196 protein-coding genes and 3 pseudogenes (2 of these 199 running past the window's edge) are annotated in these 229,691 nt (G+C 74.3%); 108 read left to right on the plus strand and 91 right to left on the minus strand.

All coding sequences use genetic code 11. The features are described from left to right. From ACIRPP_RS11405 to ACIRPP_RS11465, 13 genes are all read left to right on the plus strand, one after another. Positions 1-833, plus strand: the 3' portion of a protein-coding gene (locus ACIRPP_RS11405) for an Lrp/AsnC family transcriptional regulator (protein ID WP_403640314.1). The gene continues 202 nt to the left of window position 1, outside the view; only the last 833 of its 1,035 coding nucleotides appear in the window; its start codon lies beyond the left edge, outside the window; it ends in the stop codon at positions 831-833. A gap of 179 nt (positions 834-1,012) precedes the next feature. Then, on the plus strand, positions 1,013-1,183 hold the full coding sequence (locus ACIRPP_RS11410) for a thiazolylpeptide-type bacteriocin (RefSeq protein ID WP_103543201.1): 171 nt from the start codon (positions 1,013-1,015) through the stop codon (positions 1,181-1,183). A 571-nt stretch (positions 1,184-1,754) separates the two neighbouring features. After that, positions 1,755-3,803, plus strand: coding sequence for a BTAD domain-containing putative transcriptional regulator (locus ACIRPP_RS11415; RefSeq protein ID WP_403640317.1), 2,049 nt, complete (start codon positions 1,755-1,757; stop codon positions 3,801-3,803). Between the two features lie 220 nt (positions 3,804-4,023). After that, on the plus strand, positions 4,024-6,324 hold the full coding sequence (locus ACIRPP_RS11420) for a TOMM precursor leader peptide-binding protein (protein ID WP_403640320.1): 2,301 nt from the start codon (positions 4,024-4,026) through the stop codon (positions 6,322-6,324). Continuing rightward, positions 6,314-8,734 carry a TOMM precursor leader peptide-binding protein gene (locus ACIRPP_RS11425; protein ID WP_403640323.1) on the plus strand — a complete coding sequence of 807 codons (2,421 nt, stop codon included), beginning with the start codon at positions 6,314-6,316 and terminating at the stop codon, positions 8,732-8,734. Before ACIRPP_RS11420 ends, ACIRPP_RS11425 begins: the two co-directional genes overlap by 11 nt. A gap of 117 nt (positions 8,735-8,851) precedes the next feature. Next, positions 8,852-10,504 carry a nitroreductase family protein gene (locus ACIRPP_RS11430; protein WP_403640326.1) on the plus strand — a complete coding sequence of 551 codons (1,653 nt, stop codon included), beginning with the start codon at positions 8,852-8,854 and terminating at the stop codon, positions 10,502-10,504. Positions 10,505-10,523: 19 nt separating this feature from the next. After that, a complete protein-coding gene (locus ACIRPP_RS11435) occupies positions 10,524-13,430 on the plus strand; it encodes a lantibiotic dehydratase (RefSeq protein WP_403640329.1) in 2,907 nt (968 codons plus the stop codon). After that, a complete protein-coding gene (locus tag ACIRPP_RS11440; protein WP_403640332.1) occupies positions 13,418-14,554 on the plus strand; it encodes a lantibiotic dehydratase C-terminal domain-containing protein in 1,137 nt (378 codons plus the stop codon). The genes ACIRPP_RS11435 and ACIRPP_RS11440 overlap by 13 nt, the downstream gene beginning before the upstream one ends. Continuing rightward, on the plus strand, positions 14,551-15,741 hold the full coding sequence (locus ACIRPP_RS11445) for a peptidase M50 (RefSeq protein ID WP_403640335.1): 1,191 nt from the start codon (positions 14,551-14,553) through the stop codon (positions 15,739-15,741). The genes ACIRPP_RS11440 and ACIRPP_RS11445 overlap by 4 nt, the downstream gene beginning before the upstream one ends. Positions 15,742-15,940: 199 nt before the next feature. Beyond that, positions 15,941-16,933, plus strand: coding sequence for an ATP-binding cassette domain-containing protein (locus ACIRPP_RS11450; protein ID WP_403640338.1), 993 nt, complete (start codon positions 15,941-15,943; stop codon positions 16,931-16,933). Beyond that, complete coding sequence (locus ACIRPP_RS11455) at positions 16,930-17,685, plus strand: ABC transporter permease (protein ID WP_403640340.1); 756 nt, start codon at positions 16,930-16,932, stop codon at positions 17,683-17,685. The genes ACIRPP_RS11450 and ACIRPP_RS11455 overlap by 4 nt, the downstream gene beginning before the upstream one ends. Further along, a complete protein-coding gene (locus ACIRPP_RS11460) occupies positions 17,682-19,643 on the plus strand; it encodes a TOMM precursor leader peptide-binding protein (RefSeq protein WP_403640343.1) in 1,962 nt (653 codons plus the stop codon). The genes ACIRPP_RS11455 and ACIRPP_RS11460 overlap by 4 nt, the downstream gene beginning before the upstream one ends. 68 nt (positions 19,644-19,711) lie before the next feature. Continuing rightward, on the plus strand, positions 19,712-21,067 hold the full coding sequence (locus ACIRPP_RS11465; protein WP_403640346.1) for an amidohydrolase: 1,356 nt from the start codon (positions 19,712-19,714) through the stop codon (positions 21,065-21,067). A 495-nt stretch (positions 21,068-21,562) separates the two neighbouring features. Here ACIRPP_RS11465 and ACIRPP_RS11470 read toward each other — a convergent pair whose 3' ends face one another. Beyond that, entirely contained in the window at positions 21,563-23,146 is a 1,584-nt protein-coding gene (locus ACIRPP_RS11470) for an IucA/IucC family protein (protein ID WP_403640349.1), read from the minus strand. 94 nt (positions 23,147-23,240) lie between these two features. On the opposite strand from ACIRPP_RS11470, the gene ACIRPP_RS11475 reads away from it, so the two are divergent. The 3 genes from ACIRPP_RS11475 to ACIRPP_RS11485 are packed head-to-tail and all read left to right on the plus strand — an operon-like array spanning position 23,241 to position 26,890. After that, on the plus strand, positions 23,241-24,764 hold the full coding sequence (locus ACIRPP_RS11475) for an IucA/IucC family protein (RefSeq protein ID WP_403640352.1): 1,524 nt from the start codon (positions 23,241-23,243) through the stop codon (positions 24,762-24,764). 45 nt (positions 24,765-24,809) lie between these two features. Continuing rightward, positions 24,810-26,081, plus strand: a complete 1,272-nt coding sequence (locus ACIRPP_RS11480; protein WP_403640354.1) for a VWA domain-containing protein — start codon at positions 24,810-24,812, stop codon at positions 26,079-26,081. Further along, positions 26,081-26,890 (plus strand): hypothetical protein, encoded by an 810-nt coding sequence (locus ACIRPP_RS11485; RefSeq protein ID WP_360594119.1) that lies wholly within the window; start codon positions 26,081-26,083, stop codon positions 26,888-26,890. The genes ACIRPP_RS11480 and ACIRPP_RS11485 overlap by 1 nt, the downstream gene beginning before the upstream one ends. A gap of 75 nt (positions 26,891-26,965) precedes the next feature. Here ACIRPP_RS11485 and ACIRPP_RS11490 read toward each other — a convergent pair whose 3' ends face one another. The 4 genes from ACIRPP_RS11490 to ACIRPP_RS11505 form a co-directional block, all read right to left on the minus strand. Next, on the minus strand, positions 26,966-27,625 hold the full coding sequence (locus ACIRPP_RS11490) for a response regulator (RefSeq protein WP_403640357.1): 660 nt from the start codon (positions 27,623-27,625) through the stop codon (positions 26,966-26,968). Next, complete coding sequence (locus ACIRPP_RS11495; protein ID WP_403640360.1) at positions 27,622-28,785, minus strand: sensor histidine kinase; 1,164 nt, start codon at positions 28,783-28,785, stop codon at positions 27,622-27,624. The genes ACIRPP_RS11490 and ACIRPP_RS11495 overlap by 4 nt, the downstream gene beginning before the upstream one ends. Continuing rightward, positions 28,782-29,621, minus strand: a complete 840-nt coding sequence (locus tag ACIRPP_RS11500; RefSeq protein WP_403640364.1) for a lysostaphin resistance A-like protein — start codon at positions 29,619-29,621, stop codon at positions 28,782-28,784. Before ACIRPP_RS11500 ends, ACIRPP_RS11495 begins: the two co-directional genes overlap by 4 nt. Before the next feature lie 186 nt (positions 29,622-29,807). Further along, a complete protein-coding gene (locus ACIRPP_RS11505) occupies positions 29,808-30,440 on the minus strand; it encodes a winged helix-turn-helix transcriptional regulator (RefSeq protein ID WP_403640367.1) in 633 nt (210 codons plus the stop codon). Between the two features lie 81 nt (positions 30,441-30,521). Here ACIRPP_RS11505 and ACIRPP_RS11510 point away from each other — a divergent pair, with 81 nt between their 5' ends. From ACIRPP_RS11510 to ACIRPP_RS11540, 7 genes are all read left to right on the plus strand, one after another. Further along, the gene (locus ACIRPP_RS11510) at positions 30,522-31,730 is read left to right on the plus strand and encodes a pyridoxal phosphate-dependent aminotransferase (RefSeq protein WP_403640370.1); all 1,209 of its coding nucleotides are present in this window, start codon (positions 30,522-30,524) and stop codon (positions 31,728-31,730) included. Positions 31,731-31,858: 128 nt separating this feature from the next. Continuing rightward, positions 31,859-32,680, plus strand: coding sequence for a Scr1 family TA system antitoxin-like transcriptional regulator (locus ACIRPP_RS11515; RefSeq protein WP_403640373.1), 822 nt, complete (start codon positions 31,859-31,861; stop codon positions 32,678-32,680). Then, positions 32,677-32,874, plus strand: a complete 198-nt coding sequence (locus tag ACIRPP_RS11520) for a DUF397 domain-containing protein (protein WP_360594113.1) — start codon at positions 32,677-32,679, stop codon at positions 32,872-32,874. The genes ACIRPP_RS11515 and ACIRPP_RS11520 overlap by 4 nt, the downstream gene beginning before the upstream one ends. Further along, the gene (locus tag ACIRPP_RS11525) at positions 32,871-33,503 is read left to right on the plus strand and encodes a hypothetical protein (RefSeq protein ID WP_403640376.1); all 633 of its coding nucleotides are present in this window, start codon (positions 32,871-32,873) and stop codon (positions 33,501-33,503) included. Before ACIRPP_RS11520 ends, ACIRPP_RS11525 begins: the two co-directional genes overlap by 4 nt. A gap of 61 nt (positions 33,504-33,564) precedes the next feature. Then, positions 33,565-33,996, plus strand: a complete 432-nt coding sequence (locus ACIRPP_RS11530) for an acyl-CoA thioesterase (protein ID WP_403640379.1) — start codon at positions 33,565-33,567, stop codon at positions 33,994-33,996. Positions 33,997-34,247: 251 nt separating this feature from the next. Then, the gene (locus tag ACIRPP_RS11535; protein ID WP_403640382.1) at positions 34,248-35,132 is read left to right on the plus strand and encodes a lysozyme; all 885 of its coding nucleotides are present in this window, start codon (positions 34,248-34,250) and stop codon (positions 35,130-35,132) included. Positions 35,133-35,240: 108 nt separating this feature from the next. Then, complete coding sequence (locus ACIRPP_RS11540; protein ID WP_403640384.1) at positions 35,241-35,921, plus strand: peptidoglycan recognition family protein; 681 nt, start codon at positions 35,241-35,243, stop codon at positions 35,919-35,921. 265 nt (positions 35,922-36,186) lie between these two features. On the opposite strand, the gene ACIRPP_RS11545 is transcribed toward ACIRPP_RS11540, so the two are convergent. The 6 genes from ACIRPP_RS11545 to ACIRPP_RS11570 all read right to left on the minus strand — a co-directional run bounded on the left by ACIRPP_RS11545 (position 36,187) and on the right by ACIRPP_RS11570 (position 40,408). After that, positions 36,187-37,566, minus strand: coding sequence for an 8-oxoguanine deaminase (locus ACIRPP_RS11545; protein ID WP_403640387.1), 1,380 nt, complete (start codon positions 37,564-37,566; stop codon positions 36,187-36,189). Positions 37,567-37,690: 124 nt separating this feature from the next. Further along, entirely contained in the window at positions 37,691-38,626 is a 936-nt protein-coding gene (pucL, locus tag ACIRPP_RS11550) for a factor-independent urate hydroxylase (RefSeq protein ID WP_403640390.1), read from the minus strand. A 6-nt stretch (positions 38,627-38,632) separates the two neighbouring features. After that, positions 38,633-39,037 (minus strand): hydroxyisourate hydrolase, encoded by a 405-nt coding sequence (uraH, locus tag ACIRPP_RS11555; RefSeq protein WP_403640393.1) that lies wholly within the window; start codon positions 39,035-39,037, stop codon positions 38,633-38,635. Positions 39,038-39,044: 7 nt separating this feature from the next. Next, complete coding sequence (gene uraD / locus ACIRPP_RS11560; protein ID WP_403640396.1) at positions 39,045-39,554, minus strand: 2-oxo-4-hydroxy-4-carboxy-5-ureidoimidazoline decarboxylase; 510 nt, start codon at positions 39,552-39,554, stop codon at positions 39,045-39,047. 237 nt (positions 39,555-39,791) lie between these two features. Continuing rightward, complete coding sequence (locus ACIRPP_RS11565; protein ID WP_164334865.1) at positions 39,792-40,160, minus strand: helix-turn-helix domain-containing protein; 369 nt, start codon at positions 40,158-40,160, stop codon at positions 39,792-39,794. Beyond that, a complete protein-coding gene (locus ACIRPP_RS11570) occupies positions 40,157-40,408 on the minus strand; it encodes a hypothetical protein (RefSeq protein ID WP_403640400.1) in 252 nt (83 codons plus the stop codon). The genes ACIRPP_RS11565 and ACIRPP_RS11570 overlap by 4 nt, the downstream gene beginning before the upstream one ends. Positions 40,409-40,647: 239 nt before the next feature. Between ACIRPP_RS11570 and ACIRPP_RS11575 the strand changes: the two genes are divergently transcribed. The 4 genes from ACIRPP_RS11575 (at position 40,648) to ACIRPP_RS11590 (ending at position 44,092) form a co-directional block, all read left to right on the plus strand. Beyond that, on the plus strand, positions 40,648-41,505 hold the full coding sequence (locus ACIRPP_RS11575) for a TIM barrel protein (RefSeq protein ID WP_403640403.1): 858 nt from the start codon (positions 40,648-40,650) through the stop codon (positions 41,503-41,505). A 72-nt stretch (positions 41,506-41,577) separates the two neighbouring features. Beyond that, entirely contained in the window at positions 41,578-42,468 is an 891-nt protein-coding gene (locus tag ACIRPP_RS11580; RefSeq protein ID WP_403640405.1) for a 2-hydroxy-3-oxopropionate reductase, read from the plus strand. Between the two features lie 522 nt (positions 42,469-42,990). Beyond that, on the plus strand, positions 42,991-43,230 hold the full coding sequence (locus tag ACIRPP_RS11585) for a hypothetical protein (RefSeq protein WP_403640408.1): 240 nt from the start codon (positions 42,991-42,993) through the stop codon (positions 43,228-43,230). Positions 43,231-43,396: 166 nt separating this feature from the next. Further along, the gene (locus ACIRPP_RS11590; RefSeq protein WP_403640411.1) at positions 43,397-44,092 is read left to right on the plus strand and encodes a TIGR04222 domain-containing membrane protein; all 696 of its coding nucleotides are present in this window, start codon (positions 43,397-43,399) and stop codon (positions 44,090-44,092) included. A 90-nt stretch (positions 44,093-44,182) separates the two neighbouring features. On the opposite strand, the gene gcl is transcribed toward ACIRPP_RS11590, so the two are convergent. After that, positions 44,183-45,967 carry a glyoxylate carboligase gene (gene gcl, locus ACIRPP_RS11595; protein WP_403640414.1) on the minus strand — a complete coding sequence of 595 codons (1,785 nt, stop codon included), beginning with the start codon at positions 45,965-45,967 and terminating at the stop codon, positions 44,183-44,185. A 350-nt stretch (positions 45,968-46,317) separates the two neighbouring features. Between gcl and ACIRPP_RS11600 the strand changes: the two genes are divergently transcribed. Then, positions 46,318-46,953, plus strand: coding sequence for a hypothetical protein (locus ACIRPP_RS11600; RefSeq protein WP_403640417.1), 636 nt, complete (start codon positions 46,318-46,320; stop codon positions 46,951-46,953). Between the two features lie 43 nt (positions 46,954-46,996). After that, positions 46,997-47,518: a GNAT family N-acetyltransferase gene (locus ACIRPP_RS11605; protein ID WP_403640420.1), complete on the plus strand. Its 522-nt coding sequence runs from the start codon at positions 46,997-46,999 to the stop codon at positions 47,516-47,518. A gap of 181 nt (positions 47,519-47,699) precedes the next feature. Here the strand turns inward: ACIRPP_RS11605 and ACIRPP_RS11610 are convergent, their stop codons facing one another. The 3 genes and pseudogenes from ACIRPP_RS11610 to ACIRPP_RS11620 form a co-directional block, all read right to left on the minus strand. Further along, positions 47,700-47,840: a hypothetical protein gene (locus ACIRPP_RS11610; RefSeq protein WP_403640423.1), complete on the minus strand. Its 141-nt coding sequence runs from the start codon at positions 47,838-47,840 to the stop codon at positions 47,700-47,702. Continuing rightward, positions 47,837-48,336: pseudogene (locus ACIRPP_RS11615) on the minus strand (AMP-binding protein); the annotation flags it as partial. The gene ACIRPP_RS11610 and the pseudogene ACIRPP_RS11615, both read right to left, overlap by 4 nt. After that, a complete protein-coding gene (locus ACIRPP_RS11620; protein ID WP_403640426.1) occupies positions 48,333-50,006 on the minus strand; it encodes an AMP-binding protein in 1,674 nt (557 codons plus the stop codon). The gene ACIRPP_RS11620 and the pseudogene ACIRPP_RS11615, both read right to left, overlap by 4 nt. Positions 50,007-50,204: 198 nt before the next feature. Between ACIRPP_RS11620 and ACIRPP_RS11625 the strand changes: the two are divergent. From ACIRPP_RS11625 to ACIRPP_RS11635, 3 genes and pseudogenes are all read left to right on the plus strand, one after another. Further along, positions 50,205-50,775 (plus strand): annotated as a pseudogene (locus ACIRPP_RS11625) (response regulator transcription factor). Between the two features lie 158 nt (positions 50,776-50,933). Then, positions 50,934-53,744: an ATP-binding protein gene (locus tag ACIRPP_RS11630; protein WP_403640428.1), complete on the plus strand. Its 2,811-nt coding sequence runs from the start codon at positions 50,934-50,936 to the stop codon at positions 53,742-53,744. Between the two features lie 633 nt (positions 53,745-54,377). Then, positions 54,378-55,169: a S1 family peptidase gene (locus tag ACIRPP_RS11635; protein WP_403640431.1), complete on the plus strand. Its 792-nt coding sequence runs from the start codon at positions 54,378-54,380 to the stop codon at positions 55,167-55,169. Between the two features lie 94 nt (positions 55,170-55,263). Here the strand turns inward: ACIRPP_RS11635 and ACIRPP_RS11640 are convergent, their stop codons facing one another. Then, on the minus strand, positions 55,264-56,388 hold the full coding sequence (locus tag ACIRPP_RS11640) for a winged helix DNA-binding domain-containing protein (protein WP_403640433.1): 1,125 nt from the start codon (positions 56,386-56,388) through the stop codon (positions 55,264-55,266). Positions 56,389-56,547: 159 nt separating this feature from the next. On the opposite strand from ACIRPP_RS11640, the gene ACIRPP_RS11645 reads away from it, so the two are divergent. Continuing rightward, a complete protein-coding gene (locus ACIRPP_RS11645) occupies positions 56,548-57,474 on the plus strand; it encodes a polysaccharide pyruvyl transferase family protein (RefSeq protein WP_403640435.1) in 927 nt (308 codons plus the stop codon). Between the two features lie 127 nt (positions 57,475-57,601). Then, complete coding sequence (locus ACIRPP_RS11650) at positions 57,602-57,922, plus strand: DUF3040 domain-containing protein (protein ID WP_403640438.1); 321 nt, start codon at positions 57,602-57,604, stop codon at positions 57,920-57,922. 78 nt (positions 57,923-58,000) lie between these two features. On the opposite strand, the gene ACIRPP_RS11655 is transcribed toward ACIRPP_RS11650, so the two are convergent. From ACIRPP_RS11655 to ACIRPP_RS11705, 11 genes are all read right to left on the minus strand, one after another. Next, entirely contained in the window at positions 58,001-58,897 is an 897-nt protein-coding gene (locus ACIRPP_RS11655; RefSeq protein ID WP_403640441.1) for a glycosyltransferase family 2 protein, read from the minus strand. Further along, positions 58,894-59,772: a glycosyltransferase family 2 protein gene (locus ACIRPP_RS11660; protein WP_403640444.1), complete on the minus strand. Its 879-nt coding sequence runs from the start codon at positions 59,770-59,772 to the stop codon at positions 58,894-58,896. Before ACIRPP_RS11660 ends, ACIRPP_RS11655 begins: the two co-directional genes overlap by 4 nt. After that, complete coding sequence (locus tag ACIRPP_RS11665; RefSeq protein ID WP_403641175.1) at positions 59,769-60,749, minus strand: glycosyltransferase family 9 protein; 981 nt, start codon at positions 60,747-60,749, stop codon at positions 59,769-59,771. Before ACIRPP_RS11665 ends, ACIRPP_RS11660 begins: the two co-directional genes overlap by 4 nt. Positions 60,750-61,615: 866 nt before the next feature. Then, a complete protein-coding gene (gene rfaE2, locus ACIRPP_RS11670; RefSeq protein ID WP_403640447.1) occupies positions 61,616-62,989 on the minus strand; it encodes a D-glycero-beta-D-manno-heptose 1-phosphate adenylyltransferase in 1,374 nt (457 codons plus the stop codon). Further along, on the minus strand, positions 62,986-63,600 hold the full coding sequence (locus ACIRPP_RS11675) for an SIS domain-containing protein (RefSeq protein ID WP_403640450.1): 615 nt from the start codon (positions 63,598-63,600) through the stop codon (positions 62,986-62,988). Before ACIRPP_RS11675 ends, rfaE2 begins: the two co-directional genes overlap by 4 nt. Further along, a complete protein-coding gene (locus ACIRPP_RS11680; protein WP_403640453.1) occupies positions 63,597-64,820 on the minus strand; it encodes a glycosyltransferase in 1,224 nt (407 codons plus the stop codon). The genes ACIRPP_RS11675 and ACIRPP_RS11680 overlap by 4 nt, the downstream gene beginning before the upstream one ends. Then, complete coding sequence (locus tag ACIRPP_RS11685; protein WP_403640456.1) at positions 64,817-65,767, minus strand: glycosyltransferase; 951 nt, start codon at positions 65,765-65,767, stop codon at positions 64,817-64,819. The genes ACIRPP_RS11680 and ACIRPP_RS11685 overlap by 4 nt, the downstream gene beginning before the upstream one ends. Then, positions 65,764-66,762, minus strand: a complete 999-nt coding sequence (locus ACIRPP_RS11690; RefSeq protein WP_403640459.1) for a glycosyltransferase family 9 protein — start codon at positions 66,760-66,762, stop codon at positions 65,764-65,766. Before ACIRPP_RS11690 ends, ACIRPP_RS11685 begins: the two co-directional genes overlap by 4 nt. Then, complete coding sequence (locus tag ACIRPP_RS11695; protein WP_403640462.1) at positions 66,759-67,334, minus strand: D-glycero-alpha-D-manno-heptose-1,7-bisphosphate 7-phosphatase; 576 nt, start codon at positions 67,332-67,334, stop codon at positions 66,759-66,761. Before ACIRPP_RS11695 ends, ACIRPP_RS11690 begins: the two co-directional genes overlap by 4 nt. Beyond that, positions 67,331-68,329, minus strand: a complete 999-nt coding sequence (locus ACIRPP_RS11700; protein WP_403640465.1) for a glycosyltransferase family 2 protein — start codon at positions 68,327-68,329, stop codon at positions 67,331-67,333. Before ACIRPP_RS11700 ends, ACIRPP_RS11695 begins: the two co-directional genes overlap by 4 nt. Next, positions 68,326-69,966: a carbamoyltransferase gene (locus ACIRPP_RS11705; RefSeq protein ID WP_403640467.1), complete on the minus strand. Its 1,641-nt coding sequence runs from the start codon at positions 69,964-69,966 to the stop codon at positions 68,326-68,328. The genes ACIRPP_RS11700 and ACIRPP_RS11705 overlap by 4 nt, the downstream gene beginning before the upstream one ends. Positions 69,967-70,194: 228 nt before the next feature. Here ACIRPP_RS11705 and ACIRPP_RS11710 point away from each other — a divergent pair, with 228 nt between their 5' ends. Together ACIRPP_RS11710 and ACIRPP_RS11715 are read left to right on the plus strand one after the other, a co-directional pair. After that, entirely contained in the window at positions 70,195-70,986 is a 792-nt protein-coding gene (locus ACIRPP_RS11710) for a polysaccharide deacetylase family protein (protein ID WP_403640470.1), read from the plus strand. 88 nt (positions 70,987-71,074) lie between these two features. After that, positions 71,075-71,515: an SRPBCC family protein gene (locus ACIRPP_RS11715; protein WP_403640473.1), complete on the plus strand. Its 441-nt coding sequence runs from the start codon at positions 71,075-71,077 to the stop codon at positions 71,513-71,515. Between the two features lie 414 nt (positions 71,516-71,929). Here the strand turns inward: ACIRPP_RS11715 and ACIRPP_RS11720 are convergent, their stop codons facing one another. The 5 genes from ACIRPP_RS11720 to ACIRPP_RS11740 all read right to left on the minus strand — a co-directional run bounded on the left by ACIRPP_RS11720 (position 71,930) and on the right by ACIRPP_RS11740 (position 78,637). Beyond that, positions 71,930-73,087, minus strand: coding sequence for an XdhC family protein (locus ACIRPP_RS11720; protein WP_403640476.1), 1,158 nt, complete (start codon positions 73,085-73,087; stop codon positions 71,930-71,932). Between the two features lie 49 nt (positions 73,088-73,136). After that, positions 73,137-74,591 (minus strand): NCS2 family permease, encoded by a 1,455-nt coding sequence (locus ACIRPP_RS11725; protein ID WP_403640479.1) that lies wholly within the window; start codon positions 74,589-74,591, stop codon positions 73,137-73,139. Positions 74,592-74,784: 193 nt separating this feature from the next. Continuing rightward, complete coding sequence (locus ACIRPP_RS11730; RefSeq protein ID WP_403640482.1) at positions 74,785-77,169, minus strand: xanthine dehydrogenase family protein molybdopterin-binding subunit; 2,385 nt, start codon at positions 77,167-77,169, stop codon at positions 74,785-74,787. A 2-nt stretch (positions 77,170-77,171) separates the two neighbouring features. Beyond that, positions 77,172-77,747, minus strand: a complete 576-nt coding sequence (locus ACIRPP_RS11735; RefSeq protein WP_164441523.1) for a (2Fe-2S)-binding protein — start codon at positions 77,745-77,747, stop codon at positions 77,172-77,174. After that, a complete protein-coding gene (locus ACIRPP_RS11740; protein WP_403640485.1) occupies positions 77,747-78,637 on the minus strand; it encodes an FAD binding domain-containing protein in 891 nt (296 codons plus the stop codon). Before ACIRPP_RS11740 ends, ACIRPP_RS11735 begins: the two co-directional genes overlap by 1 nt. 346 nt (positions 78,638-78,983) lie before the next feature. Between ACIRPP_RS11740 and ACIRPP_RS11745 the strand changes: the two genes are divergently transcribed. The 3 genes from ACIRPP_RS11745 (at position 78,984) to ACIRPP_RS11755 (ending at position 82,481) form a co-directional block, all read left to right on the plus strand. Further along, positions 78,984-80,702: a PucR family transcriptional regulator gene (locus tag ACIRPP_RS11745; protein ID WP_403640488.1), complete on the plus strand. Its 1,719-nt coding sequence runs from the start codon at positions 78,984-78,986 to the stop codon at positions 80,700-80,702. Between the two features lie 258 nt (positions 80,703-80,960). Then, positions 80,961-81,728, plus strand: a complete 768-nt coding sequence (locus ACIRPP_RS11750; protein ID WP_403640491.1) for a hypothetical protein — start codon at positions 80,961-80,963, stop codon at positions 81,726-81,728. Positions 81,729-82,241: 513 nt separating this feature from the next. Then, complete coding sequence (locus tag ACIRPP_RS11755; protein ID WP_403640494.1) at positions 82,242-82,481, plus strand: hypothetical protein; 240 nt, start codon at positions 82,242-82,244, stop codon at positions 82,479-82,481. A 15-nt stretch (positions 82,482-82,496) separates the two neighbouring features. On the opposite strand, the gene ACIRPP_RS11760 is transcribed toward ACIRPP_RS11755, so the two are convergent. After that, the gene (locus ACIRPP_RS11760; protein WP_403640497.1) at positions 82,497-83,399 is read right to left on the minus strand and encodes a GntR family transcriptional regulator; all 903 of its coding nucleotides are present in this window, start codon (positions 83,397-83,399) and stop codon (positions 82,497-82,499) included. 176 nt (positions 83,400-83,575) lie between these two features. Here ACIRPP_RS11760 and ACIRPP_RS11765 point away from each other — a divergent pair, with 176 nt between their 5' ends. Beyond that, positions 83,576-84,439, plus strand: a complete 864-nt coding sequence (locus ACIRPP_RS11765; RefSeq protein ID WP_403640501.1) for a (2Fe-2S)-binding protein — start codon at positions 83,576-83,578, stop codon at positions 84,437-84,439. A 432-nt stretch (positions 84,440-84,871) separates the two neighbouring features. Next, complete coding sequence (locus ACIRPP_RS11770) at positions 84,872-85,921, plus strand: DUF2637 domain-containing protein (protein WP_164348025.1); 1,050 nt, start codon at positions 84,872-84,874, stop codon at positions 85,919-85,921. Between the two features lie 85 nt (positions 85,922-86,006). Here ACIRPP_RS11770 and ACIRPP_RS11775 read toward each other — a convergent pair whose 3' ends face one another. Further along, complete coding sequence (locus ACIRPP_RS11775) at positions 86,007-86,429, minus strand: ATP-binding protein (RefSeq protein WP_403641178.1); 423 nt, start codon at positions 86,427-86,429, stop codon at positions 86,007-86,009. 307 nt (positions 86,430-86,736) lie between these two features. Further along, positions 86,737-87,354, minus strand: a complete 618-nt coding sequence (locus ACIRPP_RS11780) for a hypothetical protein (RefSeq protein WP_403640504.1) — start codon at positions 87,352-87,354, stop codon at positions 86,737-86,739. Positions 87,355-87,642: 288 nt separating this feature from the next. Here ACIRPP_RS11780 and ACIRPP_RS11785 point away from each other — a divergent pair, with 288 nt between their 5' ends. After that, positions 87,643-89,364: a helix-turn-helix domain-containing protein gene (locus ACIRPP_RS11785; RefSeq protein ID WP_403640507.1), complete on the plus strand. Its 1,722-nt coding sequence runs from the start codon at positions 87,643-87,645 to the stop codon at positions 89,362-89,364. Between the two features lie 21 nt (positions 89,365-89,385). Here ACIRPP_RS11785 and ACIRPP_RS11790 read toward each other — a convergent pair whose 3' ends face one another. Both ACIRPP_RS11790 and ACIRPP_RS11795 read right to left on the minus strand, forming a co-directional pair. After that, a complete protein-coding gene (locus ACIRPP_RS11790; RefSeq protein ID WP_403640511.1) occupies positions 89,386-91,128 on the minus strand; it encodes a pyruvate dehydrogenase in 1,743 nt (580 codons plus the stop codon). Between the two features lie 66 nt (positions 91,129-91,194). Next, positions 91,195-92,832 carry a protein phosphatase 2C domain-containing protein gene (locus tag ACIRPP_RS11795; RefSeq protein WP_403640514.1) on the minus strand — a complete coding sequence of 546 codons (1,638 nt, stop codon included), beginning with the start codon at positions 92,830-92,832 and terminating at the stop codon, positions 91,195-91,197. 187 nt (positions 92,833-93,019) lie between these two features. Between ACIRPP_RS11795 and ACIRPP_RS11800 the strand changes: the two genes are divergently transcribed. Beyond that, positions 93,020-93,502, plus strand: coding sequence for a DUF456 domain-containing protein (locus ACIRPP_RS11800; RefSeq protein WP_403640517.1), 483 nt, complete (start codon positions 93,020-93,022; stop codon positions 93,500-93,502). A 54-nt stretch (positions 93,503-93,556) separates the two neighbouring features. Here the strand turns inward: ACIRPP_RS11800 and ACIRPP_RS11805 are convergent, their stop codons facing one another. From ACIRPP_RS11805 to ACIRPP_RS11820, 4 genes are all read right to left on the minus strand, one after another. After that, positions 93,557-94,969 carry a DNA-3-methyladenine glycosylase 2 family protein gene (locus ACIRPP_RS11805; RefSeq protein ID WP_403641180.1) on the minus strand — a complete coding sequence of 471 codons (1,413 nt, stop codon included), beginning with the start codon at positions 94,967-94,969 and terminating at the stop codon, positions 93,557-93,559. A gap of 412 nt (positions 94,970-95,381) precedes the next feature. Continuing rightward, on the minus strand, positions 95,382-96,485 hold the full coding sequence (gene rsgA, locus ACIRPP_RS11810; protein ID WP_403641183.1) for a ribosome small subunit-dependent GTPase A: 1,104 nt from the start codon (positions 96,483-96,485) through the stop codon (positions 95,382-95,384). A 307-nt stretch (positions 96,486-96,792) separates the two neighbouring features. Further along, complete coding sequence (locus ACIRPP_RS11815) at positions 96,793-98,286, minus strand: cellulose binding domain-containing protein (RefSeq protein ID WP_403640520.1); 1,494 nt, start codon at positions 98,284-98,286, stop codon at positions 96,793-96,795. A 226-nt stretch (positions 98,287-98,512) separates the two neighbouring features. Beyond that, on the minus strand, positions 98,513-99,832 hold the full coding sequence (locus ACIRPP_RS11820) for a radical SAM protein (protein WP_403640523.1): 1,320 nt from the start codon (positions 99,830-99,832) through the stop codon (positions 98,513-98,515). Between the two features lie 157 nt (positions 99,833-99,989). On the opposite strand from ACIRPP_RS11820, the gene ACIRPP_RS11825 reads away from it, so the two are divergent. Then, positions 99,990-101,240: an FAD-binding protein gene (locus tag ACIRPP_RS11825; protein WP_403640526.1), complete on the plus strand. Its 1,251-nt coding sequence runs from the start codon at positions 99,990-99,992 to the stop codon at positions 101,238-101,240. Positions 101,241-101,259: 19 nt separating this feature from the next. Here ACIRPP_RS11825 and ACIRPP_RS11830 read toward each other — a convergent pair whose 3' ends face one another. Further along, on the minus strand, positions 101,260-102,087 hold the full coding sequence (locus tag ACIRPP_RS11830; RefSeq protein ID WP_403640529.1) for a class II glutamine amidotransferase: 828 nt from the start codon (positions 102,085-102,087) through the stop codon (positions 101,260-101,262). Positions 102,088-102,566: 479 nt separating this feature from the next. On the opposite strand from ACIRPP_RS11830, the gene ACIRPP_RS11835 reads away from it, so the two are divergent. After that, positions 102,567-103,970: a DUF2252 domain-containing protein gene (locus tag ACIRPP_RS11835; RefSeq protein ID WP_403640532.1), complete on the plus strand. Its 1,404-nt coding sequence runs from the start codon at positions 102,567-102,569 to the stop codon at positions 103,968-103,970. A gap of 82 nt (positions 103,971-104,052) precedes the next feature. Here the strand turns inward: ACIRPP_RS11835 and ACIRPP_RS11840 are convergent, their stop codons facing one another. Both ACIRPP_RS11840 and ACIRPP_RS11845 read right to left on the minus strand, forming a co-directional pair. After that, entirely contained in the window at positions 104,053-104,250 is a 198-nt protein-coding gene (locus tag ACIRPP_RS11840; RefSeq protein WP_164345438.1) for a hypothetical protein, read from the minus strand. 187 nt (positions 104,251-104,437) lie between these two features. Further along, positions 104,438-107,218, minus strand: coding sequence for a LuxR C-terminal-related transcriptional regulator (locus tag ACIRPP_RS11845; protein WP_403640535.1), 2,781 nt, complete (start codon positions 107,216-107,218; stop codon positions 104,438-104,440). 190 nt (positions 107,219-107,408) lie between these two features. On the opposite strand from ACIRPP_RS11845, the gene mmuM reads away from it, so the two are divergent. Then, the gene (gene mmuM, locus ACIRPP_RS11850) at positions 107,409-108,323 is read left to right on the plus strand and encodes a homocysteine S-methyltransferase (protein ID WP_403640538.1); all 915 of its coding nucleotides are present in this window, start codon (positions 107,409-107,411) and stop codon (positions 108,321-108,323) included. 20 nt (positions 108,324-108,343) lie between these two features. Here the strand turns inward: mmuM and ACIRPP_RS11855 are convergent, their stop codons facing one another. Continuing rightward, the gene (locus ACIRPP_RS11855) at positions 108,344-109,264 is read right to left on the minus strand and encodes a hypothetical protein (RefSeq protein WP_403640541.1); all 921 of its coding nucleotides are present in this window, start codon (positions 109,262-109,264) and stop codon (positions 108,344-108,346) included. 139 nt (positions 109,265-109,403) lie between these two features. Here ACIRPP_RS11855 and ACIRPP_RS11860 point away from each other — a divergent pair, with 139 nt between their 5' ends. Next, a complete protein-coding gene (locus tag ACIRPP_RS11860; RefSeq protein ID WP_403640544.1) occupies positions 109,404-109,967 on the plus strand; it encodes a dihydrofolate reductase family protein in 564 nt (187 codons plus the stop codon). A 63-nt stretch (positions 109,968-110,030) separates the two neighbouring features. Here ACIRPP_RS11860 and ACIRPP_RS11865 read toward each other — a convergent pair whose 3' ends face one another. Together ACIRPP_RS11865 and ACIRPP_RS11870 are read right to left on the minus strand one after the other, a co-directional pair. Then, positions 110,031-111,584, minus strand: a complete 1,554-nt coding sequence (locus tag ACIRPP_RS11865; RefSeq protein ID WP_403640547.1) for a carboxylesterase/lipase family protein — start codon at positions 111,582-111,584, stop codon at positions 110,031-110,033. 193 nt (positions 111,585-111,777) lie between these two features. Further along, positions 111,778-112,656, minus strand: a complete 879-nt coding sequence (locus ACIRPP_RS11870) for an alpha/beta fold hydrolase (protein WP_403640550.1) — start codon at positions 112,654-112,656, stop codon at positions 111,778-111,780. A 108-nt stretch (positions 112,657-112,764) separates the two neighbouring features. Here ACIRPP_RS11870 and ACIRPP_RS11875 point away from each other — a divergent pair, with 108 nt between their 5' ends. Together ACIRPP_RS11875 and ACIRPP_RS11880 are read left to right on the plus strand one after the other, a co-directional pair. Then, positions 112,765-113,274: a CGNR zinc finger domain-containing protein gene (locus tag ACIRPP_RS11875; protein WP_403640553.1), complete on the plus strand. Its 510-nt coding sequence runs from the start codon at positions 112,765-112,767 to the stop codon at positions 113,272-113,274. Between the two features lie 79 nt (positions 113,275-113,353). Continuing rightward, positions 113,354-113,764, plus strand: coding sequence for a VOC family protein (locus ACIRPP_RS11880; RefSeq protein WP_403640556.1), 411 nt, complete (start codon positions 113,354-113,356; stop codon positions 113,762-113,764). Positions 113,765-113,781: 17 nt separating this feature from the next. Here ACIRPP_RS11880 and ACIRPP_RS11885 read toward each other — a convergent pair whose 3' ends face one another. The 3 genes from ACIRPP_RS11885 to ACIRPP_RS11895 form a co-directional block, all read right to left on the minus strand. Next, a complete protein-coding gene (locus tag ACIRPP_RS11885) occupies positions 113,782-114,477 on the minus strand; it encodes a helix-turn-helix domain-containing protein (RefSeq protein ID WP_403640559.1) in 696 nt (231 codons plus the stop codon). A gap of 374 nt (positions 114,478-114,851) precedes the next feature. Next, positions 114,852-115,829, minus strand: coding sequence for a cupin domain-containing protein (locus ACIRPP_RS11890; protein WP_403640562.1), 978 nt, complete (start codon positions 115,827-115,829; stop codon positions 114,852-114,854). Positions 115,830-115,928: 99 nt separating this feature from the next. After that, positions 115,929-117,086 carry a YihY/virulence factor BrkB family protein gene (locus tag ACIRPP_RS11895; protein ID WP_403640566.1) on the minus strand — a complete coding sequence of 386 codons (1,158 nt, stop codon included), beginning with the start codon at positions 117,084-117,086 and terminating at the stop codon, positions 115,929-115,931. Positions 117,087-117,214: 128 nt separating this feature from the next. Here ACIRPP_RS11895 and ACIRPP_RS11900 point away from each other — a divergent pair, with 128 nt between their 5' ends. From ACIRPP_RS11900 to ACIRPP_RS11975, 16 genes are all read left to right on the plus strand, one after another. Continuing rightward, on the plus strand, positions 117,215-118,849 hold the full coding sequence (locus tag ACIRPP_RS11900; RefSeq protein WP_403640569.1) for an acyl-CoA dehydrogenase family protein: 1,635 nt from the start codon (positions 117,215-117,217) through the stop codon (positions 118,847-118,849). Positions 118,850-119,176: 327 nt separating this feature from the next. Beyond that, positions 119,177-120,469 (plus strand): GAF domain-containing protein, encoded by a 1,293-nt coding sequence (locus tag ACIRPP_RS11905; RefSeq protein ID WP_403641185.1) that lies wholly within the window; start codon positions 119,177-119,179, stop codon positions 120,467-120,469. A gap of 212 nt (positions 120,470-120,681) precedes the next feature. Beyond that, complete coding sequence (locus ACIRPP_RS11910; RefSeq protein WP_403640572.1) at positions 120,682-121,836, plus strand: calcium:proton antiporter; 1,155 nt, start codon at positions 120,682-120,684, stop codon at positions 121,834-121,836. Positions 121,837-122,028: 192 nt separating this feature from the next. Continuing rightward, positions 122,029-123,369, plus strand: coding sequence for a hypothetical protein (locus tag ACIRPP_RS11915; RefSeq protein WP_403640575.1), 1,341 nt, complete (start codon positions 122,029-122,031; stop codon positions 123,367-123,369). 172 nt (positions 123,370-123,541) lie between these two features. Next, positions 123,542-124,114: a GNAT family N-acetyltransferase gene (locus tag ACIRPP_RS11920; protein WP_403640578.1), complete on the plus strand. Its 573-nt coding sequence runs from the start codon at positions 123,542-123,544 to the stop codon at positions 124,112-124,114. Positions 124,115-124,241: 127 nt separating this feature from the next. After that, a complete protein-coding gene (locus ACIRPP_RS11925) occupies positions 124,242-124,325 on the plus strand; it encodes a putative leader peptide (RefSeq protein WP_360594463.1) in 84 nt (27 codons plus the stop codon). A gap of 200 nt (positions 124,326-124,525) precedes the next feature. Further along, the gene (locus ACIRPP_RS11930; RefSeq protein WP_403640581.1) at positions 124,526-126,223 is read left to right on the plus strand and encodes a nitrite/sulfite reductase; all 1,698 of its coding nucleotides are present in this window, start codon (positions 124,526-124,528) and stop codon (positions 126,221-126,223) included. Then, positions 126,220-126,396: a hypothetical protein gene (locus ACIRPP_RS11935; RefSeq protein ID WP_403640584.1), complete on the plus strand. Its 177-nt coding sequence runs from the start codon at positions 126,220-126,222 to the stop codon at positions 126,394-126,396. Before ACIRPP_RS11930 ends, ACIRPP_RS11935 begins: the two co-directional genes overlap by 4 nt. Continuing rightward, entirely contained in the window at positions 126,393-127,103 is a 711-nt protein-coding gene (locus ACIRPP_RS11940) for a phosphoadenylyl-sulfate reductase (protein ID WP_403640587.1), read from the plus strand. Before ACIRPP_RS11935 ends, ACIRPP_RS11940 begins: the two co-directional genes overlap by 4 nt. Positions 127,104-127,129: 26 nt before the next feature. Further along, a complete protein-coding gene (cysC, locus tag ACIRPP_RS11945; protein WP_403641187.1) occupies positions 127,130-127,666 on the plus strand; it encodes an adenylyl-sulfate kinase in 537 nt (178 codons plus the stop codon). Continuing rightward, entirely contained in the window at positions 127,663-128,607 is a 945-nt protein-coding gene (cysD, locus tag ACIRPP_RS11950) for a sulfate adenylyltransferase subunit CysD (protein ID WP_403640590.1), read from the plus strand. Before cysC ends, cysD begins: the two co-directional genes overlap by 4 nt. Before the next feature lie 2 nt (positions 128,608-128,609). Continuing rightward, positions 128,610-129,944 (plus strand): sulfate adenylyltransferase subunit 1, encoded by a 1,335-nt coding sequence (locus ACIRPP_RS11955; RefSeq protein WP_403640593.1) that lies wholly within the window; start codon positions 128,610-128,612, stop codon positions 129,942-129,944. Between the two features lie 251 nt (positions 129,945-130,195). Further along, complete coding sequence (locus ACIRPP_RS11960; protein WP_403640595.1) at positions 130,196-131,299, plus strand: aliphatic sulfonate ABC transporter substrate-binding protein; 1,104 nt, start codon at positions 130,196-130,198, stop codon at positions 131,297-131,299. 34 nt (positions 131,300-131,333) lie between these two features. Beyond that, positions 131,334-132,146: an ABC transporter ATP-binding protein gene (locus tag ACIRPP_RS11965; protein WP_192231677.1), complete on the plus strand. Its 813-nt coding sequence runs from the start codon at positions 131,334-131,336 to the stop codon at positions 132,144-132,146. After that, positions 132,133-133,023: an ABC transporter permease gene (locus ACIRPP_RS11970; protein WP_403640599.1), complete on the plus strand. Its 891-nt coding sequence runs from the start codon at positions 132,133-132,135 to the stop codon at positions 133,021-133,023. Before ACIRPP_RS11965 ends, ACIRPP_RS11970 begins: the two co-directional genes overlap by 14 nt. Before the next feature lie 8 nt (positions 133,024-133,031). Continuing rightward, positions 133,032-133,769 (plus strand): sirohydrochlorin chelatase, encoded by a 738-nt coding sequence (locus ACIRPP_RS11975; RefSeq protein ID WP_403640602.1) that lies wholly within the window; start codon positions 133,032-133,034, stop codon positions 133,767-133,769. Between the two features lie 30 nt (positions 133,770-133,799). Here the strand turns inward: ACIRPP_RS11975 and ACIRPP_RS11980 are convergent, their stop codons facing one another. The 4 genes and pseudogenes from ACIRPP_RS11980 to mgt all read right to left on the minus strand — a co-directional run bounded on the left by ACIRPP_RS11980 (position 133,800) and on the right by mgt (position 137,271). Beyond that, entirely contained in the window at positions 133,800-134,423 is a 624-nt protein-coding gene (locus tag ACIRPP_RS11980; protein ID WP_403640605.1) for a DsbA family protein, read from the minus strand. A gap of 161 nt (positions 134,424-134,584) precedes the next feature. Further along, positions 134,585-134,959: a DUF4440 domain-containing protein gene (locus ACIRPP_RS11985; protein ID WP_403640608.1), complete on the minus strand. Its 375-nt coding sequence runs from the start codon at positions 134,957-134,959 to the stop codon at positions 134,585-134,587. Continuing rightward, entirely contained in the window at positions 134,952-135,500 is a 549-nt protein-coding gene (locus ACIRPP_RS11990) for a DUF1697 domain-containing protein (RefSeq protein ID WP_403640611.1), read from the minus strand. Before ACIRPP_RS11990 ends, ACIRPP_RS11985 begins: the two co-directional genes overlap by 8 nt. A gap of 534 nt (positions 135,501-136,034) precedes the next feature. After that, positions 136,035-137,271: pseudogene (gene mgt, locus ACIRPP_RS11995) on the minus strand (macrolide-inactivating glycosyltransferase). A 99-nt stretch (positions 137,272-137,370) separates the two neighbouring features. On the opposite strand from mgt, the gene ACIRPP_RS12000 reads away from it, so the two are divergent. Then, positions 137,371-138,234 (plus strand): phosphotransferase enzyme family protein, encoded by an 864-nt coding sequence (locus tag ACIRPP_RS12000; RefSeq protein WP_403641189.1) that lies wholly within the window; start codon positions 137,371-137,373, stop codon positions 138,232-138,234. Between the two features lie 33 nt (positions 138,235-138,267). Here ACIRPP_RS12000 and ACIRPP_RS12005 read toward each other — a convergent pair whose 3' ends face one another. Together ACIRPP_RS12005 and ACIRPP_RS12010 are read right to left on the minus strand one after the other, a co-directional pair. Then, positions 138,268-138,990: a 3'-5' exonuclease gene (locus ACIRPP_RS12005; protein WP_403641192.1), complete on the minus strand. Its 723-nt coding sequence runs from the start codon at positions 138,988-138,990 to the stop codon at positions 138,268-138,270. 207 nt (positions 138,991-139,197) lie between these two features. Further along, positions 139,198-140,436, minus strand: a complete 1,239-nt coding sequence (locus ACIRPP_RS12010) for an SAV2148 family HEPN domain-containing protein (RefSeq protein WP_164332975.1) — start codon at positions 140,434-140,436, stop codon at positions 139,198-139,200. 410 nt (positions 140,437-140,846) lie between these two features. Between ACIRPP_RS12010 and glgX the strand changes: the two genes are divergently transcribed. The 3 genes from glgX to ACIRPP_RS12025 all read left to right on the plus strand — a co-directional run bounded on the left by glgX (position 140,847) and on the right by ACIRPP_RS12025 (position 146,861). After that, positions 140,847-143,009, plus strand: coding sequence for a glycogen debranching protein GlgX (gene glgX / locus ACIRPP_RS12015; RefSeq protein ID WP_403640614.1), 2,163 nt, complete (start codon positions 140,847-140,849; stop codon positions 143,007-143,009). Positions 143,010-143,101: 92 nt separating this feature from the next. Beyond that, positions 143,102-145,471, plus strand: coding sequence for a malto-oligosyltrehalose synthase (gene treY, locus ACIRPP_RS12020; RefSeq protein WP_403640617.1), 2,370 nt, complete (start codon positions 143,102-143,104; stop codon positions 145,469-145,471). Between the two features lie 139 nt (positions 145,472-145,610). Further along, positions 145,611-146,861: a M14 family zinc carboxypeptidase gene (locus ACIRPP_RS12025; RefSeq protein ID WP_403641194.1), complete on the plus strand. Its 1,251-nt coding sequence runs from the start codon at positions 145,611-145,613 to the stop codon at positions 146,859-146,861. Positions 146,862-146,883: 22 nt separating this feature from the next. Here ACIRPP_RS12025 and ACIRPP_RS12030 read toward each other — a convergent pair whose 3' ends face one another. Then, positions 146,884-147,399 carry an SSI family serine proteinase inhibitor gene (locus ACIRPP_RS12030; protein WP_403640620.1) on the minus strand — a complete coding sequence of 172 codons (516 nt, stop codon included), beginning with the start codon at positions 147,397-147,399 and terminating at the stop codon, positions 146,884-146,886. A 195-nt stretch (positions 147,400-147,594) separates the two neighbouring features. Then, a complete protein-coding gene (locus ACIRPP_RS12035; RefSeq protein WP_403640623.1) occupies positions 147,595-148,146 on the minus strand; it encodes an FHA domain-containing protein in 552 nt (183 codons plus the stop codon). Positions 148,147-148,324: 178 nt separating this feature from the next. Between ACIRPP_RS12035 and treZ the strand changes: the two genes are divergently transcribed. Further along, positions 148,325-150,070: a malto-oligosyltrehalose trehalohydrolase gene (gene treZ / locus ACIRPP_RS12040; RefSeq protein ID WP_403640627.1), complete on the plus strand. Its 1,746-nt coding sequence runs from the start codon at positions 148,325-148,327 to the stop codon at positions 150,068-150,070. Positions 150,071-151,023: 953 nt separating this feature from the next. On the opposite strand, the gene ACIRPP_RS12045 is transcribed toward treZ, so the two are convergent. The 6 genes from ACIRPP_RS12045 to ACIRPP_RS12070 all read right to left on the minus strand — a co-directional run bounded on the left by ACIRPP_RS12045 (position 151,024) and on the right by ACIRPP_RS12070 (position 158,220). Then, positions 151,024-151,968 (minus strand): phosphotransferase family protein, encoded by a 945-nt coding sequence (locus tag ACIRPP_RS12045; RefSeq protein ID WP_403640630.1) that lies wholly within the window; start codon positions 151,966-151,968, stop codon positions 151,024-151,026. 46 nt (positions 151,969-152,014) lie between these two features. Further along, positions 152,015-153,142, minus strand: a complete 1,128-nt coding sequence (locus tag ACIRPP_RS12050) for an aminopeptidase P family protein (RefSeq protein ID WP_403640633.1) — start codon at positions 153,140-153,142, stop codon at positions 152,015-152,017. A gap of 112 nt (positions 153,143-153,254) precedes the next feature. Next, entirely contained in the window at positions 153,255-153,917 is a 663-nt protein-coding gene (locus ACIRPP_RS12055; protein WP_403640636.1) for a PDZ domain-containing protein, read from the minus strand. 75 nt (positions 153,918-153,992) lie between these two features. Further along, a complete protein-coding gene (cyc2, locus tag ACIRPP_RS12060; protein ID WP_403640639.1) occupies positions 153,993-156,239 on the minus strand; it encodes a germacradienol/geosmin synthase Cyc2 in 2,247 nt (748 codons plus the stop codon). 105 nt (positions 156,240-156,344) lie between these two features. Continuing rightward, the gene (locus tag ACIRPP_RS12065; protein ID WP_403640642.1) at positions 156,345-157,526 is read right to left on the minus strand and encodes a damage-control phosphatase ARMT1 family protein; all 1,182 of its coding nucleotides are present in this window, start codon (positions 157,524-157,526) and stop codon (positions 156,345-156,347) included. 46 nt (positions 157,527-157,572) lie between these two features. After that, on the minus strand, positions 157,573-158,220 hold the full coding sequence (locus ACIRPP_RS12070) for a ScbR family autoregulator-binding transcription factor (protein ID WP_164333814.1): 648 nt from the start codon (positions 158,218-158,220) through the stop codon (positions 157,573-157,575). Between the two features lie 765 nt (positions 158,221-158,985). Between ACIRPP_RS12070 and ACIRPP_RS12075 the strand changes: the two genes are divergently transcribed. The 5 genes from ACIRPP_RS12075 (at position 158,986) to ACIRPP_RS12095 (ending at position 164,016) form a co-directional block, all read left to right on the plus strand. Beyond that, positions 158,986-159,996 (plus strand): substrate-binding domain-containing protein, encoded by a 1,011-nt coding sequence (locus ACIRPP_RS12075; RefSeq protein WP_403640646.1) that lies wholly within the window; start codon positions 158,986-158,988, stop codon positions 159,994-159,996. 124 nt (positions 159,997-160,120) lie between these two features. After that, complete coding sequence (locus ACIRPP_RS12080) at positions 160,121-162,601, plus strand: nitrate- and nitrite sensing domain-containing protein (protein WP_403640649.1); 2,481 nt, start codon at positions 160,121-160,123, stop codon at positions 162,599-162,601. Between the two features lie 39 nt (positions 162,602-162,640). Next, on the plus strand, positions 162,641-163,072 hold the full coding sequence (locus ACIRPP_RS12085; RefSeq protein ID WP_403640653.1) for a roadblock/LC7 domain-containing protein: 432 nt from the start codon (positions 162,641-162,643) through the stop codon (positions 163,070-163,072). Position 163,073: 1 nt separating this feature from the next. After that, positions 163,074-163,433 carry a DUF742 domain-containing protein gene (locus tag ACIRPP_RS12090; RefSeq protein ID WP_403640656.1) on the plus strand — a complete coding sequence of 120 codons (360 nt, stop codon included), beginning with the start codon at positions 163,074-163,076 and terminating at the stop codon, positions 163,431-163,433. Continuing rightward, positions 163,420-164,016: an ATP/GTP-binding protein gene (locus ACIRPP_RS12095; protein ID WP_164348457.1), complete on the plus strand. Its 597-nt coding sequence runs from the start codon at positions 163,420-163,422 to the stop codon at positions 164,014-164,016. The genes ACIRPP_RS12090 and ACIRPP_RS12095 overlap by 14 nt, the downstream gene beginning before the upstream one ends. 43 nt (positions 164,017-164,059) lie before the next feature. Here the strand turns inward: ACIRPP_RS12095 and ACIRPP_RS12100 are convergent, their stop codons facing one another. The 4 genes from ACIRPP_RS12100 to ACIRPP_RS12115 all read right to left on the minus strand — a co-directional run bounded on the left by ACIRPP_RS12100 (position 164,060) and on the right by ACIRPP_RS12115 (position 167,661). Further along, positions 164,060-165,016, minus strand: a complete 957-nt coding sequence (locus ACIRPP_RS12100) for an ABC transporter substrate-binding protein (protein WP_403640659.1) — start codon at positions 165,014-165,016, stop codon at positions 164,060-164,062. Positions 165,017-165,137: 121 nt separating this feature from the next. After that, entirely contained in the window at positions 165,138-165,803 is a 666-nt protein-coding gene (locus ACIRPP_RS12105) for an ABC transporter permease (RefSeq protein WP_403640662.1), read from the minus strand. Then, positions 165,800-166,507, minus strand: coding sequence for an ABC transporter permease (locus tag ACIRPP_RS12110; RefSeq protein ID WP_403640665.1), 708 nt, complete (start codon positions 166,505-166,507; stop codon positions 165,800-165,802). The genes ACIRPP_RS12105 and ACIRPP_RS12110 overlap by 4 nt, the downstream gene beginning before the upstream one ends. Beyond that, positions 166,504-167,661 carry an ABC transporter ATP-binding protein gene (locus tag ACIRPP_RS12115; protein ID WP_403640668.1) on the minus strand — a complete coding sequence of 386 codons (1,158 nt, stop codon included), beginning with the start codon at positions 167,659-167,661 and terminating at the stop codon, positions 166,504-166,506. Before ACIRPP_RS12115 ends, ACIRPP_RS12110 begins: the two co-directional genes overlap by 4 nt. Before the next feature lie 289 nt (positions 167,662-167,950). Here ACIRPP_RS12115 and ACIRPP_RS12120 point away from each other — a divergent pair, with 289 nt between their 5' ends. Both ACIRPP_RS12120 and ACIRPP_RS12125 read left to right on the plus strand, forming a co-directional pair. Continuing rightward, entirely contained in the window at positions 167,951-168,640 is a 690-nt protein-coding gene (locus ACIRPP_RS12120) for a response regulator transcription factor (protein ID WP_403640671.1), read from the plus strand. After that, on the plus strand, positions 168,640-170,076 hold the full coding sequence (locus ACIRPP_RS12125) for a sensor histidine kinase (protein ID WP_403640674.1): 1,437 nt from the start codon (positions 168,640-168,642) through the stop codon (positions 170,074-170,076). The genes ACIRPP_RS12120 and ACIRPP_RS12125 overlap by 1 nt, the downstream gene beginning before the upstream one ends. Before the next feature lie 27 nt (positions 170,077-170,103). Here ACIRPP_RS12125 and msrB read toward each other — a convergent pair whose 3' ends face one another. From msrB to ACIRPP_RS12145, 4 genes are all read right to left on the minus strand, one after another. Then, positions 170,104-170,511, minus strand: coding sequence for a peptide-methionine (R)-S-oxide reductase MsrB (gene msrB / locus ACIRPP_RS12130; RefSeq protein WP_403640678.1), 408 nt, complete (start codon positions 170,509-170,511; stop codon positions 170,104-170,106). Between the two features lie 14 nt (positions 170,512-170,525). Continuing rightward, positions 170,526-171,914 (minus strand): UDP-N-acetylmuramate--L-alanine ligase, encoded by a 1,389-nt coding sequence (gene murC, locus ACIRPP_RS12135; protein ID WP_403640681.1) that lies wholly within the window; start codon positions 171,912-171,914, stop codon positions 170,526-170,528. Positions 171,915-172,022: 108 nt separating this feature from the next. Next, entirely contained in the window at positions 172,023-172,496 is a 474-nt protein-coding gene (locus ACIRPP_RS12140; RefSeq protein WP_403640684.1) for an indole-3-glycerol phosphate synthase, read from the minus strand. Positions 172,497-172,749: 253 nt separating this feature from the next. Continuing rightward, a complete protein-coding gene (locus ACIRPP_RS12145) occupies positions 172,750-173,598 on the minus strand; it encodes a pyrimidine reductase family protein (RefSeq protein WP_403640687.1) in 849 nt (282 codons plus the stop codon). On the opposite strand from ACIRPP_RS12145, the gene zapE reads away from it, so the two are divergent. The 3 genes from zapE (at position 173,597) to ACIRPP_RS12160 (ending at position 177,196) form a co-directional block, all read left to right on the plus strand. Then, positions 173,597-174,751 carry a cell division protein ZapE gene (gene zapE / locus ACIRPP_RS12150; protein WP_403640690.1) on the plus strand — a complete coding sequence of 385 codons (1,155 nt, stop codon included), beginning with the start codon at positions 173,597-173,599 and terminating at the stop codon, positions 174,749-174,751. The two genes, ACIRPP_RS12145 and zapE, sit on opposite strands and share 2 nt — an antisense overlap. 143 nt (positions 174,752-174,894) lie before the next feature. After that, the gene (locus ACIRPP_RS12155; protein WP_403640693.1) at positions 174,895-175,680 is read left to right on the plus strand and encodes a slipin family protein; all 786 of its coding nucleotides are present in this window, start codon (positions 174,895-174,897) and stop codon (positions 175,678-175,680) included. Between the two features lie 169 nt (positions 175,681-175,849). Then, positions 175,850-177,196 carry a PhoX family protein gene (locus tag ACIRPP_RS12160; protein ID WP_403641197.1) on the plus strand — a complete coding sequence of 449 codons (1,347 nt, stop codon included), beginning with the start codon at positions 175,850-175,852 and terminating at the stop codon, positions 177,194-177,196. 54 nt (positions 177,197-177,250) lie between these two features. Here the strand turns inward: ACIRPP_RS12160 and ACIRPP_RS12165 are convergent, their stop codons facing one another. Continuing rightward, on the minus strand, positions 177,251-177,736 hold the full coding sequence (locus ACIRPP_RS12165; RefSeq protein WP_403640696.1) for an SRPBCC domain-containing protein: 486 nt from the start codon (positions 177,734-177,736) through the stop codon (positions 177,251-177,253). Further along, positions 177,733-178,155: an ArsR/SmtB family transcription factor gene (locus ACIRPP_RS12170; protein WP_403640699.1), complete on the minus strand. Its 423-nt coding sequence runs from the start codon at positions 178,153-178,155 to the stop codon at positions 177,733-177,735. The genes ACIRPP_RS12165 and ACIRPP_RS12170 overlap by 4 nt, the downstream gene beginning before the upstream one ends. 86 nt (positions 178,156-178,241) lie before the next feature. Between ACIRPP_RS12170 and ACIRPP_RS12175 the strand changes: the two genes are divergently transcribed. From ACIRPP_RS12175 to ACIRPP_RS12250, 16 genes are all read left to right on the plus strand, one after another. Then, positions 178,242-179,765, plus strand: a complete 1,524-nt coding sequence (locus ACIRPP_RS12175; protein ID WP_403640702.1) for an FAD-dependent oxidoreductase — start codon at positions 178,242-178,244, stop codon at positions 179,763-179,765. A gap of 109 nt (positions 179,766-179,874) precedes the next feature. Further along, on the plus strand, positions 179,875-180,735 hold the full coding sequence (locus ACIRPP_RS12180; protein WP_403640704.1) for a polysaccharide deacetylase family protein: 861 nt from the start codon (positions 179,875-179,877) through the stop codon (positions 180,733-180,735). An 18-nt stretch (positions 180,736-180,753) separates the two neighbouring features. Then, entirely contained in the window at positions 180,754-180,978 is a 225-nt protein-coding gene (locus tag ACIRPP_RS12185; RefSeq protein WP_403640707.1) for a hypothetical protein, read from the plus strand. A 34-nt stretch (positions 180,979-181,012) separates the two neighbouring features. Beyond that, entirely contained in the window at positions 181,013-181,729 is a 717-nt protein-coding gene (locus ACIRPP_RS12190) for an aminoacyl-tRNA hydrolase (protein ID WP_403640709.1), read from the plus strand. A 504-nt stretch (positions 181,730-182,233) separates the two neighbouring features. Further along, complete coding sequence (gene gvpO / locus ACIRPP_RS12195) at positions 182,234-182,554, plus strand: gas vesicle protein GvpO (RefSeq protein WP_403640712.1); 321 nt, start codon at positions 182,234-182,236, stop codon at positions 182,552-182,554. Positions 182,555-182,588: 34 nt separating this feature from the next. Next, positions 182,589-183,137 carry a gas vesicle structural protein GvpA gene (locus ACIRPP_RS12200; protein ID WP_403640716.1) on the plus strand — a complete coding sequence of 183 codons (549 nt, stop codon included), beginning with the start codon at positions 182,589-182,591 and terminating at the stop codon, positions 183,135-183,137. Positions 183,138-183,139: 2 nt separating this feature from the next. Beyond that, positions 183,140-183,895: a GvpL/GvpF family gas vesicle protein gene (locus ACIRPP_RS12205; RefSeq protein ID WP_403640719.1), complete on the plus strand. Its 756-nt coding sequence runs from the start codon at positions 183,140-183,142 to the stop codon at positions 183,893-183,895. Between the two features lie 4 nt (positions 183,896-183,899). After that, positions 183,900-184,217, plus strand: coding sequence for a gas vesicle protein GvpG (locus ACIRPP_RS12210; protein ID WP_164346168.1), 318 nt, complete (start codon positions 183,900-183,902; stop codon positions 184,215-184,217). Positions 184,218-184,258: 41 nt separating this feature from the next. Beyond that, the gene (locus ACIRPP_RS12215; RefSeq protein WP_403641200.1) at positions 184,259-184,573 is read left to right on the plus strand and encodes a gas vesicle protein; all 315 of its coding nucleotides are present in this window, start codon (positions 184,259-184,261) and stop codon (positions 184,571-184,573) included. After that, positions 184,566-185,447, plus strand: a complete 882-nt coding sequence (locus ACIRPP_RS12220; protein WP_403640722.1) for a GvpL/GvpF family gas vesicle protein — start codon at positions 184,566-184,568, stop codon at positions 185,445-185,447. The genes ACIRPP_RS12215 and ACIRPP_RS12220 overlap by 8 nt, the downstream gene beginning before the upstream one ends. Continuing rightward, complete coding sequence (locus tag ACIRPP_RS12225; protein ID WP_403640725.1) at positions 185,444-185,692, plus strand: gas vesicle protein; 249 nt, start codon at positions 185,444-185,446, stop codon at positions 185,690-185,692. Before ACIRPP_RS12220 ends, ACIRPP_RS12225 begins: the two co-directional genes overlap by 4 nt. Beyond that, a complete protein-coding gene (locus ACIRPP_RS12230; protein WP_403640728.1) occupies positions 185,689-185,991 on the plus strand; it encodes a gas vesicle protein K in 303 nt (100 codons plus the stop codon). The genes ACIRPP_RS12225 and ACIRPP_RS12230 overlap by 4 nt, the downstream gene beginning before the upstream one ends. Positions 185,992-186,493: 502 nt before the next feature. Continuing rightward, positions 186,494-187,792, plus strand: coding sequence for an SLC13 family permease (locus ACIRPP_RS12235; protein ID WP_403640731.1), 1,299 nt, complete (start codon positions 186,494-186,496; stop codon positions 187,790-187,792). 220 nt (positions 187,793-188,012) lie between these two features. After that, entirely contained in the window at positions 188,013-189,347 is a 1,335-nt protein-coding gene (locus tag ACIRPP_RS12240) for a DUF692 domain-containing protein (protein ID WP_403640734.1), read from the plus strand. Positions 189,348-189,472: 125 nt separating this feature from the next. Further along, entirely contained in the window at positions 189,473-190,291 is an 819-nt protein-coding gene (locus ACIRPP_RS12245) for a TIGR04222 domain-containing membrane protein (RefSeq protein ID WP_403640737.1), read from the plus strand. 120 nt (positions 190,292-190,411) lie between these two features. After that, the gene (locus ACIRPP_RS12250; protein ID WP_403640740.1) at positions 190,412-192,043 is read left to right on the plus strand and encodes an alpha/beta hydrolase; all 1,632 of its coding nucleotides are present in this window, start codon (positions 190,412-190,414) and stop codon (positions 192,041-192,043) included. Here the strand turns inward: ACIRPP_RS12250 and hemQ are convergent, their stop codons facing one another. Further along, positions 192,044-192,775, minus strand: a complete 732-nt coding sequence (hemQ, locus tag ACIRPP_RS12255) for a hydrogen peroxide-dependent heme synthase (protein ID WP_403641203.1) — start codon at positions 192,773-192,775, stop codon at positions 192,044-192,046. A gap of 5 nt (positions 192,776-192,780) precedes the next feature. After that, complete coding sequence (gene hemG, locus ACIRPP_RS12260) at positions 192,781-194,238, minus strand: protoporphyrinogen oxidase (RefSeq protein ID WP_403640743.1); 1,458 nt, start codon at positions 194,236-194,238, stop codon at positions 192,781-192,783. A gap of 157 nt (positions 194,239-194,395) precedes the next feature. Here hemG and ACIRPP_RS12265 point away from each other — a divergent pair, with 157 nt between their 5' ends. After that, positions 194,396-195,406: a DUF4349 domain-containing protein gene (locus tag ACIRPP_RS12265; RefSeq protein WP_403640746.1), complete on the plus strand. Its 1,011-nt coding sequence runs from the start codon at positions 194,396-194,398 to the stop codon at positions 195,404-195,406. A gap of 43 nt (positions 195,407-195,449) precedes the next feature. Beyond that, positions 195,450-196,850: an FAD-dependent oxidoreductase gene (locus tag ACIRPP_RS12270; RefSeq protein WP_403640749.1), complete on the plus strand. Its 1,401-nt coding sequence runs from the start codon at positions 195,450-195,452 to the stop codon at positions 196,848-196,850. Between the two features lie 155 nt (positions 196,851-197,005). Here ACIRPP_RS12270 and ACIRPP_RS12275 read toward each other — a convergent pair whose 3' ends face one another. Continuing rightward, a complete protein-coding gene (locus ACIRPP_RS12275; RefSeq protein ID WP_403640752.1) occupies positions 197,006-197,356 on the minus strand; it encodes a hypothetical protein in 351 nt (116 codons plus the stop codon). A 132-nt stretch (positions 197,357-197,488) separates the two neighbouring features. Here ACIRPP_RS12275 and ACIRPP_RS12280 point away from each other — a divergent pair, with 132 nt between their 5' ends. Next, a complete protein-coding gene (locus tag ACIRPP_RS12280; RefSeq protein ID WP_403640755.1) occupies positions 197,489-198,289 on the plus strand; it encodes a rhomboid family intramembrane serine protease in 801 nt (266 codons plus the stop codon). 5 nt (positions 198,290-198,294) lie between these two features. On the opposite strand, the gene ACIRPP_RS12285 is transcribed toward ACIRPP_RS12280, so the two are convergent. Both ACIRPP_RS12285 and hemE read right to left on the minus strand, forming a co-directional pair. Next, complete coding sequence (locus tag ACIRPP_RS12285) at positions 198,295-198,756, minus strand: nitroreductase family deazaflavin-dependent oxidoreductase (RefSeq protein WP_403640758.1); 462 nt, start codon at positions 198,754-198,756, stop codon at positions 198,295-198,297. Positions 198,757-198,937: 181 nt separating this feature from the next. Beyond that, entirely contained in the window at positions 198,938-200,005 is a 1,068-nt protein-coding gene (hemE, locus tag ACIRPP_RS12290; protein WP_403640761.1) for a uroporphyrinogen decarboxylase, read from the minus strand. Between the two features lie 255 nt (positions 200,006-200,260). Here hemE and ACIRPP_RS12295 point away from each other — a divergent pair, with 255 nt between their 5' ends. The 7 genes from ACIRPP_RS12295 to ACIRPP_RS12325 all read left to right on the plus strand — a co-directional run bounded on the left by ACIRPP_RS12295 (position 200,261) and on the right by ACIRPP_RS12325 (position 209,932). Next, on the plus strand, positions 200,261-200,893 hold the full coding sequence (locus tag ACIRPP_RS12295; protein WP_403640764.1) for a DUF3000 domain-containing protein: 633 nt from the start codon (positions 200,261-200,263) through the stop codon (positions 200,891-200,893). 293 nt (positions 200,894-201,186) lie between these two features. Beyond that, positions 201,187-201,849: a response regulator transcription factor gene (locus ACIRPP_RS12300; RefSeq protein ID WP_004923664.1), complete on the plus strand. Its 663-nt coding sequence runs from the start codon at positions 201,187-201,189 to the stop codon at positions 201,847-201,849. A 159-nt stretch (positions 201,850-202,008) separates the two neighbouring features. Further along, on the plus strand, positions 202,009-203,298 hold the full coding sequence (locus ACIRPP_RS12305; protein ID WP_403640769.1) for an HRDC domain-containing protein: 1,290 nt from the start codon (positions 202,009-202,011) through the stop codon (positions 203,296-203,298). A 174-nt stretch (positions 203,299-203,472) separates the two neighbouring features. Next, the gene (locus ACIRPP_RS12310) at positions 203,473-204,690 is read left to right on the plus strand and encodes a thiolase family protein (protein WP_403640772.1); all 1,218 of its coding nucleotides are present in this window, start codon (positions 203,473-203,475) and stop codon (positions 204,688-204,690) included. Next, on the plus strand, positions 204,687-206,816 hold the full coding sequence (locus ACIRPP_RS12315; RefSeq protein WP_403640775.1) for a 3-hydroxyacyl-CoA dehydrogenase NAD-binding domain-containing protein: 2,130 nt from the start codon (positions 204,687-204,689) through the stop codon (positions 206,814-206,816). The genes ACIRPP_RS12310 and ACIRPP_RS12315 overlap by 4 nt, the downstream gene beginning before the upstream one ends. Positions 206,817-207,007: 191 nt before the next feature. Further along, the gene (locus tag ACIRPP_RS12320; RefSeq protein WP_403640778.1) at positions 207,008-208,450 is read left to right on the plus strand and encodes a cellulose binding domain-containing protein; all 1,443 of its coding nucleotides are present in this window, start codon (positions 207,008-207,010) and stop codon (positions 208,448-208,450) included. Positions 208,451-208,507: 57 nt separating this feature from the next. Continuing rightward, the gene (locus tag ACIRPP_RS12325) at positions 208,508-209,932 is read left to right on the plus strand and encodes a polysaccharide deacetylase family protein (RefSeq protein WP_403640780.1); all 1,425 of its coding nucleotides are present in this window, start codon (positions 208,508-208,510) and stop codon (positions 209,930-209,932) included. An 89-nt stretch (positions 209,933-210,021) separates the two neighbouring features. Here ACIRPP_RS12325 and ACIRPP_RS12330 read toward each other — a convergent pair whose 3' ends face one another. From ACIRPP_RS12330 to ACIRPP_RS12340, 3 genes are all read right to left on the minus strand, one after another. Next, positions 210,022-211,938 carry a glycosyltransferase gene (locus tag ACIRPP_RS12330; RefSeq protein ID WP_403640783.1) on the minus strand — a complete coding sequence of 639 codons (1,917 nt, stop codon included), beginning with the start codon at positions 211,936-211,938 and terminating at the stop codon, positions 210,022-210,024. Continuing rightward, complete coding sequence (locus tag ACIRPP_RS12335; RefSeq protein WP_403640786.1) at positions 211,935-213,206, minus strand: nucleotide sugar dehydrogenase; 1,272 nt, start codon at positions 213,204-213,206, stop codon at positions 211,935-211,937. The genes ACIRPP_RS12330 and ACIRPP_RS12335 overlap by 4 nt, the downstream gene beginning before the upstream one ends. Before the next feature lie 400 nt (positions 213,207-213,606). Beyond that, a complete protein-coding gene (locus ACIRPP_RS12340) occupies positions 213,607-214,641 on the minus strand; it encodes a hypothetical protein (RefSeq protein WP_403640789.1) in 1,035 nt (344 codons plus the stop codon). Between the two features lie 79 nt (positions 214,642-214,720). Here ACIRPP_RS12340 and ACIRPP_RS12345 point away from each other — a divergent pair, with 79 nt between their 5' ends. After that, entirely contained in the window at positions 214,721-215,092 is a 372-nt protein-coding gene (locus tag ACIRPP_RS12345) for an NTP pyrophosphohydrolase (RefSeq protein WP_403640791.1), read from the plus strand. 188 nt (positions 215,093-215,280) lie between these two features. Here the strand turns inward: ACIRPP_RS12345 and ACIRPP_RS12350 are convergent, their stop codons facing one another. From ACIRPP_RS12350 to ngcE, 9 genes are all read right to left on the minus strand, one after another. Further along, positions 215,281-216,804, minus strand: a complete 1,524-nt coding sequence (locus ACIRPP_RS12350) for an amino acid permease (protein WP_403640794.1) — start codon at positions 216,802-216,804, stop codon at positions 215,281-215,283. A 144-nt stretch (positions 216,805-216,948) separates the two neighbouring features. Then, positions 216,949-218,874, minus strand: coding sequence for a 1-deoxy-D-xylulose-5-phosphate synthase (dxs, locus tag ACIRPP_RS12355; protein ID WP_403640797.1), 1,926 nt, complete (start codon positions 218,872-218,874; stop codon positions 216,949-216,951). A gap of 199 nt (positions 218,875-219,073) precedes the next feature. Next, positions 219,074-220,363, minus strand: a complete 1,290-nt coding sequence (locus ACIRPP_RS12360; RefSeq protein ID WP_403640800.1) for a sugar ABC transporter permease — start codon at positions 220,361-220,363, stop codon at positions 219,074-219,076. Then, a complete protein-coding gene (locus tag ACIRPP_RS12365; protein ID WP_164333593.1) occupies positions 220,360-221,151 on the minus strand; it encodes an ATP-binding cassette domain-containing protein in 792 nt (263 codons plus the stop codon). Before ACIRPP_RS12365 ends, ACIRPP_RS12360 begins: the two co-directional genes overlap by 4 nt. A gap of 172 nt (positions 221,152-221,323) precedes the next feature. Further along, on the minus strand, positions 221,324-222,427 hold the full coding sequence (locus tag ACIRPP_RS12370; RefSeq protein WP_164333597.1) for a substrate-binding domain-containing protein: 1,104 nt from the start codon (positions 222,425-222,427) through the stop codon (positions 221,324-221,326). A 134-nt stretch (positions 222,428-222,561) separates the two neighbouring features. Next, the gene (locus tag ACIRPP_RS12375) at positions 222,562-223,761 is read right to left on the minus strand and encodes an ROK family protein (protein WP_403641205.1); all 1,200 of its coding nucleotides are present in this window, start codon (positions 223,759-223,761) and stop codon (positions 222,562-222,564) included. A gap of 211 nt (positions 223,762-223,972) precedes the next feature. Beyond that, positions 223,973-224,881 carry a carbohydrate ABC transporter permease gene (locus tag ACIRPP_RS12380; RefSeq protein WP_403640804.1) on the minus strand — a complete coding sequence of 303 codons (909 nt, stop codon included), beginning with the start codon at positions 224,879-224,881 and terminating at the stop codon, positions 223,973-223,975. Further along, a complete protein-coding gene (locus tag ACIRPP_RS12385; RefSeq protein WP_403640807.1) occupies positions 224,878-225,939 on the minus strand; it encodes a carbohydrate ABC transporter permease in 1,062 nt (353 codons plus the stop codon). Before ACIRPP_RS12385 ends, ACIRPP_RS12380 begins: the two co-directional genes overlap by 4 nt. A 7-nt stretch (positions 225,940-225,946) precedes the next feature. Next, the gene (gene ngcE / locus ACIRPP_RS12390) at positions 225,947-227,287 is read right to left on the minus strand and encodes an N-acetylglucosamine/diacetylchitobiose ABC transporter substrate-binding protein (RefSeq protein WP_403641208.1); all 1,341 of its coding nucleotides are present in this window, start codon (positions 227,285-227,287) and stop codon (positions 225,947-225,949) included. A 675-nt stretch (positions 227,288-227,962) separates the two neighbouring features. Between ngcE and ACIRPP_RS12395 the strand changes: the two genes are divergently transcribed. After that, positions 227,963-229,691: the start of a GH92 family glycosyl hydrolase gene (locus ACIRPP_RS12395; RefSeq protein ID WP_403640809.1), read on the plus strand. The gene runs 2,075 nt beyond the window's last position; only the first 1,729 of its 3,804 coding nucleotides appear in the window; its start codon is at positions 227,963-227,965; its stop codon lies off the right edge, out of view.

Raw genomic sequence — 229,691 nt, forward strand, 5'->3', positions numbered from 1 at the left:
TCCTCGACGACAACGTCATCCAGATCACGGCGGTCGCCGACCCCGCCCTCCTCGGCTTCCCGGTGATGGCCCTGGTCGGCCTCTGCTTCGACGGCACACAGGCCGTCAAACCGCTGATGAACTCCCTCGCGGAGCTGCCCGCCGTCGACTACGCCGTGATCACCACGGGCCGCTACGACGCGCTGGTGGAGGTGCTGTGCCGTGACACGGCGGAGCTGCTGACCGTCGTCCACGACACCCTGGCCAGGACACCGGGCGTCGGATCGGCCGAGGTCTTCCCGTACCTCCAGCTCCACTACCAGGAGCCGGCCTGGGACGTTGCCCAGGACAAGGCGGCGCCGGAGCGGACGGAGGACGGCGACAGCCCGCAGACCGCGTCGCTCGACGCCACCGACCGGCAGATCATCGGGGAACTCAGCCTGGACGGCCGGCTCCCCTTCCAGGGCGTCGCGGAGACGGTGGGCATCTCCGAGTCCCAGGTCCGCAAGCGCGTCACCCGCATGATCGGCGACCGCGTCCTGCGCATCACCGCCATCGCCAACCCGCGCAGCCTCGGCTTCGGGATGCAGGTGTGGGTGGCCGTCCGTTGCCGCCCGGGCCAGGGCATCGAAGCCCTCGCCCAGCTCCTCACCAAGATCCCGTCCATCACCTATGTCGTGGCCTGCGCCGGCCGCTTCGACATCTTCGCCGAGGCCGTCTGCCGTGATGCCCAGGACGTCATGCGGCTGATCGACTCCGAGATCAGAACCCTGCCGGGCGTGGAGCGGACCGAACTGCTCATGTGCCTGGACCTGTACTACCGGGCCGTGCGCCCGGCGGAACGGCGGACGTGAGGCGGGGCCACCGCGCCCCGGGTCCTTCGCGCCGCGGGTGGTGCCGCTGGCGCCGCGTGCCAGCGGTATGACAGCGGCACGCATGCCGAACGGTCAGCGGGGGCGGCTGCAATGGGTGACGTAGCACGCCACGGCGGCCCCGGCGACGGTGGTCCGCCCCGACCCCACCGGGAGACGTCATGGACAAGAACCTGAGCACCCTCGCCGACGAGATCCTCGAGCTCGAGGCCGAGACCTTCGAGATCTCCGACTACTCGGACGCCAGCGAGGTCGTGCTGGCCGGCTGCACCAGCACCAGCTCCACCTCGACGTCCAGCTCCACCTGCAGCACCACCTCCTGCTCCGCCTGATTCCGGCGGTGCGGTGACACCCGGTTCGTGCCGTCTCCGGTGGAGGCGGGGCGGGCCGGGTGTCAGGCGTGTCCGGACGCGGGACGCCCGCGGAAGCGACAGGCGGGTTCCCTGGGCCGGCGGGGTGCGCTTCCCGGGGCCGGCGGCGCGGCGGTGAACGTCCCCCTACGGGGCGGCGAACACCCGTCCCGGACGCGTCCAGTTTTCACAGGGCGGGGCCGCCCCCGGCACCCCCCGGACGGGCCGCCCGTCCGGGTCGCCACCAGTAACGATGCTGACAGCGCTGGAAGTTGACGTTCAGTCAGTGGCCGGAACTTGTCCACAAGTGATTGTGTGACCACCCCTTGACCCGCGTTCTACGCCGGTAGACACTCACGACTGCCACAAGAACGAAGGCGTATGCACGCAACCACTTCACAACTGCTTCCCCTCTCCCCTGCCGGGGGCGGGAATCGGAGCACGAGTGAGCCACCGCTCCCCGGTGGGTCGGGCACGGCAGCATGACCATCGCACCCGCGGGTGCGGATGCCGGCCCATGCGGCAGAGGTTCGAGGGTCAACGGGGGAAGGCTGTGCGTTTTCAGTTGCTCGGCCCGCTGAGCGTGACGGACGGGTGTGACGTGGTGGTCCTGCCACCGGCGAAACCGACGTCCCTGCTCGCGGCGCTGCTGCTCCGGCCCGGTGAGGTGGTCCCCACGGACCGGCTCCTGGAGGCGGTCTGGGGGGAGAAGCAGCCGGCCACGGCGAAGTCCGCGCTGCAGAGCTGTGTGCTCCGGCTGCGCCGCCTGCTCGCCCGGTACGGCATCGCGGAACGGCTGGTGGTCGCGGTCGCCGGCGGCTACCGCCTGTCGGCCGACGCCGAGACCCTGGACCTGCTGCACTTCCGCCGCCTGGCGGCCGAGGCGTCCGCCGCCGGGGAGTCCGAACTGCCCATGCTGCGCACGGCACTCGGGCTGTGGCGCGGCCCGCTCCTCGCCAACGTGCCCTCCGAGCTGCTGCACCGGGACGAGGTGCCCCGGCTGGCCGAGCAGCGGATGCGCGTCCTGGAACGCGTCTGCGAGATCCAGCTGGCGCAGGGCCGGTGCAGCGAGGTGCTGGTGGACCTCTGGGAGGCCACCGGCGCCCATCCCCAGCACGAGGGTCTGTCCGCGCAGCTGATGCGGGCCCTGTACGGGTCGGGCCGGCAGAACGAGGCGCTGGCCGAGTACCGCCGGATCCGCGGCCGGCTCCGCGACGAGCTGGGGGTCGATCCCGGCCCGCAGCTCCAGGCCCTGGAACTGGCCATCCTGCGCGGTGAGGAACTCCGCGGCCTCCCCCGCGGGCGGGCCACCGAACCGGCACCCGCCCTGCCCGCACCGGCCGCACCGGCCGCACCGCCCGGTCCGGCCGGCTCCCCGGGAGCCCCGACGGGTGCTCCGGCGGGGCATGGGACGGCCAACGGCGGCCCGGGCGGAATCGTTTCGGCCGACGACGCCGTCGGCCCGGCCCACGCGGGACGCGCGGTCCCGCTCACCGCCCCGGCCCGCCCCGCACTCGCCGCACCGGACACCACGGGCGCGGACGCCGTCCTCGCCGCAAGCGGCCCCGCCGGCGCGTCCCCCGCACCCCGGCTGCCCCGGGTGCCCGGCTTCACCGGCCGGGCCGACGAGACCGCCGGGCTGGTCGCCCACCTGAGCCGGACGGAGCTCGCACCCGGCGGCCCGGAACCGGTGCTTGCGGTCGTCTCCGGCGGCCCCGGGATGGGCAAGACGGCGCTGGCCCTGCACGCCGCCCACCTGGTCGCCGACCGGTATCCCGGGGGCGCCGCGCTGGTGTCGCTCACCGCGCCCGACGGCAGGCCCCGGCCCGTCGAGGAGGCCGCCGCCGAACTGCGCGCGCTGCTCGCGCCCGGTGCCTCCCGCGGCCCCTGTCTGGCGGTGCTCGACGACGCGATGCATCCGGATCAGGTGCGCGACCTGCTCTCCGGGACGTCCTCCGTCACCGGCCGGGGCGCCGTCGTCGTGACCAGCCGCCGGCGGCTGGCGGCCCTGGTCGCCACCCACGGGCCGGCGGTACTGCACCTCGGGGCGCTGCCCCGGCAGGAGTCGCACGCGCTGCTCACGCGCGTCCTCGGCCGCCAGCGGGTGGCGGCGGAGCACGCCGCGGCCCGCGCGCTGACGGACCTGTGCGGGCACGTCCCGCTCGCGCTGCGGATCGTGATGGCCCGCCTGCTGACCCGGCCCGCGCAGCGTCTCGCGGACTGCGCCACCTGGCTGCGCCGGGACCTGCCCGCCCGGCTGGCGCTGCCCGACGACCCCCGGCTGTCCGTCCCGCTGATCCTCGACGGTGCGCTGCGGCGGCTGCCCGCTCCGCTGGCCGACGCGCATCTGCGGCTGGCGCGGCTGAACGGGCAGCTCACCGTGCCGGACGCGGCCGGCGCGCTCGCGGTGCCCGAGACCCGCGCCGAGGAACTGCTGGAACAGCTCCTCGACCGCGGGCTCCTCGACGAGGAACAACCCGGCCTGCTCCGGATGAACACCCTCTTCCGCGCCCACGCGCTGCACCGCGGCACGCGGGCGGGCGAGGTCGCGCAGGCCCTCCTGCCCGTGGCCCGGCACGCCCTGCCGTCCGGCGCCACCTGACCCGCCCGGCCGCCCCCGCACAGCCCCCCGCCCGCCGAACCTCCGTCACGTCCACGCCACGACCGCCCCCGTCCCCGGCCCCGACTCCGCCCCCTCCCGCCCCGTACATCCGCGCCCGCCGACGGGTCCCACCGGACCCGCCCGCCCCAGGCGTCCCTTCCCCACCCGCTCGTCCACCCGCACCGGCCGCCAGGCCCCCACCCGGAGGTACGACCCGAGCATGCCCACCACGCCGTACGAGGAGACCGCGGACACCCGGCCCAGGGTGCGCCGCGACGTGCTGTTCACCGAGACGCCGGACGGCGTGATCTTCCACAATGCCGACGGCGGGTTCCAGGTCACCTCCCCGTCGGCCTACCGCTTCGCCACCCTGCTCGTCCCGCACCTGGACGGCAGCCGGACCGTGGCGGAGATCTGCACCGGCTTCAAGGACCCGCAGAAGGCGATGGTGGGCGGCCTGGTCAAGGCCCTCTACGCGCGCGGCTTCGCCCGCTCCGTGCCGGATCCCGCCGCCCCGGACGCCGCGGGCGGGACACCGCTCGAACCGGCCGTCGCGGACCTCTTCGCCGAGCAGATCGCCTACCTCGACCACTATGCCGACGGCGCGGAGCGCGCGTTCGCCGCGTTCCGCGGCACTCGGGTCGCCGTGCTCGGCGACGGCCAGACCGCCCGCTGGGCCGCGCTGTCCCTGATCCGCAACGGCTGCGCCGCCGTCGGCGTCGAGGCCGCGCTCGCCGAGGGCCCGGCGACCGCGCGGGACGTCGACGCCGTGCGCGCCGAGGCCGCCCGGTACACGGCGCAGGGCGGCCCGGCCGAGGTGGCGGTCCTGCCCGCGCCCGGGGGCGGTCCCCGGACGGACGGCTGGGCCGCGTACGAGGGGTACGACGTGGTGGTCGCCGCCTGCGGGCGCGGCGCCTTCCGGACCGCGCTGGCCCTGCTGCGCGAGGGCGTCCCGCAGGGCCGGGTGCTGCTGCCCGCCTGGACGTTCGGGAACCGTGCCGTGGTCGGTCCTCTCTCCGCCCCGGACGCGGCGGGCTGCGTCGCCTGCGCGGCGCTGCGGCTCGGCGCGAACGGGGGCGCGGCGGACGCCGCGGTGGCCGCCGGGCTGTGGAGCGGGCTGGCCCTGGAGGAGGCCGGCGGACCCGCGCCGCGCGGCCCCCTCGCGGCCATGCTCGGGAACCTGCTCGGGTACGAGGTGTTCCGGCTGGTCACCGGGGCGCTGCCGGCCGAGACGCGGGGGCAGGTGCTGGTGCAGGACATGGCGTCCTTCGACGTCCTGGCGGAGCGGCTGCTGCCGCATCCGCGGTGTCCGTTCTGCCGGCCGGCGCCCGCCCCCGTCGAGGCCGTCGACCTGACGGCGGCGCCGGAGCGGCCCGCGTTCGAACCGGTGGTGGCCGCGGCGCCGGACGACGAGGCGACCGAGGGCCCCCTCGCGGAACTGGACCGCCGCTCGCTCGCGATCCGGCCGTCGGCCGGTGTCTTCACCCGGTACGCGGACGAGCCGGTCACGCAGACCCCGCTGAAGGTGGGTGCCGTGGAGGTGGGGCTCGGCACGGCCGGGACCCGGACCGTCGCCGCGTTCGACGTGCAGCACACCGCCGGGGCCCGGCTGCGGGCCCTGGACGCCGCGGCCGCCGTCTACGCCGAGCACGTGGTCCCGGCGGCGCCCGTCCCGGCGGACGGCTCGCCGGCCGACCACGCGGACCCGCTGCCCCGCGTGTCCCCCGACGCGCTGACCACGGCGACCGGCGCCGGCGGTGATCCGGTGACCGGATGGCTGGCGGGCACCTCACTGCTGACGAAGGAACAGGTGCTGGTCCCGGCGGGCGCCGTCCGGCCGTTCGGGCCGGACAACCAGGACCGCCGCTTCGAGCCGTCCCGGGCCGGGGCGGGCGCGGGCGGCGGGCTGCCGGAGGCCGCTGCGGCAGGACTGCTGTCGGCGCTGGCCCACGACGCGCTGTGCCGGTCGGTGCGCGGCGCCGGGCGGACCGCGCCGCTGGCCCCCGGCGAGGTGGACGGCGACGCGGAGGCGGCGTTCCTGCTGCGGACCGCCGGGCACATGGGCCTGGACGTGGAGCTGCTCGACCTCGGCGAGGCGGACCGCAGCGGGGTGTCCGTCGTCCTGGCCCGGACACGCCCGGCCGGCGAGGACGGGCCGGCGGACCGGGCCGGGGCGTCGCGGTGGGCCGCCGGCGCCGCCCTGGACCGGACGGCGGCTGCGGTCGACGCGCTGCGCGACCTGCTGGGCACGGTGCAGCTCGCCGAGGAGGGCGCACTGGGCGGGCCCGACACCGGTGACCCGCTGCTGGCCGACCTGGACGCAGCGCTGGTTCCCGTCACCGCCGGGCCGGGGACGGCGGGGCCACCGCACGCCCCGGTGTCCTGGACGGACGTCCTGGAACGGCTGGCCGCGGCGGGGCGGGACGCCGTGGTCGTGCCCACGCACGCCGCCGACCTGCCGGCCGCGGGCATCCACACCGTCCGCGTGCTGCTCACCAAGGCGGCCGACGATGACGACTGACCTCGCGGGAAGAGGAGGGGGAACCGGGGCCGGGACGGGGTCCGGGACCGGGAGCGGCCCCGGGGCGGAGACCTGGACCGCGACCGGCACCGGGGCGGGGACCGGCACCGGAACCGAGACCGGGACGGAGACCTGGACCGCGACCGGCACCGGGGCGGGGACCGGCACCGGAACCGAGACCGGGACGGAGACCTGCACCGCGACTGAGACCGCGACCGGGACCGGCGGGACGGCGACCAGCACCGCGACCGAGACCGCGACCGGCACCGGCGGGACGGCGACCAGCACCGCGACCGAGACCGCGACCGGCACCGGCGCCGGGACCGGAACCACGACCGGAACCACGACCGGGACGGGGACCGGCACCGGAGCCGCGACCGGAACCGCGACCGGGCCGGCCGTCGGGTCCGGCCGCGGGAGACCCCCCGCGGACCGGCAGGACCGGCAGGACCGGCCGCGGGACGCCGCCTGCCACCGCTTCGCCGGTGAACTCCGCCGTGCGCTAGCAGACTTGCTGCCGGCCGCCGCGGACCGCCCGCTGCCCGAGGTGGCCGTCCGCGCCCTCGGTGTCGACGACGCCTTTGGTGTCGACGACGTCTTCGGCCCGCCCGCCGGGCAGCCGTCGGACGGCCGGGCGGCCCCGGCCGGCGCCGTGCCCGTGCACCTCTACGGTCACCACGTGATCGTCGGCCCCTGGCCGGACGGGGACGGGCCGGGCTGCGGGAGCTGTCTGCGGCGCCGCTGGCAGTCCGTGCGCTCGGTCGGCCTCCGGGAGGGCCTGGAACTGCGGGGCGGCACCCGGGAGGCGGGACCCTGGCCGCACCTCGTGCCGTTCGCCACGCAGGCCGTCGCCGCGCTGATCGCGGGGCGCGCCGGGGACCCGGCCCGGCGGTCACGGCGGCCGTTCCCCGACGTGTGGCTGGTGGACGTCGAGCGGCTGACGGTGCGTCATCACCCGTTGGTGCCCGAGCCGGACTGCCCCGGGTGCGCGTCCCCCGAGCCGGTGACCGCCGAGGGCGCGGCCCTGGTGCTGCGGGCCGCGCCCAAGTACCGGCCGGGTGTCAGCAGGGTCCGGCCGGTGGACGCGTACGAGCTGGAGGTCGACGCGTTCGCCAACCCGCACTGGGGCGCCGTCGGGCCGTCCGTCGTCTGCGACGTCACCTCGCCGACGACGTCCGCCACCGTGGGCTGCTTCTCCAGCCGCTCGGGGGACTACCTGCGCGAGACGTTCTGGGGCGGCCACGCCGACACCTACCGTGCGAGCACCCGGATCGGCGTGCTGGAGGGCCTGGAACGGTACGCGGGGATGCGCGCCCGGGGCCGGGCCGTGACGCTGACCGCCACCCTGGCCGAACTCGGTCCGGACGCCGTCGACCCGCGGGAGACCGGGCTGTACACGGACGCGTTCCACGCGCAGAACCCGTGGGTGCCGCCCTTCACGCCCGACCGCCGGATCCCGTGGGTGTGGGGCTGGTCGCTGCGGGACGCGCGGCCCCGGCCGGTCCCGGAGGTCCTCGCCTACTACCACAAGCCGGGCATCGAGCACCGGTTCGTGCAGGAGAGCTCCAACGGCTGTGCCTCCGGCGGCAGTCTGGAGGAGGCCGTGCTGAGCGGGCTGATGGAGGTGCTCGAACGGGACGCCTTCCTGCTGGCCTGGCACGGGATGCAGCCGCTGCCCGAGATCGACCCGGCCACCAGCCGCGACCCGCGCACCCGGTACATGGTGGAGCGCATGGCCCTGTACGGCTACCGGGCGCGGTTCTTCGACACCCGGATCAGCTTTCCGGTGCCCGTGGTGACCGGGGTGGCCGAGCGGTTCGACGGCGGCCCGGCCCGCATGTGCTTCGGCGCCGGGGCCTCCCTCGATCCGGAGGCGGCCCTCGCGGCGGCGCTGTGCGAGATCGCCACCGACTCGGTGCAGCTGCTCCAGCGCTTCCGGCGCGACGAGAGCGACTACCGGGCGATGGCCGCCGACTTCACCCGGATCACCAGCCTGCACGACCACCCGCTGGTCTACGCGGTCCCCGAGATGGGCCGCTTCGCCGACTTCCTGCTGCGTCCCGGCCCGGCCCGTCGGACGGCGGAGCGGGTGGAGGTGGCCGCGCTGCGCTGGGACCGCGCGGACGGGTCCGGGCCGGACGTGCGGGACGACCTGCTCGCCGCCGTGGACGCGGTGACGTCCGCCGGTTTCGACGTGGTCGTCGTCGACCAGACCGCACCCGAACAGCGCGCCCTGGGCCTGCACACCGTCAAGGTGATCGTGCCCGGACTGCTGCCGCTCGACTTCGGCTGGACCCGGCAGCGCGCCCGGCACCTGCCCCGGACCTTCACCGCCCTGCGCGAGGCGGGCCTCAGGCCCGGCGACCTCACCGAGGCGGACCTCAACCCCGGCCCCCACCCGTTCCCGTGACCGGCCGCCCGCCGCGCGCGCACCGGCCGTCCGTGTCACCCGTCCCGCCGTCCCTGCGCCCCCAGCGGGCGCGTCCGACCACCGCGAGCACCGAGGCAAGAAGGAAAGGGGGATGCCATGGGGTACGCCCATGAGTACGCGCACGCCGTCCTGCACCGCGGCCGCGTCCCGATGGAACCCACCGACCACGTCGTGGACTGGGCCGACGGCCCGCGCAAGGGCAAGTTCTACCCGGACGCGCCGGCGTTCGCGCTGCCCGGCACCGAGGACCTCGCCGACGTCCCGGTCGCGCCGGGCCTGCTGCCCGACTCCGTCCCGACCCGGGACGCCGACCGGGCGCCCGGGTTCACCCTGCCGCTGCTGTCGGCGATGCTCCGGGACTCCTACGGACTGACCGGGCGGCGCCTGGGCATCCAGGCCAACACCGACCTGGCCGGGCTGCCGTTCCACACCCACGCCAACTGGTCCCGGGGCACGGCGGGCGGGGGCGGCCTCTACCCGATGGGCATCCACTGGGCGTCCGGCCCGTCCGCCCCGCTCACCCCGGGCCTGCACCACTACGACGTCCAACGGCACGCGCTGCAACGCCTGTTGACGGGTGACGTCACGGACCGGGTGCGGGACGCGCTGGGCGCGGACGCCCCCGCCGACGCCCTGGACGCCGACCAGTACCTGATCCTCTCGGTGAAGTACTGGCAGAACTCCTTCAAGTACAACAGCTTCTCGTTCCACGTGGTGTGCACCGACCTCGGCACCCTGGTGCAGACATGGCGCCTGTGGGCCGCGCCCCGCGGACTGCGGATCGCGCCCGTGCTGTGGTTCGACGAGCCCCGCCTGAACGAGCTGCTGGGCGTGCCCGGCGAGCAGGAGGCGGTGTTCGGCGTGGTTCCGCTGCACTGGGCGGGCGGCCCGTCCGGCCGGCGGCCCGCCGCCGCCGACGGCGCCGGACGGCCGCGCACGGACCCCGGGCACCGGCCCGCCGTGCGGCACCGGGACGCCGAACGCTCCCGCACGCTCCTCGACTTCGACGCCCTGCGCGCCATGCACACCGCGACCCTGGCGGGCGCCACCGAACGGCCCGCCCCCGGCGCGCTGGCCGCTGCCGCCGCCCCCACCGGGCCTCCCCCGGCGGCCACCGAGCCGCGCGTCCCGCTGCCCGAACCGGTCCTGCCGGACACCGGTGTCCGCCGGTCGCTGCGCGAACGGCGGTCCAGCTTCGGCCGGTTCGACGCCCGGCGCCGCGTCGCGCCCGGCGAGCTGTCCGCCGTCCTGGCGGCCTGCGCGCAGACCCGCCTGGCCGGTGACACCGACCCCTCGGGCCGGCTCCGCCTCGCCCGGCTCTACGCGTTCGTCAACCACGTGCGGGACGTGGAGCAGGGGGCGTACGCCTACGACCCGGACCGGTGTGAACTGCGCCTCGTCGACGCCGGGCCGCAGGGGTCGTTCCTCCAGCGGAACTACTTCCTCGCCAACTACAACCTGGAACAGGCCGGCGCGGTCCTGGTGCCGACGGTACGGACCACGGCCGTCCTGGACGCCGTCGGCGACCGGGGCTACCGGCTCGCCGTCGGCACCGCCGGGGCCGTCGCCCAGAGCTTCTACGTGGCCGCCGCCGCGCTCGGCCTGGGCGCCGGGGTGGCCCTGGGCTTCGACAACGTGTCGTACGCCGAGCGGCTCGGGCTGACGGAGGGCGACGAGGCCCCGCTGCTCATCATGGCCCTCGGTCACGAACGGCCCGGGTCCGCCGACTTCCGCCACGAGATCGCCTGACGGCCGCAGAGGACTGCTCATGACACCCACCGAGTCCGGCACCCCGGACGTCACCGCGGCCCCGGACCCCGCTCCGGACACGGGCCCGCGCCCGGCCGACGGAGCCGACGCACCCGCACCCGCACCCGCGACCGCGACCCTGCCCGGCCCCGTCGGCACCCACTGGGAGCCCGGACGGCGTTTCGTGCTCCGCGCGGCCGGGCTGCCGATCGAGACCGTGCACGGGCTGCGCTGTCCCCGCACCCGCCGCTGGGCGGAGGTCGTGCTCACCGAGGAGACCCGGCTGACCGCGGCCGGGGCGGAACTCAGCGACCTGCTGCACACCCTGGTCAAGGCGACCACCGGCCCCGACGAGGCGCCCGGCGACGCCGCCGCGCGCCGCGCCCTGATCAACCTGCGCCGTCAGGTGTTCAACAACCGGCTCCCTGCCGATCCCGCGGCCGCCGTCCGCCTGGTGACGGACCGGGACCCGGACACCGGCCGGCGCACCGCCGACTGGCTGCGCGACCGCGCCCGGCTGGAGGAGCTGCGCGCGGACGGCGGGGACCTGCTCGCCGCCGAACTGGACGACAGCCGACGGGCGTTGCGCACCGCGCTGGCCGACGACCGGCTGCGGCACGGCCTGCTGCTCGCCTCGCCCGCCCTCGACGGCCGGCTCGACTCCTACCTCAAGGACGGTTCGGGGCGGCCGGGCAGCAGGCTGCGCAAGATCGAGCGGTCGGCGCTGACATACCTGTACCGCACCGCCTGCAAGACCAGCCCGTTCAGCACCTTCACCGGTGTCGGCCTCGGCAGCTTCGCCGGTCCGCCCGGGGACGACGGGGCCGGTCTGACGTGCGGCGAGGACTGGGTGAGCCATGTCCGGCTCAACGTGGTGGTGCTGACCCGGCTCACGGAGCTGATCACCGCCGACCCGGAGCGCCGCCGCGACCTGCCCCTGGTCCTGTCCCCCGGCTGGGGACGCGACGCCGACCGCATCCGCTACGTGCGGCACGTGATGACCGCGGGCGACGACAGCGCGGCGGTGACCTTCGACGCGGTGCGCGACCGGCTGTTCTTCCTGCGCAGCAGCGGCACCCTGGAGGCCCTCCTGGAGTGGCTCGGCGACCGCGAGGAGCCGGTGCGGCACCGGGACCTGGTGGACCGGCTGGAGCGCGACCACGGCGCCGGACGCGAGGAGTGCGAACGGTACGCGTCGGCGCTGCTGGACCTGGGCATGGTGCAGGTCCCGGTGCTACGCACCGACGTGCACAGCCGTGACCCGCTGCGGTCCTACCAGGAGGCGCTGCGCTCCCTCGCGGTGCCCTGGGCGGACCGGCTGGCCGGCCTGCTGGACGGCCCGGCGCGGTGCCTGGACCGCTACCCGCGGGCGGACACCGCCGGGCGCCGCGCCCTGCTGAGCACCCTGCGCGCCGGCCTGCTGGACGCGCAGCGCGACCTGGGGGCCGAGGAGCCGACGCTGCCGCAGACCCTGGTGTACGAGGACGTCGACACCGGGGGCGACCTGGTGTGCGGTCCGGGGGTGCTGGGCGGGGACACCGGGAGGTCGCTGCGGGCCGTGGAGGGGGTGCTGCCGCTGTTCGACCTGACGCTGCCGCACCGCGTCACCCTGCTCGGCTTCTTCCTCGCCCGCTACGGCCGCGGGGGCCGCTGCGACGACCTGCTGGGCCTGGTGCACGACTTCCACGAGGACTTCTTCGACCAGTACGTCTCCTTCACCGGCCGGCGCGTGCCCTTCGACGCCTCGGGCGCCTACGTCCCGGAGGAGAACTGGCTCGGGCAGGACGAGATGCGCACCCTCGACCGTGCCCGCCGCCACTTCCACGACGGCATGCGCGCCCTGTGGCAGGACGGCCGGGACGCGGAGGAACTGGAGCTCCCCGAGGGCCTGCTGGCCGGGACGGCGACTGAACTGGAGCCGCTCACCGGGCACTTCACGCCCCAGAGCCACCATCTCCAGCTCTGCCGCGCCCCGGAGGGACCCGACCGTGATCTGGTCGTCCTGAACAAGTCGTACGGCGGACTGGCCTTCCCCTTCAGCCGGTTCACCCACCTCTACGACGGCGCCGGACCGGACGCCGGCGGCGACGACGCGCCGGGTCTCTCCGCGACGCTGCGCGAGGAGATGGCCGCCCGGGCGCCCGAGGGGGCGGTGTTCGCGGAGGTCACCGGCGGGCCGGTCAGCAGCAACCTCAACCTGCACGGACGCCTGACCGGGCACCACATCGTCTGCCCCGGCGAGACGAGTTCGGTACCGGAGGACGCCCGCATCCACCTCGACGACCTCTACGTCGAGCACGACGAACGGGCCGGCCGGCTGGTGCTGCGCTCCCGCCGCCTGGGCCGGGAGGTCGTCCCGGTCTACCTCGGCTACCTGGTGCCGGTCGCCCTCCCGGAGATCCCGCGCACCCTGCTGCTGCTCTCCCCCAGCACCATGGCCCCCGTCGACGTGTGGGCGGGCGTCCCCGAGGGCGAGCCGGTGGCCGGGGTCACCCGCAGGCCGCGCGTGCGGCACGGGAACGTGGTGGTGAGCCGCCGCAGCTGGACCGCCGACGCCGAGGTGCTGCCGGTCCGCGAGCCCGGGGCCGGGGAGGAGGAGCACTATCTGCGCTGGCTGCGCTGGCAGCGGGCGCACGGGCTGCCGGACCGCTGCTTCGCCACGGTCACCCTCCCCGACCGGGGGCCGGTGGGCGCGAAACCGGTGTACGTCGACTTCGACAGCCCCCTCGCGCTGGCCGCCTTCGAGGCCCTGGTGGAGCGCGGGCCCGGGGTGCGGGTGACGTTCCGGGAGATGCTCCCCGCCGAGGACGCCCTCCACCTCACCTCCGCGCGCGGCCGGCACGTCGCCGAGCTGGCCGTGGAGACCTTCACCACCCGTCCCCTGCCCTCGTCCCCCACGGAGGTCTCCCCGTCATGCCCGAACTGACCGAACCCGCGGCGTTCCGGCCCGGCCCCGGCACCGCGCCCTCGCCGTGGCTGGCCCTGCACGTCCACTACGCCGCCAACCCGCAGCCCCTGCTGGTCCATTGCGTGCGCCCGCTGGTCGACCGGCTCACCGAGGAGGGCCTGCTGTCCGGCCACTTCTTCATCAACTACTGGCTGGAGGGCCCGCACGTGCGGCTGCGGCTGCGGCCGAGCGGTCCTGAGGCCGAGCCGGAGGTACGCCGCCGCGCCGAGGAGGCGATCGGCCACTTCCTGAAGACCCGCCCGGCGCTCTACGAGGTCGACTCCGGGTTCCTGAAGGACTTCTACAACTCGCTGTTCGACATCGAGTTCCCCGGCGAGGACCGGGCCCGCTACATGGGCCCCGACGGCCGGATGAACCTCCGTCCCAACAACTCCTACCGGTACGAGGTCTACGCCCCCGAGTACGCCAAGTACGGCGGCCCGGCCGGGGTGGAGCTGGCCGAGTGGCACTTCCGGCACTCCAGTGACCTGGTGCTGGAGGCGTACCGGAGCATGAATCTGCACGTGCGGACGGTGCTGCTCGGCACGTCGGCGCAGCTGATGATGGTCATGGCGAGCTGCTTCCTGCCCGAGGAGGACCGGCTCGCGGACTACCTCGACTCCTACTACGCCTTCTGGCACCGGCTGTTCCCGGGCACCGGGTTCATCGGCTCCACGGAGTACGAGCGCACCTACGCGCAGATGGCGCCGGCGCTCGGCGCCCGGTTCGCGATGCTGCGCAAGGTCGTGGCGGACGGCGGCACGGACCGGCTGCCGCCCTTCCTGCGGCGCTGGGCCGAGCACTGCCTGGAGCTGCGCGCGCGGGTGGTGGACCTGACGGAGCGCGGGGAGCTGGCCTTCCCCGCCTGGGAGGGCCCGGCCCGGGAGGACGCCGGGCAGGAGCGTGCCGAGGACCCGGACGCGGCTCCGCTGGTGACCGTCACGCACGTCCCGGCGGTGCTGCCCCGACTACTGTCGCCGTACATGCACATGACCAACAACCGGCTGCATGTGACCATCCGGGACGAGGCGTACCTGGCCTTCGTGCTGGGCCGCGTCCTGCGCGAGCCGGAGACCTCCGGGGGACGGAGAGACGCCTCATGAGCACCACCGACCGCCCGGCCACCGACCGCCCGGCCACCGACCGTCCCGCCCCGCAGCGCACGGCCCCGGAGCCCACGGCCCCGCAGCGCACGGCCGACGCCGTGCGGGCCTACCGGCCCGCCCTGCGCGACGGGGTGCTGATCAGTCCCGCGCTGCTGCGCGGCCCCCGGACGGTGCACCTCGTCAAACACCCCGTCAGCCAGGCCGCGTTCGAGATCGGCCCCCGGGAGCGCTTCGTCCTCGGCCTGCTCGACGGCACCCGGGACGCCGACGACGTCGAGGCCGCCTACGCGCAGCGGTTCCGGCGCCGCCTCCCGCCCGAGCAGTGGACGCGGCTGCTCGGCCTGCTGGGCACGCGCGGGCTGCTCGACGGCTCCCCGGACCCCGCACCGCCCGAACCGCCCCCGGCCCGCACCGGCACCCTGTGGAAGGGCAGCCGCCGGACCGTCGCCGACGCCCAGGCGACCACCGGGCGGCTGCACCGGCTGCTGCGCCCGCTGCTGCGTTCCTGGGTCCAACTACCCCTGCTGGGCGCGGTCCTGATGATGACGGCGGTCGTCCTGGCCGATCCGGGGGCCGCCTGGAACGGCACGGTGGAGCTGCTCAGCCGGCCCCTGCTGCTGGTCCCGTTCGCGGTGTTCCTGTGGTTCAGCGTCTGCGCGCACGAACTGGCCCACGGCGTCGCCGCCCGCCACTACGGCGGGGTGGTCACGGAGATCGGGCTGCGCTGGCGGTTCCCGGCCATGATGATGTACTGCACGGTCGGCAACTACCTGTTCCTGAAGGGGCGTCGGGCCAAACTGGTGGTCGCCGCCGCGGGCGCCCACGTCAATCTCCTGCTCCTGCTGCCCCTCGGGCTGTGGTGGGTCTTCCTGGACCCGTCCGACCCGGGCCGCGCGCCGCTCACCGGCATGCTGTTCGTGGGCATCGTGCAGGCGCTGAGCAACCTGGTCCCGCTGCCGCCGCTGGACGGCTACCGGATGCTCGGACACATCCTGGGGACCGCGAACCTCGCCCCGGAGACGGCCGCCTACCTGAAGCTGCGGCGGCGCGGCCGGGACGCGGTCGCCGCCTATCCGCCGCGGGCCCGCCGCATCCACACCGCGTACGCCGTGACGGCCGTGGCGCTGGTCCTGCTCGCGGTGGCCGGAAGCGTCACCGCCGTCGCCCTGCTGGTGATGCGATGACCCCGCAGGCGACGACCCCGCACACGACGGCGCCACATCCGATGGCCCCGCGGGCGGAGACCCCGCATGCCCCGGCCGCGTATGCCCCGGCCGCGCGTACGACGGCTCCGCACCGGAGCGTCCCGCCGCCCGTCCCCGACCCGGTCCGTCCCCCGTGGACCGCGCACCAACCGCGCAACCGACGAATGAGGTACCGCACATGACCCCCACCCACCCCGTCCCCGCGGACGGGACCCCGCCGGCCGTCACGGTCCGGGACGTGACCAAGCGGTACGGCGACCGGCGGGCCGTCGACGCCGTCTCGCTGGAGGTCCGGCGCGGCGAGTTCTTCGGGCTGCTCGGCCCCAACGGCGCGGGCAAGTCCACCCTGGTGGAGATCATGGAGGGCCTGCGCAAGGCCGACTCCGGCTCCGTCACGGTGTTCGGCGAGTCCCCCTGGCCGCGCAACACCGGCCTGCTGCCCCGCATGGGCGTGCAGACCCAGTCGTCGGCGTTCTTCGTCCGGCAGACCGTCCACGAACACCTGCGGACGGTCGCCGCGCTGTACGGCGTCCGGGGCGCGGCCGTCGACGCGGCCCTGGAGTCGGTGGGCCTCGGCGACCGGCACCGCGTCCGGGTCGACGACCTCTCCGGCGGGCAGCGGCAGCGGCTGGCCATCGCCTCCGCCCTGGTGCACGGGCCGGAGCTGATCTTCCTCGACGAGCCGACCGCCTCGCTCGACCCCGAGGGGCGGCGGGACCTGTGGGAGGTGCTGAGGGGACTGAAGGCCGAGGGCCGCACCATCGTCTACACCACCCACCACCTGGACGAGGCGGAGGCGCTCTGCGACCGGGTGGGCATCCTCGTCGCCGGGCAGCTCGTCGTCACCGACGCGCCGCAGAACCTGATCGGCTCCTTCGGCGCGGCCGGGCGGCTGCTGGTGCCGGCGGACCGCATCGACGAGGCGGCGGCCGCCGCGCTGCCCGGCGTGGACCGGGTCACCGTGCAGGGCGGGCACCTGGTGCTGGAGACCCGCGCCACCGGGCGGGTGCTGGCCGCGCTCGACCCGCTGACCGGCCTGGACGGGGTGCAGACCCGCATGCCGAGCCTCGAGGACGTCTACCTCGAGATCACCGCCCGCCGGGCCGGCCGGACCGGCGACACCACGGCCCCGGACGACCGGGCCCCGAACCACCAGGAGCAGCAGGCATGAGCGCCTACACCGCGCTGACCGCGGCGGGCTACCGCGCCCAGGTCCGGGACAAGACCACGGTGTTCTTCACCTTCGCGTTCCCGCTGATCTTCCTGGTCGTCTTCGGGCTCATCTTCCGCGGCCGGGACGTCGAGGAGAGCGGCTTCTCCTACCTCTCCTACACCGCGTCCGGGGTGCTGTCCTGGGGCGTCGCCAACGCCGCCGTGTTCGGCATCGGGTTCACGCTGATGCAGTGGCGTGCGGACGACATCCTGCGGATGATCCGCATGTCGCCGGCGCCGCTGTCGGCCGTCATCGGGTCCCGCTACGTGCTCGCGGTGGGCGTGGGGCTGGTCCAGTCGGCGCTGTTCGTGGGGGTGGCCATGCTGCCCGGCTTCGACCTGGTGCCCGACTCGCGGTGGCCGCTGCTGATCCCGGTGCTGGTCCTCGGCGTCACCACGTTCCTCCTGCTCGGCGTGATCGTCGGCAGCATCGGCAACACGCCGGAGTCGGTGGCCGCGATCGCCAACTTCCTGATGCTGCCGATGGCGTTCCTGTCCGGGTCGTTCTTCCCGCTGGACGCCATGCCGGACTGGCTGCAGAAGATCTCCCTGGTCCTGCCGCTGCGCTACCTCAACGACGCGGTCGCGGCGGCCCTGACCGGCCGCGGCGACCTGGGCGACATCGGGGCCGGGTGCGCCGGACTCGTCGTGTTCGCCGTGGTGTTCGGGGTGCTCGCCGCCCGCCTCTTCCGCTGGACGAAGAGCTCATGACGGCGCCCGCCCGCGGCACGCTGCCGCATCCGATGACCGGGGCCCGCGACGCGCTCCAGGAGTTCCTCGACGCCCGCTTCGGGGCCGGCGCCCCCCGGGTGGTGCCGGTGGGCGCCGTCGGCGCGGGCGGCGGCGACGCCGGGGCGCCCGACCCCTGGGCCGCCGACCGCCCGGACGCCCTGGTCCACGTCACCGCCTCCGCCGTGCTGCTCGGCCCATGGGGCGGCGACGGCCGGGCCCCCGCCTGCGGGCGCTGCCTCGCGCTGCGCTGGCAGCGGCTGCGCAGCCGCAGTGAGCGCAACGCCCTGGAGACGGGCGGCCCGCAGGGGCCCCGCCCGGCCGGGGACTGGCCGGTGCTGACCGGCCACGTGCGGGACGCGGTGGCCGCCCTGTGCGAGGCCCTGCTGCACGGGCCCCGCCCGGTGTCGCCGTCCGCGGATCCGGCGGACCGGGCGCTGCCCCGGGTGACCCGGCTGGACCTGGCGAACCTGACGGTGCGGACGTATCCGCTGCTCGCCGACCCGCTGTGCCCGTCCTGCGCCGGGCGGCCCCGGCCGCGGGCCGCGCACGAGGTGCGGCCGCTGTCGCTCGTCCCGCGTCCCAAGCCGGACCGGGACGGCTACCGGCTGCGGCCGGCCTCCGCGCACCCGCTGCCCACCGACGCGCTGGCCAACCCGGTGTGCGGTGCGCTCGGTGCCGGCACCTGGACCGACGTCACCTCGTCCACCACGGCGCCGGTGGCCGGCAGTGCCTTCGTGCGGGGGTACGCGGGGCTGCACGACGTCACCTGGAGCGGGCAGGAGAACTCCTTCGCCACCAGCCGCCGGCTGGCGTTCCTGGAGGGACTGGAGCGGTACGCGGGCACGCACCGGCGCGGCGGCTCCGCCCCGGTGACCGGCAGCTACGAGGAGGTGAAGGCCGACGCGGTGGACCCCGCGGAGTGCGGGCTGTACGCCCCGGAGACCTACCGGGACGATCCGCTGGTGGAGCCCTTCGACCCCACGAAGCCCATCCCGTGGGAGTGGGGCTGGTCGCTGCGCGACGCACGGCCGGTGCTGGTGCCGTCGCGGCTGGTCTACTACAGCATCCCGACGGCGGGCGACAACTTCGTCTTCGAGTGCTCCAACGGCTGCGCCATCGGCGGCTGCACGGAGGAGGCGGTGCTGGGCGGCCTGCTCGAACTCGTCGAGCGGGACGCCTTCCTCAACGCCTGGTACGGGGCGGCCCGGCTGCCCCGCGTCGACCTGGCCACCGTGGGCAGCACCACGGCCACCGCGATGGCCGAGCGGGCGGCGCTCCAGGGCTACGACGTCCACGTCCTCGACAACCGGATCGACCTGGCCGTGCCGGCCGTCACCGTGGTCGGGGTCCGCCGGGACGGCGGGCCGGGCACCCTGTCGTTCGCGGCGGCGGCCTCCCTGGACCCGCGCGCGGCGATCGAGGGCGCCCTGTCCGAGGTGCTCAGCTACATCCCGCACCTGGCCCGGCAGACCGCCGAACGGCGCACCGAACTGGAGGCCATGGCCGACGACTTCACCCTGGTCCGGCATCTGAAGGACCACCCCCAGCTGTACGGGCTGCCACGGATGGCCCGGTACGCGGCGCACTCTCTGGAGCCGTCGCCGCCCCGGCCGTTCGAGGAGCTGTACGGGAACTGGGAGCGGCACGGCCGCCCCCGGACCGGCGATCTGCGCGACGACGTCGTCGCCGTCGTGGACGAGCTGGTGACGGCGGGCCACGACGTGATCGTCGTCGACCAGACCTCGCCGGAGCAGGAGCGGATGGGGCTGCGGACGGTCGCCACCGTGGTGCCGGGACTGCTGCCGATCGACTTCGGCTGGAACCGGCAGCGGGCCCTGCTGATGCCCCGGCTGCGCACCGCGCTGCGCCGGGGCGGGCACCGGGAGAGCGACCTGACCGACGCGGAGATCCTCCGGGCCCCGCACCCCTTCCCCTGACCCGACGTCCCCCCGTCCGGGTCCTCCCATCGCACGCGGGAGGGCCCGGCCCGAGCGGAAGCGCGCCGATGAACCGACCGTCCGGCCCCGCCCCGTCCCCCGACGCCCGCACCGTCCCGGCCGGCCGGCCGGACGGCGGTGCCGCTCCGCCGGGCGCACGGTCCCTCCTCGACCGCGCGGGGGACGTGCTGCGGCCCGCGCTCGCGCTCTACCTGGACCTGCACGCGCACCCGGAGCCCTCCGGGCAGGAGGCCCGCACGGCGGACCGCTTCGCCCGACGGCTCGCGGCGGCGGGCTGCGAGGTCACGCAGGGCGTCGGCGGGCACGGCGTGGTGGGGGTGCTCCGCAACGGGGACGGGCCGCGGGTGTGGCTGCGCGCGGAGCTCGACGCGCTGCCGGTGCGGGAGCGGTCCGGGCTGCCGTACGCGAGCCGGACCGGGGCGATGCACGCCTGCGGCCACGATCTGCACCTGGCGGCCGCCGCGGGCGCGGCGGACCTGCTCGCGGCGCTGGCCGACGACTGGCGGGGCACGCTCGTGGTGGTGGGCCAGCCCGCGGAGGAGACCCTGGACGGGGCGGAGGGCATGCTGCGCGACGGGCTGTACGAGCGCTTCGGCCGCCCGTCGGTGGTCCTCGCCCAGCACGCCGCGCCCCTGCTCTCGGGCACAGTCGCGCACGCCGCGCCGCCCGGCCTGCCCGGCCCTCCGGACGCGCCGATGACGGCGGCCGGGGCGGTGCTCGACGTCGTGCTGCACGGGCGGGGCGGGCACGTGGCCACGCCCCACCTGGCGGTGAACCCGGTCGTCACCGCGGCCGCGGTCGTCACCCGGCTCCAGGACGCCCTGACCCGCCTGCCCGCCGCCGACGGGCAGATGACCCTGACGGTGGGCACCCTGCGGGCCGGGACGGCCGCCAACGTCATCCCCGACCGGGCGGAGCTCGGGGTGGCGGTGCGGGCCGCGAGCGACACCCTGCTCGACGAGGCGCTGACCGAGGTGCGCCGGATCGTCCGGGCCGAGAGCGCCGTCGTGGGCGCCCCCAGGGAGCCGGAGGTGACCGTCGGCTCCCGGTCGGCGGCCCTGTGGTGCGACCCGGACGCCGCCGCTGCCGTACGGGCCGCACACACCGCCCTGCTGGGGGCGCGGCGGGTGCTGACCTGGCCGGGTTCGATGGCCGCGGAGGACTTCCCGCTGTTCGGCGACGCGGGGGCCGAGGTGCACGGGCAGCGGGGGGTGCCGCTCGTGTACTGGATGCTGGGCGTGGTGGGCGCCGAGGAGTGGCGCCGGGCGGCGGCCGGAGGCCCCGGCGCCCAGCCCCCGGCCCCGAACCACTCCCCCGCCTTCGCCCCGCACGTCGGCAGTGCCCTGCGCCCGGCGGTCGCCGCGCTGGCGGGCGCGGCACTGGACCGGTTCGCGGCGGGGTGAGCCGGGCGGGGCGGCCGGCTCGGGCGGAGCGGTTTCGCGGCCATCGGGTGCGGCAGCGGGCCGCGGCCCTCGACCGGCCCACCGCAGGCTGAGCCGGACAGGGCGCCCGGCTCAGTCGGAGCGGTCACTCCTCGAAGACGCGGCCATCGGGTTCGGCAGCGGCCGGTAGCCGGCCGCGGCGTTCACCCGGCTCGCCGCCGGATGAACCGGACGGAGCCCCAGCGGCCGGGCGCGGGCCGCGGCGCTCCGCCGGTTCGCCGCCGGTAGAGGAGCCGGACGGTGCCCCCGGCTCAGACGCAGCGGCCTCCCCGCGGTGTCGCGGCCCTCGGGTTGGGCAGCGGGCCGACAGCGCTCGGCCCGCTCGCAGCGAGGTGAGCCGGCGAAGCGCCCGGCTGGGACGGACCGGTCGCCCGGCGGTGCCGCGGCCATCGGGTTGCGTCGCGGGCGACGGCGCTCGACCGGCTCGGCGCGGGTGAGCCGGGCAGGGATTCCGGCTCAGACGGAGCCGTCTCCCCGCGGTGCCGCCGCCATCGGGTTGGGCAGCGGCCGGTAGCGGGCGGCGGCGCCGTCGGCCCCGGTCCAGCGCAGCAGGAGGTTGGTCTTGCCGGGGAGGGTGGGGGCGGTGAGCAGGGCCGTGGCTTCCGGGAGGCCGTGGCGGGCGAGTTCGCGGCGCAGGGCTGGCCAGGGGTCGAGGCCGGTGTGGTGGTCGGCGAGGGCGGCGGCGATCTCCAGGAGGTGGTTGACGACGAGGCAGTACACCAGCCGTTCCCAGCCGGCCTCCCGGGACACCGCGGGCGGTGCGTCGTCCTCCCCGGCGGCGCCCCGGCCGGCCAGCAGCTTGACGCCCTCCGCGTCCCGGAACAGGACCTGCGCCGGACGGCCGTCGGCGTCCATGGCGACCAGGGTGTTCTGCAGGTGCGCCTCCAGGACGACGCCGTGCCGGGCGTAGGCGGCGAGCGCCGGGGGGACCACCCGGGACAGGTACGCCTCCCACCAGGCGGCGGGGTCGGGCGCGGCGGTGAGCGGGTTGCCGTCGAAGCCCTCGGCGAGGGCGGCGGCCAGGTAGGGGGTGGTGCCGGGCAGCAGGTGGCCGCGCAGCCCGTCGCGCACCACGACGGCGAGTTCCTCGTCGGCGAAGGCGGCGGTGCGGTGCCCGCGGTCGCCGAGCCAGGCCGCCGGCCCGTCGAAGGCGGCGAGGGCGGTGCGGGCGGCGGTGTCGGTCCGCTCCCGCCGGCGCAGGTCGTGGCGCCACAGCCGGCGGATGTCGTTGGTGATGCGCACGTCCAGGCTGAACTTCAGGAACAGGTCGCGCCCGGGTGCGTACAGGGTGCGGACGGCGGCCGTCGGCCACGCGTCGAAGGCGGTGGTGCCGAGCCGGAGCAGCCGGCCGTCGGCGAACGCGGGGGCGAGCCGCCGGGCGTTCAGATCGAGCTGCCAGGGGTGGGCGGGCAGCAGGCGGTAGCCGGGGGGCGGGGTGCCGAGGAGGTCGAGGGCGGAGGTGTCGCCGTCGTCGACGACGGTGTCCTCGCGCAGGCCGAGCAGCGTCAGCGGGAAGCGGGCGTGGGCCTCGGGCGCGTAGGGCAGCCAGGCCGCGGCGGGGCCGCCGCCGCGGGCCTTGGGCGCGGGGTGGTGGGTGTGGCCGGTGACGAGGGCCTGCTCGGAGCGCACGTAGGGGTCGTCGGGCGGGGCGGCGCGGGCGCGGGCGGCGAGGAGGGCGGCCACGACGTCCCGGCTGTCGGTCATCTCGCCGGGCAGTTCGTGATTGGGGACGCCGGTGTGGCGGCGCAGTTCCTCGGCGGTGAGTTTGACCAGTTCGGCGTGGCCGATGCGCTGCCAGCGGCCCGCGGTGCGCACCTCGGGGTCGGTGGGCCGCCGGGTGCCGCGCACGCGCAGCAGACGCCCGAGACCCGGCAGCCGGTAGATGCGGTGCCCGCCGGTGTCCGCGACCGGCCGGGCCACCTCGCGCAGCAGGCAGTTCAGCAGCGGGACGGCCGCGTAGGCGTCGGCGCGCCGGGCGAGGGCCCGGCGGTGTGCCGCGTCGTCGTCTGCGGGCAGGGGAAGGAGGTCCACGCGTTCCACTGTTTCCCTACGGTCTGTCCGGGCGGTGACGATCAGTATGTCTGCCGTTGTCCGCCCGTTCGTGCCGTTCCGGTCGTACCCCGAGGAGCCGCCCGTGCACCGTTCCCCCTCCGCGGAGGCCGAAATCGGCGAGGAACTGGCCGCGGCGCGGCCGGGGCTCTCGGCGCGCTACGCGGACGCCCTGCCGGGTGCCCGCGCGGCCGTGCTGACCCGGCTGTGGCGGGGTCTGGTCCATGATCCGCTGCCGTGGGCCGCCGGCCGCGAGACGGGCCCGGAGGGGGTGGTGCTGCGGCTGGCGGACGGCCGGTGTCTGCGCGGCCCGGTGGCCGATCCGTATGCGACGGGCGACTGTGTCACGGCCGTCCGGCTGGACGGCCGTGACCATGCCGATCCGGCGCGGCTGATGGCGGAGCTGGCCGTGCCCCGGTCGGCCGCCTTCGCCGGGGAGCTCGGGCACAGTGTCGCGTCCCTGGCGCTGTCCCGGGCGGCGAACCCGGACGACGCGGGGCGGTCCGTTCACCGGAAGGAGTGGCCGGTACGGGACTGGGAGTGGGAGCAGCGGGTGGTGGACGGACATCCCTTCCACCCGTCCTGCCGGTCCCGGCCGGGACTGTCCGTGGCCGAGCAGCTGACCTACGGGCCCGAGCACCGGCCGGTCGTGGGGCTGGGCCTGCTGCCCGTGCCCGCCGGGGAGTGCCTGCTGGCCGGGGACTGGCCCGGGTGGCTGCGCGACGGGGGGCGGGTGCTGCTCCCGGTGCATCCCTGGCAGGAGGCGCACGTGCTGAAGCGGGCGGGCGGGGAGCGGCTGGCGGCGCATCCGCTGATGGCGCTGCGCACCCTGGCGCTGCCCGGTGGACCGCATGTGAAGACGTCGCTGACCGCGCGGCTCACGTCGTCGGTGCGGGACATCTCGCTGGGTTCGGTCGCCGCGTCGCGGACCCTGTCGGAGCTGGGGGAGACGGTGGCCGCGCGCACGGACGGGCTGCTGCACGTCACCCGCACCCTGGGGGCGGTGGCCGCCGGGTCCCCGGACCTGGCGGCCGTGCTGCGCGAGTCGCCGCAGGAGTACGCGGGCGCCGGGGAGCGGGTGGTGCCGGTGGCGGCGCTGGCGACGACGGGGCTGCCCGGTGTGCCGGGCTGGCCGGCCCGGCTGGCGCGGCTGGCGCTGGCGGTGGGGCTGCGGCTGCTGGAGCTGGGGGTGGCGCTGGAGGCGCACGGCCAGAACCTGCTGGTGGTGCTGTCGCCGTCCGGGGAGCCGCTGCGGCTGGTCTACCGCGATCTCGCGGACATCCGGGTCTCCCCCGCCCGGCTGGCCCGGCACGGCATCCGGGTGCCGGACCTGCCCGCGCGGGTCGTCACGGACGACGAACGGGCGCTGCGGCGCAAGCTGTTCGGCTCGCTGGTAGCCGGTGCGCTGGCGGGGACGGTGGGGTCCGGCGCGGGCCTGCGGGCCGCCCTGGAGCCGGCGGTGCGGGAGCTTCCGCGCACCGGGGATCTGGCGGCCCTGTGCGGCGGGCCGGTGCCCGCGAAGGCGCTGACGCTGATGCGGCTGTCGCCGGGTGGGGCCGGGGACCGGTGGACGGAACTGCCCAATCCGCTGGAAGTCGCACGGTTCTGACGGCCCGTTTTGGAGGGCGGCAGCCGTCGTCCATAGGATCCCCCGATGATCACAAGAAAACGGCCGGTGGCAGGCGCCTGCGCGCTGCTCGCCGCCCTGGCGGCCGGGCTGGTGTTCCCGGCCGGGGCGGCCGCCGGTGAACCGGCGGGCGGGGACGCGCCCAAGGTCAACCTGCTCCTCGACGTGAGCGGCTCGATGCGGGCCAAGGACATCGACGGGCAGTCCCGGATGGCGGCGGCGAAGCAGGCCTTCAACGAGGTGCTGGACGCGACACCCGAGGAGGTCGAGCTCGGCATCCGCACGCTCGGCGCGGACTACGCGGGCGACGACCGCAAGGAGGGCTGCAAGGACACCGCGCAGCTCTATCCGGTCGGCCCGCTGGACCGCACCGAGGCCAAGACGGCGGTGGCCACGCTCACCCCGACCGGCTGGACGCCGATCGGGCCGGCCCTGCTGCAGGCCGCCGACGACCTCGACGGCGGCAACGGCTCCAAGCGGATCGTCCTGATCAGCGACGGCGAGGACACCTGCGCCCCGCTCGACCCGTGCGAGGTGGCCCGGGAGATCGCCGCGAAGGGCATCGGGCTGACCATCGACACGCTGGGCCTGGTCCCGAACGCGAAGCTGAGCCGCCAGCTCAGCTGCATCGCGGAGGCGACCGGCGGGACGTACACCTCCGTCGAGCACCAGGACGAACTGACGGACCGCGTCAACGAGTTGGTGGACCGGGCGGCCGAGCCGGTGGTGACGCCGGTGGCCACCGAGGGCGGCGACCGCTGTGCCCAGGCCCCCACCCTGAAGTCCGGCCTGTACACCGACCGCGCGGAGTTCGGCCGGCAGCGCTGGTACCGCGTGGACGTGCTGCCCGGCCAGGAGCTGCGCGCCTCGGTGAGCGTGGCGGCGGACCGCGCGGTGCGCCCCGACTACGGCGTGCTGATGCGCGGGGTCACGGTGCACGGCCGGGAGATCGTGCGCGGTGAGGCCACGGGCAACGGCCGCACCGACGTGCTGTCCACCGGGCTGCGCCACCCCGAGCCCGAGCGGGACGACGACGGTGACGAACCGGCCGCCGTGGCCGTGTGCCTGGCCGTGACCACCTCCTTCTCCCCGGGTGCCGGGGTGAAGACCACGCCCGGTCTGCCGCTGGAGCTGACCGTCGACGTCGTCGACGGCCCCGGCGCGGCGTCCGACGTCGCCTCCTTCGGCCTGGGCCGCGGCTGGTGGCTGCTCGGCGCCCTGGCCGTCACCGGCTTCCTCGCCGGTCTGCTCTGGGGCTGGCTGTCCCGCTGGCGGTTCGCTGTCTGGAGGACCCACTGATGCGCGCCCTACGTGTGCTGAGCACCGCCCTGCTGGCGCTCGGGCTGGCGGCGGCCCCCGCCGCGGCCGACTCCTCGCCCTCGCCGGAGGCGTCCGGGGACGGCGCGGGCCCCACCCGCGCGGGCACGTCGTTCCGTACCGCGACGGAGGTCGAGCAGGGTCAGACCGCCACCGCGCGCGCCTCGACGGGTGACTACCTGTACTGGTCGTTCCCGGCGGACGCGGGGCAGCGCCCCACCGTGAAGGCGACGGTGAAGCTGCCCGAGACGCACGCCGCCGAGACCTGGCAGGTCGACGTGTACGACGGTCTGCGCCGCCGCCAGGCCTGCCAGTACGGGGCGCAGACCCGCACGGCGGCCGCCGACGCCCCCTCGGTGGAGCTGACCTGTGTGCTGCGCACGGTCCGCGCCTGGTCGGAGCCGTGGGCCAACGACCCGCTGCCGGGCACCTACTACGTCCGGCTGACGGCGCTGCGCATCTCGGCGGCCGACCTCGGCCAGGCGGTGAACGCCGAACTGCGCGTCGAGTCCAAGGACATGGGCGGCGCGGCGGCGGTCGACGGCTCGCTGTCCGAGCCGCTCGTACCGGGCGTCGCCGCCCGCGCCGAGGCGGAGGAGGACGAGGAGGACGACGCGTCGTCCGCCGTCCTGGCGGCCCTGGAGCCGGAGGACGGCTGGGCCTCCGGCTGGTGGTCCGACCGCTGGGTGTGGACCGCGGCAGGCGGCGCCCTGGCCGCCCTCGCGGGCGTCGCCGGCTACCGCCTGACCCGCGGCCCGGGCCGCCCGTCCCGGGTGCCGCCGGGCGCCTGACACCCGCAACTCACCCCAGGGAGGCCCGCCTTGCGCGGGCCTCCCGCGTGTGGCGAGCGGTCACGACCGCGGGCGCTAGCTGACCAGCCCGTGCCGGTACGCGTACACCACCGCCTGGACCCGGTCGCGAAGGTTCAGCTTGGTGAGGATGCGGGAGACGAAGGTCTTGACGGTCTCCTGGCTGATGACGAGCGCGGCGGCGATCTCGCTGTTGGAGCGGCCGTCCGCGATCAGGCGGAGGACCTCCAGTTCGCGGGGGGTGAGCGGGGTGTCCTGCGGGCTGCCCCCGGCGGGACGGATGCGGGCGGCGTAGTGGCCGACGAGGCGGCGCGTCACCTCCGGGTCCAGCAGGGCGGCGCCCGTGGCCACGGTGCGGATGCCGTGCAGCAGGCGGTCCGGCGGGGCGTCCTTGAGGAGGAAGCCGCTGGCCCCGGCCCGCAGTGCCTCGTAGACGTACTCGTCCAGGTTGAAGGTGGTGACTACGAGCACCTTCACGGGGTGTTCGACCCCGGCGCCGGCCAGCAGCCGGGTGGCCTCGATGCCGTCCAGGACCGGCATGCGCACGTCCATGACGACGACGTCCGGGCGGAGCCGCCCGGCCAGCTCGACGGCGGTCCGGCCGTCACCGCACTCCCCCGCCACGGCCATGTCGGGCTGGGCGTCGATGATGGTCGACAGGCCGGTGCGGATGAGGGCCTGGTCGTCGCAGACCAGGACCCGGACCGGCGCGCTCACGCCGGGGTTCCCACGGGTATCCGCGCCCGGACGAGGAAGCCTCCGTCGTCGCGCCGGCCGGCCTCGAAGTCGCCGCCCAGGACGCCGACCCGTTCGCGCAGGCCCGCCAGGCCCCGTCCGCTGCCGCCGGGGGACGCCGCCCGTGAACCGGTGCCGTCCGTGCCGACCTCCACCGTGATCTCCCTCCCGCCGTGGCACACCAGGACCGAGGTCCGGCCGCCGTGGTCGTACTTGAGCGCGTTCGTCAGGGCCTCCTGCACGACACGGTAGGCGACGAGGTCGGCGCTGCCGGTCGAATCCGGTGGCGTGCCCTCCTCCGTCAGTTCGACGGGCTGTCCGGCCCGCCGGGTCTGCTCGACGAGGGTGAGCACCCGGCCGACGGGGGGCGTCCTGTCGTCCCGGCTGCCGGTGCCGTACTCGGGGTTGAGCAGGTCGAGCAGGTGCCGCAGGTCGGTGAGGGCCCGTCGGCCCGTGTCGCTGACGGTGGTGAGGGCCTGGTCGAGGCGGTCCGGCGAGGCGGTCAGGTACCGGGCGGCTTCGGTCTGCACGACCATCGCGGTCACGTGATGGGTCACGACGTCGTGGAGTTCGCGGGCGATGCGGGTGCGCTCCGCGGTGCGGGCGTCCTCGGCGACGCGGCGGCGCCGTTCGGCCTCGGCGGCGCGGGCGGAGCGCATCCACGCGCCGATGCCCCAGGCGAGGGCCAGCGCCAGGTAGAACGTCACGTACTCCGCCACGGGTTCGCCGGGCCCGCTCCGGTCGATCACGAACGCCAGCGCCACGTACGCCACGGAGGCGGCACCCATGGCCGTGCGGCGGAACCGCTCCGCGTACGAGCCGGCGCTGACCAGCGCGACCGGCAGGGCGATACTGGCGAAGAGGTGGTAGCCGCGCAGCTGGTCGAGGGCGAAGCCGCAGGACACCAGGGCGAGGCAGACGAGCGGCCACCGCCGGCGCGCGGCGAGCGGCAGGCTCTGCAGCACGGCCGCGACGACGGCGAGCGCGTCGGCGGGGCGGGTCGGCACACCGCCGAACTCGGTGCCGTTGCCCTGGAAGCCGGGCAGGGCCGAGGCCACGAGGATCAGGATCCCGAGGGGGAGGTCCCGGGCCGTGACGTCCAGGCGGCGCCACAGCTCCGGGACACGTCGGCGGTCGATCACCGGGGCAGTGTAGTCGCGGAGTTGCGGCGGGCCGCCCGGCGGGCACCGAAGGGGACGACGTTCCCGCGCCGGTGGGCCAGCCAGAGGAACACCAGGGTCAGCATGGCTCCGAAGCCCACCGAGTACACGCTGCCCTCGGGGCCGAACGCGCCGCCGGTGAGCAGTTCCGGCCCCGACGTCGTGGCGTCCAGGAGGCCCTCGCTGGCGCCGTTGCCGGAGACCTCGGTGCTGAAGACGCCGGCCGCGGCGAAGTTCCAGCCGAAGTGCACGCCGATCGCGAGCCAGAGGCTGCGGGTGGCGGCGTACACGGCGGCGAGCATGAATCCGGCCTCGATCGCGATGGCCAGGGCGCCCCACAGGGTCGCGTTCTCGTTGAAAAGGTGCGAGAGGCCGAACACGACACCGGTCAGTCCCATGGCCGCGTAGGTGCCGATGTGTTCCTCGACGATCCGGAACAGCACGCCCCGGTAGACCACTTCCTCGGTCGCCGCGGCGGCGGCCATGAAGCCGAGCAGCCCCACCGCGCCGGTCACCGAGCCGACGCCGTCGATGTCGTAGTGCCCGGAGGTGTAGAGGTTCACGATGACGGCCGTGAACATCCCGCCGCCGATCAGGATGCCCCAGGCGGTCCGGGACGCGGCGCCCTTGCGGGCCACGTCCGTGGCGGGCCGGTGCTCGGTCCGCCGCACGACCCACGCGTAGACGAGGACGATCAGGGCGGCGGACGCGAGACCGAGGACGAGCGTGAGCCACTCGTTGTCGCGCACCGCGTTGACGGCGGCGCCGCTCAGTGCGTACACCACCAGGATCGTCAGGAACTGCCGAACGAACCGCATGAACACCCCTCTGCCGGGCCGCGACCGGTGTGTCGCGGGCTGCAACGGGACGCTACGGAAACGGCGTTCGGGGATCGTCACCTCACGGTGGACACCTCGCGGTAGCTCGCACGGGGGACAGGACCGGGGCCGTCCCTCCGGAGGGGGAACGACCGTCCGGGACCGTCCGGGACTCCGCCCCCTCCGTCACGCCTCCCGCAGGCGTTTGGCGAGCGGGCCGTCGCCGTCGACCGCGACCCGTCCGGCGCGGACCCCCTCGGTGAGGGGGAGTTCGCCCCGGCCGATGGCCGTGCAGGTGTCGGTGTCCAGCGACAGGACCGCGTCGGGCTCCTGGCCGGCCGGGCCGTCGCCGTAGACGGGACCCGTGGCGCCGCCCCCTGCCCTCAGGTGGAACACCCCTTCGTCCAGGCGGACTTCGACCAGGCCCGTCTCCCCCTCCAGGGCCCGCAGCAGGGGCAGCGCGAACCAGTGCGCCCGCACCGCGTCGGTGGGCCCCCGCTCCCCCAGCCCGGCCTCGCCCCAGGTGCCGAGGGCCTGCAGGACGGGCAGCAACGCGCTTCCGCGGCCGGTGAGTTCGTAGACGTAGGCGGCACCGGGCGGCGCAAGCCGACGGCGGGTCGCGAGGCCGTCGCGCTCCATGTCCTTCAGCCGCGAGGCCAGGACGTCCGTGCTGACGCCGGGCAGGTCGGCGTGCAGGTCGGTGTAGCGCCGCGGACCGGCGAGCAGCTCCCGGACGATCAGCAGGGTCCAGCGGTCGCCGACGGTGTCGAGGGCGCGCGCGACGGAACAGTACTGGTCGTAGCTTCGGCGAGGTGGCATGCGACGCAGTCTAGACATGTCGTTGGACTTTCCAAGCATCCACTTGGTAAAACCAAGTAACACGAGAAACCGGAGGGGCGCATGGAGTTCCGGCAGTCCAGCAAGCTCAGCGAGGTCTGTTACGAGATCCGCGGGCCGGTCATCGAGCACGCCAACGCGCTGGAGGAGGCGGGCCACAGTGTGCTGCGCCTCAACACGGGCAACCCGGCCCTGTTCGGCTTCGAGGCGCCGGAGGAGATCCTCCAGGACATGATCCGGATGCTCCCGCAGGCCCACGGCTACACCGACTCCCGCGGCATCCTCTCCGCCCGCCGCGCGGTCGCCCAGCGCTACCAGACCCTCGGCCTGGAGGTCGACGTCGACGACGTCTTCCTGGGCAACGGCGTCTCCGAGCTGGTCTCCATGGCGGTGCAGGCCCTGCTGGAGGACGGCGACGAAGTCCTCGTCCCCGCACCGGACTTCCCCCTGTGGACCGCCGTCACCAACCTCGCGGGCGGCAAGGCGGTGCACTACCTGTGCGACGAACAGGCCGACTGGTACCCGGACCTCGACGACATGGCCGCGAAGATCACCGACCGCACGCGGGCCGTCGTCATCATCAACCCCAACAACCCGACCGGCGCCGTCTATCCGAAGGAGGTCGTCGAGGGCATCCTCGACCTGGCCCGCCGGCACGGGCTGATGGTGTTCGCCGACGAGATCTACGACCAGATCCTCTACGACGACGCCGTGCACCACTCGGCCGCCGCCCTCGCCCCCGACCTGGTGGTCCTCACCTTCTGCGGACTGTCGAAGACCTACCGCGTGGCGGGCTTCCGCAGCGGCTGGCTGGTGGTCACCGGCCCCAAGCAGCACGCCAAGGACTACCTGGAGGGCCTCACCATGCTGGCCTCCATGCGCCTGTGCGCCAACGCCCCCGCGCAGTACGCCATCCAGGCCGCGCTCGGCGGCCGCCAGTCCATCCGCGACCTCACCGCACCCGGCGGCAGGCTGCGCGAACAGCGGGACGTGGCCTGGGAGAAGCTCAACGAGATCCCCGGCGTGAGCTGCGTGAAGCCCAAGGGCGCGCTGTACGCCTTCCCCCGCCTGGACCCCAAGGTGCACCCGATCCACGACGACGAGAAGTTCGTCCTGGACCTGCTCCTGCGGGAGAAGATCCAGGTGGTCCAGGGCACCGGCTTCAACTGGCCCTCCCCCGACCACTTCCGCATCCTCACCCTCCCCCACGCCGACGACCTGGAGGCGGCGATCGGCCGGATCGGGCGGTTCCTCAGCGGCTACCGGCAGTAGACGTACCCGCGCCCCAGGGCTTCGTCCGGGCGCCCCACGAGCCTGTCCGGGCCTGTCCGGGCCGCGACGCGTGACGCGCGGCACCGACGGCTGGTTGGACACGGGGCGGCAGACGGAGGTGTGGGGACATGAGCGTGGAACCGTACGGCGCGGACGAGGAGTCGGCGGCCGTCCTGCGGACGGTCGGGCGGATCATCAAGATGTGCCGGGAGCGGGAGGGCCTGACGCAGGCCGGCCTCGGGGCACAGATCGGGTACAGCGAGGAGCAGGTGTCCTCCGTGGAGCGGGGGCGGCGGGCCCCGGTGGAGTCGTTCCTGGAGGCGGCGGACCGGGCCCTGGGGGCGGCGGGCCTGATCTCGGGCCTCAAGGCGGACGTGGCGAAGGCCAGGTTCCCGAAGAAGGTCCGGGACCTGGCCAAGCTGGAGGCGGAGGCGGTGGAGGTCTGCACCTACGACAACTCCGTCGTCAACGGCCTCCTCCAGACCGAGGAGTACGTGCGGGCGGTCTTCGCCTCCCGGCGGCCGGCCTTCTCCCCCGAGGAGACGGAGGAGCTGGTCTCGGCCCGGCTGTCCCGTCAGGAGATCGTCCGGTCGGGCACGGCCTTCAGCTTCGTGCATGACGAGGCCGCGCTGCGGCGGCCGGTCGGGGGCAGGATGGTCCTGCGCCGCCAACTCGAACACCTGCTGGAGGTCGGGCAGATGCGCAACGTGGTGATCCAGGTGCTGCCCCTGGCCTCGGAGGACAACGCCGGCCTCGACGGCCCCTTCCACCTGCTGCGGCTGAGAGACGGCTCGACCGTGGGCCACAGCGACATCCAGCTCGTCAGCCGGCTGGTCGCGGACCGCCGCGAGGTCCAGCTTCTGGAGCTGCGCTATGGGATCATCCGGGCGCAGGCGCTCACGCCGCGGGAGTCGCTGGCCCACATCGACGGACTACTGGGAGAGACATGAGCGTGACACCCCTTGCCGAGCTGGAGTGGCACAAGAGCAGCCACAGCAACCCCGATGGTGCTGCGTGCGTCGAGATCGCCGCCACCCCCCATACCGTCCACGTCCGTGACTCGAAGCACATACCCGGCCCGCACCTCACCTTCTCCCCCACCCAGTGGGCCGCCTTCCTGCCCTACGCCCGCGGAGACCGATGACCCGTCCGCCCACCGCCGCCCAGCGTCGTCTCATCGAGGCCGCCGATCCCGTGACGGGGCGGCTGACGGGGACGGACGCGCAGCTCGCGGCGCTGGTGAAGCGGGGGCTGGCCTTCCGGCACCCGCGGCCTCCGCACGACCACTTCCTGACGCCCGCCGGGCACCGGGTGCGGGAGGCGGAGCCCGAGCCGGAGACCCGGGCGGCGCCCGCCGCGTCCGTCTCCGGGGTGTTCGCCGCGCGCGTGGGCGGTGAGGACCCGTCACCCGCCTCCGGGCCGGCCCGGCTCCGGGAGGTGCGGGGTGCCTGGCAGGGCATGCTGGAGCTGCGCCGGATGACCAACCCCGACGGTGCGACGGACCGGCCGTGCGGCTGGGAGCGCGGGCACCTGGTGCAGGCCGCCGCGCTGGCCCTGGAGGCCGCCGGGCACCGTCCGGCCGGCCCGGACGGCGGGGGCGGCTACCGGGTGCGGGAGACACCGCAGCCGGAGGCGGTCGCCGTGTACGCGCCGGACGACGCGGAACTGCGGGCCTGCGCGGCCACCCTGGAGGGGGCGGGCTGGCAGGCCGGGGAGTACACGGAGCCGAGGACGCGGACGCGTTACGTGCTGGCCTCCCCGCGCCGGGTGTGACGGGCGTGTCAGGATCGGCGGGTCGGGCCACCATCCGCAGCGTCATGAAGGGGACCACGCAGTGAGCGAGCCGAGGGAGCCGTTCTCCGTCCGGGTGACCGTGCGCGGGTACGAGACGGACACGCAGGGCCACCTGAACCAGGCCGTGTATCTGAACTACGCGGAGCACGCGCGCTGGTCGCTGCTCCAGGCGGCCGGGATCAGCCAGTCCGGGCTGATCGCTGAGGGTGTGGGACCGGTCGCCCTGGAGACCACCATCCGTTACCGCCGCGAGCTGCTCGCCGGGGACGAGGTCGACGTGAGCTGCGCCTTCGGCTGGGGCGGCGGCAGGACGTTCACCATCGAGCAGAAGCTCACGAAGGCCGACGGGACGGTGGCGGCGGAGCTGACCGGGGTCGGCGGGGTGCTGGACCTCGAACGGCGCAAGCTGGTGCCGGACCCGGCGGAGGTTTTCCGTCAACTGGCCACCGACCCGGGGCTGTTCGGGCTGTAGTACGGGAGAGGCGAGCGGGGCTCAGCTTTCACCCGCTGAAAGTTTCCGCCGCCCGGTTCCCGAGTTTCCAGGCCATCCGCTCCTACAGTGGACCAGACCACCAGAGAGACACGACGACTCTTTACAGGCCCGGAATCTACGTGCGTAACTAATGACGCGCGCACGTCAAACGGTACGTATCTGCCCAGGTGGCAGCGGCCGACGTCACCTCCTTCGCTCATCCCCACATGTGTCAGGAGGCAGCCCCCCCCATGTTCTCTGTCCCGCGCTCCACGACCGGCCCCACCAGACGGACCGTCACCGCCCTCGGCGTCGTCGGCGCCGCCCTCGCCCTGACGGCCACCGCCATCGGCGGCGCGAGCGCCGCACCGCAGCCCGGCCATGACCGGGTGACCGTCGAACCCGGCGAGGCGTACATGGGTGTCGGCACCCGCATCCACGAGGGCATCCCGGCCGGCGAGCCGACGATGGGCGTCCTGGCGCCGACCGACGGCGTCCAGGGCATCGACGTCTCGCACTGGCAGGGCGCCATCAACTGGACCTCGGTGCGCAACGCCGGGATCCAGTTCGCCTGGATGAAGGCGACCGAGGGCACCGGCTACAAGGACTCCAGCTTCAACACCAACTACCCGGCGGCCCACCGCGCGGGCGTGATCCGCGGCGCCTACCACTTCGCGCGCCCGAACCTCTCCACCGGCGCCACTCAGGCGAACTACTTCGTCAACAACGGCGGCGGCTGGTCCCGCGACAACCTCACTCTGCCGGGCGTGCTGGACATCGAGCACAACCCGTACGGGGCGATGTGCTACGGGCTGTCGACCACCCAGATGCGCACCTGGATCAACGACTTCTACACCGCCTACAAGTCGCGGACGGGCCGCGACGTGGTGATCTACACGACCGCCGGCTGGTGGAACACCTGCACCGGCAACTGGACGGGCATGTCCGCCAAGAGCCCGCTGTGGGTGGCGCACTGGACCTCCGCCTCGTCCCCGACCATCCCCAGCGGGTTCCCCACCTGGACGGTCTGGCAGTACACCAGCACCGGATCGGTGAGCGGCGTGTCCGGAAACGTGGACCGCAACAAGTTCAACGGCTCCCGCGACCGGCTCCTGGCCCTCGCCAACAACACGTGACGCCGTAGTCCCGTCGTCCCGTCACGTACGCGATCACGCGGTGGAGCCGGCGGCCCCGCGGCCCCGGCTCCGCCGTCTTCCCCCCACCCTCCCCCCCTCGAACGAGGAGTGATCGTGCATCCCCAGCCCTCTTCCCGGCCGCCCTCTCCCCGGCGCCGGCTCCTGCTCGCCGGCGCGGCCGGGCTGGCCGCCGTGGCCGCCCTGCCGAGCACCGCCCGGGCCCGTGGCGCCGAGGCCGTCGAGCCGGACTTCGACTCCACCGCGGACTGGAACGCCCGCGCCCCGAAGGGCACCATCAGCGTGCTGCAGTACCGGCCGAGCCGGATCGTCGTCCACCACACGGCGAGCACCAACTCCACGGACTACTCCCGGAGTCAGGCGCACGCGCACGCCCACTGGGTCCAGGACCTGCACCTGGACAAGAACGGCTGGGCGGACACCGGTTACCACTTCCTGGTGAGCCGGGGCGGCTGGATCACCGAGGGACGGCACGGCAGCCTCCAGGCGCTGCGCGGCGGCCGCACCTTCGTGCTCGGCGCCCACACCTCCGGGCAGAACAACCAGGCCCTCGGCATCGCGAACGAGGGTTCCTACCACGCGGGCGCCGTGCCGCCGGACGCCCAGTGGGACGTGCTGGTGGCGCTGTGCGCGTACACCTGCGCGCAGTACGGCATCCCGTCCACGCAGATCTACGGGCACAAGGACTACGGCACGACCCTCTGTCCGGGCGTGTACCACGACATGCTGCCCCGGCTGCGCGAGGAAGTGGCGGCGGCCCGGGGGGCCTGACACCGCCGGGCGCGGCGGCCGGAGCGTGACCCCGGCCGCCGCGCCGGCCCGTCAGGGCGTGGCGGCCGGGGCGCCGGTCGTCGTGTTCTCCTCGCCCGGTTCCGTCACGGGGACGGAGGGAGCGGTGGGAGGTGGTGGGGGCCGTCTCCGGGGTCCGCGCGTCCGCGCGCGCCCCGGAGACGGCCGCCGCGGACCCGCGGGTCCGCGGTCACCGGCCGGGAGCCGTCCCTCCCGGCCGGAGACATCCGGGGTGTTCGCCCGTGGCTCAGTCCCCGGCGGCGATCCGGGCCAGGCGCTGCGCCTCGGCCCGGGTGTCGCGGGCGATCGCGTCCTCGTCGACGGTGAGCAGCCGCCCGTCCTCGACGATCTGACGGCCGTGCACGAAGGACGCGGTGACCGGGGCGGCCGCGCCGAGGACCAGGGCGGCGACCGGGTCGGCGATGGAGGCGTGGGCGAGGGTGTCCATCCGCCACAGCACCAGGTCGGCCAGCTTGCCGGGCTCCAGGGAGCCGATGTCGTCGGCGCGGCCGAGGACCCGGGCCCCGCCGTGCGTGCCGAGCCGCAGGGCCTGACGGGCGGTCAGGGCGGCCTCGCGGTGGGCGCCGAGGCGGTTGACGAGCAGGGCGTTGCGCAGTTCGGTGTGCAGTTCGCCGGACTCGTTGGAGGCGGTGCCGTCCACGCCGAGGCCCACCGGCACGCCGGCCGCGAGCAGGTCGGGGACGCGGGCGATGCCGGCCGCGAGACGGGCGTTGGAGGAGGGGCAGTGGGCGACGCCGGTCCCGGTGCGGGCGAAGGCGGCGATGTCGGAGTCGTTCATGTGGACGCAGTGCGCCATCCACACGTCCTCGCCGAGCCAGCCGGTGGACTCGAAGTAGTCCGTCGGGCCCATGCCGAACAGCTCGTGGCAGAACTTCTCCTCCTCCACGGTCTCCGAGCCGTGGGTGTGCAGGCGTACGCCGAGCCGGCGGGCCAGCTCCGCTCCCTGCCGCAGCAGTTCGGTGGAGACGGAGAACGGCGAGCAGGGCGCGACGGCGACCTGGGTCATCGCGTCGGAGGAGGGGTCGTGGTGGCGGCGGACGGTCTCCTCGGTGGCGGCGAGCGCGCCGTCGAGGGTCTCGACCGCGAAGTCCGGGGGCAGCCCGCCGTCCTTCTCGCTGCGGTCCATGGAGCCGCGCGCCAGCGTGAAGCGGACGCCGGTCTCCCGGGCGGCGCCGATGATCGCGCCGGACAGGTCGCCGGTGCCGCGCGGGAAGACGTAGTGGTGGTCCATGGCGGTGGTCACGCCGCCGCGGGCCATCATCGCCAGCGAGCCGCGGGCCGCCGCGCGCACCATCGGCTCGTCGATGCGCGCCCAGGTGGGGTAGAGGGCGACCAGCCAGTCGAAGAGGTTGTGGTCGGTGGCCAGGCCCCGGGTGATCCACTGGTAGAAGTGGTGGTGGGTGTTGACCAGGCCGGGGGTCGCCAGGTGGCCGGTGGCGTCGATCCGGCGGACGACGTGTCGAAGGCCCTCGGGGGCCGGTCCCGCGCCGACCGACTCGATGCGGTGGCCGGCGAGGACGAGGTGGCCGGAGGCGTGCTCGGTGTCCTGGCCGTCGACGGTCGCGATCGCCGCGTTCTCGATGACGATGCGCTGGACTGCTGCCATGGTGCGTCCTTTTCACATACGGAGGGCGGGCACGGCAGGACCCTGGGGTGGTTTGAGTGCCGTGGCCGGGGAGACGCGGTGGTGCGCCGGGTTCCCCGGCCACGGGTGCCGAAATGCGGTGCGGTCAGAGGTTGGTCAGGTCGACCGGGATGAGCGCCTCGCAGCCCTCGCGCAGCACGGTGGCCTCGATCAGGCCGTAGGGGCGGTCGGAGGCGAAGTACACGGCCGAGTCGGCGGTGTCGTTCTTCAGCCCGAAGGGCTCCAGGTCCACCAGGAAGTGGTGGCTGTTGGGCAGGGAGAAGCGGACCTCGTCGATCTCGTCGCGCTGTTCCACGATGCGGGCGCCCATCTCGTAGAGCGTCTGCTGCAGGGAGAGCGAGTAGGTCTCGGCGAACGCCTCCAGCAGGTGCCGCCGGGTCTCGGCGTAGGACTCCTCCCAGTCGGGCATCGGCCGGGCGTCGTCGGTCCAGTTGAACCGCCAGCGGGCGGAGACGGAGGTGGCGAGGATGCGGTCGCGGGTCTCCTTCAGCGTGGTGTAGCGGTCCTTGACGTAGCCCCAGAACTCGGAGTCGGTGGAGTTCAGCACCGTCAGGTCCGTCAGGCCCGAGACGACCTCCCAGCGCTCGCCGTCGTAGGTGACCTGGGTGAGGCGGGTCTCCTGGCCCTTGCGGACGAAGGAGTGCTCGCCGCGGTCGGTGCCGGGGGCGGCGATCCGCTCCCAGGCGTACTCCTCGACGCGGATGCGGGCCCGGTGGATGGGCTCCTGCGAGGTGACGAAGTGGCGGGCGAGGTGGACGGCGAACTGCTCGGCCGACTCGATGCCGTGTTCCTTGGCGAAGGCGAAGACGGTGTTCTTGGTGGTGTCGGTCGGCAGGACGTGGGCGTTGGAGCCGGAGTAGTGGACGTCGTCCATGTCGCCGGAGAGGGCGACGGACACGTTGAGGTCCTTGATGTGGTGGGTGCTGCCGTCCCGGGTGATCCGGACGACGCGGTTCTCCGCCTTGCCGTACTGGTTCTGTCCCAGGACGACGGGGCGGGCGGGTCGGGAAGTGGCGGCCATGGTCTGCTAGCTCCCTCGGTAAACGGAGTAGCCGAACGGGCTGAGCAGCAGCGGAACGTGGTAGTGCTCGCCCGGCACGACGGCGAACGTGACCGCCACCTCCGGGAAGAACACGGCCGGTCCGCTGTCCCGGTGCGCGGGGGCGTCCTGCTGCGCGACGGCTTGCTTCTTCGCGTGCTGTTCGAAGTACGGCTCGACGGCGAAGCCGAGCCGTACGTGGGTGGTTCCCTCCGGCAGGGCCGGGAGGTCCTTGCACCGGCCGTCCGCGTCGGTGGCGGAGCCGCCGAGCTCCTGCCACCGCGCCTCCCGCCCGGCGCGGGCGGCGAGGTGGACGGCGACGCCCGCGGCGGGGCGGCCGGCGCTGGTGTCCAGGATGTGCGTGGACACGGAAGCGGTGGTGGTGGTGCTCATGGCTGCGTCAGTCCTCCGCGACGAGTCGGGCCAGTCGGATGCGGTTGATCTTCGCCAGTTCGGTGCGGACGGTCTCCCGCTCCTTCTCGGGCGGGTTGCCGATCCGTTCCCGGACCGCGTCCCGCATCTGCTCACCGGTCAGGCCGGTGGCGCAGATGAGGAACACATGGCCGAACCTCTCCTGGTAGGCCAGGTTCAGCTCCAGCATCTCCGCCCTGAGCGCGGCGGAGGCCGCGGACATGCCCGCCTGTTCGCGGGTGGACTCCGGATCGCCCGGCTGGGGGCGGCCTATCGGAGGGTGTGCGGTCATGGCCTCGGCGAGGTCGGCCGCCGTCAGGTCGGCCATGGCGGCGTCGGAGGCGGCGTACAGGTCCTCGGGGGTGGCGTAGGGGCGGGCGGCGAGCAGCTGCCCGGCCCATGCCGTGGAGGCGCACGCCTCCAGGAGTGCGGCGCGGGCCGCGCTCTCGTCGAGGGTGTTGAACCGGGCCAGACCCTGCGGCGTGTCGGTGGACGTCACGGGAGCCTCTCGGGGGCCGCGCACGGCCGTGGTGCCGGACGCGGGCATCGTGCGGAACGGTCGGGGCGCCGGACCGGTGGATGCCGGGCCGGCGTGCCGACAGTGAACGCCGCCCCACACGGCACGTCAACAGTTTGTTGAAAATTCGCGGGGCGGACAGCCGGCCGCCGGGCCGCGGTCACGCCACGAACGCGCTGGTGGGACGGGCCGGAGAGGGTTCCGGGACGCCCCCGCGCGTCAGGAGCCCTTCTCGCGGTTCAGGTAGTTGTAGACGGTGAAGCGGCTGACGCCGAGCGCGCTCGCCACCGTCTCCACGCCGTGCCGCACCGCGAAGGCGCCGCGCGCCTCCAGGCCGCGCACGATCTCCTGCTTGGCCTTGCGGTCCAGTTCCGCGAGCGGCCGGCCCCGGCGGCGTTCGAGGGCGGCCAGGATGTGATCGAGGGAGTCGGCGAGCTGCGGCAGGCGCACGGCGACGGCGTCGGCGCCCTGCCAGGCCAGCACGACGTCGTCCGGTCCGGCCTCGTCCGGTGGCAGCAGCTCCCCGCCGATGGCGTCGACCAGCGGCTTGACGGCCGCGATGAACGGCTCCTCCCCCGCGCCGCTCACGCCTGATCCTCCCCGATCACGTTGACCTGGAGCGAGACCCGGGTGGCGCCCGCGGCGAGGGTGCGGCGCAGCAGGGCGTCGACGGCGCCGAGCACGTCGTCGGCACCGCCCTCCACGGTGTTGCCGAACGGCCCGACGTCGACCGCGTCCAGCTGCGCCGCCTCGACGGTCTCGCGGGCCACCACGGCGTGCCGCGGGGCCTCGTCGAGGTCGAAGGGCTCGGTCGTGAACTCCACTCTCAATCGCACGCGCTCAACCTAACCCGCACCGGGGATCCGGGGCCCCAGGGCGGAGGGGAATGCCCCGGACCCCGCCGCCCCCTCTTGACAACCACGGACGACCGACGGCAATCTTCCAATGTGCAGAAAATAACTTCCGCATAGTGGAATTCATGGGCTCATCGAATACCGCCGGCGGAGGAGCGCACCCCCCGAGTCCCCGACGTCCGTCCCCGACGGCGTCCCGCCCACGGAAGGGAGCGGCCCCGATGCCGGGTTTCGACCGGAGTACAGCCGCCGACCAGCGCTTCAGCGTCAACCTGTCGATGCTGTTCACCGAACTCCCGCTCCTGGAGCGCCCCGCGGCCGCCGCCCGGGCCGGCTTCACCGCGGTGGAACTGTGGTGGCCCTGGACCGGCACCCCCATCCCGGAGCGGTCCGAGCTCGACGCGCTGCGCACGGCGATCGAGGACGCCGGTGTCCGCCTCACCGGACTGAACTTCTACGCCGGCCGGCTGCCCGGCCCCGACCGCGGCGCCCTGTCGGTGCCCGGTGAGGAGTCCGAGCGGTTCCGCGCCAACGTCGACGTGGCCGCCGGCTTCGCCGGCTCCCTCGGCTGCACGGCCCTGAACGCGCTGTACGGCAACCGCGTCGACGGCGTGGACCCGGCCGAGCAGGACGCGCTCGCGCTGGACAACCTCGCCCTCGCGGCCCGGGCCGCCGACCGGATCGGCGCGGTCCTGCTGATCGAGGCGCTCAACGCGCCGGAGTCGCCGCGGTATCCGCTGGTCTCCGCGCCCACCGCCGTCGAGGTGGTCGAGAAGGTCAACGCCGCGACCGGGCTGGACAACGCCCGGTTCCTGATGGACCTGTACCACCTGGCGATGAACGGCGAGGACCTCCCGGCGGTGATCGACCGGTACACCGCCCTGACCGGACACGTACAGATCGCCGACAGCCCCGGCCGCGGCGCCCCCGGCACCGGTTCGCTGCCGCTGGCCGGCCTGCTCGGCCGGCTGACGAGGGCGGGCTACACGGGCCCGGTCGGCCTGGAGTACAAGCCCGGCGGCCCCACGAGCGACCGGTCCTTCGACTGGCTCCCGCCCGAGGCGCGCGCCGCCCGCTGAACACCCCGGGCACCGGCGGCGCCGCCCGCGGCCGGACGCCCGCGCACTGAGAGAGGCAGAGAGGCAATCCCTATGAGCACGCTTCCCAAGGTCGCCTGGATCGGACTCGGCATCATGGGCTCCCCCATGTCCGAGAACCTGGTCAAGGCGGGCTACCAGGTCACCGGACACACCCTGGAGCAGGCCAAACTCGACCGTCTGACCGCCGCCGGCGGCACCGCGGCCGGCTCGGTCGCCGAGGCGGTCCGCGACGCGGACGTCGTCGTCACCATGGTGCCCGCCTCCCCGCAGGTCGAGGCCGTCGCGTACGGCCCCGACGGCATCCTGGAGAACGCGCGCCCCGGCACGCTGCTGATCGACATGTCCTCCATCACCCCGCAGACTTCCGTCGACCTGGCCGCCGCCGCGCGGGAGAAGGGCATCCGGGTGCTCGACGCCCCGGTGTCCGGCGGGGAGGCCGGAGCAATCGAGGCCGTGCTGTCCATCATGGTCGGCGGTGAGCAGGCCGACTTCGACGAGGCCCGGCCGCTCTTCGAGACGCTCGGCAGAACCGTCGTCCTGTGCGGCCCGCACGGCTCCGGCCAGACCGTGAAGGCCGCCAACCAGCTCATCGTCGCCGTCAACATCCAGGCGTGCGCCGAGGCCGTGGTCTTCCTGGAGAGGTCCGGCGTGGACCTGAAGGCCGCGCTGGACGTGCTGGGCGGCGGGCTGGCCGGCTCCACCGTCCTGACCCGCAAGAAGGACAACTTCCTGGCCCGCGACTTCGCGCCGGGCTTCCGCATCGACCTGCACCACAAGGACATGGGCATCGTCACCGACGCCGCCCGCGCCGTCGGTGCCGCGCTGCCCGTCGGCGCGGTCGTCGCCCAGCTGGTGGCGAGCCTGCGGGCGCAGGGCGACGGCGGCCTGGACCACTCCGCCCTGCTGCGCGCGGTCGAGCGGCTGTCCGGCACGGCGGCCTGACGCCGCGCCCTCCCGGCCTCCGGGCGGTGCCGGTGCCGACACCTGTTTCGTCGCGCCAAGGCACCGGCACCGCCCGGATCCCCCACCCCCACCCCACCGCCTTTCCACCGGAACGGCACACGAGCTCGCGTACGGCCCCTGACGGGAGGTCGGGACCGTACGCGCGGCCCGCACGGACTCCGCGGCGCCCCGACGAGGGGCACCGGGCGGAGTCCGGCGGGCGGGACGGGGACCCGCGGTGGCGTGCGAGCCAGTGCGGTGGTGAAGGCCCCGGCGCCACTCCTTCGACCTGAGGGGAGGAGCACCGGTGCCGTCGCACCCGCCGCGGTCCCCGTCCGGAACCGGCACCCCCGGCCCCGTCCGGCGGCGCGAACGTTCCGTCGCGCCCGGCCTCGCCCGCCGGACGGTCCACCTCCCCCACGGCCCCGGTGCGGACGACCCCGCACCGGGGCTCCCGCATGCCCGGGCCGGCACCGGCCGCCCCGGGGTGCGGACCGCGGCGGGGCGCAGCAGCCTGGAGACATGGCACCTCCCACCGAGCGGCCGCACATCGTGGTCCACGCGCCCGGCCTGGACGGCTCCCGCCGCGTCACCTCGGGCGACGAGACCCTGGGACTCGCCACGCACGCCGACGACGTGAGCGAGATCCTCCGGCTGGCCGACCTGTACGTGACCGACGTCGAGACCACCGACCTCGTCGAGTGGCAGGGCGGCGGCCCCGACGACTGGCCCGGGCTGTCCCGCCACCACCCCACGCCCTGACCTCGCGTACCGCAGGGGTCGTAGACGCGCTACGGCACCCTCAAATCAACCTCTGAACCGGGGCCGCCGAGGCGTGGACCGCCCGTCGCGGCGGGAAGAACGCCCGCACACGGGGCCCGCCGGCACGGGGGCGGCGGGCCCCGGCCCAGAGGGCCGGGGGTGCGCCATGGACGAAGGCACGACGCTCCACGGGGCGACGCCGCACGAGATCGCGCTGCTGCGGGGCGGCCCGCGGGCCGCGGTCACGGTCGCCGTGGTCGCCCTGCATCTGCGGGGCGCGGTGGAGCCCGGACCGCCGGGGACGGTCCGGGCGGTGCGCGGGCCGGGCGCGCGGGGCCTGCCCGCGCTCCCGCCGGCGGGGGTGCCGCTGGATCCCGCGGACGGCCGGCCGGGCGCCGTGACCCGCGCCGAACGGGCCCGGTACCTGGAGAGCGCGGTGCACTCCGGCCTCCACGAGCCGTGCACCGTGACGGAGTTGGCCGCCCACCCGGATGTCCGCTGGGCGGTGGCGGAAGTACGCGTCCCACTCGCCGAGGCGGGGCTGCTGCGCCACCCGCTGCTGCGGCCGACCCGGGCGGCCCGCCGACACGTGCGCGTCCTGCGCGCGGCGTGCCCGGTCCCCGCGAGCCGCCGCGGCCTGGCCGAGCGCACCGTCCTCCTCGTCACCGCCCTGCACGGCGAGCCCGCCCTGCGCGCCCTCGTGCCGCGCTTCGCCCTGCGGGCCGGCCTGGTGGCACGCGTCCCGCTGCGCGACGTCCGCCTCGTCAAGCGCTCCCCGTACGGGGGTCCTTGGGGCGGCGGCGGCTCGGGCGGCGCGCTCAGCTGCGGAGGGGGCGGCGGCTGCGGGGGCGGCGCGGACTGATCACTCCGGCACGCACGGGCACGGCTGCGGGCGGGCCGGCCCGTGGGGGCGGCCCGCCCGGTGCCGGAGGGTCTCCGGGGCTGCGGGGCCTCAGACCTCCAGCGGCCTGATGGCGGTGGGCGCGTGGCCCGGCTCGGTGGCGAGTTCCTCGAACTCGACGACCGCGCCGATGTCGTTGGTGGTCGACATGGCGATGTCGGTGACGCGTTCCAGGACGGCCTCGACGACGACCGGCACCCGGAACTCGGCCGCGAGGCGCTTCGCCTCCTCCAGGGCGGCGGCCAGCTCGCCCGGGCCGGTCACCCGGATCGCCTTGCAGCCCAGGCCCTCCGCGACCTTGACGTGGTCGACGCCGTAGACGCCCAGCTCGGGGCTGTTGATGTTCTCGAACTCCAGGTTGACCTGGAAGTCGATGTCGAAGGCCCGCTGTGCCTGGCGGATCAGGCCCAGGTAGGCGTTGTTGACCAGGACGTGGATGTAGGGGATGCGGTGCTGCGCGCCGACCGCCAGCTCCTCGATCATGAACTGGAAGTCGTAGTCGCCGGAGAGGGCCACCACCTGCGCGCCGGGGTCGGCCTTGGCCACGCCCAGCGCGGCGGGGACCGTCCAGCCGAGGGGGCCGGCCTGGCCGCAGTTGATCCAGTGCCGGGGCCGGTGGACGTGCAGCATCTGGGCGCCCGCGATCTGGGAGAGGCCGATGGTGGACACGTAGCGGGTCTCCGGGCCGAAGGCGCGGTTCATCTCCTCGTAGACGCGCTGCGGCTTGATCGGGACGTCGTCGAAGTGCGTACGGCGCTGGAGGGTGGCCCGCCGGTGCTGCGCGGCCGCCGCCCAGGCGGTGCGGTCGGGCAGCCGGCCCTGCGCACGGAGTTCCTTCGCGGTCTCGACGAACAGCTCCAGCGCGGCGCGGGCATCGGAGGCGATGCCGTAGTCCGGGGCGAAGATGCGGCCGATCTGGGTGGGTTCGATGTCGACGTGGACGAAGGTGCGGCCGGCCGTGTAGACGTCGATGCGCCCGGTGTGGCGGTTGGCCCAGCGGTTGCCGATGCCGAGCACGAAGTCGGACTCCAGGAAGGTCGCGTTGCCGTAGCGGTGCGCGGTCTGGAGGCCGACCATGCCGGCGTTGAGTTCGTGGTCGTCGGGGATGACGCCCCAGCCCATGAGGGTGGGCACGACGGGCACGCCGGTCAGTTCGGCGAACTGGACGAGGAGTTCGGCGGCGTCCGCGTTGATGACGCCGCCGCCCGCGACGATCAGCGGGCGCTCGGCCGCGTTCAGCAGGGCGAGGGCCTTCTCGATCTGGGCCCGGGAGGCGGCGGGGCGGTAGACCGGCAGCGGCTCGTAGGTGTCGGGGTCGAACTCGATCTCCGTCTGCTGGACGTCGATCGGCAGGTCGATCAGCACGGGGCCGGGTCGCCCGGAGCGCATCAGGTGGAACGCCTTCTGGAAGACGCCCGGCACCTGGGCAGCCTCCAGCACGGTGACCGCCATCTTGGTGACCGGCGCGGCGATCGAGGCGATGTCGACGGCCTGGAAGTCCTCCTTGTGGATCACCGCGGTCGGGGCCTGGCCGGTGATGCACAGGATCGGCACGGAGTCACCGGTCGCGGAGTACAGGCCGGTGATCATGTCGGTGCCGGCGGGGCCGGAGGTGCCGATGCAGACACCGATGTTGCCGGGCCGGGTGCGGGTGTAGCCCTCGGCCATGTGCGAGGCGCCCTCCACATGGCGGGCGAGGGTGTGGGTGATGCCGCCGGATGCCTTGAGCGCCGCGTAGAAGGGGTTGATCGCCGCGCCGGGAACACCGAACGCGTCGGTGACGCCCTCGCGCTTGAGGATCTCAACTGCCGCGCGGGCAGCGGTCATTCGAGCCATGGAGTACTCCTGCTTCGGCCGTCGGATTCGCACTCCCGTCGCGCCCCGCGGTGAGCTCCTCCGGTGGGAACCTGCTCGACTTCCGCCCGTTTTCCACTATGCGGAAGCCTTCTTCTGCTATCTGGAATGAAGGTAGGGCGGCCGGACGAAGCCCGTCAAGAGAGCGCCCGTCGAGAGAACGTCGAGAGAACAAGGGGGCCGGGGCGGGACGGATGCGCCCGCCGCCTGGCGGCCGGGCCCGGGCCGACGGGCGGCGGTGGCCCCAAGTGGCGGACAGGCGGGCGGCCGAGGGAGGACGATGGGGACCACGAGGTGCCGGACCCGGGGGACGGTCCGGGAACGGGGTGGCCATGTCCGAGTACCTGACGGTGCGCTGTCCGGTCTGCCGCCGGACACACCGCTACACGCTCCCGTCGTATCCCTGCGCCTGCGGCGCCCCGGTCGCGCCGCCCCTGGACCGGCACCGGCCCGCCGTCCCCGTGGTCCACCGGGCCTGGCAGGAGGAATGGGTCACCGTGCGGTGCGCCGCCTGCGGCCTGCCCGGCGAGTGGCCGCGGCCCGAACTGGGCTGCCCCTGCGGGACGTCGCTGCGGATCCCGGTGACGGAGGACCGGACGGCGGCGACACCGGACGGGCAGGTGCCGGACGCGGTCGCGGCGGCCGAGCGGTACCTGCGCCGCCTCGGGTACCGGGACCTGCGCCGGACCGGGCGGCGCCTGCCGTCCGGCGTGTGGCTCAGGGGCCCCGGCGTCCTCGCCCAGGTCGACCCGGCGGCGCCGCCCGCGACGGAACGGGACGTGGAGTGCCTGTGGCTGGCGGCGCTGGCCGAGTCCCGGCGGGGCGTCCACTTCTCCCGCGCCGGACACACCGACGGCGCCCGCGCCCGCGGCGACGCCCTCGGTGTCCCGCTGTTCCTCATCGGCCGCGACGGCGTCCCCCGGCCGGTGAACCCGCCCGCCGACGGCCTGGACGCCACCGGGGCCTGAAATCCCGGGGACGCATGGGGCCCGGGCGGCCGATACTCGGCGCATGCGCATCCGTCCCGCCGCCCCCGGCGACCTGCCCGCCCTCCAGGACATCGAACGGGCCGCCGGTGCCCCCTTCCGCGACGTCGGCATGGCGGAGATCGCCGACGACGAGCCGCCCTCGCTGGGGATGCTGGAACGCTACCGGCGGGCGGGCCGGTGCTGGGTCGCGGCCGACGGCGCGGGCCGGCCCGCCGGATATCTGCTGGCCGAGCCCGTCGACGGCGCGCTGCACGTCGAGCAGGTCTCGGTCCACCCGCGCGCCGCCCGCCGGGGCGTGGGCCGGGCCCTCCTGGAACACGCCGCCGGCCGCGCCCGCGAGGAGGGGCTGACGGCGCTGACCCTGACCACGTTCGCCGACGTCCCGTGGAACGCGCCCTACTACGCCCGGCTCGGCTTCCGGGTCCTGCCGCCGGACGGACTGCCGGACGGGCTGCGCCGCATCGTCACCGAGGAGGCGGAACACGGGCTGGCCCGGTGGCCCCGCGTGTGCATGCGGAGGGAGGTACCGCCGCACGACTGCTGACGGGTGGGCCACCGCCGGACCGGAGGGGGCGGCACGGCTGAGGACGGGTGGGCGGCTCCCTCGGCCGGAGGGCGTCACACGGCTGCCGACCGGCAAGAAGGCGGCACCCCGCGCCTGAGGGCACCGCGCGGCTGCCGGACCGGCGGGCGGCACCCCGCGCCGGAGGGCACCGCACGCCCGCTCACCCCGGACCAGAGGGCGCCGCACCCCCGCTCAGACCGGCCACCGTGCCCTCCGTGTGGCGCTCGCGCAGCTCCACCTTGCGGACCTTGCCCGGCACGGTCATCGGGAGGGAGTCCGGCAGGCTCAGCCGGCTCGGCACCGTCCGCGCACCTGGTCGACCAGGGCGCGGTAGTCGCTGCTTTCGTGGGCGATAGAGGCGATCAGCACACCGATACCGGCCTGCTTCAGCACGTACTCCGGCCCGTGGGCGCGGTACGCCGGGTTGGTGTTGACCATGATCGCGCCGATGCGGGCGGTGGCGAACCGCACGAGGACCCTCCCCCCTGCCTCACAGGCGTGGGAGGTGCCCCCAGGGGCAGTTGACCGCCCGGATGCCCACTGACCGCCCGGATGCCCACCCGGTCGCCGGTCGTGACGCCCTTGGCGAGCAGTCCGCGCGCCACCTCGTCGACGGCCGCGCCGAACTCGGTGTACGTCCAGCGCCGTCCGGAGGGGACGTCGACCAGGGCCTCGCGGTCGGGCCAGGCCGCGACAGCGCGGGCGAGGTCGGCGCCGATGGTGTCGCCGAGCAGCGGGGTCGTGCTCGTGCCGTGGGCGTACGACAGGGCGGTGGGCGCCGGGGATGCGGTGGTCACCGGAAGTCCTCCTCGCGGTACTCGGCGGCGGAACCCGCGGCGGTGGCCTCGCGCAGCGCGATGCGGCGGATCTTGCCGGAGACGGTCTTGGGCAGCTCCCCGAACTCCAGGCGGCGGATCCGCTTGTAGGGGGCGAGGGTGCGGTGGGAGTGCTCGAAGAGGGCCTTCGCGGTGTCCGGTCCCGGCTCCCAGCCCTCGGCGAGGACGATGTACGCCTTGGGCACGGCGAGCCGCAGCGCGTCCGGGGCGGGCACCACGGCGGCCTCGGCCACCGCCTCGTGCTCCAGCAGGGCGCTCTCCAGCTCGAACGGGGAGATCTTGTAGTCGGACGCCTTGAACACGTCGTCGGCGCGACCCACGTAGGTGATGTAGCCGTCGGCGTCCCGGGAGCCGATGTCGCCGGTGCGGTAGTGGCCGCCCGCCATGGCCTCGGCGGTGCGGTCGGGGTCGCCGTGGTAGCCGGTCATCAGGCCGACCGGGCGGTCGGACAGGTCGATGGCGATCTCCCCCTCGGCGGCGCCGGGCGCACCGGAGACGGGGTCGAGGAGGTCGATGCGGTAGCCGGGGCTGGGGCGGCCCATGGAGCCGGTCTTCAGCGGCTGTCCGGGGCTGTTGGCCACCTGCACGGCGGTCTCGGTCTGCCCGAAGCCGTCCCGGATGTCCACCCCCCACAGGCGGCGGACCTGTTCGATGACCTCGGGGTTGAGCGGTTCGCCCGCGGCGACGACCTCGCGGGGCGGGCGGGCCAGGCGGGTCAGGTCGGCCTGGATCAGCATGCGCCACACGGTCGGCGGGGCGCAGAAGGTGGTGACCCCGGCGCGGTCCATCTCGGCCATCAGCCGGCCCGCGTCGAAGCGGGTGTAGTTGTACAGGAAGACGGTCGCCTCGGCGTTCCACGGGGCGAAGAGGTTGGACCAAGCGTGCTTGGCCCAGCCGGGCGACGAGATGTTCAGGTGCACGTCGCCGGGCCGCAGCCCGATCCAGTACATGGTGGCCAGGTGCCCGACGGGGTACGAGGTGTGGGTGTGCTCGACCAGCTTGGGGCGGGCGGTGGTGCCGGAGGTGAAGTACAGCATCAGCGGGTCGTCGGCGAGGGTCGGCCCGTCGGGCGCGTAGTGCTCGGCCGCGCCGTAGGCGTCCTCGTAGGGCAGCCAGGCGGTGCCCGCGCCCGCCCCGACCGCGATGCGGGTGTAGTCGCCCGGCACCTCGTCGAACTTGGCGGTGTCGGCGGCGCGTGCGATCACGTGCCGCACGCGCCCCCGGTCGACGCGGTCGCGCAGGTCGGCGGCGCCGAGCAGCGGGGTGGCGGGGATGACCACGGCGCGCAGCTTCATCGCCGCGAGGGCGGTCTCCCACAGTTCGGCCTGGTTGCCGAGCATGACCAGCACCCGGTCCTCGGCCCGTACGCCCTGCTGACGCAGCCAGTTGGCGGCCTGGTCGGAGCGGCGGGCGAGGTCGGCGAAGGACAGCCGGGTGGCGCCGCCGTCCTCCTCGACCAGGTGCAGGGCGGTGCGGTCGTTGCCGTCCGCGATCACGTCGAACCAATCGAGCGCCCAGTTGAACCGCTCGGGCCTCGGCCAGGTGAAGCCGGCGTGGGCGGTGGCGTAGTCCTCGCGGTGTTCCAGCAGGAAGTCCCGGGCCCTGCGGAACTCTTCCGTCGCCGTCGTCATCGTTGCTCCGGTTCCTCTTCTCCGTCCGGGCGCGCTTGGGCGGGCTCCGGATCGGTGTCGGGAGCCCTGCGGCTCGTGTACCCCCCGGCGCCGGACCTTGCCGGGCGGCCGTGGTCCATCGTGTAATCCGTGATGCAGGTCTCACTACCCCCGATCGGGGGTGAGGCGCGCTCGGAACCGCGACGAAGGGGCGATCAGGTGACGACTGACCCGTGGGGAGCGGCCGGCGTGGCGGAGATCCGCGGCGCGCCGGCCCGGCTGCGGCGCACCGCCGGGCTGCCGGTCGCCTTCGGGGGTCTGGTGGAGGCCGGGCGGCACCAGGTGCGGATCAGTGAGCCGTCCGGTACGGCGACGCCCGCACCGCGCTCCCCGGCGGTGACCTCCGGCACCGGGCCGGTCGGCCCGGCGGTCGCCCTGGCCCGGCCGTGCGCGGTGACGGACCACTCCGGCTCCCGCCGGATCAGCCACGAGGACGACGCACCGGTCGCCGCGGAGGGCCTGCGCTCGGTGGTTCCAGCACCGTCACCCGGCTCCCGCGCCGGTGCACGCGCCCGGCCCGGCGGCCCCGGCCGGGGTGCGGCTCACGCCCCGGGAGGCGGACGTGCTCGGGTGCGTGACGGCCGGGGCGACCAACGCGGTGACCGTGCGGCAGCCGGGTGTGACGGCCGAAACCGTCAAGGCGTACCTGCGGTCGGCGATGCGCAAGCTGGGCGCGCGGACCAGCGGGGAGGCCGTGGTCGCGGCACGGAGGGCGGGGTGGTTGCCGTAGGTTTGCGGTGATTTCCCGCCAGGGTGCTATTTCCGTGGGCGGGGCATTGGATTTTTCCGGATGTCGCTGCACTGTTATTTCCCTCACCACGCCGTCCGTCCGAAATGAAAGAGTCGATTGCCTAATATTGGCCAGGACACGACACTCGGAGGGGAGCGGTGACCGTGCAAGGGGACTTCAAGGAGCCTGCCAGGTGCCGCCCCGACCTGGTCATCGGCCGGGAGGAGTTGTACGCGGACGCCCGCGGGCAGCTCGCCGGGGGCGGCAGTGTGCTGCTCCACGGGCCCGCTGGAATAGGAAAATCGACCGTGCTGCGGGCACTTGCGGCGGAAAACGCCGGCGGCGCGCGGACCGTGTTGCGCTGTTCGGCCACCGAGTCCGAATCCCATCTGCCGTTCCTGGCGTTGGCCGATCTGTTCGGTCTCGTCCTGGACCGGGTGTCCGCCGGGCTGCCCGCCGCGCAGCGCACCGCCCTGGAGTCGGCGCTCACCGGCCGCGGCGAGTCCTCCCTCCAGCGCGACGGGCTCGCGCTGCGGCTGGCCGTCCTGTCGACGCTGCGGGCGCTGGCCGCCGAGGGCCCCGTCCTGGTCGTCGCCGACGACCTCCAGTGGCTGGATTCGGCCAGCGCCGAACTCCTCGGGTTCGCCGCCCGGCGCCTGGGCGACACCCCGGTGCAGATGCTGTGCGCGGTGCGCACCGAGGGCCAGGAGTACGACCGGCACCTGCGGGCCTGCCCGCCGGACACCCACGCGGTGCGGCTGGGCCCGTTCTCCCGCTCCCAGGTGTCCGCGCTGCTCGACCACCGCGGCTACACCGGGCTGTCCCGCTCCACCGTCCGCGACATCCACCGCACCAGCGGCGGCAACCCGCTGTTCGCGCTGGAGCTGGGCCGCGCCCTCGCCGAGAGTCCCACCCGGCCCCGGCCGGGCGAGCCGCTGCCGGTGCCGACCTCACTGCGGGCCCTGGTGCTCAGCCGCCTGGGCATGCTGTCCGACGAGGCGCGCCGCACCCTGCTGGTGGCCAGCGCGGGCGCGCGGCCCACGCTGGCGCTGCTGCACGCGGCCGGACGTGACCAGGCCGAGGCGGAGACCGCGCAGGCCGCCGCCCTGGGGCTGCTGACGACCGACCCGGAGGACCCGGCCCTGCGGTTCGCGCACCCGCTGATCTCGGCGGCGCTGTACGCGGAGGCCCCGGTGCACGAGCGGCGGGCCGTGCACACCGCGCTGTCCACGGCGGCCTCCGACCCCATCGAACGCGCCCGGCACCTCGCCCTGGCGACCACCGGCACCGACCCGGACGTGGCCGCCCGCCTCGCCGGGGCCGCCGCGCTGGCCCGCGACCGGGGCGCGCCGTCCGTCGCCGCCTCGCTCGGGCTGCTCGCGGCCCGGCACACCCCGGGCGGCAGCGCGCCGGGCCCGGACGAGCGGCGGTTGCAGGCCGCCGAGGACGCGATCATCGCCGGGGAGGCCGACCTGGCCCGGGACATCGCCCGGGAGGTGCTGACCCGGGCGAGCGTGCCGGCGGAGCGGGTGCGCGCCTGGATGGTCGTCATCGAGGCGGCCGGGCAGGCCCTCGGCGAGGTCGACGCGGTCTTCCCGCAGGTCCTCGCCGACGCCGGGGACGACCCGAAGCTGCTGGCCCTGGTCCACTACCAGCTGGCCTGGCGGGAGCTGGTGGTGCACGGCGACTTCGACAAGGCACGCCAGGAGGCCGCGCACGCGGCGGAGCTGGCCGCCCGGGGCGAGGACCGGCGCACCGAGCTGATGGCGCTCGCCTTCCAGTCGTCCACCGAGACCCTGATGGGCCACCCGGACGCCGCCGCGACCGTCAAGCGGGCCCTGCGCGAACCGCAGGACCCCTACGTGGCCTGCCACCACAACGGCGCGGGCATGGCCCGGTTCCGCTGGCTGCTGATGAGCGACCAGCTGCCGCAGGCCCGCACCACCATCACCGGACTGCTGCGCGAGGCGCGGCGGCGCGGCATGGTCGAGAGCGAGGTGCACTTCCTGCGCTTCCTCGCCGACACCGAACTGCGCACCGGCCACTGCGGCCGGGCCCTGGACCTGGCCCGCGAGAGCCTGCGGCTGGCCCGGGACTCCGGGATCGGGGAGGGCGCCTCGGCGATGCTGGCCTCCCTCGCGGAGGCGTCCGGCGGCGACGTGGACCGGGCGCTGGCCCTGGCCCGGGAAGCGGCCGACCACGCCGAGGTGGACGGCGACCAGATGTACCTCTCCCGCGCCCTGGCCGCCCTGGGCTACGCCCAGCTGGTGGCCGGGGACGCGGCGGGCGCGGTGCGTTCGCTGCGCCGGGTGCGGGAGCTGGAGCAGGGCATGGGCATCACCGACCCGGCCCGGGGACGCTGGCACGGGGACCTCGCCGAGGCGCTGGTGCGCGTCGGGGAGCCCGCGGAGGCGCAGGAACTCATCAACCGCACCCGCGCGCACGCCCTGCGGCTGGACCGCGGGGGCGTGCTGGCCGTCCTGGACCGCGCGGAGGCGCTGGTGCGCGCGGCACGGGGTGAACACCAGGCCGCCGAGGCGCAGTTGACGTCGGCCCAGGACCGGCTGGGCGCGCTGGGCTACGGGCTGGAGGAGGCCCGCGCGGCCTTCGTGCTGGCCCGGCTGCGCGCCCGCCGCCCCGGTGCGGTGGCCTACGAGGAGGCGGCGCGGCTGTTCCGGCGCTGCCGTGCCGTGCCGTGGCTGCGCCAGGTGGACGCGGCGGTCGCCGCCGGCCCGGTGCGGCCGGAGACGGTCCCGGCGGCGGCCTCGGACGCGCTGGACGGCCTGGCGTCGATGGAACGGCAGGTGGCCTCGCTGGTGATGGAGGGGGCCACCAACCGGGAGATCGCCGGCCGGCTGTTCATCAGCGTCAAGACGGTCGAGGCGACCCTCACCCGGGTCTACCGCAAACTCGGCATCCGCTCCCGCGTCGACATCGTCCGCCTGGCGGCGGGGCGGCGTACACAGTAGGCCTCGACGGGCGGCCCGGAGGGGGGAGTTGGCGCCTTCCGGGCGGGTGGGGCGGGGTCAGGGGCGGGCCTGGGGAGCGCGGCGTTTATCGCCGTGGGGCGGCTGCCTGTGCTGCGCCTCGCGATTCGCGCCGGAGGCTGCCCGCGCCGTGCCGCACGATCCACGCCGGAGGCTGCCCGCGCCGTGCCGCACGATCCACGCCGGAGGCTGCCCGCGCCGTGCCGCACGCCGGCCGGGTGCTCCTCCCGGCGCCGGGGTACCGGTTTCCGGCCAACGGCCCGCCGTCCGGTGTGTTCTCCTGTCGCCGGGCCGCCTCTCCCCCGCCGAGCGCCCGTTTCCGGCCAACGGCCGCCGTCCGGCGGGCCGGCCACCGTTTCGGGGCGGCCGGCCACCGTTTCGGGCCGACCGGGTGCCGTCGAGCCGTCCGGCCGCCGTCGAGTCGGCCGGGTCCGCCCGGGAACCGAGGGTTTTCCCTGCCCAACTCCCGTAGGGGCTTCCCTCATTGGGGGCGTGCGCCGGTGCTCGTAGCGTAAGTCCGTGCCGCTCGCCGGGCACACGGGGCCGGTTCACCGGACCTCGTGCTCCACCCCCCACCCCGCGCGACCCCCCACCGGCAACCCTCCGAGGAGAACCATGTCCGGGTTCACCCGCGCCAAGAAGGCCGCCGCCGTCCTCGCGGCAACCGCTGCCGCCGCCGCGACCGCGCTGTTCACCGCCCCGGCCGCGAGCGCCGCCCCCCAGCCCGTCGTCGGCGGTACGACGACCACGACGTCCGCGTACCCGTTCATGATGCAGATCACCGACGCCTCGCAGGACCAGTTCTGCGGCGGCACCCTGGTCACCCCCACGAAGGTCGTCACCGCCGCGCACTGCATGGTCGGCGAGACCACCGGCAGCGTGCGCGTGGTCGGCGGACGCACCTACCTCAACGGAACGAACGGCACCGTCGCCCGGGTCAGCCGGATCTGGATCCACCCCGACTACCGCAGCGTCACCCGCGGCGACGACGTGGCCGTGCTGACGCTGTCCACGCCGATGCCCTACACGACGGCACCGTACGTCTCCCCCACCGACACCTCCGTGTACGCGGCCGGGACCACCGCCCGCATCCTCGGCTGGGGCACGACCCGCTCCGGCGGCACCTCCTCCAACCAGCTGCGCACCGCCACCGTGCCCACCGTGTCCGACAGCAGCTGCCGCACCTCCTACGGCTCGCGCTACGTGCCGAGCGACATGGTGTGCGCCGGCTACTCCTCCGGCGGCGTGGACACCTGCCAGGGCGACAGCGGCGGGCCGCTGCTGATCGGCGGGCGCCTGGCCGGGATCACCTCCTGGGGCGACGGCTGCGCCGCGGCCGGCTCCCCCGGCGTCTACACCCGGCTGACCACGTTCTCCGCGCAGGTCACCGCCCAGATCAACAGGTAGCCGCCAAAGGTGCCCGGCGGTCCGCCGGGCGAACAGACCAGGGGGCGTTGCGGGCTTCCACGAGCAGCCCGCAACGCCCCCTCTCCATGCGGTGTCACGCCCGTACGGTCCCGAAGCGGACGTCGTACGCCGTACCGGGGTGCATCACCGCCAGCATGCGCCGCCCCTCGGCCTCGACCTCCGCGCGCCGGGCCCGGTCGAGCCGGCCCAACGGCTCGACGGTCAGAGCGTGTTCGTCCAGCCGCCACACTCCGGCGAGAAAGCCGTCGACGAGGAGCGCGGGGTAGGCGGTGTTGCCCCGCCACGTGCTGCCCCAGTGCTCGGCGGGCACGACCCGGGTGCGGTCGGCGTGGGACAGCAGCAGGTTGTCGAACTCGGGCAGGAAGCGGGGCGGCGCCGGGGTGCCGGGGTCGGGGCGGGGCGCGTCGGGAAGGTCGAAGAGTTCGGTGCCGCTCTCGTCGCGGAAGGTGACGAGCCGGGGCCGGAGCCGCTCGAAGGCGGGGCGCAGCCGGGTCAGGCCGGCCCACGTCTGCATGTCCTTGACCGAGGCCGGTCCGAACGCGGCGAGGTAGCGCAGCACCGTCGCGTCGGGCGTCTCGGGCGCGGGCTCGGCCGGGCGCCCCAGCCAGTGCTCGGCCGTGGTGAGCGTGACCTGCCCGCTGCGGCCCCACAGTCCGCGCGGGGTGATCTGGACCAGGGGCAGCTTGCAGCGGGCGGCGACCCCCAGGGCCTGCGGGTCGGCGTCCGGCCAGTGGGCGAGCAGGGCCTCGCGCAGCTGCTTCATGGTGCGCGGCTCCTCCTCGACCAGCTCACGGGCGAGCGCGGCGAGCCGGTCGAGGTCCACCCCGGCGAGCCCTTTACGGAACAGGGTGAGCTCGCGGTCGCGGGCGGGCTGCACGAGGGGCCGCAGGGTCAGGCAGTCGTCGGCGGTGTGGGTGTGGATGGTCGAGCGCAGGGTCACGATGCGGACGACCTCGCGGTCGGCCATCGGGCCGGACAGCGCCTCGGGTGTGAAGCCGTCGAGGCGGGCGGCGAGCGCGTAGTAGGGCGGCTTCACGTTCTGCGCCTGGAGGCCGACCAGGTGGCCGACCGCTTCCCGGGCGGACACCGGCGCGGGGCGCAGGAGCAACTGCCGTGCCAGTGTGGCCCGGTTCAGGGCCCGGGGGCCGAGCACGGCGACCGGCCGCCCGGTGGCGCTCCGCTTGCTCTTCGTGGTCATACCGGCAGGCTAACGAGCCTTGCGGCCGGTTTCTGTCCGCAAGTCCGGTCATGTCGGTGTGCGGGCGGCGGGCGGCCGGGTGCCGGGGCGCGGGAAGGAGCGAGGGAACCTTACAAATCCGGACGATTGCCCCAGGCCGGGCGGGGAACTCGGTGCGCGATGCTCACACAGGACGATGTGCGCCCGAAAAGGGTCCTGCTGGCCGGGTGGTTCAGCTTCCGCGACGGGGAAGCCACCGCCGGGGACGTGCTGGCCCTGCACCGCGTCGAGGAGGTGCTCCGCGCCGCGGACATCCCCTACGACGTGGTCTGGAGTCCGGGCTTCCGTCCGGACGCCCGGCACTTCGACGACGTCCGCCCGGGCGACTACTCCCACCTCGTGTTCGTCTGCGGTCCGCTGCACGGGCCGCAGATCGAGGAGCTGCACCGGCGGTTCGCGCACTGCGTCCGCATCGCCGTGGGGACCTCCGTGATCGACCCCGGCAGCCCCGCCGTGACCGGCTTCCACCGGGTCCTGGCCCGGGACGCGCCGGACACCCCGCCGGTGGAGGACCTGGCCGCTCATGCCCCGACGCTGCCCGCCCGCCCCGTCGTCGGGGTGATCCTCACCCACGGGCAGCACGAGTACGGGCAGCAACGCCGGCACGGCCAGGTCGCCGAGACGGTGACGCGCTGGCTGGCCGGCAAGGACTGTGCCCGGCTGGAGCTGGACACCCGGCTCGACACGGCCGACTGGCACCTCAACGCGACCCCCGCCCAGACGCAGTCCGTGCTGGCCCGGCTCGACCTCGTGGTCACCGACCGGCTGCACGGGCTGGTGCTCGGACTGCGGGTGGGGACGCCGGTCCTGGCCATCGACCCGGTGGCGGGCGGTGCGAAGGTCTCGGCCCAGGCCCGCGCCTGCAACTGGCCCGCCCTGCTGACCGCCGAGCGGCTGGACGAACGCGGACTGGACCGGTGGTGGTACTGGTGCCTGACCTCCGGCCGGGTCGCCGCCCGCCAGGCCCGCGACGCCTTCCGCGAGGACGCCGCCCCCGACAGCGCCGACCACCTGGTCGAAGCGCTGACCCACAGCGCCCGGCGATAGCGGGACCGGTCACGGCGCGCTCTCGGCCGGCGATGGCCTCAGGGCCCGGGCGCGGTCCGCCGGTTGGGCGGGGGCGGGGCGGGGCACTCGGCTGCGGTGACCGCCGTCCGCTTCGGGAGGTGAGCCTGTGTCCATCGGTCGACTCCCCGACCACGAGCAGCGGCTGCTCGACGAGATCGAACGGGCGCTGTGCCGTGACCGTCGCCTCGCGCGCCGCCTGCGCACGCTGCGCTGGAGCCGGTGGCCCGATGTACCGGCCATGCTGCGGCGGGTGGCGTCGTACCGCCCGCACACCCTCACCGTGGCCCTGCTGTGCGCCCTGTCCGTCGGCCTGATGGTGACCGGGATGGTCACCTCGGCGCCGGCCGTGATCTGGGCCTTCGCCGTCGTGTGGCCGCCGACCCTGTTCGCGGTGTTCCGGCTGCTGTGCCGGTGGTCCGGTGGCTGAAACGGCGTTCCGGTGCCTGAACGGCTTCCCGATGCCTGAATGGTTTCCCCGGGCGGGGCGGGCGGGGTGCGGGCGGGGTCAGCCCGTGTAGCGCCGGGCCGTGGAGGTGCGCTGGGCGGGCTCCAGCAGGCGGAGCCGGGACTCCACCTCGTGCGGCAGGACGCGGCGTTCGCGCAGCACCCAGGGCAGCGCCGCCGTCGCCTCCGCGAAGGCGCGCAGCGAGGTGGTGTCGCGCGGGACGCTGCGGGCCAGGGCCAGGGTGCGGCGCAGCGCCGTCCGGGGCGGGCGGCGCAGCCAGGTGAACCACAGGGTGTTGCGGATGCCGTGCCGGCGGCGCAGCGTCGAGTCGCGGGCCACCGAGGCGTGGTGATGGATCGCCAGGTCGTCGGCGTAGGTGAGCCACCAGCCGTCGGCCGCCAGGTCGGCGGCCAGCAGTTCCTCCTCGCCGCCGAGCCACAGCCGTGGGTGGAAGCCGCCCGCGGTGCGGAAGGCGTCGGTACGCAGCACGGTCGCCGCGGCCAGGAACGAGCCGAGCGCCGGCCCAGGCAGCCAGGGCGGTCCCGGCACCGGCGACTCGCGCAGTTCCCGCACGATGGGGTCCTCCGTACCGTCCGGTTCGACCACGATCCGGGCGGTGACCGTACCCAGCGCCGGATGCCGGTCCAGCAGGTCGGCGGCACCGGCCAGGGAGCCCGGCGCCCACCAGGAGTCGTCGTCGCAGAAGGCGACGTAGGGCGTGCGGACCTCCCGGACGGCGAGGTTGCGGCCGACGGCGCCGAGATTGCGGCCCGGGGACAGCAGCCGTACCTGCGGGTGGCGGCGGGCGACGGCCTCGGCGGTGCCGTCGGTGGAGCCGTTGTCGGTGACGATCACCCGGGGCCGTTCGGGGAGCGCGGCCAGGTGGCCGAGGGTGCGCAGGAGTTCGCGGCACCGGTTGTGGGTGATGACGACGACGGTCGTGCGCGGGTCGGTCATGCCTGCGTCCCCTCCAGCAGGCGGGCGGCCCGCTCGACGTGGGGTGGCAGCGGGCGGCGGGCGCGCAGTGCCGCGGGCAGCCGGCTGAGGGTCTCGCGCAGCGCGCGCCGGGCGTGGCCGTCGCTGCGGGCGTCGGCGGCGAGGGCGCCGGTGCGGGCCAGCGCGTAGGGGACGGGGCGGCGCAGCCAGGCGGTGAGGAGGGCGTTGCGGCGCTGCACGGCCGGGCGGCCGTCGCGGGGCCCCGGGTCCGGGTGGTGGTGGGCGACGATGTCGGCGCAGTGGGTGACGCCCCAGCCGTGGGCGGCCAGGTCGTAGGCGAGCAGGGTCTCCTCGCCGCCGAAGAACAGCAGCCGGTGGAAGCCGCCCGCTTGGAGGTAGGCGCTGCGGCGGACCACCGCGCCGCAGGCGAGGAAGCCGAGGACCTGGGTGCCGGGCAGGTCGGTGGCGGCGCCGAGGGGCGAGCGTGCGAGGACGTCGTTCATCGGGTCCGGCCGCGCGTCCGGGCCGACCAGGGTGCGGGCGGCGATGAGGCCGAGCCGGGGGTGGGCGTCGAACAGCTCGGCCGCCCGGCCGAGGGCGCCGGGGGCCCACCAGGAGTCGTCGTCGCTGAACGCCACGTAGGGCGTGCCGAGGGCGCGGGCGCCGTGGTTGCGGGCCAGGGCGCCGTGGTTGACGGGCAGCGCCAGTACCCGGACCCCGGGGAAGTCGCGGGCGAGCAGGGCGCGGGTGTCGTCGGTGGAGGCGTTGTCGACGACGAGGATCTCGGGCCGCTCGGGCAGCGCGAGGAGGTGGCGCAGGGTGACGGCGAGCCGGCCGGAGCGGTTCCGGGTGGCGATGACGACGCCGAGCGGGCGGGCCGGGGACGGAGCGGTCACGGGATGGTCTCCCCTTCTCGGGGCCGGGGGCCGGGCAGTCGGGCGAGGGCGTCCAGGACGTCGGCGGGGGTGATGCGCAGCAGCGCGGGGTCGGTGCGCAGGGCGTGCGGGTCGCCCTCGGGGCCGTACCAGAGGGCGACGTGGCGGGGATGGGGCGGCGGGCCCCAGCGGCGGGGCGGGACCGGGCCGAAGAGGGTGACGGTGGGGGTGGCGTGGGCGACCGCGAGGTGCGCGATGCCGGTGTCGCCGCTGACGACGGCACGGGCGTCCGCGACCAGGGCGGACAGCCGGCCGAACGGCACTCCGCCGGCGAGGACGTCGGTGCCGGGCAGCCCGGCCTGCTCGGCGAGCCGCGCCACCAGGTCGTCCTCGTCCGCTCCCCCGGTGACCACGACCCGCAGGCCCTGTGACCGCAGGGCGACGGCGACGGCCGCGTACCGCTCCACGGGCCAGCAGCGGGCCGGGGATCCCGCGCCGGGGTGCAGGACGACGGCGCCGGGCGCCGGGGACACGGCGGGCGGGCGGGGCAGCAGCAGGTCGGCCGGGTCGGCGTCGAGGCCGTACCAGCGCAGCAGGCGGCACCAGCGGTCCCGTTCGTGTTCCTCGGCGTACCAGGGCGGGCCCTCGATGCCGGGGGTGCCGGGGTGCGCGAAGGCCAGCAGCCGGCCCGGGCTCAGGCGGGACAGCAGGCGGTGGCTGGGCGGCCCGTTGCCGTGCAGGTCGACGGCGACGTCGGGGGGCGGCCCGGTCCAGTCGAGCGCGGCGGGCACGGCCCGGCCGGGCGCGGAGGCGGGCAGCAGCCGGTCCACGGCGCCGGTGGCCCCGGCGACCGGGGCGAGCCCGGCGGGCGCGGCCAGCACCAGTTCGTGACCGGGGAACCCGCGCCGCAGGGCCCGCAGGGCGGGCACCCCGGCGAGCAGGTCCCCGAGCCCGAGCGCCCGCAGCACCAGCAACCGGGGCCGCACGGCCCCGGCCACCGCCGTCTCCCCGTCGGGTGCCTCCGGTACGGGATCACGGTCCCCGGGGTCGGACGCGCCGTCGCCCGCGCGCCGGTGCCATCGGCGGACATCGGGACCCGGCGCGGTCCCGGCGGCCCACCCCTCGCGCGGCCCGGCCACCGTCGACGATCCGGCACCGGCGCGCCGACCGGCCACCGGCCGCACGGTGCACGCCGGTTCGGCATGCCGGCGGGCGGTCCCGTGCGGCTCGAGAGGCGCCGCCGACGTCCTCCTGGGCGGCGCGCCCCGATGCAAGGCCGACGCCCTCGCCACCCCGTCCGCCGACCGGCCGGGCCCGGGACGCCACACCGCGTCCCCCACCCCGCCAGGACCCCCCACCGGCCACACCCCGCCCCACGAGGACACCCACCACGGCACCGCGGACACCTCACCCGGCAGACCCCCCGCCACCCCTACCCGACCCGTCACCGGCCCTACGGCGTACGGCAGTTCGGGAGCCCGACGGGCAGCCACGGGCGGCGCGAAGTGCGCCGCCGACGTCCTCCTGGGCGACGCGCCCCGATGTGAGGCCGACGCCCTCGCCACCCCGTCCGCCGACCGGCCGGACGCCCGACCGGCCCCGGGACGCGACACCACGTCCCCCACCCCGCCAGGACCCCCCACCGGCCACACCCCTCCCCACCAGGCCACGCACCACGGCACCGCGGACACCTCACCCGGCAAACCCCCGGCCACCCCGGCCCAACCCGTCACCGTCCCTACGGCGTACGGCAGTTCGGCGTCCAGGCGGGCAGCCACGGGCGGCTCGAGGGACGCCCCGGACGCCGTCCCGAGCACCGCCGGCGGCCGTACCGTGCACGCCGGTTCGGCGTCGCGGCGCGCGGTCACCGGCCGCGCTCCGTGGCGCGTTCCAGGATGCCGGTGGAGGAGCGGCCCGCGAGGTAGGGCAGGAGGACCGCCTGGCCGCCCCACGCGTCGAGGAGGGTCGCCTCCGGCAGGTCGGCGGCCGCGTAGTCGCCGCCCTTGACCCAGACGTCGGGGCGCAGGTCGGCCAGGAGGCGTTCCGGGGTGTCCTCGTCGAACACGGCGACGGCGTCGACGCAGGCCAGGGCGCGCAGGACCCGCACCCGGTCGTCGAGGGTGTTGACCGGGCGGCCCGCCCCCTTGCGGCGCCGCACGGAGGCGTCGGAGTTGACGCAGACGACCAGGCAGTCGCCCAGTTCCCGGGCGGCCTGGAGGAGGCCGACGTGGCCGGCGTGCAGCAGGTCGAAGCAGCCGCCCGCGGCGACGACCGTGCCGTGGGCGGCGCGGACGCCGTCGGCGAGCGCGAACGGGTCGTCGCCGTCGGGCAGGTGGGCGTGCGCCGCGTCGGCGCGGGGCAGTGCTCCGGCGCCGCCCGCGCCGACGAAGGCGGTGGCGGCGGCGACCGCGCGTTCCACGGCCTCGCCGACCAGCGCGCCGTCGGCGAGCAGCCCGGCGGCCGTCGCGGCGAACCGGTCGCCGGCGCCGCAGCTGTCGCCGTGGTGCACGGCGCCGGCCGGGACGAGGAGCGGGTGGTCACCGTAGGAGAGGAGGGCGCCGCGGGCGCCGAGGGTGACGGCGACGGCGGCGGCCTTCCAGCGCCGCACGAGCGTGGCGGCACCGTGGGCGGCGGCGTGCAGGTCCCGGCGGCCGGGGCCGGCGTCGGGGGCGAGGGCCAGGGCCTCCTTCTCGGCGGGGGTGACGAGCCGGGTGCCGGGCACGGGCGAGCCGCCGCGCGGGTGGGGGTCCCAGACCAGCGGCGGGCGGGCGGTCAGCACGTCGCGCAGGGCGTCGGCGGTGCCCCGGCCGTAGTCGGAGACCAGGACGGCGGGCGCGCCGAGGACCGCCTCGCGTGCCTCGTCGGTGGCGGTGCGGGCCCGGCCGTCCCCGCGGTCCAGGCGGGCCACGGGCCGGTCCCCGGCCAGCACGCGGGTCTTCTCCGGCAGCGGCCCGGCGAGCGGCAGGGGGACGATCTCGACCCAGGGCCGAAGGAGCCGTTTCAGTTCACGGCTGGCCGGGTCGCCGCCCAGCGCGGTGACCAGGGTGACCTCCCGGCCGTCGCGGGCGGCGAGGTAGGCGGTGAGGGCGGCGCCGCCGGGCCGGGTCGTCTCCGCGCAGTCGTCGACGACGGGGACGGGCGCGTCGGGGGCGAGCCGGTCGGAGCGGCCGGTGAGGTCGCGGTCGAGCAGGGCGTCGCCGACGACCAGCAGGGGGGACTTGACGCCGGTGTCGCTCATGACGTCCTCCGTCCGCCGGTGGTGTCCTCCCGCCACCTGCCGCTCTCCAGCGCCGCGTCGAAGGCGGCGCACACCATGTGGACGGCCACCAGGTGGAGTTCCTGGACGGTGGCGGCCCGCGGGGCCTCCACGCACAGGCATTCGTCGCTGCCCGCCATCAGCGGGTTGGGGGCGGGCCCGGTGAGGGCCCACACCCGCAGGCCGGCCGCGCGGGCGGCGTCGGCGGCGGACAGCAGGTTGGCGCTGGCGCCGGAGGTGGACAGCAGCATCAGCACGTCGCCGGGCCGGCCGTGGGCGCGGACCTGGCGGGCGAAGACGGCGTCCACGCCGTAGTCGTTGGCGATGGCGGTGGTGCTGGAGGTGTCGGCGTGCAGGGCGATCGCGGAGAAGGCGGGCCGGTCGTCGCGGTAGCGGCCGACGAGTTCGGCGGTCAGGTGCTGGGCCTGGGCCGCGCTGCCGCCGTTGCCGGCGGCCAGCAGCCGGCCGCCGGCGGTGAGCACCTCGGCGAGGCGTTCTCCCCACCGCGCGGTGACGGGTGCGCCGGCGCGGAACGCCACGAGGGCGTCGGCGAGGGCGTCGCAGTGTCCGGTGACGGGGGGATGCACGGTCATCGGGCCACCTCCTTCGGGATCGCGTGTGCGGCGAGGACCTGGCGGTGGACGTGCTCGACGCCGTCGGCGACGCGCTGCCAGGTGTAGTGGGCCAGGACGCGGTCGCGTCCGGCAACCCCGTAGGCGCGGCGGGTGGCGTCGTCGTTGAGGAGGCCGCGCACGGCGGCGGCGACCGCCTCGGGGTCGCCGGGGGCGACGAGCCGTCCGGTGGTGCCGTCGGCGACGCTGTCGCGGTGGCCGCCGACGTCGGTGGCGACGACGGGGACGCCGCAGGCCATGGCCTCCAGCGGGACGATGCCGAACGGTTCATAGGCGGGCGTGCACAGCACCAGGTCGGCGCTGCACAGCAGGGCGGGCATGGCGGCGGGGTCGACCGCGCCGAGCATCCGCACCCGGTCGGCGACGCCGGCGCGGTGGGCGAGGTGCCACAGCCGCCGGGCCTCCTGGTCGCGGTCGAGCCGGGCGGCGGCGGGTCCGCCCGCGACGACGAGTTCGGCGTCCGGGATGCGGGTCAGGGCGCGCACGGCGAGGTCGTAGCCCTTGCGGCGGACGAGCCGGCCGCAGGCCAGCAGCCGGTGCGGTGCGCGGCGCGGCGGGACGGCGGGGCCGGTGGCGCCGGGCCGGAAGTGGCCGGCGTCCACCCCGCACGGCACCACGGACACGCGCCGTGCCGTCCGCACGCCCATGGCGGCGAGTTCGGCGACCTCGTCGGAGCAGGTGGCGAGGACGCGTTCGCAGGTGCCGGCGAGCTGCCGTTCGATGCCGATGCGGGCGGGCGGGCTGGTGTCCCGCCACGCCTGGTGGCGGCGCTTGACGGTGCCGAGGGCGTGGAACGTCTGCACCACGGGGATGCCGTGCGGGCGGGCGCCGAGCTGGGAGGCCATGCCGGACATCCAGAAGTGGGCGTGCACCACGTCGGGGCGGCCCCGGCCCCATGCGCGGGCCAGGTGGGCGCCGAACGCGGCCATGTGGGGCAGCAGTTCGTCCTTGGGCACGGTCCGGGGCGGCCCGGCGGTCACGTGCTCGACGACGGCGCCGCCGGGCAGCGGCACCCGTTCGGGCAGGGTCACCGCGTCGCGGCGGGTGTAGACGGTGACGTGGTGGCCGCGCCGGGCCAGTTCCTCGCTGAGCCGGGCCACGTACACGTTCTGGCCACCGGCGTCGACGCCGCCGAGCGCGGCGAGCGGGCTCGCGTGCTCGGACACCATGGCGATCCTCATCGGGCCACCTCCTTCAGCAGCCGCTCCCAGTCGTCCAGGAAGCGGGGGAGCCCGTAGCGGGCGAGGGCCGCCGCGCGGGCGCCCTCCCCGACGCTGCGGGCGTACAGCGGGTCGGCGACGAACTCCCGCACGGCGTCGGTCAGTACGTCGATCCGGTTGGACACCACTCCGGCGCCGGGCGGGACCGCCTCGGTGACCTCGGTGGTGGCGAGGGCGACCACCGGCATGGCGAGGTGCATCGCCTCCAGCAGGGACAGCCCGAGGGAGGTCCAGCGGACGGGGTGGACGTAGACGCGGCGGCGGGCCAGTTCGGCGTGCAGGTCGCGCTGGGTCAGCTCGTGGGCCCGGCAGCGGTCGGCGGGCAGGCCGACGTGTGCGGCGACGCCCTCGGTGCCCATGCCGAACACGTCGAGGGGCGCGGCGTCGGCGAACGCGGGCAGCAGGTCGGTGCCGGTGGTGCGGCCGCGCCGGACCGGCTCGTTGACCACGACGGCGGCCCGGGGCAGTTCGCCGGTCCACCGGGGGCCGGGGTCGACGATGCCGTGTTCGACGACGGTGGCGGGGGTGGCGCCGGCGTCCCACATCAGCCGGTTGAAGTGGGTGACGTGCACGAGGGTGACGCCGGGCACGTCGGCGGCCGGGTGGCGGGTGTCGGGCACGTCGCCGTGCGGGGCGTTGTGCTCCAGCCAGATCAGCGGCGGGCGGCGGCCCAGCCAGGCGTCCACCAGGGCGAGTTCGTGGGGGCGTTGCAGGACGACGACGTCGATGTCCGCGTCCCGCAGCCGTTCGGGCGGCATCTCGACGACCGAGTCGGGCCAGTCGAAGGTGCGGGCGCGGCCGAGGCCGTCGGGCCCGCGGTCGGGGGTGACGGGGACGACGTAGGTGTGGGGGCCCTGCACGAAGGCCGTGGTCCACGACCCGTGCACGTGCCAGAGCAGGATCCTCATGCCACCTCCACCAGCTTGCCGACGGCGGCTACGACGTCGAGCGCGGTCACGCCGTCCAGACACGGGTGGCCGGGTACGGGACAGGTGCGGGCCCGGGTGCCGGCGCACGGCGCGTTCTGGTCGCCGAGCAGCACGAAGGGCACGCCGTAGGGCCGCCAGCGTCCGGCCGGGACGACCGGCGCGAACAGGGACACCACGGGGGTGCCGACGGCGGCGGCGAGGTGGGCGGGGCCGGTGTTGCCGGTGACCGCGCAGGCGGCCCGGGCGAGCACCCCGGCGAGTTCGGCGGCGTCGGTGCGGCCGCCGAGGTCGAGGGCCCGGTCACCGGCGACGCGGGCGGTCAGTTCCCGTTCGCCGGGGCCGCCGGTCACCACCACCTGGTGTCCGGCGTCGGTGAGTTCGGCGACCGCCTGGGCGCACCGTCCGGGGCTCCAGGCGCGGGCGGGGACGCTGGCGCCGGGGTGGACGACGACGTAGCCGGCGGGGCCGGTCAGCGGCTCGGTGTCCGGGGGCGCGAGGACGCGCAGGCGGCCGTCGTCGGGGCACGGGAACCCGGTGGCGTCGGCGAGGTGCAGCGCGGCCTCGGCCTCGTGGGCGTGCGGGTCCCGGTGGTGGCGCACGTCGAGGAGGGAGCCGGGGTAGTCCTCGCTGTCGGCGGCGATGTGCCGGACGCCCGCCATGCGCAGCAGCAGGGCGGTGGGCAGCGGGGACTGGTGGAAGGAGGTGAGGACGAGGGCGGTGCCGGCGCCGGTGGCGGCGATCCGGCCGACGAGGGCGTCGACGTCGTCGCGCCGGACCGGGGGCGGCCGGAAACCGGCCCAGGGCGCGTCCCAGACGAGGACGTCGTCGACGCCGGGCAGGAGCCGGGCGGCGGGCGCGCCGAGCGGCCCGCACAGCAGGGTGACGTGGTCGGCGCGGGCCGCGACGGCGCGCACCGCGGGCCCGGCGAGCAGCACGTCGCCGAAGCTGTCGAGCCGGGTGACGAGGGCCTTCACGCGTGCCTCCCGAGCGCCGGGGATCCGGCGGCCGGACTGCGGCCGGGCTCCGGCAGGCCGTCCAGCACCGCGCGGACGGCCGTCGTCAGGTCCGGGGCGACGTGGGGCGCGGCGGCCGTCTCCGTCGGGCGGGTCACGGGGGTCGGGACGAGGACGGCGCGGGCGCCCGCCCGGTGGGCGGCCTCGATGTCGGCGCCGATGTCGCCGATGACGACGCAGTCGGCAGGGTCGGCGCCCAGGCGTCCGGCGGCCCGGAGGATCATGCCGGGGCGGGGTTTGCGGCAGGCGCAGCCGTCGTCGGGGGCGTGCGGGCACAGCTCCCACACGTCGAACGGGCCGAGGAGGTCGTCGATGCGCCGGTTGACGGCGCGGGCGTCGGCGGCGGTGAGCAGGCCCCGGGCGATGCCGGACTGGTTGGTGACGACGCCGGTGCGGATGCCCCGGGCCCGCAGGGCGGCGACCGCCTCGCGGGCGCCGTCGACGGGGCGGACCCGGCCGGGGTCCCCGTTGTAGGGGACGTCGTGGACCAGGGTGCCGTCGCGGTCGAACAGCACGGCGCGCACCGGGCTCACCGGGCCGTCTCCTGCCAGGCGGGGGCGTTGCGGTGGCGCCAGGCCCCGGCGAGCCGGTGCCAGGTGGCGGCGGGCGGGATGAGGACGCTGGTGAGCAGCATGGTGGTCACCTCGTCGCGGGTGCGCGGCCCGGGGAGGATGCGGGCGCGGGCGAACTCGGCGGTGCCGGCCGCCCAGCCGGCGGCGCAGGCGGCCGCCGCCCGCCGGTGTCCGGTGGCGGCGAGGACGCAGGCGGCGGCCCCGGCGGCGGTGATCGCGGCGTGGCGGCGGATCCGCCCGCGGGGGGCGACGGCCTTGTCCCACCAGTCGGGTCCGTGCAGATGCCGCATCAGCGCGTCGTCGGCGTTGCCGCGCTGCTGCTTGACGGAGGCCCAGCGGGAGGCGGGCCGCACGGGGTGCCGGGTGGTGCGGCTGCCCTGCCGTATGCGGTGTCCGGCGTCGAGGACGCGCAGGGCGAGGTCGGCGTCCTCGCGGAAGGCCCGCGGGAAGCGTTCGTCGAAGCCGCCGACCTGCTTGAGGACGGCGGTGCGGTAGGCCATGTCGGCGGTGATCCAGCGGGCGCGGGCGAGTCCGGCCGTGCCGCGTTCCCAGTCGGTGGGGCGGCGCCCGCCGGGCAGCGGCACGGTGATGACGCCCTGCACGGCGGCGACGTCGGGGGGCGCCTCGGTGAGGTCCGTCGCCAGCTGTTCGCACCAGCGGGGGCCGACCTGGACGTCGTCGTCGAGGAAGGCGACCCAGGGCGCACAGACGGCGCGCATCCCGGTGTTGCGGGCGGCGGCGGGTCCGCGTCCGCCGCCGGTGAGGACGGTGGTGCGCTCCCGCAGGTCGCCGAGGACGCCCAGCGGGTGGTCGAGCGCGGCCGGGTCGGGGTCGGGCCGGTCGTCGACGAGGACGATCTCGTCGGGGCGCGGCCCGGTCGCGGCGGCCAGCGCGGCGAGGCAGTCGGCGAGCGTGTCCCGCACCAGGGTGGGGATCACGACGGCGTAGGAGGTCATGCGTACGCCCTCCCCCTGCGCACCGCGTAGGGGCCGATCGCGAGCAGGTCGACGGGGGCGGAGCCGAAGCACTCCAGGGCGTCGCGGGGGTCGTCGACCATGGGCCGGCCGGCCGTGTTGAGGCTGGTGTTGACGACGACGGGGAGCCCGGTGCGGCGTTCGAAGCCGTGCAGCATCCGGGCGACCAGGGGCTCCTCCCGCTCGTCGACGGTCTGGATGCGGGCGGTGCCGTCGACGTGGACGACGGCGGGGATGCGGTCGCGCCATGCGGGCGCCACGTCGTGCACGAAGAGCATGTACGGGCTGGGCAGCGGGCCGCCGGAGAACAGGTCGGCGGCGCGGTCGGCGAGCACCATGGGGGCGACCGGCCGGAACTCCTCGCGGCCCTTGACGTGGTTGAGCCGTTCGAGGTTCTCGGCGCGGCCGGGGTGGGCGAGCAGGGAGCGGTGTCCGAGGGCGCGCGGTCCGTACTCGCTGCGGCCCTGGAACCAGGCGACGACGCCGTCGCGGGCGAGTTCCTCGGCGACGGTCTCGGCGATGTCGTCGGGCCGGTCGTAGGGGACGGCGGCGCGGTCGAGCCAGTCGCGCAGTTCCTCGTCGCTCCAGCCGCGTCCGAGGTCGGCACCGGGCATGGGCAGGGTGGCGACGCCCTCCTGGGCGGACACGTGCAGGGCGCCGCCGAGGGCGGTGCCGGCGTCCCCGGCGGCCGGCTGCACCCACAGGTGCCGGTAGGGCCCGCGGGCGGCCAGGCGGGAGTTGGCGACGCAGTTCAGGGCGACGCCGCCGGCCAGGGCCAGGGCGTCGCCGCCGGCCTCGCGGTGCAGCCAGTGCACGAGGTCCAGGAGCACCTCCTCCAGGACGGCCTGGGCGCCGGCGGCGAGGTCGGCGTGGTCCTGGTTCCAGGGCTCGTGCGGGGCGCGCGGCGGGGTGAGGGCGGCCCAGTCGACGCCGTGGGCGCGGAAGCCGCCGTCGCCGGTGGCGTGGACGTGTTCGCGCAGGCGGGGCAGGTGGCGGGGGGTGCCGTAGGAGGCGAGGGCCATGACCTTGTACTCGTCGCTGCTGCGCAGGAAGCCGAGGTGCTCGGTGAGTTCCTCGTAGACCAGGCCGAGGGAGTGGGGCAGGGCCTGGGTGGCGAGGGTGTCCAGTTTGCCGTCGCGGTAGCGGCCGGCCAGGTGGGAGGCGGCCTCCCCGCGGCCGTCGAGGACGAGGACGGCGCTGTCGGGGTGGGGGGAGGCGGGTCCGGCGGACGCGGCGTGGGCGACGTGGTGCGGCACGAAGACCACCCGGGCCGGGTCCAGGCCGGGCAGGGCCTCGGCGAGGAACTCGGGGGCGCGGCGGGCGTACTCCAGGCGGAGCGGGTCCCAGGGGTCGTCCAGGCCCTGGTCGGCGGCGGGGCGGGCGAGGGCGGGATCGAAGGAGTAGCTGACGGCGTCCAGGTCCGCGGGGGTGAGCCCGGCCCGCTCCAGGCACCAGCGGGCGGCCAGCTCGGGCAGCTCCCAGGCGGAGAACGGCACCGGGCGCTTGCCGTGCTTGCGTCGGCTGAAGCGCTCCTCCTCGGCGGCCGCCACGACCTGTCCGTCGACGACGAGGGCGGCGGCGGGGTCGTGGAACAGGGCGTTGATTCCAAGGATCCGCATGGGGCGTGCTCCGTCCTGGGCGACCGGTGTGGCTCCTGAGGAACGCGAGTGCCGTTTTGCGGTTGTCTCAAACACTTGGAGACGACTTGCCCGGACTGTTCCGATATGCAGCGGATTGCGGGGGGCAGTGCCGGCACGTGACCGCTCTCACATGCGGCTTGCGGTCCGCGCGGAGGCATGACCGGCGGACTATACATTGCGTGTATAAACGCTGTGTACAGTCCGGGCATGCCTTCTCCGACCAAGAAGACTTCGACCCGGAAGACGACAAGATCCGCGACCGCGTTCCGGGCCGCCGCCGCACTCGGTGCGGCGGCGGCCCTGCTCGTGGCACTGGGGGGTTGCGGGCGGACCGACACGACCGCACCGAGCAGCGTGCGCACCACCGACGTCCAGGCCCGCTTCGGCCCCGTCGACTGCCGCGAGGCGAAGTGCGTGGCGCTCACCTTCGACGCCGGCCCGAGCGAGCACTCCGCGCGGCTGCTGGACATCCTGAAGGAGGAGCAGGTCCCCGCCACGTTCTTCCTCATGGGCAGAAAGCACATCGACCGCTACCCGGCGCTGGTCCGGCGCATGGCCGACGAGGGGCACGAGCTGGCCAACCACACCTGGACCCATCGCCGCCTCACGGATCTGGAGCCGGAGGAGATACGCGAGGAGCTCACCCGCACCGACGACGCGATCGAGCGCCTCACCGGCCACCGCCCCACGCTCATGCGCCCTCCGCAGGGCCGCACCGACGCGACCGTGCACGAGATCTGCCGGGAACTGGGGCTCGCCGAGATCCTGTGGAGCGTCACCGCGAAGGACTACGCGACCACCGACTCCGAGCTCATCACCCGCCGCGTCCTCACCCAGGTCTCCCGCGACGGCATCATCCTGCTGCACGACCTCTACGACGGGACGGTGCCCGCCGTGCCCGGCATCATCGACGCGCTGAAGAAGCGCGGCTACGTGTTCGTGACGGTGCCCCAGCTGCTGGCCCCGGGGAAGGCGGAGGCGGGGAAGGTGTACCGGTGACCGCGGACGCGCCCCCGGGCGCTGGCCCGGGCGGGTGACGCGGCCGCCGCCCTGCCGGTGTGCCCGCCGGGTTCCCTAGGATCGTCCGGTGGCCACCTTCCTTGTCCGGCGCACGGCGCCCCTTCCCCCCGACGAGGCCTGGCGCCGGCTCACGGCCTGGCACCGGCACGGCAGCTCCGTCCCGCTCACCCGGATCACGGTGACCACTCCCCCGCCGACCGGCGAGGGCACCGTCTTCGTGGCCCGCACCGGGCTGGGCCCGCTCTCCTTCCGCGACCCGATGGAGGTCACGGTGTGGGAGCCGCCCGGGGACGGCACGCCGGGCCGGTGCCGCCTGGAGAAGCGGGGCCGGGTCGTCACCGGCTGGGCGGAGATCGAGGTGCGCCCGGGACCGGGCGGCCGGGCCCGCGTGGAATGGCGCGAGGACCTGCGGATCGCTCTCGTCCCGGCGGTGTTCGACGGCGTACTGGCCCGCGCGGGCCGCCTGGTCTTCGGCCGGGCGGTCAACCGGCTGCTGCGCCGGGCGTGACGGTCGCCGGCGCGGCGGGTGCAGGGCGCGACGGCGGCCGGGCGCGGCGGGTGGCGGGTGTGAGGGCCGCCGGGCGCGGCAAGTGCCGGGCGCGGCGGCGGCCGGGCCGCGGCAAGTGCCGGGCGCGGCGGCGGCCGGGCCGCGGCGGGTGCCGAGCGCGACGGCCGCGAGCGTGACAGCGGCCGGGCGTGACGGCCGTCGGCGCGGCGGCTGCCGGGTGTGAGGGCCGCCAAGCGCGGCAAGTGCCGGGCGTCACGGCGGCCGGGCGCGACGGGTGCCGAACGCGACAGCCGAGAGCGTGACAGCGGCCGCGCGGGACGCCACCGGCGCGGCGGCTGCCGGTACGGCGGTGCTCAGCGGGTGCCGGTGCTCGCACGGGTCACGCCCGCGGTGCTCAGTAGCTGCAGCGCCGACTCAGGCCACCGATCCGATCCGCCCCGCCGGCCCCGGGCCGGAGCCGCCGTCGTGATGGATCGGGGTGTGCGCGCCGGTGAGGGAGGCGCCGCTGCCGCCGCGCCGGTCGGCGACGATCTCCGCCGCGATGGACAGGGCCGTCTCCTCCGGGGTGCGGGCGCCCAGGTCCAGGCCGATGGGGGACCTCAGCCGGGCCAGTTCCAGCTCGGTCACGCCGGCCTCGCGCAGCCGGGCGTTGCGGTCCAGGTGGGTGCGGCGCGAGCCCATCGCCCCGACGTACGCGACGGGCAGGCGCAGCGCGAGCCGCAGCAGCGGCACGTCGAACTTGGCGTCGTGGGTGAGGACGCACAGGACGGTGCGGCCGTCGACCTCGGTGCGCTCCAGGTACCGGTGCGGCCACTCCACGACGACCTCGTCGGCCTCGGGGAACCGCGCCCGGGTGGCGAACACCGGGCGGGCGTCGCACACGGTGACGTGGTGACCGAGGAACTTGCCCACCCGGACCAGGGCCGCCGCGAAGTCGATCGCCCCGAAGACGATCATGCGGGGCGGCGGGACCGACGACTCCACCAGCAGCGTCAGCGGGGCCCCGCACCGGGACCCCTCCGCGCCGATCTCGACCGTGCCGGTGCGGCCCGCGTCCAGCAGGGCGCGGGCCTCGGCCGCGACCGTCCGGTCCAGTTCCGGGTGGCCGCCGAAGCCGCCCTCCCACGCACCGTCGGGGCGGACCGTGAGGGCCCGGCCGCGCAGCTCCGCGGGGCCGCTCACGACGCGGGCCAGCGCCGTCGCCCCGCCCTGCGCGGCGGCGGCGAGCGCGGCGGTCAGGACCGGGCGGACGGGGTCGTCCGCCCGGACCGGGGTGACCAGGATGTCGATGACGCCGCCGCAGGTCAGGCCGACGGCGAAGGCGTCGTCGTCGCTGTACCCGAAGCGCTCCAGGACGGACTCGCCGTCCCGGAGCGCCTGCTCGCACAGCTCGTACACGGCGCCCTCCACGCAGCCGCCGGAGACGGAGCCGATCGCCGTGCCGTCGGCGTCGACGGCCAGCGCGGCGCCGGGCTGCCGTGGCGCGCTGCCGCCGACCGCCACGACCGTGGCGACGGCGAAGTCGCGGCCCTCGGTGGTCCACCGGTGCAGTTCCTCGGCGATGTCCAGCATCGTGCTCTCCTCGGCAGCGGTACGCGTGCGGGTTCCCTGTGGGCGCGGGTCAGTGCACGCCCAGCCAGCTCTCGATGGGGGCGAGGGCGAAGTAGACCAGGAAGACCAGCGCCAGGCCCCACATGAAGGCACCGATCTCCCGGGCCCTGCCCTGGCCGGTCCGGATGGCGACGTAGGAGATGACTCCGGCGGCGACGCCCGCGGTGATGGAGTACGTGAACGGCATGATCACCACGGTGAGGAACACCGGGATCGCGGTGGCACGGTCGGCCCAGTCGACATGGCGGGCGTTCATCATCATCATGGCGCCGATCACCACCAGGGCGGCGGCGGCCACCTCGCCCGGCACGATCGCCGTCAGCGGGGTGAAGAACAGGCAGGCCGCGAAGAACAGGCCGGTGACGACGGACGACAGTCCGGTGCGGGCGCCCTCGCCGACCCCGGTCGCCGACTCCACGAACACGGTCTGCCCGGACGCTCCGGAGACACCGCCGATGGCGCCGCCGGCCCCGTCGATGAACAGCGCCTTCGACAGGCCCGGCATCCGCCCCTTGTCGTCGGCCAGCTTCGCCTCGGTGCCGACACCGATGATGGTGGCCATGGCGTCGAAGAAGCCCGCCAGGACGAGGGTGAAGACGATCATGCCGACGGTCATCGCGCCGACCTCGCCCCAGCCGCCGAACTCGACGGCGCCGAACACCCCGAAGTCGGGCATCGACACCGCGCTGCCGTTCAGTTCGGGTGCGCCGGCGGCCCACTGCTTCGGGTCGATGACGCCGAAGGCGTTGAGGGCGACGGCCAGGACCGTGCCGCCGATGATGCCGATCAGGATCGCGCCCGGTACGCCCCGCGCCTGGAGCATGAAGATCGCCAGCAGGGTGACGGCGAACAGCAGGACCGGCCAGCCGGACAGTTCGCCGGCCGGGCCGAGCGTGACCGGGGTCGCCTTGCCCTGGTGCACGAAGCCGGCCTTGTAGAAGCCGATCAGGGCGATGAACAGGCCGATGCCCATGGTGATCGCGTGTTTCAGGGCGAGCGGGATGGCGTTCATGACCATCTCCCGCAGGCCGGTGACGACCAGCAGCATGATGACGACGCCGTACATGACGCACATGCCCATCGCCTGCGGCCACGTCATCACGGGCACGACCTGCGAGGCGAGCACGCCGGAGACGGACAGCCCGGCGGCGAGGGCGAGCGGCACCTTGCCGAAGAAGCCCATCAGCAGGGTGGTGAGCGCTGCGGCGAACGCGGTGGCGGTGATCAGGGCGGTGCGGCCGAGGGTGTGGCCGGCCGCGTCCTCGCCGGACAGGATCAGCGGGTTGAGCAGCAGGATGTAGGCCATCGCCATGAAGGTGGTGATGCCGCCGCGCACTTCACGGGCGACCGTGGACCCTCGGTGCGATATGTGGAAGTAACGGTCGAGCCAGGACCGGCCGGCCGGGACGCGGGTTCCCGCGCCCGCGTCGTCGGCGGTGGTCCTGGGCTGCACTGACTGGGTCATGGTGCCATCTCCCAAGGTTCACAGGGGCACCCGTGCCCTCTTCGGGGTTCACGGGATTTGGGATGTGCACGACCCGGGGGACGGCCCGAGACGAACATCGGTGTGCGGCGCCGGGAGGACCGTGGGGTGCTGCTCCCTGCCCGGCGCCGGGTGCCGCGGGGTGCGGCGGGCACGCGGATCCCCGAGGGATCCGCTACGCGGTTCCCGTCAGGTGTTCGGGGCGGACCGGTGTGCGGTCGAGCTGCCGGCCCGTCGCGTTCCGGACGGCCGCGAGGACCGCCGGGGTGGACGACAGGGTCGGGGCCTCGCCGACGCCGCGCAGCCCGTACGGCGCATGGTCGTCGGCGAGTTCGAGCACGTCGACGGGGATGGTCGGCGTGTCGAGGATGGTGGGGATGAGGTAGTCCGTGAAGGAGGGGTTGCGGACCTTCGCGGTCTTCGGGTCGACGACGATCTCCTCCATGACGGCCACGCCCAGTCCCTGGGTGGTGCCGCCCTGGATCTGGCCGATGACGGACAGCGGGTTGAGCGCCTTGCCGACGTCCTGCGCGCAGGCCAGTTCGATCACCTTGACGAGACCGAGTTCGGTGTCGACCTCGACCACGGCCCGGTGCGCGGCGAAGGAGTACTGGACGTGGCCGTTGCCCTGGCCGGTGCGCAGGTCGAAGGGTTCGGTCGGCCGGTGCCGCCACTCCTCCTCGACCTCGACGGCGTCGTCGCCGAGCACGTCGGTGAGGTCGGCGAGGACTTCGCCGCCGTCGGTGACGACCTTGCCGCCCTCCAGCAGGAGTTCGGCGGTCGCCCACGCCGGGTGGTGGGAGCCGAAGCGGCGCCGGCCGAGCTCCAGGACCCGCTCGCGGACCAGTTCGCAGGCGTTCTTGACGGCGCCGCCGGTGACGTACGTCTGCCGCGACGCGGAGGTCGAGCCGGCGGAGCCCACCCGGGTGTCGGCGGGGTGGATGGTCACCTGGCCGACGCCCAGCTCGGTGCGGGCGATCTGCGCGTGGACGGTGACGCCGCCCTGGCCGACCTCGGCCATCGCGGTGTGCACGGTGGCGACCGGTTCGCCGCCGACGACCTCCATGCGGACCCGGGCGGTGGAGTAGTCGTCGAAGCCTTCGGAGAAGCCGACGTTCTTGATGCCGACCGCGTAGCCGACACCGCGCACCACGCTCTCGCCGTGGGTGGTGTTGGACAGGCCGCCCGGCAGCTGGCGCACGTCGGCGCCCTCGCTGGACTCCCACTGCCGCTCGGGCGGCATCGGCATCGCCTTGACGCGGCGCAGCAGTTCGGCGACCGGCGCCGGGGAGTCGACCCTCTGGCCGGTGGGCAGGAGCGTGCCCTGCTCCATGGCGTTGAGCTGCCGCAGCTCCACCGGGTCCATGCCCAGCCTGGCCGCCAGCTTGTCCATCTGCGCCTCGTAGGCGAAGCACGCCTGGACCGCGCCGAAGCCGCGCATGGCGCCGCAGGGCGGGTTGTTGGTGTAGAGGGCGATCGCCTCGATGTCGACGTCGTCCACGACGTACGGGCCGACGCCGAGCGAGGAGGCGTTGCCGACCACGGCCGGGGAGGCGGAGGCGTACGCGCCGCCGTCCAGCACGATGCGGCACTTGATGTGGGTCAGCCGGCCGTCCGCGGTGGCGCCGTGCTCGTAGAACAGCTGGGCAGGGTGGCGGTGGACGTGGCCGAAGAACGACTCGAACCGGTTGTAGACGATCTTGACGGGCTTGCCGGTGCGCAGGGCGAGCAGGCAGGCGTGGATCTGCATCGACAGGTCCTCGCGGCCGCCGAACGCCCCGCCGACCCCGGCCAGGGTCATCCGCACCTTGTCCTCGGGCAGGCCGAGCACGGGCGCGATCTGGCGCAGGTCGGAGTGCAGCCACTGGGTGGCGACGTAGAGGTGGACGCCGCCGTCCTCCTCGGGGACGGCGAGGCCGGACTCGGGGCCGAGGAAGGCCTGGTCCTGCATGCCGAAGGTGTACTCGCCCTCCACGATCACGTCGGCCCGCCCGCGGGCCGCGGCGACGTCGCCGCGCACGATGGGCTGGCGGTGCACGATGTTGGGGTGCGGGACGTGGTGAGCGTGGTGGTCCTCGCGGTTCTCGTGGACCAGGACCGCGTCGGGGGCGAGCGCGGACGCCTCGTCGGTGACGACAGGCAGTTCCCGGTAGTCGACCTTGATCTTGGCGGCGGCCCGGCGCGCGGTCTCCGGGTGGTCGGCGGCGACGATCGCGACCGGTTCGCCGTGGTGGCGGACCTTGCCGTGAGCGAGGACGGGCGTGTCCTGGATCTCCAGGCCGTAGTTCTTCACGTCGGTGGGCAGGTCGTCGTACGTCAGGACGGCGTAGACGCCGGGGGTCGCCAGGGCCTCGCCGGTGTCGATCGAAAGGATCTCGGCGTGGGCGGTGGTGGAGCGCAGGATGTGCCCCCAGAGCATGTCCTCGTGCCACATGTCGGAGGAGTACGCGAACTCCCCGGTGACCTTGAGGGTGCCGTCCGGGCGGAGGGTGGACTCGCCGATGCCGCCCCGGGCACCCGTGCCCTGTGTGATCTTGGTGGGAACACCGTTCGTCGGCATGGTCAGACCCCCTCGGACTGACGGGCCGCGGCCAGGCGGACCGCGTCCATGATCTTCTCGTAGCCGGTGCAGCGGCACAGGTTGCCCGACAGGGCCTCGCGGATGTCCGCGTCGCTGGGGGCCGGGTTGCGCTCCAGCATCTCGTCGGCGGCGACCAGCAGGCCCGGGGTGCAGAATCCGCACTGGACGGCGCCCGCGTCGATGAACGCCTGCTGGATCGGGGAGAGCTCGACGCCCTCGCCGGTCTGCGAATCGGTGCCCGCGGGCGCGGCCTGCGCTGCCGTGGCGTCGTCCGCGGTGCCGCAGGCGCCGGTGCCGCACGCGCGCTGCCGGGCGTGCTCCGCCAGGCCCTCCACGGTGACGACCTCGCGCCCCTCGGCCTGGCCGGCGGCGACCAGGCAGGAGCACACCGGGACGCCGTCCAGGCGCACGGTGCACGAACCGCACTCGCCCTGCTCGCAGGCGTTCTTGGAACCGGGCAGGCCGAGCCGTTCGCGCAGCACGTACAGCAGGGACTCGCCCTCCCAGACGTCGTCGGCCTCCTGACGGCGTCCGTTGACGGTGAAGGTGACACGCATCAGGCGGCTCCCTCGGTGAGGTGGCGGGCGCCGCGGTACGACTCCCAGGTCCAGGTCAGGGTGCGGCGGGCCATGACGCCGACCGCGTGGCGGCGGTAGCTCGCGGTGCCGCGCACGTCGTCGATCGGGTTGCAGGCCGCGGCGCACAGGTCCGCGAACTGCTTGGCGACGGACGGAGTGATGATCTTGCCGTTGTCCCAGAAGCCGCCCTCGTCGAGTGCGGCGTTCAGGAACTCCTCGGCCGCCTTCGCCCGAATGGGTGTCGGCGCGGCCGAGCCGATCCCGGTGCGGACCGTGCGGGTGCTCGGGTGCAGGGCGATGCCGAAGGCGCACACGGCGATCACCATCGCGTTGCGGGTGCCGACCTTGGAGAACTGCTGGGGGCCGTCGGCCTTCTTGATGTGGACGGCGCGGATCAGCTCGTCGGGCGCCAGCGCGTTGCGCTTCACGCCGGTGTAGAAGTCGTCGATCGGGATGCGGCGGGAGCCGCGCACCGACGCGACCTCGACCTCGGCGCCGGCGGCGAGCAGCGCCGGATGGGCGTCGCCGGCCGGGGAGGCGGTGCCGAGGTTGCCGCCGACGCCGCCGCGGTTGCGGATCTGCGGGGAGGCGACCGTGTGGGAGGCCAGGGCGAGCCCGGGCAGCTCGGCCCGCAGGTGCTCCATGATCTTCGTATAGGGGACGGAGGCGCCGAGCCGCACGCCGTCCTCGCCGGTCTCCCACTCGGAGAGCTCGCCGATGCGGTTGAGGTCCATCAGGTGCGCGGGCCGGCGATGGTCGAAGTTGATCTCGACCATCACGTCGGTGCCGCCCGCGATCGGCACAGCGGCGGGGTGCTCGGCCTTGGCGGCGAGCGCCTCCTCCCAGCTGGCGGGGCGAAGGAAGTCCATGACCGGCTCTCTTCTTCTTCGTCTCGTGGGTCGTACAGATCGAGCCATCCGGGTGCGGCGGACGGGGCTCGTACTCTGTGCAGTTCACTCGGAGTGCGCTCAGTACACCGCCCGCTGCTCCGCACGGGTCAGTCACGGATTGTCCGAAGGAGTTGGCTGGCCAGCGAGGTCATCTTGTAGATTCGTATGAACGGAGGTCGCCCGTAGCCTCCTCACCTCCTCCGATACCGGGGGAAGCGGTCCAGGAGCGGCCGACCGCGCTGATCAGCCACCCACCGGCCGGACACCGCACCGTTCCTCCCTGGCCCGTCACCGACATCGAGCGAAAGAAACGGCGGCGACGAGAATGCGGCTGCGCGCACTGCTGGACACCGACGCGCTGGGCCTGAAGCTGCTCGGCGGCGAGGACGAACTCGACCGCGGCGTGCGCGGGGTCATGACGACCGACCTGCGGGATCCGAGCCGTTACCTCTCGGGCGGGGAACTGGTGCTGACCGGTCTGGCCTGGCGCCGGGACGCGGCGGACTCCGAACCGTTCGTCCGGGTCCTGGCGCAGGCCGGGGTGGCCGCGCTGGCGGCGGGCACGGCGGAGCTGGGCGAGGTGCCGGACGACCTGGTGGTGGCGTGCGCGCGGCACCGGCTGCCGCTGTTCAGGGTGGACGAGTCGGTGGCCTTCGCGACCGTCACCGAGCATGTCGTCCGGCAGGTGTCCGGGGAGCGCGCCGGGGACCTCGCGGCCGTCGTGGACCGGCACCGGCGGATGATGACCTCGGGCCCGGCGGGCGGCGGCCCCGACGTGGTGCTCGACCTGCTGGGCTCCGACCTCGATCTGCGGGCCTGGGTGCTGTCCCCGGCGGGGCGGCTGATCGCGGGCCCGAAGGAGACGAGCCCCGCGGCGGGCCCGGCGGGCGGCGCGGGCCTGCCCGCCGACGTGTGCGCGCGGCTGGCGGCGGAGCACCTGGCGGCCGGGCGCGGCGGGCGCCGCGGACCCCACCGGGTGACGCTCGGCCCCACCACCTACAGCCTGTTCCCGGTGCGCAGCACCGGACGGTCCCCCGAGTCCGGGCGCGGCGGCACGGACGCGTCCGCTCCGGCGGAGGGGGCGCTGGCGGACTGGGTGCTCGCCGTGGAGGCGGACGCCGGTGACTGGGCCGAGGAGCGGCTGGACCTGCTGCACGGGGTCACCCAGCTGATCGCGGTGGAGCGGGACCGCCGGGACGCGGCGCGCACCGTCCGCCGCCGCCTCGCGCAGGAGGTGCTGGAGCTGGTGCAGACCGGTGCCGCCCCGGCGGAGATCGCCGCCCGGCTGCGGGTCGCGGCCCCGGTGCTGCTGCCGGGCCTCGGCGCGGCGCCGCACTGGCAGGTGGTGGTCGCCCGGGTGGACTGGGACGGCGGCGAGGGGGGCGGCGGTCCGCTGGCCCAGTCGCTGCTGGAGGAGATCCTCGTCGACCCGGCCGAGACGGGGCCCGAGCACTCCGACCGCATCGCGGTGGCCCACACGGGCGACGAGGCGATCGCCCTCGTGCCGCTGCCCACGCTCGCCACGGCCGAGCATGAGGAGTCCGGGGCGGGCATCCTCGCCGACACCCTGCTGGCCGCGGTGCGGGACCCGTTGTCGGCCGGGCTCGACGGGGACGGCCGTCTCACCGTCGGCGTCTCGGCTGCCGTGCACTCGGCGGAGGGGCTGCGCGGCGCGCTGGAGGAGGCCCGGCACGCCCGCCGGGTGGCCGCGGCCCGCCCGGGCCGGGTGTGCGCCGCGGGCCACCAGGAACTGGCCTCGCACGTCCTGCTGCTCCCCTTCGTCCCGGACGACGTGCGGCGCGCGTTCACGGCCCGTCTGCTGGACCCGCTGCGGGACTACGACCGCCGGCACCGGGCCGAGCTGATCCCCACGCTGGAGGCGTTCCTCGACTGCGACGGCTCCTGGACCCGCTGCGCGGGCCGGCTGCACCTGCACGTCAACACGCTGCGCTACCGGGTCGGCCGCATCGAGCAGCTCACCGGCCGGGACCTGTCCCGGCTGGAGGACAAGCTGGACTTCTTCCTGGCCCTGCGCATGAGCTGACCCGGTGGTGCGGGGGCGTGTCGCATGAGCTGACCCGCGGTGGTGCGGGGGCGCGGCGTGGGGCGCGCGAGAAGGGCGGGGCGCCCCGTGCGGGAGACGGGCGCCGGGCACCGATGACGCGTTCCGGGGTTGCGGCCCACGACTTTGTGAAAAACTTCACCCACCCTCTTGGCCCGGCCCTGTTGTTCGTGCTGAGATGCGGCCACCACTCAACAGCTCGATGGCGTGCTCGGGGAGGGCAACGTGGCGCATACCGCCATGTCTGGTAACGGAACGACCTCTGGTGACGATCCCCTCCAGACCGCGGTATGGCGGCTGCGCTCGCGCGCCTGCTGGGCCGACGCAGCCGCCCTGCTCCCACCGGCCGAGCCGGCCGCGGCCCTGCAACGGGCGTCGCTGCTGGTCGAACGGTGCCTGTACACCGAGGCGGGCTGGGAGGAGGCCGAGGACGCGCTGCGCACCGCCGAGGCCCTCGCGGACAGCGACGACGAACGGGGCGCCGCCGCTTGTGAACGCGGGTACTTGGCCTACGCGGCAACGCTGTTCGGGGTGCGCGACCGGGCCGACGAGGCGCGGGCCGCGCTCGGGCGGGCGGCGGCCCTGATCGCTCCCGGCGCGGCGGGGCGTCCCCTGCTGGACTTCCGGCGCGGGCTGATCGCCGAGAACCTCACCCGTTCCCCGCAGGCCGCCCGGGCCGCCTACCGCCGGGCCCACGCGGGCGCCACCGCCCACGCCGACCCGCTGCTGCTCTCCGGGACCTGGCGCCATCTGGCCGGGCTCGCCCTGCGCGACGGGGAGTTGGTGGAGGCCCGGCAGGGCTTCGCCGAATCCCTGCGGATCCGCGAGGAGTTGGGATACCTGGTCGGCACGGCACCGGCCCTGGTCTCGCTCGCCGACACCGAGACCGAGGCGGAGGCGTCCCGGCTGCGCGAGGAGGCCCGCAGGCTGTTCCGGCTGCTGGGCGGCGTCCCCACCTGGCTGGCCCGCCAGTTGGCACCCCCGGCCGCGGGGGCGGCGACGGCCTGAGGGTGACGACGGCCTGGCGGCGGCGACGGCCTTGCGGCGGCGCGGGCGGAGGGCCGCACGGCCGTTGCGACGGGACGGGCACGCCGGCGCGGGCGTTGCGGCGGGACGGGCACGGCGGACAGGCGGCCGGCGGCACGGCTGGGCGGCGCGGGCGCACGGCTGAGCGGCGCCACGGCTGAGCGGCGGCACGGCTGGGCGGCTTGAGGACGCGGGCCCGCACCCACCAGGCACCCGGGAGCGCGCCCCCCGGCCCCCCGCCCCCGGCACCCGGCTACACGAGCCGTCCACGACGGGCGCGGCACGACGGCGCGGGCGTTGCGACGGGACGGGCACGGCGGACAGGCGGCCGGCGGCACAGCTGGGCGGCGCGGGGGCACGGCTGGGCGGCGGCACGGCTGGGCGGCTTGAGGACGCGGGCCCGCACCCACCAGGCACCCGGGAGCGCGCCCCCCGGCCCCCCGCCCCCGGCACCGGCTGCACGAGCCGTCCACGACGGGCGCGGCGCGGCACGGTATGGCACCGTACGGCGCGGCCACCGGCCACCCGGAGTCGCCGACCGCGCTGGGCCGCGACTCGATCACGCGCGTCGAGTCGAACTGCGGCGCCGGCTGCCCGACCTGGCACGACATCACCGTTCCGGCCGGCGAGCCGTACGGACGACACGGCACGCCGACCGGGCTCCCGGCGTACCGGGACGCCGCACCAGCGGCACCGGGCCCGGGCCGTCACGCCACCCTCGGGCCGGAGGACTGAACCCGGGCCCGGTCCTCAGACCGACCCGGTGAAGTGCTCCCGCACCAACTCCCGGACGACGTCCAGGTCACCCGCGATCAACGCGTCCAGGAGGACGGTGTGTTCGTGGGCGTCGGCCACCAGTTCGCCGCGATGGCGGGCATCCGGCCCTCCGCCCACCAGGGGCCACTGCGCCCGGCGGTGCAGATCCTCGGCGACGGCGACGAGTTGCTCGTTGCCCGCGAGCGCGAGCACCGCGCGGTGGAAGGCACGGTCGGACTCGGCGTAGGTGGCCCGGCAGCCGGAGACGGCGGCGCGGACCGTGGCCTCGGCCAGCGGACGCAGTTCGGCCCAGCGGGAGGCCGGCACCGTGCGGGCCAGCCGCATCATCACCGGCACCTCGATCAGCGCGCGCACCTCGGCCAGTTCGGCCAGTTCGCGGGCGCCCCGCTCGACCACCCGGAAGCCCCGGTTCGGCACGACCTCGACCGCGCCCTCCAGGGTGAGCTGCTGCATCGCCTCGCGCACGGGGGTGGCGGACACCCCGAACCGCTCGGCGAGCACCGGCGCGGAGTACACCTCGCCGGGCCGCAGTTCGCCCGACACGAGCGCCGTGCGCAGGGCGGCGAGGACCTGCCCGCGCACCGAGGCACGCTGGACCGTCGCACGCTGCCGGGGCAGCGGTGTCTCGCTGTGCGTGTGCTCGCCCCGTGCCGCGCCGTCGCCCTCCCCGCCGCGGGCGGCGGCGCCCCACGCGGGGTCCGCGGCGGCGGGGTCGTCGGCGCGTTCCCGCCGGACCCGTTCACGGCCGGCGTCACCGGCACCGGGCTGTGCGGGCACGCGGAACCCCGCACCCGCGGGCGCGGCCGGTCTCCGGGCGTCGGCGCCGTCCCCCGTCTTCTCCCCCGTCCTGATGGAGCCCTGCGCACCGTGCTTCACGGGTTCCCCTCCGGACGTTTCGGTACTTGAGGCCATTACGACGGGTTGTTACCCGGCAGTCAAGCACGATACGGCCACAGACCCCCCGGTTCACATCCGCGCGATCTTCGGTAAGGTGAGCCTTACCTTTCAAGCGGCCTCCACGGGCCGGTCGACGCGAGTGAATGGGTGGTCCCATGCCTGTGCCCGGTTCGGCCGTCACCGACGCGTACGCCCGTCTGGCGGAGGTCTTCCCGGCACTGGCCGTCACGGTACTCGGAGCCGGCGAGGACGTCCCCCGGGGCGGTGGCTGGATCCCCGCCGCCGACCTCGCCGCGGGAGGACCGGAGCTGGAGACGTTCCTCGCCCTGGACGACACCCAGGTGCAGCGGGACTACGGACAGCGGGCCCGGCCCGATGTGGTCGCCAGCTTCGGCCTGCACCGCTACGCCTGGCCCGCCTGCCTGCTGATCACCGTGCCGTGGTTCCTTCAGCGCCGGGTGCCGCGCTACCCCGTGACCCACGTCTCGTTCGACCGCACAGCGCCCGGCCTCGCCGTGGGCCGCATGGCCGTGCGTCCGGACGGCTTCGCCTGCCTGCCCGGCGACCCGGCGGCGGCCCTGCCCGGCGCCCGCGTCGTGCCGGACGAGGAGGCCCTGCGGGCCGAGGTGCGCACGGCCGCCGCCGAGCACCTGGAGCCGCTGCTCGCCGCGTTCGGCCCGCGCATGCGGCGCCGCGGCCGCGCCCTGTGGGGCATGGCGACCGACGAGATCGTCGAGAGCCTGTGGTACGTCGGCCAACTGCTCGGCGAGGACGGGCGGGCCGTCCGCGAACTGGAGCTGCTGCTGCCCGGATCCACCACGCCGTACGTCGGCGCGGCGGCCTTCCGCCGCCCGGCGGGCCCCACCGCCGAGGCCGCACCTGCCCCCACCCGGGACCGGGTGAGCTGCTGCATGTTCTACACGGTGCGCCCCGAGGACATCTGCGCCACCTGCCCCCGCACCTGCGCCTCCGCCCGCACGGCCGGCCGCGCCACCGCGCAGACCGCCAAGGCCGGCTGACGCAGCGCCGGTCCGCATCCGCCAAGGCCGGCTGACGCACCGCCCGTTCACATCCGCCAAGGCTGGCTGACACACCGCCGGTCCGCATCCGCCCCGGCCGTCTGACACACCGCCCGTTCCCATCCGCCCCGGCCGGATCACGGCCGGCCGGCGCACCCCGCCCCGCGGGGCCGGCAAGCCCCGGGCACCCCTGGGTCACGGTTGATTCACATTCTCCTCACCCGTCGCGGGAACTTTCCGTGGAACCACCCTTACGGGTAGTGTTAATCGAACTCAACTCCCGCCCCTCACGCGGCAGTTCGAGCAGAACGCCGCCCTGGGCATCCCCTCGCACTTCATTGGCGGCCTCTTGCCGCGAAAACCCCTGAGGGCGGACGGGATTGGGCCACTATGGCGGGCGTTACGCCCTATCCCAATGCAAGGGACCCCTAGATGAGACTGACCGACATATCGCTGAACTGGCTGCTTCCGGGCGCCGTGCTGCTCCTGGGCATGCTGGCGGCGGTGGCGGTGCTCGCGCGCGGCAAGCGCTCCTCGGTCAAGGACACGAGTGCGGACGACTCATGGGAGCGCAGCGAGGAGCGCCGCAGGCGCAAGGAAGCCATCTACGGCACCGTCTCCTACGTGCTGCTCTTCTGCTGTGCGGCGGTGGCGGCGGCGCTGTCCTTCCACGGCCTGGTCGGCTTCGGTGAACAGAACCTCGGCCTGTCCGGCGGCTGGCAGTACCTCGTCCCCTTCGGCCTGGACGGTGCGGCGATGTTCTGCTCCGTGCTCGCCGTGCGCGAGGCCAGCCACGGCGACGCGGCCCTCGGCTCGCGCATACTCGTATGGACGTTCGCCTTCGCCGCGGCCTGGTTCAACTGGGTCCACGCTCCCCGGGGCATCGGCCACGCGGGCGCCCCGCATTTCTTCGCGGGCATGTCCCTGTCGGCGGCGGTGCTGTTCGACCGGGCGCTGAAGCAGACCCGCCGGGCCGCCCTGCGTGAACAGGGCCTGGTTCCGCGGCCGTTGCCGCAGATCCGCATCGTGCGCTGGCTGCGGGCCCCGCGGGAGACGTACCGCGCCTGGTCGCTGATGCTGCTCGAGGGCGTGCGCAGCCTGGACGAGGCGGTCGAGGAGGTCCGCGAGGACCAGCGCCAGAAGGACGAGACGCGGCGCCGCCGCCGCGACCAGGAGCGGGTCGAGCGGGCCCGGCTCAAGGCCATCAGCCGGGGCCACCGCGGCTTCGTGGGCCGGGGCGGCGGGCGCGAGCTGGACACGCCGACGGTCGAGCGGGCCACGGACCTCGAGCGGGTGTCCTCGGAGCCTGCCATACCGGCGCCGGAAGCCCTGCCCGTGCGCGCGCGTCCCTCCCTGCAGCCGGTCCGCAGCGGCGCTGACGGCACACCCGTCGACCTGACCGCGGAGGACGACACCCAGGCCCTGCCGCGGCTGGACTCCCTGGAGCGCAAACTGAAGGACCTGGAGCAGCAGTTCGGCTGACCGACGGCCCCGTCGCGGTCCGTGCGGTCCCGGTCGTCCCGGGGCCGCTCCGCGCGATGGTCCCGGGGCCGCTCCGCGCGGTAGGTCAGGCGGCGTCCGCGCCGAGTTCGAACCAGACCGCCTTGCCCACGCCGTGCGTCCTGACGCCCCAGGCGTCGGCGAGTGCCGCCACCAGGGCCAGCCCCCGGCCGTGCGTGCGGTCACCGGTGTCCGCGGGCAGCGGCCGGGGCTCGCCGGACACGAAGTCCCGTACCTCGACGTGCACTCCGCCCGGTCCGACGGTGGCCGTCAGGAGCGCGTCGTCGTCGGTGTGCACCAGTGCGTTGGTGACGAGCTCGCTGGTGAGGAGCTCCGCCGTCTCCGACCCGCCCGGCCTCCCCCACTGCCGCAGCAGCTCCCGCAGCGCCCGCCGGGACTCGGGCACCGCCCGCAGGTCGGCCCGGCCCAGTGTGCGCCGCAGCTGGGCGCCGGCCGGATGTGCGGCGCCGGCGCCGGTCCTCTCCTCCATGGTCTGTACCGAGGACGTCCCGGCCTCGCCGGAACCGCCCCCGCCCACCTGCCTCTTCATGACCCCCGCCCGCGTTCCGATGTCGGTTCCCCCTTGCCCGAACACGTTCTCCGAACGGTCCAGGGGAATCCATGCCCCGTCATCGGTGTGGGAAGTCATGCCGGGCCGTCACGGTCCGTCGTCGGCCCAAGTTGGCCGAACTTCGACGGCCACGTATCGCGGGCGCGGGCCGGAACACGCCTGCGGGGCCGTCCTCCCGACCCCCGTGGCGAGAGGACGACCCCGGTCCACCGGGCGGCCGTGCCGGTCAGTAGAGCTTGTTCACGGCCTTCTTCGTGGTCTTCTTGAAGGCGGACACCGGTGCGTCCGAGAAGTCGCCCATCTGCCCCCACCCGACGACGGTCACCGTCCGGCCGTCCCGCCCCACCGACAGGAGGTGGATGTCGGTGGCGCCCCAGGACGTCTCCGTGTGCAGGCCGTGCACCTTGGCGCCCTCCTCGACCCGCACCGGGCCGTAGGAGCGGTAGGCGGCGTCGGTCTCCGGGTCCGACTGCTCCAGCCGCTGCGCGCAGGTACGGATCTCCTTGTTCAGCAGGGCGGCCAGCGCCCTGCCCTTCGCGGCGGACCCGGTGACGACGGTGACCTGCACGGCGCCCGTGTCCAGGTCGGTGTGGAAGACGCGGTGCCGGTAGTCGTAGGCGGGCACGCCCTCGCCCAGGCAGTAGGCGAGTTCCACCGGGAAGCCGTCGGTGACCGGGCCGGCGGTCCACTCGGAGGACGGGTGCGGCGGCAGCTGTGAGGCCGACAGGAACTTGGGCGCCGCCTTCGCCGGCGCGGCCCCGGCCGGTACGGTCAGAGCGGTGCCGGCGGCGACGACGGCTGCGGTGAGAGCGGCGAGCACGGCGGCTCGGGTACGCATGGGCATGGCGGTCCCCCGTAGGAACGTGATCGGATGCGGGCGGTACGGCGTGCCGGGCACGGGCGGTCCCGGGCCCGGGCGCTGCGCACCGGGTCCGCCGCGACGGCCGGGCCGGTCGGTCGCGGTGGCCGTCGGGGCGACACCAAGAGCATCGGCCGTCCCGGGAGCACGAGGCAAGCGACGTCGCCGGATCGGGGGGCCTGGAACCATCCCAGCCCCTGTGACGTGCAGGTTCATGAGGTGCCTGGGATGCCGTCCCGGGCGGGGATCAGGCCATTCGGGTGCGGGGTGACGGTGTCGGAGCAGGACGAGGTGGCGCGGTTCGCGGCGCTGCTGCGCGAGTTGAAGGAACGCACGGACCGCAGCTACGGCTCGCTGGCCCGCCGCCTGGGCATGAACACCTCGACCCTGCACCGCTATTGCGCGGGTGACGCGGTCCCCGTCGACTTCGCTCCGTTGGAGCGCTTCGCCGCGCTGTGCGGGGCGAAGCGGGAGGAACGCCTGGAACTGCACCACCGCTGGCTCCTCGCCGCCGAGGCCCGCCGGCGCCCCCGGACGGACCACGTCCCGCAGGAGGCGCCCCCTGGTACGGAACCGGCCACCGGGACATCGGGCACTTCGCGCGCATCGGGGCCGGCCGAGCACGCAGCGGCCACTCGGGCCGACCCGGACCCGGCCGAGGCTGCACGCCCGGCCCGCGAGACGCCCCATCCCGCGCCCGGCGGGGAAGCGACCGACGGCGCATCCGGCAGGTCACCCGGCCCGGGCCCCACCGACGGCGCACCCGGTACGCGGGAGCCTGACCCGGCCGACCCTGCCCCCTGCGCCGCAGCCCATGCCCCCGGCGCCGCAGCGCCCGTCCCGGAATCGGCCGACGGCGCCCAGGACTCCGGCGCACCGGGGTCAGCCGACGGCGCTCAGGACGCCCGCACCCCGGGACCGGCCGCCACCGCCCAGGACTCCCGCACCCCGGGCCCCACCCCGACCACCCGGACAGCACCCCCTCCCCCCGCCCCGGACCCGTCCGCCGGTGAGCCGGCCCTGGTCAGCGGCCCCCGGCGCGCCGGCGCCCCCCGGCCCGGTGCCCGACCCTGGTACCGCCGCAAGCGGGTGGCCGTCGTCGGAGCCGTGGCCTGTGCGGTGCTGACGACCGTGGGGACGCTGGCCGCGCTGCCGGACGGGCGGCGGGCCTCCGCCGACGAGGACCGGTCCGGCGGCACGGCCACGGCGAGCGCGGCGCCGACCGCACCCCACCGGCGTGCCGCGCCGTCGGCGTCGCCGTCCGCGCCCGCGTCCCCTTCCGCCGAGGCGGACGGCACGGCGTCGTCCTCGCCTGGTGCGGGGCGGGGCTCCTCCCCCACGGCGACCGGCCCGGCACGGCCCACCGCACCCGCGGGCACGCCGCTCACCTGGACCGCCAACGACCAGGCGTGGGCGCACGGCTGCGGGCACGACTACGTCGTCGACGCGCCGCCCGAGCGGGTGCCGCCGCCCCCCGCCCCGCAGGACGCCGGGGTCTGGGCGGGCGCCCAGCGGGCGGTCCACGGGGGCGAGACGCTCGTCGAACTGTCCGTGCAGGGCACGTCGGACACGGCCGTCGTCCTCACGGCCCTGCGCGTGCGGGTGGTCGGCCGCGGCGCCCCGGCGGCGGGCCACGTCTACGCCATGGACCAGGGGTGCGGCGGCGCGCTCACCCCGCGGTACTTCGACGTCGACCTGGACAAGGACCGCCCGCTGGCCCGGCCGGTCGCCGGGAACGACGCGGGCACGCCGCTCCCGGCGGTGCGGATGCCCTACCGGGTCTCCGCCGAGGACCCGGAGGTGCTGCTGGTCACTGCCCGGACCGACGCCTGCGACTGCCGCTGGTACCTGGAGCTGGACTGGTCCTCCCAGGGCCGCACCGGCACCGTCCGTGTCGACGACGGGGGCCGCCCGTTCCGTACCAGCGGCATCGCGGGCCTGCCGCACTACGAGTACGACACCTCCGGGCGCCGCTGGGCCCGCCGGTCCGGGTGACGTCCCCGGCCCGCCGCGCGGTCAGGGCCGGGGCACGTTGCGCAGGTTGGACCGGGCCATCTGCACCATGCGTCCGACGCCGCCGTCCAGCACCATCTTGGAGGCGGACAGCGCGAATCCGGTCACCATCTCCTTGCTGATCTTCGGCGGGATGGACAGCGCGTTGGGGTCGGTGACGATGTCGACGAGGGCCGGCCCCTTGTGGCGGAACGCGGACTTCAGCGCCCCGGCGAGCTCCTTCGGCTTCTCCACCCGCACCCCGTGGGCACCGCAGGCGCGGGCGACGGCGGCGAAGTCGGGGTTCTTCATGGCGGTGCCGTGCGAGGGCAGTCCGGCGACCAGCATCTCCAACTCGACCATGCTCAGGGAGGAGTTGTTGAACAGCACGACCTTCACCGGCAGGTCGTACTGGACCAGGGTGAGGAAGTCGCCCATCAGCATGCTGAATCCGCCGTCGCCCGACATGGAGACGACCTGCCGGCCCCGGTCGGTGAACTGCGCCCCGATGGCCATCGGCAGCGCGTTCGCCATCGAGCCGTGGGAGAACGAACCGATCACCCGGCGGCGGCCGTTGGGCGAGATGTAGCGGGCCGCCCAGACGTTGCACATGCCGGTGTCGACGGTGAACACCGCGTCGTCGGCGGCCACCTCGTCCAGCACCGAGGCCACGTACTCGGGGTGGATCGGCACATGCTTGTCCACCTTCCGCGTGTACGCCTTCACCACGCCTTCCAGCGCGTCGGCGTGCTTCTTGAGCATCCGGTCGAGGAACTTGCGGTTGTCCTTGGTCCGCACGCGCGGGGTCAGACAGCGCAGCGTCTCGCGCACGTCGCCCCACACCGCCAGGTCCAGCTTGGAGCGGCGGCCGAGCACCTCGGGCCGCACGTCGACCTGCACGATCGGCACGTCGTCCGGGAGGAAGGCGTTGTACGGGAAGTCGGTGCCGAGCAGGATCAGCAGATCGCACTCGTGGGTGGCCTCGTAGGCGGCGCCGTAGCCGAGCAGGCCGCTCATGCCGACGTCGAAGGGGTTGTCGTACTGGATCCACTCCTTGCCGCGCAGGGCGTGGCCGACCGGCGACTTGATCTTCTGGGCGAACTCCATGACCTCGGCGTGCGCGCCCTTGGTGCCGGCCCCGCAGAAGAGGGTGACCTTCTCGGCGCCGTCGATCAGGTCGACGAGGCGGTCGATCTCCGCGTCACCGGGACGGACCGTCGGCCGGGAGGTGACCAGCGCCGTCTCGACGGCCTGTTCCGGGGCGGGCTCGTCGGCGATGTCGCCCGGCATGGAGACGACGCTGACGCCGGAACGGCCGACGGCGTGCTGGATGGCGGTCTGCAGCAGCCGGGGCATCTGCTGCGGGCTGGAGATCATCTCGCTGTAGTGGCTGCACTCGCTGAACAGCCGGTCCGGGTGGGTCTCCTGGAAGAAGCCCAGGCCGATCTCGCTGGACGGGATGTGGGAGGCGAGGGCGAGCACCGGCGCCATGGACCGGTGGGCGTCGTACAGACCGTTGATGAGATGGAGGTTGCCGGGCCCGCAGGAGCCCGCGCAGGCGCCGAGCCGACCCGTGATCTGGGCCTCCGCGCCGGCCGCGAAGGCGGCGGTCTCCTCGTGCCGGACGTGGATCCAGTCGATGGCGGAGTGGCGGCGCACCGCGTCGACGACGGGGTTGAGACTGTCGCCGACCACGCCGTAGAGGCGCTTGACTCCCGCGCGGGTCAGGATGTCGACGAACTGTTCCGCGACGTTCTGTTTGGCCATGACTCCCGTGTGCCCCTTCGTCTCCCGGCGGATCCTCCGGGTTCCATGAAGTCACACCGGGGCCCCTCACGCCTCCCAAACGGCGACCGCCGTACGGTCGTCCGCGTACCCCTTGACGCGGACCTGGGTGTCGGCGAGGAAGGCCGCGAGGCCCGGCGGCCCGGGGCGTGCCCACCGGCCCGCCAGGTGGGCGCGCAGTTCCTCCTCGCCGCGCAGCGGGTCGGCCAGCCCGGCGCTGCACATCAGGAGCGTGTCACCCGGCCGGGCTATGGAGGTGCGGAAGCGGAAGGGTTCGCGGGGCGGTTCGGGCAGGTCGGTGAGGGTGGGCGAGGGCTCGTAGGCGCTGGGCGGCGCCGGGAGGCCGAGGTCCATGGTGAGGCGGTCGCCCCGGGGAGTTTCCGGGGGCGGCGAGCCGAAGCCGAGGACGGGTGCGCCCCGGACGTCGGCCACCCGGGGTTCGATGTCCTGCCACTCGCCGTCCCGCAGCCGGAACAGTCCGCCGGGTCCGACGCCGAAGAAGACGCGGGTGCGGCATTCGGGGTCGGCGGTGAGCAGCAGGCAGCGGAGGCTGGCCGCGTAGGCGTCCGGTTCGAGGCCCTGCTCGACGGCGTGGGCGCGGAGCCGGCCGAGGCTGCGGTCGGTGAGGCGGTTGAGTCCGGACTTGAGGTCGCCGCGCCGGGCGGCCCGGATGTCGTCGACGAGGCGGGCGTGGCTGCGGCCGACGGCCCGGCCGATCCACCGGCAGGCCTCGTCGGCCGCGCGGTGCGCCCGGGGGGTGGCGCGCGCACCGGTCGCGACGGCGACGAGCACGAGGGCGCGTTCGCCGCTGCCGAAGCGGGCGGTGAGCAGGGCGTCCCGGCGGGGTTCGCCCCGGTAGCGGGCGGAGTCGCCGCGCACGGAGGCGGCCCGCAGGGTGGAGGCGCCGTAGCGGGCGCCGTCCAGCACGGTGTCGGGGACCAGGTCGTCGAGGGCGTCGGGTTCGGCCGGGGGCAGGGCGGTGGGCTCGGCGTCGTAGGTGGGCGGCCTGGTGCCGACGTAGCCGCGGACCGGCGGTGGGGCGGGGGCGGGGGTGGCGGCCGGCGCGTGGTCCGGGTCGTTCTCGGAGGCGACGGGCGGGGGTCCGGGGTCGGGGGCGGCCGGTTCCGGCGCCGGGGCGGGGCCGGGCGGAGGCGCGGCGGGCGGGGCGGTGGCGGGCGGGGCGGTGGCGGGGGGCGGAGGTGTGGCCGGTGCGGGCGCCGACGGGGACGCGCCGGCCGAGGGGGGCGGGGGTCCTGCGGGGGCCGGCGGGGTCCGGGGCGGCCCGGTGGGAGTCCTCGCCGGAGATCCGGTGGGCGGGAAGGTCGCCGGGCTCGGCGGGCCCGACGGAGGGGGTTCCCAGGGGGCGCGGGGCGGGGCCGTGCCGGCGGGGGGCGGGACGGCCGGGGGCGGGACGGCCGGGGGCGGGACGGCCGGGGGCGGGACGGCCGGGGGCGGGTCCGGCGCCCGGCGCGGGTCCGGGACGCGGGCGGCAGGGGGCGCGTCCGCCGGTGGCGGGCCCTCGTCCGCCGGTGGCGCCCCCTCGTGCACGGTGCCGGCCGCCGAGGCGAAACGGTCGTCGAGCGAATCGGGCGCGGGCGCGGGCCCCGTGTCGTCGGTGGAGTCGTCGTACAACTGCCGCCACCAGTCGTCCTCGTGGCCGGTGGGCCTTCCCCCCTGCTGACTCATGCCCCCGATTCTCCACCGCCCGGGCCGGATGAAAACGGGGCATCAGGAAAATCCCCGCCCGCCGCGTCCCTGGGGAGCCGGGTCGGGTGAAGGGTGGGACACGTGTGCGATATGGGGATGGAGTGGGCCGCCGCCGTGCGCGCTCCGCCGGACTGCGCCGTCCCCCGCCCTCCTGCACCCTGGACTGATGGGAGCATGGGACCTCCTGCTGGCCGGGCTGGTGATCCTGTTCGGTCTGTGCGGAGTGCTGGTGCCCGGGGTGCCCGGATCGTGGCTCGTGTGGGCCGGGGTCGCCTGGTGGGCGCTGAAGGACCCCCGGCCGGTCGCGTGGTGGGTGCTCGTGGGCGCGACCGTCCTGCTGTTCCTGTCCCAGGTGGTGCGCTGGGCGCTGCCCCCGCGGCGGCTGCGGGTGCACGGCACCGACGCCCACATGATCGCCTACGCCGGCGTCGGCTCGTTCCTCGGCTTCGTGCTGGTGCCCGTGCTCGGCGCCGTCCCCGGCTTCCTCGGCGGCATCTACCTGTACGAACGGCTGCTCCTGGGCCGGCACGGCGACGCGAGGGCGGCGGTGCGCACGGCCATGCGCTCGGGCGGTTCGAGCCTGCTGGCGGAGCTGTTCACCTGCCAGCTGATCACGGCCGCCTGGATCGGCGCGGTGTTCTGGGGCTGACCCCGGGCACCGGCCCCGGCCTCCCGGGAGCGCCGTCCCCGGTGGTGACCGTCGCTATCCGGCCCGCGCGAGCCGCTCTTCCCCCGCCACGTCCAGGTGCCGCAGGGCGTACGAGCGCCAGGGGCGCCAGTCGTCGGGCACACCGGTGCCGGGCGGGGCCACGTCGGGGTCGCCGAGGGCGCGGGTGCGGATCACCGCGGCGGTGTGCTCGTCCAGGCCGGGCAGGGCGCGCAGGGCGGCCGTCGCGGCGTCCCGGTCGGCGCCGGCGTCCAGCCGCAGGGTGCCGTCGGCGAGGGCCGCGGTGAGGGCGCCCAGGGTGCCGCCGGGTTCGGCCCCGACGAGGACGGCGGACTCGGGGAACAGGTGGGTGAGGGTGCCGCAGGGTGCGTCGAGGGCCTTGCCGTACCGCTGGACCAGCAGGGCGGCCCGGTCCCGTCCCACCAGGGCGCGCACCGCGAGTTCCTCGGGATCGGCGGCGCCCGGGGAGCGCAGCCCGGGGCGCGCGGCGACCAGCGGGGCGAGCCGGGGGTCGGCGCCGAGCCGGGCGTCGACGGCGCAGGGGTCGGCGTCCAGGTCGAACAGGCGCCGCAGCCGCTGCACGGCGGTGGTCAGGTCGCGCGGGTCGGTGAGGTGGAGGCGGGCGTCCAGCCAGCCCCCCGGGCGTGCTCCCTGCCCGCCGGTGGCGGTGCCGGGGCGTTCGTCCACCGCGGCGATGCCGATGCCGTACGGGAGCCGCAGGGTGCGGCGGTAGGTGCGGGCTCCCGGCGGGCCGTCGACGGTCTCGACGCCGGGGACGGCCTCGCGTGCGAGCAGGTCGAAGACGGGGCCGGTGGGGCAGGGGCCGCGGTGGGCGAGGCGCAGCGGGATCCCGGCGGTCGGCGCGGCGGTGCGGCGCGCGGCCCGTCCGGTGCGGGGGGCCGCGGCCCGCAGGGCGCTGGGGGTGGCGGCGTAGACGGCGCGGACGGTGTCGTTGAACTGCCGCACGCTGGCGAAGCCGGACGCGAAGGCGACGGCCGTCACCGGCAGGTCGGTGGTCTGCAGCAGGAGCCGTGCGGTGTGGGCGCGCTGCGCGCGGGCGAGGGCGACGGGTCCGGCGCCGACCTCGGCGGTGAGCTGGCGCTGCACCTGCCGGGGGCTGTAGCCGAGCCGCGCGGCGAGCCCGGCGACGCCCTCCCGGTCGACGACGCCGTCGGCGATCAGCCGCATGGCGCGGCCGACCGCGTCGGCCCGCACGTTCCACTCGGCGGAACCGGGCACGGCGTCCGGCCGGCAGCGCCGGCAGGCCCGGAACCCGGCCTGCTGGGCGGCGGCGGCCGTGGCGAAGAACCGGACGTTGACCCGTTTGGGGGTGACCGCCGGGCAGCTGGGCCGGCAGTAGATGCCGGTCGTGCCGACGGCGAAGAAGAACACGCCGTCGAACCGTCCGTCCCGGCTGCGCACGGCCTGGTACCTGGTCTCCTCGTCCATCACACGTCCAGTCTGCGCCCGCCGGGGCGCCCCCGGCTGGCGGGAATCGGACACGCAGGCTGGGCGCGGGGCGGGCCCGGTGGGCCCGGCAGCCCGCAGCCCCGACAGCCCCCACAGGCCCCCCGCAGGCCCAGAAGGCCCCGCAGCCCGGGCAGGCCCCACAGCCCAGGCAGCCCCGACATGTCCCACAGGCGCCCGCAGCCCGGGCAGGCCCGGCAGGCCAGGCCCCACAGGCCCCCGCAGCCCCGGAAGCCCCCGCAGCCCGGGCAGGTCCGGGCAGGTCCGGGCAGCCCCGACAGGTCCGGCAGGTCCGGGCAGCCCCGGCAGGCCCGGGCAGGTCCGGGCAGCCCCGGCAGGCCCGGGCAGGTCCCGCAGGCGCCGCCGGTGCGGCTGCCCGGCCCGACGGTCCCGGTCAGGCCCAGCGGCCCCGCTTGACCTCCATCGCCTCGCGGGCCTCGGCGTCCTTGCGCTTCCACTGCTTGCGGATCTCCGCGCGCAGCCGGGCGTCCTTCTGGGCCACCATGCGCAGGTTCTCCCGTTGCAGCTTGCGGTAGCTGTCCAGGCGGCGCTGCGGGAGGACCCCGTCGTCGATGGCCTCCAGGACGGCGCAGCCCGGCTCCCGCTCGTGGGAGCAGTCCTGGAACCGGCAGCCCTCGGCGAGTTCCTGGATCTCGGCGAACACCTGGCCGACGCCGCCGGTGGCGTCCCACAGGCCGACGCCCCGCAGGCCGGGGGTGTCGATGAGGACGCCGCCGCCCGGCAGGACGAGCAGGTTGCGGGTGGTGGTGGTGTGCCGGCCCTTGCCGTCGACGTCCCGGATGGCTCGGACGTCCATGACGTCCTCCCCGAGGAGCGCGTTGGCCAGGGTGGACTTGCCCGCGCCGGACTGGCCCAGCAGGACGGTCGTGCCCCCGGCGGCGACGGCGGTGAGCACGTCGAGGCCGTCCCCGTCGTGGGCGCTGACGGTGATCACCGGCACGCCGGGCGCGCTGGTCTCGACGTCCTGGACGAGGTGGGCGCGGGTCGCCGGGTCCGGGACGAGGTCGGCCTTGGTCAGCACGACGACCGGCTGGGCGCCGGACTCCCAGGCGAGGGCGAGGAACCGTTCGACGCGGGCGAGGTCCAGTTCGGCCGCGAGGGAGACGGCGACGACGGCGTGGTCGACGTTGGCGGCGAGGATCTGCCCCTCGGACCGCTTGGAGGAGGTGGACCGCACGAACGCGGTACGGCGGGGCAGCACGGTCCGTACGTAGCGCGGGCTGCCGCCGGGCTCGACGGCGACCCAGTCGCCGGTGCAGACGACCCGCAGGGGGTCGTGCGGGGTGACGAACGCGGTGTCGGCGCGCACCGTGCCCTCGGCGGTGACCACGTCGCACTGGCCGCGGTCGACCCGGATCACGCGTCCGGGCAGCAGCCCGTCGGCGGCGTGGGGGGCGAACGTGTCGGTCCAGGCGTCGTCCCAGCCGTAGGGAGTCAGCGCGGAGGCGGACGGGGTGGAGAGCGAACTCAAGGGGATGGCCCTTCGAAGGAGCGGCCCCGGCGGCCCCGGCCGGCGTGCTGGCGCACTGCCGGAAGAGGCGGAGGTGAGAGTGGGTCAGCCGGTGGCCACGGAGGTGGACTTGACGGTTACCTGGATGCGGACAGCGCCCGTGACGGTGACGGTCATCGGTCGACACCTCCTCGCTCGTGTGCGCGTCGCCCGGCGACGCTCCGGCCCGGTGGCGCGCGGCCACCGGATGATCTGCGGTCAGGTTAGTGCGCCGCCCTCCCGGTCCGTCAACTCCTTTTTCCGCCGCCCGCCGCCCGGCGCCCGGCCGGGCGGTTCAGGCCCGCGCACAGGGGCGGCCGTTGAGCGTGATGTCGCTCGGCGGGGTGTTGGTGCCGTCCCAGGAGGCGATGAACCCGAAGGCGATCCGGCCGTTCGCCGGGACGGCCGCGTTGTAGGAGGCGGCGGTGGCGGTCACCCGCGCGCCCTTCTGGTCGTGGGTGGCGTCCCACATCTGGCGGACCTGCTGGCCGTCGCGGAAGGAGAAGGCGACCCGCCAGGCGTCGAGCGGCTGCCGGGTGGTGACGGTCAGGGTGGCCTGGAAGCCGTCGGGCCACTGGTGGACCAGGTCGTAGACGGCCCGGCAGGCGGCGGGCGGGGTGTCGCTCGCGGTGGGCGGCGGGCCGGCGGTGCCGGAGGAGGTGCCCTGCGGCTCGGGGTCGGGGTCCTCCCGCTCGGGCACCGGCGCCGTGGTGCGGCCGGTGGAGGGGGACGGGGCGGAGGCGGACGGCGGCGCGGCGGTGGAGGGCTCGGTGGCGGGGCCGAGCGGAGGCGACAGGCCGGGGCCGGCGGCGGGGCGGCGGTTCTCCTCGGCGCGGGCCACGCTCCCGTCGCCGGACCCGCCGAACGGCATCAGCGAGGCGGCGAGCGCCAGCAGGGAGACCAGGACGGCGGCGGCCAGAAGGCTGTTGCGGGCGACGCGCGGACGGCTCTCGTCCGGGTCCTCGGCGGTCCCGGCCGCCGGGGCGGGGCGGGCCGTGCCGAGGCGCACGTCGGCGGCCCGGCGGCGCCGCTCCAGGTAGGCCGGTCCGCCCCAGCCGATCACCCCGCCGGCCAGGGCGCCGGGCAGTCCGCCGTCGGTCACCCGCAGGCAGGCGGCGGCCTCGGCGCACCGCACGCAGGTGGCGAGGTGGCGGGAGAGGTCCTCGGGGGTGTCGGCGGCGGGCGAGCGGGTGACCGCGTCGAGGAGGCGGGCGTAGCTGCGGCACTCCGCGTCCATCGGCGAGTCGAGGTGGTTGCGGTGGCACCGGTCCCGGAACAGGCGGCGCACCTGGGCGAGTTCGTCGCTCGCGGTGGCCGGGTCGAGGCCGAGGCGGCGGGCCACCACCGGCAGCGGCAGCGCCTCGACCTCGGCGAGCCACAGCAGTTCGGCGTCGGCGGGCTGGAGGTCACGCAGTCCGCGCAGGGCGACGGGGCGTTCCAGGGGCGGGCCGGTGTAGCGGGCGGCGCGGTCGGAGTGGAGCCACAGCCGCAGGTCCGGGTCCAGTTTGTGGCCCTGGCCGTCCTCCTCCCAGCGGGTCACCGCGGTGCGGACGGCGGTGAGCAGCAGCGGGATCCGGGGCAGCCGGGCCGCGCGGCGGCCGGTGCCGCGGACGGTCGCCGACTCGGCGGCGCGCAGGTCACGTATGCCGTGCGCGAAGGCCTCGCGGGCCAGTTCGGCGGCGGCGGCCGTCCCGGCCGTGCACAGGTCGGCGTAGGAGAGCACCGCGTCCCAGCACTCGGAGAACAGGGCCGTCTCGGAGACGTCCTGGGGGCTCGGCAGGTCGGGCATGGGTCTCCTGCATCCACGAACGAGGTCAACTCGCCATACCGGCGGATAAGTTGAGGGATGCCTCGCGGCAGACGACGACCCTTTCACGTCCGCGCCGCAACTGACAAGCGACGTCTTCACACATCCCGCGGACCGCACCCCTCGCCGGGACCCTACGCAAAGGAAGGCCGGAACGTCTCGGTTCCGGCCTTCCTCAGGTCCTGGCGACGGCCCCGCGGGCCCCGGCTCACGCCTCGACGGGCTCCTGCGCGGGCAGGCTGTCCATGAACGAGCTCACGGAGAACACCGCGCGGCCGGGGCCGGGCGGGCCGTAGCCGGGGGGCGAGGCCAGGCCGAAGTCGTCCATGGTGGCGCGGTAGGCCTCCAGCAGCCGGATGTGGTACTCCAGCGGCGCGCCCTGCGGGTTGGCCTTGCCGAGCGGGGTCGTGGGCTCGGGGCACCAGGTCGTGAAGCGGGGCGTGATGCCGTGCGACATGAAGAAGCGCAGCCCCTCGGTGGTGGAGGCGATGGCCTCGTCGACGGTGGTGAAGCCGAACGGCTGGGACATCTCCACGCCCGCCACGAAGTTGGGGATGACGTTGCGCGCGCCGAAGACGTCCGCGGAGTCCAGGATGCGCCGGTGCCACTCGTCCCGGCCGACGTAGCGCTCCTTGCCCGGGCAGTACATCTTGAACAGGTACTCGTCCCACACCTCGTAGTTGGGGTGGTAGATCTGCACGCCGTAGTCCTTGAAGCGCTGCACGTCGTCCTTGGGCAGCGCCTGGGCGACGACCTTGCCGATCCAGCGGCCGGGGAAGCGCTCCTCGATGGCCTTGGCGTAGTGGCCGTAGAAGTCGGCCTCGTCGCGGCCGGCGACGGTCCTGGTGATGGCGCCGCCGGTGAGGGTGTAGGCGGTGGACGCCTTCGCCGTGTCGTACCGGTCGATGATCTCCAGCGCCTCCAGGACCTCCTCGACGTCCTTGACTCCGGTGTACGGCCGGCCGGCGGCCTTGTGCTGGCGCCAGTTGTGGTTGATGTCGCAGTACTGGCACTCCTCCTTGGCGCCGAAGTACTGGCACACCCGGAAGACCGTCAGGTAGATCAGGTAGCCCCACTGGATGGTCGGGGCGACCTCCATGACGGACTTCCCGTTGGAGAGGGTGTGCCGGTAGTACTCGGGCATGGGCGGCACACCGACGTCGGAGATCCGCCTGCCGTCGAGGTAGAGGCCGAGCACACCGTGCTCGTCGGCGGCCACCCGGTAGGGCGACGCCGGGTTCACCCGCACCGACACCACCGTGCGGCGCAGGTCGTAGGGGCCCCCGGTGAGGATGATCTCCTCCGGCGGGCGCCTGAGCGCGGCCTCCCCCAGTTCCGGCAGGGTGCCGTGGTCGAAGGAGAAGATGAAGTACGACTTCGGTTTGACCTCGCCGTCCTCGTTGTCGCTGAGGGCGGAGGGGTCGAAGGCCACACCGCCCCGCAGCAGGTCCTCCTTGAAGACGGCTTCCCGCGGCACGTGCGGGAACCGCTCCATCAGATCCTCGACCAGCGCGGTCCGGCTGCCCATCCCGTGTCTCCTCCCGGCTCGGACGTACGACTCCTCACGGTATGCCCCCGCTCGGAGAACCGCGGTGCCGGGTCCCCCGACACGGGCCGCTCCACTCCCCGGGATAGGTTCCGGCGGGGGACGTCGGGCGTCCCCCGGACGTCACGGAGGGCGAGGGATGACCGAGAGCGTCACCAACTGGGCGGGCAACATCACGTACGCCGGCGCGGAGCTCCGCCGTCCGCGCGGCCTGGACGAGCTGCGGGCGCTGGTCCGCGGCGGCGGCCGGGTGCGGGTCCTGGGCAGCGGGCACTCCTTCAACCGGATCGCCGACCCGGGCGAGGGCGGGCTGCTGCTGTCGCTGGACGCGATGCCCCCGCGGATCGACGTGGACACCGCGGCCCGGACAGTCGTGGCCGGCGCCGGGGTGCGGTACGCGGAGCTGGCCCGCACCGTGCACGCGCACGGGCTGGCGCTGGGGAACATGGCGTCCCTGCCGCACATCTCCGTCGCCGGGTCGGTGGCGACCGGCACGCACGGTTCCGGCGTGACGAACGGCCCGCTGGCCTCGGCGGTGCGCGAGGTGGAGCTGGTCACGGCCGCCGGTGACCTCGAGCGCATCGGCCGGGCCGACGACCGCTTCGGCGCCGTCGTCACCTCGCTCGGCGCGCTGGGCGTGGTCACCGCGCTCACCCTGGACCTGGAGCCGGCCTACGAGGTGGAGCAGCACGTCTTCACCGAGCTGCCGCTCGACGTGCTCGACCCGCGGACGTTCGGGCAGGTGATGGCGTCGGCGTACAGCGTGAGCCTGTTCACCGACTGGCGGGCGCCCGGTTTCCGGCAGGTGTGGCTGAAGCGGCGCACCGACCGGCCGCTGCCGCCGTTCCCGTGGGCCGAGCCCGCGACCGGGAAGATGCACCCGGTGCCGGGCATGCCGGCCGTGAACTGCACCGAGCAGTCCGGGGTGCCGGGGCCGTGGCACGAGCGGCTGCCGCACTTCCGCGCGGAGTTCACCCCGAGCAGCGGGGCGGAGCTGCAGTCGGAGTACCTGATGCCGCGCGGCTGCGCCGTCGAGGCGCTGCACGCGCTCGACGCGGTCCGGGAGACCGTCGCCCCCGTGCTGCAGACCTGCGAGATACGCACGGTCGCCGCGGACGAGCAGTGGCTCAGCCCGGCCCACGGCCGGGACTCGGTGGCCTTCCACTTCACCTGGATCGCGGACGCCGGGGCGGTGCTGCCGGTGGTGCGGCGGGTGGAGGAGGCCCTGGCGCCCTTCGCGCCGCGGCCGCACTGGGGGAAGGTGTTCACCACCCCGGTGGCCGAGCTGCGCGACCGGTACCCCCGGCTGCGGGACTTCGCGCACCTGGCCGGCACCCTGGACCCGACGGAGACCTTCCGCAACGCCTTCGTCCGCGAGCTGCTGCGGTAGCGGGCGCGCCGGCCCGCGGTCAGGCGGGCGCGAACGCGTGCATCTCGTCCCCGCCCGGCCGCACCACCCCGTAGGTGCTCTCGGGGACGGCGTTCCAGGCCCCCGGCATGTCGCCGAGGGGCTCGGAGACGATCAGGCGGGTGCCCTCGGACACTCCGCGCAGGAACTCCAGGTCGGGGTGGAGGGAGCGCAGGGTCTCCACGCGCGTGCTGTAGAAGAGGGAGCGGGACTCCCGTCGGCTGGAGTACCGGAACGCCCACAGGCTCTCGCCGTCCGTCACCGCGACCGTCATCTGCAGCGGGTCCGGCACGCCGTGCGCGCGGCCGGTGCGCTCGACGAGTCCGGCCATCCGCGCGACGGCGGCCGGCGGGTCCTCCTCCAGGCCGAGGGTGAGCGCCAGGTAGAACATCGTCTCGGAGTCCGTGGAGCCCTCGATGTGCGGGAAGAGGTCCGGGTCCACGGCCAGCAGCAGGTCCCGCCGGACCCGGTCGAACCCCTCGATCGCGCCGTTGTGCATCCACATCCAGGGGCCGTGGCGGAAGGGGTGGCAGTTGGTCTGCTGCACCGCCGAGCCGGTGGAGGCGCGGATGTGGGCGAAGAACAGGTGGGAGCGGACGTGGCGGGCGATCTCGCGCAGGTTGCGGTTGCTCCAGGCCGGGCCGATCTCCCGCAGCACGGCCGGCGTGCCGTCACCGTCCCCGTACCAGCCGACGCCGAACCCGTCGCCGTTGGTGGTCTCCACCCCCATTTTGGCGTGCAGGCTCTGGTCGATCAGGGAGTGGGCGGGCCGGTAGAGGATGCTGTCGAGCAGGATCGGGGTGCCCGAGTAGGCGAGCCAACGGCACATCGTGCGGGTCCTCTCATGTCGCTCGGGACCCCACGGGTCCCCCGGCTTCCCGCAGCCCCGGGTACCCCCGCCCGCGCTTCGGACCCACGCGTCCCGCCGGCGTCCCACTGGATCACACCGGTCCCGCCCGGTATTCCGCCCGCATTCCGCCCCCCGGCCGCTCACCGCGGGGGCGCGGAGACCCGCCCCCGGGACACGGCAGACCACGGGGGCGGGCAGCAGCGGTGCCGTCCGGGGGGCCGGGCGGGGCGGTGCCGGGCCGACCGCGTCGGCCCCTGGGCGGCGCCGGACCGGTGGCCGGTGGTGGCTCGGTGACCGGCGAGGACGAGGTGCAGCGCCCTGCGGCGCCGGCCGCCCACCCCAGGCTGCGGCCGGCGCCACCGGGCCGCCTCACCCCCGGCGGGTGATCCGCCGCGGCGGACCGGCGGCGACAGTGGGGGCGGACAGACGTCGGCCCACGGCGGGAGCGGAGTTCTGCGATGGCCGTACCCAGCGTCCTGAACGCGCCCTTGTCCCCTGCGGAGCGTGCCCGGCACGGCAGAGCCGCCCGGTCGCGTGCGCCCCGGTCGGTGCACGGCTGGTTCGAGGCTCCCGGGGACCGGCCCGACCCGGTCGACACGATCGAACGCCAGTCGGCGACCCGGCTGCCCGAGCTGGTGCCGATCCGCTACGGCCGCATGCTCGAATCCCCGTTCCGCTTCTACCGCGGCGCCGCCGCGATCATGGCGGCGGACCTCGGGCCCGCCCCGAACACCGGACTGACCGTGCAGCTCTGCGGGGACGCGCACCTGCTGAACTTCCGGCTGCTGGCCTCGCCGGAACGGCATCTGGTCTTCGACATCAACGACTTCGACGAGACGCTGGCCGGCCCCTTCGAATGGGACGTCAAACGCCTCGCGGCCAGCTTCGTCATCGCGGCCCGGGCCAACGGCTTCGCCGCCGACGAGCAGGACGACGCCGTCCGCACGTGTGTGCGCGCCTACCGGCGGCGGATGCGGGACTTCGCCGGCATGCGCACCCTGGACGTCTGGTACGCGCAGGACGACGTCGACCGGATGCGGCAGCTGCTGGCGTCCTCGATGGACCGGGAGACCCGCAGGCGCACCGACCGGGCGACGGCCAAGGCCCGCACCCGCACCCACCTCCAGGCGTACACGAAGCTCACGCGGGTCACGGCCGAGGGGCGGCGCATCGCACCCGACCCGCCGCTGCTGGTGCCGCTCGGCGACCTGCTGGACGATCCGGCCGAGGAGCGGCAGGGTCTGCGCGGCGTCCTCCAGGGGTACGTGCGCTCCCTGTCCTCGGAGCGCCGGTACCTGCTGGGCCGGTACCACGTGGTCGACATGGCGCGGAAGGTGGTGGGCGTCGGCAGTGTCGGCACCCGCTGCTGGATCGTGCTGCTGCTCGGCCGGGACGACGACGATCCGCTGCTGCTGCAGGCCAAGGAGGCGCAGGAGTCCGTGCTCGCCCCCTACACGGGCGGTGAGCCGTGCGAGCACCAGGGCCGCCGGGTGGTGGCCGGGCAGCGGCTCATCCAGACGTCGAGCGACATCCTGCTGGGCTGGACCCACGCCGTGGGCCTCGACGGGCGGGGCCGGGACTTCTACGTGCGGCAGCTGCGCGACTGGAAGGGCATCGCCCGCCCCGAGACCATGGACCCCAGTCTGCTCCGCCTGTTCGCCCGGCTGTGCGGCAGCGCCCTGGCCCGGGCCCACGCGCGGTCCGGGGACCCGGTCGCCATCGCCGCCTACCTCGGCGGGAGCGGCCGGTTCGACCGGGCGCTCGTCGCGTTCGCCCGGTCCTACGCCGACCTCAACGAACGGGACCACGCGGCGCTGGGCGCGGCGGTCCGGTCGGGACGGGTGCGGGCGGAGAGCCGGTGAGGCGCGCCGGGGGTCTCCCGGCCCGGGGTCTCCAGGCCAGGGGTCTCCCGGCCCGGGGGCTCCCGGTCGCCCGGGCCGCCGGTCAGCGGGGTGCGGGCCGTACCTCCAGCAGGCGCAGCCCCAGGGACCGGCAGCGGGCCAGCAGCCCGTACAGGTGGGCCTCGTCGACGACGTGCCCGTAGAGCACCGTCTGACCCGGCATCATCACGTGGTCGAGCTCGGGGAAGGCGTCGATCCGGTCCTTCGGCAGCCGCCCGGCCACGCGGAGTTCGTAGTGCATGAGCCGGCCCTCCCGTGCCGTGGGACGTCGTGCGCGGGCGGCCGGTGCCGCGGGGCGTCGTTCCGCGCTCCGCGCGCGTGACGGCCGGCCGCCGGTGCGGGGCGCGTGCCCGCACACCGTGCCTCCGATGCTCCGCGCGCGACCCCGGGCCGGGCTCACCCGCCACGGGCGAGTCACGTCGGGCTTCTCACAGCAGGCCCAGCTCACGCGCGCGGCGCACGGCCTCGCCCCGGCGGTTCACCGCGAGTTTCCGGTACACGCTCTTGAGGTGGGTCTTGACCGTGTTCACCGACACGTACAGGTCGGCGGCGATCTCCTGGGTGGACATCATCAGGGCCAGCCGCCGCAGTACGTCGCGTTCCCGGCCGCTGAGTTCCTCCACCACCGGCGGGCGCCGCTCGGCGTCCGGTGCCGACGGCTCGTACGGTGCCGCCGGGTCGCCTCGGGTGAGCCAGCCCGCGGCGAGCCGGTCCAGCGGGGGCGCGCCCAGCAGCGGCCGGATCCAGGGCCCGGCGTCGACGAAGGGGCGGCGCAGCCGCTCGTGGCGGGCCTCCTTCAGGGCCCGGGCCACGAACCGGAGCGCCGTCGCCCGGTCGCCCACCGCGTCCGCGGCCTGGGCCCGCACCAGCGCGGCCCGGACCGTCACCCCCGGCCCGCCGCGACGCCCGGGCCCCGCCCGGTCGAGGAGGTGCACCGCCCGCGCCGGCCGTCCGGCGGCGAGTTCCACGCGGGCGGCGTCCACCGCTCCCGTCCCCTGCTCGTCCGGCAGGTTCGCGAGCAGTTCGGCGGCGGTGGCGGCGCGGCCCTCGGCGAGGTGCGCGGCCGCCTCGACGTCGGCCCGTTCCCGCCGCGCCCAGGGCGAGGGCCGTTCGGCCGGGATCTCCACGTCTACGGCCTTCAGAGCGGCCCGCGGCTCGCCCCGCGCCAGGTGCAGCCGCCCGGCGACGATGGCGCGTCCGGCCTCGGCCACCGGGTCCCGCACGGCCGGTTCACAGCCGTCCACGGCGTCGAGCAGGGTGCGGGCCTGGCCCATCTCGTCGCGGTCCAGAGCCAGGGCGGCGAGGACCAGGTGCTCGACGCCGGACCCGGCGGGCCGCGGCAGCCCGTACCGTTCCGCCTCCGCGATCGCCGCGTGGGCCGCGCGCTCCGCCGCGCCGAGACGTCCGTCGAGGTAGTCGATCAGGGCCAGCAGGCCCAGGGCGTCCGCGCGGGGCGGGGCGGTGGCGGCGCGGTCGGCTCCCGCACCGGTCACGGCGCTCAGCGCGGCCCGCGCCTCTGCGAACCGCCCGGCCCACAGGCGGGCCGCTCCCACGTGGGTGCGGAGCAGGGCGTCGAACTCGGGGTGGCCGTCCACCAGGGGCCCGGGCACCGCGTCGCGGAGCCGGTCCGCGGTCTCGGCCGCCGCCTCCGCCCGGGCCGGCGCCCCGGCCAGCCGCGCCGCCAGCGCCCGCAGCAGCGCGCAGCTCAGCCGGGCCGCCGCCCCGGGCACGGGACCGTCCGACGGGTCACCGGCGCGTTCCGGGTCACCGGCGGGACGCAGGTCCGCCGGGCCGTCGGGGGCGTCCGCGGCAGGGAGCGGGGGGATCGGGCCGAGGGCCTGCTCGGCCCGGCGCAGCCGGGTCAGACCGCCGTCCAGGTCACCGCGGGCCAGGTCGCGGGCGGCCCCGACGAGGTGCGCGGCCGGAGCCGTGCCGCCGGGTCCCGTCCGGGCGAAGAGGCCGGCCGTGTCGTCGGCGTGCTGGCCGGTGAAGAGGCGGCCGATGGCGAGGTCGTCGACCAGGACGGCCGCGGTGAAGTCCTGGTCGCCGGCGGCCGCCGCGTGGGCGAGCGCCTCGGTGAGGCCGCCGGAGTCCCGCAGCCACCGGGCCGCCCGGCGGTGCAGTTCCGGCTCCATGCCGGGATACCGCATCCGCAGGTGGGCCCGGAGGATCTCGGCGAACAGCGGGTGGAGCCGGTACTGCCCGTGCCCGAGGTGCTCGACGAAGGCGTTGGCACGGCTCAGCCCGGCCAGCACGGCCTCCGCGTCGGTGCGCAGGGTCAGCGCGTTCACGAGACCGGCGGAGAACCGGTCGAGCACGCTGATCCGCAGCAGCAGGTCCTGCGTGGCGGGCGGCTGCCGCTTGAGCACCTCGGCCAACAGGAAGTCGGCGATCGTGGTGCGGTCGGCCTCGAACTCCCGCAGCTGGGTGCGGGGATCGGGGCTCTGCGCGGCCGCCAGCGCCGCCAGCCGCAGCCCGGCCGCCCACCCCTCGGTGCGGGTGACGAGCGCGCGCACGTCGGCGGCGGGCAGGCGCAGCCCGTGGCAGGCGAGCAGGGCGGCCGCCTCGGACGGCGTGAACGCCAGCTCCGCGCCCCGGATCTCCGTCAGCTCCCCCGCCGCCCGGTACCGGTGCAGCGGCAGCAGCGGCTCGGTGCGGGTGACGAGGACCAGCCGCAGGCCGCGCCCGGCGTGGTGCAGGACGAACTCCAGCTGGGCGTGGATCTCCGGGTCGGTGACCCGGTCGAACTCGTCCAGGACCACGGTCACGGGCCGCTCCCGCGCGCTCAGTTCGGCGGCGAGCCGGGCGGGCAGCGCGGGGTCGACGCCGGGCGCGCGGGCGGGGACCGCGAGGTCGTCGGGCAGACCGGCGCCGGAGGTGCGCAGGGCCTCCAGCAGGTAGGCCCAGAACATGACGGATCCCTGGCCTGCCGTGTCGGTGGTGAGCCAGGCGATGTCCGTCCCGCCGGACCGCCCCGCCCCGCTGCCGGCCCAGTCCGCCACCAGCAGCGTCTTCCCGGCCCCGGCGGCTCCGTTGACCATGGTCAGCGGTGTCCGCAGGGCCTGGTCGAGATGCTCGGTCAGCCGGCGCCGCCGCAGGAACGTCGGCGGTCTCGCGGGCACGGCGAACCGGGTCCGCAGGAACGGACCACCGTGCGGGTCGGCCGGATGCACCGCCGGACGCGCCCCGTCTCCGCCGAACCCGCTCATGGCGTTCACCGCCACTGGTCGTCAGCTCGTCGAGCAGCCTGGATCGTGCTCACCCCAGCATCCCAGCCCCCGGCCGGTGGCGCGCGCCGCGCCGTCCCGGCCCGTCCCGGCCCGGCCCGGTGGAGGAACCGCGGGAGGTGCCTCGGCCACTGATGGGCGGGGCCGCGGCCGTCCGGCTACCGTCGACGGTATGCCCACGCCCGCCCTTTCCCTCACCGATGCCCTCGCGAGCGGCACGGTCGTCGTCGACGGCGGCCTGTCCAACCAGCTCGCGGCGGCCGGTCACGACCTCAGCGACACCCTGTGGTCGGCGCGGCTGCTCGCCGACGATCCCGAGGCGGTCGCCGGCGCCCATCTCGCCTACTTCGAGGCGGGCGCCGACGTGGCGATCACCGCCAGTTACCAGGCCACGTTCGAGGGCTTCGCCCGGCAGGGCATCGACCGCCGCCGGGCGGCCGGGCTGCTCGCGCTGAGCGTGGAGGCGGCACGTGACGCGACCCTGCGCGCCCGCACCGCCCGCCCCCTGTACGTCGCCGCCTCGGTCGGCCCCTACGGCGCGATGCTCGCCGACGGCTCCGAGTACCGGGGCCGCTACGGCCTGAGCGTGGCCGAGCTGGAGCGCTTCCACCGGCCCCGCATGGAGATCCTGGCCGCCGCCCGCCCCGACGTGCTGGCCCTGGAGACGGTCCCCGACACCGACGAGGCGGAGGCCCTCCTGGGCGTGCTGCGGGACCTGGACGTGCCGGCCTGGCTCTCCTACTCCGTGGCCGGCGACCGCACCCGCGCGGGCCAGCGGCTGGAGGACGCCTTCGCCCTGGCCGCGGACGCCGACGGGGTGATCGCGGTCGGCGTCAACTGCTGTGCGCCCGAGGACGCCGACCACGCCGTCGAGGTCGCCGCCCTGGTCAGCGGCAAGCCCGTCGTCGTCTACCCCAACAGCGGCGAGACCTGGGACGCCACCGCCCGCGCGTGGACCGGCACCCCGACCTTCACCGCGGACCGGGTCACCGGCTGGCGCGAGTCGGGCGCCCGCCTGATCGGCGGCTGCTGCCGGGTGGGCCCGGACACCATCGCGGCGGTCGCGGCGGCGGTGGGGCGGGGTTGACGGGTCGCCTTCGGCGCGGGTCAACCGCGGTGCAGGACGTACCGCTCCCCCGAGTCCGGGTCGCCGATCCAGTAGAACAGGCTGGGCCGTTCCTCGGTACCGCCGAACTCGTACGTCCTGCCCAGGCAGTCGTCGCCGCCGAGTTCGAGCCGCGGCCCGCCCTGCGTCCCTTCCTCCCGCGTCCAGGTGCCGGAGCCGCTGCACCGCACCTCGCCGCCCACGTCGTCGGCCACCGCGGAGCCGTCCGCCCGGAGGGTCAGCGTGCCGCCCCGGTCGTCGTTCCAGGTGCCGACGAGCTGCGTCTCGGTGAGCCGCGGCGGCTCGTACTCCTGGATCAGTCCCGTCGCGTAGGCCACCAGGCCGCCGACGAAGACCAGCACCGACAGGGCCGCTCCGACGGCGCCCACCAGCGCGACCGTCACGAACCGGGCAGCGGTGCGGCGCCGCACGGTCGCGGCTCTCGCGCACAGCGCGGCGGGGATCAGTCCGGCGAGCACCCCGAGTGGGATGTACGCGAGCAGGGCAGGGTCGGCGCCGGTCAGCGACCCCACCGCTCCGGCGCCCACGGCGGTCAGCAGGGCGAGCGCCCCGCAGACGGCCAGGCACCACAGCGGTGTCTCCGCCCGGCCCGCCCTGCGGGCCGACCAGCGCGACAGCTGCACGACCGGCAGCACCACCGCCGCCGAGACGATCATTCCCGCCAACGCCAGCAGCAGCGCGGTCACCACGGCCATCACGGCGAGCCCGATGAAAGCGATGAAGTCGGTGCCGTAATAGTTCTCTTCGCGCAGGGACGCCAGCATGGCGACCACCAGCGCCAGCCCGCCCTCCGCCGCCAGCGCCACGGCCCCCGTCAGCCATGCGGCCGTCCAGCCGGCTCCCCCCACCCGGTGGTTCTCACCGGAACCCGTGTCGTGCCGCGGCATGGTCAAATGCGTCATCACGGCTCCCCCTTGATCCGTCGGATGTCATCATCCACCCGCCCTCACCGGCCGCAGCGGGCGGGGTCCGCGCGTCGCGATGAGTTCCGGCGCCCCCGGCGGTCGTAAGGTCGATTCCCGGGACCGAGGAGGACCTCCGATGCGCAGCGTGACCTACTCCATGAACGTTTCCCTGGACGGCTACATCGCCGGGCCGGACGGCGGCTTCGACTGGTCCGCGCCGGACGACGACGTCTTCCGCTTCTGGATCGACGACATCCGGGGGGTCGGCGTCCACCTGCTGGGACGGCGGCTGTACGAGACGATGCTGTACTGGGAGACCGCCGCCGAGGACCCGTCGCTCGACGCCGACCAGCGCGAGTGGATCTCGCTGTGGAACCCGCTGCCGAAGGTGGTGTTCTCCACCACGCTCTTCGACGTGCAGGGGAACGCCCGCCTGGCGTCCGGCACCGTCGCCGAGGAGATCGAGCGGCTGCGGGCCGAGCCGGGCGAGGGCGACATCGCGATCGGCGGCGCGACCCTCGCCACCGCGGCCGCCGAGGCGGGGCTGATCGACGAGTACCGGGTGATGGTCTACCCGGTGCTGGTCGGCGGTGGTCTCCCGTTCTTCCCCCGGGACGAGCGCCGGGTGGATCTGGAGCTGGTCGAGACCCGCACCTTCAACGAGAAGTTCGTGTACCTGCGGTACCGCCGGGTGCGCTGACCTGCCCGGGGCGGACACACCCGCCGGGGAAATCCGGTGTCGTCGCGGCCCGCGGCGCCCCGGTCAGGTGCGTCTGAGCGCGCCCATGCGCCGCAGGCGGCGCACCACCCGGCGCAGTTCCGGAGGGTCGGCCGGTGGGGGCGCGGATTCCTCGGCGGGGGCGGCCCACAGGGCGAGTTCGCGGTCGCGGGGACCGAGGAGGGTGTGCGGGGGACCGTCGCCGAAGACGTGGACGGGGTGGTCCGCGTTCCAGCGCGGCCAGCCGGGGGTGCCGTCGGTGACGAACCGCACCCAGGCGCCGTGCATCGCGTCGGCGAGGTCCTCGGGGGCGTCGTCGCCGGCCAGCCTGCGGGCCTCGGGCCGGTCGCCGGTGTGGAAGACGAATCCCAGCTCCAGCGCGTGGCAGGCGCCCATGCCGGGGCGGTTGGACGGCCAGGCGAACTCGTAGACGTACGAGGGGTCCGTGCGGCCGTCGGCCAGGCGGTGCAGGGGCATGCGGAGCAGGTGGTCGGTGACCATCTGGCCGACGATCTCGGCGGTACCGGCGTCCGGGAGGAGTTCGCGGTAACCCCGGGGCACCTCGCTGCCGCAGCGGCAGCGGGCCATGGCACCCGCGAGGGCGACGGCGCCGAGGCGGTCGACGCGTTCCGTCAGGCCGCCGGGGACCAGCCACAGCCGGTACTCGTCGCGCGTCCAGCCCATGAGGAGGTCGACGCCGGGGGCCGCGCCGCCGGTGGTGAGCGCGTCGAGGGGGTCGTGCGGGACGAGGTCGCCGTCGACGACGATGCCGAAGGCGGGGCCGCCGAGGACCGGGCTGCTGAGGCGGCCCACCTCGGCCTGGACGCGCAGCAGCCGGTCCCGTTCGACGGCGGCGAACGCCTCTGCCGTGGCGGGCACCTTCAGACGCCCCGCCATGCGGCGGACCATGCGCCGGACCTTGTCCCGGTCGGACGCCTCGGGCGGCCCGCTCTGCAGGACGGCGCGCCGCACCAGCCCCTGCGTCCCGGGTGCGGCGAGGAGCGCGCCGGTACTGATCGCCCCGGCGGACTGTCCCGCGAGGGTGATGCGGGACGGGTCGCCGCCGAAGGCCGTGATCGCCTCGTGGACCCAGCGCAGGGCGGCGAGCTGGTCGCGCAGGCCGGGGTTGGCGGGGGCGTCGGGGAAGAGTCCGTACCCCTCCACGCCCAGGCGGTAGTTGACGGACACGCACACCACGCCGTCGCGGGCGAAGGCGTGGCCGTCGTACACGGGCACGGCGGAGGAGCCCCGGGTCAGGGCGCCCCCGTGCAGCCACACCAGCACGGGGAGGCGGGCCCGCGGGGACGGGTCCGGGGTCCACACGTTGAGGTTGAGGCAGCCGTCGCCTGCCACGAACGGATCGGAGAGGTACTGCGCGAACGCCTCGGAGTACGGCGGCTTCGGGGCCGTCGGCCCGAACGCCCCGGCGTCGCGCACCCCGTCCCACGGCTCGGGCGGAACGGGCGGCCGGAACCGGCGCGGGCCGAACGGGGGTGCCGCGTACGGGATGCCCCGGTACACGGCGACGCCGCGCTCCCACCTGCCGCGGACGGCACCGTGGGGGGTGTCGGTCACGGGGTGCGCCTGGTCTGCCGTCATCTGCCACCAGCCCTTCACCGCGCCGCGCTCACGCGCGCCGCTGAACCCACCGGTAACACAAGAGCGCTCTCCTCGCACGCGGTATTCCGTCCGCCGGGAGGACGCCCCGGGTCGGTCCGCGCGGCGCCGGCGCACGGAGCACGGGCCTGCGGGGAGGGACGCCGCCGCGCGGCCCGCCCCTCCCCCGGCCCGCTCACGCCCGGGACGCGGTGGCGGTCGTCAGGAATCCGCGCAGGTGGCCGGCCACGGTGTCCAGGTGGCTCTCCAGCAGGAAGTGGCCGCCCCCGCGGACCAGGCGGATCTCCGCGTCCGGGAGGTCCCGCGCGAAGGCGCGCGCCCCGTCCGGGCCGAAGATCTCGTCCCCGGCGCCCCAGACCGCGAGCAGCGGGACCCGGTGCTCCCGGAACCAGGCGTGCACCCGGGGGTAGAGCGGCCGGTTGGAGGCGTAGTCGCGGAACAGGGCCAGCTGGGCGAGGTCGTTGCCCGGGCGGTTGACGTCCCGGTGGTCGGCGGTCCAGGTGTCGGGGTCGACGAGTTCGGGCCGGTCCACACCGTGCAGGTACTGCCACCGGATGGCGTCCAGCGAGAGGGCGGCCCGGACGGCGGGCTCGGTGGCGGGGCCCGGGTCCTCGGCGTACGCCCAGACCGGCTTCCAGAAGTCCGGTACGAAGCCGTCCTCGTAGGCGTTGCCGTTCTGGGTGATCACCGCCGTGATCGCCTGCGGGGCGCGCAGGGCGAGCCGCCAGCCGATGGGGGCGCCGTAGTCCTGGACATAGATCGCGTAGCGGGTGACGCCGAGCTGGGCCAGGAGGGCCTCGGTGACGTCCGTGAGGGCGTCGAAGGTGTAGGTGAACTCGTCCACGGCCGGGGTGTCGGAGCGGCCGAAGCCGAGGTGGTCGGGCGCGATGACGTGGAAGCGGTCGGCGAGGGCGGGGACGAGGTGGCGGAACATGCGCGAGCTGGTGGGGAAGCCGTGCAGCAGCACGAGCGTGGGGGCTTCCCGGGGCCCCGCCTCGCGGTAGAAGACGCGGTGCCCCCGCACGGTGGCGTACTGGTGGCGGATCTCGGCCATGACTAACCCCTTAGATGGGTTTTGATGGTTACCTGGCTGCCAGTAGACCCCCGGTGGAGTAACCTGTCAAACGCATTGATGGAGTTAGCCGGAAAGGTGGCGGGTGGCGTGCTGGACGAGCGGGCCCTGCTGGAGGCGCTGAACAGCACCCCGGTGCTCGACGGCCGGCCCCAGGACCTGTGGAGCGACGACCACGACGTGGACCGGTGGGCCCGGGACCACGGCCGGGAGGTCGCCGGCGACGCGGAACGGCGGTGGCTGCGCACCGCCCGGGACGCGCTGCGGGCGGTGGAGTCGGGCACCTCGGACGGGGGCGGTCTGCGCCGGGTCCTCGCCGGGGTCCGCCAGGTGCCGCGGGCCGGCGCCTCGGGCGTCGAGTGGGAGCTGGAGGTGCCGGACGGGCGCGGGCTCGCCGTGGAGCTGGTCCTCACCTGGGCGGACGTCAAGGAGCGCCTGCCCGGCCGGCTGCGGCCCTGCGGCAACCCGGAGTGCCGTCTGTTCCTGCTGGACCGCAGTCGCGCCAACACCGCGCGCTGGTGCTCCATGAAGACCTGCGGGAACCGGCTCAAGGCCCGCCGGCACCAGGCGCGGGTCCGGCAGACCTCGCGGCCCGAGTAGCCCGACGGTCACGGCGGCCGGGCGAGCGGGTCCGATTTCTTCAAGACCGGGTCCCTGCCTCGTCCCTACGGTGGGGCCCATGAGTGCACGTTTCGATGCCATCGGACTGGTCGTCTCGGACATGGCGGCCTCGGTCGCCTTCTACCGCCGGCTCGGCTTCGCGTTCCCCGAGGGGGCCGCGGAGCAGGGGCACGCGGAGGCGGAACTCCCGGGCGGCCTGCGGTTGTTGCTGGACACGGAGGAGGTGGTCCGTTCCTTCCACCCCGAGTGGCAGGCCCCCGCCGGGGGCGGGCGGGCCTCGCTGGCGCTGCGGTGCGACGGCCCGGGCGAGGTCGACACGCTGTACGGGGAACTGGTCGCCGAGGGCCACCACGGCGAACTCAAGCCGTGGGACGCCGTGTGGGGTCAGCGGTACGCCGTGGTGCAGGACCCGGACGGCAACGGGGTCGACCTGTTCGCGCCGCTGGAGGGCGGCGGCAGCCCCGAGTAGGGCGCCCGGCGCCGCTGCTATCCGCCGCCCCCGCGCAGCAGCTCGCGCAGCGGCAGACCTGCCAACGCCCGTACCTCACGCGACAGGTGGGCCTGGTCGGCGTAGCCGGTGCGGGCGGCGGTCTCCGCCGGCGGGGTGCCGGCGCGGGCCAGGGCCAGGGCCCGGCGCAGCCGCAGGATGCGGGCGAGCGTCTTCGGTCCGTAGCCGAAGGCCGCGAGGGACCGGCGGTGCAACTGGCGGGCTCCGATGCCGAGTTCGTCGGCCGTCGCGCCGACCGGGCGGCCCGTGTCGAGGGCGGCGACCAGGAACCGCAGCGCGAGGTCCGGCCCGGCGGTGTCCGCGGCGAGGCGCAGGGCGAGCTCCTCGATCCCGGTCGCGGGATCGGCGGCGGCCCGCACCCGCGCGGTGAGCCGGCGCACCTCGGCGGCGCCCCACAGGTCCGTGAGGTCGACCCGCCGGTCGCGCAGTTCGTGGGCGGGGACGCCGAGCAGGGCGGGAGCGGTCCCGGGCCCGAAGCGGAGGCCGGCCCAGGTGCTGGGTCCGCCCCCGGTGAGGTGGGCCCGGGTGTCGGGGCCCGCGACCAGCAGGCGGCCCTCGTGCCAGAGCAGGTCCATGCAGCCGTCGGGCAGCACCCGGCCGCTGTTCGTGTCACCGGTGAGGGTGTTGGTCCACACGACCGCACCCGGCAGTCGCGACGCCCGTTCGCGGTACACGTGCACCACCTCCCGCTCGCCGTTCACCCTACGCGCCGGGCGCCCGCCGGACCTGCCGTCCCGGGGCCCAGGGAACCGCCTCGGACCCGCCCGGACCGGGGAGGACGCCGGCCCCGCGCGGAAGCCTCCCGGGCCGGGCCCTGCTGCCCTCCGGTCCCGGCCCGCACCCCGGACCTCGGAGACACCGCCCGCGCCGCCATAACACCGCCCGGCGCCGCCGTCACGCCCGCCCGGCGCAGCCGTCACGCCCGCCCGGCGCAGCCGTCACACCGCCCCGCACGGCCGCCACGCCGCCCCGCACCGCCGTCACGCGCCCGGCGCCGCCGTCACACCGCCCCGCACGGCGGTAGCCAACACCCCGTTCCGCCCACCCCTCACCGACGCCCGGCGGTAAGAGGCTGTCCGGCGTCCTCCGCCCCGCCGCGCGCCGTGCGCCAGTCCTGCGGGCTGACGCCGTAGGCGCGTTTGAAGGCCGCCGAGAGCGCGAACGCGCTGCCGTAGCCGACGCGGCGGGCGATCGCGCCGATCGTGTCGTCGGTGTCGCGGAGCCGGTCCGCGGCCAGGGCGAGACGCCATCCGGTGAGGTAGGTCATCGGGGGTTCGCCGACGCGTGCGGTGAAGTGGCGGGACAGGGAGGCGCGGGAGACCCCGGCCTTGGCTGCCAGGTCCGCGACCGTCCAGGGGCGGGCGGGCTCGTTCTGGAGCAGGCGCAGCACCGGGCCGACGACCGGGTCCGCCAGGGCCGCGTACCAGGCGGGGGGCGCTGCCTCGGGGCGGGCGAACCAGGCCCGCAGGGCGGCGATGACCAGCAGGTCGAGCAGCCGGTCGAGGACGACCTCCTGGCCCGGCCGGTCGCGGACGATCTCCTGGGCGAGGAGCGGGGTGAGAGGGCAGTCCCAGGCGTCGGAGGGCAGGGACAGCAGAGGAGGGAGCGCGTCGAGGAGCCGGCCACCGATCTCGCCGCGCCGCCCGTAGGTGCCGATGAGCATGACCGTGGCGCCGTCGGTCCGGTCGCCCCAGGTGCGCACGCCGAGGTCCATGACGCCGTTGAGGGGGCGTCCGTCGGGGTAGTGGCACTCACCGCCGGGCAGGATCAGCGCCTGCGGTGCCGTGCCGGGGTCGTCGCCGCAGGTGTACGGGTCGGGGCCGCGGGCGACGGCGAGGTCGCCGGGGCCGAGGCGCAGCCGGTCCCCGCCGTCCGGGACGATCCAGGCCTCGCCCCGCACCACCAGCATCACGGTCAGCGGGGCGCGGTCCTCGATCCGGACCGACCAGGGCGGGTCGAAGCAGGCCCGGATCATGAACGCCCCACGGGCGCGCGGGCCCTCCAGCAGGCCGGTGAGAACGTCCATGGCGTCAGCGTAGACGCGGGCGCGGCGGCCGGGGGAGACACGTCGGCCTCCCGGCCGGGCCGGCGTCACGACCGGGCCGGCGTCACGGCGCTCCGGCCGTCACTTCTCGTCGTCGGCCGGGTGGCTCCCGTGTTTGTGGGGGTGGGTGGACTTCGCGTGGGTGCGCAGCCGGGCGGAGACGTCCTCCGGGGGGAGGAAGCGGGACCAGCGCTCGGGGAACTCGGAGGGCATGCCGGGGTCCGCCTCGCCGTCGTCCTCGTCGACGGCGGCCGTGGTGCGGGCGACGTACTCGGCGACCTGCGCCTGGCGCATCCGCTCGTTGGCCTCGCGGGCGGCGGCCGTGGCGGCGGCCGGCCAGACCCGGTCGATGGCGGCGTTGACGGCGGCCCCCACCAGGACCGCGAACGCGGACACACCGATCCACAGCAGCACGGCGACGGGCGCCGCGAGGGAGCCGTAGATGGTGGGTCCCTCGACGGTGTTGCTCAGGTAGAGGCGCAGCAGGAAGCTGCCCAGGACCCACATGGCGAGGGCGACGAGCGCGCCCGGCACGTCCTCGATCCAGGGCGAACGCACCGGCACGGACACGTGGTAGAGCGTGGTGAGGAAGGCGACCGACAGCAGAATGACGACCGGCCAGTACAGGACCTGCACGACCGTCGTCGACCAGGGCACGATGCGGACGACGGCGTCGGGTCCGGCCACCATCAGGGGCAGGGCGACGGAGCCGATCAGCAGGGCCACCAGGAACAGCAGGAAGGCCAGCAGGCGGGTCTTGACGATGCCCCGGACGCCGTCGAGGCCGTACATGACGGTGATGGTGTCGATGAAGACGTTCACCGCGCGGGAGCCGGACCACAGGGCGAACAGGAAGCCGATGGAGATGACGTCGGGGCGGCCTCCTTTCATCACGTCGTCCAGGATGGGCTCGGCGATCTGCTCCACACCGCGGTCGGACAGCACCGTGCGGGAGGCGTCGAGGAGGTTGCTGCGCAGGCTCGCGATGGTCTCGGCGCCGGTCCAGGTGTCGACGTAGCCGAGCAGCCCGATCATGCTGAGCAGCAGCGGGGGCACCGACAGCAGCGTGAAGAACGCGGCCTCGGCGGCCAGGCCCAGGATGCGGTACTCCATGCACGAGTTGACCGTGTCCTTGAGCAGCAGCCAGGCGGTCCTGCGTTTGGATACGTTCCGGTACAGGGCCCTGGCCCGGTGGAGGCGGCCGGACGGCTCGTCGGTTGTGTCTCTTGCTGGCTGCACGAGCTAACGGTATCCGTCGTGCCTGGTCGCACTCACCCACAGGCGGATTCGTCCGGCACCGGGCGGTTCCGGCGGCCCGCCCGGCGGTGCGGGGTGAGGCGCCGGGGGTTGGGGGTAGGTTCGCTGACATGGCAGGCACCACGCACACCGTGACCAACCAGGCTCCGCCCCTCGTGCAGTACGACGTGTTCGGCGCCGACCGGGCCCTGGTGGAGGCGGTCGGACGGCACCTGGACCCCCAGGTGCGCGAGGAGGCCGAGGCGGAGCTGACGGGCCTGGGCCGCACGTCGGGGTCGGCGCAGGTGCTGGAGTGGGGGACGCTGGCGAACGAGCATCCGCCGCGGCTGCGGACGCACGACCGCTACGGCCACCGGATCGACGAGGTGGACTTCCATCCGTCCTGGCACCGGCTGCTCGGCAAGGGCGTGTCGGCGGGCCTGACGTCGGCCTGGCGGCGGCCCGGCGGGCATGTGCGGCGGGCGGCGGCGTTCGTGGTGTGGACGCAGGTGGAGGCGGGGAACTGCTGCCCGCTGTCGATGACGCATGCGGCGGTGCCCGCGCTGCGCACCGACCCGGCCCTGGCCGAGGTGTGGGAGCCGCGCCTGACGTCGGAGGTCTACGACCGCGGACTGCGGCCGGCCGGGCAGAAGGCCGGGGCGCTGTTCGGGATGGGCATGACGGAGAAGCAGGGCGGCAGCGACGTCCGGGCGAACGCGACCGCGGCCCGCCCTCTCGCCGAGGACGGCACGTACGCGCTGACGGGGCACAAGTGGTTCTGCTCGGCGCCGATGTCGGACGCGTTCCTGGTGCTGGCGCAGGCGCCCGGCGGGCTGACCTGCTTCCTGGTGCCGCGGGTCCTGCAGGACGGCACCCGCAACACGTTCCTGATCCAGCGGCTGAAGGACAAGCTGGGCAACCGCTCGAACGCGTCCGCGGAGGTCGAGTTCGCCGGGACGTGGGCGCGCCGGGTCGGCGAGGAGGGCCAGGGGGTGCGCACCATCATCGGGATGGTGGCGGCGACCCGGCTGGACTGCGTCCTGGGCTCGGCGGGCCTCATGCGGCAGGCGGTGGCGCAGGCGGTGCACCACTGCGCCCACCGGGAGGCGTTCGGCGGGAAACTGATCGACAAGCCGCTGATGCGCAACGTGCTCGCGGATCTGGCGCTGGAGTCGGAAGCGGCGACCACGCTGGCGCTGCGGCTGGCCGCCGCGTACGACGACGGCGGGGAACAGGAGCGGGCGCTGCTGCGGATCGCGGTGCCCGCGGCGAAGTTCTGGGTGACGAAGCGCTGCGCGCCGCTGGTGGTGGAGGCCGCGGAGTGCCTCGGCGGCAACGGGTACGTGGAGGAGTCCGGGATGCCGCGGCTGGTGCGGGAGTCGCCGCTGAACTCGGTCTGGGAGGGCGCGGGCAACGTCCAGGCGCTGGACGTGCTGCGGGCGCTGCGCCGGGAGCCGGGCGTGCTGGACGCCTACCTGCGCGAGGTGGGCCTGGCGCGGGGCGCCGATCACCGGCTGGACGGGGCCGTCAAGGGGCTGCTGACCGAACTGGCCGACCTGGACGGCGTGGAGGGCCGGGCGCGGCGGCTGGTGGAGCGGCTGGCGCTGGTGCTGCAGGGGTCGCTGCTGGTGCGGTACGCGCCACCGGAGGTGGCGGACGCGTTCTGCGCGGGACGGTTGGGCGGCGACGGGGGCGCGGTGTTCGGCACGCTGCCGCACACGCTGGACCTGGCGTCCCTGGTGGACCGGGCCCGGCCGGTGCACTGAGCCCGGCGGGCGCGCCGGGCGCCCGGGAACGCCGACGCGGGGGTGGTGCTGCGCCGACACGGCACCACCCCCGCCGCACGGGCCCTCAGGAAGAGCCGTGGACGCCGCTCGGAACGGCGTCGCTCAAGCTTCAATCAGTGAGCGGCGCGCCACCAGGGTTGCAGGGGGTTGCAACTTGCTGCTGAGTGTGACGATAGTGCGCGCTTTCCCCGGGGCCGGACGGCACTATGAGACAAACAGTCGATACGGATCCCGGGGGCCCGGCCGACCGGCCGGGCGAGCCACTCCCCCGCGTTCTTCCCAGGAGGACCAGTGGCGCTCTCGCCGATGGACATGACGCACCTGGCCGCCGTCGACGCGACGCGCGCGGCCCGGGTGCTCGACGAGGTCCGCTCGGCCACGCTGGCCGGGCAGCGCGCGCCGCTCGCGCCGCGCCCGGTGATCGGCGAGTCGTGGGAGCGGATGCTGCGCAGCGGCGTCGACCCGGAGCACGACGTGCGGGCGGGACTGCTGTCGCGGGAGGAGGTGCAGCACCGGCGGGAGACGTCGCCGCTGCGACACGTGCTGCCGGTGCTGCGGGAGGGGCTGCTGTCGGTCGCCGACGTCGCCCGGCACATCATGGTGGTCGCCGACGCCGACGGCCGGGTGCTGTGGCGGGAGGGCAGCGCGCCGGTGCTGCGCCGGGCCGACGTGCTGGGCCTGGAAGTGGGCGCGGACTGGCGGGAGAACGTCGTCGGCACGAACGGCGTGGGCACGCCGGCCGTCACCCGCCGGCCGGTGCAGGTGTTCGCCTCCGAGCACTTCGTGCGGTCGCACGCGACCTGGACGTGTTCCGGCGCCCCGGTGACCGACCCGCGGGACGGACGGCTGATCGGTGTCGTCGATGTGAGCGGGCCGCTGGACACCATGCACCCGGCGACGCTGGCGTGGGTCGACTCGGTCGCGAAGCTGGCGGAGGCCCGGCTGCGGGACCTGCACCAGCAGTCCCTGGAGCGGCTGCGCGCGGTGGCCGCTCCGGTGCTGGCCCGCATCGACGGGCGCGCCCTCGTCGTCGACCGGCACGGGTGGACGGCGGCGGTGACCGGGATGCCGTACGTGCAGCGGCTGGCCCTGCCGAAGTCGCTGTCGGCCGGGGTGCGGTGGCTGCCCGCCCTGGGCCGGTCGACGCTGGAGCCGCTGGCGGGCGGCTGGCTGGTGCGGGCGGCGGACGGGCCGGCGCCCCCGCCGGGACGACGGGTCGAGCTGGACCTGCGGGAACCGCGCCGCCGGTCGGTCGTGGTGTCCGGCGGCGCGGGCACCTGGACGCGGGAACTGAGCCCCCGGCACGCCGAGTTGCTGTACCTGCTGGCCGTGCACCGGGAGGGGCGCACCGCGGCGGGGCTGGCCGGTGACATGTTCGGCGATCCGGGCCGCACCGTCACGGTCCGGGCGGAGATGTCCCGGGTGCGGCGGTATCTCGGGGGGCTGCTGGAGCACCGCCCGTACCGGTTCGGGGAGGACGTCGAGGTGGAGGTGCTGCTGCCGGACGACCCGCACGGCCTGTTCCCGGCCACCGGGGCGCACGACGCCGTGGGACCGGGCGCGGTGGGCCGCCGGCCGGCTCCGGCCGCGGACCCTTGAGGGGCCGGGGCTGCGGTCCCGGGGGTCCCCCACGGCCCCCGTGCGGGCGGCCGGGCCGTGGAGTGACGGGCCCGCCGCGGCGGGTTCCGCCCAGGTCACCGGCGTGCCCTGCGGCTGACGCGGCCGGGTAGAGTGGCGGGCAAGGACGCCGCCGGGACGACCCGGCGGTGCGGTCACGAGCAGGGACGACCCGGCAGAACGTGTAGACATCCGTGCCCACGCCCTCCCTCCTGCGCACCGTCCTCACCCCCACCGCCGTGTTCCGGCTCGCCCTCGGCTGGGGCGCCTTCCTCGCCACGGTGCTCGCCGCCCCCGTACTGTCCGGGCCCCTGACGGCTCCGGTCCTGTGGACGGTGCTCGCGGGGATCGTCGCGGTGATCGTCGTCTGCTCCTTCGGGGTGGTCGGCCAGGCCGAGCACCTGGCGCGCCGGCTCGGCGACCCCTACGGCACGCTGGTGCTGACCCTGTCCATCGTGCTGATCGAAGTCGTCCTCATCGCCGCCGTGATGCTGGGGCCGGGCGAGCACGCCACCATCGCCCGCGACTCCGTCATGGCCGTGTCCATGATCATCCTGAACCTCGTGGTCGGCACCGCGCTGCTCGTCGGGGGCCTGCGCCATGCCGACCTCCGCCCGAACCGCGCGGGCGTCTCGGCCTACCTGGCGCTCCTCGTGGTCCTGCTGGCCGTCGCGTTCGCCTTCCCCGGCCTCATCGGCACCGGGGGCGCCTACCGGCCCGGACAGGCGGTCGCACTGGCCGCGCTCACCGTGGTCCTGTACGGGTTCTTCCTCGTCCGGCAGACGGGCGCCCAGCGCGCCGACTTCCAGGAGGTGCGGCCCTCCACCGCGGCGGCCGCACAGCAGGCGCGGGAGCCCGGCCCGGAGCCGGGGCCCGCCGGGACGGCGGCCCGGCACCGGCCGGAGGTCGTCGCCCGCACCCTGCTGCTCGTGGCCACGGTGCTCCCGATCGTGCTGCTCTCCCACGACATGGCGACCCTGCTCGACGACGGGTTCGCCCGGGTGGGGGCGCCGGTGGCCCTGCCGGGCGTCGTCATCGCGATGATCGTCTTCCTGCCCGAGACGGTCACCACGGTGCGGGCCGCCCTGGGCGGGGAGATCCAGCGGGTGAGCAACCTGTGCCACGGCGCCCTGGTGTCCACGGTCGGACTGACCGTCCCGGCCGTGCTGACGATCGGCCTGGTCACGGGGCAGCGGGTGATCCTCGCCGAGAGCCCCGCCCACCTCGTCCTGCTCGGCACCAGCCTGCTGCTGACGGCCGTGACGTTCGGCGGCCGGCGGGTGACCGCCCTGCACGGGTCGGCGCACCTGATGGTGTTCGTCCTCTACGGGCTCGCCGTCTTCTCCTGACGCGTCCGTCCGCCGTCACGACGAACCGAAAGGGCCGCAGGGCACCTCGATGGTCACGGATTCCGTATATTTGCCGGGTCTTCGTCCCCCGCGGGGCGCGGCTGTCGTAGCATCGCCTTTCGGGCCACCCCACCCTGCTCCGTGTCAACGCAAGGATCACGGGACGCAGTTGGCTCGCCTCGGGAGGACGGTATGAAGCATCGCGGCAGACACCGCCGTCGCCGGCGGGGCAGAGCACTGCGGGCGGCGCTGGCCGGGACGGCCCTGGCCCTGACCGCCGCCGCCACCCTGATCAGCACGTCGCAGGCCACCGTCGCCGACGACCCCGGGGCCCTGAAGCCGGTCACCTCGTCCGCCGGGACGGCGCCGTTGCGGCTGACCGAGCGCAGCGTGCCGCAGGACTGGCTGAAGCGGCTGTCCTCGGAGATGGGCCGGCCCGTCGCCATGGACGCCGTGCTCGCCGACGCCGACGGAGTGCTGCGGGAGGCGGACTCCTGTCCGGCGGACGACCGCCGGGCGCTGCCGGTCGAACCCGAGGCGACCCGCGCGTACTGCTGGGACGGCGCCGACACCGGCGGCTGGGAGGCCGGCGCGGTCACCACCTCCGGGGACGCCGACGACGACGGCCGCTGGGGCCCGCACCGCGTCATCCTGTCCGGCTGGAGCCGGTCCGGCCCGGTGACCGGAGGCCCCGGGGACGCCTCCGCCGCCGGCGACACGGCGGACGACGCGGACGGCCGGCCCGGACTGGCGCGCGTCGCGTTCGTGGACCGGGACGCCGAGGGCGGCCCCACGTACACGTGGGTGCTGCTGGCCGTGCCGGTCGAGGAGGGGGCCGACTACCGGGCGCTGGCCTCGTCGGTGTCCGGGATGGTCTGGTACCAGGACAAGCTGCTGGTGACCGCCGACCGCCGGGACGGCAGCGCCCTCTACGTGTACGACATCGACCGCGTCCAGCGGGCCACCGTCGCCGGCCCGGCGGTCGGCCGGGTGGCCGACGGATGGTCCGCGGCCGGTGCCCGGTACGTGCTGCCCGCGGTGGCCGCCTACCGGGCCACGAGCCCCGGCGCCCCCCTGCCGGGCGGGATCTCGCTGGACCGCAGCACCACGCCGGACAGCCTGGTGGCGCACGAGGCGACCGAGGAGGGGGACGACGGGCCGACCCGGCTGTGGCGGTACGCGTTCAGCGTGGACCCGGTGCGGGCGGGCCTGCTCGCGACGGACCCGGGGGCGACGGCCGAGGCGGTCGCGGCCTACGAGACCAAGCTGACCGACGTGCGCAGTGTGCTGTCCCACCGCTCGGGCTGGTACCTGGGCCGGATGACGGGGACGCCGGACGAGCGCGGCACCCTGTGGCGGCAGGACGCCGAGGGCGCGCGGCCCACCCGGTGCGGGGCGGACGAGACGCACCGCTGCTGGAGCGGCGACGCGGCGTCGCTGTCGTACTGGCAGGAGACCGGCGAGATCTGGTCACAGTCGGGGCGCATGCTGTTCGCGCTGCCGCTGGACTCGGTGGACCGGTCCCTGGACTGATGCCCGGACCAGTCCGGACCCGATCCCGGACGGACCCTGGACTGATGTCGGGACCGGTCCGGACCTGCCCCCGGGGCCGGCCCCTGGGCTGATCCGCTGCCTCCGGGTCCGTCCGTTCCGGCCTGCGGGAGGCGTTCGACAGAGGGCGGCCGAGGATGGTTCTCTTTCGGACATGACGACCATCACCGTGACCACCTGGTCCCTGGAGCAGACGACGCCCGCCGACCTCCGGCCGGCCACCGTCCCCGAGGGGGACGTGCGGATCGTCCGCGCCGAGGTGCCCTCGCCGGAGTTCAGCCGTTTCCTGTACGCGTCCGTCGGCGGCGACATCCGCTGGACCGACCGGCTGGGCTGGACGTACGCGCAGTGGACGGAGCACCTGGACCGGCCGGGTGTGGAGACCTGGGTCGCCTACGACCGGGGGACGCCCGCCGGATACGTGGAACTCCAGCCGCACGACGACGGCGTGGTCGAGATCGTCTACTTCGGGCTGATCCCCGCCTTCCGCGGACGGCGCATCGGCGGCCATCTGCTGTCGTACGGGGTGGCGCGGGCGTGGGACCTGGCGGAGCGGTGGCCGGCGCTGAAGCCGACCCGGCGGGTGTGGCTGCACACCTGCAGCAAGGACGGCGAACACGCCATGGAGAACTACCTGCGGCGCGGTTTCCGGCTGTTCGACACCAAGGTCGAGCAGGAGCCGGAGGTGGCGACGCCCGGCCCGTGGCCGGGGGCCTACCCCGCCTGACCGGCCCGGACAAGACTGTCCGCGCCAAACGTGACCAAGGACACCCTTGTCTCGCACAGCGAGACAAGGGTGTCCGCATTTTGGATAAAGCTGGACTGGCTCCGGAGCGCCGTGCCAGGCTTCCGCCATGCCTGGAACTGGAATCGCCTTGGTGAGTCGGCGGCACGTCGACCTCGGCCGCATGTCCAGCGCCATCTGTCCGATGCGCTGACGCCCCCTCGGTGGCCTCTCGGCCACGGGCTCCAGCACCACCGGTTCTCCCTCCCCCGCTTCCGCCCGCGCAATGACGCGCAGGTCTGCCGCGCTCACGTATGCGCAGGTCACAGCTTTCCGCCTGCCGCCGCCCCTGCCCCGCGCCGACGGCGCGGCCCGCCGACACCATCCACCGCTGTCCCGAAGGACGTATCACCCATGGCCGCCACCCCGCCGAAGTCTGCCGCCGCGTCTTCCCGCCGCAAGGTGAGCCGTCACCGCGGCGAGGGCCAGTGGGCGGCGGGTCACCACACCCCGCTGAACGGCAACGAGCAGCTCAAGAAGGACGATGACGGTCTCAACGTACGGACACGTATTGAGACGATCTACTCCATGCGCGGCTTCCAGTCCATCGACCCCAACGACCTGCGCGGGCGCTTCCGTTGGTGGGGCCTGTACACCCAGCGCCGCCCCGGCATCGACGGCGGCCGCACCGGGCTGCTGGAGCCGGAGGAGCTCGAGGACGAGTACTTCATGCTGCGGGTCCGCATCACCGGCGGGCGGCTCACCACCGAACAACTGCGGGTGATCGGCGAGTTGTCCGAGACGTACGCCCGGGGCACCGCGGACATCACCGACCGGCAGAACGTCCAGTTCCACTGGGTGCGCATCGAGGACGTGCCCACCATCTGGGAACGCCTGGAGGCCGTGGGCCTGTCCACCACCGAGGCGTGCGGCGACTGCCCGCGCGGCATGCTCGGCTCCCCGGTGGCCGGCGTCGCCGAGGACGAGATCATCGACGGCACGGCGGCCCTGGACGAGATCGTCCGCCGTTACATCGGCGACCCGCGCTTCTCCAACCTGCCGCGCAAGTACAAGACGGCCGTCTCCGGCTCGCCGCTGCTGGACGTGGCGCACGAGATCAACGACATCTCCTTCGTCGGCGTGGTCCACCCCGAGCACGGGCCCGGCTTCGACCTGTGGGTCGGCGGCGGACTGTCCACCAACCCCAAGTTCGGTGTGCGGCTGGGCGCGTGGGTGCCCGAGCAGGACGTGCCCGACGTGTGGGAGGCCGTCACCACGATCTTCCGCGACCACGGCTACCGCCGGCTGCGCAACCGGGCCCGGCTGAAGTTCCTCGTCGCCGACTGGGGACCGGAGAAGTTCCGCCAGGTCCTGGAGGACGACTACCTGGGCCGCAAGCTGATCGACGGCCCCGCCCCCGAGATGCCCGCCCGGCAGTGGCGCGACCACATCGGGGTGCACCGCCAGAAGGACGGCCGCTTCTACGTGGGCTTCGCCCCGCGGGTGGGCCGGATGGACGGCTCGCTGCTCACCAAGGTCGCCGCCCTGGCCGAGGAGCACGGCTCCGGCCGGGTCTCCACCACCGTCGAGCAGAAGATGATCGTCCTGGACGTGCCGCAGGACCGGGTCGACTCGCTCGTCGACGGCCTGGAGGCGCTCGACCTGCGGGTCACCCCCTCGCCGTTCCGGCGCGGGACCATGGCCTGCACCGGCATCGAGTTCTGCAAGCTGGCCATCGTGGAGACCAAGGAGCGCGGCAGCGAGCTCATCGACGAACTCGAGCGCCGCCTGCCGGACTTCGACGAGCCGCTCACCATCAACATCAACGGCTGCCCGAACGCCTGCGCGCGCATCCAGACCGCCGACATCGGCCTCAAGGGCCAGCTCGTCACGGACGACCAGGGCCGCCAGGTCGGCGGCTACCAGGTGCACCTCGGCGGCGCCCTCGGGCTGGAGCCGTCCTTCGGCCGCAAGGTGCGCGGTCTGAAGGTGACCTCCGACGAACTGCCGGACTACATCGAGCGGGTCCTGAAGCGTTTCCAGGCCGAGCGCGAGGACGGCGAGCGGTTCGCGGTCTGGGCGGCGCGCGCCTCCGAGGAGGCCCTGTCGTGAGCGGCCGGGCGGCCCCGTTCTACTGCCCGTACTGCGGCGACGAGGACCTGCGTCCCGGCGAGGCGCACGGGGCGTGGGAGTGCGGCGCCTGCAACCGGGGCTTCCGGCTGACGTTCCTCGGGCTGCTCGCCCGCGGCCTCGGACAGCCCGACACGGGAGGGGACCAGATATGACGGTGGATCAGCGCGAGTACACCGCCGAGGAGTTGAAAGGGCTGGCGGAGCGGGCGGGCCGCGAGCTGGAGGACGCCCCGGCGCTGGCGATCCTGCGGTGGGCGGCCGAGACGTTCGGCGGACGCTTCTGCGTGACCTCCTCCATGGAGGACGCAGTCGTCGCCCACCTCGCCTCCCGGGTGATGCCCGGCGTGGACGTGGTGTTCCTCGACACGGGCTACCACTTCGAGGAGACCATCGGCACCCGGGACGCCGTCGACGCCGTGATGGACGTCAACGTCATCACGCTCACCCCGCGGCAGACGGTGGCCGAGCAGGACGCCGAGTACGGTCCGAAGCTGCACGACCGCGACCCCGACCTGTGCTGCCGGCTGCGCAAAGTACTGCCGCTGGAACAGGGCCTGGCGGGCTATCAGGCATGGGCGACCGGGCTGCGCCGCGAGGAGTCCCCGACCCGGGCCCACACGCCGGTGGCCGGCTGGGACGAGAAGCGGCAGAAGGTCAAGATCTCGCCGATCGCCCGCTGGACCCAGGACGACGTGGACGCCTACGTCGCCGAACACGGGGTGCTCACCAACCCGCTGCTCACCGACGGCTACGCCTCCGTGGGCTGCGCGCCCTGCACCCGCCGGGTGCTGGAGGGCGAGGACGCCCGCGCCGGACGCTGGGCGGGCCGCGCCAAGACCGAGTGCGGGCTGCACGGCTGACCATGACGATCCTTCAGGAGACCAACGTGACGACCGGAGCCACCGTCTGGCTCACGGGTCTGCCGAGCGCCGGCAAGACCACCATCGCCCACGAACTCGCCGGGCTGCTGCGCACGGCCGGACGGCGCGTGGAGGTGCTCGACGGCGACGAGATCCGCGAGTTCCTCTCCGCGGGCCTCGGCTTCAGCCGCGAGGACCGGCACACCAACGTGCAGCGCATCGGTTTCGTCGCCGACCTGCTCGCCCGCAACGGCGTCACCGCCCTCGTCCCCGTCATCGCGCCCTACGCCGACAGCAGGGAAGCGGTCCGGGAGCGCCACGCCGCGAACGGCACGCCGTACGTCGAGGTTCACGTGGCTACCCCGGTCGAGGTGTGCTCCGTGCGGGACGTGAAGGGCCTGTACGCCAAGCAGGCCGCGGGCGAACTCACCGGCCTGACCGGGGTGGACGACCCGTACGAGGAGCCCAAGGCGCCCGACCTGCGCATCGAGTCGCAGCACCAGACCGTCCAGGAGTCCGCCGCGGCGGTGCACACCCTGCTGAGCGAAAGGGGACTGGCATGACGACCGTCGCAACGGTCACGGAGGGCACGGAAGGCACCGCCGGCCCGTACGCCCTCTCCCACCTCGACGCCCTCGAGTCGGAGGCGGTGCACATCTTCCGCGAGGTGGCCGGCGAGTTCGAGAACCCGGTGATCCTCTTCTCCGGCGGCAAGGACTCCATCCTCATGCTGCACCTGGCGCTCAAGGCGTTCACTCCCGCGCCGGTGCCGTTCGCGCTGCTGCACGTCGACACCGGGCACAACTTCCCCGAGGTCCTGGACTACCGCGACCGCACGGTCGCCCGGCACGGGCTGCGGCTGCACGTCGCCTCCGTGCAGGACTACATCGACCGCGGGGTGCTCAAGGAGCGCCCCGACGGCACCCGCAACCCGCTGCAGACGCTGCCGCTCACCGAGAAGATCGCCGCCGAGCGGTTCGACGCCGTGTTCGGCGGCGGGCGCCGCGACGAGGAGAAGGCGCGGGCCAAGGAGCGGGTGTTCTCGCTGCGCGACGAGTTCTCCCAGTGGGACCCGCGCCGCCAGCGCCCCGAGCTGTGGAACCTGTACAACGGCCGGCACGCGCCCGGCGAGCACGTGCGGGTGTTCCCGCTGTCCAACTGGACCGAGCTGGACGTGTGGCAGTACATCGCCCGGGAGGGCATCGAACTGCCGGAGATCTACTTCGCCCACGAGCGCGAGGTGTTCCGGCGGGCCGGGATGTGGCTGACGGCCGGCGAGTGGGGCGGCCCGAAGGACGACGAGCCGGTGGAGATGCGGACGGTGCGCTACCGGACGGTGGGGGACATGTCCTGCACCGGGGCCGTCGACTCCGACGCCGACACCATCGAGAAGGTGATCACGGAGATCGCCGCCTCCCGGCTCACCGAGCGCGGCGCCACCCGCGCCGACGACAAGCTCTCCGAGGCCGCGATGGAAGACCGCAAGCGCGAGGGGTACTTCTAGACATGAGCACGATCACGAGCGAGGCGCTCGCGGAGACCACCCTGCTGCGGTTCGCCACCGCCGGTTCCGTCGACGACGGCAAGTCCACCCTGGTGGGCCGGCTGCTGCACGACTCCAAGTCGGTCCTCACCGACCAGCTGGAGGCCGTGGAGCGGGCGTCGGCGAGCCGCGGGCAGGAGGCGCCCGACCTGGCGCTGCTCACCGACGGCCTGCGGGCCGAGCGGGAACAGGGCATCACCATCGACGTGGCCTACCGCTACTTCGCCACGCCCCGGCGCCGGTTCATCCTCGCCGACACGCCGGGCCACGTGCAGTACACCCGGAACATGGTCACCGGCGCGTCCACCGCCGAGCTGACGGTGATCCTGGTCGACGCCCGCAACGGCGTGGTCGAGCAGACCCGGCGGCACGCCGCGATCGCGGCGCTGCTGCGGGTGCCCCACGTGGTGCTCGCCGTGAACAAGATGGACCTGGTCGACTACCGGGAGTCGGTGTTCGCCGCCATCGCCGAGGAGTTCACCGCCTACGCGACCGAGCTGGGCGTGCCCGAGGTGACCGCGGTGCCCATCTCGGCGCTGGTGGGCGACAACGTGGTGGAGCCGTCCGCGCACATGGACTGGTACGGCGGCCCCACCGTGCTGGAGCACCTGGAGACCGTGCCGGTCAGCCACGACCTGACGCGGTGCCACGCCCGACTGCCCGTGCAGTACGTGATCCGCCCGCAGAGCGCCGAGCACCCCGACTACCGGGGCTACGCCGGCCAGATCGCCGCCGGAACCTTCCGGGTGGGCGACGCGGTGACGGTGCTGCCGTCCGGACGGACCACCACGATCACCGGGATCGACCTGCTCGGGGAGCCCGTCGAGGCAGCGTGGACGCCGCAGTCGGTGACGCTGCTGCTGGCCGACGACATCGACATCTCGCGCGGCGACCTGCTGGTGCCGTCCCAGGACGCGCCCGCCACCACGCAGGACCTCGAGGCCACCGTGTGCCACGTCGCCGACCAGCCGCTCACCGTCGGCCACCGCGTGCTGCTCAAGCACGGCACCCGCACCGTCAAGGCGATCGTCAAGGACATCCCGTCACGACTCACCCTCGACGACCTGTCCCTGCACCCGCACCCCGGGACGCTGGCCGCCAACGACATCGGCCGGGTGAAGATCCGCACCGCGGAGCCGCTGCCCGCCGACTCCTACTCGGACTCGCGGCGCACCGGTTCCTTCATCCTCATCGATCCCGGGGACGGCACCACGCTGACAGCGGGCATGGTCGGCGAGTCCTTCGCCGCCCCCGAGCCGGTCAAGAACCCGGCCGAGGACGACGGGTGGGACTTCTGACCATGAACTCCACCGATGTCCACGCCACGTTCGCCCAGGAGGACGGACGGGCCGGCGGCGGGGCCCTGGGCCGGGGCACCCCCCGGACGGAGTTCGGGGGCGGTCAGGGCGGGGTCGCCCGATGTGCGCGATGACGTACGCGCACCGCCCGCGCGCCCACCGCTCCCGCCGTCACCGGCGAAAACCTGCCGACCACCCGGCCGCGACCTGAGCCTCGCGCGACCGCCGGGCTCCCGAGAGGAACACCTCCCGTGCCTGCCACATCCGTCCCGCGCCGCGCGCTGACCGTGCTGGCCGTGCTCCCCCTGCTCGCCCTGGCCGCCTGCGGCTACGGCTCGCAGGCCAAGGACCGCGCCACGGTCGAGATCGCGGCCGGGGCGAAGAAGACCGACGGCCTGGACTCGGTCCGGATCGGCTACTTCGGGAACCTGACCCACGGCACCGCGCTGGTGGGCAACCGCAAGGGCTTCTTCCAGAAGGAACTGGGCGCGACCCGGGTGCGGTACGCCGTGTTCAACGCGGGCCCCTCCCAGATCGAGGCGCTCAACTCCGGCTCCGTCGACATCGGCTGGATCGGCCCCTCCCCCGCGGTCAACGGCTACGTCAAGGCCGGCGGCAAGAACCTGCGGATCATCGGCGGTTCGGCGTCCGGCGGGGTGAAGCTGGTGGTCAACCCGGACCGGATCCGCTCCCTGGAGGACGTCGAGGGCAAGCGGATCGCGACGCCGCAGCTCGGCAACACGCAGGACGTCGCCTTCCTCGACTGGGCGGCCGGGCGCGGCTGGAAGGTCGACCCGCTGAGCGGGAAGGGCGACGTGACCGTCGTCCGCAGCGACAACAAGGTCACCCCCGACGCCTTCCGGGCGGGCAGCGTCGACGGTGCCTGGGTGCCGGAGCCGACCGCGTCGAAGCTGGTCGCCGACGGCGGCGAGGTCCTGCTCGACGAGGCGTCGCTGTGGCCGGACGGGAAGTTCGTCATCACGAACATCGTCGTGCGGCAGGAGTTCCTCGAGAAGCACCCGAAGGCCGTCGAGGCGGTCCTGCGGGCGTCGGTCGCGGCCAACCGGTGGATCAACGCCCACCCGCAGGAGGCGAAGACGGTCGCGAACGAGCAGCTGGCCGCCGACTCCGGCAAGGCCCTGCCGGCCGAGGTCCTCGACCCGGCGTGGGAGTCGGTCCGCTTCACCGACGACCCCCTCGCGTCCACCCTCTCCGCCCAGGCCGGGCACGCCGTCGACGCGGGCCTGCTGAAGGACCCCGACCTGGACGGCATCTACGACCTCGCGCCCCTCAACAAGGTGCTGGCCGCCGCGGGCGAACCCACCGTCGACGACGCCGGTCTCGGCGCCCCGTGACCCGGACCACGACCATTCCCAGGAGGTGACGACCATGGCCACGATCCTCGCCAAGGCCGCCGAAGGCACCGACACGGCGACACACTCCGCCCGGATCGAGCACGTCTCGAAGTCGTTCGCGAACCCGGCAGGACAGCAGCTCGTACTGGACGACATCAGCCTCGATGTCGCCCCGGGCGAATTCGTCACCCTGCTGGGTGCGTCGGGCTGCGGCAAGTCCACCCTGCTCAACCTCGTCGCGGGACTGGACCGGCCCAGCGCCGGCACCATCACCACCGACGGGCGGCCGGCTCTGATGTTCCAGGAGCACGCGCTGTTCCCCTGGCTCACCGCGGGCAAGAACATCGAACTCGCCCTGAAGCTGCGGGGCGTGCCGAAGTCCGAGCGCCGCGAACGGGCCGAGGAACTGCTCGGACTGGTCCGGCTGAAGGGCGCCCACGGCAAGCGCGTGCACGAGCTGTCCGGCGGCATGCGCCAGCGGGTGGCGATGGCGCGGGCGCTCGCCCAGGAGAGCCGGCTGCTGCTGATGGACGAGCCGTTCGCCGCGCTCGACGCCATCACCCGGGACGTCCTGCACGACGAGCTGACCCGGATCTGGCGCACGGCCAACGCCGACGGCTCCGCCGCGGGACGGCTGTCGGTCCTGTTCGTCACGCACAACGTGCGCGAGGCGGTACGGCTCGCGCAGCGGGTCGTCCTGCTGTCCTCCCGGCCGGGGCGGATCGCCCGCCAGTGGACGGTGGACATACCCCACCCGCGCCGCATCGAGGACACCGCCGTCGCGGAGCTGTCCGTCGAGATCACCGAAGAACTCCGTGGGGAGATCCGCCGTCATGGCCAGCACTGACACGACCGCCAAGGACGGGGGCGACCTCGCCGGCCTGGAAGCCGGGCTCGACGCGCTGGAGACGGTGCAGACCGGCCGCAAACCCTTCCGGCAGACCTTCGTGGAGAAGATCCTGCCGCCCGTGCTCGCCGTGGCGCTGGTGCTGGCGGTGTGGCAGGCCCTGGTCTCCTTCCGGATCGTCGACGACCCGACCAAGCTGCCGTCGCCGGGCGCGGTGTGGCAGGTGCTGGAGCAGTCGTGGCTGGAGGGCGAACTCCTCGGCTACATCTGGACCAGCGTCTCGCGCGGCCTGCTCGGCTTCTTCTTCGCCCTGCTCATCGGCACCCCGCTGGGGCTGCTGGTGGCGCGGGTGAAGTTCGTGCGCGCCGCCATCGGCCCCATCCTGTCCGGGCTGCAGTCGCTGCCGTCGGTGGCGTGGGTGCCGCCGGCGGTGATCTGGCTCGGCCTGAACAACCAGATGATGTACGCCGTGATCCTGCTCGGCGCGGTCCCCTCGATCGCCAACGGGCTGGTCTCCGGCGTGGACCAGGTGTCCCCGCTGTTCCTGCGGGCCGGACGCACCCTGGGCGCGACCGGGCTCAAGGGCACCTGGCACATCGTCCTGCCGGCGGCGCTGCCCGGCTACGTGGCGGGCCTGAAGCAGGGCTGGGCGTTCTCCTGGCGCTCGCTGATGGCCGCCGAGATCATCGCCTCGTTCCCCGACCTGGGCGTGGGCCTGGGCCAGTTGCTGGAGAACGGCCGCAACGCCAGCGACATGGCCATGGTGTTCGAGGCCATCCTGCTGATCCTGACCGTGGGCATCGCCATCGACCTGCTGATCTTCAGTCCGCTGGAGCGGTGGGTGCTGCGCAGCCGCGGTCTGCTGGTGAAGGGCTGAGGCACGTCATGCACCGACCCGTCCTGCTGGTCATCGCGCACGGCAGCCGCGATCCGCGGCACGCCGCGACCGTGCACGCCCTGGTACGCCGGGTGCGGTCCCTGCGGCCGGGGCTGCGGGTGGAGACCGCCTTCCTGGAGTTCAACCTGCCCTCCGTGCCGGGCGCGCTGCGGGCACTGGAGGCGGAGGGCGTCCGCGACGTGGTCGCCCTGCCGCTGCTGCTGACCCGCGCCTTCCACGCCAAGGCGGACATCCCCGCGGCCCTGGCGGACGCCCCGTCCCGGCTGCGGATCCACCGGGCCGACGTGCTCGGCCCGTCCCCGCTGCTGCTGCGGGCCCTGGAGCGGCGGCTGCACGAGGCGGGCGTCCGGCCCGCCGACCGGTCCTCGACCGGGGTCGTCCTGGCCTCGGCGGGATCCACCGACCCGGAGGCGATCGCAGTGATCGCAGACATCGCGCGGGAGTGGCGGCACACCGGTTGGTGCGCCGTGCGGCCTGCGTTCGCCTCCGCCTCCCTCCCCCGCACCGAGGACGCGGTGCGGGAACTGCGCGACCTCGGCTGCGCGCGGGTCGCCGTCGCCCCCTACGTGCTGGCCCCCGGCTTCCTGCCGGACCGCATCGCCCGGGGCGCGGCCGGGGCGGACGTCCTGGCCGACGTGCTGGGCCCGGCCCCGGAGGTGGCCCGGGTGCTGCTGGAGCGCTACGACGCGGCCCGGCTGCCGCAGCGGCCGGCCCTGGGGGCCTGAACCGGGGGTGTCTTACCGGGACGGGCGCCGTCAGTCGAAGGACAGGCCGCCGGTGCGGGTGCGCTTCAGCTCGAAGACGTCGGGGTGGACGGCCAGCCGGCGGAAGGCGTCGAAGAGTTCCGCGGCGGCCGCGCCGCGGGGGACGGCCCGCAGCACGGGCCCGAACCACACCGTGCCGTCGACGTGCAGGGTGGGCGTGCCCACGTAGCCGCCCGAGTCCGGTTCGGCGCCCGCCCGGTGGCTGCGCCGGACGGCGTCGTCGTGGGCCGGGTCGTGGGCGGCGGCCGCCAGGTCGGCGGGCAGCCCCACATCATCGAGGGACTCGGCGATCACGGCGTCGAAATCCTGCGCGCCGCGCTCGTGGATCCGGGTGCCGAGGGCGGTGTACAGGTCGCGCAGCACTTTGTGGCCGTGCCGTTCGGCCGCGGCCACCGCCACCCGGACCGGCCCGACGGAGCGGTCCACCAGGTCCCGGTACCAGTCGGGCAGTTCGTTGCCCTCGTTGTGCAGGTACAGGCTCATCACCCGGAAGCGCAGGTCGAGGGGGCGTTCCCGCTCGACCTCCAGCAGCCAGCGGGAGGTGATCCAGGCGAAGGGGCAGGCGGGGTCGAAGAAGCAGTCGACGCGGGTGGCGGCCGTGGTGGTGGGTGTCATGCCGTCGACGGTATGCACCGGGCGGCGCGACCTCCCGGGCCATTCCGGGGCGCCTTTTCCGGTCCACTTCACGTCACCGCTTGTGTCACCGCTTCACGTCACCGCTTGTGTCACCGCTTCACGTCACCGCGGCGCGGCCGCCTGCGCCGGACGCCGGCGGGTCAGTCCGCGGCGGGGGTGAACAGCGTCCCCTGGTGGAAGTACAGGCGCCAGCCCTGCTCCGTGTGCCGCCACAGGGAACTGCGGTGGGCGCGGCGGCCGTTGTGGTCGGTGTCGAAGGTGAGGTGGACGGTGCCGGGGGCGATCTCGACCGCCTTCACGCCGGACACCGTGGCGGCCGGGGCGGGCGAGGCGACCTCCTCGGTGAGCGCGTCGATGATCGCGGCCCGGTCCCAGACCTTCCCGGACGCCCCGAACTCGAAGAAGTCGGGGTGCAGCAGCGCGTCGACCCGCTCGGGCGAGCAGCGCACCTCCGGGTCCAGCAGCTTCAGTTCGCCCTCGATGGCGGCGCTCACGGCGCTGTCCTGCTCAGGCACGGGTGAGCTCCACGAGTTTGACGACGGTGTTCCAGTTGCGGGTGGTGGCGACGACGCCCTCGGTGATGCGGGGCCGGGAGAGCTGCTCCGCCAGTTTGGAGCGGCCGAGCCCGTCGGGGACGTACAGGTACAGCACGCGGTCGCCCAGGCGGAACTCCTCGGGGAGGCGGGCCTCGGCGTCGATCCCGGCGAAGCGCTCGGGGCCGACGGGTGCGGAGAAGAAGGTCGCGTGCAGCTGCCGCCCCTCCAGTTCGGCGGCCGGGAACGGGCAGGCGTCGGCCACCGCCCGCAGATAGGCGTGGTCGCGGACGATCACGTCGACGGCGAACCCGAAGTGTTCCCCAACGGCCCGCGCCAGTTCGGCGGCCAGCGACTCCTCGTCGCCGTGCGCGGAGGCGAAGACCGCCTGGCCGCTCTGCAGGTAGGTGCGGACCCCGGTGTGGCCGAGGCCCTCCAGCAGGGTGCGCAGTTCGGCCATCGGGACCTTCCGGCCGCCGCCCACGTTGATCCCGCGCAGCAGTGCCGCGTACGTCGTCGCCATACCCCCACGATAGGGCGGCCGTCGTGCCCCGTGGGGGTGGGCACGACGGCCGGGTCCGCGCGCGCGGCGGATGCGCGAAAGCCTGGCGGAATCCCGAGGCCCGGTTCAACCGGTACACGCGCCTGCGACTTATTCAACAACATTGCGGAAGGGTGCCGACACCCGCACCCGCCGCCCGGAAGGACCCGCGGTCCGGGGCCAGGCGAGAGCCTGGGGGCACTGCGCGACGAGGTGCGGCCCGCGACGCTGGGAAAGGTCGACGGGGTCGAGGCGCCGATCACCGGGCAGGTCGCTGAGTCGAAGACTTCCGGGGGGGTGCTGCTGCCGTCGGTGATGGCGCTGCTGGGCCAGCGGAACTGGTACCTGCCGAGGTGGCTGCACCGGCTGCCCGACCCCACCCACGACGAGGCGGCGGAGCCGGTCGCGCGGCCGGTGGCGCACAGCGCCGAGGACAATCGGGTCGGGGTCTGCCCCCGGCACGCGCGAGGCGGGGCCCGGCACGACGCGTGCCGGGCCCCGCCCGTTCGCTGCCTTCTAGCTCTTGGCCCGGAGCTCCGCCTCGATGAGGTCGGCGGCGCGGCGGGTGCCGCCCTCCTCGGCCATCTCCGCGCGGATCCGCTCCAGCCGGCGGGCGACCTCCGGGTCCCCGGTGAGGTCGAGGGCCGCCGCCCGCAGCACGTCGGCCGTGGCGTCCTCCGTGGCCAGCTGCCGGGCGACGCCGAGCGCCTCCAGCAGGCCGGCGTTGGCGAACTGGTCCACGGCCTGCGGTACGGCGATCATCGGGGTTGCCGTGGCCAGCCCCTCCTGGCTGCCGCCCGCGCCGGCGTGGGTGACGAACAGGTCGGCCTCCTTCAGCACCGCGAGCTGCGGCACCCAGTCGCGCACCTCGACGCCGTCCGGCACCTCCCCCAGCTCGGCGGGGTCGACGTGGCGGCCGATCTGCAGCACCAGATGCCAGCCGGGCAGGTCGCCGAACGCCTTGAGGCACTCCCGGTAGAAGCCGGGCTGCTTGGTGTAGGCCGAGCCGAGGGAGACCAGGACCACCTTCTCGGCGCCGGCCGGCCGCTGCCACTCCCCCTCCCCGGTGCGGTCGCCCTGACAGGCCCCGACGAAGGAGTACGCCTTCTCGTCGACGCGGTCGGCGTGGGGCTGCAGGGCCCTGGGGATGAGGACGAGGGAACGGGGAGGGCGTCCGATGAAGGAGTCGGAGTGCTCGGTGATCCCGTTCTCCTCCAGCCAGGACTGGAAGCGGGCGTAGTAGGCGCGGCCCCGCTCGGTCTTCTTCGGTTCCTCCCACATGGGCTCGGCGACCTCCTCCTCGTAGCCCTCCCATGCGACGAGGCACGGGGAGAGGGAGACGGAGGGGACGCCCCAGCGGTGGGCCAGGACGCGGGCCGGGTAGGCGGCGATGTCGTGCAGCACGAGGTCGGGGGTGTCCCCCTCGTAGGCGGCGGTCAGCTGCGGGAGCGCCTGGATCGCGTCGTCGAGGAAGGGCTCCACGTTGTCGAGCAGGGTGGTGCCCCAGTCCTCGGGGTCGGCGTCGGGGCCGGGCAGGGTGCTGTTCCACGGCTTGGGTTCGGCGCCGGTCTCGGCGACCTTGTCCGCGAACAGGGGCGGGATCGCGTAGGTCACCCGGTGACCACGCGCCACCAGCTCGCGGATCACCTCGAGGCTCGGGTTGACGTGCCCGTGGGCGGCGATGGAGAACATGGCGATGTGGGCGGGTGAAGTCATGACCGCGAGGTTACACGAGACGAGACGTCTCGTGCAATCTGTTTCTGTCAGGGCACCGCGTACACCGCGCGACCTGTGCGAATGCGACACTGGCCGCCGGCCGGACGGCCGCACGAGGACGACACGGAGGCGGATGGTGGACGAGGCACGCGCGCGGGAGGTGCTCGCCGCGGCGCAGGTGCTCCCGGACTCGGGGCGGGACGCACGACTGCTGGCCCTGGGCGAGAACGCGGTGTTCGGCGCTGGTGACCTCGTCGTCAAGGTGGGCCGCGACGCCGAACTGCTGGAGCGGGCGCGCCGGGGCCTCGAGATCGCACGGTGGCTGGCCGAGGAGGGCGTGCCGGCGGTACGCCCGGCCGAACCCCGGGCCGAGCTGGTGGACGGCCACCCGGTGACGGTGTGGCACCGGCTGCCGGAGCCGGTGCGGCCCGCCGAGCCGCGGGACGTGGCCGCACTGCTGCGGCTCGTGCACGCCCTGCCCGCGCCGCCCTTCACACTGCCGCCGCGGGATCTGCTGGGCGGCGTGGAGCGCTGGCTCCGGCTGGCGGGCGACGCGATCGACCCGGCGGACGCGGCGTACCTGCGCGAGCGACGGGACGGATTCGCCTCGGCCGCCGCGCGGCTGACGCCCCGTCTGCCGCGCGGCCCGATCCACGGGGACGCCCTGCCCCGCAACGTGCACGTCACGCCGGACGGGCCGGTGCTGGTGGACCTGGAGACCTTCTCGGCCGATCTGCGCGAGCACGACCTGGTCGTCATGGCCCTCTCCCACGACCGCTACGCGCTGCCGGACGCGGCCTACCGGTCCTTCACCGGCACCTACGGCTGGGACGTGCGCGAGTGGGAGGGCTGCGCGGTGCTGCGGGGCGCCCGGGAGACGGCCAGTTGTGCGTGGGTCGCGCAGCACGCGCCGGGCAACCCGAAGGCGCTGGCCGAGTTCCGGCGCCGGGTGGCGTCGCTGCGGGACGGGGATCCGACCGTCCGCTGGTACCCCTTCTGACCCCGCCCCGGACGGCCGCGCGCCCCGCGGGCGTCAGACCGGTTCGCCGGCCGGTTCGCGCAGCGGCCAGGTGCCGTCCACGACCGCGCTCGCGTCGCCCTTGCGGCGCAGGAAGCTCTGGAAGTCCGCCGCCCAGGCGGCGTACCACTCGACCTGACGGCGGTGCAGTTCCGCCGGGCCGAGGGCGGCCACCTTGGGGTGGCGGCCGGCTATCGCGCAGGCCAGGCGGGCCGCGGCGAGGGCGTCGGCGGTGGCGTCGTGGGCCGTGTCGAGGGCGATGCCGTACTCCGCGCAGACGGCTTCCAGGTTGCGTTTGCCCCGGCGGTAGCGGTCGACGGTGCGGTCGATCGTGTACGGGTCGATGACCGGGGCGGGGTCCCGCCCGCCGAGGCGGTCGCGCAGCGACGGCAGGCCGTACCGGCGCAGTTCGGCGGAGAGCAGGCTGAGGTCGAAGGCCGCGTTGTACGCCACGACCGGGACGCCCGTCCGCCAGTAGCCGGTGAGGACGTCGGCGACGGCGTCGGCGACCTGGTCGGCGGGGCGGCCCTCGGCGGCGGCGCGGGCGTCGCTGATGCCGTGCACCGCGACCGCGTCCGGCGGGATGGGGACGCCGGGGTCGGCCAGCCACTCGCGTCGGCCCAACGGCGCCCCGTTCCTGACCTCGATGACGGCGGCCGTGACGATGCGTGCCTCGCGCGGGTCGGTCCCCGTCGTCTCCAGGTCGAAGCCGGTCAGCAGCTCCCGGTGCCAGCCCATGGGCTGCCCCCCTTCCATGTGGTGCGTTCCCCCAGTGGTCATCACCTTCGCACGCACCACTGACAATCGGCGGGCCGCCCTCCGCCGCCCCGCAGCGACGGGAGCCGGGCGGGAGGACGGTACGGCCCGGCGGGCCGGGCGGGGTGGGGCGCGATGGTTCGTCCCCGTGAGCGGGGCGGCGCGGCCCGGGCGCGGGCGCGCGGCGGGTCAGGACACCGGCCGCGAATCCGCCCACATCTGCTCGAACTCCTCGCGGTAGGTGGGGAACAGACCGCCCTCCTCCACCTGGCCCGGTTTGACCACCTTGGTGCCGTTGCGCAGGACCACCACGGGTGCCTCCATCCCGCGGGCCCGGCGCAGGTAGTTCTGCACCACGGCGATGCCGTCCGCGCCGTCACCGTCCACCAGGTAGGCGGTGCAGCGGGGGGTCTCGTCGTAGACGTGGATCTCGAAGGCGCCGGGGTCGCGCAGGCGGGACCGCACCCGGCGCATGTGGAGGATGTTCATCTCCACGGAGCGGCCCAGTTCGCCGCGTTTCAGGCCGAGTTCGCGCTCGCGGCGCTTCACGGCGCTGGAAGCGGGGTTGAGGAACAGCAGCCGTACCCGGCAGCCGGACTCGGCCAGCCGCACCAGGCGGCGGCCGGAGAAGTTCTGCACCAGCAGGTTGAGGCCGATACCGAGGGCGTCGAGCCGGCGGGCGCCGCCGAAGATGTCCTCGGCCGGGAACTGGCGCAGCAGCCGCACCCGGTCGGGGTGCACGGCGACCACGTCGGCGTAGCGGTCGCCGACCAGGTCCTCGACGGCGTCGACGGGCAGCCGGCGTGCCGAGGGGACGTCGCCGCCGGTGCCGAGCATCTCCAGCAGCCGGGCGGAGGCCCGTTCCGCCTGGTTCAGCACGGCCTCGGACAGGGCGCGGTTGCGGGAGACGACGTTGCGGGTGACCTCCAGTTCGTCGAGGGCCAGCTCGACGTCGCGCCGGTCGTCGAAGTACGGCTCGAAGCAGGGCCAGTGCTGGACCATCAGCTCCCGCAGCTGCGGGAGCGTGAGGAAGGACAGCACGTTGTCGTCCGCCGGGTCGAGCAGGTAGCCCTTGCGGCGGCTGACCTCGCGCACCGCCACCGCGCGCTGCACCCACTCCTGGCCGGCCGGTCCGGCGGCGGCGACCACCCACTCGTCGCCGTGGACGGGCTCGTAGACCGGCCGCAGGACGGCGGCGACGACCGCGCGGAGCCGCTGCTCGACGAGGTTCAGCCAGATGTAGGCGCGGCCGGCCCGCTGGGCGCGGGTGCGGACCTCGCGCCAGGCGTCACCGTCCCAGTCCAGCTCCGGCCCGATCGAACCCGCGTCCATCGGCCGTGCCAGGGACACCGCGCCCGGCGGGGCGTCCGTGGAGGTCCCCTCGTGACCCTCGTCACCAGGGGGCAGCTCCAGCCCTCCCGAGCCCACCCGTGCACCGCCTTCCGCTCCCCCGGGACTCCCCGTCCCGACGATCAAGGAGACTACTCCGCAAGCGGCGCGCGGTGCAGCCCGATGGACCGGGTCGTTTCCCAACTTCCGCACTCCGCACGATCGTTCCGCGCGACCGGGTCGGCGGGGAGTGATCCGGCTCATAGTGGCACGCGCGCCCCCTGCACGGCTGCCCCTTGCGTCACCCGGGTCGCAGGAGTACGCGTGTGCGGTGGGCGGCACCCGGCCGGCCGGCGCCGTCCGGGGGATGCACGGGCGGGCCCGGAGTGGGCATATGTCTGGGGGCCTGTCCGACAGGTCGCGGTGGTTCCCTCATTTTCGAAGGAGACTCGGGGAGACTCGGAGCCAGGCGCCGCCATCGGCGCCGTACACCTGAAAGAGTCGTATTCATGCAGGTCTGGCCTGGCGAAGCGTATCCACTCGGTGCCACCTACGACGGCGCCGGCACCAATTTCGCGGTCTTCACGGAGGCCGCGGACCGAGTAGAGCTGTGTCTGCTGCACGACGACGGCTCCGAGACGGCGATCGAGCTGCGGGAGAGCGACGCGTTCGTGCGGCACGCGTACCTGCCCGGGATCATGCCCGGGCAGCGCTACGGCTTCCGTGTGCACGGGCCGTACGCACCCGAGCGGGGGCTGCGGTGCAACTCCGCGAAGCTGCTCCTCGACCCGTACGCCCGTGCGATCAGCGGGGCGATCCAGTGGGGTGAGGAGGTCTACGGCTACCACTTCGACGACCCCGGACGGCGCAACGACCTGGACTCCGCGCCGCACACGATGACCTCCGTCGTGGTCAACCCGTACTTCGACTGGGGCGACGACCGGCGCCCCCGGACGGAGTACCACCACACGGTGATCTACGAGGCCCACGTCAAGGGCCTCACCATGCGCCACCCGGGGCTGCCGGAGGAGCTGCGCGGCACCTATGCGGCCCTGGCGCACCCCGCGGTGATCGAGCACCTGACCGAGCTGGGGGTGACGGCGCTGGAGCTGATGCCCGTGCACCAGTTCGTCAACGACCACCGGCTGGTCGACATGGGTCTGAACAATTACTGGGGCTACAACACCATCGGCTTCTTCGCCCCGCACAACGCCTACGCGTCCTGGGGCGACCGGGGACAGCAGGTGCTGGAGTTCAAGTCGGCGGTCAAGGCGCTGCACGAGGCGGGCATCGAGGTCATCCTCGACGTCGTCTACAACCACACCGCCGAGGGCAACCACCTCGGGCCGACCCTGTCCTTCAAGGGCATCGACAATCCGCGCTACTACCGGCTGACCGACGACCCGCGCTACTACATGGACACCACGGGCACCGGGAACTCGCTGCTCATGCGGTCCCCGCACGTGCTCCAGCTGATCATGGACTCGCTGCGCTACTGGGTCACCGACATGCACGTCGACGGCTTCCGCTTCGATCTCGCGGCGACGCTCGCGCGGCAGTTCCACGAGGTGGACCGGCTGTCGTCGTTCTTCGACCTGGTGCAGCAGGACCCGGTGGTCTCCCAGGTGAAGCTGATCGCCGAGCCCTGGGACCTGGGCGAGGGCGGCTACCAGGTGGGCAACTTCCCGCCGCTGTGGACGGAGTGGAACGGCAAGTACCGCGACACCGTGCGGGACCTGTGGCGGGGCGAGCCGCGCGCGCTGGCGGAGTTCGCGTCCCGGCTGACCGGCTCCTCGGACCTGTACCAGGACGACGGGCGCCGCCCGCTGGCCTCGATCAACTTCGTGACCTGCCACGACGGCTTCACGCTGCACGACCTGGTGTCGTACAACGACAAGCACAACGAGGCCAACGGCGAGGACAACCGGGACGGCGAGAGCCACAACCGGTCCTGGAACTGCGGGGCGGAGGGCGAGACCGACGACCCGGAGGTGCTGACACTGCGGGCGCGGCAGATGCGCAACTTCATCGCCACGCTGATGCTGTCGCAGGGCGTGCCGATGCTCAGTCACGGCGACGAGGTCGCCCGCACCCAGCGCGGCAACAACAACGCCTACTGCCAGGACAACGAGCTGGCCTGGCTGGACTGGCCCGGGCCGGACGGGGAGGACGGCGAGGACGGCAAGGACGGCGAGGAGGCCGGTGACGACCTGCGGCGGCAGATGCTGGCGTTCACCCGCGCCATGGTGTGGCTGCGCAAGAACCACCCGGTCTTCCGGCGGCGCCGCTTCTTCCACGGGCGTCCCGTGGAGGGCACCCACGACGACCTCTCCGACATCGCCTGGTTCACCCCGGAGGGCGCGGAGATGACCCAGCGGGACTGGGACTCGGCGAGCGCGTCGGCGCTGACCGTCTTCCTCAACGGCAACGCGATCTCCGAGCCCGGCCAGCGGGGCGAGCGCGTCACGGACGACTCGTTCCTGCTGATGTTCAACGCCTCGCCCGGGCCGCTGGACTTCGTGGTGCCGGTCGACCACGGCCGGCAGTGGGAGGTCGTCGTCGACACCGCCCGCGCGGACGGCGTCCCCCCGGGCACCGGTCCGAAGGTCGACGCGGGCGACCGGCTGACCCTGCCCGACCGGAGCATGACCGTGCTGCAGCGGCCCGCGTAGCTGCGCCGGGGGGCCACCCGTACGGGGCTGCGGGTGGCCCGAGCGGCGGCGGGGATGACACGAAAGCCGCCGGGCCGGGTACGTAGCTGGGCATGACACCTGAGCGACCTGACCCGGCGGTGCCCACGGCGACCTACCGGCTGCAGTTGCAGCCCGGCTTCCCGTTCGCGGCCGCGGCGGCGGCCGTGCCGTACGTGGCCTCGCTGGGCGTCTCCCACCTGCACCTGTCCCCGGTCCTGGAGGCCGTGCCGGGCTCCGCGCACGGCTACGACGTCGTGGACCACGCGCGGGTGCGCGCGGAGCTGGGCGGCGAGGAGGGGCTGCGGGCCCTGTCCCGCACCGCCCGGGAGCACGGCCTGGGCCTGGTGGTGGACATCGTCCCCAACCACATGGCGATGGCGCCGCGCCACAACCACGCCCTGTGGGAGGTGCTGCGCGAGGGACCCACGTCCCGGTACGCGCGGTGGTTCGACATCGACTGGCAGGCCCAGGACGGCCGGGTGCTGCTGCCGGTGCTGGGCGGCCCGCTCGGCGCGGAGCTGGACCGCATCGAGGCCGACGGCGACGTGCTGCGCTACTACGACCACGTCTTCCCGCTGCGCGAGGGCACCGGGGACCTGCCGCTGCCGGAGCTGCTGGACGCCCAGTGGTACCGGCTCGCCTGGTGGCGGCTGGCCCGCACCGAGCTGAACTACCGGCGGTTCTTCAGCATCTCCGAGCTGATCGGGGTGCGGGTGGAGGACCCCGAGGTGTTCGAGGCCACGCACGCCACCGTCCTCGCACTGCTGCACGAGGGGGTGGTCGACGGTCTGCGCGTGGACCACCCCGACGGACTCGCCGACCCGGACGGGTATCTGCGGCGGCTGCACGAGGCGTCCGGCGGCCGGTGGACGGTGGTGGAGAAGATCCTCGCCGACGGCGAGCCGCTGCCCGCCGCCTGGCCGGTCGCCGGCACCACCGGCTACGACGCCCTGCGCCATGTGGACGGCCTGTTCACCGACCCGGCCGGGTTCGGCGAACTGCTCGGCCAGTACCGGCGGTTCGCGGCGCCCCAGACGGACCGGGGCGGCGACTGGGCGGCGACGGTGCGGCGGGCCGCGTACAAGGTGCTGACGCACGAGCTGGCCACCGAGGTCGACCGGCTCACCCGGGTCGCGGTCCGGCTGTGCGCGACGTCCCCGGAGCCCGCGCTGCGCGACCGCGCGCCGTGGGCGCTGCGCACCGCGCTGCGGGAGCTGCTGGTCCGCATGGAGGTGTACCGGCCGTACGGGTCCGTGGACGCGGCCCGGGTGGTCACCGAGGAGGCGGCGGCCGAGGCCCGGCTCGCCTTCACCGTCCCCGAGGAGGCGGGGGCGGTGGACGTCGTACGGGACCTGGTGCTGGGACGGTACGGGGACGGGCCCGCGCACGTGGAGTTCCGTACGCGGTTCGCGCAGACCGCGTCGGCGCTGCGGGCCAAGTCCGTGGAGGACACGGCGTTCTACCGCTACGTGCCGCTGCTGTCGGCGACCGAGGTGGGCGGCGAACCGGGCAGTCCGGCGGTGTCCCCGGACGCCTTCCACGCGTACTGCGCGCGGGTGCAGCGCGACTGGCCGGTCACCGGCACCGTCGTGTCGACGCACGACACCAAGCGCAGCGCGGACGTGCGGGCCGCGCTGCACGTGCTCACCGAGTGCCCCGGGCGCTGGGCGGACGTCCTGGCGGAGGTGACCCGCACCGGGGACGGCGTGCCGGACGGGCAGCTGGCCTGGGCGGCCTGGCAGACGGTGTTCGGGCTGGGCGGCCCGGCGGACGCCGACCGGGTGCGGGGGGCGCTGCTGAAGCACGTGCGCGAGGCGGGCATGTACACCAGCTGGACGGAGCAGGAGCCGCCCTACGAGGAGGCGGTGGAGCGCTTCGTGACGGCGGGGCCGTGCGGGGTGCCGGGCGAGCGCGTGACAGCCTTCCGGGACGCCCTGGAACCGCACATCACCGCCAATGTGCTGGGCACCGCCCTGGTCCATCTGACGATGCCGGGCGTGCCGGACGTCTACCAGGGCACGGAGCACGAATACCGGGCCCTGGTGGACCCGGACAACCGGCGCGTCGTGGACTTCCCCGCCGGGCCGGCGGAGGGCAGGGGGGCGAAGGAGACGGTGACGCGGGCGGCGCTGGGGCTGCGGGCGCGGCTGCCGGAGGTGTTCGGTGACACGGCGTCGTACGAGCCGCTGACCGCCGAGGGGCCGGCCGCGGCGCACTGCGTGGCCTTCGTGCGCTCCGGGCGGGTGCTCAGCGCCGTGACCCGGCTGTCGCTGCGGCTCGCGGAGGCGGGCGGCTGGCGGGAGACGCTGCTGCCGCTGCCGCCGGGCCGGTGGGCCGACTTGCTCACGCCGGGACGGGAGTTCACCGGGCGGGTGCGCGCGGCCGACCTGCTCGGGGCGTGGCCCGTGGCCCTGCTGGAGCGCACCGCCGACGCACCGTAGGCGCGCGAGGGCGGCGGCCGCGGGCCGGGCCCCCCGGAGTGCTCCGGGCGCCCCCGGAGCACTCCCCCGGCACACCCTTGACAGCGGTCCGTGACCGTGGGGTACTGCGGAAAGCGAGGTCGGGCGGATGCGACGGGGGGTGGGTCTGCTGGCGGAGCTGCGCTATCCCACGGTGGCCGAACTGGAGTCCGCCGCCCGTGCGCTGGCCGGTCAGCGGCCCGCGCTGTGCGTCCTGCGCCAGGTCGGCGTCTCCAGCGCGGGACGCCCGCTGTACCTGCTGTCCGTGGGCCGCGCCGAGCCCGCCGTCCTGGTCGTCGCCGGCGCGCACGCCAACGAACCGGCCGGGGGCGGCACCCTGCTCGCGCTGGCCCGGCGGGTCCTGGCGGAGGCGGAGCTGCGGGACGGGACGTCCTGGCACTTCCTGCTGTGCGCGGACCCCGACGGGGCGAGCCTCCATGTGACGTCGTCCCCGCGCAGCCTGTACGACTACCACCTCGGCTTCTTCCGTCCGGCCGGCCCCGAGCAGCCGGAGTGGGCCCCGTCGGTGCTGCCGCCCGACCGGCTGCCGCCGGAGACGCGCGCGCTGACCGGCGTCATCGACGAGCTGCGGCCCTACCTCCAGGTGTCCCTGCACGGCACCGAACTCGGCGGGAGCTGGGTGCAGTTGACACGGGACCTGCCGGGGCTGTCGGAGCCGTTCGCCAAGTCGGCGGCGCAGCTGCACATCCCGGTGGAGACCGGCGCCTCGGACGCCGCGGGCTGGCCCGCGTCCGGCCCGGGCGTCCATGTGATGCCCGGCGCGGAGGCGGGCGCCGCGTATCCGAGCCTGCCGGACGACGCCCGGCACAGCACCTGGTACCACGCCCACCGGTACGGCGGTCTGACCGCCGTGGTGGAGGTGCCGATGTGGGCGAGCGACCTGGTGGACGACCCGGCGCCGCATCCCGCGCCGGCGGCGGCGATGCGGCACCTGTCGCACCGGCTGCTGCGGGACGCGGACGCCGTACGGCGGATCCTGGAGCAGGCGCGGCCCCGCCCGGAGTCCGTCGGCGGGCCGCTGCTGCGGGCGGCCACCTGGGGCCTGGAACTGGTGCCGGGGCTGGCCGCGGACCTGGTGCGCACCCCGCCCGTCGACGGCACACGCGCGTACGTCGGCAGCGTGGACGCGTTCGCGCGGCGGGTGCCGTTGCGGGCGGCGGCCATGCTGCTGCGGGCGCTGCGCGGCAGCGACGCGCGGTCCGCGGCCCGGCTGGAACACCTGGTGGCGTCGTGGAGCGATGCCTTCGCCGTGCGCTTCCGGGCCCGCTGGGTGCCCGTGGAGCACCAGGTCGAGCACCAGGCGCGCGCGGTGGTGGCGGCGGCGCTCCACGCGCGCGAGCGGGCGCGGTGACAGCGCCCGCCCGTCGGTCTCCTCACACCCCCTGGGACTCGTCCGCGGTGAAGACGGAGCCGGTCCGTGCGGCCATCACGCAGGCGTTGGGGAAGGTCTCCGTGTAGGCGACCGGGCGGCCCCGCCACACGCCGCGGGCCTGGACGGTCACCGGGGCGTGGACCATCGTGCAGAACACGTCCTTGGGCGGGATGCCCGCGATGCGGCCGTCCGCCGCCTCCAGTTCCGCGCAGGCGTCGGCGGCCCGCCGGTGGCCCTGGGGCGGGTCGCAGAGCAGGAGGGTGCCCTGTGCGGTGACGGAGGGGGTCTCGCCGGGCCCGGCGGTGAGGTACAGCCAGCTGTCCGGGCCGGTGGACTGCGGGGCCGCCTGGGCGGGGGCGGCACAGGCGAGGAGGGCGGCCGCCGCCAGCAGGGCGCCCCCGAGGGCTCGCCCGCCCCTCGGCGGCCTCGGGCCCCGGCCTGCCTGCGGGTCCCGGCCCGCCCTCATGCCGCGTACCGCTCTCGGATCGTGCACCGTGTGTGCTGAGGTGTGCGTCATGCCCGATGCATCGGCACGGCGGGCCCCGCACCCCAGCCCGGCTCACCCGAACGGGAGGACGGTCGCGGGGGACGCGGTGCCGTCGCACGGCCCGGCTCGCCGGGCCCGCCGGACCGCCGTGCGGCAACACCGCGCGCGGGCGGGGCACATGGGGGCCGGCCCGCCGGCCTGGTGCGGTCGGCGGCGCGCGCGAGGTCAGTCCGCCGACAGGCGGTACGTCATGTGGCCGAAGCCGACCTGGTCGCCCTCGCGGACCACGGCCGCACCGACGACGCGCCGCCCGTTCACCGTGGTGCCGTTGGCCGAACCGAGGTCCCGCAGCACCCACAGGCCGCCCTGGTAGTGCAGTTCGGCGTGGACGCGGGAGACTGTCTCGTGGGTGAGCCGCAGCCCATTGGCGGGGTCGCGGCCTATCCGCAGCGGATGGCCCGTCTGCGGGTGCGGCAGCAGCAGCTTGGGCAGCCGCTCGGCCTGCCACGCCCGGCGCAGCCGCACCCCGAACCCGGACACCGCCTCCACCGTCCCGAAGACCAGCCGAGCCACGCGGCCCTCGGTGCGCAGGTCGGCGGTCAGCACGGCGAGTTCCTCGGGGCGGCGCGCGGCCAGCGCGAGTTCCATGCGCCGCACGAAGGTGTCGTGGGACAACCGGCCCGTGGCGGCGCCGTCCCTGAGTGCCTTCAGCGCCTTGTCGCGCTCCGCGTCGGACACCCGCGCGGGGTAGGTGTTGAACTCGAAGGACGACGTCACGCACGTGATTGTCGGTCAGTGCGGCCCCGCCTGTCCAGAAAGCGGGGAACCGCCGGCCCGCGCAGGCGGGGCGTGCGGCGACACCGGCCGCAAAAGGGGGAATTCACCGGCGGATTGATCTCCGATACCGCACGATGGACGGGCTACATCACGGTGAGCAGACGAAGGGGAACCGTCCGTGCAGTTCGAGGTGTGGGCACCACAGGCCGGCCGTGTGACGCTCGAGTGCGACGGCGTCACCCACGCGTTGGAGCGTGACGCACGGCGGGAGGGGTGGTGGCGGGGGGAGGCCGGCGCGCAGGACGGCTCCCGGTACGGATTCGCGCTGGACGGCGGCCCGGTCCGCCCCGACCCGCGCTCGCGGCGGCAGCCGGACGGCCCGGACGGGCTCAGTGCGGTCGTCGACCACGAGCGGTTCGACTGGCGGGCCGAGTGGACCGGCCGTCCGCTGCCGGGGGCGGTGCTGTACGAGCTGCACGTGGGCACGTACACGCGCGAGGGCACCTTCGACGCGGCCGCCGAGCGGCTCGGCCACCTCGCGGAGCTGGGCGTCACACACGTGGAGCTGATGCCCGTGTGCCCCTTCCCCGGGCGGCACGGCTGGGGCTACGAGGGCGTGTCGCTGTGGGCGGTGCACGAGCCGTACGGCGGGCCCGAGGGACTGAAGCGCTTCGTCGACCGGGCGCACGCGCTGGGCCTGGGCGTCGTCCTGGACGTGGTGCACAACCACCTGGGGCCCTCGGGGAACTACCTGCCCGAGTTCGGGCCGTACTTCACGGACACCCACCACACCCCGTGGGGCTCGGCGGTGAACCTGGACGCCCCGGGCTCCGACGAGGTGCGCGCCTACCTGGTGGACAGCGCGCTGGCCTGGCTGCGGGACTACCGGATCGACGGGCTGCGCCTGGACGCGGTGCACGCGCTGGTGGACACGCGGGCGCGGCACTTCCTGGAGGAGCTGTCGCAGGCCGTGGACACCCTCGGCGCCGAGACGGGCCGGCCGCTGTTCCTGATCGCCGAGTCGGACCTGAACGACCCGCGCGTGGTCACCCCCCGCGCGGAGGGCGGCCTCGGGGTGCACGCGCAGTGGAACGACGACTTCCACCACGCGCTGCACGCCGCGCTCACCGGCGAGTCGCAGGGCTACTACGCCGACTTCGCGCGCGCCCCGTTCGCGGCCCTCGCCAAGACCCTCACCGGGGGTTTCTTCCACGACGGCACCTACTCCAGCTTCCGGGGCCGCCATCACGGCCGGCCGCTGGACCGCACCAGGGTGGCCGGGCACCGGCTCCTCGGCTACAGCCAGACCCACGACCAGGTCGGCAACCGCGCCCGGGGCGACCGGCTGGCCGCGCTGGTGTCCCCGGGCCGGCTGGCCGTCGCGGCGGCGCTCACGCTGACGGCGCCCTTCACGCCGATGCTGTTCATGGGCGAGGAGTGGGCGGCGGGCACGCCCTGGCAGTTCTTCACCGACCACACCGACGCGGAGCTCGCCAAGGCGGTGAGCGAGGGCCGGCGGCGGGAGTTCGCGGCGCACGGCTGGACGGCCGAGGAGGTGCCCGACCCGCAGGACCCGGCCACCCGCGACCGCTCCTGCCTGGACTGGTCGGAGCCGGAGCGCGACCCGCACGCGCGCGTGCTGGCCTGGTACCGGCGGCTGATCGAGGTCCGCCACGAGCAGCCGGACCTCACCGATCCCGACCTCGCCGACACCAAGGTGGCCCACGACGAGGAGCTGCGCTGGCTGGCGTTCCGGCGCGGCGACGTGCTGGTCGCCGTGAACCTGGCCGACGGGCCGGCCGCGATCGCCCTGGGCGCCCCGCATGCGCGGGTGCTCGCCGCATGGGAGCCCGTGGATTCCCCCGGCCCCGACGGCGTCCTGCACCTGCCCCCGGAATCGGCGGTCGTCCTGCTCCAGGACTGACGCGGCCGGGCCGGACCGAGGGGTGGTCGCCCCCGGCCGCTCAGGCCCGGACACGGGCCGCCGCCCAGGCCGCGCAGGCCGGTTCAGGGGCCGCCGACAGGGCCCCGGGCTGGCCCGGACCGCCGGCAGGTCCGGGCCAGCCGGGTCAGGAGCTGGCGCCCGAGCTACGCAGACCGGGGCACGGGCCGGGTCGGCCGGGTCAAGGGCTTTCGTCCGGGCCGCGCAGGCCAGGTCAGGGGCCGTCATGCAAGCCGCACCAGCCGCCGGATCAGGGGCTCGAGCCCGGGCCACGCAGACCAGAGCACGGGCCGGGTCGGCCGGGTCAAGGGCTCGCGCCCGGGCCGCGCAGGCCAGGTCAGGGGCCGTCATGCAAGCCGCACCAGCCGCCGGATCAGGAGCTCGCGCCCGGGCCACGCAGACCCTGGCACGGGCCCGGTCGACCGGGTCAAGAGCTCGCGCCCGGGCCGCGCAGGCCAGGTCAGGGGCCGTCATGCGACCCGCACCAGCCGCCGGATCAGGGGCTCGCGCCCGGGCTGCGCAGACCGGAGCACGGGCCCGGTCGGCCGGGTCAAGAGCTCGCGCCCAGGCCGCGCAGGCCGGGACACAGGCCGCGCCCGCCGGGGCACAGGCCGCGCCCGCCGGTCAGGGACCGTCGTCCGGGCCGCGCAGGCCGGGTCAGGGGCCTCATGCAAGCCGCACCAGCCGGGTCAGTCAGGGGCGGTCGCCCGGGCCGCGCAGGCCGGGACACAGGCCACGCCGGCCAGGTCAGGAGGCGTCGCCCGGACCGCGCCGGCCGGGTCACGAGGCATCGTCCGGACCGAGCAGGGACCGTCATCCGGGCCACGCCGGCCGGGTCAGGGACCGTCATCCGGGCCCCGCCGGCCGGGTCAGGGGCCGTTCTCCGGCCCGCGCAAGCCGCGTCAGGGCCCGTCCTCCGGGCCGCGCAGGTCGCGTCAGGGCCCGTCCTCCGGGCCGCGCAGGTCGGTGACGCGTTCCAGGAGGATCGCCTCCCAGGCGCGGCGCAGCCGGACCCGTAGCAGCGGCAGGGGGTCGGTGCCGTGCCCGGCGAGGGCCTCGGCGAGGTGGATGACCGCGTCGCAGCGGGCCAGCCACAGGCCGCGCAGGCAGGGGCGGGCACCGTACCCGGCGAGGGTGGCGGCCCGTACGGCGGCCGGTGCTCCCACGGCGACGGCGAGGCCCGCGATGTCCTCGGCGGGGTCGCCGACCGCGACGCCGCCCCAGCCGAGGACGCCGCGCACCCGGCCGTCCTGGCTGACCACGAGGTGGTTGCCGGTGAGGGAGTGATGGGTGAGCACGGCCGGGCCGGGCTGGATGCCGAGCTGGACCGCCGCGGGCTGGGTGAGCTGGCCGAGCCGGACCGGGTCGAACTCGTCCGCCGCGGCGAGCCGTTCGGCGGCGGCCCGCGCGGCTCCGCGCAGGGCTTCCAGGGACCGGGGGGTGGCGCGCGGCACACCGAGCGTCTCGGCCTGCCGGGCCGGCACCGCGCGCAGCCCGGTGAGCAGTCCGGCGAGGTCGGTCTCGCCGACGGCGGACACCCGGTGGTCCTCGGCGGAGCCGCCGGGCATCCGGGTGTCCAGGGTGCAGCTCAGGCCGGGGGCCCACTCGCCGCGCGCCACGCTGACCGGGACGGAGACCGGGACGTGCGGGCGGACGAGGTCGCGCACCCGCAGTTCGCGGCGCTGCCGCAGGCTCGCCTCGCGGTCGGGGGCGAGCCGCAGCACATGCCGGTCGCCGACCCACCAGGTGCCGGGCCGGGCGCCCGCGACCGGCCGGACGTCCGGTCCGGGGGCGTGGTCCGCTCCGCCCCCGTCGTCCTTGAGGAGGGTGCGGATCAGCCGGCGGACGGTGTCCGTGGTGGGTGTGGGTGCCTGGGTCATGGTCGCGCCGTTGTCGTTCGGAGGGCGTTGCGGGGGCATCGGTGCCTCAGTCCACTATGACCATGTCGCGGGCGGTGTTGTTGAGCCGCCGTCCGCCGTCCCCGGTGACGGCCACGATGTCCTCGATACGGACGCCGAACCGGCCGGGCAGGTAGACGCCGGGTTCGACGGAGAAGCACATGCCCGGCACGAGCGGCCGCTCCTCGCCCTCGACCATGTAGGGCGGCTCGTGCGTGGTGACGCCGATGCCGTGCCCGGTGCGGTGGATGAAGTGCTCCCCGTGGCCGGCGTCGGCGATGACCGCGCGGGCCGCCCGGTCGACGTCCTGGCAGGCGGCGCCGGGGCGCACGGCGCGGAATCCGGCCTCCTGGGCGGCGCGCACGAGGTCGTGGACGCGGCGTTCCTCGTCGGTGGGCTCACCGACGTGCACGGTGCGGGAGGTGTCGGAGCCGTAGCCGTCCTTCAGGCCGCCGAAGTCGAGGACGACCATGTCGCCGTGTGCGATGACGCGATCGCCCGCCTCGTGGTGCGGGTCGGCGCCGTTGGGGCCGGCGGCGACGATGGTGAAGTCCACCCGGGAGTGCCCGTACCGCAGCAGCAGCGCGGCGAGGTCGGCGGCGACGTCGGACTCCCGCCGCCCGGCGAAGGGCACCGTGCGGATCTCCTCGAACGCGGCGTCCGCGGCGCCCCCCGCGGCGGCCAGCAGTGCCAGCTCGGCCGGGTCCTTGACGGCCCGCAGCATCGGCAGCGCCTCGGTGAGGGAGGCGTAGGAGGTGCCCGGCAGCGCGCGCTGGAGTCCCAGCAGGTGCAGGGCCCAGGTGTTGTCGCTGATGCCGTAGCGGCCCGCGGGGTCCAGGAGGGTGGCGGTGGCGGCGTAGGGGTCCTTGCCGTCGGTCCAGTCGCGCAGGGTGAGGGCGGGGGCGCCGGGGGCCCGCTCGGCGTCGGGGGCCTCCAGGGTGGGCACGACCAGGACGGGATCCCGCTCGGGGGCCAGGACCAGCAGGGTGAGCCGTTCGGTCTCGGCGGTGGGGGTGTAACCGGTGAGCCACGTCAGATCGGGGCCCGGGGCCACCAGCAGGCCGGCCAGTCCGGCCTCGGCGGCCTGCCGCACGGCGCGTGCCATGCGGTCCCGGTGGTCGTCGGCGGTGAAGGGCGCGGGCGTGGTGCCGTTCATCCGGGCCTCCCGGGGTGGGCGTGCGGGCTACGGCAGCATCCTGCCCGGCCCGGGGCGGCGACGCGAGCCGGTGTGCGGGGTCCGCGGGGCGGGCGCGGCGGCCGGAGGCCCGTCATGTGACGATGCCCGGTACCGCGGTCAGCTGCTGGTAGGCGCCGCTGCGGTGGCGCACGGTCAGCACGACCTCCCGGCCGGGGCGGGCCCGGGCGACGGCCCGGGCCAGGTCGGCGGCCGTGTCGATGCGGGTGGTGCCGAAAGCGAGCAGGACGTCGCCCCGGACGAGCCCGGCCGCGTAGCCCGGGCCCGGCACGTGCACGCCGACGACCAGGGCGCCCGGTTTCCGGTCGTCGGCCACCTCCAGGCCGAGTCGGCCCACGACCGGGGTGGCGGCCGGGGCGGGGCGGGACGCCGCGGGGGCGGGGCGCGGGGAGACGGACGGGCCGGCGACCGGCAGGCCCGCGTGCCGCTTCAGTTCGGTCAGGCCGTCCGCGCCGATGACGGTGGCACCGGTCGCGCCGAGCCCGATCCCGGCCAGGACCAGCACCGTCCCGACGAACGCGGTGAACAGCGCGGACACCAGCCGCCGACCGCGCCGGCGGGCGGCGTGCGGCCGGGTGCGGGCGGGGGCGGGACCGGGGCCGCCCCGCTGCTCTGCTCCTTCCCGGCGCTGCCCGCGCCCGTCGTGCCGGTCGTCCGCCTCGTCGTTGCCGCCGGGCCGCTCGCCGCCGTGTTCCCGGCCGGGCATGGGCCGGGGACGCAACGCTGTCTGTTCCATCGATCGCCTCCGTCCGGAGAGCTACCCGGCGGGCGGCGGGCCGACGAGCCACGAACGAGTGAGACTGAGGGGCGGTCAGGAGTGGGAAGGGACCCGGCCGAAGGGGGTGCTGCGCAGGGCGGTCCCGCCCTGGAGCGGGAGGGGCAGTGCGGGCCGGCGGTCGGGGAGGAAGCCGTGGGCGCGCCGGGACAGCCACGCGTCCTTGTACCGGTCGACGCTGCGGTGCCAGTGCAGGATGCCCGCCATCCAGTTGCGCAGGTCCTCCACGTAGTCCCGCATGATGTCGCGGACCTCCTGGGACAGCTGGAAGTCCTCGTGGACGACTGGCAGTTCGTGCTCCACCACGTGCTCGAACTGGGTCAGGCGGCGGCTCATCAGGTCGTGCACGATCCGCAGGCCGGTCGGGTAGTCGCAGCCGAAGAAGGTCTGCACGACGAGGATCGCGTTGTGGATCTCGCCCTCGTACTCGATCTCCTTCTGGTACGAGAAGACGTCGTTGAGCAGGCAGGCGAAGTCGACGGCCGCGTTCTCCAGGGAGCGGACGGGGCCGCTGCGGTAGACCTCGGGCGGGACGGCCGGGCCGTGGCCGGTGCGGCACAGGCTCAGGGTGAGGTCCGAGCCGAAGGTCCGGCGACGCATCTCCAGGTAGTCCACCGGGTCGGGCACCCGGTGGTGGATCTGGTTGGCCAGCTCCCACAGCCAGCTCTCCGTCATGACGTCGACCGCGTTCTTCAGCGGGCCCCGCTGCTCGGGGGTCATGGCGGCCGTGGTGCGCGCCCACAGGTCGATGAGGGAGCGTTCCATCGCGTTGGCGGGGGCCGGCACCGGTTCGCCGTCGATCGGCATGCAGTCCGACAGCCGGGCGGTGGTCACCCGGGCGGTGGCGAGGTCGCGCCGGTGGCCGTAGACCAGGGGGTAGTAGTCGTCGCCGTAGGTGCCGAAGGCGAGCCACTGGGCGCTGAGGTCGAGCGCCCCGGGGGTGGCGTCCGGGTCGATGCCGGCGGAGCACAGGGCGAGGTCGTAGGCGTCCAGTTTGTCGTCGTCCCAGACACCCTCGGAGAGGATGCCCATGCGCCGGCACCAGTCGGCGAGGTGGGCGCGGGAGGCGTCGAGGTGGGGGCTCAGCTGCAGCGGGAACGGCATGCGGATGTCGGGGATGACGGCGGGGCCGACCTTCCGGTACGGCACGTGGGTGTGGGCGCGCAGCCGCTCGGCGCCCGCCGCGGTGAGCAGCGCCCGCACGTCGGCGGCGGAGGTGCCGGGGCCGGTGGGTCCTGCGGGTCCTGCGGGTCCTGCGGGTCCTGCGAGGGCGCCCCACGGGGTGGTGGCGCGGGCGCCCTCGTTCATGTAGCGGCTGGAGCGCAGGTGCCATTCGTGGCCGCCGGACTGCCAGTCCTGGAGCCCCTTCGCGTACGCGGCGACGGCCGCGACCTCGTGCGGGGCGAGGCCCTTCTCCAGGGCGACGGCGGGCACTTCGGTGAACGCGGTGTGCTCGAACTGGTGGAGCCGTGAGGTGAGGACGTCGTTGACGATGTCGGCTGCCTCCTGGGTGGTGCAGCCGAAGAAGGTCTCCACGACGAGGACACCGTTGCTGTTCTCGCCCTCGTCCTCGACCTCGCGCTGGTAGGAGAACAGGTCGTTGCGCAGGTGGACGGCGTCGGAGAAGGTCTCCATGAGCACCCGCAGCGGGCGGGACGCGGCGACGGCGGCGGGCACTTCGGCGGTGGCGTACTCGACGAGTCCCGCGGACCAGGGCGCGCCGCCCACCTTGCGGCGCATCTCGATGTACTCGACGGGGTTGGCGATCCGTCCCTCGTTGATGTTGGACAGTTCCCACAGGGACTCGTTGAGCAGGTGCTCGGTGGCGACGGCGAACCGGCGGCGCCAGTCGGCGGACATGGCGGGCACGGTGCGCGCCCAAAGGTCGGCGAGGCCCGCCTCGACCGGGTTCTCCGGCACGGGGACGGGGGTCGCGGGGCCGGCGGGCATGAAGAGGGGCAGCCGGTCGAGGTGGGCCTTGCCGGCGGAGCGGTCCTGGGTGCGCTTGTACTTCTCCAGGAAGTGGTCGTCGAAGAAGAAGACCCACACGTACCAGTCGGTGATGAGGGACAGGGCGGGGCCGTCGCAGTCGGGATGGGTGTAGGCACAGAGCAGGCCGTAGTCGTGTGCGTCGAGATCGGCCTGCTCCCAGACTCCCGACCCTTCCAGCATGCCCATCTCGCGTGCCCACGCCGTCGAGTGGGCCCGGGCCTCGTCGACGTGCGGGTTGAGCCGCGCGGGATGCGGCAGGTAGAAGTGCGGGAGGTCGAACGGCTGCGTCATGGCCGGGCACTACCCGGGGCGCAGGGGCGGCATCCACCGGCCCGGACATGATCACACCATCGCGTGAACCGGTGGTGATACGGGAGTTCGGGGCGGTTCTGTGCCCTACTCCCGTACCTGGATGAGGGCGTGGGTGCCGCTGACCCGCCAACGCTGGTCCTCGGCGGCGACCAGGGCGGCCTCGGTGTCCGGCGCCAGGCCGGTGATCACGTCGGACTTCAGCGTGCGCAGGGCGGCCACCGGCCCGGGGAAGTGGGCGGTGACGTCGGCGAACGGCGTGGTGGGCGGCCACCGCCGGTCGCCCACCAGCCGCCGGTAGTTGAGGTCGCCCTTGACCACGGTGAGGTCGGCTGCGGCGAGGTCGGCACGAAGGTCGCCGGGCATGTCCTCGTACGGCAGGGGCGAGCAGAAGAAGGCGTGTGCGCCGATCCGGAGGCGGCCGTCGGCGAGGGCGTGCCACAGCAGGTGCCCGTACTCCGCCGCCGCTCCCCCGGCGTCGCGCAGCCGGCGGACGGCGTCGACGACGTCGGCCGTGGTCGCGTCGGAGACGTAGTACGGGTACGGCTTGACGTGCAGCACGGCCCGGGCGATGCGGTCGTGCGCCAGGAGGTGGGCGAGGAGCAGCAGGTCGGGGACGAGTTCGCGGCCGGCGTTGTCGGCGATCAGGGCGAGCGTGGCCCCGCCGGCGCGGTCGTCGAGGAGCTGCCGCAGGCGCTCGCTGTCGTCGGCCACCAGACCGGGCGCGGCGGCGGTCTCCTCGGCGCCCCCGGCGGACAGCCGGAAGCCGAGGTCGGCCCGGTTGCCCCACAGCGAGCCGTGCAGCAGGGCCTGCTCGCGTTCGGCGGCGGGCCGGGTGGCGAGGTCGTCGAGGGCGGCCAGTTCCTCCGCCGTCGCGGGTGAGTCGAGCTCGGCCAGCTTGGACGGCCGGAAGGGGTCGATGCCCTGCCAGGGGCCGGGGCCGAAGTAGCCGACGGCGTCCAGTAGTTGCCGGTAGAACCAGCTCTCGGACCACAGCCACGGCACGTCGAACCAGGACTGCCCCGCGTACTGCGCCATGCCCCAGGCGAGCCAGTCGTCCCGGTCGTGCGCCTCGGCGGGGAGGGGTTCGATCACGCCCTCGGTGCACCGGTCCAGCAGGGCGTCGAGGGCGCGGTGCTGTCCGGGCTCGTAGGGGAAGGACTCGCGCACCTGCCGGATGATCGCCGGGTGCCGTTCGGCGAGCACGCTGTGGGGGAACGAGCCGGGCTCGTTGCCGAGGATCACGTCGGCGGCGGGGGTGTGGGGCATGCGGCTCACCGTAACGTGCGGGGCGGGTGGGACGCGGCGGCCCGCCTCACACCGGGGCGATCTCCCTCTCCAGGCGGGCGGCCAGGCTGAGGTAGCGCGCCCGCCGGGTCACCGGCACCAGCCCGCGGATGAGGATCTGCCACATCTCGGCGGTGCGGCGGGGCTGCCGGGCGACGGGTTCGCGGGAACGGCCCACCACACGGGTGCCGATGAAGAAGCAGACCAGGGAGTGGGCGACGACGTCGATGTCGACGTCGGGGTGGACGTCGGCCTCCTTGACCGCGCCGAGCAGCCGGGCCGTGACGATGTCGAGCCACTCGGTGAAGGGGTGGCTGAGCGGCGGGCGCGGCCGGGTGCCGCCGGTGGCGAGCCGGAGTCCGGCGCGCAGGACGGGGTCCTCGGCGGACAGCCGGGCTATGGAGAAGGTGAGGCGCATCAGCGCCTCCAGCGAGGTGTGCCCCCGCGTCTCGGTCTCCCGGGCCAGCCTGCGGCAGGTGCGGGACTGCAGTTCCAGGATCGCGTGGGCGAGGTCCTCCTTCGCCGCGAAGTGGAAGTAGAGGGCGCCCTTGGTGACATGGGCGTGCTCGACGATGTCGCTGAGACTGGTCGATTCATAGCCCTGCCGGTCGAACAGTTCGGCGGCGGCCGTGATGATCGTCGCACGGGTCTGCTCGGCGCGTACCTGCCTCGCCATCGACTGAACTCCTGAGCCGGAAAAAGGAACGGGTCATGCCGTTTGTTTTTTACCCGGTGTACACGATAACTCACCGTCCGGCGGCGGGAGTCCAGACGGTGCGGTCCGAGCTGGTGCAGATCCGGCACCGCATGCGCGAGGAGAGAGAGGAAACAGCACGTCCGGTATGGACTTGGGCGGATCCGGCGACCGAACGTGAACGGCGGGCCGGCCGGGGCCCCATCCGCACCCGGCCGGCCCGCCGGACCGGTGGCGGCCGCCGCCCGGCCCCCGTCGCGCGGGGCACCGGGAACCGCTCGGGGGTTACCCGCCGGTTCGGCCGCGCTCGAACGATAGGCAGCCCGGCGGCCGGGGGGATACAGGGGAAACCCTCGTTCCGCCCCGCACCCACCCTCGGTGCGACCGCTCGGACGCACCGGCCATCACGGTCACGCGCGGGACACGGCCTACGGGGCGCGCGGCGCGGGGACCCCGGCGGGCACCCCCAGCGGCAGCCCACGGGCGGCCCACGAGCCTCCGCCCGCCGGACCGTACCGTCCGTGCGGTTCCGCTCCGCGCGGCCCGGGAGCCGCTCCCACCTCGGGTGTCACGGTTCATCACAATGCGGCAGCGGCACCTCACTTCCCGTGGCCGGTCACTTGACGACCCATGGCGGGACAGGGTTGGCTCCGGGCCAGCGAGAGTCACCCGGCCGGCGCATCGCTGCTGCTCCGACGGCGCTCTCCCCCTGCTCTTGCTCTGCCGCACAGCGAGGTCCGCGCCCTCATGAACTCTCCTTCCCGGTCCCGCCGCATCCCGGGACGCCCCACCCGCCTCGCCGCTCTCGCCGTCGCCGTCGTGCTGCTGGCGGCGGGCTGCTCGGCGTTCGGCGGGGACGACGGCTCCGGGGGTTCCGACGGGGCGGGCGGTGCCGGGGGCATGAAGGTGGCGCTGATCGCCCACGGCGGCGAGGGCGACGCCTTCTGGGACCTGGTGCGCAAGGGCGCCGAGGCGGCCGCGGCCAAGGACGGCATCGACCTGACGTTCGCGAGCGACGCCGACCAGGCCGGCCAGGCCCGGCTGATGCGGGACGCGATCAGGGACGGCGTCGACGGCATCGCGGTGACGCTCGCCAAGCCGCAGGCCATGAAGGGGCCGGTGGGTGAGGCCCGGGCCGCCGGGATCCCCGTCGTCGGGCTCAACTCCGGTATCGACGCCTGGAAGCCGGCCGGGCTGCTGGAGTACTTCGGGCAGGACGAGAGCGTGGCCGGCCGGGCCGTCGGCGAGAAGCTGAACGGCCTCAAGGCGCGGCACACCCTGTGCGTCGTCCACGAACGCGGCAACGTCGCCCTGGAGGCGCGGTGCGCCGGCGTGCGCAAGACGTTCGCCGGGAAGACCGACAACCTCTATGTGGACGGCACCGACATGCGCGCCGTCGCGGGCATCGTCACCGCCCGGCTGCGGCAGGACCCGTCCATCGACGAGGTCGTGACCCTGGGGGCCCAGTACGCCCTCACCGCGGTCGACGCCGTCCGGGAGGCGGACAGCAAGGCCGGGGTCGCCACCTTCGACCTCGACAAGGACCTGGTGGACGCGGTACGCGACGGCACCGTCCGGTTCGCCGTGGACCAGCAGCCCTACCTCCAGGGCTATCTCGCCGTGGACGCGCTGTGGCTGTACCGGACGAACGGCAACATCAGCGGCGGCGGGGTGGCCCCGGTCCTCACCGGTCCCGCGTTCGTCACGAAGTCCAATGTCGCCTCGGTCGCGAAGTTCGCGGCCGAGGGCACCCGTTGACGCGGGATGCCCCGGGAGCGTGTCGAAACTTTTCGGTCCCTCACGGGACGCACGCTCACATGTGCGGATAGCATCCTGCGCACCGCCTCCGCTCCCCCTCTCATCCGACCGCTCTAGGACGACGATGTCTCCACGGACAGGTGCCCGGCGCCGACTCGGCTCCATACGTATCTCGCTGGTCCTCCTGGCGCTGGTGCCGAGCGTCACCCTCGCGGCGATGTGGGGCGTGACAACGACACAGATGTTCTCGGAGGGGCTGCGGCTGCGGGCCCAGACGGAGCTGAGCCGGTCGACGGGGGCGATGGGCACCGAGGCCGCGCTCGCCCTGCAACGGGAGCGCAGCCTGACCGCCGCGTGGCTCGCCGCGCCCCGGGACTCCCGCAGCGCCCTGGACGCCCAGCGGGAGCGGACGGACCGGGCGGTGGCCGGACTCACCGGCCAGGCGGACGCGATCGCCGAGGCGCCGGCGCGGGTGTCGGAGCGGATGTACTCGGTGCTCGGTTCGGTGGGCAGTCTGGAGTACTACCGCGACCAGATCGACAACCCCGGCGACATCACCGCCGAGCAGGCGCTCGACCACTACACGTCGATCATCGACGAGCAGATCCACGCCTTCCAGGAGCTGTCCCAGGTCGACGACGGCGACCTCACCTCGCAGGCCGGTCCGCTCGTCTCGCTGGAGCACGCCGCGGAACTGATGTCCCGGGGCGACGCCCGGCTCACCCTGGCCTGGCCCTCCGGCCACCTCGGCCGGGAGGCGTGGACGGACTTCGGGGAGCTGGTCGGCACGCGCCGCTGGCTGGTCGAGGACCAGATCCTGCCGTCCCTGCGGGGCACCGCCAGGACGCGGACGGAGAAGATCCTCGCGAGCCCGGAGTGGCGCACCCTGGAGCAGATCGAGGACCAGGTGCTGGCCGCGCGGCCCGCGGGCAAGGGCGACCGGGTCGTCCTGCCGGACGCGCAGCGCCGGTGGGAGACGGCCTGGGACAAGGTGTCCGCGCAGTACACCGCGATGATCCAGCAGGAGACCGACGGGCTGCTGACCCGCAGCGCCGACGAGGCCCGCGGACTGCTGCTGACGGCCGCCGCGCTGAGCGCGGGCGGGCTGGCCGCGCTGCTGGTGTGCGTGGGCATGTCCTGGCGGATCACCCGCTCGCTGTCCCGGCGGCTGCACGGCCTGCGGATGGCCACGCTCAGCCTGGCGGAGGAACGATTGCCCGACGTGGTGGCCCGGCTGGAGCGCGGCGAGAAGGTCGACGCGGAGTCCGCGACGACGCCCCTGGACTACGGCGACGACGAACTGGGCCAGGTGGCACAGGCGTTCAACACCGCGCAGCGCACGGCCGTGCACACCGCGGTCGAACTCGCCGACGCCCGGCGGGGGTTCCAGAAGATCATCCTGGGCATCGCCCGGCAGAGCCAGAATCTGGTGAACCTCCAGCTCAGCAAGCTGGACGCGCTGGAGCGTCGGCACACCGACCCGGAGGTCCTCAAGGGCCTGTACGAACTCGACTCCACCGCCAGCCAGTTGCGCCGCTACGAGGAGAACCTGGTCATCGTCAGCGGCGAGCGGCCGGGCCGTACCTGGAGCCGGCCGGTCGCTCTGATCGACATCCTGCGCAGTGCCGTCGGCGAGGTCGCCGAGTACCAGCGGGTGGAGGTGCAGACCGAGGAGGACGAGATCGCCGTCGCCCCGCCCGCGGTGGCCGACGTCATCCACCTGCTGGCCGAGCTGATCGACAACGCCACCGCCTACTCCCCGGCGCCCAGCCCGGTCGGGGTGCGGGCCGCCATGGTGGCCAAGGGGCTCGCGGTGGAGATCGAGGACCGCGGACTGGGCCTGTCGGAGGAGGACTACGCCTCCTTGAACGCCCAGCTGGCCACGCCCCCGCAGTTCGACGTGGTGGCGCTCGCCGACGACCTGCGGCTCGGCATGTTCGTGGTGTCCCAGCTCGCCCACCGGCACGGCATCGCCGTCACCCTGCGCTCCTCGCCGTACGGCGGGACGACGGCGATCGTGCTCGTCCCGCACGAGATCGTGGTCCGGGAATCCCCGGACGCCCCGGACGCCGCCCAGGACGGCCGCACCGGGCCGGCCCTCGCGGCTCCGCGGTCCCCGGGGGCCGCGGACCCGAGCGGCACGGCGGACCCGGCGGCCGCGGCGGAGGCTTCCGACGCGACGGACCACGGCGGACCCGGGGACGCGGGCCGGGCGGCCGGAGCCGCCCACGGCGGCCCGGCCCGCCGTGCGGCGCCCGCGCGCGGCACCCCGGCCGCCGGGACCGCGGACCGCCCGGGCGGGCTCGCGCCCCTCCCCCGCCGGGTGCCGCAGACCAGCCTGGCGGCCGAACTGCTCGAAGAGGCCGCCCCGGAGCCCGAGGAGTCCCCCGCCGGGGACTTCACCGCGGAACGCGCCGCCTCCTCCCTGGCCGGCTTCCAGCGCGGCACGTCCCGGGCGCGGGACGACGAGGACGGCCACGACGGCCGGACCGGCGACGGCACCGCCGGCCGGGCCGGCGCGACGCCCCCCGACGACACCGGCCCGGCGGCGCAGCACGTGCCCGCCGCCCCGCCCGAGTTCTCCACCCCTCCCGCCGATCGCTGACCGACGATCGCCGACCACCGCTCACGAAGGAACACCGCCATGACACGCCCCATCCCCGCCACGCACACCCAGCTCGACCAGCTGCTGACCGGACTCGTGGAGCGGGTCGCCGACGTCAACCAGGCCGTGGTGCTGTCCGAGGACGGGCTGGTGGTGAGCAAGTCCACCGGCTTCCTCCGGGACGACGCGGAACGCCTCGCCGCGACCGCCTCCGGCCTGATGAGCCTCAGCAAGGGCGTCAGCATGGACTTCCGGGGCGGGCCGGTGCGCCAGGCGCTCATCGAGATGGCCAACAGCTACCTGATCCTCACCGCTGCCGGCCCCGGCGCGCACCTCGTCGTGCTGACCGGCCCGGGGGCGGACGTCGGCGTGGTGGCGTACCAGATGAACATGCTGGTGAAGAAGATCGGAGAGCATCTCAGCGCGGCGCCCAGGGGCACCGCCGGGCCCGTCGTCGACCCCGGCGTGTGAGGTGGGCGGAGGCGATCCGGCGGGCCGGCTGGTACGTCCGTTCACGCTGACGGGCGGCCGGACCCGGCCCAGCCGGGCCGACTTCACGCTGATCACCACGGTCACGGCGGTGGATCCGCAGCCCGTGACGGGCACCCGCCCGCAGCCGGAGGACACGCGCATCCTGCGGATGTGCGCGGAGCCGGTCGCGGTGGCGGAGCTCGCCGCCCGGCTGGACCTGCCGGTGAGCGTGGTGGTGATCCTGCTGTGCGACCTGCTGGAGGCGGGCCGGATCACCGCGCGGCCCCCGCACCCGGTCACCCGCACCACCCCGGACCTGGACCTGCTGCAGAAAGTGAGGGACGGACTTGGCCGCCTCTGACGCCACCGCCGAGGCACCGCACCCACGCCGGGCACCCGACACGGTCAAGATCCTGATCGCCGGGGGCTTCGGCGTGGGCAAGACCACCATGGTCGGCTCGGTCAGCGAGATCGTGCCGCTGCGCACCGAGGAGCCGCTGACCCTGGCCGGGCTGGACGTCGACGACCTGGACGGCATCGAGGAGAAACGTGCCACCACGGTCGCCCTCGACTTCGGCCGGATCACCGTCTCCGACGACCTCGTGCTGTACCTCTTCGGCACGCCCGGCCAGCAGCGGTTCTGGTTCATGTGGAACGACCTGGCCCTGGGGGCTCTGGGCGCGGTGGTCGTGGTGGACGTGCGCCGGCCGCGGTCCAGTTTCGCGGCGATCGACTTCTTCGAGCGCCGGAACATCCCCTTCGTCGTCGCCGTGAACGGCTTCCACGGCGAGCACCCCTACCCCGTGGACGACATCCGGGAGGCGCTGACGCTGCCGGAGGGTGTGCCGGTGCTGCTGTGCGACGCGCGGGAGCGGGAGTCGTGCCGGGACGTGCTGATCGCCCTGATCGACCGGCTGATCGCGGCCGCCGCCCCGGCCTCCTGACTCCCGCGCGGGTCCGCCTCACTCCCGCGCGGGTCCCCCTCCGTCAGTCGAGGCCCGCGGACTTCAGCCAGGCCTTGGCCACGTCCAGCGGGTCCTTCTTCTCCAGCTGCACCTGGGCGTCCAGGTCGAGCAGCGCCTCGGTGTCCAGCGCGGCGGAGACCGCGTTCAGGGCGTCGACGCCCTCCTGGGAGAGGCCCTCCTTGTTGACCAGCGGGGTCACGTTGGCGAATCCGAAGAGGTTCTCCGGGTCCTTCAGGACGACGAACTTCTCCTTGACGATGGTCGGGTCGGTGGTGAAGATGTCCGCCGCCTGCACGGTGTCGCGGGTCAGCGCCTCCTGGGTGAGCGGCCCGCCCGCGTCGAGCGCCTTGAACGACTTGAACTCCAGCCCGTAGACGTCCTTCAGGCCCTTCAGACCCTGCCGCCGGGTCTGGAACTCCGGTGAGCCGCCGATCACCAGGTCCGGTGCCGCCTCCTTGAGGTCGGCGAGGGTCGACGACGCGGTGAGTCCGTACTTCTTCGCCGTCCGCGCGTTGAGGGCGACCGAGTCCTTGTCCTCGGCGGGCGAGGACTCCAGCAGCGTCAGGCTCTTGTCCAGCTTCGCCTTGACGGCGGTGTTGACGTCCTGCGCGGACTTCTGCTCCGCCTCGGGGTCGAGGTAGGCGAGCAGCGAGCCGTTGTACTCAGGCAGGACGGTGATGGAACCGTTCTTCATCAGGCCGTAGGTGGTCTCCCGGCTGCCGATGTTGTGCTTGTAGGTCACCTTGATGCCCTTGGCCCGCAGGGCCTCGCCGTAGATGTCGGCGAGCAGGGTGCTCTCGGCGAAGTTGTTGGACCCGACGACGACCGTTCCGGCCTCGGCCTTCTCGCCCGCCAGGGGGTTGTCGGAGGTGTCGCCGGAGGAACAGCCCGCGAGCAGCGCCGCGGCGGCGGTGAGCGCGACGGCCGTCGCGCCGGTGTGCCTCGTCCTGGTCCGACTGCTGTGCGCGGTAGAAGTCATTGACCGATCCAATCCAGCCGCTTCACGGCCCGTCAAGAACGTCCTGATCACGGTTTTCCCGCCCCGGGGTCCCGGGAGGGGTGGCGGAATCCCGGCCTCCGCGGCCGGGGGTGCGTCGTCGTCAGCGGCGGCGTACTCCCGGGGAGACGGCCAGGCGTCCGGCGGCCCAGAACACGCCGAGGGTGAGCAGCGCCAGCAGGGCGACCAGGGTGGCGCCGCCGACGACCTTGGCGTAGTCGCGCTGGTAGAGCCCGTCGATGATGTACCGGCCGAAGCCGCCGAGACTGACGTAGGCGGCGATGGTGGCCGTCGACACGATCTGGATGGCGGCCGACCGCAGCCCGCTGAGGACCAGCGGGAGCGCCACCGGCAGTTCGACCTGGAAGAGGATCCGCGACTCCCGCATGCCCATGCCCCGGGCGGCGTCCACCGGGGAGGGGTCGACGGTGCGCACCGCCTCGTAGGTGGTCACCAGGATCGGCGGTACGGCGAGGACGACCAGCGGGATCATCACGGGCAGCAGGCCGAAGCCGATGAGCAGGACGACCAGCACCAGCAGCCCGAAACTGGGCAGCGCGCGGGCGGCGTTGGCGACGAAGGCGACCGCGTTCCCGCCGCGCCCGGTGTGACCGGTGAGCAGGCCGACGGGCAGGCCGATCACGGCGGCGACGCCGAGCGCGAGCAGCGTGTACTGGAGGTGCTCCAGCAGGCGCCGGGGGATGCCGTCGTAGCCGTGCCAGTGGGCGGCGTCGCTGAAGAAGGCGTCGACGAAGGTCAGGACGTTCACCGGATCGCCCCCTCGGGCTCGGGCCGGCGTCCGGCGGCCTTCGGCCGTCCTCGCGTGCCGGACCCGGAGCGGGGCATCCACGGCGTCAGCAGGAGGCGGAGCAGCACCAGCAGGGCGTCGCAGACGATCGCCAGGACGGCCATGGTGATCACGGCGTTCACCGCGAGTTCGGGCCGGTCGTACTTCTGCGCGGCGGCCAGCAGGTTGCCGAGCGCGCCCTGGTTGCCGATCAGGGCGCCGACGCTGACCAGGGAGATGCTGGAGGCGGTGGCCACCCGCAGGCCCGCGATGATGGCGGGCGCGGCGAGGGGCAACTGCACCTGGGCGTAGCGCCGTACGGGTCCGAAGCCCATGGCGGTGGCGGCGGCCAGGGTCTCCTCGGGCACCGAGCGCACCCCGTCGACGATCGCCGGGACCAGCACCACCAGGCTGTACACGGCGAGCGGGATCATCACGGTGAGTTCGGTCTGGCCGGTGTAGTCGATGAGGACCACGAAGAAGGCCAGCGAGGGGATGGCGTACAGCACGGTCGTGAAGCCCAGGACCGGCGGGTACAGCCTGCGGAAGCGCACGCACAGCTGGGCGAGCGGCAGCGCGAGCAGCAGTCCGGCGGCGACCGGCAGCAGCGCCTCCCGCACGTGGAGGCCGATCAGTCCGGCCCAGCTGTGCTGGAGGTCGCTGGGGATGTCGAAGAATCCGGTCACGGGGCGACCCCGGCCTTGTCGGCGCGGCCGTCGCCGGTGTCCTCGGCGGTGCCGGCCGCCGCGTGGGCGGCGCGGACGGCCTCGGCGATGGCCTGCTGGGAGGCGACGCCGGTCACCCGGCCGGAGGCGTCCACGGCGACGGCCCGGCCGGTGGGCGAGAGCACGGCCCGGTCGAGGGCGACGCGCAGGGAGTCGGTGCCGGGCACGAAGGGCCGCCCGTGGGGCAGCAGCCGGTCGGCGGGCAGGTCCCCGGCGAGCAGGTCCCGGCGGGCGGCCCAGCCCAGGGGGCGGCCGTCCTCGTCGGTGACCAGCAGGTGTTCGGCGCCGGGGTCCGTCCCGGCGATCCGTTCGGCGGCGGCGTGGGCGGGCACGACGGTGTCCGTGGTCAGTTCGAGTGCGCCGGAGGACAGGAAGGACAGCCGGCGGATGCCGCGGTCGGCGCCGAGGAAGTCCTCGACGAAGGCGTCGGCGGGGGCGGACAGCAGGTCGGCGGGCGGCGCGTACTGGGCGAGCCGGCCGCCCTCGCGGAGGACGGCGACCATGCTGCCCAGCTTGATGGCCTCGTCGATGTCGTGGGTGACGAAGACGATGGTCTTGCCCAGTTCGTCCTGGATCCGCAGGAGTTCGTCCTGCAGTCCCTTGCGGACCACGGGGTCGACGGCGGAGAAGGGTTCGTCCATCAGCAGGACCGGCGGGTCGGCGGCGAGCGCCCGCGCCACCCCGACGCGCTGCTGCTGGCCGCCGGAGAGCTGGTAGGGGTACCGCTTGGCCAGGGAGGGGTCCAGGCCCACCCGCTCCATGAGTTCCGCGGCGCGCTGCCGGGCGCGCTGCCGGCCCCAGCCGAGCATGCGGGGCACCGTGGCGATGTTGTCGACGATGGTGCGGTGCTGGAAGAGCCCGGCGTTCTGGATGACGTAGCCCATGGACCGGCGCAGGGTGGTGACCGGCCGGCGGCGGATGTCCTCGCCGTCGAGCAGGATCGTTCCCTCGGTGGGGTCGACCATCCGGTTGATCATGCGCAGGGTGGTCGTCTTGCCGCAGCCCGACGGCCCCACGAGGACGGTGATGGAGCGGTCGGGGACGTCCAGCGACAGCCGGTCGACCGCCACCGTGCCGTCCGGGTACCGCTTCGTGACTGAGTCGATCCGTATCAAGACGCCGAATGCCCTTCGGGGTGGCAGAACTCTGGCCAGGGGTCACACACGCTGGGTCGCCGGACGAGTCTAGACACGGCCACCGACAGCACACCGGAGCGCGCGGGTCCCGGGTCCGGGCCACGCGCGCCATGCCGCCACCTGCCCAGCCGCGCCCGTCGGAAACCCCCTGGTCCCCGTCCGTTCCCCGCCGCCCGCGCGCGGGCGTTCCTGTCGGATTGCTGTCGATGTCCGCCAGGAGTCCGCCGGGGCCTGCGGCAGGGGGCGCCGGGTGCCGCAGTATGAGCGGGTGGACAACGTACGCCTGCTCGTCGTGGACGACGATCCGCCCATCGCCGACCTGGTCGCCACCGTCGCCCGCTACGAGGGCTGGCAGGCGGTCACCGCGAACTCCGGTGCCCAGGCGCTGCGTCGCGCCGCCCGGTTCCGTCCGGACATCGTGGTGCTCGACCTGATGCTGCCGGACGTCGACGGCTTCGGCGTGCTCGACCGGCTGCGGCGCGCGGGCACCATGGTGCCGGTGGTGTTCCTCACCGCCCGTGACGGCGTCGCCGACCGGGTCGAGGGGCTGACCCGGGGCGGGGACGACTACCTGGTCAAGCCGTTCGCCGTGGAGGAGCTGATGGCCCGGCTGCGGACCGTGCTGCGGCGCAGCGGCGGGCCGGCGTCCCGGCCGCCGGTGCTGCGGGTGGCGGACCTGACGATGGACGAGGACACCCGCGAGGTCCGGCGCGGTGAGCGGCTGCTGTCGCTGACGCCCACCGAGTACGAGGTGCTGCGGTACCTGATGCGCCGTTCCCCGGCCGTGCTGACCAAGGCGCAGATCCTGGACCACGTGTGGGAGTACGGCTTCGGCGGCCGCTCCAACGTGGTGGAGCTGGTGGTCAGCCGGCTGCGGCGCAAGCTGGACGACACCGGTCCGCCGCTGATACGCACCGTGCGGGGCTTCGGCTACGTCATACGGCAGGCCGGCGAGTGATGAGCCGGCGGGCCGGGCGGCTGCGCCTGGGCACCCGGCTGACGCTGGGCCTCGGTGCGCTGTCACTGGCGGTGTTCGCCGTGGTCGGCACCGCGCTGACCGCCTACATGCGCGACTACCTGGAACAGCAGCTGGCGACCCAGCTCAAGCTGGTGCAGACCGTGCAGGCCAAGGACGCGGCGGCGCACGGCACGGTGCAGCGCAAGCCGTACTACGGCTGGTACACGGCCGTCTTCGACGTCGCGGACGGCGAGGTGCGGCTGCGCAGGCCGGCGGACGTGCCCGAGGACACCCGGGCGTTCGCGGCCCTGGCGCGGACGATGGCGCACTCCGACACCGAACTCGTGCGCACCGCGCGGATCGACGGCGAGGGCACCTACCGGCTGCGCGGGTGCGAGGTCCGGCCGGGGGTGGTGCTGGTGAGCGCGGCGCCCGTCACCGACGTCGAGGAGACCGTGGAGCGGCTGATCACGGTGCAGGTCGTGGTGTTCGCGCTGGCGCTGGCGGCCCTGGTGGCGGCCGGGCGGCGGATGCTGCGGCGCGGGCTGGAGCCGCTGAGCGACATGGCGCGCACCGCGCACGGCATCGCCTCGCACGACCTGACCGAGTCGGCGGCCCGGCTGCCGCTGCGCGCCGACGGCCGGGACGGCGGCCGGGAGGTCGCGGAGCTGCGCACCGCCTTCAACACGATGCTGGAGCACATCGACGCCTCCCTCGCGGTGCGCGCGGAGGCCGAGCAGCGGCTGCGCCGCTTCGTCGCGGACGCCTCGCACGAGTTGCGCACCCCGCTGATGTCGGTGCGCGGCTACGCGGACCTGTTCCAGTACGCGGCGGCCAACGCGCCCGGGGAGCGGGAGCGGCACCTGGCCCGGCTGCGCGCGGAGGCCGCCCGGATGGGGGTCCTGCTGGACGACCTGCTGCTGCTCGCCCGCCTGGACGCGGCCGACGCGCGGGCCCCGCTGCGCACCGCGGAGACGGACGTGGCGGAGCTGGTCCGGCAGGCCGCCGACGCCTTCCGGGCGGGGCATCCGGACCGACCGCTGACGGTGTCGGCGGGGACCGGCCCGCTGCGGCTGCGGCTGGACCCGGACCGGATCCGGCAGGTCCTGGACAACCTCCTGACCAACGCGGCCGTGCACACCCCGCCCGGGACGCCGGTGTCGGTGACGGTCCGGACCGGGCCGGGCGAGGTGCTGATCCGGGTCGCCGACGAGGGCCCGGGCATCCCGGAGGAGCACCGGGAGCGGGTCTTCGACCGCTTCTACCGCGTCGACCGGGCCCGCAGCCGCGACCGGGGCGGCAGCGGGCTCGGCCTGTCGGTGGCCCGCTCGCTGGTGGGCGCGCACGGCGGGACGGTGGAGCTGGCCGGCGGCCCGGGCGGGACGGTGTTCACCGTCCGGCTGCCCCTCGGCGGCCGGGTCGCCGCGCCCGGATGACCGGTGCTCCCGGGCGCGGCGGTGCGGTCAGCCGTCGGCGGGCGTCAGCCGCAGCGAGATGCTGTTGATGCAGTAGCGCTGGTCGGTGGGCGTGGCGTAGCCCTCGCCCTCGAAGACGTGACCGAGGTGGGAGCCGCAGCGGGCGCAGCGCACCTCGGTGCGGACCATGCCGTGGGAGCGGTCCTCGACCAGCTCCACCGCCTCGGAGTCCCGCGGGTCGTAGAAGGACGGCCAGCCGCAGTGCGACTCGAACTTGGTGTCGGAGGTGAACAGCTCGGCGCCGCAGGCGCGGCAGGAGTAGACGCCCTCGGTCTTGGTGTCGGTGTACTCACCGGTGAACGCCGGTTCCGTCGCCGCCTGGCGCAGCACCGCGTACTCGGACGGCGACAGTTCCGCGCGCCACTGCTCGTCCGGCTTCTCCACGTCGTACGGCATGAGGATGCAGCCCTTCAGTTCGACAGACGGTCCAGGATGCGCGGGCCGAGGTCGGTGACGTCGCCCGCTCCCATGGTGAGAACGAGATCCCCGGGCTTCGCCATTCCCGCCACCAGCGACGGGACGTCCGCGGTGTCGGGCACCGGGGTCACGTCCGCGCCGGCCGCCCGGGCCGCCTCGATGATCAGCTCGCTGGTGACGCCAGGGATCGGGTCCTCGCGGGCCGGGTAGATCTCCAGCACCAGCGAGGCGTCGGCCAGGGCGAGGGCCTGGCCCATCTCCTTGCCCAGCTCGCGGGTGCGGGAGAACAGGTGCGGCTGGAAGACGACCAGGATGCGGGCGTCCCCGGCGGCCGAGCGCATGGCCTCCAGGTCGGCGGTCATCTCCGTCGGGTGGTGCGCGTAGGAGTCGATGACCTGGACGCCCGCCGCCTCGCCCTTGAGCTGCAGGCGCCGCTTGACCCCGGTGTACGCGGCGAGGGCCGGGGCCAGTTCCGCGGCCGGGATGCCCAGCGCCACGCCCGCGGCGAGCGCGGCCACGGCGTTGTGGGCGTAGTGGCGGCCGGGGACCGACACGGTGAAGGTGAGCGGGGCGCCGTCGAGGTCGACGGTCACCTCGCTGCGCAGCCCCTGCGGGACGACCGACGTCACGCGCACGTCGGCGTCGGGGGACTCGCCGTAGGTGACGGTGCGGACCGCGCCGTCCAGCCGCCGGGTCAGTTCCCGCGCGCCCGCGTGGTCGGCGGAGATCACCAGGGTGCCGCCGGGGACGATGCGGCCGACGAAGGTCTCGAAGGAGGCGTGGATCTCCTCCATCGAGGCGTAGTTGGCGTGGTGGTCCAGTTCCACGTTGAGGATGATCGCGACCTCGGGCGCGTACTTGTGGAAGCTGCGGTCGGACTCGTCGGCCTCGGCGACGAAGATCTCGCCGGTGCCGTGCAGCGCGTTGGAGCCGGGCTCGTCTAGGTCGCCGCCGATCGCGTAGGAGGGTGCGCGGCCGAGGGCGGTCAGGGAGACGGCCAGCATGGAGGTGGTGGTCGTCTTGCCGTGGGTGCCGGCCACCGCGATCGGGCGCAGCCCGTCCATGAGGGCGGCGAGGGCGTCGGAGCGGTGCACCACCGGGATGCCCAGCGCGGCGGCGCGGGCCAGTTCCGGGTTGTCCTCGCGGATCGCCGAGGACACCACGACGCAGCTGGCGTCGTCGGCGAGGTGCTCCGCCGCGTGCCCGATGTGCACGGTGGCGCCCAGGGCGCGCAGGGCCTCGGCGGTCGCGGAGTCCTTGGCGTCGCTGCCGGCCACCCGGGCACCGCGCTGGGCGAGGATCTTGGCGATCCCCGACATTCCGGCGCCGCCGATGCCGATGAAGTGCGGTCGGTCCATGGCGGTAGGAAGGCCGGGTGCCATGCGTGTTCTCCCCAGTGGTGCGACGGGCGGGCGACGGGCCGCGCGCCCCGCTTCGAGCGCGCGCCCGCGACGGACGTGGCGCCCTCGCCGGGAAGGCGCCGCCCCAGCCTATGCCTTGCTGTGGGAGAAGAGTTTCAGCACCGGCACGCCCACCTTGTGGCGGGCCCGTGAGGCCCAGTCCCGGTGGAAGAACTCCTCCACGTAGTGCGGGTCGGTCAGGACGATGACCTCGTCCGCGCCGACCTCCTCGACCATGGTCTTCAGCGCGTCCAGCGGGTGGTCCTCGACCAGGCGTCCCTGCGCCCGGTCGCCGGAGGCGCGCAGGGCCCGCAGGGACACCTCCAGGGCCCGCTCACCCATGCTCCGGGCCTCCTCGCCCTCGGGGGTCTCCCCCTCGCGGACGGCCTCGTCGAGCTCGCCGAGGGCGACGTCGTCGATGGCCCGCAGGAGCCGGTCGGCCTGTTCGCCGCGTGGTTGGAGCAGGACGTGGAAGGAGACCGCCTCGTCGCCGTGCAAGGTGGTGACGAACTCCACGTCGGCGGACGTCAGGGCCTTCTCGATCATCAGTACGCTTGTGAACACCAGCGCCCCTTCTCCTGTGAGGACCCTCGGGCCCTCTCTCCTCCGCGAGGCGGGCCGGCCCCTGCGGAAACCATCCTGCCCGTGATCGCACGGATGCGACCGGATTCAGTGTGCCCGCCGGTGCGCTAAGCGGAACGGAGAATTCCGCCCGATGACCGGACCAGCGGTACCTCTCGAACCCCTTTCCGGTCAGTACCCGTCACGACGGGACGCCTCCGGAAACGTCCGGAGGACCCCGCGCCCCGGGGCCGGGTCAGGGCCGTGCGTAGCGCGTGAAGAGGAAGCCGTCCTCCTCCAACATCGACTTCAGCGCGAAACGGCGCGGAATCGTCACCGCCGGCCCGCCGGCGATGCGCTGGGCGTCACCCGCGGTGAGCATCGGCGCGACGGTCAGGCACAGCTCGTCGAGCACCCCGGCGGCCACCAGCTGCCCCAGCAGCCGCGGCCCGCCCTCCGTCAGCAGCCGGGTGTGCCCCAGCCCGGCCAGCGCCCGCACCGCGCGCCCGGGATCGGCCCCGGCGCCCTCCCCGGCCGTCACCACCCGCACCCCGGCCCGCTCGGCGGCGGCGACCCGGTCCGCGGGCGCCGCCGCACCGGTCAGCACCAGCGTCGGCACCAGCGGCGAGGCGAAGAGCGGCAGCGAGAAGTCCAGGTCCAGGCTCGCGCTGACCACGGCGATCGCGGGTGCGGGCCCCTGCCCCGCCGCCTGCCGGGCCGCCGCGAACTCCGCCCGCGCGCGGGCCGGGCGGTACCCCTCCTGCCGTACCGTCTCGGCGCCGACGACCACCACGTCGGCGAGCGCCCGCAGCGTGCCGAAGATCCGCATGTCGGCCGCGCAGGAGATGGGCTGCGAGCGGCCGTCGTGCTGGGCCGCCCCGTCCAGGGTGGACACCATGTTGGCCCGCAGCCACGGCGCGGGGCCGTCCGGCCCCGGCTCCGGGTAGGCGTACGCGGCGGCCAGCTCGGCCAGGCTCCACTCCCGGCCGGCCCCGGTCGGAGCCCCCTGGGCGGCCTCGCCGCCGGACGCGCCGGAACCGCCGGCGGCACCGGCCGCACGGTCGGGAGCTGCTGTTTCGTAGGTCACAGGGAACAGGCGTCGCATGCGGTGCAGTGTTCCACGCCCCGTAGCATGGGTAAGCGTGTCGTCCTCCTCCGCGTCCTCCGCCGCCGCCTCCCCGTCCGGTCCCCCGACCGGCCTGGCCCCGCTGTCCCTGTGCGCCCGCGAGCCGCACGTCCCCGCGGACCGGCTGGTCGCCGAGATGGTGCCGCCGCCCCGCTTCGACGCGGTCCGCTTCGGCACCTACATACCGGACCCGGACCAGCCCAGCCAGACCGAGGCGGTGGGCGTCCTGGAGCAGTTCGCCGCCGGACTCGGCCCTTCGCCCTCGAACGGTTCCGGCAGGCGCCGGCTGTTCGGCTTCGGCAAGGCGCCCCGGAAGGCCCCGGCCGGCCCGCGCGGCGTCTACCTCGACGGCGGCTACGGCGTGGGCAAGACCCACCTGCTGGCCTCGCTCTGGCACGCCACGCCCGCCGAGCCCTCCCTCAAGGCGTTCGGCACCTTCGTCGAGCTGACCAACCTGGTCGGCGCCCTGGGCTTCCAGCAGACGGTCCGCACCCTCTCCGGGCACCGCCTGCTGTGCATCGACGAGTTCGAGCTCGACGACCCGGGCGACACGGTGCTCGTGTCCACCCTGCTCGGCAAGCTGGTCGAGGCGGGCGTCGCGCTCGCCGCCACCTCCAACACGCTGCCCGGCAAGCTGGGCGAGGGCCGTTTCGCCGCGGCCGACTTCCTGCGCGAGATCCAGGGCCTGTCGGCCCACTTCCGCGCCCTGCGCATCGACGGCGAGGACTACCGCCACCGCGGGCTGCCCGAAGCGCCGCCGCCCTACTCCGACGACGTCGTGACCGCCGCCGCGCAGGCCACCGACGGGGCCTCCCTGGACGCCTTCCCCGACCTGCTGGACCACCTGGCGAAGGTCCACCCCAGCCGGTACGGCGCGCTGACCGACGGGCTGCGCGCGGTGTGCCTCACCGGGGTGCGGCCGGTGCCGGACCAGTCGACCGCGCTCCGGCTGGTGGTCCTCGCCGACCGGCTCTACGACCGGGAGGTCCCGGTGCTCGCCTCCGGACTGCCCTTCGACCAGCTGTTCGGCGAGGAGATGCTGAAGGGCGGCTACCGCAAGAAGTACTTCCGGGCGATCTCGCGGCTCACAGCCCTGGCCCGGGACGCGGGTCGCCTCACCGGCGACAGCTGACCCCTCGCCTCCGGCCGCCCGGCCGGCCCGCCTCTCCCCCGCCCGCACGCGCCATGGCCCCGCGCCCCGGCGCGTGCCATCGTGGGAAGAGCCGACACACGTGCGCGCACCGGCACGGTCGGGCCTTCGGACGGGAGGTCGGCATGGTCGAGGAGCTGCTCGCCGCGGTCGCCGCGGCGGGTGCCGCGGGCGTCGTCTACATCGCCGCCGCGGCACGCGTGGTCAAACAGTACGAGCGCGGGGTCGTCTTCCGGCTCGGCCGGGTGCACCGCGGGGTGCGCACCCCGGGGTTCACGCTGATCGTGCCGTTCGTGGACCGGCTGCACAAGGTGAACCTGCAGATCGTCACGCTGCCGGTGCCGGCCCAGGAGGGCATCACCCGGGACAACGTGACGGTACGGGTCGACGCGGTGGTCTACTTCAAGGTCGTCGACGCCACGGACGCCCTGGTGCAGGTGGAGGACTACCGGTTCGCGGTCTCGCAGATGGCGCAGACCTCGCTGCGCTCCATCATCGGCAAGAGCGACCTGGACGACCTGCTGTCCAACCGGGAGAAGCTCAACGAAGGCCTGGAGCTGATGATCGACAGTCCCGCGGTCGGCTGGGGCGTGCACGTCGACCGGGTGGAGATCAAGGACGTCTCCCTGCCGGAGACGATGAAGCGCTCCATGGCCCGCCAGGCCGAGGCCGACCGGGAACGCCGGGCCCGCATCATCAACGCCGACGCCGAGCTGCAGGCGTCGAAGAAACTCGCCGAGGCCGCCCAGCAGATGGAGGACACCCCCTCCGCCCTGCACCTGCGGCTGCTCCAGACGGTCGTCGCCGTCGCCTCCGAGAAGAACTCCACCCTGGTCCTGCCCTTCCCCGTGGAACTGCTGCGCTTCGTGGAGCGGGCCCAGACGCAGCAGGCGCCGCCGCCCGACGCGTGACACGTGCTACGCGCGTGGTTCACGTGGCTCCCACCAAGTGATAGACACGGCGGGGTCACTGTTCCTGTCCGCCAGCAGGAAGGTTCCCCCCATGACCGAAACCGGGTCGCCCAGCGCCGGTCCCGCCCTCACGCCCGGCTCCGGGGCCGCCGGCTCGACACGGCGTCAGATGCTCGCCCGTTCCGGCGCCCTGGGTGTCGGCATCGCCTTCACCGGCGCGCTCTCCGAACTGTTCACCGGCTCCGCCGCCGCGCAGTCCCTCGGACACGACGGCTACGGCCCCCTCGTGCCCGACCCCGACGGCCTCCTCGACCTGCCGAAAGGTTTCCGTTACCGGGTGCTCTCCCGGGAGGGCGACCCGCTGCGCTCCGGCGAGGGCCCGGTGCCCTCCAACCACGACGGGATGGCCGCCTTCCGCGGCCGGCGCGGCCAGGTGCACCTCGTCCGCAACCACGAGAACCGCGCGGCCGGCCGGGTTCCGGTGCCGGCCGTCGACGGCCTCACCTACGACCCTCAGGGCAAGGGCGGCTGCACCTCGCTGACCCTGGACGCGCACGGCCGGGTCCGCTCGGAACGGGTCGCCATTGCCGGTACGGCCGTCAACTGCGCGGGCGGACCGACACCCTGGCACACCTGGCTGACCTGCGAGGAGACCGAGGACAAGGCCGGCACCAACGGCTACACCAAGGACCACGGCTTCATCTTCGAGGTGGACGGGGCCGACCCGCGCCGCACCGGTGCGGTGCCGCTCACCGCGATGGGCCGCTTCCAGCACGAGGCCGTCGCCGTCGACCCCCGCCGGGGCATCGTCTACGAGACCGAGGACGCCTTCGAGCGGCCCTTCGGCCTGTTCTACCGGTTCCTGCCGGACAAGCCGCTGGGCGGCACGGGTTCGCTGCGCGCGGGCGGACGGCTCCAGGCGATGCGCGTGCCCGGCGTCCCGGACCTGTCCTCGATCCGGGAGACCGGGGCCCGCTTCGACGGCATCGAGTGGGTCGACGTGCCGGACCCGCTGGCCGCCGAGACCCCCATCCGCTTCCAGGACTTCGGCCGCGGCGGCATCACGCACGCGCAGAAGCTGGAGGGCTGCTACTGGGGCGATCGGTCGGTGTACTTCGTGTCGTCCTTCGCCCGCAGCGCGGAGGGCTCGGCCGGCGACCACTACGGCCAGATCTGGCGCTACGACCCGGACCGGCGCCGGCTGACCCTGGTGATCGTCTTCGGCCCGGACACCGACGTGCAGCTGCCCGGCGAGTCGCCCGACAACATCTGCCTCGCCCCGAGCGGCGGCCTGATGGTCTGCGAGGACGGCGGCGGCGCCCAGCACGTCTACGGCGTCACCCGGCGCGGCGAGGTCTACGCCCTGGCCCGCAACAGGCAGAACACGGGCACGCCGGAGGACCCGGAGTGGGGCGAGTTCGCCGGGGTCACGTTCTCCCCGGACGGCCGGACGATGTACGTCAACTGCTACGACCCCGGCACGACGTTCGCGGTGACGGGCCCCTGGCGGCGGTGACCCGCGCGCGGGGCCGGGGCGCTCGCCCCGGCCCCGCGCGGGCCGGCAGGCGGGTCAGCCGGCCAGCACGTCGTCCATCTGCCCGACCGCGGCGCGCAGCCCCTCCACCATGCCCATCCCGGCCAGCTGTTCCATCTGCTCCCGGCTGTCGAAGACCGACCGCAGCTCCATCCGGGTGCCGCCGTCGCGCTCGGTGAGCGTCATCCGCATCGTCGTGACGGGCATCTCGGGGTTCGGCTTGCCCTCGGCGTCGGAGAAGCCGTCGGTGAACTCCAGGGCGGTCGGCGGGGTCACCGAGGTGATCCGCCACCAGCCGCCGAACTTCTCGCCCTCCGGGCCGGTCATGAAGTACCGGACCTCCCCGCCGGGCGTCAGGTCGTGCTCCTCGAACGTGGCCGGGTAGCTCGGCGGGCCCCACCAGCGCTCCAGCCGTCGCGGGTCGGCCCACAGCTGCCAGACCTGCTCGACCGGGGCGGCGAAGTCCGCGATCAGGGTCAGGGTCAGGTGGTCGAGGTCCTTGTCCACGCTGGTCACAGTCATCGGTCGTGTCCTCTCGTCGTGCCGCCGCCGGGACCGGCGTCCGGGCCGTCGCCGGGACCGGGCGGTCCGGTCCCCACGGGGTCGTCACGCAGCAGGTCCGCCATCCGGTCCACCCGGGCCCGCCAGCCGGCCGCCAGGTCGTCGAGCGCCCGGCGTGCGCGGTCCACCGCGTCGGGGTCGGTGCGCACCAGCGCCTCCCGTCCGTGCCGCTGCTTGGTGACCAGGCCCGCCCGCTCCAGCACGGTGACGTGCTTCTGCACCGCGGCGAAGCTCATCGGGTACGCCCCGGCCAGCCGGGACACGGACAGCTCACCCCGCCCGCAGCGCCGGAGTATGTCGCGCCGCGTCGCGTCGGACAGGGCCTGGAACAGCCGGTCCACGGCCTCGTCGGTCTCTGCGGTTCCACCATGTACAACCATTTGGTTGCACGTTACGCCGGGCCGCTCCCGCCCGCAAGGGGAAGGGCCCGCCACTGAAATCCCGCGCACCGGGGTACTCGGCGCCCATGACGGACAACCAGCAGGTCAGCGGCTCGTACTGGATCCAGACCGCCCCGGGGGACCGGTACCCCGCACTGACCGGCGACCTCGACGTGGACGTGGCCGTGATCGGCGGCGGGATCGCCGGGCTGTGCACCGCCCGGGAGCTGGCCCGGGCCGGCCGCAGCGTCGCCGTCCTGGATGCGGGGCGGATCGCGGCCGGCGTCACCGGCCACACCACCGCCAAGATCACCGCCCTGCACACGCTGGTCTACGACAAGCTGCGCCGCACGCGCGGCGCCGAGGGCGCGCGGCTGTACGCCCGTTCGCAGGCCGAGGCGATCGAGCACACCGCGGACCTGGTGACGGAGCTGGGCATCGACTGCGACTGGGAACGGCGCAGCGCGTACACCTTCGTCCGGGACGCCGGACGGGTGGCGGAACTGCGCGCGGAGGCGCGGGCCGCGCGGGAGGCGGGACTGCCCGCCTCGTTCGTGACGGAGACCGGGCTGCCGTTCCCCGTCGCGGGCGCCGTCGAGGTCACCGGGCAGGCCCAGTTCCACCCGCGCGCCTACCTGCTGGCTCTCGCCCGGGACCTGGTCGCGCACGGCGGGCACATCCACGAGGACACCACGGTGCTCGGCCTCGACGAGGGCGAGCCCTGCCGCGTGTCCACCGCGAACGGCGCCACGGTGACCGCGCGCGACGTCGTGGTCGCGACGCACTACCCGATCTTCGACCGGGCGCTGCTGTTCGCCCGTCTCTCGCCGCGCCGCGAACTGGTCGTCGCGGGAACTCTCCCGGCCGGCCAGGACCCCGGGGGCATGTACATCACGCCGGACGAGAACACCCGCTCGGTGCGCACCGCCCCCTACGGCGAGGACGGCACCCGGCGCCTGCTGGTGGTCACCGGGGAGCACTTCACGCCGGGCACGGGCGACACCCGGGCCGGATTCGAGCGGTTGGCCGCCTGGACCCGCGAGCACTTCCCCGACGTCGAGCTCACCCACCGCTGGGCGACCCAGGACACCACCCCCACCGACACGGTCCCCCTCGTCGGCCCCCTGCACCACGGCGCCCGGCACGCCTGGGTCGCCACCGGCTTCAACGGCTGGGGCATGAGCGGCGGCATAATGGCCGGACTGCTGCTCACCGCGCAGATCACCGGCGAGGAGTGCGCGTGGAGCGGGCTGTACGACCCGCGCCGGCTGAAGCCCGCGGTGCGCGAGGCGCCCTCCTTCCTGCGGACCCAGGCCGAGGTGGCCCGGCACTTCGTGGGCGACCGGCTGCGCCCCTCCCCGCCGGTGGAGTCCCTGCCGCCGGGTGAGGGCGCGGTGGTCCGCGCGGACGGTCACCGGCTGGCCGTGTACCGGGACGAGGACGGTTCGCTGCACGCGGTCTCGGCCCGCTGCACCCACCTGGGCTGCCTGGTCGACTTCAACGCGGCGGAGCGCGCCTGGGAGTGCCCGTGCCACGGCTCCCGCTTCGACACCGACGGCAAGGTGATCCAGGGCCCGGCGACCAAGCCGCTGGAGCAGCGGGACATCTGAGACCGCCGGGCGCCCCCGGCCGTCCACCGGGCGGCCGGTCGGGTGACGGCCCGCCCGTGGCGCCGCACGGATCGCGCCGCCCGCCCCACCCCGCTCCTACGTTCATACGGTGATCACACTCGCACGCCGCGTGACCGCCGTCTGTGTCCTGGCCGCCTTCCTGGCTGCCTGCGCCGGGCACCCGCCCACGCCCGCGGGACCGGGGCAGCCCGCCCGCCCCGCGCCGTCCGCCCCCTCCGCGGCACCGTCGCCGCACCGCCCCACCCTGGCTCCCGGCCCGGCGGGCCTGACACCGGTGTTCGAGAACGCCCCGCGCTCCGGGGAACGCACGGTCGCCCTCACCTTCGACGCCGACATGACGGCCGACCAGGGCCCGCGGGCGGCGGCGGGCGAGCGTTTCGACAATCCCGCGCTGATCGCCACCCTGCGCAGGCTCCGGGTCCCGGCCACCGTCTTCATGACCGGCCGGTGGGCCGAGGAGTACCCCGACCAGGCCCGCGCCCTCGGCCGGGACCCGCTGTTCGAGGTCGCCAACCACTCCTACAGCCACTACGCCTTCACCGGGGACTGCTACGGCCTGCCGACCGTCCCGCGCGAGCGGATGCGGGCCGACGTGGAGCGGGCCTACACCGCGTTCCGCGAGGTCGGGATCACCGACCCCATGCCGTACTTCCGGTTCCCCGGCGGCTGTTACGACCGGGCCGCGCTCAAGGCGCTGACACCGACCGGTGTCACGGCCGTGCAGTGGGACGTGGTCGGCGGCGACGCCTTCGCCACCGACCCCGACGCGGTGGCCCGGCAGGTGCTGGACGGCGTACGGCCCGGCTCGGTGGTGGTCCTGCACTGCACCCGCAGCGCGGCCCCCGCGACCGAGCGGGCGGTCCGCACGGTCGTCCCCGAACTGCGCCGGCGGGGCTACCGCTTCGTGAAGGTCTCCGACCTCATCGCCGCCCGGGGCGGACGCCGCTGAACGTCCTACGCTGGACACATGAGCGACACCGACACCGCCACGGAAACCGGCGCCCGGGCCGCGGCCGGCCCCGACGACTACTGCCTGATCGACGCGTCCCGGCCGCCCAGGGCCGACGGCCCGCCGTACGCGGAGTGCGTGCTGTGCCGGGAGCCGACCGAGTACCCGGAGTCCTACAAGGGCATCACGCTGTGCCCGGTCTGCGAGTGGCGCGAGGCGGAACGGACCTCCTGCTCGGGCTGACGGACCCGCCCCCCGGATTGGCAGACTGGACCCCGTGAGCACCGACCAGAAGCCCGCCGGCAGTCCCTTCCGCCACGCCTCCCGCGACCGCGACACGGCGCCCCAGTTCGTCCTGCCCCTCGTGGTGCGCATCGAACGGGCGTCGCCGCCGGCCCGCACCGACGCGCTGGAGACGGCCGCGCGCGCCGTGCTGCTGATGCTGACCGACGCGCGCTCCACGGGCGGCGAGGGCGAGTGGGCGGACGCCGTGCGCTCCTGGCAGGACGGCCGGATCCGGAAGGTGGTGCGCCGGGCCCGCGGTGCCGAGTGGCGGCGCGCGGAGGCCCTGCCGGGCCTCACGGTCACCGGCACGTCCGCCGAGGTCCGCGTCTTCCCGCCGGTGCCGCTCGACGGCTGGCCCAAGGACCTGGCCCGCCTCCAGGTCTCCGGCACCGACCTCGACGACCCGGAGGCGCCCGCTCCCCCGGACCCGTCCGTCCCCGTCCTGTGGATGAACCCGGACCTGGACATGTCCGCCGGCAAGGCGATGGCCCAGGCGGGCCACGGAGCGCAGCTGGCCTGGTGGGAGCTCGGCGACGACGACCGCGCCGCCTGGCGCGACGCGGGCTTCCCGCTCGCCGTACGCACCCCCGGCCCGGCCCACTGGGCCGCCCTCACCGCGAGCCGCCTCCCCCGCGTCCGCGACGCCGGCTTCACCGAGATCGCCCCCGGTTCCTGCACGGTGATCGCGGAGCATCCCGCACTGCGGTAGCCCGGTTCGGGCGGGGGCGCCCCTGCCCACGGAACGCTCCCGCCGAAGAGCCGGGCGCGACCCCGTGCCCCGCAGTCCGGCCGCACGACGGTCCGGTCCGGGGCTCCCCAGCCCGCTCAGGGCTCCGCCCCCCGGCACCCGCCACCGGTCACGTCCCCGCCGCGGCCTGGGAGGGCCAGGGCCGCCACCTGCGGCTGGTCAAGGTCGAGCACGTCGGCCGGAGCGCGGGCCGGGCCCCCTCCGAGTGCCCCGCCCGCCCGGCCCGGGCGGGCGTCCCTGCCCACGGAACGCTCCCGCCCGAGGACCGGGCGCGACCCCGTGCCCCGCTGTCCGGCCCGCGCGATGGTCCGGTGCGGCTCCCGGCCCGCTCGGGGCTCCGCCCCGCCATCGGTCACGTCCCTCCCGGGCGCTCCCGCCCGGCCCTGGCGGGCGGGCGGGTGCCCCTCCCCCGGACGGGTCAAGCGCGCATGCGGCGCTCCACGGCACGGGGTGAGAGTGAGCAGCGTGACAGAAACCGGCGAGCGACGGCGCGGCACGGCCGCCCGCACCACCACGCGTGATTCCGGCGTCCGGAACGCCCGCGACGCGGCACAGCGCGCGGCCGAACTCCTGAGCGACCTGATCCGGCACCGTCTGGAGGGCGTCTCCGCGGTCAGCCGCGACGAGGACGACGGCTGGACGGTCCAGGTGGACGTGCTGGAAGTGCCCCGCATCCCCGACACCACCAGCCTGCTCGCCACCTACGAGGTGGGACTCGACCCGGCCGGCGACCTGCTCCGGTACCGGAGGATCGCCCGCTACCGGCGCGGTGCCCAGGACCAGTGAGCGGGCTCCGGCCCGTGACCGGAAGGACGACCGCATGATCACCTACGACGACGAGGTCGTCTGCGCGCCCCGCGCCGGAACCCTCTACGACGTCCTCGAACTCATCCTCGACCGCGGCATGGTGATCGACGTCTTCGTCCGCGTCTCCCTGGTCGGCATCGAGATCCTCAAGGTGGACGCCCGCATCGTGGTCGCGAGCGTGGACACGTACCTGCGGTTCGCGGAGGCGTGCAACCGCCTGGACCTGGAGCACGACGTGCGGTCGAAGACCGTCCCCGAACTGTTCGGCGGTCCGGTCGCCAAGACCGTGGGCAAGGGCGCCGCCCGCGGGGTCGGGCGGAAGGCGCGCTCGCTCACCGACAAGGTGCGCGACGTCCTCGCCCCCGAGGAGACCGACGAGGACGGGGACGACGTCGTCGAAGAGCCGGAGGAGGCACCCCGGGCCCGCGGCCGGGAGCGCGAGGAACGCGCCCCGCAGCGGACCCGCAGCCGCCCGGCCTCCCGCCGCCGCGCCGACGACGGCGACGAGGACGACCGCCCGCGCAGCCGCACCCGCCGGCGCACGGAGACCGAGGAGGAGTGAGCGTGCCCGTCACCACCGCCACCACGACGGCCGAGGACACCTTGTATGTCTACGGCATCGCGCCCGCCGGTGTCCGGGCCCCGCGCCGGCCCGGTGTGGACGGCGCCCCGGTACGGCTGCTGACCGGGGCCGGGCTGTGCGCGGCGGTGTCGGACGCGCCCGCGCGGCTGCGGCCCCGGCGCCGCGACCTGCTGGCCCACCAGGGCGTCCTCGACGAACTGGTCGCCCAGGGGCCCCTGTTGCCCATGCGGTTCGGGGTCCTCAGCCCCGACCCCGGGGTGCTGGAGGCCCAACTGCGCGCCGATGCGGGCCACCTGACGCGGCAACTGGAGAGCCTGCGGGGCCGCGTCGAACTCAACGTCAAGGGGTCCGTCGTCCCCGGCTGCTTCGCCGAGCTGGTCCGCCGCGACCAGGGGCTGCGCGAACTGGCCCGCCGCACCCGGCAGATGCCGGACTACGAGGCCAACGTCCGCCTCGGCGAGGCGATCGCCCGCGGGGTCCGCCGGGAGGCGCGGCGCGCGGCCCGGGACGTCCTGGCCCACCTGACCCCGTTCGCGGAGCGCACGGTGCACGGCCCCACGGACGACGAGCAGGTGCTGAGCACGTCGTTCCTGCTGCCCGCCGCCGACGAGGCACGGTTCCGCGAGGCGGTGGCCGCGCGGGCCCGCCGGTGGGGGGACCGGCTGGCACTCGGGGTGACCGGTCCGCTGCCCTGCTACAGCTTCGTCGACCAGCGTCCCGCGCCGGCCGGGCGGTGACGCGGTGGGCATCGTGACCGGTCTCCTGCTGCTGCCGCTGGCTCCCGTGCGGGGCACGGCGTGGATCGCCGACCACCTCCTGGAGGAGGCCCGGCGCCAGTACCACGACCCGCGTGCCGTGCAGGCCCGGCTGAGCGCCCTCAACCGGGCCCTGGACGCGGGCGAGATCGACGAGGACACCTTCGAGCGGGAGGAGGACCGGCTGCTCACCCTGCTGGAGCGCCCGGCCCGGCGGTCCGCCCGGCCCGCCGTCCGCACCACCGCGACCGCGCCCGCCGCCCTCGCGGTCCGCACCCCGCGCGAGCCGGGGAGGGCACCGTGACCGCCGTCGACACCCCCTACGACGCCCCCTACGACCTCGCCGTGGCCGAGCCCTACGGCCCGCCGTCCGGCAGCCTCGCCGACCTCCTCGAGCGGGTGCTGGACAAGGGCATCGTCATCGCCGGCGACATCAAGATCGATCTGCTCGACATCGAACTGCTCACCATCCGGCTGCGTCTGTTCATCGCCTCGGTGGACACCGCGAAGAAGGCCGGCATCGACTGGTGGGAGACCGATCCGGCCCTGTCGTCCCGGGCCGCGCGGGACGCGCTCGCCGAGGAGAACGCACAGTTGCGGGCGCGGCTCCAAGCACTGGAGGAGTCCGTGGCCGAGACACCGGAGGCCGTGGGTGAGTGACGTCGTCCCCACCGGACCGGAAGCGGATGGCCTGGTCTGCGCGTTCGCCGTCACCCGTACCCCGCCGGACGAGGCCGCGCTGGCCACCGCGGCCGGCCACGAGGAGGGGGGCCCGCTGCGCGTGCTGCGCGCCGGGACGCTGAACCTCGTCGTGCAGGACGTGCCCGCCGCGCTGTTCTCCCGGGAGGCGCTGACGGAGCGGCTCAACCGGCCCGAGGACCTCGAACGCTGCGCCCGCGCCCACCACCGGGGCGTCGAGGCGGCGTACGGGCGGGGGCGGGGCCCCGTCGTGCCGCTGCCGCTGGCGACCCTGTACCGAGGCGACGACAGTGCCCGGCAGGCCCTGGCCGGCCGGGAGGCCCTGCTGGGCACCCTGCTCGACCGGCTCCGGCACCGCACGGAATGGGCGGTGAAGGTGCACGCCGCCCGCACGCCCGCCCCCGGGCGCGCCGGGGCCGCGGCAGCCGCCGACGGGCGGTCCTACCTCAGCCGGGCCAGCGCGCGGCACCGCGACCGACAGGACGCCCACGGCAGGGCGCTGGCCGCCGCGGAGCAAGTCGACGCGGAGCTGCGCGGGTGCGCCGTCGCGGCCGTGCGGCACCGCCCGCAGGACGAGCGGCTGACCGGCCGGAGCGCACCGCAGGTCCTCAACGCCGCCTACCTGGTGGACGACGCGGACCGGGACCGCTTCACCGCCGCTCTGGCCCGGCTCACCGGGGACGGCCGGTGTCCGGGCGTGGAGGTCGCCGCGTCCGGGCCGTGGATCCCGTACTCCTTCGCCCGCTGGGAGGAGGGGCCGGACGGCAGCGGACGGGACCTCCCCGGCCCGGACCGCGGCACCGCCGGCCCGGCGGCCCCCGGGGTGCGCGCGTGAGCGCCGCCGACCCGCGGACCCCCGGCCCCGCGCCCGTCCCCTGGGACGTCCCCGCCCCGTACGCCCCGGCCGGTGTGCCGCTGGTGGACCTGCTGGACCGCGTCCTGGCGACCGGGGTCGTCGTCAGCGGCGACCTGGTGCTGGCGATCGCCGACGTGCCGCTGGTACGGATCTCGCTGCACGCCCTGCTGGCGTCGGTGAGCGAGCGGATGCCCGCCCCCTGGGCGGACAGCGGGCCGCTGTGACGGCGCCCCGCGGCGGCCGCCACACGGTCGACCTGGACCCCGAGCGCGTCACCAACGACCTGGCCGCCCTGGTGCTCACCGTCGTGGAACTGCTGCGCCAGCTCATGGAGCGGCAGGCCGTGCGCCGCTTCGACGAGGGCACCCTGAGCCCCGAACAGGAGGACCGGCTCGGCACCGCGTTGATGCTGCTCGACCGGCGGATGGACGAGCTGTGCGCCCAGCACGGCCTGACCCGCGGCGACCTGAACCTGGACCTGGGTCCGCTGGGCCGGCTCCTTTCCGACGATTCCGGGTGCTGAACGCCCCGCGGTGGGCCACACTGTGTCCTTGGCCGCGCCGCCCGGCAAGGCGGCAAAAAGCGGACTTGGCTGTCAATGGGGACTGACCCCCAATCGCCCCTACAGGGTGCACCCCCCGTCATCTGGGTGCTGACCCTTATGGTCCGCGCTCCCGCGCGCGGGAGAGGGTGGAACGACATCACCGCCCCAGCACAGTGTCCGTCGTGCGGTGAGGGCGAACGCTCGTCTTGCGGGTCTGCAGGCGCCCTCGGTTGCGACAGCCGAAGCGCCGCACCGTCCTGTCCGTCCGCTCCCCGAGCAGGGGAGCGGCGTCGTCGTGGGTCCTGGCTGCTGCACGGCAGTGCAGTGCTGCGGGCCCGGACGACGAGAGGAGCTCCTCGCTCATGCGCGCAGCGCCACAGCGCCCTGATCACTCCCGAACGGTTCCCGGACCCCTCCTCTTGTCGACCCGCACCCCAATCCCCTCCGTATCCGGCCCGGCCGGCACGGGGCAGGTGGCGCGTTGAGCGTTCTGACGTGGGCGGCGATCGCAGTGTTCGTCGCCGTCTACGTACTGATCGCCACGGAGTGGGTCCACCGGGTGGCCGCCGCGCTGGGCGGCGGCGTGCTGATGCTGCTCATCGGGGCCACCGACCCCGAGCACGCCTTCTTCTCCAAGGACGCCGGCATCGACTGGGACGTCATCGTCCTGCTGCTCGGCATGATGCTGATCGTCGCGGTGCTGAAACAGACCGGCGTCTTCGAGTACATCGCGATCTGGGCGGCGCGCCGCGCGCGCGGCAAACCGTACCGGCTGATGGTGCTGCTCATCCTGGTGACGGCCGTGTTCTCCCCCTGGCTGGACAACGTCACGACCGTGCTGCTGGTCGCGCCGGTGACGATCCTGGTCTGCAACCGCCTCGGGCTGCCCGTGGTGCCGTACCTCATCGCCGAGGTGATGACGTGCAACATCGGCGGCGCGGCCACCCTCATCGGCGACCCGCCCAACATCATGATCGGCTCACGCGCGGGTCTGAGCTTCAACGACTTCCTGATCCACATGACACCGATCGTCATCGTGCTGATGATCGTGTTCATCCTGATGGCCCGGGTCATGTTCCGCAAAGCGTTCACCTACGACCCCGAGCGCGTGGCGTCCGTGATGGAGCTCGACCCGCGCGACGCCATCAAGGACGGCCGGCTGCTCGCCATCAGCGGCGCGGTGATGGGCGTCGTGATGGTCGCCTTCGTGCTGCACACCTGGCTGGATCTGGAGCCCTCGGTGATCGCCATCAGCGGCGGTCTGCTGCTCCTCGCGGTGTCCCGGCTGAACACCGGTGAGGTCATGAAGGACGTCGAGTGGGAGACGCTGGCGTTCTTCACCGGACTGTTCGTCATGGTCGGGGCGATGGTGAACATGGGCGTCATCGGCGACCTGGGCGAAGCGGCGGCCGAGGCCACCGGCGGGAACCTGTTCGCCACCTCGATGGCCCTGGTGTTCGGTTCGGTGGTGCCGTCCGCGCTCATCGACAACATCCCCTTCGTCGCGTCGGTCAGCCCGATCGTCGAGGAGATCGTGAACGCGGCCGGCGGCACCGCGGAGGCGGGCATGCTGTGGTGGTCCTTCGCCCTCGGCGCGGACCTCGCCGGCAACGCGACGATCATCGCCTCCTCGGCGAACGTGGTCGTCATCGGGATAGCCGAGCGCTCCGGCCACCACATCTCGTTCTGGCAGTTCAGCCGCTACGGACTGGTCGTCACCGCCGTCACGGTGTCGCTGGCGGCCGTCTATGTGTGGGCGCGCTACTTCGCGCTGGCGTGACCGCCCGGGCCGGCAGGGGGGCGACCGCGTCCCCCTGCCGGTCCGCTGCTCCGCCCCGCCCTCCGAAGCTCAAATGTTCCTCTGAAGGTGCCCGCCGGACGGTTCGTGTCCCCGCCGCGGGGCGATACCCCCGTCACGTCCGCACGGGACGTCCGGCGGGGGCCGGAACACATCGGGGGCCGGCCGCCGGACGACCGGGGGCCGGGTGGAGGAGGGGACGATGCGGCAGCGACTGGGGACGGGGATCGGCTGGCGGCCGGAGATCGCGGACGCCGTCGAGGCGATGCCGGGGATCGACTGGGTCGAGGTCGTGGCCGAGAACGTCTGCCCCGGACATCTGCCCGAGTCGCTGCTGCGGCTGCGCGACCGCGGGGTGACCGTGGTGCCGCACGGTGTCTCGCTGGGCCTCGGCGGCGCCGACCGGCCGGACCCCGGGCGGCTCGACGCCCTCGCCGAGCGGGCCGCCGCCCTGCGGGCACCGCTGGTCACCGAACACATCGCCTTCGTCCGCGCGGGCGGGCCGCTGACCGTCTCCCCGCGTCTGGAGGCCGGGCACCTGCTGCCCGTGCCGCGCACCCGGGACGCGCTCGACGTGCTGTGCGAGAACGTCCGCGTCGCGCAGGACGCCCTGCCGGTCCCGCTCGCCCTGGAGAACATCGCCGCCCTGCTGTCCTGGCCGGGCGACGAACTGACCGAGGGCCAGTTCCTGTACGAGCTGGCCGACCGCACCGGCGTGCGGCTGCTCATCGACGTCGCCAACCTGCACACCAACCACGTCAACCGTGGCGAGGACCCCGCCGAGGCTCTCGCCGCCCTGCCGCTGGAGGCCATCGCCTACGTCCACGTCGCCGGCGGCTTCGAGCGGGACGGCGTGTGGCACGACAGCCACGCCCATCCCGTCCCGCGGCCGGTGCTCGACATCCTCGCCGACCTCGCCTCCCGCACCTCGCCTCCGGGCGTGCTGCTGGAGCGGGACGAGAACTTCCCCGCACCGTCGGAGCTGCGGGCCGAGCTGGACGCGGTGCGCGAGGCCCTGGACAAGGGCGCGGCCCGGCGGTCCGCCGCCGCCCGCCCGGCCGCTCCCCCGACGCCGGCCCCGACGCCCGCCCCGGCCCCGGACTCCGTGCCGCCGGCGGCCGGAGCCGCCCGGCAGCGGCTCGCGCTGGCGCAGACCGCCCTGCTGTCCGCGCTCGTCGCCGGCACGCCCGCGCCCGAGGGGTTCGACCGGGTGCGTGTCGGCGTCCAGGCGCGGGCGCTGGCCGCGAAGCGGGCGGACGTCGTCGCCAAGGTGGCGCCCGAGGTGTCGGCGCTGCTGGGCGCGCGGTACCGGCCCGCGTTCCTCGCCTACGCACAGGCCCACCCCATGTCCGGCGGCTACCGGCAGGACGCCCTGGACTTCGCCGAGCACCTCCTGACGGCCGGCCGCCCCGAGGACGCCCGCGCGCGCCGGGAGCTGCGCGAGTGGTGGCGGGAGCGGTCGGGCTCCCGGCCCCGCTCCCGCCGCCCGGCGGTGCGCCTGGCCCGGGCGACGCGCCGGGCCCTGCTGCGCCGCTGAGCCGCGGAGCACGCCGAAGGAGCGCGAGGGCGGTCCGGAAACGGAACATCACGGACCGGCAACACTGGGTCCGGATGGTGAACAAGGCATGGTGTTTCCGCGACCGGTTCACTTACAAACAATCCATGTTCTGGGTGCTTCTCCTGCTGCCGGCCTGGGTCGTCGCCGGTGTGACGTGCACGCGGCTGTGCCTGGCCGCGGTCCGTGCGGCGGCCGCCGACCGTGCCCGCACGGCCGGTGCGGGGGACCGCGCCCTGACGCTGTACGAGGCGGCGTTCCTGTCCGGCGGGCCGCGCCGGGTCGCCGACGTCACCCTGGTCTCCATGGCCCGCCAGCGCCGGCTGCTGCTGGCGCACACCGGGTGGGCGACCGTGGTCGACCCCTGCGGCCGGGACGAGATGGAGCGGTCGGTGATAGGGGCGATCGGGCCGGAGGGGCAGTCCCCGATAGCGCCGGTCCGGGACGCCGCGGCGACCGCGGAGCCGGTGCGCGGAATCGCCGACCGGCTGGTCGGGGCGGGGCTCGCGGTGCCCGACACGGCGGCCACCTCGATCGCCGGCGCGGTACGCCAGGTGCGGCTGGCCGTGCCGGTGGTGCTCGTCCTGGCGGTGACCGCGCTGCTGCTGCCCGTCCCGGCGGACGTCCCGCGCCACCTGGTGGCGCTGTGGTTCGCGCTGCCGCTCACCCTCACCCTGAGCTGCCTGGCCATGGCCCGGGTCGAGGTCCACCCGTACGCACGCTGGGCGTCCCCGGCCGGGCAGCGGGCGCTGGGCACGCTGCGGGCGGTCGGCGACGGCACGGGCGACGACCGCGCCTACCTCACCTCGGTCGCCGTGCACGGCGTCCGCGCGGTGGGCGAACCGGACCTGCGTGCGGCCTTCGCACACGGCGAGCACGGGCGGACGGTCTCCGGCCGGGGCGGCGGGGGCGCACGGGGGCACTGACCGCAACACCCGCGGCCGGTGCTTGCCTTCGCCGGCGGCCGGCCCAAGCATCCCTTCCGACGGACGGGTCCGCCCCGCGCGTCACGCCCGTCACCCCGTCGTGCGCCGAAGGGACACCCGATGAGACATGCCGCCGTCCATGTGGCCGCCGGGTCCTTGCTGTTCACCGCCCTGGCCGCCGCTCCGGCCGGCGGCTCCCCCGCGGCCCTGGGCGGTCCGGGCGCCGCCGAGCTGCGCGGCACCGCGGTGGCCGCCGCCCGGGCCGCCGCCGAGGGCATCACGTTCGGCAGATGTCCGGACGCCGAGGACCTGCCGGGCACCCTGCGGTGCGGCACCGTCCGGGTGCCGCTCGACTACGCGCGTCCGCACGGCGAGCAGATCGACCTCACCGTCAGCCGGATCCCCGCCACCGGCAAGGACCCCGGCGACGACCGGCAGCCGGTGCCCCGCCAGGGCGCCCTGGTGCACAACCCGGGCGGGCCGGGCGCCAACGGCCTGTACTTCCCCCTCGTCGGCATGATCCCCGAGTGGAAACGCCTCGCTGCGGCCTACGACCTGGTCGGCTACGCCCCGCGCGGCGTGGGCCCGTCGGCACCGCTGTCCTGCCGGAAGCCCGAGGACATGGTGCAGGGGCCCACCCAGGCCCCGGTGCACCCCTCGGAGGCGTACAAGCGCGAGCGGATCGCCCGGGCCCGGGCCCACGCGCGGGGCTGCGCCGAGCGGACGGGCGAGGCGCTGCGCCACTACACGTCCCTCAACAACGCCCGCGACCTGGACGTGCTGCGGGCCGCCCTCGGCGAGCGGCGGCTGACCTTCATGGGGTCGTCGTACGGCACCTACTTCGGGGCGCTGTACGCCACGCTGTTCCCCGGCCATGTGCGGCGGATGGTGTTCGACTCGGCGGTGAACCCGGACCCGGAACGGATCTGGTACCGCAACAACCTTCAGCAGTCGGCGGCGTTCGAGGACCGCTGGGCGGACTTCCGGGCGTGGGTGGCCCGGCACCACGCCGTGTACGGGCTGGGCACCACCGCCGGGGCCGTGCAGCGCAGCTACGACCGGGTGAGCGCCCGCCTCGCGGAGGAACCGGCGGGCGGCAGGGTCGGGCCGGGACAGCTGCAGGGGGCGTTCCTGCAGGCCGCGTACTACGACGACCACTGGCCGCACCGGGCGCACGCCCTGTCGGCCTACCTCGGGGGCGACCCCGAGCCGCTGATCGAGCAGGCGGAGCCGCACCCGGAGGCGGCGGCGGAGACGGAGAACGCGCGGGCCGTGTACCTCGCCGTGGAGTGCAACGACGCGCCCTGGCCCACGGACTGGGCGGTGTGGGACCGGGACAACACCCGGCTGGCCCGCACCGCGCCCTTCGAGACGTGGGACAACGTGTGGGCCAACCTGCCATGCGCCTTCTGGCAGGCGCCCCGGCAGCAGCCGCTCGACGTGCGCACCGGGCCGGGTGAACTGCCGCCGACCCTGATCCTGGCCGCCGAACGGGACGCGGCCGCCCCCTACGCCGGCGCCCTGGAGCTGCACCGCCGGCTGGCGGGCTCGGCGCTGGTGACGGAACGCGACGCGGGCACCCACGGCCTCGCGGGCGGGCCGAACGCCTGCGTCAACGGGCACGTGGAGGCGTATCTCCTGCACGGCCGGGTCCCGGGGCGGCGCGCGTCGTGCGCGCCGCGCCCGGAACCGCGCCCGAGGCCGGCGGCCGGGCGGGACGGCGGATCGCCCGCGCCACGGCCCGCCGCCTGATCAGGCGAGGGAGGCGACCAGTTCGGAGATGTCCTTGCGACGGCCCGTGTAGAACGGGATCTCCTCGCGGACGTGCAGCCGGGCCTCGGAGCCGCGCAGGTGGCGCATCAGGTCGACGATGCGGTGGAGCTCGTCGGCCTCGAAGGCGAGGATCCACTCGTAGTCGCCGAGGGCGAACGAGGCGACCGTGTTGGCGCGCACGTCGGGGTAGCCGCGGGCCATCTTGCCGTGGTCGGCGAGCATCCGGCGACGGTCCTCGTCGGGCAGCACGTACCAGTCGTAGGAGCGCACGAACGGGTAGACGCTCACGTAGTTGCGGGGCGTCTCGTCGGCGAGGAACGCCGGGATGTGCGAGCGGTTGAACTCGGCGGGGCGGTGCAGCGCCATGTTCGACCACACCGGCTCCATGGCACGGCCCAGGCGGGTGCGCCGGAACAGGCTGTACGCCTCCTGGAGCAGGTCGCTGTCCTCCGCGTGCCACCAGATCATCAGGTCGGCGTCGGCGCGCAGGCCCGAGAGGTCGTAGGTGCCGCGGATCGTGACGTCCTTGGCGGCGAGCTGGTCGAACAGCTCCTGGACCTCGTCCGCGTATCCGGCGCGGTCCTCGGGCAGCACGTCCTTCAGTTTGAAGACGGACCACAGGGTGTAGCGGATGACCTCGTTGAGGTCCCTGGCCAGCTTGCCCTTGTTCGGGATCCGGTCGGCTGCGGGGGTGGTGGCGTCGTCACTCATACTGCTCATTCTCCTGCTCCTGCGTGGAGGCTCTGCACCGGGGCGGCGGTGAGGTCCCGCACGGCGTGCGGGTCACCGAGGATCTGGTCGGCGGCGGTGTGCGCGCTCGCGATGCACGCGGGGATCCCGACGCCGTCGTAGGCCGCCCCGCACACGGCGAGGCCGGGCAGGGCGGCGAGGTGTCCGCGGACGCGCGCCACGCGCGCGTGGTGGCCGACGGGGTACTGGGGCAGGCCGTCGTCCCACCGGGTGACCCGGGTGGCCACGGGCGTGGCGTCCAGGCCGGTGGCGGCCTTCAGGTCGTGCCGGGAGACCTCGACGAGGTCGGCGTCGTCGCGGCGCAGGATCTCCGTCTCGCCGTGCCGGCCGACGGAGGTGCGCACCACGGCCACGTCGGGGTTCCCGGCGGCGATCCAGCCCCACTTCTGCGAGGCGAAGGTGGCGGCCTTGACGGTGCGGCCGTCGACCGGCGGCACCAGGAAGCCGCTCCCGTCGGGCAGGGCGGCGGCGTCGCGGCGGAAGGCGAGGGTGATCAGGGCCATGGAGGCGTACTCGACGCCCGCCAGTTCGGCGGCGGCCGCAGGTGCCTCACCGCGCAGCAGCCGGGCGGCGGCCGGCGCGGGCACCGCGACGACGACGGCGTCGGCGGTCAGCTGCTCGTCGCCGGTGACGATCCGCCAGCCCCCGCCGGGCTCGCGGCGCAGTCCGGTGACCGGCGTCCCGGTGCGGATCTCCGCGCCGCGGGACCGCAGGGACGCGGCGACGGCGAGCGGGAGGCTGCCGACCCCGCCCTCGATGCCCATGAACACCGGGTCGGTCCGGGGCGCGGCCGCGGCCCTCTCCTGGATCGCGCGGACGCCCTCGGTGAGCGAGGTGTGGGTGCGGGCCGCCTCGAACAGCTGCGGCACCGCCGCCCGCATCGAGATCCGGTAGGCGTCGCCCGCGTACACGCCGCCCAGCAGCGGCTCGACCAGCCGGTCCACGACCTCGCGGCCGAGCCGGGCGGCCACGTACGCACCGACCGCGACGTCCTCGCCGACCTCGGTGCGCGGCAGGTCCGCGTCGCGCCCGATGCGGGCCAGGCCCTCGTCGGACAGCACCCCGGCCAGGGCGGCGGCCGTGCCGGGGACGCCCATGACGTGCCCCTTGGGCATGGGGCGCAGGGCACCGCGGGTCCACAGCGAGGCGGTCGCGGTGGCCGGCGGCCGCAGCCGGCCGGCGAGGCCCACCTCGCGGGCGAGCGCCACCGCCTCGGGGCGGCGGGCCAGCATCGACTCGGCGCCGAGATCCACGCGCGCACCCGCGATCTCCCCCGGCAGCAGCTTGCCGCCGACCCGTCCGGAAGCCTCCAGCACCGTCACGCGGGCACCGCGCTCCTGGAGCCGGTGTGCGGCGGCCAGCCCGGCGATGCCCCCTCCGACGACGACCACCCGCTGCCGGGGTCCGGTACTCGTTGCGCTCATGCCTCCACCCTCTCAGACGCGGGACGCTCCCCGGCCAGGGCCATGTGGCCCTGCCGAGTCCCGACCGTGACCGCTTCGGGACCGTCCGCCGCAAACGTTTCGCGGCCCGGCGGCGTCGAAGGAACGTCGGAGATCACCACCCGGGGGGAAAACCCAGATGCGCATACACACGTCCGCACGGCCGGCCCACGTCCTGGCCGGGGTCCTGCTCGCCGCGGCCCTCGCCGTCACCGGATGCAGCGGCGGCAGCGACAGCGGGGCGACCGCTTCCGACGGAGCCGCCGGGGCGCGGGCCGACGCGGGCGCCGACGAACAGGCGGCGACCGGGGACGCGAAGCAGGGCGCGCCCGGGAGCTCCCCGGAGGCCGCGCGGTCGGCGGCCCCGCCGCGGCCCGCCGCGAGCCACGTCATCCGCACGGCGTCCCTGACGGTCCGGGTCGAGGACGTCCCGAAGGCGCTGGAGGAGGTCCGCACCACCACCGAGAACGCGGGCGGCTACATCGGCGACGAGACCACGAACCGGGACGGCGACGGCCACGAGCACACGCGCGTGGTGCTGCGCGTGCCGGTCGCCGAGTACGCCGAGGTGCTGTCCGGACTGGAGGGCACCGGCACCCTGGTGCGGCGCACCGCGAAGGCGGAGGACGTCACCGGTCAGGTGGTCGACGTGGAGAGCCGGATCAAGACCCAGCGCGCCAGCGTGGCGCGGGTGCGGGAGCTGATGGACCGGGCCACGAAGCTGAGCGACGTGGTCACCCTGGAGGGCGAGCTGAGCACCCGTCAGGCCGACCTGGAGGCCCTGCTCGCGCAGCAGGAGTCCCTGAAGGACCGCACCAGCCTGGCCACCCTCACCCTGACCCTGTCCGAGAAGCCCGTGCAGGAGGAGGCCGGCGAGGACGACGACCCCGGCTTCCTGGACGCGCTCGCGGGCGGCTGGAAGGCGTTCCTCACCCTGCTGCGCTGGATCACCGTCGGGCTGGGCGCCGTTCTGCCGTTCGCCGTGATGGCCGCGCTGCTCGCGCTGCTGTGGCGCAAGGCCGTCCGTCCGCTCCTGCGGCGCCGCCCGCGTCCCGCGCCCGCCGCCCCCGGCGTCCCGGGTCCGCTCCCGACGGCGCCGCCGGTCACCCGCCCGGGCGGCGAGCCTCAGCGGCCCGGCGACGAGGACTGAACCGGCGGCCCGGCGCGCGCTCGGGTCCCCGTAGCGTGGGGGCATGAACACGAGTCAGGGGCGCGGTGCGCGCGAACGGATGGTCGTGATCGGCGGGGACGCCGCGGGAATGTCCGCGGCGTCCCAGGCCCGCCGCTTGAAGGGCCCGGACGAGCTGGAGATCGTGGCGTTCGAACGCGGCCACTTCACCTCCTACTCGGCGTGCGGCATCCCGTACTGGGTCAGCGGTGACGTGCCGGAACGCGACCGGCTCATCGCCCGCACCGCCGACGAGCACCGCGCGCGGGACATCGGCCTGCGGATGCGCACCGAGGTCACGGAGATCGACGTCGCCGGGGGGCGCGTGCGCGCGCGGGACGTGGACTCCGGGGCGGAGTCCTGGACTTCGTACGACAAGCTGGTGATCGCGACGGGTGCCCGGCCGGTCCGTCCGGACCTGCCCGGCATCGACGCCCCCGGCGTGCACGGGGTGCAGACCCTCGACGACGGGCAGGCGCTGCTCGACACCCTGTCCCGCACACGCGGCCGCCGCGCGGTGGTGGTCGGTGCCGGATACATCGGCGTCGAGATGGCCGAGGCCATGATCAAACGGGGCTACGAGGTGACGGTCGTCAACCGCGGCCGGCAGCCCATGGCCACCCTCGACCCGGACATGGGGGAGCTGGTGGGCCGGGCCATGGAGGGCATGGGCATCACCATGGTCAACGACGCCGAGGTGACCGGGCTGCTCACCGGCGGGGACGGCTCGGTGCGGGCGGTCACCACCGGGGACGCCGAGTTCCCGGCGGACGTCGTCGTGCTGGGGATGGGCGTCCGGCCGGAGACGGGCCTCGCGCGGGCGGCGGGCCTGCCCCTGGGCGAGCACGGCGGGCTCCTCACCGACCGGTCCCTGCGGGTGCGCGGCCAGGAGAACATCTGGGCGGGCGGCGACTGTGTGGAGGTGCTCGACCTGGTCTCCGGCCAGGAACGGCACATCCCGCTGGGCACGCACGCCAACAAGCACGGCCAGATCATCGGCGCCAACGCGGGCGGCGACTACGCGACGTTCCCCGGTGTGGTGGGGACGGCGGTCAGCAAGGTCTGCGACCTGGAGATCGCGCGCACCGGTCTGCGCGAGAAGGACGCCCTGCGGGTGGGGCTGCGGTTCGAGGCGGTCACCGTCGAGTCGACCAGCCGGGCGGGCTACTACCCGGGCGCCTCCCCCATGACCGTGAAGATGCTCGCCGAGCGGCGCACCGGCCGCCTGCTCGGCGTGCAGATCGTCGGCCGCGAGGGCGCGGGCAAGCGGGTGGACACCGCGGCGGTCGCCCTGACGGCCGGGATGACGGTGGAGCAGATCACCGCCCTCGACCTCGGCTACGCCCCGCCGTTCTCCCCGACGTGGGACCCGGTGCAGGTGGCGGCCCGCAAGGCCACGTCGAAGCTGCGCGCCGCCGGCCGGTGACGACGACGCCCCGGACGCCCTGCTCCGGTCGGCCGCCGCCCCGCAGCGGCCCCACGGACCGGGGTGCGGCGGGCCGGGAGCCCGGCGGGGGCCGGTGAGGGGCGGGGCGGGGGCCGGTGACCGGCCTGATTCGGACGAGGGGCGCCCGGAGAGGCTCAGGCGGAGCCGTTGATGCGTTCGATGGCCTGCCGGGCCTGCTCCGACGGCGGCCGGGACGGCAGCGAGGACACCGAGGCCGACGACACCGGCGCCCCGGCCGTCCCGGCGGGCACGGCCGGCGGCGGCTGCTCCCCTGCAGGCTTGGCGTGCGCGGCGGCGGCCCGCGCGGAGCGCAGGCGGTGGCCGACCGCCTCGTCCAGGGTCACCGGCCGCTGCATCTGCGCGGCCAGCCGCCCCGCCTCCTGGCCGAGCCGCGCCACGTCCTCCCAGGGCAGCCGCACCACGAGCGTGAGCTCCGCCTCGCCGTCGGGCAACGCGTGCATCGCAGCCGTACCACGGTCGTTCATCGTCTGTTCCTCACGTCGGCCCCACGGCCCCTTCCCCGCGCCGCGGGCGGTTGAGGAGGGATACGCACCGCCGGACGGCGGTGTTCAGCGCCGGGCCGGATTCGCACGTCGCCGTCCGGGCACAGGTGGGATGTGGTCATCCCCGTCCATGACGTGAACCCCGCCCGGCGCACCGCGTGGGTCACCTACGCGCTGATCGCCGCCAATGTCGTCGTCTTCGTGTTCCTCACGCCCGGCGCGCTCGGCGAGGGCGGGCTGGCCCAGTTCTGCCGTCTCCAGGCGTTCCTGGACCAGTGGGCGCTCGTGCCGCGCGAGCTGATCCACCACCGGTTGCCGAACCTGGTCCCCACCGGCGACACCGGCGTGGGACCCCAGGGGCCGGGCTGCGTGATCGGCCCGCCCGGCTACACCAAGTCGCCCGAGCTGAGCGTGCTGACGTCGATGTTCCTGCACGGCGGCTGGCTGCACCTGCTGGGCAACATGCTCTTCCTGTGGATCTTCGGCAACAACGTCGAGGACCGCATGGGACACGTGCGGTACCTGCTGTTCTACGTCGTCTGCGGCTACGCGGCGTCCTATTCCTTCGCCCTGCTCTACGCGGGCTCGGACGACCCCCTGGTGGGCGCCTCGGGGGCGGTGGCGGGGGTTCTCGGCGCCTACCTGGTGCTGTATCCGAGGGCGCGCGTGTGGGTCCTCGTGCCCTTCCTGATCTTCCTGCCGCTGCGGCTGCCGGCCTGGATCGTCCTGGGGTCCTGGTTCGTCCTCCAGGCCCTCTACTCCGCCGGCCAGGGCGTCTCCGCGACCGTCACCGTCGCCTACGTGGCGCACGTCGCCGGGTTCGTCGTCGGCATGCTCCTGGCCTGGCCCCTGAAACCCGGCACGCCACCGCCCCCGGAACCCCCGGGCATCCTCTTCGGACGCCGGGCGCGCTGAGGCCGTCACTGCCCGGCGGACCGCCGCGGCTCCAGCACGACGACGGGCATCCGCCGGTCGGTCTGCTTCCGGTAGCTCAGGTACTGCGGGAAGATCACGGCCATCGCCTCCCACAGGCGGTCCCGTTCCTCCCCCTCCGCCTCCCTGGCGACCGCGTCGAAGGACTCCGCGGCCACCTGCACCCGCACCCGGGGCTCGGCCAGCGCGTTGAGGTACCAGTGGGGGTGCCGGTCGGATCCGCCGTTGGAGCCGACGACGACGTAGTTGCCCGCGTCCTCCCCGTAGATCAGCCCGGTGCGCCGCAGGACGCCGGACCGGCGTCCCCGGGTGGTGAGGAGCAGCGTCGGCTTCCCGTACCAGATGTGTCCGCGGGCACCGTCGCTCTCCACGTACCGGCGTACATGGCCGGCCACCCAGCCGGTGGGGCTGTCGAGCACCTCGCTCGGTTCGTCCCTGCGCTCGCTCATGCGTTCACTCCGTCCGTCGGACGGCACCGTACACCGGCGGGCCCACCCGGCCACGAGACCTCCTGGTTCCCGAGTCACCGTGCGCCAGGGGGAGTTGGGGGGGACGCGGACGGCACACCCCCGCGTCCGGCGCGCGCGGAGGCGCGGGAGCGGGGGCGTGCCGTGTGCCGAGCGAGAGGCCCTAGCGGGCCGTCGCCGTGTGGACGTGGTCGACCAGGCGGGTCAGGGCGTCGGGGTCGGTGTTCGGCATGACGCCGTGGCCGAGGTTGAAGATGTGGCCCTCCAGGCCCTCGGCCTGGGCGAGGACCTCGCGGGTCTTCGCCTCGACGGCCTCCCGCCCGGCGAACAGCACGGTCGGGTCGAGGTTGCCCTGGAGCGCCTTGCCGGGGCCGACGCGGCGGGCGGCCTCGTCCATCGGGACGCGCCAGTCGACGCCGACGACGTCCGCGCCGGCCTCGCCCATCGGGCCGAGGAGCTCGCCGGTGCCGACGCCGAAGTGGATGCGGGGGATGCCGTGGTGGGCGACCGCGTCGAGGACCTTCGCCGAGGCGGGCAGCACCGAGCGGCGGTAGTCGGCCGGGGCGAGCGCGCCGGCCCAGGAGTCGAACAGCTGGACGGCGGAGGCGCCGGCCGCGATCTGGACCTCCAGGAAGGCGGTCGTGATGGCGGCGAGGCGGTCGAGCAGGTCGGCCCAGAGCTCCGGGTCGCCGTACATGATCGCCTTGGCGTTCTCGTAGGTGCGGGACGGGCCGCCCTCGATGAGGTAGCTCGCCAGGGTGAACGGCGCTCCGGCGAAGCCGATCAGCGGGGTGCTGCCGAGCTCGCGGGTGAGCTGGCCGATCGCCTCGGTGACGTAGGGCACGTCCTCCGGCGTGAGGTCGCGCAGCCGGTCGAGGTCGGCGCGGGTGCGGACCGGCTGCTCGACGACCGGGCCGACGCCGGGCTTGATGTCGAGGTCGATGCCGATGGCCTTGAGCGGCACGACGATGTCGCTGAAGAAGATCGCCGCGTCGACGTGGTGGCGGCGCACCGGCTGCAGCGTGATCTCGGTGACCAGGTCGGGGCGCATGCAGGACTCGAGCATCCCGATGCCCTCGCGCACCTTGCGGTACTCGGGCAGTGAGCGCCCGGCCTGCCGCATGAACCACACCGGGGTGTGCGGCACCGGCTCACGCCGGCACGCCTTGAGGAAGGCACTGTCGTACGTCGAAGTCGGCTGGTCGCCCATCGGGCTCAGGTTGGCACTCACACCGGCAAGTCTCGCATGTCGCGGGGGACCGGCGGCCGCCGGGCGTCCCGGGTGGCGGGGGTCACGCGCCCGCCCGCTCCCCCGGTCGCCGCCCGCCCGCTCCCCCCGTTGCCGACCGGTCGCCGCCCGGTCGCTCACCATGATCCGGACAGCGTCCCGCGGGGCGGGTGTCCCTCCCTGCGCCGGGGCCCGCTTCCCCTTAATCTTCCCCGCATGGCTGCGGCTCAGGGACGACTGTCGGACGGCGCTGGCGGAATGGACGAACCGAAGGGCACCGAGGGCGACCTCGGGCAGGAGGGCGCGCTCCCCCCACCCTTCCGGTCGGCGGTGGAGGCATTGCGGAACGCGCGGCTGCGGCCGCAGATCGAGATCGACCCTACGCCCCCGCCGAAGCGGCTGGCGCCCTTCGCGTACGCGCTGGAGGCGGCGGTCGTCGACGGGGACGAGGACCTGGCCGACGGCCGGCTGGTGCTGCTGTACGACCCGGCGGGGCACGACGCCTGGCGGGGTTCCTTCCGGCTGGTGACGCTGGTGCGCGCCGACCTGGAGCCGGAGATGGCGGCGGACCCCCTGCTGCCCGAGGTGTGCTGGTCCTGGCTGACGGGGGCGCTGTCCGCGCGCGGCCTGTCGTACGGCGAGGCGAGCGGCACCGTCACGCGCGCGGGCTCGCACTACTTCGGCGGGCTGTCCGAGCGCCCGTCGGCCTCGCAGATCGAGATCCGTGCCTCGTGGACGCCCCGGGAGGGGCTGGGCGGGGTGCCGGACACGGCGACCCACCTGGTGTCGTGGTGCGACCTGCTGGCGCAGGTGGCGGGCCTGCCGCCGGCGGCGCCCGGGGACGCGTCCGTGGTGACGCTCCCGCAGCGGCGGGGTCCGCAGTCGCGCTGAGGTCCCCACGGGGCTCCCCGGCCCCCGCGTCCGGCGGTGGACCCGGCCCGGCCTGCCGCGCGTCACTTTGTCGATACGGCCACTTTCGGAAGCGTTGCGACGCCGTCCGAAACCGTTCGATCTTCGAATGATCGACAGTGTGTCCGAATTGCACGGATTGTTACTCACTGAAAAGTGATCATTTTCTAAAGGAGACCGGGTTCGATGCCGAAGACGACTGTGACCTTGAAAGCACGGTTCGTCCCGGCTTCACCCCCCACGAGCCGGCCCCGTCCCGCACCCCAGGAGGCCTGGTGTCCGTTCTCCTCGAGCAGCCCGCAAGCCTGGTCGCCTACCGCCCGAACAAGCCGACCGCCATGGTGGTCGTGGCCGACCCCCGCGTGCGTTCCACCGTCACCCGCCACCTGTGGGCGCTCGGTGTACGCGACGTGATCGAGGCCTCGTCCGTCGCGGAGGCTCGTCCCCGCATCGGCAACCCCCGCGACATCTGCGTCGCCGAAGTCCATCTGCCGGACGGTTCCGGCCTCACCCTCCTGTCCGAGACCCGCGCCGCGGGCTGGCCCAACGGGCTGGCCCTGTCCGCCGCCGACGACATCGGCGCCGTGCGCAACGCGCTGGCCGGCGGAGTGAAGGGCTACGTCGTCACCGGCACCCGCACCAACCTCGGGCTCCCCACCCGGCCCGGTGCCGCCCCCATCGGTGCCGCCGCGGCCCGTCTGCACCGCCGCCCCCCGGGTGCCCCGAGCCACCCGGGCGGCTACCGCGAGCTGTCCGGCCGTGAGGTCGAGGTGCTGCGACTGGTGGCGGAGGGCCAGTCCAACAAGGCGATCGGCGTCTCGATGGGCCTGTCCGCGCTGACCGTCAAGAGCCACCTCGCCCGCATCGCCCGCAAGCTGGGCACCGGTGACCGCGCGGGCATGGTGGCCGTGGCCCTGCGCACCGGCATCATCCACTGACCCCGGCCGTCCCCTTCCGCTCCTCCCGGTCCCGTCCCCCGCCGTTCCCCGTTCTCCCCGCCCGTCCCGACCCCCCGCCCCGACCGGATCACGACCCTGGCGCCCGCCGACGGAACGTTCCGTCGGCGGGCGCCCTCGTGGCACCGATACTCTTGACAGGTGACCGACGCCCACGACACCGCAGCAGACAGCTCACTGCGAACCACCGGAGGCGCTCCTCCGGACGACGGCAATTCTTCTGCTACGGAGGCGCCGACACCCTTGCTCGAACCACGGGAGGGCATCCCGCCCGTCGTCGCGGACCAGACCGCGCTGGCCGACGTGGTCGCCGCCTTCGCGTCCGGCAGCGGTCCGGTCGCCGTGGACGCCGAGCGCGCCTCCGGCTACCGGTACGGCCAGCGCGCCTATCTGGTCCAGCTGCGCCGCGACGGCGCCGGGACCGCGCTGATCGACCCCGTGGCCTGCCCCGACCTCTCCGGCCTGGGCGAAGGACTGACCGGCGTCGAGTGGGTGCTGCACGCCGCCACCCAGGACCTCCCCTGCCTGCGCGAGATAGGGATGCGGCCGACCGGCCTCTTCGACACCGAGCTGGCCGGGCGCCTGGCCGGCTTCCCCCGGGTCGGCCTCGGCGCGATGGTGGAGAACGTGCTCGGCTACGTCCTGGAGAAGGGCCACTCCGCCGTCGACTGGTCCACCCGGCCGCTGCCCGAGCCCTGGCTGCGCTACGCCGCCCTCGACGTGGAGCTGCTGGTCGACCTGCGCGACGCGCTGGAGAAGGAGCTGGACCGCCAGGGCAAGCTGGAGTGGGCCCGGCAGGAGTTCGACGCGATCGCCTCCGCTCCCCCGCCCGAGCCGCGCAAGGACCCCTGGCGGCGCACCTCCGGGATGCACAAGGTGCGCAGGCGCCGTCAGATGGCCGTGGTGCGCGAGCTGTGGCTGGCCCGGGACCGGATCGCCCGGCGGCGGGACGTCTCGCCCGGCAAGGTGCTCTCGGACGCGGCCATCGTGGAGGCCGCCCTCGCCCTGCCCGCCGACGCCCAGGCGCTGGGCGCGCTGAACGGCTTCGGGCAGCGCACCAGCAGACGCCAGCTGGAGCAGTGGCAGGCGGCCGTGGACCGGGCGAGGTCGCTGAGCGAGCACCAGCTGCCCCAGCCGGGCCAGCCGGTGACCGGTCCCCCGCCGCCGCGCGCCTGGGCCGAGAAGGACCCGGCCGCCGCGGCCCGCCTGTCCGCAGCGCGGGCGGGCGTGACGGCGCTGGCCGAGCGGCTGAACATGCCGCAGGAGAACCTGATCACGCCGGACACGGTGCGCCGGGTGTGCTGGGAGCCCCCGTCCGACGTGGACGCCGAGTCGGTGGCCGCCGCGCTGGCCGGCCACGGCGCCCGTCCGTGGCAGGTGGAGCTGGTGACGCCGGTGCTGGTGGACGCGCTGCGGACGAAGCAGGCGTAGGCACCGCAGGGGCCCGCCGGGGCCCCGGCCCGGTGGGCCGGGCGGGTGTGACCTTCGCCGCTTGGAGCGGCGGGACTGGGCAGCTACGTTACCCACAAGTAGCATGGGCCTGAGCGCGCGCTCAGTGCTGGCGTGCCGCAGCAGTGCCATCCCGCACCCTGGAGGAGAGCCATCGTGCCTCGTACCGTCAGGGACGTCGTCTTCGTCGACGGCGTCCGCACCCCGTTCGGCAAGGCGGGCCCGAAGGGCATCTACCACGAAACCCGTGCCGACGACCTCGTCGTGAAGGCGATCCGGGAGCTGCTGCGCCGCAACCCCGGTCTCGACCCGAAGAAGATCGACGAGGTCGCCGTCGCCGCGACCACGCAGATCGGTGACCAGGGCCTGACCATCGGCCGCACGGCCGGGATCCTGGCCGGCCTGCCCACCTCGGTCCCCGGGTACTCCATCGACCGCATGTGTGCCGGCGCCCTGACCGCCGTCACCACGGTGGCCGGTTCGGTCGCCTTCGGCGCGTACGACGTCGCCATCGCGGGCGGTGTCGAGCACATGGGCCGCCACCCGATGGGCGAGGGCGTCGACCCCAACCCGCGGTTCGTCTCCGAGAAGCTGGTCGACGAGTCCGCCCTGTTCATGGGCATGACCGCGGAGAACCTGCACGACCGCTACCCGAGCATCACCAAGCAGCGCGCCGACGAGTACGCGGTCCGCTCGCAGGAGAAGGCCGCCAAGGCGTACGCCAACGGCAAGATCCAGGCCGACCTGGTGCCGGTCTCGGTGCGCCGTACCAACGAGGAGGCCGGTGAGACCGGCTGGGGCCTGGTCACCGCCGACGAGCCGATGCGTCCGGGCACCACGCTGGAGAACCTGGCGGGCCTGAAGACGCCGTTCCGCGTGCACGGCCGGGTCACCGCGGGCAACGCGGCCGGTCTGAACGACGGCGCCACCGCCTCCCTCATCGCCTCCGAGGACTTCGCCCGCGAGCACGACCTGCCGGTGAAGATGCGCCTGGTCTCCTACGCCTTCGCGGGCGTCGAGCCGGAGGTCATGGGCTACGGCCCGATCCCGGCCACGGAGAAGGCCCTCGCCCAGGCCGGGCTGTCGATCTCCGACATCGGCCTGTTCGAGATCAACGAGGCCTTCGCCGTCCAGGTCCTCGCGTTCCTGGAGCACTACGGCATCGCCGACGACGACGCCCGCGTCAACCAGTACGGCGGCGCCATCGCCTTCGGCCACCCGCTGGCCTCCTCCGGTGTCCGGCTGATGACGCAGCTGGCCCGGCAGTTCGAGGAGCAGCCGCAGGTCCGCTACGGCCTCACCACCATGTGCGTCGGCTTCGGCATGGGCGCCACGGTCATCTGGGAGAACCCGCACTTCGAGGGGGACAAGTGAGCACCACCGCAGAGCTTCTGAAGGGTGCGGCCGAGCTGTTCCCCGGCGAGGTCGTCACCCAGGCGCACGTACGCCACTTCGACCTGCCGCTGGGCGCGGGCCGGTTCGCGCTGATCACGCTGGACAACGGTCACGACCACACCAAGCCGACCACGCTCGGCCCGCAGTCGCTGGCGAACATCGACGCCGCGATCGACCAGGTCGAGAAGGAGGCCGCGGACGGCGGCATCGTCGGCGTCGGCGTCACCGGCAAGCCGTTCATCTTCGCGGTCGGCGCCGACCTCAAGGGCGTCGAGCTGCTGAAGCGCCACGAGCACGCGCTCGCCATCGGCAAGGGCGGCCACGACGTCTTCAAGCGGCTGTCGAAGCTGGCCGTGCCGACCTTCGCGTACTACAACGGCGCCTCCATGGGCGGTGGCGTCGAGGTCGGTCTGCACTGCACCTACCGCACGGTGTCCGCGGCGCTGCCCGCGTTCTCCCTGCCCGAGGTCTTCCTCGGTCTGGTGCCGGGCTGGGGCGGCTGCACGCTGCTGCCGAACCTGATCGGCGCCGACAAGGCCGTCTCGGTGATCATCGAGAACAGCCTGAACCAGAACAAGCAGCTCAAGGGCAAGCAGGTCCACGAACTCGGCATCGCCGACGCGATCTTCGAGGGCGCGGACTTCCTGGAGCAGTCGCTGATCTGGACCGCGGCCGTCCTCAAGGGCGAGATCGCGGTCGAGCGCCCGGTGATCGACCGCGGCGAGGGCTGGGACCAGGCCGTCGCCCGGGGCCGCGCGATCGCGGACTCCAAGGTGCACGGCGCCGCCCCGGCCGCCTACCGCGCCCTGGACATCATCGCCGCCGCCAAGGACGGTCACCTGCAGAAGGGCTACGACGCCGAGGACCAGGCGCTCGCCGACCTGATCATGGGCGGCGAACTGCGGTCCGGCATCTACGCGTTCAACCTGGTGCAGAAGCGCGGCAAGCGCCCCGCCGGCGCCCCGGACAAGAGCCTGGCCCGCCCGGTCACCAAGGTCGGTGTCGTCGGCGCCGGTCTGATGGCCTCCCAGCTCGCGCTGCTGTTCCTGCGCCGCCTGGAGGTGCCGGTCGTGCTGACCGACATCGACCAGGAGCGCATCGACAAGGGCGTCGGCTACGTCCACGCCGAGATCGACAAGCTGCTCGGCAAGGGCCGGATCAACCAGGACAAGGCCAACCGCCTCAAGGCCCTGGTGACCGGTGTGCTGGACAAGGCCGAAGGCTTCGCGGACGCGGACTTCGTCATCGAGGCCGTGTTCGAGGAGATGGGCGTCAAGCAGCAGGTGTTCGCCGAGGTCGAGGCGGTCGCCCCGGCGCACGCGATCCTCGCCACCAACACCTCCTCGCTGTCCGTCTCCGAGATGGCGTCGAAGCTGAAGCACCCCGAGCGGGTCGTCGGCTTCCACTTCTTCAACCCGGTCGCGGTGCTGCCGCTGCTGGAGATCGTGCGCGGCGAGCAGACCGACGACGCCTCGCTGGCCACGGCGTTCGGTGTCGCCAAGAAGCTGAAGAAGACCGCGGTGCTCGTCAAGGACGCCCCGGCGTTCGTGGTGAACCGCATCCTGACCCGCTTCATGGGCGAGATCCAGAACGTCATCGACGAGGGCACCCCGGTCGAGGTCGCCGAGAAGGCCGTCGAGCCGCTCGGTCTGCCGATGTCCCCGCTGGTGCTGCTGGAGCTGGTCGGGCCGGCGATCGGTCTGCACGTCTCCGAGACGCTCAACCGGGCCTTCCCGGAGCGCTTCACTGTCTCCCCGAACCTCAAGCGGGTCGTCGAGGCCGGCAAGCGCGGCTTCTACGTCTACGACAGCGGCAAGCCGGAGCTGGACCCGGAGGTCGCCGCGCTGCTGAAGCAGGGGGACACCGTCCTCACCGAGGAGCAGGTGCGGGCGCGGGTGCTGGACGCGGTGGCGCAGGAGATCGGGCTCATGCTCGACGAGGGCGTCGTCGCCGAGGCGCAGGACATCGACCTGTGCCTGATCACGGGCGCCGGCTGGCCGTTCCACCTGGGCGGCATCACGCCGTACCTGGACCGCGAGGGCGTCTCCGAGCGGGTCAACGGCAAGCGGTTCCTCGCCCCGGGCGTCGCGAGCGTCCCGGCGTAGCGACGGGCCTCTGAGCCGTCCCACACGAAGGGGGCGGGCGCACGGTAACGATCCGTGCGACCCGCCCCCTTTCGTCACACGCGTACCGATAGGATCTCCACACGATCCGACCACTTGTTTGCACTGCTCTCGCCCCCCGGCACTCCGCCGGGCCCGCGGGAGCGTGTTGTTGTTCTGTCTGAGGAGGTGCCGTGGCGACGACCCGCCGCCGCCCACCCCGCCGCCGGGTTTGGCCGAAGATACGGCTGCTGCTGATCGTGGCCGTGCTCGGCGCCGGCGCCACGGCGCTCTATCCCGTCTGGAAGGCCGCGAACCCGGACCCGCCGGACCTGCTCGTGCGCTACCGCACGGACACCCCTGCCACCGCCGCCGTGGCCAAGCCGTCGCTGGAGGTCTTCAACAAGACCGACAAGCCGGTGCCGTTGAGCGACATCACGCTCCGGTACTACTTCACCGCCGACGACTCCGCCTCGTACGCCTTCAACTGCGTCAACACGGTCCACGGCTGCTCCAACCTGGCCGGGCGCGTGGTGGAGATGGACAAGCCCACCGACACCGCCGACCGCTATCTGGAGCTGCGCTTCACCGAGGCCGCCGGGACGCTGAAGGCCGGGGACAACAGCAAGGGCATCGACGTCCAGCTGTTCCGCACCGACCACAAGAAGCTGAAGCAGTCCGACGACCGCTCCTTCGACGCGGAGAAGACCAGCTACCAGGAGTCGGAGACGATCACCGCCTACCACAAGGGCGTGCTCGCCTGGGGCGAGGAACCGGACGGGACCAAGCCGCAGGACGCCAACAAGAAGAAGGCGACGGTGAACGCCGGCCACGAACCGCTGCCGGCCGCGCCGGAGGGCGTGCTGTTCGACACCTTCGACTACCTCGGCGCCAAGGATCCGGCCCTGTTCAAGCACGGCTGGCTGGTCCGCACCAGCAAGGGCGGCCCCGGCATCGAGAGCACCTGGTCGGCCGACGGCGTCACCTTCCCCGGCGACGAGGAGGCCCTGGAGGGCGGTCAGGTCCTCCAGTTGCGCGCCAGCACCGACGGCACCGAGGCGGGCACCAAGCAGGCCAGCCTGGGGACGGCCGCGAGCAAGTTCCGTGAGGGCACGTACGCGGCCCGCATGCGCTTCAGCGACAAGCCGACCACCGGCGAGGCGGGCGACCACGTCAACCAGACCTTCTACACCATCGGCGGCAAAGGCTCGAAGTACAGCGAACTGGACAACGAGTACATGCCGAACGGCGGCTGGGGCCGTCCCGGTCCCAAGCTGGACACCGTGACCTGGTACGACCACAAGACCAACGACCGGGTCTACGAGACGACCAACAAGAGCCTCGACGAGTGGCACACCGTGATGATCCGGGTGAAGGACGGCGTCGTCGCGTACTGGCTCGACGGCAAGAAGCTCTTCACCAGCAGCGGGAAGTACGCCCCCCGCTCGGACATGTCGGTGAACTTCAACCACTGGTTCATCGACCTGCCGTTCAAGGGCGAACGGGCCTGGGACATGAAGGTCGACTGGCTCTACTACAACGCGAACGAAACCCTGTCCGCCGAGGAGGTCCAGACCCAGGTCGAGGACTTCACCGGCAGGGGGATGAACTACTTCGACACGGTCCGGGGGTCCTGAGTGGGAAAGAGGAGGTCCAGCGGGCACGGCCGCGCTGCCAAGACGGAGCGACCGGTGGTGAGCCGTCGTGCCGCGCTGTTCATGGGCGGTGCCGGCGGCGTCGCCATGGCGGGCGGAGGTGCCTGGCTGGGGAACGTGGCCGCGCAGCCGGCCGCCGCACCGGCGGCCGAGGGGGCCATCGGCGGGCTCAGCACGCCTCCCCCGTATGCCCCTTCGGGCCGCGGGCCCAGGCACCGCCGGGCCACCTGGTCCGAGCAGTTCCAGAAGTCGCACCGCTGGAGCGCGGGCGGCGCGGGCACCCAGTCCGCCGAGGCCAACGACTCCTCGCAGTTCGTGCGCGGCACGCAGGCCGTGCGGGTGACCACCAACGGCAGCGGCAAGCAGTCCTACGTCCGCCGGTCGGGCATGGACGCGATGGACCTGAGCGGCAAGATGATCCGGCTGCTGTTCCGCGTCGACGACGTCGGCAACCTCGCCAAGATGGTCTTCTACCTGGGCAGCGGCTCGCTGAAGAACCACTTCGCCTGGACCTTCCACGCCCATTCCAGGACCGCGGCTAACTACGTGCAGTCCGGTGAGTGGGTCACCGTCCACCTGCAGTGGGCCGACGTCAGCGCCGCGGCCGGGGAGTACAGCATCTCGGCGTCCGGCAAGCCGTCCACGCGGACCGGTTTCACCGACATGTCCTTCGCCGTGTACGACAACGCGGGCGGGCCGGTGACCTACCGGCTGCAGGCGGTGGAGCTGATACCGGACACCGCCGACACCTTCCCCAAGGGCGTCGTCTCCATCACCTTCGACGACTCCCACAAGTCGATCCACGACCTGGCCCGGCCGGTCATGGACTCCTTCGGCTTCCCGGGCACGTCGTACAACATCGCCGACGCGATCGGCACCGGCAGTTTCATGTCGGTCGAGCAGATGCGCTCGATGCAGAACTACTCCGGCTGGGAGATGGGCGGCCACGCCTACGCCAACGCCACGCACTCCGCGAGCTATCCCAAGCTGACGGCGGAACAGGCCGACGAGGACTTCCGCAAGCTGCGCGAGTGGCTGGTGTCCAACGGCTTCACCAGCGAGCACTTCGCGTATCCGCACGGCGCGTTCCAGAAGACCTCCGACGGCGTCCCGGTGGACCTGATCGCGAGCCGGCACTTCACCACGGCCCGCTCGATCATCTCCGAGACGATCGAGTCCTTCGCCCCCGCCAACCCGCTGCGCCTGAAGTCCCTGACGGGCATCACGGACGGCACGGGCATCGGCGGCACGAACCTGTCCAAGCTGACCGACGCCGGGGGCAAGCTGGACCGGTGCGCGGACAGCGGCGACTGGCTCATCCTGTGCCTGCACAAGATCGTCGAGGGTGCGCCGAAGACCAGCACGGAGATCGGCACGGCGGGGCTCACCACGCTGATGCAGGAGATCGCCGACCGGGACATCCAGGTCGTGACGGTCGAGGAGGCCATGTCCTACTACAAGTAGGCGGCACACGACGGAACGACGGAAGGGGGGCGGCCCTGAGGCCGCCCCCCTTCCGTCGTTCCGTCGTACGGGCCGTGACGCTCCGTCGGCTACCAGCCGCCGCCCTGGCCGCCGCGGCCGTCCTGCGGCCAGTCGGGCCCGGGGTGGGGCCGCCGGCGCCCGTCGGGGCCGAGGCCCGGGTCCTGCGGCTGCTGCGGGTGCTGCCCGGGGTGCTGCTGCTGCGGATGCTGCTGCGGCGGGTACGGCTGCCGCTGCTGCGGTGCGTAGGGCTGCCGCTGCTGCGGGGGCTGCGGATAGGCGCCGTCGCCCTGCCACTGCGGCCGGCCGCCGCCCTGCGGCGCGCCCTGCGGTCCTCCGCCCTGCCAGCCGTGCCCCACCGGTGCCTGCTGCGCGGGCTGAGGGGCGGGCCCGGGCTGTCCGGGCGTGCCCCAGCTGACCGGCTGCTGCGGCACGTTCTGGTGGACCTGCTCGTCGTAGCCGGGCAACGGCTGCGGCTGGCTGGGGATGTAGGCCGAGCGGGGCCGGGTGCGCAGGGCCACGCCCTCGAGACGCATCAGCTGGAGCGTCTCGGTGACCTTCTTGTCCGAGTACGGGTCCTCTTCCTCGAAGATCTCCGTGACGTCGGCCTCGTGGTCACCGGCCACCGACACCTCGACACCGGCCTGCCGGGTGCCCCAGCTGCCCTTGTGCAGGGTGAGCAGCGCGTAGAAGCGCAGCGGGGTCAGCAGGAACAGCTGGATCAGGCCGTACAGCGGGGCCAGCAGGAACATCCCGAACCGCTTGATGAAGCCCATGCCGCGGCGCGGGAAGTCCAGGTAGCGGACGTTGCGCAGGTAGCCCATGAGGACCATGAACAGGGCGTAGTCCCCGATGTGGTTCAGGAACCGGGCCGGCTGCATGATCGGCAGGATGACCATGGAGTAGAACATGGCCGTGCCGAAGACCAGCCACAGGCCGAGTTCCATGCAGGTGAGCCAGAACGCGGGCCGGTACTTCTTCTGGTGCCGGAAGGCCCACAGGGACTCGCGGAAGAACGACTTGTTCCAGCGGACCTGCTGGCGCAGGAAGTGCGGCAGCTTCTCGGGGACGGCGGTGTAGCCGACGGCGGTCTCCTGGAAGACCACCTGGCCCTCCATCAGGCAGTAGTTGGTCATGCGGCGGTCGTCGCCGAAGACGGCCGGCTTGCCCAGGAACTGCTGGTTGAGGAAGTCCGGCAGGTACTTGCGCACCAGCGAGCCGCGGTACGCCGAGAGGGCGCCGCAGCAGCACAGCACGGACTTCAGCCGCGAGTAGGCGGCCCGTTCGAAGAGGAACGAGTTGCCGTAGCGCAGGTCCTGCAGCCGGGTGAAGACGTTGCTGTCGTGGTTCAGCGCGAGGACCATGCCGGTGGAGGCCATGATCTTCTCGTCGGCCAGCGGCAGCAGCAGCTCGCGGACCGTGTCCCGGGAGAGCACGGTGTCGGAGTCCACGCACAGGAAGATGTCGGAGTACGGCGCGGCCTCGAAGCCGAGCGCCAGCGCCTCGCGCTTGCCCTTGTTCTCGGGCTGCACGCTGACGGTGTACTTGACGCCGAGCGCCTCGAACTCGGGGCGCATCCTCTTCGCCGCCCGGATGCCGCCGGAGTCGGCGCTGCAGTCGTCGATGATGTGGATCTCGTTGGGGAGGCGGCTCTGGGCGAGCAGGCTGCGCATGCCCTGCTCGAACATCACCGGGTCCTCGTTGTAGATCGGGATGACCGCGGTGACCCAGCACTCCTCGAGGTATTCGAGTTCCTCGCGGTTCGCCTTGGCGGGCCGGTAGAACAGGGCGCCGAACATCTTCAGGCCCAGCAGGCTCATGGCGCCGATCGAGTACAGGTGCAGCGAGTCGGAGTCGAGCCGGGTGGCGATGAACGCGGCGATGGCGATGAAGAAGAGGTACGAGACCTTCAGATGCCGGCGCTTGCGGTGCCCTCGGCGCCCGCCGGAGTCGACAGCTCCGGGTATGTACGTATCCTCAGTCGTCACAGCTTGACCACCCGGGGGTGATCGGCGGACTTGCCCCGGGTGTCGAACAGCTTCCGGGCGCGGTCGGCCAGCGCGTCCAGGTCTATCTCCCGGTGCGGCTGGAGGAGGATCGTCAGGTCGGCTGCCTCGGCGGCCGCCAGGTAGTCGCCGGCCCGCTCGACAGCGGTGCCGTCGACCGTCCAGCCGTCGACGTGCGGGTCGAAGTAGCTCAGGTCCGCACCGCGGTCCCGCAGGTTTTCGGCGACGGCCACGGCGGGGCTCTCGCGCTGGTCGGAGATGTCCGGCTTGTAGGTGACGCCGATGAGCAGGACGCGGGAGCCGCGCACGGCCTTGCCCTCGTCGTTGAGCAGGTCGGCGGCCCGGTTCACGACGTGCACGGGCATGCGCTGGTTGATCTCCTGCGCCAGCTCCACGAACCGGAACGGGATGCCCAGCGAACGCACCTTGTACGAGAGGTAGTTCGGGTCGATGGGTATGCAGTGCCCGCCGACGCCGGGGCCCGGGTAGAACGGCGCGAAACCGAACGGCTTGGTGGAGGCGCAGCGGATCGCGTCCCACAGGTCGACGCCGATCTCCCGGCAGAACATCGACATCTCGTTGACGAGCGCGATGTTGACGTGCCGGTAGGTGTTCTCCAGCAGCTTCGCCATCTCGGCCTCGCGGGTGCCCTTGGCCTCCACCACGCGGGCCACGAAACGCTCGTAGAGGGCGCGGGCGGCCTTGGTGCAGTCCGCGGTGACGCCGCCGACGACCTTCGGGGTGTTCTCCAGGCCGAAGGAGGCGTTGCCCGGGTCGATGCGCTCGGGCGAGAACGCCAGGTGGAAGTCCTGGCCGACGGTGAGACCGGTGGCCTCCAGGCGGGGCCGGACGATCTCGTCGGTGGTCCCGGGGTAGGTCGTGGACTCCAGGACGACGAGCGTGCCGGCCCGCAGGTGGGCGGCGACGTCCTCGACGGCGGCGTGCACCGCGCCGAGGTCGGGCGCGCCGTACTCGGTGAGCGGGGTGGGCACGCAGATGACGACGGCGGCGGCGTCGGCGATCACCTCGGGCCGGTCGGACGCCGTGAAGCCCTGTCCGAGCATCGCGGCGACCTCGGCGTCCGTGATGTCGTCCACGTGGGAGCGGCCGGAGTTCAGGCCCTCGACGACGTTGCGGCTGCGGTCGAGCCCCACCACCCTCAGTCCGGCGGCGGCTGCGGAGCGGGCCAACGGCAGCCCCACGTAACCGAGTCCGACAACGACAAGATCCGTCGTGGAGGATCTGCTCACGACACCATTCCCAACCCCGTTGCACGGCCTGCGGGCAGGCCGGGACGCGGGCAGCACAAACCGCCCGTGTAATTCGAACAAGTGCGAGGAGGCTAACAGAACCTTCACGTATGGACCCGACTCCACCCACGTGCGACTTGTCACGCGCGTTTTTCTACAACCCTGGACGGGACTCGTGTGTCTCCTGTCACCAAAGCCACATCGGCCCAGGTGAGGCCGTTCCGGCTCGTCGGCCGCCCGGCCCGGCCGGCCGGATTCCGACGCACCGTGCCCGCTCCGGCACGTTCGGTCACCGGCAACTCCCTTCCCGCGGCGGGTATTTGGCGCGCACCGTAGTGCGGGTGGGACAGATGGGTGAGATCCGGCTCCGGCGTCGGCACCAGCCGGGCACCGCCGTCGCTCAGACCTCCTGCCACGCCCGGAGCGCCAGTCCCGGTTCGTCCTTGCGCCGGGTCAGCCGCAGCATGCCGGTGGAGGGGGACAGGGCGGCGGCCACCACCTCACCGTGCTCGTCCAGGGCCGGCGCGACCCGGGCGTCCACGGGCAGCGCGGGACCGGATTCGGTCCACCAGGCGCCGGCGGCTTCCTGCTCGGTGGGGTGGGCGGCGAAGGCGGCCCGGCCGCTCGCGGACCGCTGTGCGAGCAGCGTGCAGTCGTGTCCGTCGATGACGCAGCGCACCGCGGAGACCGGCCCCGGACCGGCCGAGGCGAGCAGCGGGACCGGCTCCTGTCCCGGCCGCCACGCGCACAACTCCCCCTGCTCGTCGGTGAAGTAACAGGTGGTGCGGTCGGCGGAGGTGGCCAGCGCGTGCAGCGTGCCCGGCCGGACCGGCACCTCGACGGACTCCCCCGGCACCGGGAGCGCGGCGGGCTCCGGCTGCGCCCAGTGCCGGATCCCGCCCGGGACGGCCGCGTACACCTCGACCCGGCCCGAGGCCGCGGTGACGGCCGCCGGTGCGCCCCGGACGCCCGCCCGGCCGGCCTCCTCCTCGGTGTCCAGCATCCGCCAGGGCTCCCAGCCGCCCTTCTCCTTCTGCGCCAGCAGGCCGATCCCGCCGGCCGCCGTGGCCACGAACACGTGTGCGCGGCCGCGGGCGTCGACGGCGACGGCCGGTGTTCCGGTGCGCTCGCCCTTCTTGTCGGGGTGGCCGACGGGCTGCCAGTCCAGGGGCGCGAGGCGGGGCCGGAAGTGGGTGGAGTGCACCAGGCCCGCCTGCCCGGTCCCGGTGGGCCGCCAGGCCACCAGGTGGGCGTAGCCGTCGGCGCCCTGCCCGACCGCCGCGTCCGGGATCAGCCGCTGGTCGCCGCCGATCTTCCGGGGTGGCTCCCACGGGCCGCCCGGGGCGAGTTCCGCGCGGCACAGGACGGCGTCGTCCGACGGCAGGTACACAGTCAGGCGGCCGTCTCGGCCGCGGAGGAGCCAGTCGCCGTTCACCTCTTCACTTTATGCAAGCGCGTTCGAGCGTCCCCTCCGGGTCCCTGCTCTCCGGACGTGTCCGTGGCACCCTGAGCGCATGACCGACACCACCGTCCCACTCGTGATCGTCGACGCCGCGAACGTGGTCGGTTCGGTGCCCGACGGCTGGTGGCGGGACCGGCGCGGTGCCGCCGAGCGGCTGCGGGACCGGCTGGCCGCGGACGGCCTGCCCGGGCGGCCCGGCCCGCTGGACATCGTCCTCGTCGTCGAGGGCGCGGCCCGCGGCGTGGAGTCGGTGCCGGGCGTCCGCGTGGAGTCGGCGCCCGGCAGCGGCGACGACCACATGGTGGAACTGGTGTCCCGGGCGGCCGGCCGTCCCACCCTCGTGATCACCGCCGACCGCGGGCTGCGCGCCCGCGTCACGGCCCTGGGGGCCGAGGTCGCGGGACCGCGGACGGCACGGGGGTAGAGGGCCCCGGGCACACGCGTACGGCCCCCGCGTCGGCCGTGCGGAGGCACGGGGGCCGACGGGGGCCGACGGGGCCGTACCGAGGCCGACGGGAGCCGACGGGGCCGTACCGAGGCCGACGAGAGCCGACTGGGGGCCGACGGGGCCGTACACGGCTGCGCGGCCCGGGACCGGGCGCGGAAGCCGCGTCAGGGCGTGTCAGGCCCCGAGGGCTTGCCGGTGCGGTCCGGGATGGACGCCTCCCCCCGGCCGAGACGGCTGTGGGAGCGGCTGTAGAGGAAGTACACGACGATGCCGATCGCCATCCAGATGCCGAACCGCAGCCAGGTCTCGGTGGGCAGGTTCAGCATCAGCCACAGCGAGGCGCAGACCGACAGGATCGGCAGCAACGGCACCCAGGGGGTGCGGAAGGCGCGGTGCAGGTCCGGCCGCGTGCGGCGCAGGATGATCACGCTGACGGCGACGATCACGAAGGCGAACAGCGTGCCGATGTTCACCAGCTCCGCGAGTTCCGTCAGGGGCGTGAAGCCCGCGAGGACCGCGATGAGGACGCCGAGCAGGATCGTCGGCCGGTGCGGGGTGCGGAACCGGGGGTGGACGTGGGAGAAGAACCGGGGCAGCAGACCGTCCCGGCTCATCGCGAAGAACACCCGGGTCTGGCCCAGCAGCAGGATCATGCACACCGTCGTCAGGCCGACCGCGGCGCCGAAGCTGATGAAGCCCGCGAACCAGGGATGCCCGGTCGCCTTGAACGCGTCCGCGAGCGGGGCGTCCACGGAAAGTTCGCTGTAGTGCTGCATTCCGGTGACGACGATGGACACGCCGACGTACAGCACGGTGCAGATGAACAGCGAGCCGAGGATGCCGCGCGGCATGTCCCGCTGCGGGTTCCTGGTCTCCTCGGCGGCCGTGGCGACGATGTCGAAGCCGATGAAGGCGAAGAAGACCACCGAGGCCGCGGTGAAGATGCCCATCACGCCGAAGTTGGACGGCGCCCAGCCGAACATGAGCTGGATCAGGGGCGAGTCGAGACTCTCGCCGGCCTCGACGGGCTGTGCCTTCGGCACGAACGGCTTGTAGTTGCTGCCGGTGACGAAGAAGGCGCCGGCCACGATCACCACGAGGACGACGGTCACCTTGATGGCGACGACCACCGAGGTGACCCGCGCGGACAGCTTCATGCCGAGGACGAGGACGCCGGTGAGGACCAGGACCAGGAGCGCGGCGAGGATGTCGAAGCCGAAGCCCTCGGCGCCGTCCCGGGCGCCGAGCGCGGCGGGCAGCTGCCAGCCCGCGTTGTCCATCAGCGAGTGGATGTAGCCGGACCAGCCGACCGCCACCACCGCCGTGCCGAGCGCGAACTCCAGGACCAGGTCCCAGCCGATGATCCAGGCGGGCAGCTCGCCGAGGGAGGAGTAAGAGAACGTGTACGCGGATCCCGCGACCGGGACCGTGGAGGCGAACTCCGCGTAGCAGAGCGCGGCGAGCGCGCAGACGACACCGGCCACCACGAACGCCAGCGCCACCGCGGGCCCGGCGTTGTTCTTGGCGACCGTACCGGTGAGGACGAAGATGCCGGTGCCGATGATGACACCGACGCCGAAGACGGTCAGATCCAGCGCGGAGAGGGACTTCCTGAGCGCATGCTCGGGTTCCTCGGTGTCACGGATGGACTGCTCGACGTTCTTCGTCCTGAAGAGAGGGCTGGTCACGGGTACCTCCCACGCGTGGCGTCCTCGACATGATCGTGAGGGGGCGTAGGTCGTATGCCCCGGCGTGGGCATCTTCACGCGGACGGGCCGCCCCCGCCACTTGTCAGGGTGGCGGGGGCGGCCCGTGCCGGCGATCCGGGACCGTCAGTCGTGTGCCGCCTCGACCGGGCCGACGGCGGAGCGCTCGTACCTGCCGTCCAGCCGGGCCACCAGACCGGTGACCTGGCGGGCGATGTCGGGGGCGGTCAGGCCGACCTCGGCCATGACCTCGGCGCGGGAGGCGTGGTCCAGGAAGCGCGGCGGGATGCCGAAGTCGCGCAGCGGCACGTCCACCCCCGCGTCGCGCAGCGCCTGGGCGACGGTGGAGCCGACACCGCCGACGCGGGAGTTGTCCTCGACGGTGACGACCACGCGGTGCTTCTCGGCGAGCGGCGCCATGGCCTCGTCCACCGGCTTGACCCAGCGCGGGTCGACGACGGTGGTGGAGATGCCCTGCCGGTCGAGCAGCGAGGCGATCTCCAGGCACATGGGGGCCAGCGCGCCCACGGACACCAGGAGCACGTCCGGGGTGTCGGTGCCCGGCTCGCGCAGCACGTCCATGCCGCCGACCCGGCCCACTGCGGGCACGGCCGGTCCGACGGCGCCCTTGGAGAAGCGGACCACGGTCGGCGCGTCGTCGACGGCGACGGCCTCCCGCAGCTGGGCGCGGACCTGGTCGGCGTCGCGCGGGGCGGCCAGCCGCAGGCCGGGGACGACCTGGAGGATCGACATGTCCCACATGCCGTTGTGGGAGGCCCCGTCGGTGCCGGTGATGCCGGCCCGGTCCAGGACGAAGGTGACACCGCACTTGTGCAGGGCCACGTCCATCAGGACCTGGTCGAAGGCGCGGTTGAGGAAGGTGGCGTACACCGCGAACACCGGGTGCACCCCGGCGTGCGCAAGGCCGGCCGCGGACACGGCGCCGTGCTGCTCGGCGATGCCGACGTCGTAGACCCGGTCGGGGAAGCGCTTGGCGAACCTGTCCAGGCCGACCGGCTGGAGCATGGCGGCGGTGATGGCGACGAGGTCCTCGCGCTCCTCGCCGAGCTTGACCATCTCCTCGCCGAAGACGCTGGTCCAGTCGGCGCCCGAGGACGCGATGGGCAGGCCGGTGTCGGGGTGGATCTTGCCGACGGCGTGGAAGCGGTCGGCCTCGTCCGCGAGGGCGGGCTGGTAGCCGCGGCCCTTCTCGGTGAGGCAGTGCACGATCACCGGGCCGCCGAAGCGCTTGGCACGGGCCAGGGCGGACTCCAGGGCCTCGATGTCGTGGCCGTCGATGGGGCCGACGTACTTCAGCCCGAGGTCCTCGAACATGCCCTGCGGGGCGATGAAGTCCTTCAGGCCCTTCTTGGCGCCGTGCAGGGTGTCGTAGAGAGCCTGACCGACGACCGGGGTGCGCTCCAGGAGCTCCTTGGTGCGGGCCAGGAAGCGCTCGTAGCCGTCGGTGGTGCGCAGGGTCGCCAGGTGGTCCGCGAGGCCGCCGATGGTCGGCGCGTAGGAGCGCTCGTTGTCGTTGACGACGATGACCAGGGGGCGGTCCTTGGCGGCGGCGATGTTGTTCAGCGCCTCCCAGGCCATGCCGCCGGTCAGCGCGCCGTCACCGATGACGGCGACGACGTGGCTGTCGTCGCGGTTCATGATCTGGTTGGCCTTGGCGATGCCGTCGGCCCAGCCGAGGACCGTGGAGGCGTGGCTGTTCTCGATGACGTCGTGCTCGGACTCGGCCTGCGAGGGGTAGCCGGACAGGCCGCCCTTCATCTTCAGCTTCGAGAAGTCCTGCCGGCCGGTCAGCAGCTTGTGCACGTAGGACTGGTGTCCGGTGTCCCACAGGACTTTGTCCCGGGGCGATTCGAAGACGCGGTGGAGGGCGATGGTGAGCTCCACGACGCCCAGGTTGGGGCCGAGGTGGCCGCCGGTCTTGGAGACCGCGTCGACCAGGAAGGTCCGGATCTCCTCGGCCAGCTGGTTCAGCTCCTCCAGGGTGAGCCGGTCCAGATCGCGCGGTCCCCCGATACGGGTCAGCAGCGGCACCCGTGCCTCCTTGCAGTAGAGCTGATCGAGCTGTTGCCGGGCTCGTCGAGTCTAATGTTCCGCGCGGGCCTGCGGACTCCGGGCGGTGCGTGATGGGTCACGCGTTCGGCTGTACCCAGGATCGGGGGGTCCTACGACACGCCTGTTGCCCGGCACCGCGGAGCGGCACCGGGCAACAGGCCGGGCGGACGGACGGATGCTAGGCGCGTCCGGCCGTCTTCTGCGTCTTGCGGGTGATCGCGTCGATGACGACGGTCGCCAGCAGCACGCCACCGGTGATCATGTACTGCACCGGGGAGGCGATGCCCTCCAGGGCGAGGCCGTACTGGATGGACACGATGACCATCACACCGAGCAGGGCGTCCCACGTGCGGCCGCGGCCACCGAAGAGGGACGTACCGCCGATGACGGCGGCGGCGATGACGTTCATCAGGAACTCACCGGTGCCCGCGCCCTGGTTGGCGGAGGCGATCTTCGAGGCGACGAAGAGACCGCCGATGGCGGCGAAGGTACCGGCGATCGCGAAGACCGAGATCCGGACCAGCTCCACGTTGATGCCGGCGCGCCGGGAGGCCTCGACGCTGCCGCCGAGCGCGAAGACCTTGCGGCCGTACGCGGTGCGGCGCAGGACGAAGTCCGTGAGCATCAGGAAGGCCAGGAAGATCACGACGGCCAGCGGGAGGCCCTTGTACTGGTTGAACACGATCGCGACGGCGAAGGCCAGGATCGCGAGCAGCGCGGTCCGCACGATGATCTCGTTCAGCGGCCGGGACGGCACCCCGGCGGCCTCGCGGCGGCGGTTGTCGGTGAAAGCCAGCAGGAAGTAGCCGGCCGTCACCACGATCGCCAGGCCGTACGCGGCGGCCACATCGGTGAAGTAGTAGCTGGTCAGCTTGACGACCAGGCCCTCGGAGTCGAGGTTGATCGTGCCGTTGCTGCCGAGGATCTGCAGCATGAAGCCCTGCCAGAACAGCAGGCCGGCCAGGGTCACGGCGAAGGCGGGCACGCCGATGCGGGCGAAGAAGAAGCCGTGGATGGCGCCGGCCGCGGTGCCGGTGAGGATCGCCAGCACCAGCGCCAGGATCTCGTTCATCCCGTGGGTGACGCTGAGCACCGCGAAGGTGGCGCCGGCGACACCGCTGACCGAACCGACCGACAGGTCGATCTCGCCGAGCAGCAGGACGAACACGATACCGACGGCGATCATGCCGGTGCCGACCATGGCGACCGACATGTCGGAGAAGTTGCCGGCGGTGAGGAAGTTGCTGTTCAGGCCGGTGAAGATGGCCCAGATGACCAGCAGGCCGACGACGACCGGAATGGACCCGAGGTCACCGGCCTTCATCTTGCGCTTGAACTCGCTGAGGTAGCCCGCGAGGCCCTGCTCGCGCACCAGCAGCCGGGGGTCGACCACGGTCACCGCGGCGGCGGCCGCCTCGGTGTTGTCCACGGTGTCGGTCTTGGTGGTGGAGGTCTTGTCGGTGCTCACTTCTTGATCTCCCCATTGGTGCGCGCCGCACGACGGGTCACGGCGTTGTCCGTGGCGCCCGTGATGGCGGAGATGATCTCTTCCTGGGAGGTCGACTTGACCTCGAAGACGCCGTTGTTGCGTCCGAGGCGCAGGACCGCGACCTTGTCCGCCACGGCCTTGACGTCGGCCATGTTGTGGCTGATGAGGATGACCGCGTGGCCGCGCTCGCGCAGCCGCTCGACCAGGTCGAGGACCTGCGCGGTCTGCTCGACGCCGAGGGCGGCGGTGGGCTCGTCCAGGATCACCAGCTTGGGCTCGCCGAGCATGGAACGGGCGATCGCCACGACCTGGCGCTGACCGCCGGAGAGCGAGGCGATCGGAATGCGGACGCTGGGGATGCGGATCGACAGGGTGTCGAGGAGCTCGCGGGAGCGGCGCTCCATCTCCACCTCGTCCAGGACGCCGCGCTTGCGCAGCTCCCGGCCCAGGTAGAGGTTGCCGACGACGTCGATGTTGTCGCACAGCGCGAGGTCCTGGTAGACCGTCGCGATGCCCAGGCTCTGGGCGTCGTGCGGCCGGCCGATCGAGACCGGGCGGCCTTCCCACTCGATGACGCCTTCATCGATGGGGTGCACGCCGGCGATCGTCTTGACCAGCGTGGACTTTCCGGCACCGTTGTCGCCGACCAGGGCGACCACCTCACCGGCGTGGACCTCAAGCTCTACGTCGGTGAGCGCCTGGACGGCACCGAACCGCTTGGAGACCCCGCGCAACGCCAGCACGGGCGTAGCGGACACAAGAACCATCTCCTTCGCCGCCTGACCCGGCGGGAGGTTGTGCAGCAGATTGGGGGTGTTCCGTCGGCGCCCCGCGTAGCTTGCGGGGCTGTTTGTCTGCGGGGCGCCGACGGAGCTCATGGCAGTCGGTCCGGTACGGGAGCCCGGTCGGGGCTCCCGTACGTCAGGACCTGAGGACTGCTTACTTGAGGCCGATCTTGTCGCAGGCGGCCTTGTACTTGCCGGCGCAGATCTCCTGGACGGTGTAGACGCCGTCCTTGACGACCGTGTCGTTGATGTTGTCCTGGGTCAGCGACACGACCGGGACGAGCACCGCGGGAACACCCTTGGTGGTCGGGCTGTCGACCTTGTCCTTGGCGATGGAGTCGAGCGACTTGCCCTGGGCGAGCGCGACGGCCATCTCCGCGGCGGCGTCGGCCTCCGGGGCGTACGGCTTGTAGACGCTCATGTACTGCTCACCGGTGACGATGCGCTGCACACCCGCGAGCTCGGCGTCCTGGCCGGTGACCGGGATGTCGGCGATGCCGGCGGACTTCAGGGCGGTGATGATGCCGCCCGCCATGCCGTCGTTGGCGGAGTAGACGCCGACGATCTTGTCCTTGCCGAGGGCGGAGATGGCGCCCTCCATGTTGGCGTTGGCGTTCTCCGGCTTCCACTCCTTGGTGTCGTACTCGCGGCCGATCTTGACCTTGCCGTCGAGGACGGAGTGGGCGCCTTCCTTGAACTGGGCGGCGTTCGGGTCCGTGGAGGAACCGTTCATCATGACGATCTGGCCGTCCTTGGCCTTGTCGCCCAGCGCCTTCAGCAGGGCCTCGCCCTGGGTCTTGCCGACGGTCACGTTGTCGAACGAGGTGTAGGCGTCGATCGGACCCTCGGCCAGGCGGTCGTAGGCGACGACCGGGATGTCGGCGTCCTTGGCCTTCTTCACCGAGCCGGCGATGGCCTTGGCGTCCACCGCGTCCACGATGAGCACGTCCACCTTGTTGGTGATCATCGTGTCGACCTGCTGGTTCTGCAGGCTGGCGTCCTGCTTGGCGTTGGCGTAGACGACCTCGGCCTTGTTGTTCGTGAGCTCCTTGATCTTCTTCTCGATCAGGGGCTTGTCGAACTTCTCGTAGCGCGCGGTCTGGTTCTCCGGGAGGAGCAGACCGACCTTGATGTCATCACCCTTGGCGGCGGCGCTGCCGCCGTCGTCCTTCTTGTCGCCCGACTCCGCGGCGCTGCCGCAGGCGGCCAGCGAAACGGCCATCGCACCGGCGGCGATGGCAACAGCGGCTCGACGCATACGCGTGTTCACTTTCAAAAACCTCCCTGACGAGGCCGCGTCGCTGCGGCCGAGGTGGCTGGAAGTCAACTCGGCCACACGTGCGACGTCAAGCAGTAAATCCTTAACGAGATGGCAACGGTGTCATCCGTTCTCTAAGTGAAGGCAGGGGTGCGCCCTGCAGCGGTGCCGTCCAAAAGGGACGAATCACCCATTTCACTCAGTGCGAGGGCGAGTGCCCCGAGCACTTCCGCGCGGCCCCCGAGGGCCCCTGGGAGAACGGTGAGTTGACGTGCCGCACTGGGGATCGCGTACCGCCCCACGGACTCCCTGATCGGCCCGAGGACCAGCTCCCCGGCCTCGGCGAGATCACCGCCCAGGACCACCCTGCTCGGGTTCAGGAGGTTGCAGAGGTTGGCCACTCCACTGCCGATGTGGCGGCCGACGTCGGCGATCACCCGACGGCAGCCCGGGTCGCCGTCCCGGGCCAGCCGCACGACGCCCGCCATGGTCAGGTCGGAGCCGTGACTGGACTGGAGCAGCGGCAGCACGTAGCGGGCGGCCGTGAAGGTCTCCAGGCAGCCCCGGTTGCCGCAACGGCAGACGGGACCGGACTCGTCGAGTGTAATATGTCCGATTTCCCCCGCGGTGCCGCCGGGGCCCCGATAGATCTGCCCGCTGATCACCAGCCCCGCGCCGACACCGCTGGCGACCTTGATGTACGCCAGGTCGCGCACGCCCCGGCCGCTGCCCCAGACCATCTCGCCGAGGGCGCCGAGGTTGGCGTCGTTGTCCACCTGCACCGGCACGCCCAGGCGCCCCCGCATCTCCTCGGCGGGCTTCGCGCCCGTCCAGCCGGGCAGGATGGAGGTCGACCCCAGGCTGCCGGACTCCACGTCGATCGGTCCGGGCACGCCGAGACCGATGCCGGCGATCTTGGAAGGGTCCACACCGGTGTCGTCGATCAGCTGGTTGACCAGGCGTTCCGCCCGGTCGAAGCCCTGGGTCGCGGAGGCGTCCACGTCCAGGGGCTCGGACTTCTCGGCCAGCACCTGGTGCGCCAGGTTGCCCACGGCGACACGGAGGTGCGTGTGCCCGAAATCCACCCCTATGACGATGCCGGCGTCCTCGCTGAGCGAGACGCTGCGGGCCCGGCGTCCGCCCGCCGAGGTGGGGGTGACCTCGACCGTTCCGGCGTCCTTCAGTTCCCGGACGATGTTGGACACCGTCGCCGCGGACAGACCCGTCGTTCTGGCGATCTCCGCCTGCGTGAGGGAACCCGCAAGACGTACTGCTCGGACGACCCGCTCCAGGTTGGCTCGGTGCAGCGACGACTGCGACCCCGGAGTCTCCACGACGACCTCCTGCGCGCGGGGCCGCTTCGACGAGGCCCCGTCCATCCAACTAGTGAACTCTAAGCTGAGCTGTTCGGGTCGCCTCCCGTCAAGAGGTTGAACTGTTTCCGGGGGCAGGAACACACACACGAACGCCGCAGGGGTCCGGCCCCGGAGAGCTGTCTCTCCGGGGCCGGACCCCTGCGTACGACGGGTGGAGCGGCGGTCGGCGTCAGCGGAAGGTGCCCTGCGACACCGAACCGGCGATCCGCCGCTGGAAGACGCAGTACACGATCAGTACGGGCACCACCGTGATCACGATCGCCGCGAACAGCGCGCCGTAGTCGATGTCGTAGACCTGCGAGGACGCGTAGGCGGCCATGCCCTGGGTGAGGACCCACATGTCCTGGTCGGTGTTGAGCGCCACCGGCAGCAGGAACTGGTTCCACAGGCCCAGGAAGTTGAAGATCGCCACTGCCGCCATGCCCGGACTGGCCATCGGCAGCATCACCTGGAAGAACGCCCGCCAGTCCCCGGCACCGTCGATCAGCGCGGCCTCGTACACGTCGTGCGGCAGCGACCGGAAGAACGAGTAAAGGAAGAACATCGTGAACGGCAGCGCGAACGCGACATAGGTGAGGATCAGCCCGGGACGCGTGTTCAGCAGCCCGAAGTTCTGCAACTGGAAGAAGAGCGGAACGATCGCCAGGAAGACCGGGAACGTCAGCCCGGCGAGCATGACGTAGTAGATCAGCCGGCGGCCGGGGAATTCGAACCGGGCGAGAATGTAGGCACACATCGCGCCGAGCAGCATCACCAGGATCAGTGCCGAGACCACGACGATCACGGAATTCAGAAAGTACCGTCCGATGTTCGCGTCGGTCCACGCGTTCGCGTAGTTCTCGATCCGCCAGTGATCCGGCAGCGAGAACGGCGACGAAAGGATCTCGCCGGTCGACTTGAACGACGACATCAGCACCCACAGCATGGGCACGATCACGATCACGGACCACAGGATCAGCAGGGCGTGCGAGATCGCCGCGAATCTGCGGTCGCTGCTCACGGCGACGCGCGTCAGCTTCCGGTCTCTCGCCGGTTCACGGTCACTGGCCGTCTTCCGGTCGGCGGTGATGACGCTCACCCGGCACCTCCTTCGGCTGCGGCACGCCGAGCTCTGGACCCAGGTGCTTTCCTCCTGCCCTCGCCCTCGCCGCCGCCCGTGAGGCGGTTGACGAGGAACACCAGCGCCGCGAACACCAGGGTGACGACGGCGAGGACGACGCCCATCGCGGTGGCGTAGCCGAACTGCTGCTTGGCGAAAGCGACGTTGAACAGACGCTGGCTGATCGTCAGGGTCGAGTTGTCCGGGCCGCCGTTCGGCACCATCGCCTGGACGTAGACGAACGCGTCGAGGGCGGCGATGCCCAGGTAGATGTACGCCGTCTGCACGCTGTCCCGGATCGCCGGCAGGGTGATCGAGACCGTGGTGCGCAGCCGGCCGGCTCCGTCGATCCTCGCCGCCTCGTACAGCTCGGCGGGGACGCCCTTGATCGCGGCGATGAAGAGCACCGCGTAGAATCCGACGAGCCCCCAGATGATGACGAACATCAGGGCCGGCATCGCCGTCGCCTTCTCACCCAGCCACGCGAACGTCTCGAACCGGTCGAGGCCGAGGCCCGTGAGGACGCCGTTGAGCAGCCCGGCGTTCGGGTCGTACATCTGGGCCCAGATCAGACCGACGATGATCGCCGGTACGACGTAGGGGAAGAACGAGATGATCCGGTAGAACGACGCTCCCCGGATCCCCCGGACGGGGCCCTTGCCGGGCCCGCCCAGGGTGATGGCCACGGCGACCCCGAGGGCGAGCGTCAGTGTCACCAGCGGCACGAAGACCGCGAGGAGTGCGACGTTGCGCAACGCCTTCAGGAAGATGTCGTCCTGGAACATCTTCGTGAAGTTGTCGAAGCCGACGAAGTTGTAGTCCGGGCTGAAGCCGCGCCAGTCGGTCATCGCCCAGAAGATCGCCTGGCCGAACGGGATCAGGACGAAGATCACGAAGATGGCCAGCGGGACACCGAGGAACGCGAGGAAGAACGTCACCCGGTCGAACGTGAGCTTGCGGCGCCGTGGCCGCCCGCCGCGAGCGGCCGGCCCGGGCCGGCGGCTCGCGGTCTCGGCAGTGGGGATCGTGTCCTTCATCGCGGTGCTAGCTGACCTTGACCTTGTCGACGGAGTCGTCCTCGCGGACCTTGTCGGAGATCTTCTGCAGGGCCGAGGTCAGCCCCTTGCCGTCGAGGTCACCGGCGAGGAAGGAGTTCCACGGCACCAGCTGGTCGGTGTTCAACCCGTAGGTCTCGACGAACATGTAGTTGAAGATGTTGGTGCCCGCGGCCTCCAGCATCGTCGTCTGCGAGACGAGGGCCGTCGATCCGTAACCGTCGGCGGGCACGGTGCCCTTGACGATCGTGGGGGCCAGCTTCGACTTCGAGAAGTTGGCGGCCGCCTTCTCCGACAGCATCGCCCGCAGCACTTCCTTGCCGCCGGCCGGGTTCTTGCCCTGCTTGGGCACGATGAACGGCTCGCCGGCGGCCGCGCGGAGCGACTCGTGGGGCAGCGCCGGCTTGTCGGTGAGCGTCATCGACGGGAATCCGGTCATCTGGAAGTCCGCCTTCGTGGCCTTCTTCATCTCGTTCTCGATCCAGCCACCGGACGGGTAGAGCAGCGCCTTCTGGTCGTTGCTCCAGATCGCCTGCGCCTTCTGGAACTGGGTGCCGGAGCCGCCGGGGACGAACATCTTCTGCCTGACCATGGTCTCCATGACCTTGATGACGCCCTGGATGGCCGGGTGCGACCAGCAGCCCTTCTCCAGGTTCTCCAGGCCGAGCCGGACCTCGTCGCCGCCCTCCTTGATCGCCGAGTCGATCAGGAGCGTGCGGTAGTAGGTCGCCGCCTCCTTGCCGTGGACGAAGAGGTACTTGCCCTTCTTCTTCGCCTTCTGGCCGAGGTCGAGCGCCTCGTCCCAGGTCTTCGGCGGGGTCCAGCCGTTCTCCTCGAAGAGCGTCTTCGAGTACCAGACGCCGTACACGGTCATCACGTAGTTGAGCGCGACGAACTTGTCCCTGAACGTGCCGGGGGCCTTGACGCCGGGGTAGACGATGTCGGCGATCTTCTTGCCTTCGTAGGTGTCGGCCTCGAAGAGGTCGTCGAGTTCCTCCAACTGGTCGAGGATGCCCAGGAAGCCGATCTGGTCCTCACCGGAGTTGTCGATGAGGTCCGGCGGGTTGCCGCCGACGAAGCGGGGCTGGAGCTGGGGGGCGATGTCGACGACCGGGTCGACCTTGACCTTGAGGCCCTTGACCTGGCTGCCGAGCACCTGGTTGGTGTAGTCGACGTAGTCGGTGCCGTAGCCGCCGTCGAAGATGGCTGCTTCGACCGTGGAGTTCGCGGCGACGCCGAACGGGTTCGTGGCGCTCTTCTCGCCCTTCGGGCCGCTGCCGCCGCTGTCCTTGCTGGAGGGAGAGCTGCACGCTACCGCGAACGAGCCCACCGCCGCGGTGGCGATGGCCCCGCGCAGGAGCGTCCGCCTGTCAAGAGAGCCGGCACGAATGGTCATCTCTGCATCCTCACTGATCGATGAGCTCTGTACGGGTGTGCTGCGTGTGCGCCCGCTGCGGCCGGATGGGTCCTGCGCCGGCCGCACGTGGGGCGTTGTCGCCGTCGTCTCGGAGCCGCGGTGCGGCGCCGATGATCAGCTGAGCGATGCCGGCACAACAGTCGCCGGGGCCGGAGCGGCGGTCGCACTCCGCCTGAACAGATCGCGATGGCCTACGCCGGTGGTGGATCCCATGCTCAAGTCCTCGCCTTCTCCAGGACTCAGGCGGTGAACCGGAATCTTCCCGGCACCGCGTTCGGGTCAAGCTGGGTCGTGCAGGAAGTGCGGCTGGTACTGGTCGGGCGATGAAGATTGCCCCGGAGTGCCGACAGGTATAGTCCACTTCCCGCCAACGGAGCAAGATCGAATGCAAGGTTCCCCTTCGGTCTTTTCCGAGTTGAGACCTCACGGGAATTCCGGCGCCCGGCACGCCGCCCGGTGGAGAAATCCGCGCCGTTGAACTCGAATGCCGCATTCAACACCCTTGACACCTGAGGCCACTTGGCCCACTACTGGTCCTTGCGCCACGAGTTTGACAACGTTGTCCAAGCGCAGGGAGGGTGCTCGCGCATGCAGCACGGAGTTCGGCACAGATGGGGAAGGGCGGTCGTCGCGGCGACCGCCCTCGCCTTGGCAGCGGGCTCGCAGGGTGTCGCGGTGGCCCTGCCGGGCGCGCCGGCGAAGGCGGACCGGGAGTTCACCTCGTCGTTCGAGTCCGGGGACCCCGCCCCGGACTGGTTGAACACCGTCGAGACGGCACCGGGCGGCGGCAAGCGCGCCAAAGGCGTCGACGGCGGGTACAGCAGCGGCATACCGGGCAACGTCACCGACCGGGTCACCGGCGTCCGCGCCAGCGCGGAGAACACCGGCGGCGGGGAGGTGAAGGAGAACCTCGTCGACGGCGAACCGACCACCAAGTGGCTGGCGTTCGAGTCCACCGGCTGGGCCGAGTTCGACCTCGCCGAGCCGGTGAAGGTGCTCCGGTACGCCCTCACCTCTGCCAACGACCACGCCGAACGGGACCCGCGGGACTGGACCCTCAAGGGGTCCGCCGACGGCAAGGAGTGGACCACCCTCGACACCCGTTCGGGCGAGTCGTTCGCCGAGCGGTTCCAGACGAAGATCTACGACCTCGACGCGTCCGCCGTCGCCGGGTACCGGCACTTCCGCATCGAGTTCACGAAGAACGGCAGCGGAGGCATCCTCCAGCTGGCCGACGTGCAGTTCTCCACCGGGGACAGCGAGACGCCCGTGCCCGAGGACATGCTCTCCCTGGTCGACCGCGGGCCCAGCGGCTCACCCACCGCGAAGGCGGGCGCCGGATTCACCGGTAAGCGCGCGCTGCGTTACGCCGGACGGCACACCGCCGACGGCCGCGCGTACTCGTACAACAAGGTCTTCGACGTCAACGTCGCCGTCGGCCGCGACACCCGGCTGTCGTACCGCGTCTTCCCCTCCATGGCGGACGGTGACCTCGACTACGACGCCACCCACGTCTCCGTCGACCTGGCCTTCACCGACGGCACCTACCTGAGCGACCTGCGCGCCACCGACCAGCACGGCTTCCCGCTCACCCCGCGCGGACAGGGCGACGCGAAGATCCTGTACGTCAACCAGTGGAACAACGTGGTCTCCCGGATCGGCTCGGTGGCCCGCGGCAAGACCGTCGACCGGATCCTGGTGGCCTACGACTCGCCCAAGGGCCCGGCGAAGTTCCGGGGCTGGCTGGACGACGTCACGCTCGACCAGGCCCCGCCCGAGCGGCCGAAGGCGCACCTGTCGGACTACGCGGTGACCACCCGCGGCACCCACTCCAGCGGCGGCTTCTCCCGCGGCAACAACTTCCCCGCGACCGCCGTGCCGCACGGCTTCAACTTCTGGACCCCGGTCACCAACGCCGGGTCGCTGAGCTGGCTGTACGACTACGCGCGCGGCAACAACGCGGACAACCTGCCGACGATCCAGGCGTTCAGCGCCAGCCACGAGCCGAGCCCCTGGATGGGCGACCGGCAGACCTTTCAGGTGATGCCGTCCGCCGCCTCCGGCGACCCGGACCTCGGGCGTGAGGCACGCGAGCTGGCCTTCCGGCACGAGAACGAGACGGCCCGGCCGTACTACTACGGGGTGCGGTTCGAGAACGGCCTCAAGGCCGAGATGGCACCGACCGACCACGCGGCGTCGATGCGCTTCACCTTCCCCGGCGACGACGCGAGCGTGCTGTTCGACAACGTCACCGACCAGGCCGGGCTGACCCTCGACAAGGAGAACGGCACCTTCACCGGCTACTCCGACGTGAAGT

The sequence above is a fragment of the Streptomyces sp. NPDC101219 genome, assembly GCF_044767675.1.
GTDB lineage: Bacteria > Actinomycetota > Actinomycetes > Streptomycetales > Streptomycetaceae > Streptomyces.

What these genes read in the sequence shown, in the direction of transcription:
- ACIRPP_RS11410 (WP_103543201.1), top strand. Translation starts at nt 1,013, where the DNA reads ATGGACAAGAACCTGAGCACCCTCGCCGACGAGATCCTCGAGCTCGAG.
- ACIRPP_RS11420 (WP_403640320.1), top strand. Translation starts at nt 4,024, where the DNA reads ATGCCCACCACGCCGTACGAGGAGACCGCGGACACCCGGCCCAGGGTG.
- ACIRPP_RS11425 (WP_403640323.1), top strand. Translation starts at nt 6,314, where the DNA reads ATGACGACTGACCTCGCGGGAAGAGGAGGGGGAACCGGGGCCGGGACG.
- ACIRPP_RS11430 (WP_403640326.1), top strand. Translation starts at nt 8,852, where the DNA reads ATGGGGTACGCCCATGAGTACGCGCACGCCGTCCTGCACCGCGGCCGC.
- ACIRPP_RS11435 (WP_403640329.1), top strand. Translation starts at nt 10,524, where the DNA reads ATGACACCCACCGAGTCCGGCACCCCGGACGTCACCGCGGCCCCGGAC.
- ACIRPP_RS11440 (WP_403640332.1), top strand. Translation starts at nt 13,418, where the DNA reads ATGCCCGAACTGACCGAACCCGCGGCGTTCCGGCCCGGCCCCGGCACC.
- ACIRPP_RS11445 (WP_403640335.1), top strand. Translation starts at nt 14,551, where the DNA reads ATGAGCACCACCGACCGCCCGGCCACCGACCGCCCGGCCACCGACCGT.
- ACIRPP_RS11450 (WP_403640338.1), top strand. Translation starts at nt 15,941, where the DNA reads ATGACCCCCACCCACCCCGTCCCCGCGGACGGGACCCCGCCGGCCGTC.
- ACIRPP_RS11455 (WP_403640340.1), top strand. Translation starts at nt 16,930, where the DNA reads ATGAGCGCCTACACCGCGCTGACCGCGGCGGGCTACCGCGCCCAGGTC.
- ACIRPP_RS11460 (WP_403640343.1), top strand. Translation starts at nt 17,682, where the DNA reads ATGACGGCGCCCGCCCGCGGCACGCTGCCGCATCCGATGACCGGGGCC.
- ACIRPP_RS11465 (WP_403640346.1), top strand. Translation starts at nt 19,712, where the DNA reads ATGAACCGACCGTCCGGCCCCGCCCCGTCCCCCGACGCCCGCACCGTC.
- ACIRPP_RS11480 (WP_403640354.1), top strand. Translation starts at nt 24,810, where the DNA reads ATGATCACAAGAAAACGGCCGGTGGCAGGCGCCTGCGCGCTGCTCGCC.
- ACIRPP_RS11485 (WP_360594119.1), top strand. Translation starts at nt 26,081, where the DNA reads ATGCGCGCCCTACGTGTGCTGAGCACCGCCCTGCTGGCGCTCGGGCTG.
- ACIRPP_RS11500 (WP_403640364.1), bottom strand. Translation starts at nt 29,621, where the DNA reads ATGCGGTTCGTTCGGCAGTTCCTGACGATCCTGGTGGTGTACGCACTG.
- ACIRPP_RS11505 (WP_403640367.1), bottom strand. Translation starts at nt 30,440, where the DNA reads ATGCCACCTCGCCGAAGCTACGACCAGTACTGTTCCGTCGCGCGCGCC.
- ACIRPP_RS11510 (WP_403640370.1), top strand. Translation starts at nt 30,522, where the DNA reads ATGGAGTTCCGGCAGTCCAGCAAGCTCAGCGAGGTCTGTTACGAGATC.
- ACIRPP_RS11515 (WP_403640373.1), top strand. Translation starts at nt 31,859, where the DNA reads ATGAGCGTGGAACCGTACGGCGCGGACGAGGAGTCGGCGGCCGTCCTG.
- ACIRPP_RS11520 (WP_360594113.1), top strand. Translation starts at nt 32,677, where the DNA reads ATGAGCGTGACACCCCTTGCCGAGCTGGAGTGGCACAAGAGCAGCCAC.
- ACIRPP_RS11525 (WP_403640376.1), top strand. Translation starts at nt 32,871, where the DNA reads ATGACCCGTCCGCCCACCGCCGCCCAGCGTCGTCTCATCGAGGCCGCC.
- ACIRPP_RS11535 (WP_403640382.1), top strand. Translation starts at nt 34,248, where the DNA reads ATGTTCTCTGTCCCGCGCTCCACGACCGGCCCCACCAGACGGACCGTC.
- ACIRPP_RS11545 (WP_403640387.1), bottom strand. Translation starts at nt 37,566, where the DNA reads ATGGCAGCAGTCCAGCGCATCGTCATCGAGAACGCGGCGATCGCGACC.
- pucL (WP_403640390.1), bottom strand. Translation starts at nt 38,626, where the DNA reads ATGGCCGCCACTTCCCGACCCGCCCGCCCCGTCGTCCTGGGACAGAAC.
- uraH (WP_403640393.1), bottom strand. Translation starts at nt 39,037, where the DNA reads ATGAGCACCACCACCACCGCTTCCGTGTCCACGCACATCCTGGACACC.
- ACIRPP_RS11575 (WP_403640403.1), top strand. Translation starts at nt 40,648, where the DNA reads ATGCCGGGTTTCGACCGGAGTACAGCCGCCGACCAGCGCTTCAGCGTC.
- ACIRPP_RS11580 (WP_403640405.1), top strand. Translation starts at nt 41,578, where the DNA reads ATGAGCACGCTTCCCAAGGTCGCCTGGATCGGACTCGGCATCATGGGC.
- ACIRPP_RS11585 (WP_403640408.1), top strand. Translation starts at nt 42,991, where the DNA reads ATGGCACCTCCCACCGAGCGGCCGCACATCGTGGTCCACGCGCCCGGC.
- ACIRPP_RS11590 (WP_403640411.1), top strand. Translation starts at nt 43,397, where the DNA reads ATGGACGAAGGCACGACGCTCCACGGGGCGACGCCGCACGAGATCGCG.
- gcl (WP_403640414.1), bottom strand. Translation starts at nt 45,967, where the DNA reads ATGGCTCGAATGACCGCTGCCCGCGCGGCAGTTGAGATCCTCAAGCGC.
- ACIRPP_RS11600 (WP_403640417.1), top strand. Translation starts at nt 46,318, where the DNA reads ATGTCCGAGTACCTGACGGTGCGCTGTCCGGTCTGCCGCCGGACACAC.
- ACIRPP_RS11605 (WP_403640420.1), top strand. Translation starts at nt 46,997, where the DNA reads ATGCGCATCCGTCCCGCCGCCCCCGGCGACCTGCCCGCCCTCCAGGAC.
- ACIRPP_RS11620 (WP_403640426.1), bottom strand. Translation starts at nt 50,006, where the DNA reads ATGACGACGGCGACGGAAGAGTTCCGCAGGGCCCGGGACTTCCTGCTG.
- ACIRPP_RS11635 (WP_403640431.1), top strand. Translation starts at nt 54,378, where the DNA reads ATGTCCGGGTTCACCCGCGCCAAGAAGGCCGCCGCCGTCCTCGCGGCA.
- ACIRPP_RS11640 (WP_403640433.1), bottom strand. Translation starts at nt 56,388, where the DNA reads ATGACCACGAAGAGCAAGCGGAGCGCCACCGGGCGGCCGGTCGCCGTG.
- ACIRPP_RS11645 (WP_403640435.1), top strand. Translation starts at nt 56,548, where the DNA reads ATGCTCACACAGGACGATGTGCGCCCGAAAAGGGTCCTGCTGGCCGGG.
- ACIRPP_RS11655 (WP_403640441.1), bottom strand. Translation starts at nt 58,897, where the DNA reads ATGACCGACCCGCGCACGACCGTCGTCGTCATCACCCACAACCGGTGC.
- rfaE2 (WP_403640447.1), bottom strand. Translation starts at nt 62,989, where the DNA reads ATGAGCGACACCGGCGTCAAGTCCCCCCTGCTGGTCGTCGGCGACGCC.
- ACIRPP_RS11675 (WP_403640450.1), bottom strand. Translation starts at nt 63,600, where the DNA reads ATGACCGTGCATCCCCCCGTCACCGGACACTGCGACGCCCTCGCCGAC.
- ACIRPP_RS11680 (WP_403640453.1), bottom strand. Translation starts at nt 64,820, where the DNA reads ATGAGGATCGCCATGGTGTCCGAGCACGCGAGCCCGCTCGCCGCGCTC.
- ACIRPP_RS11685 (WP_403640456.1), bottom strand. Translation starts at nt 65,767, where the DNA reads ATGAGGATCCTGCTCTGGCACGTGCACGGGTCGTGGACCACGGCCTTC.
- ACIRPP_RS11700 (WP_403640465.1), bottom strand. Translation starts at nt 68,329, where the DNA reads ATGACCTCCTACGCCGTCGTGATCCCCACCCTGGTGCGGGACACGCTC.
- ACIRPP_RS11705 (WP_403640467.1), bottom strand. Translation starts at nt 69,966, where the DNA reads ATGCGGATCCTTGGAATCAACGCCCTGTTCCACGACCCCGCCGCCGCC.
- ACIRPP_RS11710 (WP_403640470.1), top strand. Translation starts at nt 70,195, where the DNA reads ATGCCTTCTCCGACCAAGAAGACTTCGACCCGGAAGACGACAAGATCC.
- ACIRPP_RS11720 (WP_403640476.1), bottom strand. Translation starts at nt 73,087, where the DNA reads ATGCTGGACATCGCCGAGGAACTGCACCGGTGGACCACCGAGGGCCGC.
- ACIRPP_RS11725 (WP_403640479.1), bottom strand. Translation starts at nt 74,591, where the DNA reads ATGACCCAGTCAGTGCAGCCCAGGACCACCGCCGACGACGCGGGCGCG.
- ACIRPP_RS11730 (WP_403640482.1), bottom strand. Translation starts at nt 77,169, where the DNA reads ATGCCGACGAACGGTGTTCCCACCAAGATCACACAGGGCACGGGTGCC.
- ACIRPP_RS11735 (WP_164441523.1), bottom strand. Translation starts at nt 77,747, where the DNA reads ATGCGTGTCACCTTCACCGTCAACGGACGCCGTCAGGAGGCCGACGAC.
- ACIRPP_RS11740 (WP_403640485.1), bottom strand. Translation starts at nt 78,637, where the DNA reads ATGGACTTCCTTCGCCCCGCCAGCTGGGAGGAGGCGCTCGCCGCCAAG.
- ACIRPP_RS11745 (WP_403640488.1), top strand. Translation starts at nt 78,984, where the DNA reads ATGCGGCTGCGCGCACTGCTGGACACCGACGCGCTGGGCCTGAAGCTG.
- ACIRPP_RS11750 (WP_403640491.1), top strand. Translation starts at nt 80,961, where the DNA reads ATGTCTGGTAACGGAACGACCTCTGGTGACGATCCCCTCCAGACCGCG.
- ACIRPP_RS11755 (WP_403640494.1), top strand. Translation starts at nt 82,242, where the DNA reads ATGGCACCGTACGGCGCGGCCACCGGCCACCCGGAGTCGCCGACCGCG.
- ACIRPP_RS11765 (WP_403640501.1), top strand. Translation starts at nt 83,576, where the DNA reads ATGCCTGTGCCCGGTTCGGCCGTCACCGACGCGTACGCCCGTCTGGCG.
- ACIRPP_RS11770 (WP_164348025.1), top strand. Translation starts at nt 84,872, where the DNA reads ATGAGACTGACCGACATATCGCTGAACTGGCTGCTTCCGGGCGCCGTG.
- ACIRPP_RS11775 (WP_403641178.1), bottom strand. Translation starts at nt 86,429, where the DNA reads ATGGAGGAGAGGACCGGCGCCGGCGCCGCACATCCGGCCGGCGCCCAG.
- ACIRPP_RS11780 (WP_403640504.1), bottom strand. Translation starts at nt 87,354, where the DNA reads ATGCCCATGCGTACCCGAGCCGCCGTGCTCGCCGCTCTCACCGCAGCC.
- ACIRPP_RS11790 (WP_403640511.1), bottom strand. Translation starts at nt 91,128, where the DNA reads ATGGCCAAACAGAACGTCGCGGAACAGTTCGTCGACATCCTGACCCGC.
- ACIRPP_RS11795 (WP_403640514.1), bottom strand. Translation starts at nt 92,832, where the DNA reads ATGAGTCAGCAGGGGGGAAGGCCCACCGGCCACGAGGACGACTGGTGG.
- ACIRPP_RS11800 (WP_403640517.1), top strand. Translation starts at nt 93,020, where the DNA reads ATGGGAGCATGGGACCTCCTGCTGGCCGGGCTGGTGATCCTGTTCGGT.
- ACIRPP_RS11805 (WP_403641180.1), bottom strand. Translation starts at nt 94,969, where the DNA reads ATGGACGAGGAGACCAGGTACCAGGCCGTGCGCAGCCGGGACGGACGG.
- ACIRPP_RS11815 (WP_403640520.1), bottom strand. Translation starts at nt 98,286, where the DNA reads ATGCCCGACCTGCCGAGCCCCCAGGACGTCTCCGAGACGGCCCTGTTC.
- ACIRPP_RS11820 (WP_403640523.1), bottom strand. Translation starts at nt 99,832, where the DNA reads ATGGGCAGCCGGACCGCGCTGGTCGAGGATCTGATGGAGCGGTTCCCG.
- ACIRPP_RS11825 (WP_403640526.1), top strand. Translation starts at nt 99,990, where the DNA reads ATGACCGAGAGCGTCACCAACTGGGCGGGCAACATCACGTACGCCGGC.
- ACIRPP_RS11830 (WP_403640529.1), bottom strand. Translation starts at nt 102,087, where the DNA reads ATGTGCCGTTGGCTCGCCTACTCGGGCACCCCGATCCTGCTCGACAGC.
- ACIRPP_RS11835 (WP_403640532.1), top strand. Translation starts at nt 102,567, where the DNA reads ATGGCCGTACCCAGCGTCCTGAACGCGCCCTTGTCCCCTGCGGAGCGT.
- ACIRPP_RS11840 (WP_164345438.1), bottom strand. Translation starts at nt 104,250, where the DNA reads ATGCACTACGAACTCCGCGTGGCCGGGCGGCTGCCGAAGGACCGGATC.
- ACIRPP_RS11845 (WP_403640535.1), bottom strand. Translation starts at nt 107,218, where the DNA reads ATGAGCGGGTTCGGCGGAGACGGGGCGCGTCCGGCGGTGCATCCGGCC.
- mmuM (WP_403640538.1), top strand. Translation starts at nt 107,409, where the DNA reads ATGCCCACGCCCGCCCTTTCCCTCACCGATGCCCTCGCGAGCGGCACG.
- ACIRPP_RS11855 (WP_403640541.1), bottom strand. Translation starts at nt 109,264, where the DNA reads ATGACGCATTTGACCATGCCGCGGCACGACACGGGTTCCGGTGAGAAC.
- ACIRPP_RS11860 (WP_403640544.1), top strand. Translation starts at nt 109,404, where the DNA reads ATGCGCAGCGTGACCTACTCCATGAACGTTTCCCTGGACGGCTACATC.
- ACIRPP_RS11865 (WP_403640547.1), bottom strand. Translation starts at nt 111,584, where the DNA reads ATGACGGCAGACCAGGCGCACCCCGTGACCGACACCCCCCACGGTGCC.
- ACIRPP_RS11870 (WP_403640550.1), bottom strand. Translation starts at nt 112,656, where the DNA reads ATGGCCGAGATCCGCCACCAGTACGCCACCGTGCGGGGGCACCGCGTC.
- ACIRPP_RS11880 (WP_403640556.1), top strand. Translation starts at nt 113,354, where the DNA reads ATGAGTGCACGTTTCGATGCCATCGGACTGGTCGTCTCGGACATGGCG.
- ACIRPP_RS11890 (WP_403640562.1), bottom strand. Translation starts at nt 115,829, where the DNA reads ATGGACGTTCTCACCGGCCTGCTGGAGGGCCCGCGCGCCCGTGGGGCG.
- ACIRPP_RS11900 (WP_403640569.1), top strand. Translation starts at nt 117,215, where the DNA reads ATGGCAGGCACCACGCACACCGTGACCAACCAGGCTCCGCCCCTCGTG.
- ACIRPP_RS11905 (WP_403641185.1), top strand. Translation starts at nt 119,177, where the DNA reads ATGGACATGACGCACCTGGCCGCCGTCGACGCGACGCGCGCGGCCCGG.
- ACIRPP_RS11915 (WP_403640575.1), top strand. Translation starts at nt 122,029, where the DNA reads ATGAAGCATCGCGGCAGACACCGCCGTCGCCGGCGGGGCAGAGCACTG.
- ACIRPP_RS11920 (WP_403640578.1), top strand. Translation starts at nt 123,542, where the DNA reads ATGACGACCATCACCGTGACCACCTGGTCCCTGGAGCAGACGACGCCC.
- ACIRPP_RS11925 (WP_360594463.1), top strand. Translation starts at nt 124,242, where the DNA reads ATGCCTGGAACTGGAATCGCCTTGGTGAGTCGGCGGCACGTCGACCTC.
- ACIRPP_RS11930 (WP_403640581.1), top strand. Translation starts at nt 124,526, where the DNA reads ATGGCCGCCACCCCGCCGAAGTCTGCCGCCGCGTCTTCCCGCCGCAAG.
- ACIRPP_RS11940 (WP_403640587.1), top strand. Translation starts at nt 126,393, where the DNA reads ATGACGGTGGATCAGCGCGAGTACACCGCCGAGGAGTTGAAAGGGCTG.
- cysD (WP_403640590.1), top strand. Translation starts at nt 127,663, where the DNA reads ATGACGACCGTCGCAACGGTCACGGAGGGCACGGAAGGCACCGCCGGC.
- ACIRPP_RS11955 (WP_403640593.1), top strand. Translation starts at nt 128,610, where the DNA reads ATGAGCACGATCACGAGCGAGGCGCTCGCGGAGACCACCCTGCTGCGG.
- ACIRPP_RS11965 (WP_192231677.1), top strand. Translation starts at nt 131,334, where the DNA reads ATGGCCACGATCCTCGCCAAGGCCGCCGAAGGCACCGACACGGCGACA.
- ACIRPP_RS11970 (WP_403640599.1), top strand. Translation starts at nt 132,133, where the DNA reads ATGGCCAGCACTGACACGACCGCCAAGGACGGGGGCGACCTCGCCGGC.
- ACIRPP_RS11975 (WP_403640602.1), top strand. Translation starts at nt 133,032, where the DNA reads ATGCACCGACCCGTCCTGCTGGTCATCGCGCACGGCAGCCGCGATCCG.
- ACIRPP_RS11980 (WP_403640605.1), bottom strand. Translation starts at nt 134,423, where the DNA reads ATGACACCCACCACCACGGCCGCCACCCGCGTCGACTGCTTCTTCGAC.
- ACIRPP_RS11990 (WP_403640611.1), bottom strand. Translation starts at nt 135,500, where the DNA reads ATGGCGACGACGTACGCGGCACTGCTGCGCGGGATCAACGTGGGCGGC.
- ACIRPP_RS12005 (WP_403641192.1), bottom strand. Translation starts at nt 138,990, where the DNA reads ATGGGCTGGCACCGGGAGCTGCTGACCGGCTTCGACCTGGAGACGACG.
- glgX (WP_403640614.1), top strand. Translation starts at nt 140,847, where the DNA reads ATGCAGGTCTGGCCTGGCGAAGCGTATCCACTCGGTGCCACCTACGAC.
- treY (WP_403640617.1), top strand. Translation starts at nt 143,102, where the DNA reads ATGACACCTGAGCGACCTGACCCGGCGGTGCCCACGGCGACCTACCGG.
- ACIRPP_RS12030 (WP_403640620.1), bottom strand. Translation starts at nt 147,399, where the DNA reads ATGACGCACACCTCAGCACACACGGTGCACGATCCGAGAGCGGTACGC.
- ACIRPP_RS12045 (WP_403640630.1), bottom strand. Translation starts at nt 151,968, where the DNA reads ATGACCCAGGCACCCACACCCACCACGGACACCGTCCGCCGGCTGATC.
- ACIRPP_RS12050 (WP_403640633.1), bottom strand. Translation starts at nt 153,142, where the DNA reads ATGAACGGCACCACGCCCGCGCCCTTCACCGCCGACGACCACCGGGAC.
- ACIRPP_RS12055 (WP_403640636.1), bottom strand. Translation starts at nt 153,917, where the DNA reads ATGGAACAGACAGCGTTGCGTCCCCGGCCCATGCCCGGCCGGGAACAC.
- cyc2 (WP_403640639.1), bottom strand. Translation starts at nt 156,239, where the DNA reads ATGACGCAGCCGTTCGACCTCCCGCACTTCTACCTGCCGCATCCCGCG.
- ACIRPP_RS12065 (WP_403640642.1), bottom strand. Translation starts at nt 157,526, where the DNA reads ATGCCCCACACCCCCGCCGCCGACGTGATCCTCGGCAACGAGCCCGGC.
- ACIRPP_RS12070 (WP_164333814.1), bottom strand. Translation starts at nt 158,220, where the DNA reads ATGGCGAGGCAGGTACGCGCCGAGCAGACCCGTGCGACGATCATCACG.
- ACIRPP_RS12075 (WP_403640646.1), top strand. Translation starts at nt 158,986, where the DNA reads ATGAACTCTCCTTCCCGGTCCCGCCGCATCCCGGGACGCCCCACCCGC.
- ACIRPP_RS12080 (WP_403640649.1), top strand. Translation starts at nt 160,121, where the DNA reads ATGTCTCCACGGACAGGTGCCCGGCGCCGACTCGGCTCCATACGTATC.
- ACIRPP_RS12085 (WP_403640653.1), top strand. Translation starts at nt 162,641, where the DNA reads ATGACACGCCCCATCCCCGCCACGCACACCCAGCTCGACCAGCTGCTG.
- ACIRPP_RS12100 (WP_403640659.1), bottom strand. Translation starts at nt 165,016, where the DNA reads ATGACTTCTACCGCGCACAGCAGTCGGACCAGGACGAGGCACACCGGC.
- ACIRPP_RS12125 (WP_403640674.1), top strand. Translation starts at nt 168,640, where the DNA reads ATGAGCCGGCGGGCCGGGCGGCTGCGCCTGGGCACCCGGCTGACGCTG.
- msrB (WP_403640678.1), bottom strand. Translation starts at nt 170,511, where the DNA reads ATGCCGTACGACGTGGAGAAGCCGGACGAGCAGTGGCGCGCGGAACTG.
- murC (WP_403640681.1), bottom strand. Translation starts at nt 171,914, where the DNA reads ATGGCACCCGGCCTTCCTACCGCCATGGACCGACCGCACTTCATCGGC.
- zapE (WP_403640690.1), top strand. Translation starts at nt 173,597, where the DNA reads ATGCGGTGCAGTGTTCCACGCCCCGTAGCATGGGTAAGCGTGTCGTCC.
- ACIRPP_RS12145 (WP_403640687.1), bottom strand. Translation starts at nt 173,598, where the DNA reads ATGCGACGCCTGTTCCCTGTGACCTACGAAACAGCAGCTCCCGACCGT.
- ACIRPP_RS12155 (WP_403640693.1), top strand. Translation starts at nt 174,895, where the DNA reads ATGGTCGAGGAGCTGCTCGCCGCGGTCGCCGCGGCGGGTGCCGCGGGC.
- ACIRPP_RS12160 (WP_403641197.1), top strand. Translation starts at nt 175,850, where the DNA reads ATGCTCGCCCGTTCCGGCGCCCTGGGTGTCGGCATCGCCTTCACCGGC.
- ACIRPP_RS12165 (WP_403640696.1), bottom strand. Translation starts at nt 177,736, where the DNA reads ATGACTGTGACCAGCGTGGACAAGGACCTCGACCACCTGACCCTGACC.
- ACIRPP_RS12170 (WP_403640699.1), bottom strand. Translation starts at nt 178,155, where the DNA reads ATGGTTGTACATGGTGGAACCGCAGAGACCGACGAGGCCGTGGACCGG.
- ACIRPP_RS12175 (WP_403640702.1), top strand. Translation starts at nt 178,242, where the DNA reads ATGACGGACAACCAGCAGGTCAGCGGCTCGTACTGGATCCAGACCGCC.
- ACIRPP_RS12185 (WP_403640707.1), top strand. Translation starts at nt 180,754, where the DNA reads ATGAGCGACACCGACACCGCCACGGAAACCGGCGCCCGGGCCGCGGCC.
- ACIRPP_RS12200 (WP_403640716.1), top strand. Translation starts at nt 182,589, where the DNA reads ATGATCACCTACGACGACGAGGTCGTCTGCGCGCCCCGCGCCGGAACC.
- ACIRPP_RS12240 (WP_403640734.1), top strand. Translation starts at nt 188,013, where the DNA reads ATGCGGCAGCGACTGGGGACGGGGATCGGCTGGCGGCCGGAGATCGCG.
- ACIRPP_RS12245 (WP_403640737.1), top strand. Translation starts at nt 189,473, where the DNA reads ATGTTCTGGGTGCTTCTCCTGCTGCCGGCCTGGGTCGTCGCCGGTGTG.
- ACIRPP_RS12250 (WP_403640740.1), top strand. Translation starts at nt 190,412, where the DNA reads ATGAGACATGCCGCCGTCCATGTGGCCGCCGGGTCCTTGCTGTTCACC.
- hemQ (WP_403641203.1), bottom strand. Translation starts at nt 192,775, where the DNA reads ATGAGTGACGACGCCACCACCCCCGCAGCCGACCGGATCCCGAACAAG.
- hemG (WP_403640743.1), bottom strand. Translation starts at nt 194,238, where the DNA reads ATGAGCGCAACGAGTACCGGACCCCGGCAGCGGGTGGTCGTCGTCGGA.
- ACIRPP_RS12265 (WP_403640746.1), top strand. Translation starts at nt 194,396, where the DNA reads ATGCGCATACACACGTCCGCACGGCCGGCCCACGTCCTGGCCGGGGTC.
- ACIRPP_RS12270 (WP_403640749.1), top strand. Translation starts at nt 195,450, where the DNA reads ATGAACACGAGTCAGGGGCGCGGTGCGCGCGAACGGATGGTCGTGATC.
- ACIRPP_RS12275 (WP_403640752.1), bottom strand. Translation starts at nt 197,356, where the DNA reads ATGAACGACCGTGGTACGGCTGCGATGCACGCGTTGCCCGACGGCGAG.
- ACIRPP_RS12285 (WP_403640758.1), bottom strand. Translation starts at nt 198,756, where the DNA reads ATGAGCGAGCGCAGGGACGAACCGAGCGAGGTGCTCGACAGCCCCACC.
- ACIRPP_RS12295 (WP_403640764.1), top strand. Translation starts at nt 200,261, where the DNA reads ATGGACGAACCGAAGGGCACCGAGGGCGACCTCGGGCAGGAGGGCGCG.
- ACIRPP_RS12345 (WP_403640791.1), top strand. Translation starts at nt 214,721, where the DNA reads ATGACCGACACCACCGTCCCACTCGTGATCGTCGACGCCGCGAACGTG.
- ACIRPP_RS12365 (WP_164333593.1), bottom strand. Translation starts at nt 221,151, where the DNA reads ATGGTTCTTGTGTCCGCTACGCCCGTGCTGGCGTTGCGCGGGGTCTCC.
- ACIRPP_RS12370 (WP_164333597.1), bottom strand. Translation starts at nt 222,427, where the DNA reads ATGCGTCGAGCCGCTGTTGCCATCGCCGCCGGTGCGATGGCCGTTTCG.
- ACIRPP_RS12385 (WP_403640807.1), bottom strand. Translation starts at nt 225,939, where the DNA reads ATGAAGGACACGATCCCCACTGCCGAGACCGCGAGCCGCCGGCCCGGG.